At 59.6% G+C, this 230,686-nt stretch carries 194 protein-coding genes, 3 tRNA genes and 4 pseudogenes (2 of these 201 running past the window's edge); 89 read left to right on the top strand and 112 right to left on the bottom strand.

The features are described 5' to 3' along the window. From cyoA to ACA067_RS27440, 8 genes are all read right to left on the bottom strand, one after another. On the bottom strand, positions 1-595 hold the 5' portion of the coding sequence (gene cyoA / locus ACA067_RS27405) for a ubiquinol oxidase subunit II (protein ID WP_497459347.1). Its footprint begins 350 nt before the window's first position; only the first 595 of its 945 coding nucleotides appear in the window; the start codon lies at positions 593-595; the stop codon falls past the left edge of the window. 823 nt (positions 596-1,418) lie between these two features. Beyond that, positions 1,419-1,928, bottom strand: coding sequence for a disulfide bond formation protein B (locus tag ACA067_RS27410; RefSeq protein ID WP_338920591.1), 510 nt, complete (start codon positions 1,926-1,928; stop codon positions 1,419-1,421). 236 nt (positions 1,929-2,164) lie between these two features. Continuing rightward, entirely contained in the window at positions 2,165-2,941 is a 777-nt protein-coding gene (locus ACA067_RS27415) for an ABC transporter substrate-binding protein (RefSeq protein WP_497459348.1), read from the bottom strand. A gap of 308 nt (positions 2,942-3,249) precedes the next feature. Then, on the bottom strand, positions 3,250-3,702 hold the full coding sequence (moaE, locus tag ACA067_RS27420) for a molybdopterin synthase catalytic subunit MoaE (protein ID WP_497459349.1): 453 nt from the start codon (positions 3,700-3,702) through the stop codon (positions 3,250-3,252). A gap of 3 nt (positions 3,703-3,705) precedes the next feature. Next, positions 3,706-3,948 carry a molybdopterin converting factor subunit 1 gene (moaD, locus tag ACA067_RS27425; RefSeq protein ID WP_497459350.1) on the bottom strand — a complete coding sequence of 81 codons (243 nt, stop codon included), beginning with the start codon at positions 3,946-3,948 and terminating at the stop codon, positions 3,706-3,708. Beyond that, positions 3,945-4,418: a cyclic pyranopterin monophosphate synthase MoaC gene (gene moaC, locus ACA067_RS27430; protein ID WP_064679623.1), complete on the bottom strand. Its 474-nt coding sequence runs from the start codon at positions 4,416-4,418 to the stop codon at positions 3,945-3,947. The genes moaD and moaC overlap by 4 nt, the downstream gene beginning before the upstream one ends. Before the next feature lie 232 nt (positions 4,419-4,650). Beyond that, entirely contained in the window at positions 4,651-6,045 is a 1,395-nt protein-coding gene (locus ACA067_RS27435; protein ID WP_338920595.1) for a PhoH family protein, read from the bottom strand. A gap of 336 nt (positions 6,046-6,381) precedes the next feature. After that, entirely contained in the window at positions 6,382-7,506 is a 1,125-nt protein-coding gene (locus ACA067_RS27440; protein ID WP_497459351.1) for a polysaccharide deacetylase family protein, read from the bottom strand. 265 nt (positions 7,507-7,771) lie between these two features. Between ACA067_RS27440 and yaaA the strand changes: the two genes are divergently transcribed. The 13 genes from yaaA to ACA067_RS27505 all read left to right on the top strand — a co-directional run bounded on the left by yaaA (position 7,772) and on the right by ACA067_RS27505 (position 26,098). Then, positions 7,772-8,551 carry a peroxide stress protein YaaA gene (gene yaaA / locus ACA067_RS27445; protein ID WP_497459352.1) on the top strand — a complete coding sequence of 260 codons (780 nt, stop codon included), beginning with the start codon at positions 7,772-7,774 and terminating at the stop codon, positions 8,549-8,551. Between the two features lie 825 nt (positions 8,552-9,376). Further along, complete coding sequence (locus tag ACA067_RS27450; protein ID WP_497459353.1) at positions 9,377-10,693, top strand: nucleotide sugar dehydrogenase; 1,317 nt, start codon at positions 9,377-9,379, stop codon at positions 10,691-10,693. Between the two features lie 185 nt (positions 10,694-10,878). After that, positions 10,879-12,360 carry a mannuronan synthase gene (alg8, locus tag ACA067_RS27455; RefSeq protein WP_497459354.1) on the top strand — a complete coding sequence of 494 codons (1,482 nt, stop codon included), beginning with the start codon at positions 10,879-10,881 and terminating at the stop codon, positions 12,358-12,360. Between the two features lie 35 nt (positions 12,361-12,395). After that, positions 12,396-13,565 carry a PilZ domain-containing protein gene (locus ACA067_RS27460; protein ID WP_497459355.1) on the top strand — a complete coding sequence of 390 codons (1,170 nt, stop codon included), beginning with the start codon at positions 12,396-12,398 and terminating at the stop codon, positions 13,563-13,565. A gap of 15 nt (positions 13,566-13,580) precedes the next feature. After that, positions 13,581-15,101 (top strand): alginate biosynthesis TPR repeat lipoprotein AlgK, encoded by a 1,521-nt coding sequence (algK, locus tag ACA067_RS27465; protein ID WP_497459356.1) that lies wholly within the window; start codon positions 13,581-13,583, stop codon positions 15,099-15,101. Further along, positions 15,098-16,585, top strand: coding sequence for an alginate export family protein (locus ACA067_RS27470; protein WP_497459357.1), 1,488 nt, complete (start codon positions 15,098-15,100; stop codon positions 16,583-16,585). Before algK ends, ACA067_RS27470 begins: the two co-directional genes overlap by 4 nt. A 26-nt stretch (positions 16,586-16,611) precedes the next feature. Then, on the top strand, positions 16,612-18,198 hold the full coding sequence (gene algG, locus ACA067_RS27475) for a mannuronan 5-epimerase AlgG (protein WP_497459358.1): 1,587 nt from the start codon (positions 16,612-16,614) through the stop codon (positions 18,196-18,198). Positions 18,199-18,208: 10 nt separating this feature from the next. After that, on the top strand, positions 18,209-19,657 hold the full coding sequence (locus ACA067_RS27480; protein WP_497459359.1) for an alginate O-acetyltransferase: 1,449 nt from the start codon (positions 18,209-18,211) through the stop codon (positions 19,655-19,657). An 8-nt stretch (positions 19,658-19,665) separates the two neighbouring features. After that, complete coding sequence (locus tag ACA067_RS27485; protein ID WP_497459360.1) at positions 19,666-20,787, top strand: mannuronate-specific alginate lyase; 1,122 nt, start codon at positions 19,666-19,668, stop codon at positions 20,785-20,787. Positions 20,788-21,012: 225 nt separating this feature from the next. Beyond that, positions 21,013-22,578, top strand: coding sequence for an MBOAT family O-acyltransferase (locus tag ACA067_RS27490; RefSeq protein ID WP_497459361.1), 1,566 nt, complete (start codon positions 21,013-21,015; stop codon positions 22,576-22,578). An 11-nt stretch (positions 22,579-22,589) separates the two neighbouring features. Next, a complete protein-coding gene (locus tag ACA067_RS27495; protein ID WP_497459362.1) occupies positions 22,590-23,768 on the top strand; it encodes an alginate O-acetyltransferase in 1,179 nt (392 codons plus the stop codon). Positions 23,769-23,782: 14 nt separating this feature from the next. Continuing rightward, on the top strand, positions 23,783-24,436 hold the full coding sequence (locus ACA067_RS27500; RefSeq protein WP_497459363.1) for an alginate O-acetyltransferase AlgF: 654 nt from the start codon (positions 23,783-23,785) through the stop codon (positions 24,434-24,436). A gap of 210 nt (positions 24,437-24,646) precedes the next feature. After that, entirely contained in the window at positions 24,647-26,098 is a 1,452-nt protein-coding gene (locus tag ACA067_RS27505) for a mannose-1-phosphate guanylyltransferase/mannose-6-phosphate isomerase (protein WP_497453915.1), read from the top strand. Between the two features lie 77 nt (positions 26,099-26,175). Here ACA067_RS27505 and ACA067_RS27510 read toward each other — a convergent pair whose 3' ends face one another. The 3 genes from ACA067_RS27510 to ACA067_RS27520 all read right to left on the bottom strand — a co-directional run bounded on the left by ACA067_RS27510 (position 26,176) and on the right by ACA067_RS27520 (position 37,420). Next, the gene (locus ACA067_RS27510) at positions 26,176-28,878 is read right to left on the bottom strand and encodes an RHS repeat domain-containing protein (protein WP_497459364.1); all 2,703 of its coding nucleotides are present in this window, start codon (positions 28,876-28,878) and stop codon (positions 26,176-26,178) included. Positions 28,879-28,978: 100 nt separating this feature from the next. Then, on the bottom strand, positions 28,979-33,781 hold the full coding sequence (locus tag ACA067_RS27515) for a Tc toxin subunit A-related protein (protein ID WP_497459365.1): 4,803 nt from the start codon (positions 33,779-33,781) through the stop codon (positions 28,979-28,981). A gap of 45 nt (positions 33,782-33,826) precedes the next feature. Next, a complete protein-coding gene (locus tag ACA067_RS27520; RefSeq protein WP_497459366.1) occupies positions 33,827-37,420 on the bottom strand; it encodes a Tc toxin subunit A in 3,594 nt (1,197 codons plus the stop codon). Positions 37,421-37,790: 370 nt separating this feature from the next. On the opposite strand from ACA067_RS27520, the gene ACA067_RS27525 reads away from it, so the two are divergent. The 3 genes from ACA067_RS27525 (at position 37,791) to ACA067_RS27535 (ending at position 44,661) form a co-directional block, all read left to right on the top strand. Further along, a complete protein-coding gene (locus tag ACA067_RS27525; protein WP_497459367.1) occupies positions 37,791-43,052 on the top strand; it encodes an Ig-like domain-containing protein in 5,262 nt (1,753 codons plus the stop codon). A gap of 235 nt (positions 43,053-43,287) precedes the next feature. After that, positions 43,288-43,752, top strand: coding sequence for a multidrug transporter (locus ACA067_RS27530; protein WP_497459368.1), 465 nt, complete (start codon positions 43,288-43,290; stop codon positions 43,750-43,752). Positions 43,753-43,836: 84 nt separating this feature from the next. Then, entirely contained in the window at positions 43,837-44,661 is an 825-nt protein-coding gene (locus ACA067_RS27535) for an SDR family oxidoreductase (protein ID WP_497459369.1), read from the top strand. Between the two features lie 164 nt (positions 44,662-44,825). Here ACA067_RS27535 and ACA067_RS27540 read toward each other — a convergent pair whose 3' ends face one another. Then, positions 44,826-45,707 carry a LysR family transcriptional regulator gene (locus ACA067_RS27540; protein ID WP_497459370.1) on the bottom strand — a complete coding sequence of 294 codons (882 nt, stop codon included), beginning with the start codon at positions 45,705-45,707 and terminating at the stop codon, positions 44,826-44,828. Between the two features lie 110 nt (positions 45,708-45,817). On the opposite strand from ACA067_RS27540, the gene ACA067_RS27545 reads away from it, so the two are divergent. Then, positions 45,818-47,197 (top strand): MFS transporter, encoded by a 1,380-nt coding sequence (locus tag ACA067_RS27545; RefSeq protein ID WP_497459371.1) that lies wholly within the window; start codon positions 45,818-45,820, stop codon positions 47,195-47,197. Continuing rightward, positions 47,194-47,592 carry a DUF4440 domain-containing protein gene (locus tag ACA067_RS27550; RefSeq protein WP_497459372.1) on the top strand — a complete coding sequence of 133 codons (399 nt, stop codon included), beginning with the start codon at positions 47,194-47,196 and terminating at the stop codon, positions 47,590-47,592. The genes ACA067_RS27545 and ACA067_RS27550 overlap by 4 nt, the downstream gene beginning before the upstream one ends. 145 nt (positions 47,593-47,737) lie before the next feature. Here ACA067_RS27550 and ACA067_RS27555 read toward each other — a convergent pair whose 3' ends face one another. The 4 genes from ACA067_RS27555 to ACA067_RS27570 form a co-directional block, all read right to left on the bottom strand. Further along, positions 47,738-48,592, bottom strand: coding sequence for an efflux RND transporter periplasmic adaptor subunit (locus ACA067_RS27555; RefSeq protein WP_497459373.1), 855 nt, complete (start codon positions 48,590-48,592; stop codon positions 47,738-47,740). A 39-nt stretch (positions 48,593-48,631) separates the two neighbouring features. Next, complete coding sequence (locus tag ACA067_RS27560) at positions 48,632-48,832, bottom strand: DUF1656 domain-containing protein (RefSeq protein ID WP_192420812.1); 201 nt, start codon at positions 48,830-48,832, stop codon at positions 48,632-48,634. Continuing rightward, positions 48,822-51,014 (bottom strand): FUSC family protein, encoded by a 2,193-nt coding sequence (locus tag ACA067_RS27565; RefSeq protein WP_497459374.1) that lies wholly within the window; start codon positions 51,012-51,014, stop codon positions 48,822-48,824. The genes ACA067_RS27560 and ACA067_RS27565 overlap by 11 nt, the downstream gene beginning before the upstream one ends. Positions 51,015-51,160: 146 nt before the next feature. Further along, positions 51,161-52,672 (bottom strand): efflux transporter outer membrane subunit, encoded by a 1,512-nt coding sequence (locus ACA067_RS27570; RefSeq protein ID WP_497459375.1) that lies wholly within the window; start codon positions 52,670-52,672, stop codon positions 51,161-51,163. 285 nt (positions 52,673-52,957) lie between these two features. On the opposite strand from ACA067_RS27570, the gene ACA067_RS27575 reads away from it, so the two are divergent. The 4 genes from ACA067_RS27575 to ACA067_RS27590 all read left to right on the top strand — a co-directional run bounded on the left by ACA067_RS27575 (position 52,958) and on the right by ACA067_RS27590 (position 56,531). Continuing rightward, the gene (locus ACA067_RS27575; protein WP_497459376.1) at positions 52,958-53,926 is read left to right on the top strand and encodes a LysR family transcriptional regulator; all 969 of its coding nucleotides are present in this window, start codon (positions 52,958-52,960) and stop codon (positions 53,924-53,926) included. A 416-nt stretch (positions 53,927-54,342) separates the two neighbouring features. Then, positions 54,343-54,645: a DUF6124 family protein gene (locus tag ACA067_RS27580; RefSeq protein ID WP_497459377.1), complete on the top strand. Its 303-nt coding sequence runs from the start codon at positions 54,343-54,345 to the stop codon at positions 54,643-54,645. A 177-nt stretch (positions 54,646-54,822) separates the two neighbouring features. Then, positions 54,823-55,797 (top strand): 2-hydroxyacid dehydrogenase, encoded by a 975-nt coding sequence (locus tag ACA067_RS27585; protein WP_497459378.1) that lies wholly within the window; start codon positions 54,823-54,825, stop codon positions 55,795-55,797. 224 nt (positions 55,798-56,021) lie between these two features. Continuing rightward, a complete protein-coding gene (locus ACA067_RS27590; protein WP_497459379.1) occupies positions 56,022-56,531 on the top strand; it encodes a DUF2165 family protein in 510 nt (169 codons plus the stop codon). 9 nt (positions 56,532-56,540) lie between these two features. On the opposite strand, the gene ACA067_RS27595 is transcribed toward ACA067_RS27590, so the two are convergent. Next, on the bottom strand, positions 56,541-57,443 hold the full coding sequence (locus tag ACA067_RS27595) for a DMT family transporter (protein WP_497459380.1): 903 nt from the start codon (positions 57,441-57,443) through the stop codon (positions 56,541-56,543). A 138-nt stretch (positions 57,444-57,581) separates the two neighbouring features. Between ACA067_RS27595 and ACA067_RS27600 the strand changes: the two genes are divergently transcribed. After that, on the top strand, positions 57,582-58,457 hold the full coding sequence (locus ACA067_RS27600; RefSeq protein ID WP_497459381.1) for a helix-turn-helix domain-containing protein: 876 nt from the start codon (positions 57,582-57,584) through the stop codon (positions 58,455-58,457). A gap of 148 nt (positions 58,458-58,605) precedes the next feature. Here ACA067_RS27600 and ACA067_RS27605 read toward each other — a convergent pair whose 3' ends face one another. The 8 genes from ACA067_RS27605 to ACA067_RS27640 all read right to left on the bottom strand — a co-directional run bounded on the left by ACA067_RS27605 (position 58,606) and on the right by ACA067_RS27640 (position 66,749). Continuing rightward, on the bottom strand, positions 58,606-61,035 hold the full coding sequence (locus ACA067_RS27605; protein WP_497459382.1) for a TonB-dependent siderophore receptor: 2,430 nt from the start codon (positions 61,033-61,035) through the stop codon (positions 58,606-58,608). 126 nt (positions 61,036-61,161) lie between these two features. Then, entirely contained in the window at positions 61,162-62,151 is a 990-nt protein-coding gene (locus tag ACA067_RS27610; protein ID WP_497459383.1) for a FecR family protein, read from the bottom strand. Further along, entirely contained in the window at positions 62,148-62,711 is a 564-nt protein-coding gene (locus tag ACA067_RS27615; RefSeq protein WP_497459384.1) for an RNA polymerase sigma factor, read from the bottom strand. Before ACA067_RS27615 ends, ACA067_RS27610 begins: the two co-directional genes overlap by 4 nt. Before the next feature lie 4 nt (positions 62,712-62,715). Further along, complete coding sequence (locus ACA067_RS27620) at positions 62,716-63,042, bottom strand: DUF3325 domain-containing protein (protein WP_497459385.1); 327 nt, start codon at positions 63,040-63,042, stop codon at positions 62,716-62,718. Beyond that, the gene (locus tag ACA067_RS27625; protein WP_497459386.1) at positions 63,042-64,622 is read right to left on the bottom strand and encodes a PepSY-associated TM helix domain-containing protein; all 1,581 of its coding nucleotides are present in this window, start codon (positions 64,620-64,622) and stop codon (positions 63,042-63,044) included. Before ACA067_RS27625 ends, ACA067_RS27620 begins: the two co-directional genes overlap by 1 nt. Further along, positions 64,622-64,924, bottom strand: coding sequence for a DUF3649 domain-containing protein (locus ACA067_RS27630; RefSeq protein ID WP_497459387.1), 303 nt, complete (start codon positions 64,922-64,924; stop codon positions 64,622-64,624). Before ACA067_RS27630 ends, ACA067_RS27625 begins: the two co-directional genes overlap by 1 nt. Positions 64,925-65,176: 252 nt before the next feature. Further along, positions 65,177-65,587 (bottom strand): HPF/RaiA family ribosome-associated protein, encoded by a 411-nt coding sequence (locus tag ACA067_RS27635; RefSeq protein ID WP_059403312.1) that lies wholly within the window; start codon positions 65,585-65,587, stop codon positions 65,177-65,179. Positions 65,588-65,801: 214 nt separating this feature from the next. Then, positions 65,802-66,749: a LysR substrate-binding domain-containing protein gene (locus ACA067_RS27640; protein WP_497459388.1), complete on the bottom strand. Its 948-nt coding sequence runs from the start codon at positions 66,747-66,749 to the stop codon at positions 65,802-65,804. Between the two features lie 135 nt (positions 66,750-66,884). Between ACA067_RS27640 and ACA067_RS27645 the strand changes: the two genes are divergently transcribed. The 3 genes from ACA067_RS27645 (at position 66,885) to ACA067_RS27655 (ending at position 70,312) form a co-directional block, all read left to right on the top strand. Next, positions 66,885-68,261: an L-serine ammonia-lyase gene (locus tag ACA067_RS27645; RefSeq protein ID WP_497459389.1), complete on the top strand. Its 1,377-nt coding sequence runs from the start codon at positions 66,885-66,887 to the stop codon at positions 68,259-68,261. Between the two features lie 63 nt (positions 68,262-68,324). Beyond that, on the top strand, positions 68,325-69,626 hold the full coding sequence (locus ACA067_RS27650) for a serine/threonine transporter (protein ID WP_497459390.1): 1,302 nt from the start codon (positions 68,325-68,327) through the stop codon (positions 69,624-69,626). Positions 69,627-69,994: 368 nt separating this feature from the next. Further along, the gene (locus ACA067_RS27655; RefSeq protein WP_497459391.1) at positions 69,995-70,312 is read left to right on the top strand and encodes a DUF3509 domain-containing protein; all 318 of its coding nucleotides are present in this window, start codon (positions 69,995-69,997) and stop codon (positions 70,310-70,312) included. On the opposite strand, the gene ACA067_RS27660 is transcribed toward ACA067_RS27655, so the two are convergent. Beyond that, complete coding sequence (locus ACA067_RS27660; protein ID WP_497459392.1) at positions 70,309-70,809, bottom strand: phosphate-starvation-inducible protein PsiE; 501 nt, start codon at positions 70,807-70,809, stop codon at positions 70,309-70,311. The genes ACA067_RS27655 and ACA067_RS27660 overlap by 4 nt on opposite strands. Before the next feature lie 350 nt (positions 70,810-71,159). Here ACA067_RS27660 and ACA067_RS27665 point away from each other — a divergent pair. Continuing rightward, positions 71,160-71,399: pseudogene (locus ACA067_RS27665) on the top strand (YebG family protein); the annotation flags it as partial. Between the two features lie 312 nt (positions 71,400-71,711). Here the strand turns inward: ACA067_RS27665 and ACA067_RS27670 are convergent. Then, complete coding sequence (locus ACA067_RS27670; RefSeq protein WP_497459393.1) at positions 71,712-72,731, bottom strand: Glu/Leu/Phe/Val dehydrogenase family protein; 1,020 nt, start codon at positions 72,729-72,731, stop codon at positions 71,712-71,714. A 182-nt stretch (positions 72,732-72,913) separates the two neighbouring features. Between ACA067_RS27670 and ACA067_RS27675 the strand changes: the two genes are divergently transcribed. Then, a complete protein-coding gene (locus tag ACA067_RS27675) occupies positions 72,914-73,717 on the top strand; it encodes a SirB1 family protein (protein WP_497459394.1) in 804 nt (267 codons plus the stop codon). A 21-nt stretch (positions 73,718-73,738) separates the two neighbouring features. Here the strand turns inward: ACA067_RS27675 and maiA are convergent, their stop codons facing one another. Genes maiA through hmgA form a run of 3 tightly spaced genes read right to left on the bottom strand, consistent with a single transcriptional unit; the run spans position 73,739 to position 76,999 of the window. Then, the gene (gene maiA, locus ACA067_RS27680) at positions 73,739-74,374 is read right to left on the bottom strand and encodes a maleylacetoacetate isomerase (protein ID WP_497459395.1); all 636 of its coding nucleotides are present in this window, start codon (positions 74,372-74,374) and stop codon (positions 73,739-73,741) included. A gap of 12 nt (positions 74,375-74,386) precedes the next feature. Further along, entirely contained in the window at positions 74,387-75,691 is a 1,305-nt protein-coding gene (gene fahA, locus ACA067_RS27685) for a fumarylacetoacetase (protein WP_497459396.1), read from the bottom strand. Positions 75,692-75,694: 3 nt separating this feature from the next. Further along, positions 75,695-76,999, bottom strand: coding sequence for a homogentisate 1,2-dioxygenase (hmgA, locus tag ACA067_RS27690; protein WP_497459397.1), 1,305 nt, complete (start codon positions 76,997-76,999; stop codon positions 75,695-75,697). A gap of 162 nt (positions 77,000-77,161) precedes the next feature. Between hmgA and ACA067_RS27695 the strand changes: the two genes are divergently transcribed. Further along, positions 77,162-77,953, top strand: a complete 792-nt coding sequence (locus ACA067_RS27695; protein ID WP_497459398.1) for an IclR family transcriptional regulator — start codon at positions 77,162-77,164, stop codon at positions 77,951-77,953. On the opposite strand, the gene ACA067_RS27700 is transcribed toward ACA067_RS27695, so the two are convergent. The 3 genes from ACA067_RS27700 to ACA067_RS27710 all read right to left on the bottom strand — a co-directional run bounded on the left by ACA067_RS27700 (position 77,946) and on the right by ACA067_RS27710 (position 83,826). Further along, the gene (locus ACA067_RS27700) at positions 77,946-80,501 is read right to left on the bottom strand and encodes a helix-turn-helix transcriptional regulator (RefSeq protein ID WP_497459399.1); all 2,556 of its coding nucleotides are present in this window, start codon (positions 80,499-80,501) and stop codon (positions 77,946-77,948) included. The genes ACA067_RS27695 and ACA067_RS27700 overlap by 8 nt on opposite strands. Before the next feature lie 141 nt (positions 80,502-80,642). Then, positions 80,643-82,010: a DUF1329 domain-containing protein gene (locus ACA067_RS27705; protein WP_497459400.1), complete on the bottom strand. Its 1,368-nt coding sequence runs from the start codon at positions 82,008-82,010 to the stop codon at positions 80,643-80,645. A gap of 22 nt (positions 82,011-82,032) precedes the next feature. Beyond that, the gene (locus ACA067_RS27710) at positions 82,033-83,826 is read right to left on the bottom strand and encodes a DUF1302 domain-containing protein (protein WP_497459401.1); all 1,794 of its coding nucleotides are present in this window, start codon (positions 83,824-83,826) and stop codon (positions 82,033-82,035) included. A gap of 605 nt (positions 83,827-84,431) precedes the next feature. On the opposite strand from ACA067_RS27710, the gene ACA067_RS27715 reads away from it, so the two are divergent. From ACA067_RS27715 to ACA067_RS27725, 3 genes are all read left to right on the top strand, one after another. Continuing rightward, positions 84,432-85,199 carry an N-acetylmuramoyl-L-alanine amidase gene (locus ACA067_RS27715; protein WP_497459402.1) on the top strand — a complete coding sequence of 256 codons (768 nt, stop codon included), beginning with the start codon at positions 84,432-84,434 and terminating at the stop codon, positions 85,197-85,199. Between the two features lie 539 nt (positions 85,200-85,738). Beyond that, a complete protein-coding gene (locus tag ACA067_RS27720; RefSeq protein WP_497459403.1) occupies positions 85,739-87,565 on the top strand; it encodes a pyocin-S2/colicin E7-DNase domain-containing protein in 1,827 nt (608 codons plus the stop codon). Next, a complete protein-coding gene (locus tag ACA067_RS27725; protein ID WP_497459404.1) occupies positions 87,562-87,825 on the top strand; it encodes a bacteriocin immunity protein in 264 nt (87 codons plus the stop codon). The genes ACA067_RS27720 and ACA067_RS27725 overlap by 4 nt, the downstream gene beginning before the upstream one ends. Before the next feature lie 47 nt (positions 87,826-87,872). On the opposite strand, the gene ACA067_RS27730 is transcribed toward ACA067_RS27725, so the two are convergent. From ACA067_RS27730 to ACA067_RS27750, 5 genes and pseudogenes are all read right to left on the bottom strand, one after another. After that, entirely contained in the window at positions 87,873-88,784 is a 912-nt protein-coding gene (locus tag ACA067_RS27730) for an SDR family oxidoreductase (RefSeq protein WP_497459405.1), read from the bottom strand. Positions 88,785-89,037: 253 nt separating this feature from the next. Then, entirely contained in the window at positions 89,038-89,940 is a 903-nt protein-coding gene (locus tag ACA067_RS27735; protein WP_497459406.1) for an alpha/beta fold hydrolase, read from the bottom strand. Next, entirely contained in the window at positions 89,940-90,722 is a 783-nt protein-coding gene (locus ACA067_RS27740; RefSeq protein ID WP_497459407.1) for a class II aldolase/adducin family protein, read from the bottom strand. Before ACA067_RS27740 ends, ACA067_RS27735 begins: the two co-directional genes overlap by 1 nt. A 125-nt stretch (positions 90,723-90,847) precedes the next feature. Further along, a pseudogene (locus ACA067_RS27745) lies at positions 90,848-90,977 on the bottom strand (LrgB family protein); the annotation flags it as partial. 36 nt (positions 90,978-91,013) lie between these two features. Continuing rightward, positions 91,014-91,469, bottom strand: a complete 456-nt coding sequence (locus ACA067_RS27750; protein ID WP_497459408.1) for a flavodoxin — start codon at positions 91,467-91,469, stop codon at positions 91,014-91,016. A 142-nt stretch (positions 91,470-91,611) separates the two neighbouring features. On the opposite strand from ACA067_RS27750, the gene ACA067_RS27755 reads away from it, so the two are divergent. Then, positions 91,612-92,088, top strand: a complete 477-nt coding sequence (locus ACA067_RS27755; RefSeq protein ID WP_497459409.1) for a PAS domain-containing protein — start codon at positions 91,612-91,614, stop codon at positions 92,086-92,088. Between the two features lie 54 nt (positions 92,089-92,142). After that, entirely contained in the window at positions 92,143-92,748 is a 606-nt protein-coding gene (locus ACA067_RS27760) for a hypothetical protein (RefSeq protein ID WP_497459410.1), read from the top strand. 1 nt (position 92,749) lies between these two features. On the opposite strand, the gene ACA067_RS27765 is transcribed toward ACA067_RS27760, so the two are convergent. Then, a complete protein-coding gene (locus ACA067_RS27765) occupies positions 92,750-93,709 on the bottom strand; it encodes a MerR family transcriptional regulator (RefSeq protein ID WP_497459411.1) in 960 nt (319 codons plus the stop codon). 145 nt (positions 93,710-93,854) lie between these two features. On the opposite strand from ACA067_RS27765, the gene folM reads away from it, so the two are divergent. The 10 genes from folM to ACA067_RS27815 all read left to right on the top strand — a co-directional run bounded on the left by folM (position 93,855) and on the right by ACA067_RS27815 (position 102,096). Then, positions 93,855-94,565 carry a dihydromonapterin reductase gene (folM, locus tag ACA067_RS27770; protein WP_497459412.1) on the top strand — a complete coding sequence of 237 codons (711 nt, stop codon included), beginning with the start codon at positions 93,855-93,857 and terminating at the stop codon, positions 94,563-94,565. A 21-nt stretch (positions 94,566-94,586) separates the two neighbouring features. Then, entirely contained in the window at positions 94,587-95,147 is a 561-nt protein-coding gene (gene folE / locus ACA067_RS27775) for a GTP cyclohydrolase I FolE (protein ID WP_497459413.1), read from the top strand. Positions 95,148-95,149: 2 nt separating this feature from the next. Beyond that, a complete protein-coding gene (gene folX, locus ACA067_RS27780; protein WP_008026970.1) occupies positions 95,150-95,521 on the top strand; it encodes a dihydroneopterin triphosphate 2'-epimerase in 372 nt (123 codons plus the stop codon). A 104-nt stretch (positions 95,522-95,625) separates the two neighbouring features. Then, positions 95,626-95,922 carry a DUF1244 domain-containing protein gene (locus tag ACA067_RS27785; RefSeq protein WP_008150700.1) on the top strand — a complete coding sequence of 99 codons (297 nt, stop codon included), beginning with the start codon at positions 95,626-95,628 and terminating at the stop codon, positions 95,920-95,922. Then, a complete protein-coding gene (locus ACA067_RS27790; RefSeq protein WP_497459414.1) occupies positions 95,915-96,253 on the top strand; it encodes a HopJ type III effector protein in 339 nt (112 codons plus the stop codon). The genes ACA067_RS27785 and ACA067_RS27790 overlap by 8 nt, the downstream gene beginning before the upstream one ends. A gap of 255 nt (positions 96,254-96,508) precedes the next feature. Beyond that, positions 96,509-97,759: a 2-aminoadipate transaminase gene (locus tag ACA067_RS27795; protein ID WP_497459415.1), complete on the top strand. Its 1,251-nt coding sequence runs from the start codon at positions 96,509-96,511 to the stop codon at positions 97,757-97,759. 253 nt (positions 97,760-98,012) lie between these two features. Continuing rightward, positions 98,013-98,987 carry an amino acid ABC transporter permease gene (locus ACA067_RS27800; protein ID WP_497459416.1) on the top strand — a complete coding sequence of 325 codons (975 nt, stop codon included), beginning with the start codon at positions 98,013-98,015 and terminating at the stop codon, positions 98,985-98,987. Positions 98,988-99,056: 69 nt separating this feature from the next. Beyond that, complete coding sequence (locus tag ACA067_RS27805; protein WP_497462856.1) at positions 99,057-99,785, top strand: amino acid ABC transporter ATP-binding protein; 729 nt, start codon at positions 99,057-99,059, stop codon at positions 99,783-99,785. Between the two features lie 40 nt (positions 99,786-99,825). Continuing rightward, positions 99,826-100,659: a transporter substrate-binding domain-containing protein gene (locus ACA067_RS27810; protein ID WP_497459417.1), complete on the top strand. Its 834-nt coding sequence runs from the start codon at positions 99,826-99,828 to the stop codon at positions 100,657-100,659. A 153-nt stretch (positions 100,660-100,812) separates the two neighbouring features. Continuing rightward, positions 100,813-102,096, top strand: coding sequence for an NAD(P)/FAD-dependent oxidoreductase (locus ACA067_RS27815; RefSeq protein WP_497459418.1), 1,284 nt, complete (start codon positions 100,813-100,815; stop codon positions 102,094-102,096). A gap of 191 nt (positions 102,097-102,287) precedes the next feature. Here the strand turns inward: ACA067_RS27815 and trxB are convergent, their stop codons facing one another. Then, on the bottom strand, positions 102,288-103,250 hold the full coding sequence (trxB, locus tag ACA067_RS27820; RefSeq protein ID WP_497459419.1) for a thioredoxin-disulfide reductase: 963 nt from the start codon (positions 103,248-103,250) through the stop codon (positions 102,288-102,290). Between the two features lie 316 nt (positions 103,251-103,566). Here trxB and cysZ point away from each other — a divergent pair, with 316 nt between their 5' ends. Further along, positions 103,567-104,319 (top strand): sulfate transporter CysZ, encoded by a 753-nt coding sequence (gene cysZ, locus ACA067_RS27825; protein ID WP_497459420.1) that lies wholly within the window; start codon positions 103,567-103,569, stop codon positions 104,317-104,319. Between the two features lie 40 nt (positions 104,320-104,359). Further along, complete coding sequence (locus ACA067_RS27830) at positions 104,360-105,559, top strand: glycosyltransferase family 4 protein (protein WP_497459421.1); 1,200 nt, start codon at positions 104,360-104,362, stop codon at positions 105,557-105,559. Between the two features lie 164 nt (positions 105,560-105,723). Here ACA067_RS27830 and ACA067_RS27835 read toward each other — a convergent pair whose 3' ends face one another. The 3 genes from ACA067_RS27835 to ACA067_RS27845 form a co-directional block, all read right to left on the bottom strand. Continuing rightward, complete coding sequence (locus ACA067_RS27835; RefSeq protein ID WP_497459422.1) at positions 105,724-106,827, bottom strand: NADH:flavin oxidoreductase; 1,104 nt, start codon at positions 106,825-106,827, stop codon at positions 105,724-105,726. A gap of 211 nt (positions 106,828-107,038) precedes the next feature. Further along, on the bottom strand, positions 107,039-107,521 hold the full coding sequence (locus ACA067_RS27840) for a glutathione peroxidase (RefSeq protein ID WP_497459423.1): 483 nt from the start codon (positions 107,519-107,521) through the stop codon (positions 107,039-107,041). A gap of 123 nt (positions 107,522-107,644) precedes the next feature. Beyond that, positions 107,645-108,130, bottom strand: coding sequence for an FKBP-type peptidyl-prolyl cis-trans isomerase (locus tag ACA067_RS27845; RefSeq protein WP_497459424.1), 486 nt, complete (start codon positions 108,128-108,130; stop codon positions 107,645-107,647). Between ACA067_RS27845 and ACA067_RS27850 the strand changes: the two genes are divergently transcribed. Genes ACA067_RS27850 through yihG form a run of 3 tightly spaced genes read left to right on the top strand, consistent with a single transcriptional unit; the run spans position 108,099 to position 111,503 of the window. Then, positions 108,099-108,437: a DUF3565 domain-containing protein gene (locus ACA067_RS27850; protein ID WP_497459425.1), complete on the top strand. Its 339-nt coding sequence runs from the start codon at positions 108,099-108,101 to the stop codon at positions 108,435-108,437. The two genes, ACA067_RS27845 and ACA067_RS27850, sit on opposite strands and share 32 nt — an antisense overlap. Positions 108,438-108,497: 60 nt before the next feature. Then, positions 108,498-110,597 (top strand): phosphate acetyltransferase, encoded by a 2,100-nt coding sequence (gene pta, locus ACA067_RS27855; protein ID WP_497459426.1) that lies wholly within the window; start codon positions 108,498-108,500, stop codon positions 110,595-110,597. After that, positions 110,598-111,503 (top strand): 1-acylglycerol-3-phosphate O-acyltransferase, YihG family, encoded by a 906-nt coding sequence (gene yihG, locus ACA067_RS27860; RefSeq protein ID WP_497459427.1) that lies wholly within the window; start codon positions 110,598-110,600, stop codon positions 111,501-111,503. 100 nt (positions 111,504-111,603) lie between these two features. Here yihG and ACA067_RS27865 read toward each other — a convergent pair whose 3' ends face one another. The 5 genes from ACA067_RS27865 to ACA067_RS27885 form a co-directional block, all read right to left on the bottom strand. Then, the gene (locus ACA067_RS27865; protein ID WP_497459428.1) at positions 111,604-112,185 is read right to left on the bottom strand and encodes an NMCC_0638 family (lipo)protein; all 582 of its coding nucleotides are present in this window, start codon (positions 112,183-112,185) and stop codon (positions 111,604-111,606) included. A gap of 79 nt (positions 112,186-112,264) precedes the next feature. Continuing rightward, a complete protein-coding gene (locus ACA067_RS27870; protein ID WP_497459429.1) occupies positions 112,265-112,948 on the bottom strand; it encodes a hypothetical protein in 684 nt (227 codons plus the stop codon). 441 nt (positions 112,949-113,389) lie between these two features. After that, complete coding sequence (gene cysN / locus ACA067_RS27875; RefSeq protein ID WP_497459430.1) at positions 113,390-115,288, bottom strand: sulfate adenylyltransferase subunit CysN; 1,899 nt, start codon at positions 115,286-115,288, stop codon at positions 113,390-113,392. Positions 115,289-115,297: 9 nt separating this feature from the next. Continuing rightward, a complete protein-coding gene (gene cysD, locus ACA067_RS27880) occupies positions 115,298-116,215 on the bottom strand; it encodes a sulfate adenylyltransferase subunit CysD (protein ID WP_064679702.1) in 918 nt (305 codons plus the stop codon). 274 nt (positions 116,216-116,489) lie between these two features. Further along, positions 116,490-117,248, bottom strand: a complete 759-nt coding sequence (locus ACA067_RS27885; protein ID WP_497459431.1) for a Nif3-like dinuclear metal center hexameric protein — start codon at positions 117,246-117,248, stop codon at positions 116,490-116,492. Positions 117,249-117,350: 102 nt separating this feature from the next. Here ACA067_RS27885 and algW point away from each other — a divergent pair, with 102 nt between their 5' ends. Beyond that, the gene (gene algW / locus ACA067_RS27890) at positions 117,351-118,511 is read left to right on the top strand and encodes a Do family serine endopeptidase AlgW (protein WP_497459432.1); all 1,161 of its coding nucleotides are present in this window, start codon (positions 117,351-117,353) and stop codon (positions 118,509-118,511) included. Between the two features lie 123 nt (positions 118,512-118,634). Here the strand turns inward: algW and hisC are convergent, their stop codons facing one another. The 10 genes from hisC to ACA067_RS27940 form a co-directional block, all read right to left on the bottom strand. Next, the gene (gene hisC, locus ACA067_RS27895) at positions 118,635-119,687 is read right to left on the bottom strand and encodes a histidinol-phosphate transaminase (protein WP_497459433.1); all 1,053 of its coding nucleotides are present in this window, start codon (positions 119,685-119,687) and stop codon (positions 118,635-118,637) included. 2 nt (positions 119,688-119,689) lie between these two features. Beyond that, a complete protein-coding gene (hisD, locus tag ACA067_RS27900; protein ID WP_497459434.1) occupies positions 119,690-121,027 on the bottom strand; it encodes a histidinol dehydrogenase in 1,338 nt (445 codons plus the stop codon). 125 nt (positions 121,028-121,152) lie between these two features. Continuing rightward, positions 121,153-121,788 (bottom strand): ATP phosphoribosyltransferase, encoded by a 636-nt coding sequence (gene hisG, locus ACA067_RS27905; protein WP_007901570.1) that lies wholly within the window; start codon positions 121,786-121,788, stop codon positions 121,153-121,155. Positions 121,789-121,914: 126 nt separating this feature from the next. Continuing rightward, entirely contained in the window at positions 121,915-123,180 is a 1,266-nt protein-coding gene (gene murA, locus ACA067_RS27910) for a UDP-N-acetylglucosamine 1-carboxyvinyltransferase (protein ID WP_497459435.1), read from the bottom strand. Positions 123,181-123,202: 22 nt separating this feature from the next. Beyond that, positions 123,203-123,442 carry a BolA family protein gene (locus ACA067_RS27915; protein ID WP_128872996.1) on the bottom strand — a complete coding sequence of 80 codons (240 nt, stop codon included), beginning with the start codon at positions 123,440-123,442 and terminating at the stop codon, positions 123,203-123,205. Positions 123,443-123,556: 114 nt separating this feature from the next. Next, positions 123,557-123,862 carry an STAS domain-containing protein gene (locus ACA067_RS27920; protein WP_497459436.1) on the bottom strand — a complete coding sequence of 102 codons (306 nt, stop codon included), beginning with the start codon at positions 123,860-123,862 and terminating at the stop codon, positions 123,557-123,559. Then, complete coding sequence (locus tag ACA067_RS27925) at positions 123,859-124,512, bottom strand: MlaC/ttg2D family ABC transporter substrate-binding protein (RefSeq protein WP_497459437.1); 654 nt, start codon at positions 124,510-124,512, stop codon at positions 123,859-123,861. Before ACA067_RS27925 ends, ACA067_RS27920 begins: the two co-directional genes overlap by 4 nt. Before the next feature lie 10 nt (positions 124,513-124,522). Continuing rightward, a complete protein-coding gene (mlaD, locus tag ACA067_RS27930; protein ID WP_064679710.1) occupies positions 124,523-124,990 on the bottom strand; it encodes an outer membrane lipid asymmetry maintenance protein MlaD in 468 nt (155 codons plus the stop codon). Beyond that, the gene (gene mlaE, locus ACA067_RS27935; protein WP_008150745.1) at positions 124,990-125,787 is read right to left on the bottom strand and encodes a lipid asymmetry maintenance ABC transporter permease subunit MlaE; all 798 of its coding nucleotides are present in this window, start codon (positions 125,785-125,787) and stop codon (positions 124,990-124,992) included. Before mlaE ends, mlaD begins: the two co-directional genes overlap by 1 nt. Further along, positions 125,787-126,596, bottom strand: coding sequence for an ATP-binding cassette domain-containing protein (locus tag ACA067_RS27940; RefSeq protein ID WP_028623782.1), 810 nt, complete (start codon positions 126,594-126,596; stop codon positions 125,787-125,789). The genes mlaE and ACA067_RS27940 overlap by 1 nt, the downstream gene beginning before the upstream one ends. Positions 126,597-126,874: 278 nt before the next feature. Between ACA067_RS27940 and ACA067_RS27945 the strand changes: the two genes are divergently transcribed. The 10 genes from ACA067_RS27945 to ACA067_RS27990 all read left to right on the top strand — a co-directional run bounded on the left by ACA067_RS27945 (position 126,875) and on the right by ACA067_RS27990 (position 133,904). Next, the gene (locus tag ACA067_RS27945) at positions 126,875-127,849 is read left to right on the top strand and encodes a KpsF/GutQ family sugar-phosphate isomerase (protein WP_128873002.1); all 975 of its coding nucleotides are present in this window, start codon (positions 126,875-126,877) and stop codon (positions 127,847-127,849) included. After that, positions 127,849-128,373, top strand: coding sequence for a KdsC family phosphatase (locus ACA067_RS27950; RefSeq protein WP_497459438.1), 525 nt, complete (start codon positions 127,849-127,851; stop codon positions 128,371-128,373). Before ACA067_RS27945 ends, ACA067_RS27950 begins: the two co-directional genes overlap by 1 nt. Before the next feature lie 7 nt (positions 128,374-128,380). Further along, positions 128,381-128,953, top strand: a complete 573-nt coding sequence (gene lptC / locus ACA067_RS27955; RefSeq protein ID WP_497459439.1) for an LPS export ABC transporter periplasmic protein LptC — start codon at positions 128,381-128,383, stop codon at positions 128,951-128,953. Beyond that, positions 128,940-129,488, top strand: coding sequence for a lipopolysaccharide transport periplasmic protein LptA (gene lptA / locus ACA067_RS27960; RefSeq protein WP_497453978.1), 549 nt, complete (start codon positions 128,940-128,942; stop codon positions 129,486-129,488). Before lptC ends, lptA begins: the two co-directional genes overlap by 14 nt. Beyond that, a complete protein-coding gene (gene lptB, locus ACA067_RS27965; protein ID WP_128873006.1) occupies positions 129,488-130,213 on the top strand; it encodes an LPS export ABC transporter ATP-binding protein in 726 nt (241 codons plus the stop codon). The genes lptA and lptB overlap by 1 nt, the downstream gene beginning before the upstream one ends. A gap of 186 nt (positions 130,214-130,399) precedes the next feature. Then, on the top strand, positions 130,400-131,893 hold the full coding sequence (locus ACA067_RS27970; protein ID WP_401356199.1) for an RNA polymerase factor sigma-54: 1,494 nt from the start codon (positions 130,400-130,402) through the stop codon (positions 131,891-131,893). Between the two features lie 74 nt (positions 131,894-131,967). Next, a complete protein-coding gene (hpf, locus tag ACA067_RS27975) occupies positions 131,968-132,276 on the top strand; it encodes a ribosome hibernation-promoting factor, HPF/YfiA family (RefSeq protein WP_497459440.1) in 309 nt (102 codons plus the stop codon). Positions 132,277-132,288: 12 nt separating this feature from the next. Beyond that, positions 132,289-132,753 (top strand): PTS IIA-like nitrogen regulatory protein PtsN, encoded by a 465-nt coding sequence (gene ptsN, locus ACA067_RS27980; protein ID WP_497459441.1) that lies wholly within the window; start codon positions 132,289-132,291, stop codon positions 132,751-132,753. A 2-nt stretch (positions 132,754-132,755) separates the two neighbouring features. Further along, positions 132,756-133,613 (top strand): RNase adapter RapZ, encoded by an 858-nt coding sequence (rapZ, locus tag ACA067_RS27985; RefSeq protein ID WP_497459442.1) that lies wholly within the window; start codon positions 132,756-132,758, stop codon positions 133,611-133,613. 15 nt (positions 133,614-133,628) lie between these two features. Beyond that, positions 133,629-133,904 (top strand): HPr family phosphocarrier protein, encoded by a 276-nt coding sequence (locus ACA067_RS27990; RefSeq protein ID WP_497459443.1) that lies wholly within the window; start codon positions 133,629-133,631, stop codon positions 133,902-133,904. 116 nt (positions 133,905-134,020) lie between these two features. On the opposite strand, the pseudogene ACA067_RS27995 reads toward ACA067_RS27990, so the two are convergent. The 4 genes and pseudogenes from ACA067_RS27995 to pmbA form a co-directional block, all read right to left on the bottom strand. After that, positions 134,021-134,227: pseudogene (locus ACA067_RS27995) on the bottom strand (ZIP family metal transporter); the annotation flags it as partial. A 145-nt stretch (positions 134,228-134,372) separates the two neighbouring features. After that, complete coding sequence (locus tag ACA067_RS28000) at positions 134,373-135,749, bottom strand: class II fumarate hydratase (RefSeq protein WP_497459444.1); 1,377 nt, start codon at positions 135,747-135,749, stop codon at positions 134,373-134,375. Then, positions 135,730-136,137, bottom strand: a complete 408-nt coding sequence (locus ACA067_RS28005) for a FagA protein (protein WP_154977184.1) — start codon at positions 136,135-136,137, stop codon at positions 135,730-135,732. Before ACA067_RS28005 ends, ACA067_RS28000 begins: the two co-directional genes overlap by 20 nt. Before the next feature lie 243 nt (positions 136,138-136,380). Further along, positions 136,381-137,727: a metalloprotease PmbA gene (gene pmbA / locus ACA067_RS28010; protein ID WP_128873016.1), complete on the bottom strand. Its 1,347-nt coding sequence runs from the start codon at positions 137,725-137,727 to the stop codon at positions 136,381-136,383. A 107-nt stretch (positions 137,728-137,834) separates the two neighbouring features. Between pmbA and yjgA the strand changes: the two genes are divergently transcribed. Further along, a complete protein-coding gene (gene yjgA, locus ACA067_RS28015) occupies positions 137,835-138,359 on the top strand; it encodes a ribosome biogenesis factor YjgA (protein ID WP_064679728.1) in 525 nt (174 codons plus the stop codon). A 48-nt stretch (positions 138,360-138,407) separates the two neighbouring features. Here the strand turns inward: yjgA and tldD are convergent, their stop codons facing one another. The 8 genes from tldD to mreB all read right to left on the bottom strand — a co-directional run bounded on the left by tldD (position 138,408) and on the right by mreB (position 149,693). Beyond that, entirely contained in the window at positions 138,408-139,850 is a 1,443-nt protein-coding gene (gene tldD, locus ACA067_RS28020; protein ID WP_497459445.1) for a metalloprotease TldD, read from the bottom strand. Positions 139,851-139,855: 5 nt separating this feature from the next. Further along, positions 139,856-140,716 (bottom strand): carbon-nitrogen hydrolase family protein, encoded by an 861-nt coding sequence (locus tag ACA067_RS28025; protein WP_497459446.1) that lies wholly within the window; start codon positions 140,714-140,716, stop codon positions 139,856-139,858. A gap of 147 nt (positions 140,717-140,863) precedes the next feature. Beyond that, complete coding sequence (locus ACA067_RS28030; protein WP_497459447.1) at positions 140,864-144,667, bottom strand: YhdP family protein; 3,804 nt, start codon at positions 144,665-144,667, stop codon at positions 140,864-140,866. 75 nt (positions 144,668-144,742) lie between these two features. Further along, on the bottom strand, positions 144,743-146,200 hold the full coding sequence (rng, locus tag ACA067_RS28035; RefSeq protein WP_497459448.1) for a ribonuclease G: 1,458 nt from the start codon (positions 146,198-146,200) through the stop codon (positions 144,743-144,745). Between the two features lie 57 nt (positions 146,201-146,257). Beyond that, positions 146,258-146,854 (bottom strand): Maf family protein, encoded by a 597-nt coding sequence (locus ACA067_RS28040; RefSeq protein WP_497459449.1) that lies wholly within the window; start codon positions 146,852-146,854, stop codon positions 146,258-146,260. A 42-nt stretch (positions 146,855-146,896) separates the two neighbouring features. After that, positions 146,897-147,388, bottom strand: a complete 492-nt coding sequence (gene mreD / locus ACA067_RS28045; protein ID WP_497459450.1) for a rod shape-determining protein MreD — start codon at positions 147,386-147,388, stop codon at positions 146,897-146,899. Then, on the bottom strand, positions 147,388-148,518 hold the full coding sequence (mreC, locus tag ACA067_RS28050) for a rod shape-determining protein MreC (RefSeq protein ID WP_497462857.1): 1,131 nt from the start codon (positions 148,516-148,518) through the stop codon (positions 147,388-147,390). Before mreC ends, mreD begins: the two co-directional genes overlap by 1 nt. Before the next feature lie 137 nt (positions 148,519-148,655). Next, entirely contained in the window at positions 148,656-149,693 is a 1,038-nt protein-coding gene (mreB, locus tag ACA067_RS28055) for a rod shape-determining protein MreB (RefSeq protein WP_002555108.1), read from the bottom strand. A 210-nt stretch (positions 149,694-149,903) separates the two neighbouring features. Between mreB and gatC the strand changes: the two genes are divergently transcribed. The 7 genes from gatC (at position 149,904) to ACA067_RS28090 (ending at position 156,839) form a co-directional block, all read left to right on the top strand. After that, complete coding sequence (gene gatC, locus ACA067_RS28060) at positions 149,904-150,191, top strand: Asp-tRNA(Asn)/Glu-tRNA(Gln) amidotransferase subunit GatC (protein WP_045061473.1); 288 nt, start codon at positions 149,904-149,906, stop codon at positions 150,189-150,191. A gap of 16 nt (positions 150,192-150,207) precedes the next feature. Then, on the top strand, positions 150,208-151,659 hold the full coding sequence (gene gatA / locus ACA067_RS28065; RefSeq protein WP_253553279.1) for an Asp-tRNA(Asn)/Glu-tRNA(Gln) amidotransferase subunit GatA: 1,452 nt from the start codon (positions 150,208-150,210) through the stop codon (positions 151,657-151,659). Positions 151,660-151,669: 10 nt separating this feature from the next. Next, complete coding sequence (gatB, locus tag ACA067_RS28070; protein WP_497459451.1) at positions 151,670-153,115, top strand: Asp-tRNA(Asn)/Glu-tRNA(Gln) amidotransferase subunit GatB; 1,446 nt, start codon at positions 151,670-151,672, stop codon at positions 153,113-153,115. Positions 153,116-153,263: 148 nt separating this feature from the next. After that, positions 153,264-153,635, top strand: coding sequence for a septal ring lytic transglycosylase RlpA family protein (locus ACA067_RS28075; RefSeq protein ID WP_497459452.1), 372 nt, complete (start codon positions 153,264-153,266; stop codon positions 153,633-153,635). Between the two features lie 50 nt (positions 153,636-153,685). Continuing rightward, on the top strand, positions 153,686-154,747 hold the full coding sequence (locus ACA067_RS28080) for a calcium/sodium antiporter (protein WP_497459453.1): 1,062 nt from the start codon (positions 153,686-153,688) through the stop codon (positions 154,745-154,747). Next, complete coding sequence (locus ACA067_RS28085) at positions 154,744-155,124, top strand: carboxymuconolactone decarboxylase family protein (RefSeq protein WP_497459454.1); 381 nt, start codon at positions 154,744-154,746, stop codon at positions 155,122-155,124. The genes ACA067_RS28080 and ACA067_RS28085 overlap by 4 nt, the downstream gene beginning before the upstream one ends. A 236-nt stretch (positions 155,125-155,360) precedes the next feature. Beyond that, the gene (locus tag ACA067_RS28090) at positions 155,361-156,839 is read left to right on the top strand and encodes a PhoPQ-activated pathogenicity-related family protein (RefSeq protein ID WP_497459455.1); all 1,479 of its coding nucleotides are present in this window, start codon (positions 155,361-155,363) and stop codon (positions 156,837-156,839) included. Here the strand turns inward: ACA067_RS28090 and ACA067_RS28095 are convergent. From ACA067_RS28095 to ACA067_RS28135, 9 genes are all read right to left on the bottom strand, one after another. Then, positions 156,836-157,777 carry an AEC family transporter gene (locus ACA067_RS28095; RefSeq protein ID WP_497459456.1) on the bottom strand — a complete coding sequence of 314 codons (942 nt, stop codon included), beginning with the start codon at positions 157,775-157,777 and terminating at the stop codon, positions 156,836-156,838. The two genes, ACA067_RS28090 and ACA067_RS28095, sit on opposite strands and share 4 nt — an antisense overlap. A 177-nt stretch (positions 157,778-157,954) precedes the next feature. After that, complete coding sequence (gene garD, locus ACA067_RS28100; RefSeq protein ID WP_497459457.1) at positions 157,955-159,508, bottom strand: galactarate dehydratase; 1,554 nt, start codon at positions 159,506-159,508, stop codon at positions 157,955-157,957. 11 nt (positions 159,509-159,519) lie between these two features. Continuing rightward, positions 159,520-160,887 carry an MFS transporter gene (locus ACA067_RS28105; RefSeq protein ID WP_497459458.1) on the bottom strand — a complete coding sequence of 456 codons (1,368 nt, stop codon included), beginning with the start codon at positions 160,885-160,887 and terminating at the stop codon, positions 159,520-159,522. A 79-nt stretch (positions 160,888-160,966) separates the two neighbouring features. Beyond that, on the bottom strand, positions 160,967-162,412 hold the full coding sequence (locus ACA067_RS28110; protein WP_497459459.1) for an aldehyde dehydrogenase family protein: 1,446 nt from the start codon (positions 162,410-162,412) through the stop codon (positions 160,967-160,969). A 74-nt stretch (positions 162,413-162,486) separates the two neighbouring features. Continuing rightward, the gene (kdgD, locus tag ACA067_RS28115; RefSeq protein WP_497454002.1) at positions 162,487-163,398 is read right to left on the bottom strand and encodes a 5-dehydro-4-deoxyglucarate dehydratase; all 912 of its coding nucleotides are present in this window, start codon (positions 163,396-163,398) and stop codon (positions 162,487-162,489) included. Positions 163,399-164,049: 651 nt separating this feature from the next. Beyond that, positions 164,050-164,799 (bottom strand): FadR/GntR family transcriptional regulator, encoded by a 750-nt coding sequence (locus ACA067_RS28120; RefSeq protein WP_191630668.1) that lies wholly within the window; start codon positions 164,797-164,799, stop codon positions 164,050-164,052. Between the two features lie 89 nt (positions 164,800-164,888). Next, positions 164,889-166,616 (bottom strand): ABC transporter ATP-binding protein/permease, encoded by a 1,728-nt coding sequence (locus tag ACA067_RS28125; protein ID WP_497459460.1) that lies wholly within the window; start codon positions 166,614-166,616, stop codon positions 164,889-164,891. Positions 166,617-166,713: 97 nt separating this feature from the next. Next, positions 166,714-167,280: a response regulator transcription factor gene (locus ACA067_RS28130; protein WP_045061485.1), complete on the bottom strand. Its 567-nt coding sequence runs from the start codon at positions 167,278-167,280 to the stop codon at positions 166,714-166,716. Further along, complete coding sequence (locus tag ACA067_RS28135) at positions 167,273-168,535, bottom strand: ATP-binding protein (RefSeq protein WP_497459461.1); 1,263 nt, start codon at positions 168,533-168,535, stop codon at positions 167,273-167,275. The genes ACA067_RS28130 and ACA067_RS28135 overlap by 8 nt, the downstream gene beginning before the upstream one ends. Positions 168,536-168,857: 322 nt before the next feature. Here ACA067_RS28135 and ACA067_RS28140 point away from each other — a divergent pair, with 322 nt between their 5' ends. The 9 genes from ACA067_RS28140 (at position 168,858) to ACA067_RS28180 (ending at position 180,719) form a co-directional block, all read left to right on the top strand. Next, positions 168,858-169,574 (top strand): SIMPL domain-containing protein, encoded by a 717-nt coding sequence (locus ACA067_RS28140; RefSeq protein ID WP_497459462.1) that lies wholly within the window; start codon positions 168,858-168,860, stop codon positions 169,572-169,574. Positions 169,575-169,939: 365 nt separating this feature from the next. After that, positions 169,940-171,565: an ABC transporter substrate-binding protein gene (locus tag ACA067_RS28145; protein WP_497459463.1), complete on the top strand. Its 1,626-nt coding sequence runs from the start codon at positions 169,940-169,942 to the stop codon at positions 171,563-171,565. Between the two features lie 303 nt (positions 171,566-171,868). Beyond that, a complete protein-coding gene (locus ACA067_RS28150) occupies positions 171,869-173,470 on the top strand; it encodes an ABC transporter substrate-binding protein (protein WP_497459464.1) in 1,602 nt (533 codons plus the stop codon). 173 nt (positions 173,471-173,643) lie between these two features. Then, positions 173,644-175,077, top strand: a complete 1,434-nt coding sequence (locus ACA067_RS28155; protein ID WP_497459465.1) for an OprD family porin — start codon at positions 173,644-173,646, stop codon at positions 175,075-175,077. A gap of 77 nt (positions 175,078-175,154) precedes the next feature. After that, entirely contained in the window at positions 175,155-176,750 is a 1,596-nt protein-coding gene (locus ACA067_RS28160; RefSeq protein ID WP_497459466.1) for an ABC transporter substrate-binding protein, read from the top strand. Positions 176,751-176,824: 74 nt separating this feature from the next. Beyond that, positions 176,825-177,835: an ABC transporter permease subunit gene (locus ACA067_RS28165; RefSeq protein WP_064679756.1), complete on the top strand. Its 1,011-nt coding sequence runs from the start codon at positions 176,825-176,827 to the stop codon at positions 177,833-177,835. 13 nt (positions 177,836-177,848) lie between these two features. Continuing rightward, positions 177,849-178,760, top strand: a complete 912-nt coding sequence (locus ACA067_RS28170; RefSeq protein WP_497462858.1) for an ABC transporter permease subunit — start codon at positions 177,849-177,851, stop codon at positions 178,758-178,760. A gap of 10 nt (positions 178,761-178,770) precedes the next feature. Then, entirely contained in the window at positions 178,771-179,739 is a 969-nt protein-coding gene (locus ACA067_RS28175; protein ID WP_497459467.1) for an ABC transporter ATP-binding protein, read from the top strand. Continuing rightward, positions 179,739-180,719, top strand: coding sequence for a peptide ABC transporter ATP-binding protein (locus ACA067_RS28180; protein ID WP_497459468.1), 981 nt, complete (start codon positions 179,739-179,741; stop codon positions 180,717-180,719). Before ACA067_RS28175 ends, ACA067_RS28180 begins: the two co-directional genes overlap by 1 nt. Before the next feature lie 178 nt (positions 180,720-180,897). Here the strand turns inward: ACA067_RS28180 and ACA067_RS28185 are convergent, their stop codons facing one another. After that, complete coding sequence (locus tag ACA067_RS28185) at positions 180,898-181,140, bottom strand: hypothetical protein (RefSeq protein WP_497459469.1); 243 nt, start codon at positions 181,138-181,140, stop codon at positions 180,898-180,900. Positions 181,141-181,355: 215 nt separating this feature from the next. Between ACA067_RS28185 and ACA067_RS28190 the strand changes: the two genes are divergently transcribed. Beyond that, positions 181,356-181,724: a nuclear transport factor 2 family protein gene (locus ACA067_RS28190; RefSeq protein WP_497459470.1), complete on the top strand. Its 369-nt coding sequence runs from the start codon at positions 181,356-181,358 to the stop codon at positions 181,722-181,724. Between the two features lie 196 nt (positions 181,725-181,920). Here ACA067_RS28190 and ACA067_RS28195 read toward each other — a convergent pair whose 3' ends face one another. Both ACA067_RS28195 and ACA067_RS28200 read right to left on the bottom strand, forming a co-directional pair. After that, positions 181,921-182,331: a hypothetical protein gene (locus tag ACA067_RS28195; RefSeq protein ID WP_497459471.1), complete on the bottom strand. Its 411-nt coding sequence runs from the start codon at positions 182,329-182,331 to the stop codon at positions 181,921-181,923. A gap of 180 nt (positions 182,332-182,511) precedes the next feature. Beyond that, complete coding sequence (locus ACA067_RS28200) at positions 182,512-184,095, bottom strand: peptide chain release factor 3 (protein WP_497459472.1); 1,584 nt, start codon at positions 184,093-184,095, stop codon at positions 182,512-182,514. A gap of 383 nt (positions 184,096-184,478) precedes the next feature. Between ACA067_RS28200 and ACA067_RS28205 the strand changes: the two genes are divergently transcribed. The 5 genes from ACA067_RS28205 to ACA067_RS28225 all read left to right on the top strand — a co-directional run bounded on the left by ACA067_RS28205 (position 184,479) and on the right by ACA067_RS28225 (position 189,560). Beyond that, positions 184,479-185,195 carry an ABC transporter permease gene (locus ACA067_RS28205; RefSeq protein ID WP_128871943.1) on the top strand — a complete coding sequence of 239 codons (717 nt, stop codon included), beginning with the start codon at positions 184,479-184,481 and terminating at the stop codon, positions 185,193-185,195. Positions 185,196-185,215: 20 nt separating this feature from the next. Further along, positions 185,216-186,109 carry a glycine betaine ABC transporter substrate-binding protein gene (locus tag ACA067_RS28210; RefSeq protein ID WP_497459473.1) on the top strand — a complete coding sequence of 298 codons (894 nt, stop codon included), beginning with the start codon at positions 185,216-185,218 and terminating at the stop codon, positions 186,107-186,109. A gap of 12 nt (positions 186,110-186,121) precedes the next feature. After that, the gene (locus ACA067_RS28215; RefSeq protein WP_064679765.1) at positions 186,122-186,775 is read left to right on the top strand and encodes an ABC transporter permease; all 654 of its coding nucleotides are present in this window, start codon (positions 186,122-186,124) and stop codon (positions 186,773-186,775) included. Continuing rightward, positions 186,772-187,929: an osmoprotectant ABC transporter ATP-binding protein OsmV gene (locus ACA067_RS28220; protein ID WP_497459474.1), complete on the top strand. Its 1,158-nt coding sequence runs from the start codon at positions 186,772-186,774 to the stop codon at positions 187,927-187,929. The genes ACA067_RS28215 and ACA067_RS28220 overlap by 4 nt, the downstream gene beginning before the upstream one ends. A gap of 467 nt (positions 187,930-188,396) precedes the next feature. Then, positions 188,397-189,560: a type III PLP-dependent enzyme gene (locus ACA067_RS28225; protein ID WP_497459475.1), complete on the top strand. Its 1,164-nt coding sequence runs from the start codon at positions 188,397-188,399 to the stop codon at positions 189,558-189,560. Positions 189,561-189,629: 69 nt separating this feature from the next. On the opposite strand, the gene ACA067_RS28230 is transcribed toward ACA067_RS28225, so the two are convergent. Next, a complete protein-coding gene (locus ACA067_RS28230) occupies positions 189,630-190,397 on the bottom strand; it encodes a tetratricopeptide repeat protein (protein ID WP_497459476.1) in 768 nt (255 codons plus the stop codon). Next, on the bottom strand, positions 190,394-191,074 hold the full coding sequence (locus tag ACA067_RS28235) for a Fe2+-dependent dioxygenase (RefSeq protein ID WP_497459477.1): 681 nt from the start codon (positions 191,072-191,074) through the stop codon (positions 190,394-190,396). The genes ACA067_RS28230 and ACA067_RS28235 overlap by 4 nt, the downstream gene beginning before the upstream one ends. 206 nt (positions 191,075-191,280) lie before the next feature. On the opposite strand from ACA067_RS28235, the gene ACA067_RS28240 reads away from it, so the two are divergent. Beyond that, complete coding sequence (locus ACA067_RS28240) at positions 191,281-193,617, top strand: TonB-dependent receptor (RefSeq protein ID WP_497459478.1); 2,337 nt, start codon at positions 191,281-191,283, stop codon at positions 193,615-193,617. Between the two features lie 286 nt (positions 193,618-193,903). Then, positions 193,904-196,432 carry a PepSY domain-containing protein gene (locus ACA067_RS28245; protein WP_497459479.1) on the top strand — a complete coding sequence of 843 codons (2,529 nt, stop codon included), beginning with the start codon at positions 193,904-193,906 and terminating at the stop codon, positions 196,430-196,432. A 133-nt stretch (positions 196,433-196,565) separates the two neighbouring features. Here ACA067_RS28245 and ACA067_RS28250 read toward each other — a convergent pair whose 3' ends face one another. From ACA067_RS28250 to ptsP, 4 genes are all read right to left on the bottom strand, one after another. Next, positions 196,566-198,107, bottom strand: coding sequence for an alkaline phosphatase D family protein (locus ACA067_RS28250; RefSeq protein ID WP_497459480.1), 1,542 nt, complete (start codon positions 198,105-198,107; stop codon positions 196,566-196,568). Between the two features lie 166 nt (positions 198,108-198,273). Then, positions 198,274-200,013, bottom strand: coding sequence for a PTS fructose-like transporter subunit IIB (locus ACA067_RS28255; RefSeq protein WP_497459481.1), 1,740 nt, complete (start codon positions 200,011-200,013; stop codon positions 198,274-198,276). Positions 200,014-200,024: 11 nt separating this feature from the next. Next, complete coding sequence (pfkB, locus tag ACA067_RS28260) at positions 200,025-200,966, bottom strand: 1-phosphofructokinase (RefSeq protein WP_497459482.1); 942 nt, start codon at positions 200,964-200,966, stop codon at positions 200,025-200,027. Next, positions 200,966-203,827 carry a phosphoenolpyruvate--protein phosphotransferase gene (gene ptsP / locus ACA067_RS28265; RefSeq protein ID WP_497459483.1) on the bottom strand — a complete coding sequence of 954 codons (2,862 nt, stop codon included), beginning with the start codon at positions 203,825-203,827 and terminating at the stop codon, positions 200,966-200,968. The genes pfkB and ptsP overlap by 1 nt, the downstream gene beginning before the upstream one ends. Before the next feature lie 332 nt (positions 203,828-204,159). On the opposite strand from ptsP, the gene cra reads away from it, so the two are divergent. Both cra and ACA067_RS28275 read left to right on the top strand, forming a co-directional pair. Next, positions 204,160-205,155, top strand: coding sequence for a catabolite repressor/activator (cra, locus tag ACA067_RS28270; protein WP_497454106.1), 996 nt, complete (start codon positions 204,160-204,162; stop codon positions 205,153-205,155). Positions 205,156-205,158: 3 nt separating this feature from the next. After that, positions 205,159-205,935 (top strand): TatD family hydrolase, encoded by a 777-nt coding sequence (locus tag ACA067_RS28275; protein WP_497459484.1) that lies wholly within the window; start codon positions 205,159-205,161, stop codon positions 205,933-205,935. Between the two features lie 128 nt (positions 205,936-206,063). On the opposite strand, the gene ACA067_RS28280 is transcribed toward ACA067_RS28275, so the two are convergent. The 4 genes and pseudogenes from ACA067_RS28280 to ampD form a co-directional block, all read right to left on the bottom strand. Then, a complete protein-coding gene (locus tag ACA067_RS28280; protein WP_497462859.1) occupies positions 206,064-206,993 on the bottom strand; it encodes a methyl-accepting chemotaxis protein in 930 nt (309 codons plus the stop codon). Further along, a pseudogene (locus tag ACA067_RS28285) lies at positions 206,970-208,061 on the bottom strand (methyl-accepting chemotaxis protein); the annotation flags it as partial. The gene ACA067_RS28280 and the pseudogene ACA067_RS28285, both read right to left, overlap by 24 nt. 262 nt (positions 208,062-208,323) lie before the next feature. After that, a complete protein-coding gene (ampE, locus tag ACA067_RS28290; RefSeq protein ID WP_497459485.1) occupies positions 208,324-209,160 on the bottom strand; it encodes a regulatory signaling modulator protein AmpE in 837 nt (278 codons plus the stop codon). Beyond that, entirely contained in the window at positions 209,157-209,717 is a 561-nt protein-coding gene (gene ampD / locus ACA067_RS28295; RefSeq protein ID WP_497459486.1) for a 1,6-anhydro-N-acetylmuramyl-L-alanine amidase AmpD, read from the bottom strand. Before ampD ends, ampE begins: the two co-directional genes overlap by 4 nt. 150 nt (positions 209,718-209,867) lie before the next feature. Between ampD and nadC the strand changes: the two genes are divergently transcribed. Then, positions 209,868-210,716, top strand: a complete 849-nt coding sequence (gene nadC / locus ACA067_RS28300; protein ID WP_497459487.1) for a carboxylating nicotinate-nucleotide diphosphorylase — start codon at positions 209,868-209,870, stop codon at positions 210,714-210,716. A gap of 83 nt (positions 210,717-210,799) precedes the next feature. On the opposite strand, the gene ACA067_RS28305 is transcribed toward nadC, so the two are convergent. From ACA067_RS28305 to rlmE, 17 genes are all read right to left on the bottom strand, one after another. Then, the gene (locus ACA067_RS28305; RefSeq protein WP_128871926.1) at positions 210,800-211,105 is read right to left on the bottom strand and encodes a DUF6388 family protein; all 306 of its coding nucleotides are present in this window, start codon (positions 211,103-211,105) and stop codon (positions 210,800-210,802) included. Between the two features lie 134 nt (positions 211,106-211,239). Next, positions 211,240-211,315: transfer RNA gene (locus tag ACA067_RS28310), tRNA-Thr, on the bottom strand. A gap of 169 nt (positions 211,316-211,484) precedes the next feature. Next, on the bottom strand, positions 211,485-213,590 hold the full coding sequence (gene pnp, locus ACA067_RS28315) for a polyribonucleotide nucleotidyltransferase (protein WP_201114931.1): 2,106 nt from the start codon (positions 213,588-213,590) through the stop codon (positions 211,485-211,487). A gap of 211 nt (positions 213,591-213,801) precedes the next feature. Continuing rightward, entirely contained in the window at positions 213,802-214,071 is a 270-nt protein-coding gene (gene rpsO / locus ACA067_RS28320) for a 30S ribosomal protein S15 (protein WP_003176135.1), read from the bottom strand. A 262-nt stretch (positions 214,072-214,333) separates the two neighbouring features. Next, entirely contained in the window at positions 214,334-215,251 is a 918-nt protein-coding gene (truB, locus tag ACA067_RS28325; RefSeq protein ID WP_150804693.1) for a tRNA pseudouridine(55) synthase TruB, read from the bottom strand. Positions 215,252-215,254: 3 nt separating this feature from the next. Further along, the gene (rbfA, locus tag ACA067_RS28330) at positions 215,255-215,656 is read right to left on the bottom strand and encodes a 30S ribosome-binding factor RbfA (RefSeq protein WP_045060039.1); all 402 of its coding nucleotides are present in this window, start codon (positions 215,654-215,656) and stop codon (positions 215,255-215,257) included. 159 nt (positions 215,657-215,815) lie between these two features. Then, a complete protein-coding gene (infB, locus tag ACA067_RS28335) occupies positions 215,816-218,347 on the bottom strand; it encodes a translation initiation factor IF-2 (RefSeq protein WP_497459488.1) in 2,532 nt (843 codons plus the stop codon). Between the two features lie 27 nt (positions 218,348-218,374). Beyond that, positions 218,375-219,856 carry a transcription termination factor NusA gene (gene nusA / locus ACA067_RS28340; protein WP_008024459.1) on the bottom strand — a complete coding sequence of 494 codons (1,482 nt, stop codon included), beginning with the start codon at positions 219,854-219,856 and terminating at the stop codon, positions 218,375-218,377. Between the two features lie 47 nt (positions 219,857-219,903). After that, positions 219,904-220,362 carry a ribosome maturation factor RimP gene (gene rimP / locus ACA067_RS28345; RefSeq protein ID WP_010463487.1) on the bottom strand — a complete coding sequence of 153 codons (459 nt, stop codon included), beginning with the start codon at positions 220,360-220,362 and terminating at the stop codon, positions 219,904-219,906. Positions 220,363-220,499: 137 nt separating this feature from the next. Further along, positions 220,500-220,576: transfer RNA gene (locus ACA067_RS28350), tRNA-Met, on the bottom strand. A gap of 96 nt (positions 220,577-220,672) precedes the next feature. Beyond that, positions 220,673-220,758: transfer RNA gene (locus tag ACA067_RS28355), tRNA-Leu, on the bottom strand. A gap of 22 nt (positions 220,759-220,780) precedes the next feature. Continuing rightward, the gene (gene secG, locus ACA067_RS28360) at positions 220,781-221,164 is read right to left on the bottom strand and encodes a preprotein translocase subunit SecG (protein WP_017336473.1); all 384 of its coding nucleotides are present in this window, start codon (positions 221,162-221,164) and stop codon (positions 220,781-220,783) included. A 4-nt stretch (positions 221,165-221,168) separates the two neighbouring features. Beyond that, positions 221,169-221,924: a triose-phosphate isomerase gene (tpiA, locus tag ACA067_RS28365; protein ID WP_497459489.1), complete on the bottom strand. Its 756-nt coding sequence runs from the start codon at positions 221,922-221,924 to the stop codon at positions 221,169-221,171. Between the two features lie 66 nt (positions 221,925-221,990). Continuing rightward, complete coding sequence (glmM, locus tag ACA067_RS28370; RefSeq protein WP_497459490.1) at positions 221,991-223,328, bottom strand: phosphoglucosamine mutase; 1,338 nt, start codon at positions 223,326-223,328, stop codon at positions 221,991-221,993. Between the two features lie 17 nt (positions 223,329-223,345). Next, positions 223,346-224,197: a dihydropteroate synthase gene (gene folP / locus ACA067_RS28375; RefSeq protein WP_497459491.1), complete on the bottom strand. Its 852-nt coding sequence runs from the start codon at positions 224,195-224,197 to the stop codon at positions 223,346-223,348. A gap of 8 nt (positions 224,198-224,205) precedes the next feature. Beyond that, positions 224,206-226,116 (bottom strand): ATP-dependent zinc metalloprotease FtsH, encoded by a 1,911-nt coding sequence (ftsH, locus tag ACA067_RS28380; RefSeq protein ID WP_497459492.1) that lies wholly within the window; start codon positions 226,114-226,116, stop codon positions 224,206-224,208. 199 nt (positions 226,117-226,315) lie between these two features. Then, positions 226,316-226,948 carry a 23S rRNA (uridine(2552)-2'-O)-methyltransferase RlmE gene (gene rlmE, locus ACA067_RS28385; protein ID WP_201114939.1) on the bottom strand — a complete coding sequence of 211 codons (633 nt, stop codon included), beginning with the start codon at positions 226,946-226,948 and terminating at the stop codon, positions 226,316-226,318. Positions 226,949-227,053: 105 nt separating this feature from the next. On the opposite strand from rlmE, the gene ACA067_RS28390 reads away from it, so the two are divergent. Further along, on the top strand, positions 227,054-227,362 hold the full coding sequence (locus ACA067_RS28390) for a YhbY family RNA-binding protein (RefSeq protein ID WP_008057408.1): 309 nt from the start codon (positions 227,054-227,056) through the stop codon (positions 227,360-227,362). A gap of 9 nt (positions 227,363-227,371) precedes the next feature. Here the strand turns inward: ACA067_RS28390 and ACA067_RS28395 are convergent, their stop codons facing one another. The 3 genes in view from ACA067_RS28395 to carB are tightly spaced (at most 28 nt apart) and all read right to left on the bottom strand, a layout consistent with a single transcriptional unit that may run on beyond the window. Continuing rightward, positions 227,372-227,776, bottom strand: a complete 405-nt coding sequence (locus ACA067_RS28395) for an MFS transporter (protein ID WP_497459493.1) — start codon at positions 227,774-227,776, stop codon at positions 227,372-227,374. A 28-nt stretch (positions 227,777-227,804) separates the two neighbouring features. Further along, positions 227,805-228,281: a transcription elongation factor GreA gene (gene greA / locus ACA067_RS28400; RefSeq protein ID WP_497459494.1), complete on the bottom strand. Its 477-nt coding sequence runs from the start codon at positions 228,279-228,281 to the stop codon at positions 227,805-227,807. After that, positions 228,278-230,686 carry the 3' portion of a carbamoyl-phosphate synthase large subunit gene (gene carB, locus ACA067_RS28405; protein WP_497459495.1) on the bottom strand. 813 nt of this gene lie beyond the right edge of the window, so the window shows 2,409 of its 3,222 coding nt (coding positions 814-3,222); its start codon lies off the right edge, out of view; its stop codon occupies positions 228,278-228,280. The genes greA and carB overlap by 4 nt, the downstream gene beginning before the upstream one ends.

The following is a 230,686-nucleotide window of genomic DNA, read 5'->3' on the forward strand; positions in this document are numbered from 1 at the left end:
CACGGTTGGCAATCAGGTGCAGCTTGGTCTGCATGCCGGCCATCGCGTAGATCTGGCCGCCCAGGCCCGGGATGAAGAACGAGTTCATCACCGAGTCCGACGTCACCTTGAAGTTGACCGGTGTATTGGTCGGGAACACGATCTTGTTGACCGTGGCGATGCCCTGTTCCGGATAGATGAACACCCACTTCCAGTCCAGCGAGACCACTTCGATGGTGATCGGCTTGACGTCGGATTCCAGCGGACGATACGGGTCAAGTTCGTGGGTTGACACGTAGGTGACGTAACCCAGGGCAATGATGATCAGGATTGGAACGGTCCACACCGCGATTTCAATCTTGGTGGAGTGGTTCCATTTCGGGGTGTAGGTCGCGTTGGTGTTGGACGCGCGGTATTTCCAGGCGAACAGGAAGGTCATGACGATGACCGGGATCACGACCAACAGCATCAGCAGCGTCGCGGTGATGATCAGGTTTCGCTGCTCCAGGCCGACCTGGCCCGTGGGATTGAGCAAGGTCATGTTGCAGCCTCCCAGCAACAGCGTGCCGAGCAGCGGCACTATGCCTAGTAATCTTGGGTACCTGTTTTTACTCATCTCACGACCTCTAAAGCAGCTTGCGCAATGCAGTTGGGTTTTGATCGCCAACACTTCACCCTGCCAAGGGTTGGCATTTTTCTTGGATTGAATAAGGGCTGCCCGTCGCGCGTCAGACGCTGTTCGACAAATCCTGGGACAGCGGTGAGTTCTTATTCGAATTCGTGGTCAAAGGCCTTGTTACAGACCAATTCCATTTGGTGCGGATAGTGGAGGCACCGACACCTGGGAGTCGCATGAAGCCATCCGGCCTCTCGACGCCCTATTCCTGCTCGTGCACCTGTGTAAGGGTGAGCAGTGCCGGGAATTCAGTGCGGGCGATTGTAGTGACGTAGCGAGTCATAAACCATGTCTCATCCCGAAATAATTTTTATCCATTTCAGCAACAATCATTCACGAATTTCGCAAAAGTCCGGCATATTATCGAAATTCATTCTCAACAAAAACACCAAAAATAGTAGGTCTACCGCACTCAGTTCAGACAGTATCGAAGGCTCTACGTCCTCCTTCGACCCGGCCCAAGCCCCTATGCGACAAGGGCTCCGCCCTTTCGCCAAGCCCTGTTAAAACTGCCTGTTCGGGCGTTTCAGGGTCGAAGCCGCCCGCCGTTGAAAAAGTCGCTTTTTGTTGCGTAGACTGACGCGAATTCACGGTCTCGAAATGCCTTGCGACACTCGCGCTGTGACAACATGTCGCACATATGCCGCCCCCCGACTTGTCGCGCATCAAGGTCTTTTTACCTGCCCTCTGCCATGCAAAACGCCCCGGTGCTCTCAACGAGGACCGGGGCGTTTTGGGTTGCCATGGCGAGCGGAGGATGGCCTCAGCGCAACGCCTTGCGGTTACGCGAAGTCAGCAGCGGCACCAGGATGACCACCAGTACAAAGGCTACCAGCGCCCATTGGGCGAGCGACAGGCCGAGAATCGGCGGGTACGGCGTCGAGCAGAAGCCGTCGACCTGGAAGCCCAGCGGGAAGATCTTCGCCAGCGGCAAACCGTCGACAATCGGTTGCAGCACATCGATGCCGCAGCTGACTGTCGGATAGAACTGGGTGTAGACGTGATGCCCGGCCACCCCGACGCCTGCCAGGGCGCAGATCACCACCAGGGTTTCAAACACCGTGATGCTGCGGCGGGTGCGCATGGCCGCGCCGATGAAGGCGAAGATCGCAATCAGCAACAAGGCGTAGCGTTGCAGGATGCACAGTGGGCACGGCGCCTCGCCCAGGACGATTTGCATGTACAGCGCGCCGCCGATCAGCGCCAGGCAGATGGCGCCCAGTAACACCAGATAGCGCCGTTCACGGCCCAGCCGCATTGTTTCCTCGCTCATTGCGTTTCCCTTCTGAATATCGATTGCCCAAAGTCTACACGCTGGCCCCGACCTTTGAGAGCCTGGCGCGCACGGATGGGTATCGGGAAATAGACGACAAGCCGGTTAAGAAGGGATTAAAAATTGGGCGATGTGTTGAATTTTGACCAGGCCGATGGCCTCTTCGCGAGCAGGCTCGCTCCCACAGTTGAAATGCATTTCACTGTGGGAGCGAGCCTGCTCGCGAAGGCGTTCGATCAGTCGCCGTAGATATCAGACTTGAAGTACTTCTCGGAAATCTTCTGGTATTCCCCGCTGGCGCGAATGCCGTCGATGGCGGTGTTCAGTTGCGAGACCAGCTCGCTGTTGCCCTTGCGCACCGCGATCCCCGCGCCCTCGCCCACGTATTTCGGATCCTTGAGCTCGGGCCCGACAAACGCATAGCCTTGGCCACGAGGCATCATCAGGAAGTCATTCAGCGGAATGGTGTCGGCAAAAATGGCATCGAGACGACCGGCCGCCAGGTCCATGTAGATCTCTTCGTTGTTGCTGTAACGCTTGACGTTAACGCCCTTGGGTTCAAACACCTCGGTGGCATATCGGTCAGTAGTGGTGGCGCGCTGCACGCCGATTGTCTTGCCTTTAAGGCTGGCGTACTGATCATCCACCACCGCGCCTTCCTTCATCACCAGGCGCGATGAGGTGAAGTAGTACTTGTGGGTGAAATCCACCGACTTCTTGCGGTCTTCGTTGATGGTCATGGACGACAGCGCCATGTCGATTTTCTTCACCTTCAGGGAAGGAATCAGACCGTCGAACTCACCTTCGACCCACTGGCACTTGACCTGCATCTGCGCGCACAGGGCATTGCCGATGTCATAGTCGAAACCGACAATCTTGCCGTCCGAGCTTTTCGAGGCGAACGGTGGATAGGCCGCCTCGATGCCGATGCGCAGGGTTTTCTCGGCGGCGAACAGTGTGCTGCACGCCAACAGGCTCAGGGCCAGACCGGTGATGAGGGGGAATTTCTTCATGTTCGTTCTCTCGCGGGTTGTTGTTGGTTTGGCAAGACAGAAGAATGAGCTGAAACGGGGGGAAAGCCTTTTTTGTACTTGTAATTCCATACTGGACTTTTATGTATGGGTCGTCAATTGGGGGGAATAAAGATGTGCCGGCCGGCGGTCGGGAGGCGGGTCTGGGAGGTTTTGGGTGCAGCGGATGGCCTCTTCGCGGGCAAGCCCGCTCCCACAGGTTTTTACGTTGTTCACATATTGTGTGCACGACACAAAACCTGTGGGAGCGTGGCTTGCCCGCGATGGCGTACTTGCGGACACTGCAGAACTTACTGCTTCCAGCGATCCGCCGCCGCATGATCACTGTCGCGCCCTTCCACCCAGCGCGCACCATCAGGGGTGTGCTCTTTCTTCCAGAACGGCGCGCGGGTTTTCAGGTAGTCCATGACAAAGGCGCAGGCGTCGAACGCCGCCTGACGGTGGGCGCTGGCGGCGCCGACGAAGACGATCGGCTCACCCGGCTCCAGGGCGCCGATGCGATGCAGCACTTCCAGCTTGAGCAGCGGCCAGCGCTGCTCGGCCTCAACGGCGATCTTGCCCAGGGCTTTTTCGGTCATGCCCGGGTAGTGCTCCAGAAACATCCCGGCCACATCGAGCCCGTCATTGAAGTCGCGCACATAGCCGACAAAACTCACCACCGCACCGACGCCGACATTGGCGGCGTGCATGGCGTTTACTTCAGCACCCGGATCGAACGCCGTGGACTGCACGCGAATCGCCATGGCTCAGCCTCCGGTTACAGTCGGGAAAAACGCCACTTCGTCGCCATCGCTCACCGGTTCGTCGAGCTGGCACAGGTCTTCGTTGCGGGCGCACATCAGGTTCTGCTCGCTCAACACCTCGGCGCCGTCGCGCTGGGCCAGCAATGCACGCACGTCATCGACGGTAGCGAAATCCCCTTCAACCTTCACCGAGTCGACGCCAAGCACCTCGCGATAGCGAGCGAAAAACTTCACGGTGAGGTTCATGGCTGATCCGCCTGGAAATGGCCGCTCTTGCCGCCGAGTTTCTCCAGCAAACGCACGCTTTCGATGGTCATGCCGCGATCCACGGCCTTGCACATGTCATAGATCGTCAGCGCCGCGACGCTGGCCGCGGTCAGGGCTTCCATTTCGACGCCGGTCTGCCCGGACAACTTGCAGCGCGCGACGATGCGCACGGTATCGTCGCCTTCGGCACTGAGTTCGACCTTGACGCCGGTGAGCAGCAACGGATGACACAGCGGGATCAGATCGCTGGTTTTCTTCGCCGCCTGAATGCCGGCGATACGCGCCACGGCAAACACATCACCCTTGGGATGACCGCCGCTGACGATCATTTGCAGGGTGTCGGGCAGCATGCGCACCAGCGCCTGGGCCGTCGCTTCGCGGAAGGTCACGGCTTTTTCGGTGACGTCGACCATGTTGGCGCGACCTTGGGAATCGAGATGAGTCAGCACAGGGTTACTCCTGATCAGGAGTCCCGATTGTAAACCTGTGGGTCAGATTTCCGCACCTTTGATTATCGGGTCACTGCAACCTTGTGGGAGCGTGGCTTGCCCGCGATGCAGGCGATGCGGTTCAACAGGTAAACCGAGGTGATGCCATCGCGGGCAAGCCCGCTCCCACAGGGTTATTCGCCGGGCAAAAAAAATGGGCGGCCTGTGAGGCCGCCCGGTTTTGGTGAGGTTGTTACAAATGCGATTCGGCGTATTCAGCCAGAATCGAACGCGGCACCCCTTGCAGGGTGATGTGCACACCATTGGGGAAGTCTTTGAAGCGTTCGGTCAGGTACGTCAGCCCGGAGCTGGTCGCGGACAGGTAAGGGGTGTCGATCTGCGCCAGGTTGCCCAGGCACACCACTTTGGAACCGGCACCGGCACGGGTGATGATGGTTTTCATCTGGTGCGGCGTGAGGTTCTGGCATTCATCGATCAGGATCAGGCTCTGCTGGAAGCTGCGACCCCGAATGTAGTTGAGGGATTTGAACTGCAGCGGCACTTTGCTGAGGATGTAGTCGACGCTGCCATGGGTACTTTCGTCGTCCATGTGCAAGGCTTCGAGGTTGTCGGTGATGGCGCCCAGCCAGGGTTCCATTTTTTCCGCTTCGGTACCGGGCAGAAAGCCGATCTCCTGGTCCAGGCCCTGCACGCTACGCGTCGCGATGATCCGCCGATAGCGCTTGCTGACCATGGTCTGCTCGATCGCCGCCGCCAGGGCCAGAATGGTTTTACCCGAGCCGGCGGCCCCGGACAGGTTGACCAGGTGGATATCCGGATCGAGCAAGGCGTACAGCGCCAGGCTCTGATAGATGTCACGCGGTTTCAAGCCCCAGGCTTCCTGGTGCAACAAGGGTTCCTGGTGCAGGTCGAGAATCAGCAGCCGGTCTTCCTCGATCTCCTTGATCCAGCCGACAAAACCCTGTTCGTCGATGATGAACTCATTGATGTGCACCGCCGGCAGGTTGTCGATCAGCTGCACCTGGTGCCAGGTGCGGCCATGGTCCTGACGGGTTTCGACATTCTTCACGCGATCCCAGAACGAGCCGTCCATGTTGTGATAACCATTGGGCAGCAGCGAGACGTCGTCCACCAGTTGGTCGGTGCTGTAGTCCTCGGCCGCAATCCCGCAAGCCCGGGCCTTGAGACGCATGTTGATGTCTTTGGTGACCAGCACCACGGGCAGCTCGGGCTCGCGCGCGTGCAGGTCGATCAACTGGTTGATGATGATGTTGTCGTTCAGGTGCTCGGGCAGAATGATGTTTGGCTCGGCACGCTTGCTCATCAGAATCGACAGCAAACCCTTGGGCCCGCTTTTGCCCCGCTGGATCGGCACACCGAGTTCGACGTCTTCAGGACTGGCATCGCCCAGGGTCTTGTCGATCAGGCGAATCGCCTGGCGGCATTCCGCGGCCACGCTGTGATGCCCGCTCTTGAGCTTGTCCAGCTCTTCGAGCACGGTCATGGGGATGGCAACGTGGTGTTCTTCGAAGTTAAGCAGGGCGTTTGGATCGTGAATCAATACGTTGGTATCGAGTACATAAAGGATTGGCTGGTTGGAGGAAAAACTACGTCCGTGATCATCCATACTCGGTCACCTTTGTGGGAGCCAGTCGACGCAATACCGTGACAGTGCTGCGCCTCGAAGTGGCCACCGAATTCACCTGCGAGGGTTCAAGTGAACTGCGAACAAGCTGGGTCTTGGAAGACGCCACCTGTGTTGCAGGTTTCGGCGGTCTGTCTTCGTAATACTCCAAAACCTGTGACAGTAAAAAGTACTTTGACGCTTTTTTGAAGTTTATTTTTCAGAGTGACGAATAGCCCTTGGCGTGCAGGCAATGTGCCGTTAAAGTCGGAAGTCCGCCTGCACCGAATTCTCTGCCGAAATCGCCCTTCGCCCAATGTTTACGGCCTTTTGCCATTTTCAGCGAAACCCTGCCTGACAGTCTTCCCAACCGATCCCGCTTTGCGCCGTCTGCGTGATGAGCCAGGGCATCGCCGTTTTCACTCCCTCCTGCTTCACATTGAAGTTGATCACGCCGTGACGCCACAACAGCATCAAGGTCAACACGCGTTGCGCGCTCTGGTCGGGCTTGAGCTTGCCGGCTCCATCCTGGGCATCGATATCCCACAGCGCCACTTGCAGGCCCTGGGCGTTGAAGAAGCCTTCAGCGTCCGACCGACGTTGACCGTCAGGCGGACGGAACAGCGGCACGTAATTCTCCGGCAGTTTGCCTTTGACCAGTTCGACGCTGCGTCGAACCGAGTCCTGCCAGTCCTGCCAGTGGCTGTGGGAGCGGAACTCCCAGCCCTGCACGCCGATACATTGCGTTGAATAAGCCGCTTGCAGGCTGGCGACTGAACGTTCGGCCAGGCGCGCCTGGATGTCCTTGCCGAGGACGAAGAAGGTACCAGTCATGTTCGACTTGCGCAGGTACTCGGTCACCCAGGCGGTGTTGTCCGGGGTGGCGTTGGCGGCGCTGTCGAAGGTCAGCAGAAACAGCCGGTCATTCATCGTGTCGCCGTTGCGCTCATGGTCGCCGAAACGTTCGACTTCGCTGCTGGCCTGCGGAAACAGCGCGGCCTTGCGCAATTGCTCGTCCAGGTACCGGGCATGGAACAGGCGACTCGGTTCTGCCCACTTGATGTAGTAGCTGTCGTCACTGACCTGAAACTTGGCGGCCTGCTGGCGCAAGGTGTCCAGGTCCTCGACCAGGAAACAGAAGGAGGCATCCTGATCGCAGCTTTGCTGGGCGAAGGTGTAGTTGGCCAGCAGGCGCTGCCACAGGCGCTGACGCAGGTTGTTGACCGACTCCAGGTTGATCGTGCGCAGGCCCAGGCGCCGGGCAAGAGCCGCTTCATCCAGGGATTCGCTGGCCAGCAGGACATGGGCGAACATCAGAATTTCGGCGCGCGAGGCGACGTCGAACAGGGTCGGGTTGTTGAGCTGTTCTGGCCAGGTACTGCGATCAAGCGTCGCCGCCTCGCCCGGTGCCGCCAGGGCACTGAAGCTCAAGAGCCAGGCCGAGAATAGAAAAGCGATGCGCAATGGGATGTCTCCGTAACAAAACCCGGGCGGCACTATAGCTGATGCGGCCATTATTCCCGCAGCAGCACCGAACCCCTGTGGGAGCGAGCTTGCTCGCGATAGCGATCCGACATTCAATATTGATGTCGACCGGCACGCCGCCATCGCGAGCAAGCTCGCTCCCACAGGGGATAGTGGATAGCCATCGATCACCTATTACCTCGATAGCTGGAGTCAACACGGACAACCCCCTAGAATCGCCCCCACGATTAAAGGAGACGACTTCATGCTGATGGTGATTTCCCCCGCCAAGACCCTCGACTACGAAACACCGCCGGCAACCCAGCGTTTCACCCAGCCGCAATACCTTGACCATTCCCAGGAGCTGATCCTGCAATTGCGCGAGCTGAGCCCGATGCAGATCAGCGAGTTGATGCATGTCTCCGACAAGATCGGCGGGCTCAACGCCGCGCGTTTTGGCAGCTGGACCCCGGCCTTTACCCCCGCCAACGCCAAACAGGCACTGCTGGCGTTCAAGGGTGACGTGTACACCGGGCTGAATGCGCAAACCTTCAGCGAAGCCGACTTCGATTACGCCCAGCAGCACTTGCGCATGCTGTCCGGACTCTATGGCCTGTTGCGCCCACTGGACCTGATGCAGCCGTATCGGCTGGAGATGGGCACCAAACTGACCAACGCCCGCGGCAAGGACCTATACGCCTTCTGGGGCACGCGGATCAGCGAATGGTTGAACGAAGCGCTCGCCGATCAAGGTGACGACGTGCTGCTGAACCTGGCCTCCAACGAATATTTCTCGGCGGTCAAGCGTAGCGCCCTGAACGCGCGCATCATCAATACCGAGTTCAAGGACCTGAAGAACGGCCAGTACAAGATCATCAGCTTTTACGCGAAAAAAGCCCGGGGAATGATGAGCCGCTTTGTCATTGAAGAGCGTGTCAACGACCCGGCAGCCCTCAAACAGTTCGACGTGCAGGGCTATCGCTACAGCGCCGAGCAGTCCTCGCAGGACAATCTGGTCTTTCTGCGCGATCACGCTCCAGAGTAGCCACCCGGTCGGCGCACGACACTTCATGGCCCGTCATGCGCCGACGTCTGATCGTCCGACAATACCCCGCCCTGTTCGCCGTATTATTGGCGCCAAAAACCCAACACCCAAATCCCTAACTTTAGTTTCACTCGACACTGCTGAAATTTTTCCGTAGTGGCACCGGAAATTTTCAGCAGTAGTGGCACAAAACTATCTAAGCCGCTCAGAACCCTATGTATCAAGGGTGAAACAGGCAATGCCATCAATATGAGAGCAGTGCCATCTTTCTCAATATTTCAAGAAATTTCAGAATTCGCGATGAGCGGACCGGAACTATGTCCAAATGCGTAGTTCATACCACCGGTAACGATTCTCACGGTGCATGTACGAGATAACTTACGCAGAAAAGTGATTCACGCAGCAAAGTTTTTCACATCAACTTCTGCTGCCAATCCCTGATTTGGGCAACACATGAAGGACAGGAGATAACGCATCAACACTATCCCCTGCCAGGCCAAGGCCGCGCCCCTATAAACGTGCTCAGCTGAGCACCCAACCGCTTGATTTACGGGCTTATTGCCTGGCATTGAGCGCGCAAGACCTTTGCACCAATGACTTCTGAACAGAAGCTTGGCTGCATGACAGGGCACATCATAATAACAAGGCCTAGTTGCGCACATCTTGAGTGCACTTATTTAGACACTCGGAACTTAGATGCGTGCTCGCTGCATTGTGACGCCTGTAAGGCCGCACTTGCGAGCGCACTATGACCGCTTAACACCATTAATCCCGGCCATGTAATGGCTTGGTGAAACAGGCTTGATTAACTGAGAGGTAAATGCGATGCGCATCAGCATATTTGGTTTAGGTTACGTCGGTGCAGTATGTGCCGGTTGCCTGTCTGCACGGGGCCATGACGTCGTTGGCGTCGATGTCGCCAAAGACAAGATCGATATGATCAATGCCGGCAAATCGCCGATCGTTGAACCGGGTCTGGGCGAACTGCTGCAGAAGGGTATCGAGACGGGCAAATTGCGCGGCACGACCAACTTCGCCGAAGCGATTCGCGACACCGACCTGTCGATGATCTGCGTCGGCACGCCGAGCAAGAAAAACGGCGACCTGGAACTGAACTACATCGAAGCCGTGTGCCGCGAGATCGGTTTTGTCCTGCGTGACAAGACCACCCGCCACACCATCGTGGTTCGCAGCACCGTGTTGCCGGGTACCGTGGCCAACGTCGTGATCCCGATTCTCGAAGACTGCTCCGGCAAGAAAGCCGGTGTCGATTTCGGCGTAGCAGTGAACCCTGAGTTCCTGCGTGAAAGCACCGCGATCGCCGATTACGACCTGCCGCCAATGACCGTCATCGGCGAGTTCGACAAGGCCTCGGGCGACGTTCTGCAATCGCTGTACGAAGAGCTCGACGCACCGATCATCCGCAAGGACATCGCTGTTGCCGAGATGATCAAGTACACCTGCAACGTATGGCACGCCACCAAGGTGACCTTCGCCAACGAGATCGGCAACATCGCCAAGGCTGTCGGCGTCGATGGTCGTGAAGTGATGGACGTGGTCTGCCAGGACAAGACGCTGAACCTGTCCCAATACTACATGCGCCCTGGTTTCGCGTTCGGCGGTTCCTGCCTGCCCAAAGACGTTCGCGCCCTGACCTACCGCGCCGGTTCCCTGGACGTGGAAGCTCCGCTGCTCAACTCGCTGATGCGCAGTAACGAGTCTCAGGTGCAGAACGCTTTCGACATCGTCTCCAGCCACGGCAAACGCAAAGTCGCCCTGCTAGGTCTGAGCTTCAAGGCCGGCACCGACGACCTGCGCGAAAGCCCGCTGGTTGACCTGGCGGAAATGCTGATCGGCAAGGGCTACGACCTGAGCATCTACGACACCAACGTCGAGTACGCCCGTGTTCACGGCGCGAACAAGGATTACATCGAGTCGAAGATCCCTCACGTCTCGTCCTTGCTCAACGCCGATTTCGACGAAGTGATCAACAACTCCGACGTGATCATCCTTGGCAACCGTGACGAGAAGTTCCGCGCTCTGGCGCAGAACGCTCCACACGGCAAGCAAGTGATCGACCTGGTCGGCTTCATGTCTCAAGCGACTAGCGTCGCCGGTCGCACCGAAGGCATCTGCTGGTAACCGGCAGGTTGTAAGCGCTTCGCGCTTCGCCAGCAAGCCGGCTCCTACAAATCACCGCAAACCTGTAGGAGCTGGCTTGCCAGCGAAGGCGTCTTCCCGGGCGCCGCAACCTTCGGCATTTACGCCTGCCTTAACCCCATCGGGCCACCCCACAGGCTCGCCCGAGATCGAGACGGATGCAGATTATGCACAGGCTAAAGCACGGCCTACTTCAGGCCGCCGGTTGGCTGTTTTACCTTAGTTTATTGATGGGCATCGCCATGGCGTTGCCTGCGTCCACGTTCGACTCCGAGTCGAAGGACTTTATCTTCCTGATCGGTATCGTCGGTATCTGGCGCTACTCGATGGGTGCCACGCACTTTCTGCGCGGCATGCTGTTTCTGTACGTGGTCTACCCGCACCTGCGGCGCAAAGTGCGCAAGCTGGGTAAAGCGGCAGACCCGTCCCATGTGTTCCTGATGGTCACCAGTTTCCGTATTGACGCGCTGACCACCGCCCAGGTCTACGCCTCGGTGATTCGCGAAGCGATCGACTGCGGCCTGCCGACCACCATGGTCTGCTCCATCGTGGAAATGTCCGATGAGAAGCTGGTGAAAAGCCTGTGGTCGCGGATGAACCCGCCGGACCGCGTCAAGCTCGACTTCGTGCGCATTCCCGGCACCGGCAAGCGCGACGGCCTGGCCTACGGTTTCCGCGCCATCTCCCGCCACTTGCCGGACGACCGCGCCGTGGTTGCAGTGATCGATGGCGACACCGTGCTGGCCGAAGGCGTCGTGCTCAAGACCGTGCCGTGGTTCCAGCTGTTCGGCAATGTCGGCGGCCTGACCACCAACGAGTTCTGCGAAGTGCGCGGCGGCTACATCATGAGCGAATGGCACAAACTGCGGTTCGCCCAGCGCCACATCAACATGTGCTCGATGGCCTTGTCCAAGCGCGTACTGACCATGACCGGCCGGATGTCGGTATTCCGCGCCTCCGTGGTCACCAACCCGGACTTCATCGCCGACGTCGAAAGCGATTCGCTGCAACACTGGCGCCTGGGTCGCTTCAAGTTCCTCACCGGTGATGACAAGTCGAGCTGGTTCAGCCTGATGCGCCTGGGTTACGACACGTTCTACGTGCCGGATGCCGCGATCCACACCGTGGAACACCCGCCGGAAAAAAGCTTCATCAAGGCCAGCCGCAAACTGATGTTCCGCTGGTACGGCAACAACCTGCGCCAGAACTCCCGTGCCCTGGGCCTGGGGATGAAACGCCTCGGCCTGTTCACTTCGGTGGTGCTGTTCGACCAGCGTGTGTCGATGTGGACGTCGCTGCTGGGCCTGACGGTCGCGCTCATCGCCACCTTCAAGTACGGCGCCGCGTTCATCCTGGTTTACCTGCTGTGGATCGGCATTACCCGCCTGATCCTGACCGTGCTGCTGTCGTTGTCCGGTCACAAGATCGGCCCGGCCTACCCGGCGATTCTCTATTACAACCAGATCGTCGGCGCGCTGGTGAAGATCTACGTGTTCTTCCGCCTCGACCGACAGTCCTGGAGTCGCCAGCCCACTTCCCTGACCCGTGATCTCGCCAGCTTTCAAGGTTGGTTCAACACTTGGTCGTCTCGGACCATGACCTTCTCCGCCGGCAGCATTTTTGTTGCCGTGCTGCTGATGATGGTCTGACCGAACTCGCCTGAATTAACTAGGAAATCGTCTATATGAATACCGCCGTCAACGCCAACGTAGTGCATGAATCAGAAGCCCAGCGCCAACACGCCCGAGTGAAAATCCCGGCCAAGCTGCGTTTCTTCGGTCCTGACCGGACTCCGGTTGAAGCCCGGGTCATCGACCTCTCCGCTGGCGGCCTGGCCTTCAACGCCGGTCAATTGCCACTCAAGGTCGGCGAGGTCTACAAGGCTCGCCTGCAATTCGTCATCGATAACCTCGGCCTGGCCATGGACGTGGAGCTGCAAGTACGCTCCTTCGATCGCGAGACCGGTCGTGCCGGTTGCCAGTTCCAGAACCTGGAGCCGCGGGACATTTCCACCCTGCGCCACCTGATCACCTCGCACCTGGCCGGCGACATCGTCAGCGTCGGTGAGATGCTGGCGACCCTGCAGCGCGACAACTTCACCAAGGCGCGCAAGGTCAAGGATGGCGGCCATGGCATGACCCCGTTCGGTCGTCTGCGCGCGGTGACTTTCAGCCTGGCGATTTTCCTCGTCGGCCTGACGGCCTTCGGTTTCATCTTCAAGTCGGTGTATGGCATGTACTTCGTCAGCCACGCCCAGGCTGGCCTGGTCAGCGTACCGGCGATGAACATCACCATGCCGCGCGACGGCACCGTGCAGAGCCTGATCAAAGCCGACGGCGTTGCTGCCAAAGGCGCCCCACTGGCGACCTTCAGCACCAGCATGCTTGACGTGCTCAAGGGCCACCTGGACGAAGACCAACTGCAACCGGCCAAGGTTGAAGAGCTGTTCGGCAAGCAAATGACCGGCACCCTGACCTCGCCATGCGATTGCACCGTGGCGCAGCAACTGGTTGCCGACGGCCAGTACGCCAGCAAAGGCGACGTGATCTTCCAACTGGTGCCGCGCAACAGCGAAGCCAATGTTGAAGCGCGCTTCTCCTATCGCCAGTTCGGCGACGTACTGCCAGGCAGCACGGTCAGCTTCCAGATCGCCGGCGAAGAAAAAACCCGCAGCGGCACGATCGTCAGCAGCACCAGCCTGAACAGCGCCGACCTGTCGTCCGACATCCGCGTACAGATCAAGCCTGACGAGCCCCTGAACAGCGCTTTCGCCGGTCGCCCGGTTGAAGTGAACAGCACCCGTGGTCCGAACCTGAACTGGCTGATCGACAAAGCCATGGCCGCCGGTCTTTAAACAGAGGACATGCCCGTGACGACTCCAACTATCCTCAGCACACCGCATACCCTGTGGGAGCGAGCTTGCTCGCGATGGGATCGGCGCGGTCTGTCTGATGCACCGAGCTGCCAGCATCGCGAGCAAGTCGGATCGCCGCACCGTCGCTCCCACACTGGTTATGCATTCTGTGCACTGGCCCTGGCGGTCAGCCTCAGCGGTTGCGCCGGCCTGCCCGACCAGCGTCTGGCCAACGAAGCCCTCAAGCGCGGCGATACCGCGGTGGCGGCGCAGAACTATAAGCAACTGGCAGACCTGGGCTACAGCGAAGCCCAGGTCGGCCTGGCCGATATCCAGGTCGACAGCCATGACCCGGCGCAGATGAAACAGGCCGAGGCGACTTACCGCGCCGCGGCCAGCGTCTCGCCGCGGGCTCAGGCACGCCTGGGTCGTCTGCTGGTGGCCAAACCCGGTTCCACCGAAGCCGAACAGCAGGAAGCCGAAGGCCTGTTGAAGAAAGCGTCCGCCGCCGGAGAAGGCAACACCCTGATCCCGTTGGCGATGCTGTACCTGCAATACCCCCACAGTTTCCCCAACGTCAACGCACAGCAGCAGATCAGCCAGTGGCGCGCCGAAGGCAAGCCGGAAGCAGGCCTGGCCCAGGTGCTGCTGTATCGCACCCAAGGCACTTACGACCAGCATCTGGACGAAGTGGAAACCATCTGCAAAGCCGCGTTGAGCACCACCGACATCTGCTACGTCGAACTGGCCACGGTCTATCAGAAGAAAGCGGCGCCTGAGCAACAGGCCGAGCTGATCAAGCAGATGCAAGCGGCCCAGGCTCGCGGCGCGGTTTCAGCTCAGCGCGTGGACAGCGTCGCTCGCGTACTGGGTGATACAACCCTGGGCACGACCGACGAGAAAACCGCGCAGTCGCTGCTCGAAGGCATCGCACCGGGCCACCCCGCTTCCTGGGTCAGCCTGGCGCAACTGCTCTACGACTTCCCTGAGCTCGGCGACGTCGACACCATGATGAAGTACCTGGACAACGGCCGCGCCGCCGACCAGCCCCGCGCCGAACTGTTGCTGGGCAAACTCTACTACGAAGGCAAAATGGTCCCGGCCGACGCCAAGGTCGCCGAAGACCACTTCAAGAAAGCCGTCGGCAGAGAAGTGGCCGCCGATTACTACCTCGGCCAGATTTATCGCCGTGGCTACCTGGGCAAGGTTGACTCGCAAAAAGCCCTGGATCACTTGCTGACCGCTGCGCGCAACGGCCAGAGCAGTGCCGACTTCGCCATCGCCCAATTGTTCTCCCAAGGCAAGGGCACCAAGCCCGACCCACTTAACGCTTACGTCTTCAGCCAATTGGCCAAGGCCCAGAACACCCCGCAAGCCACCGAGCTTGCGCAAACACTCGAAGCCCAGCTGCCGCCTGCCCAGCTTGCCGAGGCCCAACGCCTGTTGAAACAAGAACAGGCCGTTCGTGGTGCCTCGAGCCAGAACACCCTGGAACTGCATGCCCTGGAAGAAGAAGACGGCGAGGAATCCCTATGAAGTTGAATCCATTCGTTAAGGCCGGTATCGGCCTGTCATTCGCCCTGCTGTGGTCGTGCCCGACCCTGGCAGCTTTGACCGAAAGCAAGAACTACGGCCTTGATGTGAAAGTCACTGCCCAGTCTGAAGACGATACCGACCTGGGTACGGCGAGCGGCGGCGACGTCAATGGCGTCGGCCTCGACCTGCGTCCGTGGATCTATGGCGAAAGCGGCGCGTGGAGCGGCTACGCCATGGGCCAGGCCGTGACGTCCACCGACATCATCGAGACCGACACCCTGCAGCAGTCCGACAGCGACGGCACCCAGGCCACCGACAACGGTGATCGCAAGAGCAAGAAGAACTACCTGGCGATGCGCGAATTCTGGGTCGGCTACAGCGGTCTGACGCCCTACCCCGGCGAGATCCTCAAGCTCGGCCGTCAACGCCTGCGCAATGACGATGGCCAGTGGCGCGACACTAACATCGAAGCCCTGAACTGGACCTTCGACACCACCCTGTTGCGCGCCAACGCCGGTGTTGCCGAACGCTTCAGCGAATACCGCACCGACCTCACCGAACTCGCGCCCAAGGACAAGGATCGCCTGCATGCCTACGCCGATGCGGCGTATCAGTGGAATCCGGGCAACTGGGTCGGCATTCGCGGGCATCACACCCACGATGACGGCAAACTGGATTACGCAGAGCCGGGTGTGGCTGCCGATTCCCTGGACAAGAAAGAGAATGGCGACATCAGCTGGATCGGCCTCACCGCCGACAGCGATGCCTACAACTGGCGCAACACCAATACCGTCAATTACTGGGGCAGCATCACCGGCATGAGCGGCGACCGCGACACGGTCAACCCGCTGAACGCTGACGGCACAGCGCCGGCACAAGCCAAGACCAGTGGCGATGTCGATGGCTGGGCCACTGACCTGGGCGTGCGTCTGCGCCTCGATCCGCAATGGCAAGTCGGTGCAGCCTATGCCCGTGCCAGTGCCGATTACGAACAGAACGGCCTGCAAAGCAACCGCTCGAACTACACCGGTACCCGCTCGCGGGTTCACCGTTACGGCGAAGCCTTCCGTGGCGAAATGAACAACATGCAGAGCGCTACCCTGTTCGGTTCGTGGATGCTCAACGACGAATACGACGCCAGTGTGATCTACCACAAGTTCTGGCGCGTCGACGGCAACAAGCCAGTCGGCAGCAACGGCATCAACGCCGTGCAGAACGACACCGATGACGTGACCGGCGCCGTGCTCTCCAGCACCTCGCTGCCGCTGGAAGATGGCAACAAGGACCTCGGTCAGGAAATGGACGTGGTCGTCACCAAGTACTTCAAGCAGGGCCTGCTGCCCGCGGCCTTGAGTCAATCGATCGATGAGCCTTCGGCGCTGGTGCGTTTGCGCGGCGGCGTATTCAAGCCGGGCGATGCCTACGGCAAAGGCGTCGACTCGTACATGCACCGTGCATTTGTCGACGTGATCTGGCGCTTCTGATGCGAACAGCGAAGGGAGTTCCTCACATGAACAGTCCGAAGAGAGGCTCGATCACCTTGCTGGCCGGCGCGATGCTGCTGGCAAGCTCGGCGGCCTTCGCCAGCGTGGAACCGGCACCCCCCCAACCAGGGAAGCCGGCCACCGTGGCCAAGGAGCTGCAACAGGCCAAGACCTATACCGTCAGCAGCGCCCCGATCGCGCCGCTGGAGATGGAAAAGCCGAAACTGCCGGACACCTCCGGCTACACCGCCGAGGCCGTTGCCGCGAAAATCGTGCGCACCAAGCCTGGCAAAATCAGTGTGCGTCGGATGATGCAGGAAGACGCCCTGAAGGACTTCATCGGCGGCGACAACAAGATGGCCGAGTGGGTGGTGCGTCAGCACGGCATCCCGCAGGCGATCTTCGTCGACGACGGCTACATGAACCTCAAGGACCTGGCGAAGAAGGTACCCAAGCAGTACTTCAGCGAAACCTCGCCGGGTGTGTTCCTGGCGAAGTTGCCGATCGTGGTCGGGAACAAGGGCATCCTGGAAATCGACAAGCAGACCCAGGAATTGCGCCTGTCCCAGGAAGCCGGCTCGTTCCTGGTCAACGACGGCCAGCTGTTTGTGCACGATACCAAGATCACCGGCTGGCGCGAGAAGGAAAACGGCCCGGCGACCTTCAAGTCGGCGAAGGAATTCCGTCCGTTCCTGCTGGCCTGGGGCGGCACCCAGACCTACATCGCCAACAGCAAGATGGCCAGCTTCGGCTACGCCAACAGTAAGTCCTACGGCGTGAGTATCTCGCAGTACACGCCGAACATGGCCAAGGTGCTCAAGCGCGCTGAACCGACCGGCTGGATCATCGATTCCGAGTTCTCGGACATGTGGTACGGCTTCTACTGCTACGAAACCGAAGACTTCGTGGTGAAGGGCAACACCTACAAAGACAACATCGTCTACGGCATTGACCCCCATGACCGCTCGCACGGTCTGATCATCGCCGACAACACGGTGTACGGGACCAAGAAGAAGCACGGGATCATCATTTCCCGTGAGGTCAACGACAGCTTCATCTTCAACAACCGCAGCTACGACAACAAGTTGTCGGGCCTGGTGATCGACCGTAACAGCGTGAACAACCTGATCGCCTACAACGAGATCTACAAGAACCACACCGACGGCATCACCCTCTACGAGAGTGGCAACAACCTCTTGTGGGGCAACAAGGTGATCAGCAATCGCCGCCACGGCATCCGGATTCGTAACAGCGTGAACATCCGCCTCTACGAAAACCTGGCCATGGCCAACGGCCTGACCGGTGTCTACGGCCACATCAAGGACCTGAGCGACACCGACCGGGACATCGACCTCGATCCGTTCGACGCCCAGGTGTCCCTGATCGTCGTCGGTGGCGAACTGGCCGGCAACGGCAGCGGACCGCTGTCCATCGACTCGCCGCTGAGCGTCGAGTTGTATCGCGTGTCCATGCTCGCGCCGACCAAATCCAGCGGCATCAGCTTCAACGGGATTCTTGGCGAGCGCCAGGATGAAATTCTCGACCTGCTGGTGCGCCAGCAGAAAGCCGTGCTGATCGACCCTGTCGAACGCCAGACCGAAATGCAGGACTGAGGATAATTTTATGCGCCCACACTTGATCAAATTACTCAGCCTGTCGGCCCTGGCCGCCGGCATTCTCGCGGCCAGCGCCGGTGCGCGGGCCGATGAAGCCAAAGCGCCAAGCTTCAGCGCCGAGCCGTGCTGCAACCTGTGCCCCGAAGCCCACGACGCCAAGAACTACACCACGCGCTACCAGCAGAACTTCACCACGCTGGTACAGGCCCAGGGTGACTGGCTGTTCCGGACCCAGGAAGACTTGCGCACCGAATTCGATACCACCCCCGCCGGCTACAAACGCATGAAAGAGCTGCACGATGCGTTCAAGAGCAAAGGCGTGGAGCTCGTTGTTGTTTATCAACCTACTCGTGGCCTGGTGAATCGCAACAAGCTGAACCCGGAAGAGAAAGCCCAATTCGATTTTGACAAGGCGCTGAAGAACTACAAGACCATGCTCGGCCGTTTCGCGCAGATGGGCTACGTCGTACCGGACCTGTCGCCACTGACCAATGAATCGCTGCCCGACACCCTGCCGGCCCACGACTTCTACTTCCGCGGCGACCAGCACTGGACCCCGTATGGCGCCCAGCGCACGGCAAAAATCGTCGCCGAAAAGGTCAAGCAGATTCCGGGCTTCGCCGACATTCCCAAGCGTGAATTCGAGACCCATAAGTCGGGTCGCATGGGTAAGACCGGAACATTACACAACATGGCCGGTCAACTCTGTGGCACCAGCTACGCGATCCAGTACATGGATCAGTTCACCACCGAGCCAAAGGGCGAAGCAGGCGATGGCGATCTGTTCAGTGATTCCGGCAATCCGGAGATCACCCTGGTCGGCACCAGCCACAGTGGCAAGAACTACAACTTCGCCGGTTTCCTCCAGGAGGCCATCGGCGCCGACATCCTCAACGTGGCGTTCCCCGGCGGTGGCCTGGAAGGTTCGATGCTGCAGTACCTGGGCAGCGAAGAGTTCCAGACCAAGCCGCCGAAGATTCTGATCTGGGAATTCTCGCCGCTCTATCGCCTCGACCAGGAAACCACCTACCGCCAGATGATGGCGCTGCTGGACAACGGTTGCGAAGGAAAGGATGCACAGATGACCGGCAGCACGACGTTGAAACCGGGCAAGAACGAATTGATGGTCAACAGCAAGAACCTGAACCTGCAGAACAGCAGCCACCAGGTTGATATCCGCTTCGCCGATCCGTCGGTGAAAACCCTGCAAGCCACCCTCTGGTACATGAACGGTCGCCACGAGGACATCAAGATCGAAAAGCCGGAAACCTCCGACACCGACGGGCGTTTCGCCTTTGAGTTGCGCACGGACGAAGACTGGGGCTCGCAGAATCTGCTGGCCGTCGAAGTCCAGGGCCCTGAAGCAGGTGCCGCGCCGCAGAAAGTCGAAGCGAAGATATGCAAACGCAACGTGTTCCCTGGCACTGGGCAGCGTACCGCTCAAGCCGGGCAATAGAGGCAACTATGCAAACCCGAACTTTGAAAAAATTGATCGCACCGTCCCTGTTGACCCTGGCCATGTTTGCCGGGGCGACTCAGGCCGCCGCGCCCCTGCGTCCACCCCAGGGTTATTTCGCGCCGATTGAAAAAGTCAAAACCGGTGACAAGAGCGAAGGCTGTGATGCAATGCCGACGCCCTACACCGGCTCACTGCAGTTTCGCAGCAAGTACGAAGGCTCCGACAAGGCCCGTTCGACCCTGAACGAGGCATCGGAAAAAGCCTTCCGCGACACCACTGCCGACATCACCAAGATTGAGCGCGGCGTCAGCAAGCGCGTGATGCAGTACATGCGTGACGGTCGTCCGGAACAGCTTGAATGTACGCTGAACTGGCTGACCGCCTGGGCCAAGGCCGATGCGTTGATGTCCAAGGACTTCAACCACACCGGCAAGTCCATGCGCAAATGGGCGTTGGGCAGCATGGCGTCGTCCTATGTCCGCCTGAAGTTCTCCGACTCGCATCCGTTGGCGAATCATCAGCAGGAATCGCAACTGATCGAAGCCTGGTTCAGCAAGATGGCTGATCAGGTAGTGAGCGATTGGGACAACCTGCCGCTGGAAAAAACCAACAACCACTCGTACTGGTCCGCGTGGTCGGTGATGGCAACCTCCATCGCCACCAACCGCCGCGACCTGTTCGACTGGTCGGTGAAGGAATTCAAGGTCGGCGCCAATCAAATCGACGCCCAGGGTTACCTGCCCAACGAGCTCAAGCGCCAGCAACGCGCCCTCGCCTATCACAACTATGCCCTGCCGCCGCTGGCGATGATCGCCAGCTTCGCCCAGGTCAACGGTGTGGATCTGCGTCAGGAAAACAACGGTGCGTTGAAACGTTTGGGTGACCGCGTGCTTGCCGGGGTTGAAGACCAGGACGAGTTCGAAGAGAAGAGCGGCAAGGAACAGGACATGACCGACCTCAAGGTCGATTCGAAATTCGCCTGGCTCGAACCGTTCTGCTCGCTCTACACCTGCTCGCCGGATGTGCTGGAGAAGAAACACGAGATGCAGCCGTTCAAGACCTTCCGCCTCGGGGGTGACCTGACCAAGGTCTACGACCCGGCTAACGCCAAAGGCAAAGGTTCCTAGAGCGAACGCAAAACCCTGTGGGAGCGAGCTTGCTCGCGATTGCGGTCTGACATTCAACATTGATGTCGACTGGCACTCAGTCATCGCGAGCAATCGAGCGTCGACCGGCTGCTCCCACAGGTTTAGTGCAAGACATGAATTTTGTGTGATGTGTCCCCCGGTTTTCGGTGGGGGGTTTGGGGGGGCTGCGGCCCTTGACTGTTGGTTAAACACGGAGAGATCGGGATGGTATTTTCGTCCAATGTATTCCTGTTTTTGTTCTTGCCGATCTTTCTCGGCATGTATTACCTGAGCGGAATACGCTATCGCAACCTGCTGCTGCTGATCGCCAGCTATGTGTTCTATGCCTGGTGGCGTGTGGACTTCCTGGCGCTGTTCGCCGCCGTTACGCTGTGGAACTACTGGATCGGCCTCAAAGTCGGTGCCGCAGGCGTCAGGACCAAACCGGCGCAGCGCTGGTTGCTCCTGGGCGTGGGCGTCGACCTGTGCATTCTGGGCTACTTCAAGTACGCCAACTTCGGCGTCGACAGCATCAACGCGATGATGACTTCGGTCGGTCTGTCGCCGTTCATCCTGACCCACGTGCTGTTGCCGATCGGGATCTCGTTCTACATCTTCGAGTCCATCAGCTACATCATCGACGTCTACCGTGGTGACACCCCGGCGACCCGCAACCTGATCGACTTTGCTGCGTTCGTCGCGATCTTCCCGCACCTGATCGCCGGCCCGGTATTGCGCTTCCGCGATCTGGCCGACCAGTTCAACAACCGCACCCACACCCTCGACAAGTTCTCCGAGGGCTGCACGCGGTTCATGCAGGGTTTCATCAAGAAAGTCTTCATCGCCGACACCCTGGCGGTGGTGGCCGACCATTGCTTTGCCCTGCAGAACCCGACCACGGGCGACGCCTGGCTCGGCGCACTGGCCTACACCGCGCAGCTGTATTTCGACTTCTCCGGCTACAGCGACATGGCCATCGGCCTGGGCTTGATGATGGGTTTCCGCTTCATGGAAAACTTCAAGCAGCCGTACATCAGCCAGTCGATCACCGAGTTCTGGCGGCGCTGGCACATCAGCCTCTCCACCTGGCTGCGTGACTACCTGTACATCACCCTCGGCGGTAACCGTAAAGGAACGCTGATGACCTATCGCAACCTGTTCCTGACCATGCTGCTCGGTGGTCTGTGGCACGGTGCGAACATCACCTACATCGTCTGGGGCGCCTGGCACGGCATGTGGCTGGCGATTGAAAAGGCCCTCGGCCTGAATACCTCGCCGCGCAGCATCAACCCGATCCGCTGGGCGCTGACTTTCCTGCTCGTTGTCATGGGCTGGGTGATCTTCCGCGCGGAAAACCTGCACGTCGCCGGTCGCATGTACGGCGCGATGTTCAGCTTCGGCGAATGGTCGCTGTCGGAACTCAACCAGGCCAGCCTCACCGGCCTGCAAGTGGCGACCCTGGTGGTGGCGTACGCAACCCTGGCGTTCTTCGGCATCCGTGATTTCTACAGCAACCTGCCACCGGAGAAGACCAAGCCTGCCGCGAACGTCGAAGCCAATGGCCCGGCCACTGCACAACCAGGAATGATCAAGGCCGTACCGGGCGACAACCCGGCCAGCATCCACGAGCCTGGCTACACCGTCGGCGTTGAAGCGACCGTGCAACCGGCCTACTGGACCGCCAACTGGTCGCGTTACGTGATGCGCGCCCTGGTGCTGCTGCTGTTCATTGCCTCGATTCTCAAACTCTCGGCGCAAAGCTTCTCGCCGTTCCTTTACTTCCAGTTCTGAGGGATCTGACCATGACCCGCTCATTACGCATCTTCTACATCGCCCTGTTCATGCTGACGCTGTTGGCCCTGGGCCTGTGGTCCACGCGCAGCTTCCTCGGCTTCAGCACCAATGCCGAAGCGACGGTGCTCAACGGCCGCTGGTCGAAAGCCGTGGAGACCCACTACGACGAAGAGTTTCCGATCAAGCGCCTGGGCACCAATCTCTGGGCCGCGCTGGATTTCAAACTGTTCAACGAAGGTCGTCCGGGCGTCGTGCTCGGTCGCGACCAGTGGTTGTACAGCGATGAGGAATTCAACCCGATCGTCAACGAAGAGCTGAACCTGCAAGGCAACTACGCACTGGTCGAAGGCGTGCGCCAGACCCTGAAAGAGAAAGGCGTGAAACTGGTGATGGCGATCGTGCCGGCCAAGACTCGCCTGTACCCGGAGCACCTGGGTGACGTGAAGCCTTCGAGCATCCACGCCAACCTCTATCAGGATTTCCATGCCCGTGTCGCGGCCAACAAGGTGATTGCCCCCGACCTGCTCGGCCCGCTGCTCAAGGGCAAGCTGGACGGTCAGCAAGTATTCCTGCGCACCGACACCCACTGGACCCCGGAAGGCGCGCAAATCGCCGCCGAGACCCTGGCCAGGACCATTGCCGACAAGACGCCGCTGAGCGGTGAGCCGCAACGCTTCGTGACTGAACCGGCGGAAAAGGTCACGCACAAGGGCGACCTGCGCTTGTTCCTGCCGCTCGATCCGCTGTTCGAGAACCTGATGCCGGCCACCGAGCCCTTGCAGAAGCGCAACACCGTTGTCGCTGATGGTCAGGCTGGCGGTGACGACGCCCTGTTCGCCAACACTGAAGTACCGGTGGCCCTGATCGGCACCAGCTACAGCGCCAACCCTAACTGGAACTTCGTCGGAGCGCTGAAAGAAGCGCTGAAGAGCGACGTGGTCAATTACGCCGAAGACGGCCACGGCCCGATTCTGCCGATGCTCAGCTATCTCCAAAGCGATGCTTTCAAGAACAGCCCGCCACAGGTGCTGATCTGGGAGTTTCCTGAACGTTATCTGCCTGTGAACAACGAAATCGGTGACGCCGACCCGCAGTGGGTCGCAGAGCTCAAAGAAGCCGGCGTAAACCAACAAAACGTTGCAATTAACAACACTAAATCCGAGACGCCCGACCGGGCGCAAAACTGAAAGAGAGGTACACCATGACTTTCACTACTACTCCTCGCCGTCTCGCCAAGACTTTCGCTCTCGTCGCTGGCATGAGCGTCCTGTCCATGCAGGCTTTCGCTGGTGACGGCGCGCTCTACGGCCCGACCGCACCGAAAGGCTCGAGCTTCGTGCGTGTCTACAATGCCGGCAACGCTGAAGTCAGCGCCACCGTCGGCAGCACCAACCTGGCCGAAGTCGCGCCGTTGTCCAGCACCGACTTCAGCTTCATGCCCGGTGGCGACTACAGCGCCAAGGTCGGCAGCCAGACCCTGCCGGTGAAACTGGCCGGTGACCACTATTACACCCTGGTCAACAACGCCAGCGGCGCGCCGCAACTGATCGAAGAGCCGCCATTCAAGAACAAGCAGAAATCCCTGGTTCGCGTACAGAACCTGAGCGACAAGGCCTTGACCCTGAAAACCGCCGACGGCAAGACCGAAGTCGTGCCAAGCGTGGCCGCCAAGGGCCGTGGCGAGCGTGAAATCAACCCGGTCAAAGTCAGCCTGGCGCTATACGATGGCGCCAAGAAAGTCGGCGACGTGAAACCGGTTGCCCTGGAACGCGGTGAAGCCGCCGTGCTGTACGTCACCGGCAACGGCAGCAGCCTGTCGCCAGTCTGGGTAAAACGCCCGGTTTCGACGCGCTAAAACATTTGCCCGGTTGACCCATTTTCCTGTGGGAGCCGGGCTTGCCCGCGATGCAGGCGACTCGGTGCTACAGATGCACCGAGTTGATGCCATCGCAGGCAAGCCAGCTCCCACAAGGATCGAGGCGTCAATCAGGACACGGAACAAGAACAAGAGTGAAACGACAGAACGCAGTAGCTCTGACCCAAACGATTTTCAAGGAGTAACAACATGATTCCGGTGATTTTGTCAGGTGGTAGCGGCTCACGTCTTTGGCCGCTTTCGCGTAAACAATTCCCCAAGCAGTTCCTCGCCCTGACCGGCGAACACACGCTGTTCCAGCAAACCCTGGAACGCCTGGTGTTCGAAGGCATGGACACCCCGATCGTGGTCTGCAACAAGGACCATCGCTTTATCGTCAACGAGCAGCTGCTGGCCCGTAACCTGGACACCCAGCGCATCCTGATGGAGCCTTTCGGTCGCAACACTGCGCCAGCGGTGGCCCTGACTGCGATGATGCTGGTCAATGAAGGTCGCGATGAATTGATGCTGGTCCTGCCGGCCGACCACGTGCTCGAAGACCAGAAAGCCCTGCAACGCGCCCTGGCCCTGGCCACCGTCGCTGCCGAAAACGGCGAAATGGTGCTGTTCGGCGTACCGGCCACCAAACCGGAAACCGGCTACGGCTACATCAAGTCGACCAACGACTCGCTGCTGCCCGAAGGTGTCAGCCGTGTGTCGCAGTTCGTCGAAAAACCGGACGTGAAACGCGCCACCGAGTTCGTCCAGTCCGGCGGTTACTTCTGGAACAGCGGCATGTTCCTGTTCCGCGCCAGCCGCTTCCTCGAAGAGCTGAAAAAACACGATCCGGACATCTACGACACCTGCGTCCTGACCCTGGAACGCAGCGAACAGGATGCCGACACCGTCGACATCGATTCCGCGACCTTCGCCTGCTGCCCGGACAACTCCATCGACTATTCGGTCATGGAAAAAACCCAGCGCGCCTGCGTCGTGCCACTGACTGCGGGCTGGAGCGATGTCGGCTGCTGGTCGTCGCTGTGGGAAGTGAACAAGAAAGATGCCAACGGCAACGTCACCAAAGGCGACGTGGTCATTCAGGACAGCAAGAACTGCATGATCCACGGCAACGGCAAGCTGGTGTCGGTGATCGGCCTGGAAAACATCGTGGTCGTCGAAACCAAGGACGCCATGATGATCGCCCACAAGGACAAGGTCCAGGGCGTGAAACAGATGGTCAACACCCTCAACGCGCAAGGCCGCAGCGAAACCCAGACCCACTGCGAAGTCTATCGTCCGTGGGGCTCCTACGACTCGGTGGACATGGGCGGCCGCTTCCAGGTCAAGCGCATCTCGGTCAAGCCGGGCGCGTGCCTGTCCTTGCAAATGCACCACCACCGCGCCGAACACTGGATCGTGGTCAGTGGCACTGCCGAAGTGACCTGCGACGAAAACGTGTTCCTGCTGACTGAAAACCAGTCGACCTATATTCCGATCGCTTCGGTCCACCGCTTGCGTAACCCGGGCAAGATTTCACTCGAGATCATCGAAGTGCAATCGGGCAGCTACCTGGGCGAAGACGATATCGAGCGGTTTGAAGATATCTACGGTCGTTCCAACCCGATCGAACGCGGCGTGTCGGTGAAAACCATCGCGCAGTGATTTGACCGGTAACACAAGAAGCCCCCACCCCAGCCACTGCGCCTCTATCCGCAGTGGCTGGGGTGGGGGCTTTTTGCTCACGCCACCGATAGAACGCCCGTGACGGGTTGGCTACTCTTGCTCGCTTTGGATTTGACCGCACTGATTGCCCTCGAAGGCACTTCACCGATATTCAGACCGGCATCTTGTCCCATAAAAAATACCTCGTACTCTTTATTATTCAATTGGTCTAAAGCTTTTATCAAATCCAGTTGTTCAATTCGTTGCTCACGGAGCATCATCCCCGCATAGGTTGAAATTATCTCCGGTACCGTCATGAAATTCCTGGCAAGCTCCGGCTCCAGCTTATTCAAATCAATCGTCACCAGAGACTTTTGCTCCGTCAAAAATGATTTTGCAACATCACGTTTAGTGCTCAATGACAAAATAGCCCCCGCACTGCCTGTCCCGGCGGTATGTTTGAACACATCAGCAATGTATTCTTTGTAGTCATCCGGCGTAGCCTGAAGCGTCTGGTTTCTGAGGAGTCCTTTACCTTGGATCGTCGAAACATCGGCCAGGTGCGCCCTGTAAAGCAACCCGTTTTTTATCGGGTAGTCTGCAGCCTGCAACTTTTCCCTGGAATCAAAAACGCTGTCTTTTCTTTTAAAAGGGTTAGGCACAACTACCCCTAACACACTAAACCCGGATCCCAGCGCGTTCATTTCCTTTCGCATATCGATAAACTCTTTGAATCTGGAACTCGATAAAAAATCATCGAAATACGCAGCATCCTCTGCGGATGGCACGGGCAAGTTTGGATAGAGTCCGGTTTCATCTACAAGCTTTACAGGGTTATTTCTAACGACGCGATACAGGTTCAAGCCATCAACTTCTCGTGCCGGATCAGGATTCAACCAGCGCTGCATCCACGGCACGTAATACCTGAACCCGTAGTAATAAAGCCCCGTCGCATCCAGCTCTTTGCCCGAATACCGCACAGTCCTGTAGCTGACCTGCACCCCCTCGCCGTTCGACCAGGCCGTGCCGCCAAACGGGTAATACCGTTCCTGGGTGATGATGCTGGCATCCTGATCCAGCTCCAGCGTGCTCGACCCCAAGTGATCCGTCAGGCTGTAGCGCTGCTGATTGTTGGCGATGTCCTGCGGTGGCCCTGCCGCCCAATGCAACACCCGCACACTGCCGCGCCCGGTCGAGACCACGATGACGTGCAGCGCCTCGCCGGTGCCACTGTGGGTGCGGATCTCCAGCCCCGGCAGGTAACGGGTTTCGATCACATTGGATTGTGCATTGGTTTGCAATGAGCGGACTTTGCGTACCCGCATGCCATCGGCGCCATACACGTAGCGTTCGCTGTCATCGGGGTCGTCCTCGCGTTCTACCGGTCGCACTTCGCACAGTTGATTACGCACGTCCCAACCCAGCGCTTGTCCCGGTTGCAGATGCCGCAGATTGCCGTTTGCGTCGAAGCCGTTACGAAAATCCTCTTCACCCGGCTCCACGCCATCGCGCACCGGCAGACAGCGGTTGCTGTGAGTGTCGGCCATCAGGCGATGACTGTGGTTCTGCGGGCCGACGTGGGCCAGTTCGAGCAGGTTGTTGCCGGCATCGTAGCGGTAGGTCTGGCGGTAGGTGCCAACTGCTGCGAAATCGGCGGCCGAGGATGAAGACGGGCCTTGATTGGCGGCGCCCGCCTCCCACCCCGAGGCTTCGATCAGTTGATAAAGGCTGTCATAGCCGTAACGGTTGATCGGCTCGATGCGCTGGTTGGCGAAATAACGTATCGGCAGAGCAGCGTCTTCGATGCTCAACACGTTGCCCACCGGGTCGTAGGCATAGCGCAAATCCTGTAAAAGATCATGCTGGCCGAGACGGGACACCAGGCGTTTCAGACGCCCATCCTCGGCGGCGTATTCGAGGGTGGTGATCACGTCATTGCCGGCGACTTCCCGTCCGACCTGGCCATGGGCGTTGTATTGAATGGCGCTGACCAGGGTTTTCGGCGTGGTGTCGTTCGCCAGTTGCAGACGAACCACCCCCAACTGGCCGGCGACGGTCTGGCTGAAATACTGTCGGTTGCCTTTGGCATCAGTCTGCTCAACCACCTCGCCCAGCGCACTGAAACCCGAGCGGGTCGTGGCGCCAACTCCTGTTTCAAGCAGCTTGTCTCGTTCCGCCACACGCTGCGGCCAGTCGGGGGAATCCAGTTCGCGCAGAAAATGCCGGGTCTGCTCCAGCACTGCGCCCGTCAAGCCAAACTCGGCAAACACCTGCGTACCCGCCAGGTCATCGTGACGAACCGGTTGTCCGCACTGGTTGTGCGCGGCGGATACCGGATCGGCACCGCCATAGCCATAACGCTCCGTGCACATGGGCTGGCCATCAACCGCCTGTTCAAACACTGCCAGCGGGCGTAACTGATCGTCGTATTCGTTTCGGCGCTGACTGCCACGGCCATCCCAAAACAGCACCGGCTGATCCGCTTCGCCCAACAGACTGACCCGCCACCCGGCATCGACGCTGGTCGTGCTCAGTACCTTGCCGGACAGGGAATAAATCGTGGCCAGGTTGGCGCAGGCCAAAGCGTCCGTCGCCAACCGCGGATCTCGCTGCGCAATCGCGCGCCCGGCGGCATCATGTTGCCGGGTAGTGACCCGCGCCTCAGCGATCAGCTCGCTGACATCCCGCCGACAGTACGCAATCTGGCGTATCGGCAAGCCACGGCTGTCGGTGACAGTCAGGTGCGGGGTCTGTGAATCAATAGCAGGATTCATTTGCATGCACTTATGGTTCATCGCTCCTTGCGCCCTAGCGCCGGGACAAAACCGCGCCCCGGGAACATCGGTGCGGGCGCGTTGATTTCGAGCGGGGCTTGTTCGTTCATAGCGAGCCTGCGCCACATCTGGCGGTGTAGAAAACGTGAATGATGATGTCATTGAGAGACGCCAGCATGGCCGCCTGGGCATCCGGGTTGGGGAAGGTCAGGCTCCAGCGGGAAACCGCCCCGGTGTATTCGAACGGCAGGTAGCGTTCATCCTGGAAGTTGAGCTGGAACTGGCCGTTGTCATCGACACCATGAGAGAGCGCGATCTGCTGGCTCGCCCTCAGGTTCTCTTTGACTGTTTGGCCAACAGTCGACGACATTTCAACCTTGCTGTAAGTCTGGTTCAGAACGGCGCAGATATCTTGATAGGGGCCAACGGTGACGGGCAGGGTCACGCTGATCGTTTTGATCCGTCGCAGGTAGTGATGCTGGCCCGCGTAATCATCGTCGAACATTTTTTGCGTCAACTCGAATTCACAGGTCCCCGTGGTCTTCAGGGCTTTTTCAATTCCGTCATCTCCCTCCCAGGGCTTGTTGATCGTTGAACCAGGATCCTTGGCCTGCAAAGCCTTCAACGACACGGTCTTGCGAATTTCCAGGTCGCGCCTGTTGTTTTTCAAGTACTCGGCGTGCATCTGCTGCAGGCTCATTTTCAGCTCTTCCCCGGCGCCGAGACCGCGGTAACTGCTGTTCCATGCCCCGGGCCGGATAAAGGTCTGAGTGAAATCGCCCATTTCGTACTGCCAGCAGGCTTCGGCCGCCTGGCACAGCGATTGAGCGGTGTTGTAGGCGCTGTAGTAGAAGCTGGCGAACTTGCTGTTGAGCCAGTCATAGGTCTGGGACTTGCTGAAACGGTTACTGCTCAGCAGGAAGTCATGGGTGGCCTTGGCCTGGTTCAATGCGGTTTGCGCCTGACGCAGTTGCAGTTGAGTCGCTTTGTGTTGCTCCTCAAAGACGGCCAGTTGGGCTTTGATTTGTTTGGCTTCGAGTCGTGCCTGGTCGCGGGCCTGGGTCCATTCCTGCGCACGGCGACGGTATTGCTCGTAAAGCCCGATGGCTTCGCTTGCGCCATGGGAAACAGTGGCGCCGGCTTGCAATAAGTGCATGGGAGCCTGGAAAATACCTTCAAGGCGATGACCACCGTTCGCCATCCCGAAGGTGTTCGGCGGCACCTTGGCGACTTCGCCGGCAAACCCCAGCGGGCCCGTCCCGGCCTCCAGCAAACGACCTCTAAGATGCAAGGCACCGCTGGCCATTTCTCCGAAGCTGACACCCTCGTCCACCAGCTTCTCGTAATAGCTGACCCGCCCCGCGATGACGGCCTGACTGGCCTCCAGCGCTGTCTTGTTGGCCTCGTCAATCTTCCCGGCCTGGGCTTGTATATCCACAGCCACTTTCGCCAGATTCCAGGCCTGTTGCTGTTGCATCTCCAGGTACTGCGCCTGCTCTTTACGCTCGATCAATGACAACAGGGTCGAGCCGAACTGGATCACGCTGTCCACCGCATTCTGTGCGAGGGCGAACATGAAATTGAAGCGGTAATGGGGAATCTGCGGGCTCAGCAGTCGGCTCAGCGCTGCACCGGATAACCCCTGGCCCCGGGCCGCGAGCAGCGCGCGCGGATCCAATGGCGCAGCGAACAGCGGCAAATTCAAGGCATTGCCCGCCATGTCGAGGTTGTGCCGCAGGTTGTACAGGCGGCTTTCGGCCCGGTCCCAGCGCTGGATCAGTTCGGGGTTGAAGGGGCGGCGCAAGTAGGGGTTGTCCGCACTCGATAGGGAGGAGTCATCGGCATAAGGTCGCAGGCACAACAGCGGGGCGACCTGCGAGGCAGGGGCTTTGCCGATGCGCAAGGGCGGGTCTTGCTGAAAAACCCGTTGGGCCGCGATCAACTGTTGTTCGAACCCACGCAGGTCGTCATTCGTCGCAGAACTCAACGCGCCCAGCGTGATCGGTTCCCAGTCGTCTACCTGCCGGACATCGGGCCGCTTGCCCAGCAAATCCAGGATATGCACATAACGCAGCTTGGCCTGCGCCAACCCGTCCGGCGTCAATTCCCCATAGGCCTGGTCAGCCTGGTTGCTCTCAATGTCGATGTAGAGTCCATACAGGGCCTTGCGAAAGTGCACCGGGAAACTGAGGGCAATCTGGTGCGGGTCGTCCGGGTACAAAATCGCCTGGCTCGGGTCTACGGGGCCGGGCCATACGGGCTCCTCCAACGGCACGGCCTGCCAATAGCCGGGATGCCCCGGGTCGACGCTCTGGCGCGCAGGGTCGAACACAAAGGACAACCAGTGTTTGGCTTCGTCGTACTGTTGCTCTTCGTTCAAGCGGTGCGCCACCAGCCACGGCAGATACAGGAACAGCTCAAGGAAATACAGGTAATATGCACCCGAGAAGTCCATCGGCTCGCTGCCGAGACCGTTGGGAATCGGCGGTTCTGTGCGCTGGGTCTGGGTCTCCCATCTCAATAATGGCTCCATACCGGACTCGGCGAGTTCGATCAACTGCCGGGCGAAGGTGGTGTTCATGCGGATGGGAGCCCGAAGTACCGTTCGTGGTTTGTCCATCTCGGCTAATGCGATGCTTGAACCCGTGAAATCAATGAATTGAGCCGTGCCCAGAGACTGGCTATCGAACTCGTTATTGATCCAGGGCGCAATCTGCTGCGTTGCATCCAAAGACTCGCCCCACCTCATTCTCAGCGCTTTAAGGGCGCCGCCTTTCAACGTCCAGTCGTTGGTCGACGGGATCGGATGGTAGATCAACACTCCATAAATAAGAGGAATATTGAATGTTTCCTTATCGTCGGGCCAGTCCACCTCCCACCCCTCCGGTTGAAGAGAAATCTGGTCGACCGAGAAAGAGACCTTGAACGTCGAATCCTTGGCCAGGCTTGTGACGATGGACGTAGAATACAGTGGCCGAATTTCCTCAAACTTTTCAGGCCATGCTTGCGTTTCGACATCCTGCGGGTGCATGACCACTAGCTGGTAACCGACTCGATCGTTAAAGTAGTTGTACCCATCAAACGAATAATCAGGAGCTTGCGGAGTGCCTCTCCTGAAGAAAAACTCAAACTTCCTCTTATATAAAAGTTCAAGATTAGATAGCAGAAGCGCCTTGCCTTCCAGGGAGGCAGCCCCCCCCATGGCAGTCCTGGGCACTGCGAAACGAAGGCCATCACCTGGGTTGGCAATCAAGCTGTAATTGTTTTTTTTGACAAGAATGCTAAATGAACCCTGGTCCACATCCATCAAATCCGTGCCAAGTGGTTCTATCTTCGACCCCTCGAGTAGCGACGCGTAGGTCGCCCCACGCTCCGACTCCAAATACATCAACGTCAACTTTAGAATGGGAACATTTTTATTAACGAAGACAATCGTTGTATGCAGAACACCTGGAAAACCTTCCCCCTGCCTGACGACCAACTCTATAGTTGAGCTGGTTCGATCATATATAAGATCCTGGTCTTTTCTGCTATCTTCAATCTTCGACTGAAACCCATGATAGTTCCAGACATCGGTCACTGGATAATCACCAGGTTCAGGTGCCGTCACGGTACCGAATTTCGGGGTTCCGGTAGGAAGCCAATAGTGGAAACGATCAACGTTAGCTCTGGCAAACAAACGGCCGATCGACTGCACATGTGCCCTGCCCTCCCCATCTTCGTTGGCATCCAGGAGCATCGTGCCCTGCGCGACCTTCTTGACCACCCCCGATAGCGGAAACAGCGTCGATACGTGGAAGTTCTTGTCGATACGCCGGGTTCTCAAAAAGTCGTAAGTGTCGGTGCTGCCGGTCTCGTCGCCGTCGTCGCCAACGTAATTAGAGTACAAGGCAATAAACATCGACTCAGGGGATGTTGAATGGTCATACACGGCGATCGTCTGGGTTTCCCGCTCGATCTGTTCCGGCGTTTTTTTGATCAGCTCGGCGGTCTGGCAATAGCTTTCGATGTAGACCCGTGGCGTGCTCCAGCTGTCATCGTATTTCTTGTAGCTGGCGTATAAACGGAACCGCGGATTCACCTTGACGGTTGTGTCCGCTTCCCCCTCGGGCGCGATCGCATCCGTGTCCTGATACTCCACCTCGGCCCAGATCACGAACAGCCGGTTATTGAACCAGCACGGGCGAATCGTGTGTTCCAGGGCCTTTTCCGAAATCGGTACGTTGGCCCTTTGCCAGTCCGCCCAGGCATTGGGCAGGGGTTTGTCGAACTTGTCCGGCATCTCGCCAGGCACTTGGGCCGGTGCCCTGACCGGGCGTTGCGACATATCCAGCGAGCGCCAGTAATAGGCGTTTTCGGCGGGCGATTTGCCGATGAAATAGTAGGTGCTGTTGGCGAAGTCTTCACCGTCGATGTAGCCGTTGCAGACCTTCACGTTGGCGACTTCCTCGAAACGTGCGAGGTAAGCCAACACCGCAGCCTGCACCGTCTCCGGCTGGATCTGCGCCTGGTTGATGTCGTTTTCCAGCTGCTCGAAGCTGTCGGTCTTGGTCAGGCGCAGGGTCGGGTCGAGGTAGATGTCCGGGAAGTGGTGCAATTGCTGCATGGCCGCCCAGATCGGGTAACGGTTCAAACCGTCGCGCCAGGCCTTGGTCTGCGCGGGCGTGAGGCTATCGTCGTGGTAACCGGGTTCCATGTTCAGCATCATGCCGTTGACCAGCTGCTGCAGGCTGGCAATGGCGCAGGCGACCGGACTGGTGGGCACGTTCTGGCTGACCAGCACGTCCAGCAACCAGAACTCATAAAGGTCGTCGGCGGTCTTGATCTGATTGGCGAGCTTTTGCTCGATCAGGTACTCATCACTGGGCACGGCTTCGTGCAAATACAGGGCGAGCATCGCGTCGCGCAAAGACTCATTGAGTGGAGCGTCGAAGGCAGTCGTCATGATCGTTCCTTAATCAACAATGGCAAGTGATGAATCGGAGGCAGGGCTGGCAGCCATCACCGCGTCACCGACCGCTTTCCAGGCATCCAGAGTGCTTTGGTCATTCAGTTCGGTGGCTTGCAACAGCGCCTGGGCAGAGAGTCCGCTAGCCCGGCAGGTCGCCTGGCATCGGCGTATCCAGTCCACTTGCGCCATCGAACGGGCGCGGTTTTCCGGCAAGGTGTCGGTCAGGACCTCGATTTCTCTTTCAGGCCATTCCAGGAGCAGGGCCAATGCGCTATTGGCCGTTTCATTGGCGATCTGGCGCAGGGCCTTGTTTTTAAGTTTGTCCCCGGCCGGGTTGGCGAGACTGAAATAGCTCAACAGGCGGTCTTCCGATTGGCTCTGGGCATGCAACCAATGGCTGAAGCGTTCAAACAGATAGAGGTCGGCGAGCGAGGGTTCGCTGTTGCTGCCCGGGTATTGATCGCCGCCCAGCCAGGCCGGGTTGACCCGAAACAAGCGTAAGGCGCTGTTGCTCAACCGCAGTTGCACGACGATCTCGGCATGCCGCGAGACGCGTTGAAATGGCTCGATCAGCAGGCTCGCGTCCTCTTCAAGTGCGTCAACAAGCAGGGTGTAGACCGAGGAACCGGCCCAGTGGATCACCGCAACGCTGCGCTCCGGCGGCAGCTTTGCGGTTTCCTGGAACAGCCCTTCGAGCAACCGGGTTTGCCGCTCGCACGCGCCGGCCAGCAACTCGACGAGCTTTTCTGCGCAGGCCAGTTTTACCGGAGGACTCAAATCCTGAGCCTCGAGCAACTCGTCGACATCGGCCCTTAACCAGCTGACAGGTTCCTCGATCAGACTCAGCGCACGATCAAGGACGGGCAGCAGGCCTTGCGCATCGAGCACCGAGTGGTTGATCAGCAACTCGTACCATTTGATTTCACCTGGCGTTGGCTTGTTGTCATGGGTGGGCAGGCCCAGAGCAGCGACCTGTTCCTCGGTCACGACACTACGCCGGGTGTCCTCCTGCAACGTCATCAGACGCTTGAGCAAGTCATCGGACAGCGGCGCGTCAAGAGGACGAACCACTCGATTGCCCTCACGGTCATACCGGGCTGCAAGGGGCACATCAGGCCCCAAGCGCCGCTGCAATTGCGCCACCGTTTGCTGACTGTCATTGAGCCAACGGACAGCCCAGTCCAGTTGCATCAACACATCGAGGATATCGGGAGTGTCAGCGCTTGTTCGTGGGCTCAGGTGACCGCTGGCCAGTGCCGTTTTGTAGCGCTGCCCCCCTAGCAAGCCTGTCAGCGTGAGCAGGTCGGCAACCGAATAACCGAACAACCGGGCGATCCGCGCCTGGCGGTAGAGCGACGAGACAGTGGGCAAGTCACGCTTGAGCGCCTGGAGGTGCAGCTCGGTCTGTTTGGCGATCAACAGCAAGCCGTCTTCGGTCGGCGGCACACCCAGGCCGGCACACAGTTGCAGCAGGGTTTTCTGGTTGGCGGGCGTCGCGCTGCTCAAATCGAGCGGCGTTTGATCGAGGACCAGCGGCGTGTCGAACAGTTGCAGCCGGTTGAACACCTGATCGAACAACGGCACCTCCTTGCCGCTCGCGTAAGGCGTCAAATCGTGCATCAGTGCGGCGAACTCTTGTGCATCGATGCCATGACGCTGGTTCAGGTAGCGATAAACCCCCAGTGCGCGCAGGGTGTTTTCGTTGAGCTCCATCCCCAGGTTGGCTTCGCCCTCGGCCCGGATTGCACAGATGATCAGGGTGTCCAGTTTCGGGAAGGGGATGCCCGTCCAGCGCTGCAGGCGAACCATCCGTTGCAGGCGATCAAAGCGATCAAGCGAGGTTTTGGTCAGGTACCAGGACTTGGTACCACCCTCGACCTGTTGCAGGCCCATGGAATTATCGAACTGATCGCGGATGATCGACTCGGGAGTGGGTGCGATTTGACTGTCAAACAGGTCCGACCCGGTACCCGTGCCGTTGACGTAGCAGGCACCATAGTGGGACGCGTGGGGAAACGGCAACACCTTGTCGGGAACATCCGGGACTGTCACACCTGCATGTTGCAGATTTTTACTGGGGCAGTTGGGTGACAATCGCACCGCGTAGGTGCGTTGGGAGAGCAGCATTTCGACCTGTTCGGCGTGCAGGCCAGTGCGTTGCATGAAGTCGTTCAGCTCAGCCATGCGCCATAGCGGCGAGCCGTCTGATATTTCGACGCCGTAGGACTGTGTGAAGAAGGCTTTTTCCGTTGGCGTCAGGTTGTACTGCTCATCCAGCGTGAGGGTGAAGCGTTGTCTGGCCAGGCTCACCGGGGCGGTAACGGTGCCGGTGGCGGTGATCAGATCGAAGGTAGCGGTATACCCCTCCCCAGCGAGTTCAGGGAGCGGCGCATTGGCCGTGATCAACGAGGTGGTCGTTGACGCTGAGGCTGCGTGCAAGCCATTAAGTAACCACTTGTTGGTCACACCAGGTGCGGTGGAATTCAGTTGCAGGGTCACGATTTCGGTCTGGGTTTGCTGCGCATTATGAAAGGTCACGGGCGCAAGGTTTGTCCCTGAAGTTCCGGCAGGCGTATCTGCCTTGGGGTTAACATCGCCAATGTCTGCTTGTCCTGATGGCAACAAAAAACAGGTCCCCAACGGCGTGTGAGGGGCCAGGTAAGTGCTGCCCGCGCTCCTCCAGCCGCCTGTCAAATCACTGCGCGTCAGGTAAAAATTGCTGAACACCGGGGGTTCGATCAACAGCGCCTGCTGCTGTGGGCTCAGCCCTGACAACAGCCGCTGCGCTTGCAGCACCGGCTTTTGGACTTCGCCATAGTGGTTGGTGGCAGCCTGTTCGATTGGCAACAACAGACTGGCCTGGTAATTCAGCTCCCCCAACCCGGGTTTGTTGTCGGATAAACCCAGCCGACATTGCCGGTGGTAAAAATTGTAGGGCAGCTCGAAGGGAAAGCGGCGCTCGGCCAGCACTTGCTGAGTGGATTTGGCATTGTCTGCCGGTATGCCATCCAGGTACGTGCGCAAGTTACTGCCCAGCACGGCGTTGACGATTTCCAGCATCGGCCTTGGGGTAAAGGTGCTGTCCTGGGTGATCAGTAGTCTGTTCAGATCGGGGCGACGCTTGTCCAGCAAGATGCGTTCGGGGGCGTCGCTGGTGGCTTCCAGCTGCTGGATAAATACCCGTTGCGCGCTCAGGTAGGCCACTGGCGAATCAATGGCGGCCATGGCTCCAACCTTGCAGAACTCGTCCCAGTTTTCCTTGAACAGATTGGGAAAAGTGGGCCCCAGCGGAACAAGGGCGCGAACACCGCTACGCTCTGCCAGTTGCTGGAAAGTACCGGATGAAGTCTTGTATTCACGGTACAAGCGCGCAATCAGCGCCGCATAGGCCATGGCATTGTCGTAGGCCAGATCGGCGTTGGCGTCGCTGTGTCTGGCAAGCTGCCGAGCGAACGCGGGTTTGGGCAGGCGAACGATGTCAAAAACCGAGGTGACCCCCATTTTCTGCATGGCCGTCTCGAAATCGGCCCGGCCTTTTTTTGGCGAAGTGTCGCTCGGTACGAGCGCATTCATCAACGAGGTGTTTTCGACGGTCATATCAAGGGTACTCCTGCCAAATTAAGGGGGCCCTTGCTGGGTGCCCGGCAGAATCAAACTAGCGACATATAAGCGCTGTGTAACCTGTCAGTTCTGACAGGTTGACATGGCTTTTTTAGAACGATTTCATTCTAGCGCTCTATTTTTTATTGCGAACTGCAAGATAAATGAGTGCGCTCACCCCATAAAAACTATTACCGATTTGCCAAAGCGCCGTGTTGTAAATGGCCAATCCGGAATGACCGCTTGTCGGAACTGTCATAAATGACAGGTGATTTTAACAGACGAGATCGGTATTCAAAGGTTTAAAAATTTTTTGGCGACATCGCCATGTTTAGCTTGATCACGACAAACAGTCAGGAAGTCAGTAATGGATACTAATGACGGCATCGAAAAATATGAGTCAGGCGAAACACAGAAAGAAGCATTTAATACCGACGATATCGAAACCACTGAAAGGCTGGCAGATATTTCTCACATTGTCGCCCCTGAAAAAGAAGACTTCCATTCATTTTCCACATACGTATTGGAACTGACTGTTTCCCATCCCAATCATCTAAATTGGGCGACACTTGAAGTCATGTATTGGTGGAACCCATCTGGCACTGAATTTACTTGCAGAACAACGCGCTACAAGGTTTCCAGAAACGGAAGAAACAAGGGCAATATCATCTTTGGATTTAAGTCGAATGGCCTCTGGACAGACAGAGAGATCACCAATGACGACGCCATTCAAGATGCCAACTGGCACGCTATAACTAGCGGCGGATCTGTAACTGGCAATGTTGCGGATGCCCTTATATATTTTAAATATATATTCGATGTACCCAACGGCGATTTCACGGCACAAGTAGCGCGCCTCGTTCCATACGCCCCCCCTGCACCAACGATTACCAACCCTGGCGTGGTAAGGACAGCTCGACCAACACTACAAGGAACAGGTGTTGCTAACGCCACTATCAAACTGTATCAGAGCGGTGTCAGTACCGTAATTTTCGCGACCGCACCAGTGCTGAGCAATAATACGTGGACGGCACCGCTGACTGAATCTTTGTGGATGGCTGATCCTTTCAACCTGACGGCTTCGCAAACCGTGCACAATTCGACATCTGGCTGGGCGGAAACTGTCAGCTTTGCGGTTCTGTTTAAACCCGAGATCTCCAACGTGACCGTTTCTGCCGATGGGAAACCCACCATTAGCGGAACAGGTGGATTAGCGGGTGCCACACTTGAAATCTGGAAATCAGGGGGCGGCGGCGGCGTTCAACTGATCACCACGGTTAAATCGGGGGGCGACTGGTCGGTTACCGCCACCACACCCTGGGCCGTCAATACGTACATCATTACTGCAAAACAGATTGGGCAGAACACCGGACAACAGTCAGACTGGGCACTTGTTAAAACGTTTGTAGTGAAACCGCCCAAGCCGGTGATTAGTCCACCACCCAATCCGGCCGAACCTGAACAGGTACTGACCATTACCGGCGTTTCTTCCGGCACCGTCACCCTGGAGATGTTCAATGAGGCGGGCACCAAGGTCCCCGGCACCTTCAGCACCTCGGGGGTTTCTCGCACCTTCACGCCGACTGCGCAATGGACGCCAGGCACCAACAAGGTCAAGGTCGTACAAACCGTGAACGGCGTACCGTCCGACTCAAGCGAGCTGTGTACGTTTGCAGCGAAACCGGCGAAGCCCGCGATCACTCCACCACCCAATCCGGCCGACCCTGAACAGGTACTGACCATTACCGGCGTTTCTTCCGGCACCGTCACCCTGGAAATGTTCAATGAGGCGGGCACCAAGGTCCCCGGCACCTTCAGCACCTCGGGGGTTTCTCGCACCTTCACGCCGACTGCGCAATGGACGCCAGGCACCAACAAGGTCAAGGTCGTACAAACCGTGAACGGCGTACCGTCCGATCCAAGCGAGCTGTGTACGTTTGCAGCGAGACCGGCGAAGCCCGCGATCACTCCACCACCCAATCCGGCCGAACCTAAACAGGTACTGACCATTACCGGCGTTTCTTCCGGCACCGTCACCCTGGAAATGTTCAATGAGGCGGGCACCAAGGTCCCCGGCACCTTCAGCACCTCGGGGGTTTCTCGCACCTTCACGCCGACTGCGCAATGGACGCCAGGCACCAACAAGGTCAAGGTCGTACAAACCGTGAACGGCGTACCGTCCGACTCAAGCGAGCTGTGTACGTTTGCAGCGAGACCGGCGAAGCCCGCGATCACTCCACCACCCAATCCGGCCGAACCTGAACAGGTACTGACCATTACCGGCGTTTCTTCCGGCACCGTCACCCTGGAGATGTTCAATGAGGCGGGCACCAAGGTCCCCGGCACCTTCAGCACCTCGGGGGTTTCTCGCACCTTCACGCCGACTGCGCAATGGACGCCAGGCACCAACAAGGTCAAGGTCGTACAAACCGTGAACGGCGTACCGTCCGACTCAAGCGAGCTGTGTACGTTTGCAGCGAAACCGGCGAAGCCCGCGATCACTCCACCACCCAATCCGGCCGAACCTGAACAGGTACTGACCATTACCGGCGTTTCTTCCGGCACCGTCACCCTGGAGATGTTCAATGAGGCGGGCACCAAGGTCCCCGGCACCTTCAGCACCTCGGGGGTTTCTCGCACCTTCACGCCGACTGCGCAATGGACGCCAGGCACCAACAAGGTCAAGGTCGTACAAACCGTGAACGGCGTACCGTCCGATCCAAGCGAGCTGTGTACGTTTGTAGTGGGATCAACGAAGCTGGCGATCACCCCTCCCGCAGAGCCGGCCGATGAGAAACAGATGCTGACCATTACGGGTGTGTCTTCCGGCACCGTCGAGCTGGAGATACTTACCTTTGCAAACAAGGAGGTACCCGGGACATTTAGTACTACCGGGACGACCCGCACCTTCATACCGACCGGGGAATGGCAACCTCTAGCCAACATCGTAAAGGTCCGTCAGACCGTGGCCGGCGTTCCGACTGAAAGCGAAACGTGTGCTTTTATAGTAAAACTGCCCAAGCCGGCGATCACTGAGCCCCCCAGCCCGGCCGAACCCAAACAGGAACTGACCGTTACGCGTATTGCCCCCAACAATGTCGGATACATTATCCTGGAAATGTTCAACGAGGCAGACATCAAGGTAGACGGTTCCTTCAGTCCCTCGGGAACTAGCCGCACGTTCACGCCGACGGCGCAATGGGCGCCGGGTACCAACAAGGTCAAGGTTGTGCAGAGCGTGGACAACTGGAAGTCCGAACCAAGCGATTGGTGTACGTTTACAGCGAAGCCAGCAAAGCCCGCGATCGTTCAACCAACCCATCCGGCCGAACCTGAACAGGTACTGACCATTACCGGCGTTTCTTCCGGCACCGTCAGCCTGGAAATGTTCAACGAGGCGGACGTCAAGGTGACCGGCACCTTCAGCACCTCGGGGGTTTCTCGCACCTTCACGCCGGCCGCTGAATGGACGCCAGGCACCAACAAGGTGAAGGTTGTACAAACCGTGAACGGCGTGCCGTCCGATCCAAGCGAGCTGTGTACGTTTGCTGCGAAACCGGCGAAGCCCGCGATCACTCCCCCGCCCAACCCGGCCGAAGTTAAACAGGTACTGACCATTACCGGCGTTTATTCCGGCGCCACCCTGCAGATGTTCAATGACGCGGACGTCGAGGTTGACGGTACCTTCAATACCAGCGGGACTGGTAGCACCTTCACGCCGACCGAGGAATGGGCGCCGGGCACCAACAAGGTCCGGGTCGTGCAGACCGTGGACGATGTGCCGTCCGATCCAAGCGAAGAATGCGCCTTCACCGTTGAGGAGGCGGAGGATAAGCCTGATGCCCCCCGATTCGCGCTGCCGCTGGCAGGGTCAAAAACCCCGACGCGTCCGCCCATCAGGGTGACCGGCGGCCTGCCCCTTGCACTGATAACTGTGCGGCTCGTGGGGTCAGAGGCGCCGTTGCACTCGGACACTGCCGACGCTCAGGGCGAGCTTGAGTTCGCCGTCACGACGCCCTTGGTGCCTGGATCGAATGCCATCGAGGTCAAACAGAAGAGTGGTAACACCGAATCCGACTGGAGCATGCCTCACTCGTTCACCGTAAAAGAGCCGCCGAAAACACCTGTCATTGATGCGCCGACAGCGGGCAGTTCCACCACTCGCAAACCCACGATCAGAGGCAAAGGCGAAACCCGGGGGACGATACTCCTGCGTCGAGAGGATGATCCAGAGAACCTGATTGCCAGCATCAACGGTGTGACATCCTGGCGCTGGACCGCCAGGGAGTCATGGGACGTCGGTATGCACATCATAGAGGTGCAGCAGACAGACGACGGTGACAGCTCTTCATGGAGCGAGCCACGCACGTTTAAGGTGGTCGACGCCCGATACGGATTCAGCGACGCTGGCCCTGTGCTCGCCCAGCCCGTGGTGAGCAATCACGAGAGCGTGCTCTTGCGAGTTCAGGTCGTGTCCGGCGTAACCGGTGAAGTGGCCGAGGGGGTGGAAGTCGAGTGGGAAATCGTCGACGAACAAGCCGTCAAGGCGATTACCGTTACCGACCCGAATGGTTGGGCTCGCTATCTCTATACGCCAGGCACTGCGGGTGAACATACCGTCAAGGCAGATTTGACCATTGCGAATCTGGGCGTAGCGATTACTGAGCTTTTTGAGGTCACTGCATTAGCGGACAGTGCCTGGGAAAACGAATTCGAACTGTATCTGGCGGGTGAGAAGGTTGATCTCGCCAACGGGGATCTTGCCCTGTTACGCGGTAAACCCTATGCCCTGGAGCTTAAGGTCAACAGCGCCAGTCCGTTGATTGGCTCCAGTGTCACCCTGCAGGACCTGTGGGAAGCCGAGACGCTCGGCCTGAACTTCGCTCCGCCGTTGGGCACGCCGCAGGAGGTGGTAGAGGGGCAGTCCGTGCATTGGACCATTACTTCCGGCACGGGTGAAGGTGGTTATTTCGGTTTGAAATTGATCAGCCCGAAACTACCGGAATGGCAGTTGCCGGGGCGAATGATTGCTGAGGATCTGAGCGAGGAAGTGGACGTCTACTTTGATACCTTTGCCAAGGTATTCGGGGGCGATCCGGCGTATCCCTGCCTGGGTGCAACGCACACCGTCACCGTGCAGCCCAAAGCTCACAGCCTGTTGTTAGGCAAGGAAGTGATTCTGGAAGTGACCGAGGAAGCCGCAAGCCTAGAGGTTGTCGTGAGTCCCGAACCGAGCATCCCCCAAAAACTTGGAGCAAACGGTGCGAGCTGGACGTTCAATTGCGTCGACAGCAGGAAAAGCGGGAACTTTTCAGTGCGGTTGAGGGTGCTGGAGTGGAATCTCAGCTCTTTGGAGTTGCCGATGTCTCTGGGACACAACAAGGTCAAAATAACACAACGCTATGGGCCGGCGGAGTGGGGTCATGGCTATTGGAGGTATGGTGTTCTTGCAGTGTCCACCTTCACGGGGCAAGCTGCTGCGGGTGTTCCAGTGATTATCAAGGTTTCCGGGAACTCCAGCGAAGGTCGTACTCAGGGCGACGGTTGGGTATACGTCAGTTATCCGCTGGATCAGCACGCGTCTTTCGTCATTCACAACCTTTACGACGCAAGCACTGTGTACTCTTGAAACAAATCACGCCCTTTCTCGTCGGAGAAAGGGCGTTTTCTCTCCAACTTCCCGCCTGCTTCCCCTCCTGAAGCCGTGTCACCAAAGACAGGGTGACGGATTCCCTCGTTGTGACTGTTGCACCACTGGAAGGAGTGGACGCATTCAGCAAGGTTACATTGGCATAAAATCCGAACTCGTCATTCACCTCCAGGCTTAGGTAGGATGGCTCTCTGTCTTTTCGAGGTCTTGCGTCATGTTCATCGGCGTCCTGCTGGTCATCACCTGGCTGATCCTGTTGTTGCGCTACCCGGCCAAGGCCTTGCCCGTTTCCGTGGCTGCCGCCATTGGCCTGGGCGTGGTAGCCACCTGGGTGATCTGGATGGACAACCGCGAGGTCAAGCAATTGGAGCGCCTGGAGTTGCGCATCACCTATGCGCCTGAACACTGCCCGGCAGATCGTCCGCTGAAGTTGACCATGAACAATGGCAACGACGTGCCCCTGACCGAGTTGCGCTGGCGTGTTGCGGCATACGCGCCGGGCGATACGGTGAATCTGGCCGACAATCAATACGCCGCTCCCCGTTATCGCGGCCCAGGCGAACTGCAGGCTGGCGCGAATTGGGATGACTGTTTGCCACTGCCGCCGTTGCGTCCCGGTTATCGTCCGCAAACCCTGGAGTTTCGCGCCGAGCGATTGCAGGGTAGTTTCTCTGACTGACCGCGTTATCGTTCATCGCGAGGTCGGATCGCCGCACCGCTCGCGCCTGCACATCACACCTTTCTATTGCACAAGGACCGCGCCATGCCAATTGCGTTGATTACCGGTTGTTCCAGCGGCATTGGCCGCGCCCTGGCCGATACGTTTAAAGCAGCCGGTTACGAAGTCTGGGCCAGCGCCCGCAAGGCTGAAGATGTGGCGCTCCTGGCCGCCGCCGGGTTCACCGCCGTGCAACTGGACGTCAATGATGGCGCGGCACTTGAGTTGTTGAGCGCTCGGATCAATCAGGAACACGGCGGTCTCGATGTGTTGATCAACAATGCCGGTTATGGCGCCATGGGGCCGTTGCTCGACGGCGGTGTGCCGGCGATGCAGCGCCAGTTCGAAACCAATGTGTTCGCCATCGTTGGCGTGACCCGCGCGATGTTTGCGGTGCTGCGTCGCGCGAAAGGACTAGTCGTGAACATTGGCAGCGTGTCCGGGGTTCTGGTGACGCCATTCGCCGGGGCTTACTGTGCGTCGAAAGCCGCCGTGCATGCCTTGAGCGATGCCCTGCGCATGGAACTGGCGCCGTTCGGTATTCGCGTGATGGAGGTTCAGCCGGGGGCCATCGAGTCCAGCTTCGCCAAAAATGCCGGTCACGAGGCCGAGCAGTTGATCATCGAGCAGTCACCGTGGTGGCCACTGCGTGAAGGCATCCGGGCGCGGGCCAAGGCGTCTCAGGACAAACCGACGCCGGCCGGTGAATTTGCCGCCGGTTTGCTCAAGGCTGTGCAGCAAAGCAAACCGCCACGGTTGATTCGCCTGGGTAATGGCAGCCGGGCGTTGCCTTTGTTGGCGGGGTTGTTACCCAAGGGGTTGCTGGAGGCGGGGTTGATGAAGCGGTTCGGATTGCGTGGGCAGCTCTGAGACCGAGTTATCGTTCTTCGCGAGCAAGTCGAATCGTCGCACCGCCACTCCCACATTGATCGCTGGTGAACACTTGATTTGTGTACGGCACAAATCAAGTGTGGGAGTGGCGGTGCGACGATTCGACTTGCTCGCGAAGGCGCCAGTATATTCACCACAAAACCTCAGCCCCACCCCTTCATGAAATCAATAAACGCCCGCACCTTCAGCGGCAAATGCCGGGTGTCCGGATACAGCGCATACACCCCTTGCCGGGCGAATGAATGATCCGCCAGCAAGCGCACTAACCGCCCCGCCAGAAGATCCTCTTGAACCAGCCACTCAGGCAGGATCGCCACGCCTTGCCCGGACAACGCGAACGCCCGCAACGTGACCGAGTTGTCCGCGACAATCGCCGTGCTCCCCGGCTCCGGTTGGTACAGATGCTCCGCTCCCTCGGGGTCTGTCACCGTCAATTCCGCCACTCGTCCATGCCCCAAGGTCGGCCATTGCTCCAACGCCGTCAACGTCGACGGGCGTTCAAAGCGGTCGATCAGGGCAGGCGCCGCCACCGCAAAAATTTCGAAGGTCGACAGCTGCACCGCGCGCAAGTTGGAGTCGAGCATGCGCCCCAGCCTGATCGCCAGGTCAAAGCGTTCGGAAATCAGATCGGCATGGGTCGAGGACGTCGACAGGTGAACGTTGAGCTGTGGATGTTGCTCACGAAAGACCGTCAGCGCGGGCACCACCTGCGCCAGCGCAAACTCGACCGTGGTGGTGATGCGCAACGTGCCGCGCAGTTGCGTGTGCTCGGAACGAGCCTCCTCGACGGCCATTCGGGCTTCGTCCAGGGTTCGCACACAATGCAGGTAGAAACGCTCGCCGGCATCCGTCAGCGCAAGTTTGCGTGTGCTGCGGGTGAGCAGCGTGACACCGAGTTCGGCTTCCAGACGTTTGAGATTGAAGCTCACGACCGCGCGCGTCTGCCCCAGCAGATCGGCCGCAGCCGTCAGCGACCCGGCCTCGACCACAGCCTTGAAGGTGTCAAATCGGTCCAGGCTGACCATGGGTGTGCGCACTCCTTGTCAAAATAATTTTGACAAGCTAGCAGCCAAACCAGCGTTTCCATAGCACTTGCGGCGCCCTACCCTGCACGCTTCAACACAGGGAAGTCGCCATGACCTATCGCTCGAAAGTCGCGCTGGTGTATCTGCTGGGGTTTGCCCTCGATCTGCTGAACATGTTTGTCGCCAGCATTGCCTACCCCGACATCGCACAAGAATTGCACGCCTCGGTGACCGAACTGGCGTGGATCAGCAACGCCTACATGCTGGGCCTGACGCTGATCATTCCGTTGAGTGTATGGCTGGCGACGAGGGTCGGGGAGCGACGCTTGATCCTCGCCTCACTGCTATTGTTCGGTCTCGCTTCGCTGCTGGTCGCGGCGGCCGGCTCGATTGAAACGCTGATCGGCTGGCGACTGGTACAAGGTCTTGGCGGCGGGTTGTTGATTCCCGTCGGTCAGGCGTTGGCCTTTCGTCACTGCCCGGCGCACCTGCGCAGCCGCTTGACCCTGTGGGTCCTGTCCGTTGCCTTGCTGGTGCCCGCGCTGTCACCGGCACTCGGTGGGTGGATTGTCCAGGCACTGTCCTGGCGCTGGGTCTTTTACCTGAACCTGCCGTTGACGTTGCTGGCTTTGGTGTTGGGAGCGGTGTGGTTGAAGGTCGATCCCGCTGCCCCCCATCGCCCGACCCTGGACGTTCGTGGCCTGCTGCTCGCCGCCTCAAGCCTGGGTTTGTTATTGATTGCCTTGAGCCTGTTGAGCGAACCCCGGAGTCGTCATTTCGGACTGATCGGCCTGGGGTTGAGCGCCATTGCGTTGTGGCTGTACCTGCGCGATGGCTGGCACAAGCCCGACGCACTTCTCGATTTGCAACTGCTGCACAGCCCCTCGTTGCGGCTGGCCATGTGCGTGTACTTGTTGGTCCCTGGCGTGTTCATCGGCACCAGCCTGATCGCGGTGCTGTACCTGCACCAGCTCGGTTTTGGCACCCCGCGAATCGGCGCGTTGATGTTGCCTTGGGCGTTGGGTTCGGCCGTTGCGATTGTCATCGGTAAACAGGGCTTCAATCGCTGGGGACCCAAGCCTTTGCTGGTGGCCGGCATGCTGCTACAGAGCGTTGGTATCGGCTTGCTGATGCTGATCGATCAGCCGCAAGAGTGGCTGCCGATCATTGCGTACGCCTTGATGGGATTGGGTGGCAGCTTATGCAGCAGCAGTGCGCAAACCCTGGCATTTATCGATATCGGTGCTGAACGCATGAACCACGCCAGCGCATTGTGGAACATCAATCGCCAGCTGAGTTTTTGCCTTGGCGCGGCGGTGTTGAGTTCGATGCTGGACGCCCTCGGTCCTCAATCGTCAGAGGCATTCAAGCAGTGTTTTCTTATCGCCTCAGCTCTGACCTTGCTTCCGATTTTCGCCGTCTTGCGCTTCGATGCAACGCGAGTGCAGGCCCTTGTTCGTCTCTCTCCCCTACAGGAAAAAACCTCATGAATGATTACCGTGACTACTTTGATGAAGTGGTTGAAGCCCACCGAGAGATCGAACAGTGGTTTGCCAGCCCTCAGGAAAATGCCGCACTGAAAGACTTGCTGATGCGTTTTTCGCCGCAGTTTTCAATGATCTCGCCGCTGGGTCGGGTACTGGATTTTGATGCGTTGAGCGCGTTGTTCCGGCTGGCCGGCGGGACGAAGCGCGGGTTCAGGATCGAGCTCAGTGAGTTGAGCGGGATTGATCTGCATGAGCGTGGGGCGACAGTGAGTTATCGCGAGCGGCAGATGGATGCGACCGGGGCGCAGACGGATCGGCGGTCGACGGTTGTGTTTGAGAAGCAGGCTAGCGGGGCGCTGCTATGGCGCCATTTGCAGGAGACCTTTTGCGAGGCGTGATCCTTTGTCTTCTGCCTGATGGACCGAGTCGCTCCATTCGCGAGCGAGCTCGCTCCCACATTGGGTCTGCAGTGCACACAAAATCAGTGTTCGATGCAGATCCAATGTGGGAGCGAGCTTGCTCGCGAATGCAGGCGACTCGGTCTTACTGTGGCGTGACCACCACCGTGCAAGTAATCCCCGCCGCCAGCAGCACCCCTTCCGGCACTTCATCGATGTGAATCCGCACCGGCACTCGCTGCGCCAGGCGCACCCAATTAAAAGTCGGGTTCACATCCGCGATCAGTTCGCGGCTCTCAGGGTTATCACGGTCATAGATACCACGAGAAATGCTTTCCACATGCCCCTTGAGCACTTCCCCGCTCATCAATTGCATGTCGGCCTTATCACCGACCCGTACATGGGGCAATTTGGTTTCCTCGAAGAAGCCATAAACCCAGAACGAGTTCATATCCACCACGGCCATTTTCGCTTCGCCGATGCGCGCGTAGTCGCCGCGATGCACGTTAAGATTGGTCACGTAGCCGTCCACCGCTGCCCGCACTTCGGTGCGTTTGAGGTTCAGTTCGGCCGCTTCCAGTTGCGCCTGTGCGTGCTGATAATCGGCCAAAGCCGAGTCAGCGATGTTGCTGGCGTCGTCGCGGTTTTCCCGGGAGATCACCAGGTTGTCCATGTCGGCGCGGCGATGGGCGTTGACCTTGCGCATTTCCCATGTCGACTTGCGCGAGGCGACCAACGACTGCGCCTGTTTGACTGCAATGCGGTAGTGCTCGGGGTCGATGCGCATCAGCAGATCACCCTTTTTTACCAGCTGGTTGTCGCGTACCGGCACGTCTACCACTTCCCCGGTGACGTCGGCGGCGACGTTGATGATATCAGCGCGCACCCGACCGTCGCGGGTCCACGGCGTGTTCATGTAATGCACCCACAGGGTCCGCCCGATCCATAGCGCGAGGGCCAGTACCAGCAGGGTGGCGAGCAGGCTGAAAAGCTTTTTCATCAGGGCCTTCTTCAGAGATAGAGAGTCAGTGATAGAGAGTCAACGGTAGACAGTCAGCGCCAGGGCGCCGAACAGACAGGTAAACAGACTCAGGCGCAGCAGCGCCGGGTGCCAGAAGAAGCGGTACAGGTCGAACCCGGACAGAAATCGGTCCAGTGCCCAGGCCAGCACCGCAGCGATGAAAAACATCAGCGTCATGGTCGGCATGTACACGCCGTGGAAGGCGATTTCACGAGGCATGTTCAAGTCCTTGAGGCGGGGTGTTCAGGTACGCGGTGAGCGGTGATTGCGGATCGAGCAACGAGGTGCGGATGAAGTGCAGGTAGCTCTTCACCCGGCGCAATGCCGAGGTGTCGAAGTGCGGGGCGAAGGGTTCGTCGGTGGCTTGCACCCGGCTGATCGCATGGTCGACCGCGACCAGCCCGCGCTGCAGATTGCTCTGGCTCGGCTGCAGAAACAGCCGCACCAGCGAGCGGCCCATCACCCGGATCGCCTGGCGCCACGGCTGCGATTCGGCGTAGGCCGGATGCACCGGCAGAATCGCCTGTTCTTTGCGTAACTCGATGATCGCGTGGCCGACTTCCAGCACCACGAACATCCAGCGCAGCAGGTCCCGTTGCACCTGCGGCTGGCCCGCGGCGAGGCCGTAGGCCTGGTGCAGCAAATCCCGCGTACGGCTTTCGAAACTCGACGCGAGCCCTTTGAGCTTGCCGCTGATGGCGTAGACAACCTGACCACGTAAGTCCTGCTCCAGCCGACGCCACAACCAGCGGCTGTTGGGCGGCAGGATGATCGCTCCGGCTGCGGCGCAGACCAGCATGCCGAGCACCATGGCGATGTAGTCGTTGATGAAGGCGTAGGGGTTGTAGACGGTGAGGTTGTCCGGCACCGAACCGGTGCTGAAGAAGATCAACAAACCCAGACCGACACCGGCGTATTGCGGCCGCGACGTCAGGAACGAACCCAACACAATCACGGGCGCCAGCATCACGCACAGCAAGGGAAAACCGTCGATCCACGGGAAGATGAAAAACATCTCGACGAAGCCGATCAGCGCACCAAGAAAGGTGCCGCAAGCCATCTGAAACGCCATGCGTTTCGGGTTCGGTGTCGCGGCGGACAGCCCCACGGTGGCGGCGGCGATCAGGGTCATGGTCGCCCCGCTCGGCCACGCCGTGGCGACCCAATAGCTGCCAAGCACCAGCAGAATGAACGCGGCGCGAATCCCCGAGGCGGCTGATGCCAGCCAGTTGGTTTGCGGGGTGAATGGTTCGTCCCAGCGTTCCCGCTCGTGGCTGTGATCGGCCAGGGAGGCATGGGTCTGTGCATAACTGTGCAAGTCGTCGACGAAGCGGTAGAGCAATTCGTAAGCGGTGTGAAAATCCAGCTGTTCGGCATCGCTTGGATCGCTCTCTTGAAACGTCGCCCGCAGGTTGCGGACTTTCGCCGGCAAGTCCGCCTTGTAGGTGGTCAATGCAGTCGTCAGCCTGGCGGCGTCGGGACTGGTCAGGGCGCGACCGCTGAAGCCGTCGAGCAATTCGGCGAGGTCCTGCAGACCCGGTTTGATCGCCGCAACAACGTGATCGGTGCCATTGCTGCGCAAGCGTTCGAGCAGCTGGTGCAAGGCGTTGAACCGCGTGGTGATGCCCATGAACTCGCTGTTCAAGCGACTGAGCCGACCGTTGCGCCGGCGCATGTGCGGGTCTTCGAACACCGTGACACTGCGCAAGCCTTCCAGCCCCACTGCTTCAGCGATAAAGCGCACGTTGCTCGCTTCGAACGCGTCGCGTTTGCTACGGCCGCGCAAGCCATCGGTGACAAACAACGCGAACACGCCAAAGCGCTGATACAGGGCGTTGCGCATCGCCGCGCTGGCGGTTTGCGGCAGGATCGCGGCGCTGACCACGGTGGCGCAAAGAATCCCCAAAGAGATTTCCAGCACCCGCCACACAGCGGCCATGAATGCGCCATCCGGGTGTGCCAGTGCAGGCAAGCCCACCATCGCGGCGGTGTACCCGGCGAGCACAAAACCATAGGCGCGGAAGTTGCGATAACGCGCCGCGCCGGCCGAGCAAATGCCCACCCAGATCGCCAGCGAACCGAGGAACAGTTCGGTGTTCTGCGCGAACAAGGCAATCAGCGCAACCATCACCGCCGACCCGGCCAGGGTGCCGAGGAAGCGATAGAAGCTCTTGGCGAACACCTGGCCGCTTTGCGGCTGCATGACGATGAACACGGTGATCATCGCCGTGCGCGGTTGCGGCAATTCCAGGCGCATCGCCAGCCACAAGGTCAGGAACGCGGCGAACAGCACTTTGAAAATGTAGACCCAGGTCACGCCGTCGCTGCGTGCCCAGTCGAAAAAACCCCGGCGCCATTCCAGGGAATACAGCCAGCGCAAGGGTGCGGGCAAGGGAGTCATGAAATCCTGCTTAGTGGACGAGGGTTATGCGGCAAAACCGATCCCCTGTGGGAGCGAGCTTGCTCGCGATTGCGGTGTGTCAGTCAATGCTGATGTCGCCTGACACACCGCTATCGCGAGCAAGCTCGCTCCCACAGGTCTTGTGTTCAATTCGAGAGGCTCTTGAGCAGGGCCGGGGTTTTCGGTGCCTGGGTCTGGCTGTCTGTCGGCACATCGTTGCCCGCGCCGAGTCCACCGCCGAGCGCCGTCACCAGCTCGGCATGAGCACTGAGCCGCGCCGCCTGCACCTGTTGCTGCACTTGCTGCTGCTTGAACAACAACGTCTGGGCGTTGAGCACGTTGAGGTAGTCGGTGAGCCCGCGCTGGTAGGCGATCATTGCGATGTCGTAGGTCTTCTGCGCGGTGGCGACGGACTCGGCGGCGAAGTTTTGCTGCTTGTCCATGGACTCTCGGCGAACCAACTGGTCGGAGATGTTCTTCAGCGCGTTGACCAGCGTCTGGTTGTACCTGGCCACGGCAATGTCATAACCGGCCGAGGCCTCACCCAGCTCCGAACGTAAGCGACCGCCGTCGAAGATCGGCAACGAGATGGCAGGGCCGACGCTGTAGTTGAGCTTCTTGCCGGTCAAAAACTCCAGCGCACCGCCGCCGGTGGCCATGTAGCCGAGGCTGCCGACCAGATCGACATTGGGATAGAAGCCCGCGTGAGCGACATCGATACCCCGCGCCTGCGCCGCCACTTGCCAGCGACTGACGACCACGTCCGGGCGCTGGCCGAGCAATTGCGCCGGCAGCGACGAAGGCAATTTCAGCGCCGCCCCCAGCGACAATGTCGGCCGCTGTAACTGCGTGCCCTCACCCGGCCCCTTGCCGGCCAGGGCCGCGAGCTGGTTGCGGCTCAGGGCGACTTCCTCGTCCAACGCATCGATCTGGCGATGGGTTTCCGGCAATGGCGTCTCGGCCTGGCTGACTTCGAAATGCGTGCCGATGCCGCCGTTAAGGCGTTTTTGCGCGAGATCGAGAATTTGCTGCTGTTGTTTCAGCGTCGCGGCGACGATGTCCCGTTGCGCGTAATGCAACGAGAGTTCGATGTAGGCGCGCACAATATTGTTCTGCAGTTCGAGCTGGGCCAGGCGCGCTTCGGCGGCACTCATGTGAGCCAGGTCCACGGCGCGCTCAGTGGCATTGCTTTCGCGCCCCCAGAGATCGAGTGCGTAGCTGAAGCCCAGCGCCGCATTGTTGTCCCAGGTGGTGGTGTTGGCCAGATCGCCGGGGCCGTAGAACTGATCGGTGGGCCAGTTGTGGCGCTTGAGCGTGGACTCGCCCTTGATCAGCAGTGACTCGGCGGATTGCGCGATGCCCGCCAGGGATTTGGCCTGACGCACCCGGGCGGCGGCCATGGCCATGGTCGGGCTGCCTTGTACGGCGAGCTCGATCCAGCGGTTCAGTTGCGGGTCGCCATATGCCTGCCACCATCGCGCGGTGGGCCAGTGAGCGTCCTGCGCAGCGCTCTGGATGGCTTTGTCGGTGGCCAGTGAGTTGGCCTGCAGTGCCTTGCCCTGTGGGGCAATACCTGCAGTTCCGATACAGCCGCTGATTGCCAGGGTTAAAACCAAAACACTGAGCGTCTTTAGCGCTCTGTTGATGCGACGCGGCACTGCTGAAAATTCCTGAGGTGGAGAAATGTCCCCGGTAGGGCTGTAGGAGCCGGCTTGCTGGCGATGGCATCACCGCGGTGTATCTGAAAGACCGCGGTGATGCCATCGCCAGCAAGCCGGCTCCTACAGGGACGCAATTCTAGGGGGCGGCTGGAAGGGCGATAAGCTGGGATTCCTGTGAATCTTTGTTACCGTTAACGCGATAATCCCTTGGCCCCTCTTTAGTCGCCTGTAGAAAACCAGCAACTTCGTGTCACAATTTGCCATTCGCCCAGAGAGCACCCCATGGACACTTTGCAAAACATGCGCGCCTTCAGTTACGTGGCCGAGGCCGGCAGCTTCACCGCCGCCGCCGTGCAACTCGACACCACCACGGCCAACGTCTCGCGCGCGGTCTCCAATCTGGAAGCCCACCTGCAAACCCGCCTGCTCAACCGCACCACCCGCCGCATCGCCCTGACCGAGGCCGGCAAACGCTACCTGTTGCGCTGCGAGCAGATCCTGGCCTATGTCGAAGAAGCCGAAGCCGAAGCCAGCGACGCCCACGCGCGCCCGGCCGGGCAACTCAAGGTGCACACCATGACCGGTATCGGCCAGCACTTCGTGATCGACGCCATCGCCCGCTACCGCAAGACCCACCCCGACGTCACCTTCGACCTGACCCTGGCCAACCGCGTGCCGGACCTGCTGGACGAGGGCTACGACGTGTCCATCGTCCTCGCCAGTGAACTGCCGGACTCGGGCTTCGTCTCCCAACGCCTGGGCATCACCTACAGCATCGTTTGCGCCTCGCCGGCCTATGTAAAAGCCAACGGCTGCGCCCATAAACCCAGCGACCTGCTCAATCACGCCTGTCTGCGCCTGGTCAGCCCGGTGATCCCCCTGGAAAAATGGACCTTCGACGGCCCGGAAGGCCAGGAAATGGTCACCATCAACAGCTCACCGTTTCTGGTGAATTCCGCCGACGCGATGACAACTGCGATCATCAGCGGCATGGGGGTTGGCGTGTTGCCGGTGTATGCGGCCATCGAAGCGCTGCGCAATGGCACGCTGGTACGGGTGATGCCGAACTACCGCTCCCAGGAATTGAATCTGTACGCGATCTACCCGTCGCGGCAGTATCTGGACGCGAAGATCAAGACCTGGGTCGAGTACTTGCGCGGGTCGTTGCCGGAGATATTGGCGGCGCATCAGGCGGAATTGGTGGCGTATGAGTTGAGCGGGAGTCTGGGTGGAGTGCGTTTGGCGAATTGATCCCTTGTGGGAGCGGCTTGCTCGCGAAGGCGGTGTGTCAGTCAATATTTGAGCTGAATGACACACCGCCTTCGCTGCGGTGCGGCGATCCGACAAGCCAGCTCCTACAAAGGGTGTGGTGTCCTAGGATGTTTCCGACACGTTCTGTCGGTTGTCGTGTGGGAAGCGAAATAGGTAGGCTTTTGCGGTCGCTGAAGAATCAGCGACCGGGCCTGGAAAACCCGAATATAGGATCACTGCACATGACATAATGCGGCGCTTTTTCAGCGCTGCAAGTTGAGTTATGGCGGCTGTACGTGGGAGACCTTCGGGTCTGCCGGGTTCTATCCTTCTCGGTTTTTCCAGTCTGCGTACAGCTGCCACCCTTTGTCTGGAAAACGAAAAGTGGCAGCTCCTAGTCTCTAAGGATATTTGCAATGAAAAAGCCGTCGCCTAATCCGCCAGATGAAATCACCTACCCCCAAGACTCATTCACCCTGAAAGCCTCCATCCCGCCACACACCCCCAGCCATCTATTCGTCGTCGCCCCCAACATCAAAACCGAAACCCTATTGGTCCACGCCAGCGAATCCCTCGCCTCGGCCAGTGTCATGGCCAGTGACCTCGCCGGATTTCTGGACGGCCCCCACCGCAACACCCTGTTGGGCATCCAGCAGGTCATCATGCTGAGCGAACTGGCGGTGAATCGGGCGCTGGATAACGTCGACCCACAGGATTGAGAACTTGCGATGCCCCCCCTGTAGGAGCTGCCGCAGGCTGCGATCTTTTGATCTTGACTGTAAAAAACGAAGATCAAAAGATCGCAGCCTGCGGCAGCGCCTACAAGGGCTCGCACAACGTCCGGGAAGAATGTTAGCGTGCTTGGCATTCACCCAAGCCCGACGAGCCCTTCCCCCATGAAAAAGACCGTCCTCGCCTTCAGCCGCGTCACCCCCGAGATGATCGAACGCCTCAAGCAAGACTTCGACGTCATCGTGCCCAACCCGAAAAACGGCGACATCAACGCCCAGTTCAACGAAGCCCTGCCCCACGCCCACGGCCTGATCGGTGTCGGTCGCAAACTCGGTCGCGCACAGCTGGAAAACGCCTCCAGACTGGAAGTCGTCTCCAGCGTCTCGGTCGGCTACGACAACTACGACGTCGCCTACTTCAATGAGCGCGGGATCATGCTCACCAACACCCCCGACGTCCTCACCGAAAGCACCGCCGACCTGGCGTTCACCTTGCTCATGAGCAGTGCCCGCCGCGTTGCGGAACTGGACGCCTGGACCAAGGCCGGCCAATGGCAAGCCACCGTCGGCGCGCCGTTGTTCGGCTGCGATGTACACGGCAAGACCCTGGGCATCGTCGGCATGGGCAACATTGGCGCCGCCATTGCCCGTCGCGGGCGCCTGGGCTTCAACATGCCGATCATCTACAGCGGCAACAGCCGCAAGACCGAACTGGAACACGAACTTGGCGCACAGTTGCGCAGCCTGGACCAATTGCTGGCCGAAGCCGACTTCGTCTGCCTGGTAGTGCCGCTCAGCGAAAAGACCAGGCACCTGATCAGCCACCGCGAACTGGCGCTGATGAAACCGAGCGCCATTCTGGTGAACATCGCGCGCGGTCCGGTCGTCGACGAGCCGGCTTTGATCGAAGCCCTGCAGAACAACCGTATTCGCGGCGCCGGTCTGGATGTCTATGAGAAAGAACCGCTGACCGAATCGCCGCTGTTCCAGTTGAAAAACGCTGTCACGTTGCCGCACATCGGCTCTGCGACCCATGAAACCCGCGAAGCGATGGCCAATCGGGCCTTGAGCAATCTGCGCAGCGCCTTGCTGGGTGAGCGACCGAAGGACCTGGTCAATCCACAGGTCTGGCAGGGCTGAGTGACCCACGGCACGTCCGGGTGGACGTGCCGTTTTCCATAACGGCCCCATCAATAGCCGGCGACTGACAACACCCTCTCCTTTCTCGATTTTTGCGCTACTTAGGCTGATTCACTACAAAAAGACATAACTTGCAATTCAGTTGCTCGTCGGACTTATTCACAACCGTTATAAACTTGAAAAAAACTGGAAGCAGTACCAAACGGATTTGGGAGAACACCTGGATGAATCAATTGACCACCGTCTGCGCAATCAGGCGGAGCAAAGTAGTGATTGTCTTGATGGCGGCACTCTTCGGCATAGCCACCCTGATCAATAACTTTACCGATTACACGGCATACACCGAGTATATCGGGCGAATCATCAGTATGAGCCATACCGAAGGTAACGATTCCCGACGCTACAGGGCGGTCACCTCGACCCTGTTCCACCACCGGTTTTACTGGGCGATCATCACACTCGAGATCATCTACACGTTCAGTTGCCTGTACGGGGCTTATCAGCTTTTTCGGAATCTCAATAAATCGCGCAACGATTTTCACGAGGCCAAGAAATTCGCCATAGTAGGTTTGACCACCGCTATTTTTGTTTACTACGTCCTGTACGTCATCGTACTTAATGAATGGTTCGACATGGAGTATTCCGCTCAGGGCAATGCCTTTTACTGGGCACGAAGTAACATTGAATACATGTTCTTCGCGCTGGTATACCTGGTACTGGCGTACGATAAATGAACCACCTGTTCATGCCAACTTGCCCGCCACCGGTTTGATCCTGGCGCCGGGTTTGCGAAAAACCAGCACATTACCCAGCATGACCATCACCAGACCTGCCAGCGCCGGGGCGGTCCACTGATAACCCTCGACAACGGCCGACACGTTGAGCGCCACCACCGGGAACAACACCGTGCAATAGGCGGCCCGCTCCGGCCCCATGCGCCCGACCAGCGTCAGGTAGGCAGTAAACCCGATGACTGAACCGGGGATCACCAGATACACCAACGAGCCGATGTAACGGGCATTCCACTCCATATCGAACGGAATGCCTTTGACCAGGCACCAGGCCGAGAGCATCGCCGCGCCATAGGCCATGCCCCAGGCGTTGGTGGTCAGTGGCTTGAGGCCGGCCTTCTGCTGCAGGCTCGACAGCATGTTGCCGGCCGAAAAGCACAGGGTGCCGAGCAGGGCCAGACCCAACCCGAGCAAAGTTTCCGGGCTGGTGGTATGACCGGCGAGTTCGGGCCAGAACAACAGGCCGAGCCCGAGCAACCCGAGCGCACCGCCCATCAGCACATTGCGGGCGATTTTCTGGCCAAAGAACACTCGCGCATTAAAGGCGTTCCACAGCGTGGCGGTGGAAAACACCACCGCCACCAGGCCGCTGGGGATCCACTGGCTGGCGGTCAGGAAGCACATGAAATTGATGCAAAACAGGCACAACCCCTGCGCCACGCAGATCAGATGCCCACGGCGGTTCATCACTTGCAGCTTGCGGCTGAGCAGCAACATCACGAACAGCACCAGCGCGGCGAGGCCGAAGCGATAGACAATCGACACGGGGATGGCCACCACGCCCAGTTGCCATTTCAGGGCAATCCAGGTGGTGCCCCAGATCAGCACGGTCAGCAAGTACAACGAAAGGTTCATGACAAAGGCTCCTCAATAGGTGCTCAGTGTCCTGCCCCAAGCCTCGGCGCACTTGCATAAACTTGCGCTTTTGTCGGCCGACGGGCTGGCAGGCCAACGTCTACGGAGTAGGATGCAAGGCGTTGGAGAGAACCGATCATGCCCGCACTGGAAAGCCTGCAAGTGTTTCAAGCCCTCAACCGCTCGCCCAATGCTCGCCTCGAGCACAGCGCCGAGCTCGGTGACGGCATGGCTGCAGCCTTGTGGAGCAACCATCACGACGCCCAGGATTACGAAGCCCCCAGCCACCACACACTGTCCTGCTACATCGCCGGAGGCACCGGCACCTTTCGCCGCGACCGGCCCGGCACCAAGGGCGGCCCGGACAAGCTGTGCATCCTGCCGGCCGAACACCGGTCAGCCTGGGTGATCAACGGCGACATTCGCCTCGCCCACGTTTATTTCAGCCCCGAACAGTTTGCCCTCGGCTGCGTCACACTGCTGGACCGTGAACCGCGCGAACTTCAGTTGCGTGAAAGCACCTTCCTCGATGATCCGCAGCAAGCCCGACGCTTTCGGCAGTTGATCACGCTCAACTGGCAGGAGCCCGGCGAACGTCTGCTCACCAGCAGCCTGGCCCATGAAATGCTCAGTCACGTGCTGCTCGGCCAGGTCGGAATGCGCGAGGGCTTGCGGCTCAAGGGTGGATTGGCGGCGCATCAACGTCGGCAGCTGGTCGAGTTCGTCGACAGCCAGTTGGCCGAAGCCATCAGCCTGGGGCAATTGGCGGGGTTGTGCGCGCTGTCGGAGTATCACTTTGCGCGGATGTTCAGGGAGAGCTTTGGCTTGCCGCCACATCAGTATGTGCTGGCGCGGCGGTTGAGCCGGGCGCGGGACTTATTGCGCACGACGTTGCAGCCGTTGGGGGAGATTGCGTTGGCGTGTGGGTTTGCGAGTGCCAGTCATTTCACCAACAGGTTTCGTCAGGCGCTGGGGGGGACGCCGGGGGAGTATCGGCAGGCGTTTTTGCGCTAGGTCCTCAGATCTTCGGTGCCTGTGCGGCCGCCATCGCGAGCAAGCTCGCTCCCACAGGGGGTCGCATTCATTCAAACAACTCGGTCGACTGTGGGAGCGAGCTTGGTCTGGGCGGCATTCCGACGATGAACGATGATGCGGTCTCGGATCAGAATTCCAAGGTGCTGGAAAGCGTCACCTGCCGCGAATCCCCCATCGACACAAAGAACCGGCTCGCCGCCGAGGTGTAGTAAGTACGGTCGAACAGGTTCTTCACGTTGAGCTGGAACTTGACCTTCTGCCCTTCGACTTTGGTGTCGTAGCTGGCGAACGCATCGGCCACGGTGTAGCTCGGCAGGTCGAAATCGTTCACTGCGTTACCCGCCCGCTCCCCCACATACCGCGCACCCGCGCCCACCCGCAGTTGATCGCCACCGACGATAGTGCCGAAGTCGTAGACCGCCGACAGCGAGCCGCTGTTTTTGGCGACGTTCTGCAGTTTCTTGCCGTTGTAGATCGGGTCTTCGGTGACCTCGGCATCGGTGTAGGCATAGCTGCCGATCATGCTCCAGCGCTCGCTGAGCTGGCCGGTCAAATCCACTTCCAGGCCACGGGAACGCACTTCACCCGCAGCGCTGTAGATCGTCACCGGGCCTTCGGAGTTGGCCACCAGCACGTTGCGCTTCTTGATGTCGAACAGCGCGACGTTACCGGTCACGCGGCCAGGAATATCGAGTTTGGCCCCCACTTCCCATGACTTGGCTTCTTCCGGTGCGACGCTGCCGTCGAGCACGGTACTGCTGCCGCTCAGCGGGGCGATGGTCGAGTTGGGTTTGAAGGATTCGGTGTAGCTACCGTAGAACGACAACTCATCGGTGTAGCGATAGACCAGGCCGGCGCGCGGCACCCATTTCTGACCATTGCTGTCGGTGTTGGCCTGGAACGGTACGCCTTTGCCGGCGTACTGGTCGTACTCCTGGAAGCGCGCACCCGCCACCAGAATCCACTGGTCGGTGAGGTGGATCGAGTCCTGCACAAACACCGAATCACTGCGCAGTTTATCGGTCTGCGCGCTGTCGGCCGGGCTGACGGTGGTCCCGGCGACTTCGCGGCCGTACACCGGGTTGGTGTAGCTGAAGGTGCTCAGGCTTCTCTGGCGAATCAGGTCTTCGCGGTAGATCTTGCGGTACTCGTCGTCGATGCCAAACACCAGGTCATGCTGCATGCCCCAGGCATTGACCTTGCCTTCGAGGCTGGCGGTGGTGAAGCGGTCGGTGCTGATAGCGTTCTGCGTGCCGTCCATGCTCCGGGTCAGCGTGCCTGCATTGGTGTCGATGGCCGTGATGCGCACCTGGCTGGCATCGTAGGTTTCGCGGTTCCAACTGTAGCCGAAGTGGGCGTTCCAGTCGTCGTTGAGCGCATGGTCGGCCTCGAAGTGATAAAGGTCCGAGCGCCCTTCCATGTTGTTGAACGGCTCGTCGAGGCGACGATCACGGGGGATGTCCAGCGGATGGTTGTCGCGTGGATCGATGATCGTGCCACGGTCGAAAGGGGTCAGAAATTCGCGGTGTTCGTAGGCAAATAGCAGCTTGGTGCTTTCGCCGAACCAGGCCAGGGACGGCGCCACCAACGTCTCGCGATGGGTGCCGTAGTTGCGCCAGTAATCTTCGTCTTCGTGGTCCAGGACCATGCGATAAGCCAGTCCGGAATCACCCAAGGCACCGGTACTGTCAAGGCCGCCACCGCTGCCGTTTTTACCATCGCCATAGGTCGAACCGCGCAGGGTCAGTGCGTTGTATTGCTCAAGTTCGGGTTTCTTGCTGACCATGTTCACCACACCGCCCGGGTCCTGGATGCCGTAGAGCAAGGAGGCCGGGCCCTTGAGCACTTCGATGCGGTCGACGCTGGCATTGAGGCCACGGCCCTGCACCACCGGCATGCCGTCACGCATGATCGAGCCGTTGCGGTTGTCGCCGAAGCCGCGGGTCATCACCGAGTCCTGGGTGCTGCCCAGGGTATTGCCCTGGGTGATGCCGCTGACGTTGGCCAGCGCATCATCCAGATTGCGCGGCGCCTGATCGCGGATGACCTGGGCCGGGATCACGTTGACGGTCTGGGGGATTTCCTGGAGCAAGGCCGAGGAGCGCATCACCGAACTGGTAGGCGGCGGCTGATAGCTCATGGTTTGATCCATCACCGAGGTGATGGTGGTCGCGCCCAGGTTCAAGGTGCCTTCGCTGGGCAACGGCTCCAGGACCAGGGTATGGCCGTCGGTGCGACGGAAGGTGAAACCCGAGCCGCTGAGCAAACGCTGCAGCGCCTGCTCGGCACTCATCTGCCCGGTGACTGCCGGGGCGGTGATGGCGTAGGGCGCCTCATCGGTGTAGACCACGCTGATGCCGGTGATCCGGCTGAAATCGCTCAAGGCCTGGGGCAGTGGTTTGGCGGCCAGCGCAAAGCTGAACTGCGTACGCTGCTGGTCAGTGCCGGCCCCAGCCGCCAACGCCACACTCGACGGCAGCCATGCCAACGCCGAAAAGCTCAAGGCAGAAACACCCAACCATTGTTTGACCGAACCCGATTTTGCCCTGGACTTCATTGCTCATGACCTGTGTAGAACCTACGGGATGCGAATGACTCGCAGTTTCAGTCACTACACGGATGGCGATCGGGTTTACCTCACCAGAAAGTTGAAAATATTTGAGAAAGATCAAAAGACGTTGCTTCACCGCAAAATAATCAGCTGCCCCAAAACGCTGTGCTGCTCAAACCCCAACACCCCCTGCAACGAACTCAACACCGCCTGCGGATCCTTGCTCGGAAAACTGCCACTGACCCGCCGCGCCGCCAGTTCATCGTTAAGCAGCATGATCCGCCCCGGGTAATACCGCCCCAGGTCCTGCACCACCTCGGCCAGTGTCGCCTTGTAGTAATTGAGCCAACCCTGACGCCAGGCCAACTGTGCTTCACTGTCGACGCTGTGGAGTTTTTCCGCCAAGCCATCGCCATAAGCCACTTGCTGGCCGGCCGTGAGAATCTGTTGCTCGGCCTGTGTGTCCGCCGTCACGCCAACCCGTCCGGACAACACAGTTACCTGCGCGCCATGGGGTTGCAGGCGGACTTCGAACTGCGTGCCCAGCACCCGCGCCTGACCCTTTTCAGCATCCACCACAAACGGATCGCCAGTGTGCGTCACATTGAAAAATCCGGCACCGCGACGCAACTGCACATGCCGTTCGCCACGACTGAAATCCACGGCAATCGCACTGTCGGCATCCAGGGTGACTTGCGACTGATCCGCCAGGGTGACGGTGCGGATTTCCCCCGGCGCCGAGACATAGTCCGCCCCCAGATCATCCACCCAGCGCGACGGCTGCCAGCCAGCACCGAGGCTGATCATCAGCACCAGGCACGCGGCCATTGCCAACGCACCGGCCCAACGCCTAACGTTGGACCGGCGCGAGCGGTTCATGGTGTTGAGGTATCCCTGCAAGGCAAAGGCTTCTTCATCGGCCAAGGTTCGCGCCGGTGCTTCGGTCAACTCCCACATCACTTGCGCCTGGGCATACGCCTCGGCATGGGCCGGGTCCGCCTGCAACCAATGGCTGAAGGTCGCTTGATCGCCGCTGCTGGGCTGGTCATGCAACAGACTCAGCCAGGCCAATGCCGCCTGCTCCTGAGCCGGCGTCGGGGTGACGCGTTCGGTGTTGTTCACGGTGCTTTCCCTGGCGTGCGCGGTGGGGGTTCGCGAAGGCTGGCCTTGCAGGCTTCGAGGGCGCGCATCATATGTTTTTCCACGGCGCTTTGGGACAAACCCATGGCCTTGGCGATTTCGGCGTATTTGCGCCCGTGGATGCGGTTGAGCAAAAAGATCTGCCGCGTGCGCTCGGGCAATGCGCGCAACGCCGCTTCGACGTGACGCAAATCGTTGCCCGCCTCGAGTGCGGCTTGCGGTTCACTGCCGTGACTGTCCGGCGCATCCGGCATCCAGCCTTCGTTGACCCGCACCCGCGTGCCTTCACTGCGCAAATGGTCGATGGCGATATTGCCGGCGCAACGCAACAGGTAGGTGCTGAGTTCTTCGACCTGCACCAGCGGCCGGCGCCAGAAGCGCAGGAACAAGTCCTGCACCAGGTCCGCCGCTGTCGCCCGACATCCGACGCGACGACTCACCAGCGCTTCCATCTGCGGGCGCTGGGAAAGAAATACGTGGAGGAAATGTGCACGGGCGCCCCGCTGCTCATCATCGCGGGGTTCCGGAGGGCGGGTGATCATCCGGTCAGTACTGCGCAAACGCGGCAACGGGGCTGGCGAGCAGGCTCAAGCCGGCCAACGACAACGCCAGGCGCGGGCGATATGGCATCAATAACACCAGCAGCAAGGCACTGAGCATCAATACCGCGAACCACTGCACCAGCCCGAGCCCCCAGCCCGTCGTCGCCACCGCCGCGCACATCGACAAGGCCAGCAACAGCCAGCCACCGAGCTTCATGCACTGACGGCGACGGGCCGAGGGCTTGCGGCCCAGCAGTTCGGTGTGATGTCGATCCATTGACAAACAGAGCGCGGTGAAACCGCCATAGCAAAGCAACAATGCCAGCAACATCAGAGTGCCCCTTGCTCAAGCGTGGCCGGTTGCGCGCGTTGTCGGGTGACGATTGAAACCTGTCCCGCGCGTTGCATTTTCCAGGCGGCCCAAACGAAAAACACCCCACTGCCCAGGCACGTCAGGTCGAAACCGGCCATGGCCCAATCGCCCTGCACCAGCGTAACGCCCAAGTGATAAGGCGTGGTCAAGGCGTTCAACAGCGGTACCGCACCCAACAGCAATGCCGCCAGCGCCAACTGCTCGACCCACGCCGCGCGACCACGTCGAACCATCGCATGCAGCACACTCAGCCCCCAGACAATGAAGAAGCTGTTGACCTCCCAATCCCCACGCCCGGGCATCCCGACCGGCAGCAATCGATTGGCCCAGAAAAACGCCGCCACCGCGATTATCAACCCCGACATGCTGGCGATATTGAGCACTTCCACCAACCGCAATTCGAACGGCATCACGCCGCTTTTCGCATGTTTGAGCTGACGCTTGCCGAGCCAGATCACCAGCCCGGTGCCGATCATCGCCGTCCCCGCCAGCCCGCAAATGAAGTACAGCCAACGCAACACCGGCCCCGCGAAATGGCCCATGTGCAAGCCGTAGAAACCGCCGGCAATCGCCCGCGGCAGCGATTGCTCCGGGGTCGTACCGAGTAGCTGGCCGGTCACGCCGTTGAAGGTCACTGCGCTGCCAAAGTCGTGGATCACGCGATCGGTACCGTCACGAACGAGCACAACCGAGGCGTTCGCATCCCCCGGATTGTTCACCGCCAGGCGCCCTACTCGGCCGCCGGACCACTGCTCGCGAGCCTGTTCCAACAGCGGTGCCAACGGCGCCAATTGACTCGGTATACCGGCGAGTTCAGGCGTATTGGAAGCGGGAAACACCTCATCGTAAAACGCCCGGGCATCCCCCTTGTATGAGGCAAGGATGCTCGCGGGCATCACCATCGCCATGAAAATCACCAGACTGCTGTAAGTGATCATCAGGTGGAACGGCAACACCAGCACGCCCACGGCGTTGTGCCCGTCGAGCCAGGAACGCTGGCCTTTGCGGGGGCGAAAGGTGAAGAAGTCCTTGAAAATTTTCTTGTGGGTGATGATCCCGCTGATCAATGCGACGAACATCACCATGGCCGCGATGGTCGACAACCAGCGGCCCCACGGATACGGCATCTGCAGCTGGAAATGGAAGCGATAGAAGAAGTCGCCACCCCTGGTTTCCCGGCCCTGCACTTCGGCGCCGGTTTGCGGGTCGAGGAGTTTTTCTGTGAATTGCCCCCGCTCGCCACGCTTGGCCGGGGTTTGCTGCCACCGCACAGAAAGACCGGGTTCCCGTGCATCGGGCAGATCGATGAGCCAGCGCGAAGCACCGGCGGCGTGCTGCTGAAGATAACCCTGGGCCAGGCTCAGGCTGGCCTCGGAGGTAACGGGACGGGCGGGAATTTCCGGCTGCATCCAGTGACTGATCTCGTCCTTGAAATAGGCCAGGGTGCCAGTCAGGAAAATGGCGAACAGCAGCCAGCCGAAGATCAGCCCGGCCCAGGTGTGCAGCCAGGCCATGGCCTGACGAAAACCCTCTTTCATCAGTGGCCCACCCAGTACGCCAGGCCCGCCAACGCCGCCAGCACCAGGCTCGGCACGATCAGTCCCAACCAGGCCTGCCATGCGCTGCGACAGGCAAAACACCACAGCACTGCGACGAGGTAGGCCAGAAATGAGGCCATCATCCCGGTCACCACGGCTTCGGCACGGGCCATGGGCAACCATAGGCTCAGACTGACACTGAAGAGCGCCGCCACGAGGTATCCGCCCAGCACGGCGGCCAGCACCCGCGAAGTGACCGCCAGTCGATAGGACACAGGGAGCGTGCTGAGTTTGCCTTTCATGTTTCGACCTTGAAACCGGTGAGGTCGCGTGAAAGTCACGGGACCAACGAGGCCGCAATATTAATGATAAATATTCTCATACGCAAAACAGATCGGATGAGATCGTCATTCCTGCCGATTAGCGGATGAGCGGTGGTGGCGTTTTGATTACTTAATAAAGGGTTGGAACGATTATCTCTGGCGCACAAACAAGAACGGGCCTGCATAAGCAGACCCGTTCTTTTTTGTGGGACGGTGAACGTGAATCAGACTTCAGCCGTTTTGCGCAGCCTGTTCGTTTTCGAGAAACTCTTCTTCCAGAAGCACATCTGCGTGTGCCCCCCTCTCGAACGGCACTACAGCGGCACGTGGTTTGCCCCGCAGTTTGCCGAACAGGTGATCCAGCGCATGTTCCAGTTTGGTAGCCGCCCCGTCGATCGCCAGTTCCAGGGAGTCGGCTTTATGGGTGACAGAAATCGGTTGGTGGCCTTTTGGCCGCGCTTCCAGCTGGCAGCGCATGTCGTGCGGTCCGGGCTTGTCGCCGTTTTCGTCCCGCAGGTGAACCTCGACACGGGTCAGGTCCTCTTCATAACGTTCGAGCGTGCTCTCAATGGTAGTACGTACCCACTCCTCCAGTCGGATGCTGCTTTGAATATGGTTATCGCTGTTGACTTGGATTTGCATAGTTCATCCCTTATTTCAGCTAGCTCGCGAGAGGCGCATCGGCTGGCCCTTGGGCGTCATCACCGTGACCTCTTACTTACACAATCGGTGTGTGCGCGGAACATTTCAACCCCTGAATAAAGATAAATATGGATTTGCAAAAAAAGTCGGACAACCGGTAAAAGCGCTGCTAAGGTCGGGAGTTGGGTCGCCTCGCTCTGAGGTCCCAAGCGGCTCACATCTGCTGCTCCCCCAGCGGGTGCAGGCTACGAAAAACCCCCGCTTCCTCTACCAGCCAGTCATGCACCGCACGCACGCCGGGATGGCTCAGCGCGCCCGGTGCATAGAGCAGCACATAACGCTTGTGATTGGGCACCGCCAGGCCAAACGGCACGATCAGCGTCCCCCGCTCCAGCTCATCATTGAGCAGCGTTCGCCGCGCAATCGCCACGCCCATGCCGGCAATCGCCGCCTCGATGGTCAAGTGATTGCGATTGAAGGTATGCCCGCGCCGTACGTCCGCGCCTTCAAAACCGATGGCATTGAGATAGAACTCCCATTCCGCGTACTCATAGCTGCCGCGCCAGGCGGTGATGTCGTGCAGCAACGGAAAGTGCATCAGGTCCGCCGGGCCATGCAGCGGCGGGCGGCCACGCAACAGGCTCGGAGCACACACCGGAAAGATCTGCTCATCGAGCAGGGCTGTGGATAACAAGCCGGGATAACTGCCGTCGTTCAGGTCGATGGCCAGGTCGAAGTCGCCCTCGTGCAAGGGCACGCTGCTGTCCTCGGCCACCAGGCGCAATTGAATATCCGGGAAACGCTGCTGCAACCGCGGTAACCGCGGGGTCAGCCACTTGCTCAGGAAGGATGGAATCGAGCGCAGCCGCAGAATCCCGCTAATCATTCCCGCGTCCAGTCGTCGTAATTCGGCATCGATGCTGCCGTAAGCCTCGTTGACGGTGATGGCTAATCGCTGGCCTTCGGCGCTCAATTCCACCCCGCGAGCACGCCGATGGAACAGGCGAAAACCCAGCCGCTCCTCCAGTTGGCGGATTTGCTGACTGACCGCACCCGGCGTGATGTGCAGCTCTTCGGCGCATCGGGTGAACGACAAGTGCCGCGCGGCACAGGAAAACACATGCAGCCAGACGTAGGTCTGGGCGTGCAATTGACGACTCATCGTTTAGTCCTGCTAAAGGCTGTCTTAGGAAGTTTCGTTGGTCACGTAGGACCAAGGGAGGCAGTATCGCCGATATTGCGCTTGTCCTACAAAAATGGCAGCGATTCCTCTTCCATTGCTTGTATAGGCTTTAGCATGGCTATCAGTGTTTTCGATCTTTTCAAAGTCGGCATCGGTCCGTCCAGTTCCCATACCGTCGGTCCGATGCGCGCCGCCGCGACCTTCGCCCAGGCCCTGATTGACCAACACCTCCTGGACGACGTACGGCGGGTAGAAATCCGCCTCTATGGCTCCCTGTCGGCGACCGGCGTCGGTCACGCCACCGACCGCGCCTGTGTCATGGGCCTGATGGGCGAATGGCCGGACAGCATCGATCCCGCGTCCATTGATAGCCGAATCCAGACCCTGCGCGAAACCGGCGAGTTGCGCCTTGCGGGCAAAACCACCATCGCCTTCAACTGGCAGCACGATCTCCTGCTGCTGGACGAGAGCCTGCCCTACCACCCCAACGCCATGTCCCTGACCGCCTTCGGTGACACCGGTGAGCTGTGGGAGCAAACGTATTACTCGATCGGTGGCGGTTTCATTATCGAAGCGGCCGAAGCCGAGTCCGGCATCGCGCCGGCCAGCGACGTCGTGCTGCCCTACGATTTTTCCAGCGCCGCCGAACTGCTCAAGCTCTGCAACCAACATGGGATGCGGGTTTCCGAGTTGATGATGGCCAATGAATTGGCCTGGCGCAGCGAACACGAAATCCGCCAGGGCCTGCTGCACATCTGGTCGGTGATGCGCGAGTGCGTCGAGCAAGGCTTGATTCATGAAGGCATCCTGCCCGGCGGCCTGAATGTTCCGCGTCGCGCCGCGAAATTACATCGCAGCCTGCTGGAAATCGGCAAGCCGAATGTCATCACCTCGACTCTGTCGGCCATGGAGTGGGTCAACCTGTTCGCCCTCGCCGTGAACGAAGAAAACGCAGCCGGCGGACGCATGGTCACGGCACCGACCAACGGCGCGGCCGGGATCATTCCGGCGGTGCTGCACTACTACATGAAATTCAACCCGGACGCGTCGGACGACGACGTGGTCGCGTTCTTTCTGGGTGCTGCTGCCGTCGGCATCCTCTGCAAGAAAAACGCGTCGATCTCCGGCGCCGAAGTCGGCTGCCAGGGCGAAGTCGGCTCGGCCTGCGCGATGGCCGCCGCCGGCCTGGCAGACGTGCTCGGCGCCACCCCGGAACAACTGGAAAACGCCGCCGAAATCGGCCTGGAACACAACCTCGGCCTGACGTGCGATCCAGTCGGCGGCCTGGTCCAGGTGCCCTGCATCGAGCGCAATGCGATTGCCGCGGTGAAGGCGATCAACGCCACGCAAATGGCCCTGCGCGGTGACGGCAAGCACTTCATTTCCCTGGACCGGGTGATCCGCACCATGCGCGATACCGGCGCCGACATGCATGACAAATACAAAGAGACTTCACGGGGCGGCCTGGCGGTGAGCTGGGTGGAGTGCTGAGGAGCATTCCCTGACCGTCCGTAACACGTGAGCCCGAGCAAGAACAATAACGAGGCCTGAACGATGACCGATGTACGTACACCCGCTGCCGATAATCCCGCTGTAGACCTGACACGCAATACCGAAATAACCCACAAGGGCTGGAGCAAACACGACACCACCTGGATGCTCGGCCTCTACGGCACGGCCATTGGCGCCGGTACGTTGTTCCTGCCGATCAATGCCGGCGTCGGTGGTTTCTGGCCATTGCTGATCCTGGCCGTACTTGCCTTTCCGATGACCTTTTTTGCCCACCGTGGCCTGACCCGTTTCGTGTTGTCCGGTCGTTCCGGGGACATCACCGACGTGGTGGAAGAGCACTTCGGCATCGGCGCCGGCAAACTGATCACCCTGCTGTATTTCTTCGCGATCTTCCCGATTCTGCTGGTGTACAGCGTGGCGCTGACCAACACCCTGAGCAGTTTCATGGAGCATCAGTTGCACATCGCCCCGCCACCGCGGGCGATTCTGTCGCTGGGGTTGATCCTCGGCCTGATGGCTATCGTTCGATGCGGCCAGGGTGTCATCGTCAAATGCATGAGCGTGCTGGTTTACCCGTTCGTCGCGGCGTTGCTGCTGCTCGGCCTGAGCCTGATCCCGAACTGGAACGGCGCCTTCTTCGCCACCGCCAGTGAAGGCATGCCGATGCCGATGTTCTTCCAGACGCTGTGGCTGGCGATCCCGGTGATGGTGTTCTCGTTCAACCATTCGCCGATCATTTCCGCCTTCGCCGTCGATCAGAAACAACGCTATGGCGAACAGGCCGAGCGCAAGAGCAGCGGCATCCTGGCCATCGCCCACGGGATGATGGTCGTTACCGTGATGTTCTTCTGCTTCAGCTGCGTGCTGGCGTTGTCCCCGGCCGACCTGGCCGCGGCAAAGGCACAGAACATCTCGATCCTGTCGTACCTGGCCAACCACTTCCAGACCCCGGTCATTGCTTACGCGGCGCCGCTGATTGCGCTGGTGGCGATCACCAAATCCTTCCTCGGCCATTACATCGGCGCCAGCGAAGGCTTTCAGGGCTTGATCGTGAAAAGCCTGCGCGGCCGTGGCCGGGTGATGTCGGCGAGCTGGCTGAACCGCGTGACTGCGCTGTTCATGATCCTCAGCTGCTGGGCCGTGGCGACCTTCAACCCGAGCATCCTGGGCATGATCGAAACCCTCGGCGGGCCGATCATCGCGTGCCTGTTGTTCCTGATGCCGATGTACGCCATCCGTCGCGTGCCGGCACTGCGCCAGTACTCGGGACAGGCCTCGAACGTGTTCGTGGTGCTGATCGGTTTGATTGCACTGTCTGCGATCATTTACTCATTCATGCCCTGAAACGGGCAGCTCCCTGTAGGAGCTGGCTTGCCAGCGAAGGCGTTGTGTCAGTCGACACATGTTTTAACTGACACACCTTCTTCGCTGGCAAGCCAGCTTCTACAGATATCGGCCAACAGTCCTCCCGCCGTATTCACTGTCCGACAATTTTCCCGGCATGCCCCTTGCTTTGCTTCAGGTAGGAGCTGCCGCAGGCTGCGATCTTTTGATTTTGCTTTTCAAAAACAAGATCAAAAGATCGCAGCCTGCGGCAGCTCCTACAAAAGCAATGATGCGATAGGCCATGGAATGCCAATGGTCTGGTGTTGCGAACCAATCCGATCCCGGCCGGTCAACAACTGCACGTTCAAATCAGGCGGTGACGCATCATGGACAACCCTTTTCAGCTCATTACCGATGCCTTCGCACCGGATTACCAGATCAACCTGAGCATTCAGGGTCTGGACGGCAGCATCATGCTGACCCTGTCCAACAGCGGTCACGTGGTCGCCAAACGGATGATCAGCGCCGAACAACGCAACGACCCCAAACGCCTTAAACGCCTGGTGGAAAGCATTCAGTTCGGCATCGCCATCGAACAGGGCCACAGCGCCGTGGCCATCCTCGAAGCCATGACCGACGGCGACAATCGCAACCTGCCGCCACCCCAGGTCCAAAGCCGCAGCCAGCCGGCCGTGGGGCTTTAAATCTCGCCCTTCTCCACTTCGGGATGTTCACCGGAACCCGCACCGATCTTGCGCTGCGGGTGTTCGATTTTCACCGAAGGGAATTGCGACGAGGCATAACGCACCACCAGGATCGCAAACGCCAGCAGCAGAATCCCGCCGCACAGGTAGATGATCCCCACATCCGGCGGATTGTGGTGCGAGACGTTGGAGATCAGCAGCCGCGTCAGCGCGGTGATCGCCACATAGATCAGGAAGCGCACCGGCATGTGGTTGGTCTTGAAGTAAATCCCGACCATCGCCCCCAGTTCCAGGTAGATGAACAGCAGCAAGATGTCATCGATCTTGATGTGTCCTTCTTCGAGCATCCCCAGAAACTCCATCACCGCCGCCCACGCGGTCACCGCACCGATGGCGAACAGCGCCAGGTAGTGGAAGGTCTCGACGAACAGGTTGCCCAGGGACTCGGCCAGTTGGTGCACGTTCTGCCGCAGGTTCTCGGCCCAGTTGATTTTCACGATGATTCTTCCTTAGCTCGGTTCGAGCGGATGATGCGGGTTGGACGTGACGGTTGTTCTGCATGCAGAAAAAAGGCCAGAGGCGCCTGCTACATGATGGCGAGGTGCTCTAAAACGCGCTCCGTGGCGTTTGGTCGCACCCCTGCGCGCCAGCACCCAACCTGTGGGAGCGGCGGTGCGACGATTCGACTTGCCCGCGATTGGAGCGACACAGTCCAACTGACAAACTCTGAATTCGATCTACAGTCAAAAGCCACTACCCAAAGCGAGCGGATTCGCTTATCCTTTCGCTGTATATAGATACAGTAGTCGATACAGACAACTTAATGTGAAGGCATGTGAGGTGGTGAATGGCCGTCGAAGTGGTATACCGCAGCAGCCGAGATCTGGAGCGCTTGTTCATGGATAAAGCCGAAGCTGACCGTCATGACAAAATGCTCGAACTGGCCGAGTTGCTGGCCGAAGTGTTGCAAAAAGCCGTTCCGTCCCTGACTGAACAGCAAGTGGAAGAAGCCGGGATCTACATGGCAAAAAATCGCGACGTGTTCGCCAAGGCGTTCAAGAGCCAGCCGGATGCCTTGTCCGAACTGCTGAACGCGCCTGTTGAAGTCGTTGAGCCCGTTGAAGTGGCTGCGCCTGCTAAAGCGGCTGCACCTGTTGAAGCGGCTGCACCGGCCGAAGTGCCGAGCGCTGAGCCGACCAAGCCTGCCAAAGCTGCCAAGACGCCGAAGTAAGCAACGCCCGAATTTGAACAGGCCCTGAATCGAATGGCTCAGGGCCTTTTTCATGTTCAAAAATTGAAAGATCGCAGCCTCGTTTCACTCGTCAGCTCCTACAGGAGTGCGCGTTCCAATGTAGGAGCTGACGAGCGTAGCGAGGCTGCGATCTTTTGATTTTCGGATTCAACGGTACAACACTTTCTCCGCCAACTCGTCCGCCACCCGCGCCGGGGAACGTTTTTCCGCCTGGGCATGGGCGAAGACTTCGGTCAGGCGCGAGCTGATTTTCGACAGGTGTGCGGTGATGGTCGTCAGCGCTTCGCCGCGGTGCTTGAGCGAGACGTAGATCAGCCCACCGGCATTGATCACATAGTCCGGCGCATACAGGATGCCCCGCCGCTCCAGTTGATCGGCGACGTCCAGGTGGATCAATTGGTTGTTGGCGGACCCGGCCACCGCCGCGCAGCGCAGTTGCGTCACACTGTTGCTGTTGAGTACGCCGCCCAGGCCGCAGGGCGCGAGGATGTCGCACGGCGTGCTGAGCAATGCGTCGTTGGCGATCGGGTGAGCGCCCAGCTGCTCCATCGCCAATTGCACCTTGCCGTGATCGATGTCGCTGACCAACAGTTCGGCACCGGCGGCATGCAGCTGCTCGGCAAGGGCGTAACCCACCTTGCCCAGCCCTTGAATCGCCACGCGCAGGCCTTCGAGGTTATCGCTGCCCAGGCGGGCCATGGCGGTGGCACGAATGCCCGTGAACACGCCCATGGCCGCGTGGGGTGCCGGGTCGCCCGCCGAGGTGGTGCTGGTGACGTGCTGGGTCTGTTGGGCGATGCAATCCATGTCCGCCACCGAGGTGCCGCTGTCGATGGCCGTGATGTAGCGGCCGTCGAGCTGATTGATGCAGCGCCCGAAGGCCTCGAACAACGCAGCGCGGCTTTCCACATGCACCGGTCGCATGATCACCGCCACGCCGCCGCCCTGAGCCAGGCCCGCGAGCGCCGCCTTGTAGCTCATGCCTTGCGCCAGGCGAACAGCGTCCTCGACCGCGGACTCGTCGTCAGGATAGGCCAGGTAACGACAGCCTCCCAGGGCAGGTCCGAGACGACTGTTATGAATGGCAATCACCGCCTTCAACCCGGTGACCGAGTCAACGCTCAAATGCAGCGATTCAAGGCGAGTGCTTTGCATGAGAGCGAACATTGCAGGGCTCCCGAATGACTACTCGTAGCGCCAGTATAGGCTTGCGCCCAAAAATTGCAGAAGCGCGCCGGAATAAGCGCAGCCGCCAAGCAGGCTTTCGGGAATAACCTGAGATGGCTTGCGCGGGGTACTGGACGAATGTCGCAGACGAGGCTAAAACGAGGCATACCCCGGAGATTTTGATGACCCCGCGCCAATGCTTTTTCGCCTGTCTGCAACGATCACCGCTCGCGCTGTTCGAGGCGGCGCTGTGGATCGGGGCCGAACACGACAAAGAGGTGAATGTCGAGGCGGTCCTGAAAGACTTCAAGGACTTGGAGCAGCGGGTCAGTTATGGCTTGCCGATGTTGCCGGTCAGCGAATTGGCCCAGCCGCTGTTGCGGCGCATGAATGACCTGGGCTTCGCCCAGGACGACTTCACGCCATTGCGCCCGCACGTGGCCTTGGTCAACAAGGTGCTGGAACGCCGGCGCGGCCAGCCGCTGGCCCTGGGGTTGATTGCGCTGGAGCTGGCCAGGAGGCTGGAAATCCCAATGGTCGGGGTCAACTTTCCCGGGCATTTCCTGCTGCGCGTACCGGGTGCCGATCACCTGCTCGACCCCTGCGGTGGTCGTCGCCTGTACCCCAACGATTGCCGGGAACTGCTGCTACGCCAGTATGGCCCGAACATGAAACTCAGCGCCGAGCACTTGCTGACCGCCGAGCCGGTGCAAATGCTGCAACGGCTGTCACGCAACCTGCGCCAGTTGCACCTCTCCAACGATGACTACATCGGCGCCCTGATCGATGCCGAACGGGTGCTGGAATTGGGCAACGCCAGCGCCGCCGATTACCTGGCCCGGGCCAGCCTTTATCAACGGCTGGATTGCCCGAACGCCGAGCGCTTCGACCTTGAGCATGCATTGCTGCTCAGCGACGACCCGATCCAGCGGATTCGCCTGACGGAACGGCTGGGGCACCTGCCGCCCAACTCTATCGTCCATTAAAAGCAAAAGATCTTGCTTCTTTCAAGGGGTGTCTGGCTGGTTCGCCGGATGCGCCTTGATGAATGCCGGGTGTGTCGCGGCGAGTGCCGCCACTCGACGAATCCGCGGATACGCCTCAAGCGAAATGTTGAAGCGCTCCGCCGCGTAGAGCTGCGGGATCAGGTAGGTATCCGCCAACCCGGGCTGCGGACCGAAGCAATAACCCTCATCGCCGATCAACTGCTCCACCGTCGCCAGACCCTGACTGATCCAGTGCCCGATCCACTCCACCACCTGGGTCTCATCGTGGCCCAGCTGCCGCAGCTTGTTGAGCACGCTGACGTTGTGCAGCGGGTGCACATCGCAACCGATCAGTGACGCGACGCCGCGTTCACGGGCGCGTGCAGTGAGGTCTTTGGAGAGCAGCGGCACCTGTGGATAACGTTCTTCCAGGTACTCGATGATTGCCGGTGACTGGATCAACAGGTCTCCTTCATCCGTGCGCAAGGCCGGGACCCGGCCTTGCGGGTTGATGCCGAGGTACGGCGGTTGGCGGTGCTCGCCACCCGGCGGTGCGATCAGGTTGATCGGCAGCGCCTGATAGTCCAGGCCCTTGAGGGCCAACGCGATCCGCACCCGATAGGACGACGTCGAACGGTAGTAGGTATAGAGTTCCATGAGCCGATCCTCTCAGCGCGCCGGCAGCACTTTGCCGCGGCATTCGCCGAAACCGATGGAGGCAAAGCCCTCGCGGCTGCAACGGGCACGCAGGATGATTTCGTCGCCGTCCTCGAGAAATTTACGCACCTCGCCCGACGCCAGTTCGATCGGCTTTTTGCCGCCCTCGGTGATTTCCAGCAGGCTGCCAAACTGACCGTTTTCCGGCCCCGACAGAGTGCCCGAACCGAACAGGTCACCGGCCTGCAGCTGGCAGCCGTTGACGCTGTGGTGGGCGACCAGTTGCGCCGCGGTCCAGTACATGTGCCGGGTGTTGCTCAGGGTCAGGCGATGGGCCGGCAGGTTCTGCTCGCGCATGGCCTCGGTGAGCAGCAGCACTTCCAGTTCGATGTCGAAGGCACCCGCGGCCTGATCGCGCTTGTCGAACAGGTAGGGCAGCGGCTGCGGATCGCCTTCAGGACGGGCCGGTTGCGCGCGACGGAAGGGTTCCAGCGCTTCGGCGGTTACCACCCATGGCGAAATGCTGGTGATGAAGCTTTTCGACAGGAACGGCCCCAGCGGCTGGTATTCCCAGGCCTGGATGTCCCGCGCCGACCAGTCGTTGAGCAGGCAGAAACCGGCGATGTGATCGGCGGCGTCGCCGATGGCGATCGAGTCGCCTAGCTCATTGCCCTGGCCGATCCAGATGCCCAGTTCCAACTCGTAATCCAGACGTGCGCAGGGGCCAAAGGTCGGCTCGGTCTGACCGGCCGGCAGGGTCTGGCCTTTCGGACGGCGCACGTCGGTGCCCGACGGGCGAATGGTCGAGGCGCGGCCGTGGTAGCCGATCGGCACGTACTTGTAGTTCGGCAGCAGCGGGTTGTCCGGGCGGAACAGTTTGCCGACGTTTTGCGCGTGCTCGATGCCCACGTAGAAGTCGGTGTAGTCATTGATTTTCGCCGGCAGGTGCATGTCGCAATTCGCCGCCAGCGGCAGCAGTTTCGCGCCTTGGGCTTCGATCTTGCCGTGCAGGGTGCTGCCCTCTTGCAGCAGCTCGAGCAGACGTTCGCGCAACGCAACCCGCGCCTCACGACCCAGCTCAAAAAAAGCATTCAGCTGGCCGCCACGGGTGGCCTGGACGGCAGTCTTTGCCGCGCCGTCGAACAGACCGGCATCGAGTGCCGCTTCCAGATCGAAAATATGCTCGCCGATGGCCACGCCGCTGCGGGGTGCCGAGCCCTTCACGCTGAACACACCCAATGGCAGGTTTTGCAGCGGAAAATCAGCATGGCCGTTGGCGGAGGCAACCCAGCTACGAGTGATGGAAGTCTGCGTCATGGGTTATCTCCGGGTCGGGTCGAAAGTGGCGGGCAGCGTGGCCCAGCAGGCATCGTAAGTGGTTTGCAATTGTGGGCAGTCCAGGGCAAAACGGCTCGGGCGCAGCACCTGGCTGGTCTCGAACATGAAGGCCATGGTGTTGTCGATTTTACTCGGGGCCAGTTCGGCGTTGATCGCCCTGGTGCAGGTCTCGCCGTCCGGGCCGTGGGCGCTCATGCAGCTGTGCAACGACGCGCCGCCTGGCAGAAAGCCTTCGGCCTTGGCGTCGTATTCGCCCTGGATCAGGCCCATGAATTCGTTCATCAGGTTGCGGTGGAACCAGGGTGGACGGAAAGTGTTCTCGGCCACCATCCAGCGTGGCGGGAAGATCACGAAGTCGAGGTTGGCCAGGCCGTGCACGCTGGTGGGCGAGGTCAGGACGGTGAAGATCGATGGGTCCGGGTGATCGAAACTCACCGTGCCGATGGTGTTGAAGCGGCGCAGATCATATTTGTAGGGCACGTTATTACCGTGCCAGGCCACCACGTTCAGGGGCGAATGATCGAGCTCGCAACCCCACAACTCACCGAGGAATTTCTGCACCAGGGTGGTCGGTTGCTTGAGGTTTTCATAATGGGCGACGGGGGTCAGGAAGTCCCGCGCATTGGCCAGGCCGTTGCTGCCGATCGGCCCCAGGTCTGGCAGGCGCAGCGGCGCGCCGTGGTTCTCGGCGATGTAGCCGCGGGCTTGCGGGTCGAGCAGCTCGACACGGAATTTCAGGCCGCGCGGCAGCACGGCGATTTCCAGCGGTTCGAGTTCCAGCACGCCGAGTTCGGTGGCGATGCGCAGGCGGCCCAATTGCGGCACCAGCAGCAGTTCGCCGTCGGCGTTGAAAAACACCCGTTCCATGGAGCGGTTGGCGCGGTAGCTGTAGATGCTGATCCCGGCCGGTTTCTCCGCCCCCGAATTGGCCGCCATGCTCACCAGCCCGTCGATGAAATCGGTGGGCTCGCTCGGGATATCCAACGGATTCCAGCGCAGGCGGTTGGGGGTCACTTCACCCAGAGGGCCGCCGGCCAGTTGCCGATCCAGTTTGACGAACGCAGGGTGGTTGGCCGATGGTTGAATGCGGTACATCCAGGTGCGCCGCGCTTCGCTGCGGGCCATGGTGAACGCGGTGCCGGAGAACAATTCGGTGTAGAGGCCATACGGGGCTTTTTGCGGGGAATTCTGGCCGACAGGCAATGCGCCGGGCAACGCCTCGCTGCTGAATTCGTTGCCGAAGCCTGACTGATAAGCCAGCGCGGGCGCCGTTGAATCGAGGTTCATGGAGCCTCCTGAACAGAGAATAGGCAGTGGCCTTTCGCTCTATTGAAGAGGTCTTGGCACGCCGGGTTATTTTTATCGTAATTCAATTACGCATAACGTAATTTGATTGGTAATGACCGTCAAGCTATAAAGACGCCCATTCGTCCCGGGATCACCGCTTCCATGGAAAAGCCTGACAGCAACGGCAAACAGAAAGTCCGCTCGGCCGAAATCGGTACCGACATCCTCAAGGCCTTGGCCGAGTTGTCGCCATCGACCTCGTTATCACGTCTGGCCGAACACGTGCAGATGCCGGCGAGCAAGGTTCACCGCTATCTGCAGGCCTTGATCGCCAGCGGTTTTGCCGAGCAGAACACCACCACCAACCATTACGGTCTGGGTCGCGAAGCCTTGCGCGTCGGGCTGGCCGCCCTCAATAGTATGGACGTGCTGAAAGTCGCCGCCCTGCCCTTGGCCGAGTTGCGCGATGAACTGAACGAAACCTGCTTTCTGGCGGTGTGGGGCAATCAGGGCGCGACCGTGGTGCATATCGAGCCGGCGGTGCGTGCAGTGACGGTGGTGACGCAATTGGGCTCGGTGCTGCCCTTGCTCAGCTCATCGACCGGGTTGGTATTCGGCGCTTTCCTGCCCAAGCGTGAAACCGTGGATTTGCGCGAGCAGGAACTGCAAAACGACAGCGCTCACGCCCTCGCCGACGATCAGACCTATGAAACCCTGTTCGGGCAGATCCGTGACCGCGGCCTGCATCATGTGCATGGACTGCTGATGCCCGGTGTCGATGCACTGTCGGCACCGGTGTTCAACGCCGTCGGGCACGTGGCGGCAGTGATCACCATTGTCGGCCCGGCCTCGTTGTTCCATGCCGACGAACACGGCCCGGCGGCCCGGCGATTGCTGGCGGCGACGCAGGCCGTGAGTTGGCGCATGGGCTACGAGTCGCCCGCCGTCAAATGACAATGCCCAATACTTTCGCCCTGGCCACCGCTTGAGTTCTACGCTCCACCCCCAACTTGCCATTGATGCGTCGCGCGTGGGTTTTCACCGTATGCAACGAGATGAATAACAGATCGGCAATTTGCTGGTTCGAGTTGCCCTGTGCCACTAACGCGAGTACTTCGATTTCACGTTGACTCAAGCGGCTCCCGGTGGCGGCTGTCACCTCAGGATCATGACCCGGTTCGGCCCGCCCAATGGCCTGCGGCAACCGTGGCTGGCGCAACTGCAAATCGCGCAAGGCCTGTTGCAGGTTACACCGCTCGACCAAGGCCAGGCCTTCCTGCAACGATTGCCGGGCAGCTGTCGGGTTGTCGTTCAGCCAGGCGACTTCAGCCAGCGCCAAGTGCAGTTGCGCTTGCAGCCCCGACATCCCCCGCTGCCTAGCCCACTGCAATTGCGCTTCGAGCCGGGCCAAAGGCATGTGCGCCTGTTCCAGATAAACCTCGGTCAGTACCAGCAAATATTCCAGGCCCGGAATCAGCTCCAGCGTTGCCGGCGGAGCCTGACGCGCATGCGGCCCCTGATAGTGTCGGAGCACCCGGGTCAGGGCTTCGTGAGCCAGGTGCGGCCGGCCCTGCTGCAGCCAGAAATGGCAGCTGATGTGCAGCAGCGCACTGCGGTACACCGTGTCTGGAATCCGTCGTTGTTGCATCAACCGTTCGGCGTCACGCAGCAGAACAAAGGCTTGAGCGTAATCCAGCCGATTGGCCGCCAATTGTGCCAGGCCGAGGAACCCATACAGTGCGCGTTTATCCTGGTTGCGCAGGCAGATCTGGAGGCCGGTCTCGAAGTACGCCGCTGCCTGCATTTCCCGGCCCTGATTCAAGCTCAGACGTCCACGATGCAGGGCAATCCGTCCCAGCAAGGGTTCGGCCAACGGTTGCTGCCGGATGAGCAGGCCGTTCATGTCGGCGAGCAAGTGCTCGGCTCTGGCGCATGCCCCCCGTTGCTCGAGCAACTGTGCGTGATCGAGTTCCAGCAGGCCTTCAAACACCAGCGAGCCTTGCGCCCGGGCCAGGCACAACGCCTCACGGTTGAGCGCCTGTGCAACCTCCAGCTCGCCCCGCACCAGAGCCTGTTGCGTCAAACCGGACAGGCACATCAGCCGGACAGGCCAGAACGCTGGACCCAGCGCGTCGAGCGCCTCAAGAAAGTGTGCCCGTGAAGCGTCCATGCGCCCCTGTAAATGCAGCAACCAACCTTGTTGCGCCTGCCAACGCGCGATCAATTGCCGTTGATGGAACGCTGACGGTTGGGGCAGGAAGCGGGACAAATGGGCGATGCACTCACCCGCCTGCTCGAAGCGTCCGGCAAACAACAAGGCTGCGGTGATCAGCCCGACCAATTGGGGCGAGCCGAGCATCAGCTCCTCGCCTTGTTGCTCGTGCAAACGCAACAGCAGCACCACGGTCTGCTCTTCGAACAGCTGCTCGAAACTGAAATGCTGCAACAGGCTGACGGCGACCTCGTACTCTTCGGCCAGCAAGGCCTGTTCGAACGCGGCCTTCCAGTCCAGTTCGGCAGCGAACCACTGACAGGCACGCCGATGCCAGGAGCGCCCGGCCGGCCATTGCCCGTCGCGCATCAACCGGGTCAGTGGAGCAAAAATCTGCACCCAGTCGGTCGAGTCTTGCCAGGGCTCGATGAAGCAGCCCAGTTCCTGCAGCGCGCTCAAGCATTGAGCGCCCTCGCCCGCGCCGAACAGGTGATCGCAGAGCCGGGCATTGAAGCGTGGCAAGTGGGCCAGCACCCGCCAGGCTTCGGCAAGTTCCGGGGTCAGGCTGGCGAAGAGTTCATGTTCCAGGTAATCGTGCAGGGTGTCCGGCCGACCGTGGAGCGTGTCGTTGCGTGACCAGTCGCACTTTTGCAGCAGCGCAATCCGTACCCCGGCGCACCAGCCACCACTGCGCTGGAAGATCCGCTCGGCAGCTTTCGCGGCCTGGGCCGGCTCCAGGTGATGCAACAGTTGTTCAATTTCACCCTGAGTAAACGCCAGCGTGGAGCGCTCGCAATCGTACAGTTCGTCATCCAGCAGCAGGCGTGGCCAATTGCATTGCGGACGCCGCCGACCGCTCAGCCACCAGGTGACCCGCGGGCTGCTGATGGCCAGCAACCGGTCGAGCAACAGATCCAGTTGCGGCTGGGGAATCCGGCAATAGTCATCGAGAAACAGCCAGGTGGCTGTCTGCAGCCGCGCCAGATGCTCCAGCAATGCGGGCTCATCCGAGGCTGGCAGCCCCAGGGTTTGCGCCAGGCGCTGGCGAAAATCGACCACACTGATCGCCTCTCCCGCCAACGGCAGCCAATGGACCTGACACTGCGCGGGCGCCTGCAACAGGCATTCGACGAGCAGCGCACTCTTGCCACTGCCCGCCGGTGCGCAGAGCAATTTCACCCGCGCCGTCGATACCAGCAAGGGGTCGATCAACCTGTCGCGCGACTGGTGGTGGCAAGACAAACGGGGCAGGAGTCCAGGACGGTCCAGACACAGTGTCATGGCAGTCATAGTGGTGCGCCTTTTTATAATTGTGGCGCCACCCTAGCCCTGTCCCGACAGCTTGTTGAAGAAGTATTCAACACACTGATCGACCCCTATAAAAAAGGTGACCTTATGTCACCTTTTTCTGTAGTACCACTGTAGGAAAGCTTACCTCACCCCCGTACTCCGCAAGGCTGCCGGCGTGTAATCCCCTGCTTTGGCGACGACACCGAATTCGAAGCTGCGTTTCTCCTCGTTCTTCATCCCCAGGGCAATGTAGCGACCGGCAATGAGGTCATACAACGCTTCAACGGTATACGCCGGGACCTGGTGATCGTAGTAGAACTGCGCATGCCCTTCAGCGACTCGCCACAGCTGGCCGCGACCGTCGTAGTGGTCGGCCAGTGCGACTTGCCAGCTGTCTTCGTCGATGTACATGTGACGCTTGGCATACACGTGCCGCTCGTTCGGCTTGACTGTCGCGACCACCTCCCAGACCCGGTGCAACTCATACCGGGTCAGGTCCTGATTGATGTGCCCGGCCTGGATCACGTCGGTGTACTTGAGGTTGGGCGAGTCGAGCTTGTAGCTGTTGTACGGGATGTACATTTCTTTCTTGCCGACCAGCTTCCAGTCGTAGCGATCCGGTGCACCGGAAAACATGTCGAAGTTGTCGGTGGTGCGCAACCCGTCGGACGAGGTGCCCACGCCGTCATAGGCGACTTGCGGCGCACGGCGCACACGTCGCTGGCCGGCGTTGTAGATCCAGGCCTTGCGCGGCTCCTGGACCTGATCGAGGGTTTCGTGCACCAGCAACACGTTCCCCGCCAGCCGCGCTGGCGCGGTGACTTCCTGCTTGAAATAGCTGAGCACGTTCTCATCGCTGCCCGGTTTCAGATCCCCCAGCAGCGAGGGCACGGCGACCTCGTCCTTGAAGCGGATGACGGTGAAATCACCATTGGCCTGAGGCGTTGCCTGGGTGATGGTGCGGCGCAGGTTACCGCCGTGATAACGGGTGACGTGGTTCCAGATCACCTCGACGCCGTTCTTCGGGATCGGAAAGGCGTAGTAGCGATTGCCGGTGAAATTGGCCAGGCCGTTACCGTCATTGATCGGTGTCACGTTCAGGGCGCTGCGCTTGGCCGACTCATTGATGTCCGCTGGCACGGCCACGGTACGGTGGGTGGGATAAACCGGGATTTTGTAGGTCTCGGGGTAGCGCTTGAACATCGCTATCTGGCCATCGGAGAGCTTGTCCTTGTACTTGTCCACCGTCGCCGCGGTGATGGTGAACAGCGGCTTTTCAGTGGCGAACGGGTCGGCCAGGAAACCCTTGCTGTCCACGGCACCGGCGTTTTTCGGGAGGCCACCGGTCCAGGCCGGGATCGAGCCATCGGCATTGCCGGCCTTCTCGCCGCCCAGCGGGGTCAGGCTGGTGCCGAGCTTGTTCGCCTCTTCCGGCGACACCGCGGCCATCACGTTGGCGGCCAGCAGGCTCAGGGCCAGGGCGCCGCATTGCAGAATCATCTTGCGCATTGATTTCATCCTCTCAGCCAGATCAGAAGTTCACGCCAAAGCTCAGCGCCATGAAGTCGCGGTCTTCCAGGGTGTTGTAGTCACCGCCGAAAAAATCGGTGTAACTCAAGGTCGCGGTATAGGTATTGCGGTAGTCGGCATCGACGCCGACGCTGATCGCCTTGGCGCCTTCGTTGAACAGCCCGTTGGGGCCGTAACCGGCGACGTCATGGGACCAGGACAGGTTGGGTTTGAAATTGATCCCGGCGATGACGTTGTTGTAGTCAAGGATGGCGCGGGCGCGATAACCCCAGGAGGTCGACGTGACGAAGCCGTCGGTATCGCCGCCAAAACCGTATTGGCCGTACACCGAGTCGCGGCCGTAGCGCAGCCTGGAGCGGCCCTCCAGCCCGCCAACGTGAACAACGGCCGCTTCACCCACCAGGGTCAGCCGGTCCGCGCCCATCACCTGGTCGATGAAGTGGGTCAGGGTGCTCTGGATCTGCGTCACTTCCTTGCGCCGATAGCCTTTGTTGTCAGCCCCAGGCGCAGACGCGATAGGCGATGCCGCGCCGCCGGCGATCGGGTTGAGCATTGCCAGCGTCAGGTCGGTGCTGTTGAGCTGCACCGGAGCGTTGGGGCGATAGCTGATCTCGCCGGTCCACGCGGTGCCTGTCGGCAAGGTGGTAGAAAAGCTTGCACCGTAGAGGCGAATGTCTTCCGGGTACTCGAGGTAGTACTGGCCGCGACCGAGCATCACACTCTGCGCCAGCGCCGATCCGGTGCCGGGCGCAATAGCGTTGGCGGTACCGACGATGGCCGGGATCTGTGACAACGTGCCCAGGCCGGCCGTCGTGGTGCCGACGTTCGGTGTGCGGCTGTGGTAGTTCATGAAGTACAGGCCGTATTCGGTATCGTCGCCCAACCAGCGCAGCGCCGTACCCCATTGCCCGGAGTCACGGGCGTCGCGGTCACCGCCACGGGGCACGATCACCCCTTCCCTGCCGACCTGGAAACCCTGGCCAAACGCGGCGGCAATCGGTTGCAACGGCGCGATGGCCGGGCTGGCGACTGTGTAGCCCGTGGTGCAACCGTCTGCCGCCACGTCACCGCCGAAGAAGGTGCCGCAGTTGTCGAGAACGGTCTGGTCCCACTCCAGTTGATAGAAGCCTTCCACCGTGAGTTTGTCGGTCAGGCCCTGGGAGGCGAACAGCATGTTCACCGGGATCAGGCCTTCCTTGATCTCGGCGCCAGGGCGGCGGAACGCCGAAACGTCGACCGGGTTGATGCTGTTGATCGAGTTGCCGATGAACGTGCTTTCGCCCCAGCTGACCACCTGCTTGCCAGCACGCACAGTGCCCGGCAGATCGGCGATGGAATAGTTGTGATAGACGAAGGCGTCGAGGATCTGCGCACCGGCCGACTTGGCACCTTCCTTGCGATTTTTATCGCTGATCGGCTTGAACTCGCGATCTTCGTCCTTCAATTCGAAGTCGTACCAATACTTGCCACGGACAAACACCCCGGTGTCGCCGTACTTCAGCTCGAGATCGTGGATCCCCTTGAAGATCTTCGAGAAAGTCTCACCCTTCTTGAAGTTCAGCCGCCCGTCGTCACCGGTCGATGCCTGTCCGGTCCCGCCATTGACGGTGCCCACCAGCGCCTTATCGGCATCGCGCATGCCCCAGCTCGCGCCAACGGACAGCGAGGAATCAAATGTCCCCTCGACTTCACCGATATTGAACGAAACGGCCTGCGCCTGGGCGCAGCAACCCAAGGCCACCGCGACGGCCAGCGCCTGCGGTGTGAAGATGGCGCGCATTGTTGTTTTTGTCATGCGTCTTCCCCGGTGAGTGACAGAAGGCCACACCCTACTGCTGCATGACGGGGGCGATAAGCGCACGAAGGAGGTATTCGTGGTGTCGCTCTAAAGAATGAGTGGCCGCAGCAGGCGGGGTTTTGCCAGGGATATGGATGAGCTGGATGGAGGCTCATCAGCGCAAGGCATGGCGCACCGGTGAAGGCAGCAGCGACTGTTGCCCAGGCTGCAACAGTGCATGTCCGGAATCGCTATTTTTCCTTTGCGGACAAAGGCTTATTCTTGGCTGGCTTTCACGGCAAAACGGCCTGAAAGCATGAAGCAAATGGCCTGTGATCAATCCATGCCATTCGCGACAAGTTTTCAGATGAATTGAAGATTTCGACTCATCACCCTGTGTTCACTGACGTTGATTTGTAGCTCCTTGATCCAACGTCTTACTTTGGCCGCTGCGTTTGCAGCGGCCTTTTTTATGGGCGGAGTTTTTAGCACCTACACTATTTTCGGAAAGTGACTACAGGAATCTGTAAACACACGAAGCACCTGATGATTAAAGGTAATAGCTGCAAGCACTCATCTGCATCGCACGCTACTTCAACCTTATTCATTCAGAGCGTTTCCTCATGATACCTATTGATGCCACCACATACCGCTCCCTTAAAGGCTTTAACAACCGGGCCCGCTTTCTGATCCTTCATTACACAGCCGGCAATTTCTCCAGTTCGGTCAATACACTGACCGGTCCGAATGTCAGCGCGCACTATCTGGTTCCCGACATTACGGATCAGAGCTATCTCAAAGCTGGTCATACCGATCAGGTAATCTTCAATCTCGTCGACGAAACCCAGCGCGCGTGGCATGCGGGTACCAGCCAATGGGGTAATCGAAGCAATCTGAATGACACCTCTATCGGGATAGAAATTGTCAACCTTGCTTCTTTTAACCAAGGCAAGTTTACTTTTCCGCCTTATCATCCCGCACAAATTACGGCAATTGAAGAACTGTCGCTGAACATACTTGAACGCTATCCGGATATCACCCCGAGCCAAGTCCTGGGCCACTCTGATATAGCGGTCGGTCGCAAGAGTGACCCGGGCCCGCAACTTCCCTGGCATGCTCTTTACTTGAAAGGCATCGGCGCCTGGTTCGACGAGGCCACTCAAAATGCCATTCAGCAGCAATATGCCGAATCCGGCATTCCAGCCCGCTCCGAGCTGCTGAAGATGTTCAAGACTTACGGGTATGACGTTTCCGGTGCGACGACCGAACAAGGCTTCACCCAGCTTGTTCGGGCATTTCAATTGCACTTTCGCCCGGAAACTTATGACGGGGTCATGGATGCGCAAACGGCAGCGAATCTGACGGCGTTGGTTGGCAAGTATTTTTCTTGATAAACGTTTGACTTGGCCGCGGAGTTCACTGCGACCTTTTCTAGTATTTTGATTGCATCGATAGCAATAGCAACTGCTATCCAAGTCGATCCTACAAGAGATTTCCCATGACAGTGTACGAAATTTATTTTTATGCGAAGGGCAATATAGCCTCCACTTGAGACTTGTGGAAACCTCCTTCGTAATTCCAGGTAAAGCCTTGCACATTTCTCAGACCCACCACTATCAACTTTGATGTAAATTTTAATAATTCGATCAACATCGGCCAGCTAAAACTCACCAACAAAATTACATGTCAAACAACGCACAAATTCACAAGGATATGAATAATGCGAAATCCACTAGGGCCACCACGTCCAAATCCATCAAGGCCTGGATATCTTGAAATTGATACATATGTCGACATAAGGGGGGTTGCGCCTGATCACGCCATTCTCGCGCCCCGAGGACCAAATAACCTTAGGGGCGGGCCATTTGGCATCGCTCGCGCAGAAAGTTTCGTTCAAAATCGGGCAGTTATCTTACGTAGAATCAACGAATTGGAACAAGACTATCAGACCAGGAGCAGTCAACTATCACAATCCATCGAGGCCGATCTGGCTGCGGTTCGATCAGAAGGTCCTAATGATCCAGTTTCCCCCATGCAGTCAGTCATCCGAGAGCTACAGGTTTTAAATAAACTTCATCAGCGAAAAACCTCCGAACTCCATCATAAAACAACGACTGCCAACGCGTTTTATGGAGGAGATCCTTTTAACTGGAATATCCACGGTTACATGTTAAAAGCCACGAAAATAGAACAATGGCCGGAGCCGAACGGTATAGCCATGCAGGCCCTGAATCAATCTCTCAGCGCCGCCAACGACGCAAGATTGTTGTCGTTAGCTATTCGTTCGCTTGACCAGCGCAACCTCCAACTGATGCAGACCTTCAATGCATTGCAGGCCGCTGAAAAAGCGCAAGTGGCAGCAGAACAGGAAGCACAACGTGTCGCCGCTGAGCAGGCACGCATCAGGGCGGAAGCTAACGCGCTGGCCCATGCACAAGAACAGGCCCGGCTGGCCGCGATAGCAGAGGCCGAACGGTTGGCCTTCGAGAAAGCCCAGATTGCCGCAGAGGCTGCCGCACAGTATATCGCTGCCGAACGGGCTCGCCTCGAAGCCGAGGCCGAAGTCCGACGACAAGCCGACCAACTGCTCCTCGAAAATCAACGGCAAGCGGAGGAACAAGCGCTCCGTGATGCAGTCGAGGCTCCGAAGGCGGCCCAGGGTGTTCGCCCGTTTCCAGTATCGGGCGCGGCGGCGGCAAGTGGCCCGGTGTTCACCGTAGCGGCGGGAGCCGTCGCCACAAGCACGGCGACCACCCTGGCCATCCAGACCAGTTTGCGCGCAGCCGTCTCAGCTGTTCTTGCGACAGCGGCAGCATCGGCAGGCGCGGTTGTTGGCGGATTTGCAGCGCTGCTGTTGCCCTCGCCGCTGGGTAACAGTGACCTCTACGCCCTGAGCGTGCCGCTAACAGACCTCACCTCCCACGATCCCCATGGCTTGCAGGCGATTGCCGAGGCCAATGGGGAAATCGAACTACCGGTCGCTGTTGGCTCCAGGACTGTGGGTAACACAACGGAGTTCTTTGTTGCCGCCACAAACGGGACGACGGTGCCTACCAAAGTGCCGGTGCGGCTTGCCGCTTTCGATCCAGGTCTGAACGCCTACAAATCCTACAACCCGGATGTGCCGTCCATTGGCATGACCTGGACGCCAATTGTGAAGCCGAACGATGCGTCCACTACGTTGCCAGCGGACGAGCAAAAGATTGCCGTTTATGACGGCGCTACCGTGACGGCGCTGGAAGGAAGGCTTGATGAATTTCCAGAGCTGGATCTGTACAGCTTTGGTGGATTCATCACGATATTCCCGGCTGATTCGGGAATTCCTCCTAATTTCACAATGTTCAGGGATCGGCGGAATGATCCTGGTGTAGCCAGCGGATCTGGACAGACGGTTTCGGGAAATTGGGTAGGTGCTGCTTCAACGCTAGATGGCGCACCGGTTCCAGCTCAGATTGCGGATACACTCAGAGAAAGAGAGTTTTCGAGCTTCAATGCTTTCCGAAGGGCGTTTTGGAAGGCGGTGGCTAATGACCAAACTCTGCTCGATCAGTTCTCTCTCTTCAACAAATCTGACATCAAGAATGGCTTGTCACCCCGTGTTCCTGCATCGGAACAAGTAGGAGGAAGGAAAAAGCTGGAGATACACCATACCCAACCGATCAGCGAAGGCGGATCGGTTTACGATATGGATAACCTTCGTTTATTAACGCCGAAGCAACATATTAAAATCCACTCGAGCAAAGGAGGAAACATATGATGACCTTGAAGAGCAAATTTGAAGAGTACACAGAGTCCGAATACGTACTCTTGCTAAACCGCTTGATTGAAGGCGACTATTCATCGGAAGAAGAGCATGATGCCATTGTCGACAACATTGTTAGCACTTCGGAATGGCCGACCGGTTCAGATGTATTGTATTACCCGGAAGAAGGTGTTGAAGATAGTCCTGCAGGCGTATTGAAAGCAATTAAAACCTGGAGAGCAGCAAACAATAAACCCGGCTTCAAGCCTGAATAACTAACATCAACAGGGGCAGAACATAAATCCTGCCCCTGCTGCATTCATCACATCGAATACTTCTGCAAATTCCCCATCATCTCCTTCAACGCCTCAATATTATCCTTCGGATGCGCCGCCCCCTCGAAATCACAGATCTGCTGCCAATGCGCAGCCACATCCTCCGGTGAGAACCCCACCCGCGGATCAAACCCGGCGCCCAGGCTGCGTTCCCAGCGGACCTTGCCCATCCAGCCGCCACCGACTTCAAACAGTCCTGAGGTTTCCTGACAGGTTTCGCTGGCCAGGTACACCACCAGCGGGCTGACCAGTTCCGGTTTGAGTTGTTCGAACACTTGCGGCGGGATCAGGCCTTCGGTCATGCGGGTGCCGCCGGTGGGGGCGATGGCGTTGACCAGGATGTTGTTCTTGCGACCTTCGATGGCCAGGGTGCGGGTCAGGCCGTAGAGGCCGAGTTTGGCCATGCCGTAGTTGGACTGGCCGAAGTTGCCGTAGATGCCCGAGGTCGATGCGGTGAAGATCACCCGGCCGTAGTTCTGCTCGCGCAGGTGCGGCCAGGCGGCGCGGGTGACCTTGTAGGCGCCTTCGACGTGGACCCGGTAAACCAGGTCCCAGTCGCCGTCGTCCATTTTATGGAAGGTCTTGTCCCGCAGGATCCCGGCGTTGTTGACCACGACGTCGACCCGACCGAATACGTCGAGGGCGTGCTGGACGATTTTGTCGCCATCGGTGACCGAGTCATGGTTGGCCTCGGCAGTGCCGCCCGCCTCGCGGATGTCGGCCACCACACGGTCCGCCGCCGAAGCGTTTGCGCCTTCGCCCTGGGTCGAGCCGCCGAGGTCGTTGACCAGCACTTTGGCGCCTTGTTTTGCGAACAGCAGCGCATGCGCCCGTCCCAGGCCGCCACCTGCACCCGTGATAATCACGACTTTATCTTCGAAGCGCACAGATTCATTCATTGGGGGACTCCAGCAGGCCAGGGACAATGGGGCTGAGTGTCAGGCACGGCGACGCTGGTCACAATGAACACGGGGGAGGCTGAATGGTGCGCGATAAGGCTGGGGGATGATGAGTTGGAATTTGCGGTGGATGTTAAAAGATCGCAGCCTCGTTTCACTCGTCAGCTCCTACGCCGACCGGGTACACCCGCGACATTACGGCGTAAGGGCACTCTGTAGGAGCTGGCGCAGGCTGCGATCTTTTCGGTGCGACTCAGGAACACGCCACCTTGCGCGGCGGCGAAACCTGCTGATCACGAAATTCCAGATAGTGTTTGAGCACCAGCCCCGGCGCTTCGGTCTGCGGGTAGTGGCCGATGCCGGGCAACAGGACCGTGTCCGGGTTCGGGATCAGCTCCCGATAGCGCTCGACCATGTGCGCGCCGGAGACCGGATCGACCTCGCCATCGATCACCCTCAGCGGCACTTCACCGCGCTGCATCGCGCCGACCCAGCGTTCGCGCTGCACACGCCGCTCGGGGATATAGGCGATCAACTTGTGCATGATCCGTGTCCCGTGATTGTTCTCGATCAGGCTCCAGAAATCATCCATCTCGCTCTCGGTGGGACGGCTCTGCGGACCGAAGATCTGGCGGAAACTCTTCACCAGGCCGTCCCGGGAAAAGGCCCGCCCAATCATCCAGCCCAAGGGGCTGAGCAATAGTTTTTGCATCAGCACCGGGCGATGGGTTTCGGGGAACAGGCCACCATTGAGGAATACGCAGCTGGCGATACTGATGTGCGCTTCGTAATGCCGGGCCAACAGTTCCTGGGCGACGCTGTCACCATAATCGTGGGCGAGCACATGCACCGGCTGCTCGACGTTCAAATGCGCCAGTAACGCCTGCTGCAGATCAGCCTGCTCGAGCAGGCTGTATTCATGGTCCTGCGGTTTGGCGGAGTCGCCAAAGCCGAGCATGTCACAGGCAATCACCCGATACCGCTGGATCAGGGGTTGCCACAGGTAATGCCAGTCCCAACTGGCGGTCGGGAAGCCATGAATGAGCAACAGCGGCTCACCCTGCCCCGCCGTCCAGTAACGGATGGTCTGGCCACGGAATACCAACGTTTGGGCGCGCTTGCGCCAGACACACAGGGGGATCTCGGCGAGTGGCATCAGAGTTTATAACCCGGGTCGAGTTTATCGAGTTTGCGCAGCAGCGCCGGCCAGGCCAGCGCGCCACCCATGCCTTGAGCACTTTTGGTGACGCCGGCGATCATTGCCTTGGCGCCCGCCAGAATCTGCGGTTCGATGGCGATCAACTCGGCGCCACCGTTCTGCGCCAGCACCTGGATATCGCAGGCGCGCTGGAAGGTAAACATCATCAGGAAGGTGTCGGCGATGGTACTGCCACAGGTCAGCAGACCGTGGTTGTGCAGCATCAGGAAATGCTTGTCGCCGAGATCGGCTTGCAGCCGGGCTTTCTCTTCATGGTTCAGCGCAACGCCTTCATAGGCGTGATAAGCCAGGCTCGACAGAACGAACAACGATTGCTGGCTGATCGGCAACACGCCCTGCTTTTGCGCCGACACTGCAACGCCGGCCGCCGTGTGGGTGTGCAGTACGCAAACGACATCATGACGCACTTCATGCACGGCGCTGTGGATGGTGTAGCCCGCGGGGTTGATCTCGTAGGGGCTGGCCATCAGCTTGTTACCCGCCTGATCGACCTTGACCAGGCTCGACGCGGTGATCTCGTGGAACATCAGCCCGAACGGGTTGATCAAAAAATCTTCGGTGCCCGGCACTTTGGCCGAGATGTGCGTGAAAATCAGATCATCCCAGCCATGCTGAGCGACCAGACGGTAGCAGGCAGCCAGGTCGACGCGGGTCTGCCACTCGGCGGCACTGACCTGGTCTTTGACACTGGGGGGCGATTGCACGGGGGTTACGCTCACGGCAAGGAACCTCGACTTTTTATTATGGAGTGTTGCCAATGACTACCGAGTCTAGTCACCCTCCAGCGATCGTGTAGTTGCATTGGCAGCCAGCTTGATGGCCTAGCGAGTCAGTGCGCCGCCAGGCGCGCCAGGACACTGCGCAGGGGGTAGCCACTTGAGCAGAACGCCACCGAGCATCGCCCCGAACACGCCGGTAACCATCACGAACTCCGCGGTCTATTCCGGCACGCCGCCCAGATCGTGAGCCAGCGGCGCACGCCTGGCTCGCCTTGCTGCGCGAGCGGCCGGTCAGCCCCCCAGGGCACTGACCAACTCCGCCAGCCAGGGCTCGGCGTCGGTTTCCGGGGTCACGCTTTCGCTGGCGTCCAGGCGCAGCATGGGCAGGACTTCGCGAATGCCCAGTTCGCCGAACAGTTCACGCATCAGTTCCCCACCGCCACAGAAGGTGTCGCCGTAGCTCGCATCGCCCAGACCGATCACGGCGCCCGGCAAGCCACGCCAGGCCGCCGGCAACTGGTCGCGAATGGCGAAATACAACGGCTGCAAGTTGTCCGGCAGCTCGCCCATGCCCGTGGTCGAGGTCACCGCCAGGAAGGCTTCGGGGCCAAAGGCCTGAACATCGGCGAGGCTCGCGCGCGGGTTATGGAAGGTGTCGAAGCCTGCGTTCTTTAAAATGCTCGCAGCGTGGCGGGCGACTTCTTCGGCCGTGCCGTACACCGAGCCGGAAAGGATGGCGACTTTCATCAATCTGATCCTGAAGCTGAGTAAAAAGAGGGGGATATTAACAGCCGCAGCAAAAAAGCTGCGATTAGCTCTCATTTAGCATTGAAGGCCGCTAGAGTTATTTTAGAATGCTGCGCTCAAAGAACCTGGAAAGGACTCTCCAATGATCAATGCCCAACTGCTGAAAATGGTGATCAACGCTTCCAACGACGGCATCGTGATTGCCGAAAAGGAAGGCGAGCAAGACAACATTCTGATTTACGTCAACCCGGCATTCGAGCGGCTGACCGGTTATACCAGCGAAGAAATCCTCTACCAGGATTGCCGTTTTCTTCAGTCCGGGGACCGCGACCAGGAAGCCCTGCCGTTGATTCGAGAAGCATTGCGCAGAGGCGGTTCCTGCAGGGAAATTATTCGCAATTACCGCAAGGATGGCACGCCATTCTGGAACGAACTGTCGCTTTCGACGGTGAAAAATCCGAGCGACGGGCAGACTTATTTTGTCGGTGTGCAAAAAGACGTCAGCGTTCAGGTCAAGGCGCAGCAGCGGGTGGCGCAGCTGGAGGCGCAATTGGCTAAGGTCCAGGCCGAACTTGCCGCACTCAAAGCGACGAACGGCGAAAACAAAACCGCGAATTAAGGGTCATTTACTACAATCACCGATAACTTTGTAACTATTTCCTTCGAGCAGATCATGCAGCGCGACGCACTCCTGACTCAGGATGAACTGGATTTTATCCAGACCATGCAGCACAACCCGCAACTCAATGTGCGGGATGCGACGTCGAGCCTGCTCGTCAACGGTGGTTCGCAGATCCGTGACTTGCTTACGCGCCTTGCCGCTCACGAGCAAGTCACCCTCCAGGCCACGTTCGAAAACCAGCAGATGACCTTCCCGCTGCATCTGGTGGAAGACGAGTTTCACGCGCTGCATTTACGCCTCGGCGTGCCCAGCATCTATGAAGACGGACCGATGGTCCGGCCCTGGCGCCTGGTGCTCGAGGAGCCGGTTGCGCTGGAAAACGCCAGTGGCCATCCTGGCAGAATGTGGGTACACGAAGTGTCGTTCAAAGGGGTTTTGCTGGAAGTTCGCAACAAGACCAAACCACCCAGGCATTTCGCCTTGTGGTTCAGCCCGTCAGGCTATGAGCGGATTGCGTTGCGTGGCACCTTCGAGAAAGAAACCGATAATGGCTTCCATGCCTATCAGTTGAACCAGGGCGACAACGACGAAACCGAGCGTCTGCGCCAATTCATCCTGCAACAGCATCGGCTGACTCATCCCGCCCTGCATCTGTGACTCAAGTATCGAGATTGCCGGCCAGGAACTGCTTCAACCGTTGGCGCATCACCATTCCCTCGCTACCCATGCAACCAACCGACGACCCGGCCAGGCTTTCCTGCGCCAGATCCGACGCATCCCCTGCCAGCATCAACTGGCAATCCAGGCTCAAGGCCAGGCGATTCAAACGTCGTGGCAACTCGGACGCAGGCATATGATTGGAAAACAGCACCAGCGCCTGGGGCTTGACCCTTTCGCAGACCAGGGTCAATTCGTCGAAAGGCTGACCCAACGCCAGCACTTGAATGGCCGAATCGACACTGCTCAAAAACAGCGCCGTTACCAGCAGTTCAAGTTCCCGGCACTGATCGTTCAGCGCACAGACAATCACGCGTCGCGGCTGCATGATCCGCACCAGCAGCAGACGTTGCAACACGCGAGAACGCAGAAAACCATCCAGGAACAGCCATTCGCTGGTCTGGCCAAAGGCTTCCTGGCGCTGCAGCAACAGCCTCCACAGCGGCAGCAGGATGTTCTGAAACACCACCGTCAGCGGGTAACTGGAAAAGATCTGTCCATAGACCTGCTCCAGGCGAGTCTCGTCAAAGGCACTGACCGCCGCCTGGACTTGCTCCTGCCATTGCGCATAGTCCGCTTGCACGAGCTCACTCGGGATAATGGGCGATAGCACCTTGAGCGGTGCAGTCCTGGCCAGTATCTTGCCGACCTTGCTGACCGCAACGCCGCGTTCGATCCAACTGAGAATGCTCTGAATGCGCTCGATATCGTACATCGAATACAAACGATGCCCACTGTCGGTACGCGTGGGCTGAATCAGGCCATAACGTCGCTCCCAGGCGCGTAGCGTGACCGGATTGACGCCGGTCAGGCGTGCCACTTCACGAATCGGAAACAGTTCTTCCCGTTCAAGCGAGGCAGCGCCTTGCACAGTCGGGACAACGTCGGTCAACACAGGCATGTACGGGTTACGTCCATGTGATTTGGATCCCATTGTACCTCGCTTGCCCTATCGCTATTCAAGACCTGCAGAAGACACGCCCGTAATAGGTGTAGGTCTACCGTTCGCTGGTATAGTTTTGCTCTCACTGCGACACGAGCCGTTCATGACTTCTTCATTCGCCCCGATCCTCATCACCGGTGCCGGCCAGCGTGTCGGCCTGCACTGTGCGCAGCGATTACTCGAAGACGGCCACCCGGTGATCTTCAGCTACCGCAGCGAGCGCCCCGGTGTGCAAACCCTGCGCGACCTGGGGGCGACCGCAGTGTTTGCAGACTTCTCCACCGAAGCCGGGATCTTCGCCTTCATCAGCGAACTGAAAACCCACACCGGCAGCCTGCGGGCGATCGTCCATAACGCCTCCGAATGGCTGGCGGAAACTCCGGATACCGACGCCGCCGCCTTTACCCGCATGTTCAACGTGCATATGCTGGCGCCCTACCTGATCAACCTGCATTGTGCCGATTTGCTCGAACGCTCACGCCCCGCCGACATCGTGCACATCGGCGATGACGTGACCCGCAAGGGCAGCAGCAAGCACATCGGCTACTGCGCCAGCAAAGCCGGGCTCGATAGCCTGACCCTGTCTTTCGCCGCCAAATACGCGCCGACCATCAAGGTCAACGGTATCGCGCCAGCCCTGCTACTGTTCAACCCCGACGATGACGCGGCGTACCGCGCCAAGGCATTGGCCAAGTCCGCGCTGGGCATCGAACCCGGCAGCGAAGTGATCTACCAGAGCTTGCGCTATCTGCTCGACAACCCTTATGTCACCGGCACGACCCTGACCGTCAACGGCGGACGGCACATCAAATAAGCGCCCCCGCGAGGATGTTCCATGACGTTATCCCTGCCCCAGAGCTATCGCGAGATCCTCATCGGTCTCGGTGAAAACCCCGACCGCGAAGGCCTGCGCGACACCCCGGTGCGCGCAGCCAAGGCCATGCAGTACCTCTGCCATGGCTATGAACAGAGTGTCGAAGAGATCGTCAACGGTGCGCTGTTCGCTTCCGACAACGATGAAATGATCATCGTCGACAACATCGAGATGTACTCGCTCTGCGAACATCACATGTTGCCCTTCATCGGCAAGGCTCATGTGGCTTATATTCCAACGGGCAAGGTGTTGGGCCTGTCGAAGATTGCGCGACTGGTGGACATGTTCGCCCGTCGCCTGCAGATCCAGGAAAACCTCACCCGGCAAATCGCCGATGCCGTGCAGCAAGTGACCGGCGCGGCGGGTGTCGCGGTGGTCATCGAAGCCCGGCACATGTGCATGATGATGCGCGGCGTCGAGAAACAGAATTCGACCATGAACACCTCGGTGATGCTCGGCGCCTTCCGCGAGTCGAGCAACACCCGCCAGGAGTTTTTGCAATTGATCGGACGGAGCAAGTAGCAATGCCACAACTTCAACCAGGAATGGCGCGAATCCGGGTCAAGGACCTGTGCCTGCGCACCTTCATCGGGATCAACGAGGATGAAATCCTCAACAAGCAGGATGTGCTGATCAACCTGACCATCCTCTATGCCGCCCAGGAAGCAGTGCGCGACAACGACATCGATCACGCGCTGAACTACCGCACCATCACCAAGGCGATCATCGCCCACGTGGAGGGCAATCGCTTCGCCCTGCTCGAACGCCTGACCCAGGAAATTCTCGACCTGGTCATGGCGAATGAATCGGTGCTGTATGCCGAAGTGGAAGTCGACAAACCCCACGCCCTGCGATTTGCCGAGTCGGTGTCGATAACGCTTGCAGCGAGCCGCTAAGCTTCAAGCTTCAAGCTTCAAGCTTCAAGCGGTAAGCTAACGGCCACAGCAACCCAACTTGCAGCTTGAAGCTTGCCGCTCAAAGCTGTCTCGCAGAGACAACCATGACCGATCAACAACGCCTGGAACTCGAAGCCGCCGCCTTCCGTCGGCTGGTCGCCCACCTGGACAGCCGCAAGGATGTGCAGAACATCGACCTGATGAACCTCTCCGGTTTCTGCCGCAACTGCTTGTCCAAGTGGTACAAGGCCGCTGCCGACGAACGCCAGATCGAGGTCAGCCTCGATGACGCCCGCGAAGTGGTCTACGGCATGCCGTACGCCGAGTGGAAAGCCCAATACCAGCAAGAAGCCAACGCCGAACAACAAGCGGCGTTCGCCAAAGGAAAACCCAATGAGTGATTTGAACACCCTGCGCGCCAGCCTCAAGAGTGGCGAACACGTTTTCACCGACACCCTGGCCTTTATCGCCGCCGGCTACGACTATCAGCCACAGGCGTTCAGCAATGGCGGCGTGGAAAACGCCGCCGGGCAGAACGAAGGTTCGTGCAAGACCCTGGGTCTGGCACTGCTGGAAGGTCTGAGCGATGAAGAAGCGCTGTTGGCGTTTGGCGAGCATTATCGTTCGGTGGTGGCGACGCCTGAAGGCAGCGACCACGGCAATATCCGCGCGTTGATTGCCCATGGCCTGGCTGGCGTCAAGTTCACACAGCAGCCACTGACCCGCCGGTAAGCCCTGTAGGAGCTGGCTTGCCAGCGAAGAGGCCCTTGAGTCGTGTATCGCCCTTGAAGACGCCTTCGCTGGCAAGCCAGCTCCTACAGGTTCTGCGTTGTTCGTTGTTCGTTGTTCGTTGTCTGGATGATTTGCATGGCGCGCAAACCACATCCCGACTTTTAAGATTGACCCGGCGACTTTATTTCGTTTGCCGGGTACCGCTGCTCACGGCTTAGATAAAAAGAAGCACCCCTTCTTCAGAGTCAGGCATCCATGAGCAGCGAAACCATCAGCCAGTCGATCAACATCGTGCATCCCGTCACCCTCAGCCACGGCAAAAACGCCGAGGTCTGGGACACCGATGGCAAACGCTACATCGACTTCGTCGGCGGCATCGGCGTCTTGAACCTCGGCCATTGCCACCCGCGCATTGTCGAGGCCATTCGCGAACAAGCCACCCGGCTGACTCACTACGCGTTCAACGCCGCCCCGCACGCGCCCTACATCGAACTGATGGATCGTCTCACCGCGTTTATTCCGGTGGACTACCCGGTCAGCGGCATGCTCACCAACAGCGGCGCGGAAGCGGCGGAAAACGCCCTGAAGATCGTGCGTGGCGCCACCGGTCGCACGGCCGTCATCGCCTTCGACGGCGCCTTCCACGGTCGTACGCTCGCCACCCTCAACCTCAACGGCAAAGTCGCGCCTTACAAACAGAAAGTCGGCGTGCTGCCGGGTCCGGTGTTTCACTTGCCATACCCGAGCAAAGACAACGGCGTGACCTGCGCCGAGGCCCTGAAAGCCATGGACCGTCTGTTCAGCGTCGAGATCGACGTCGATGACGTCGCCTGTTTTATCGTCGAACCGGTGCAGGGCGAATCGGGGTTCCTGACGCTGGACGTGGAGTTCGCCCAGGCGCTACGCCGCTTCTGTGATGAGAAAGGCATCCTGCTGATCGCTGATGAAATCCAGTCCGGCTTCGGCCGCACCGGCCAGCGTTTTGCGTTTTCGCGACTGGGCATTGAGCCGGACCTGATCCTGCTGGGCAAAAGCATTGCCGGCGGCGTGCCGCTGGGTGCGGTGGTCGGGCGCAAGGCACTGCTCGACACTTTGCCCAAGGGCGGACTTGGCGGCACTTATTCAGGCAATCCCATCGCCTGCGCCGCGGCGTTGGCGACGCTCGACGAAATGACTGACGCGCATCTGCACGCCTGGGGTGCGCAACAGGAAGAAGCGATTGTCAGCCGCTACCAAGCCTGGCGCGCCGGCAAGCTGTCGCCGTATCTGGGGCGTTTGACCGGCGTCGGGGCGATGCGCGGCATCGAGCTGACCAATGCCGACGGCACACCGGCATCGGCGCAGTTGACGCAACTGTTGGCCCTGGCGCGCGACGCGGGTTTGCTGCTGATGCCCAGCGGCAAGGCGCGCCACATCATTCGGCTGCTGGCGCCATTGACCACCGAGGCGGCGGTGCTGGAGGAAGGGCTGGACATTCTTGAGGCATGCCTGGCGAAACTTTCCTGAAAAGCAAACTACGATCCGGGACTGACGTAGCGAATTATGGTCGCTTGCAGTCCCTTAAAATGCGCCGCAATACTGGCTGAAGAGCTTGCTGCAGGCGCCAGCGATGCGTCGATCCGACTTGGCGTAGGCGATCTTGGGGACGCCTTCGCCGGCAAGCCGGCTCCTACGAAAAGCAGTTCACCTGACCATTCGGATTAACCAAAGCCCCCTTTCATCAAGCGAGATTACTGCCACCTACACGCCTGAGGTCGTCATGTATCACGACAATATAATTTATAAAAAAAAGTCCAATGATCCTCAATTCCTGCTTGGCGTAGCCGTGGTGTTGTTTCTCGGCTCCTACCTGATGAACCTGGGTAACAGCGCCCTCAGTCACGTCCTGCATCCGCTGCTGGGCAATGCCCCGGACAGCCTGACCGCACGCAATATCGCCATCGGCCTGGGCATCGCTGCACTGGGCACGCTGAACTTCCACGTCCTCGGGCGCTTGAAGTTCAAGGTGCAGACCACCGTGGTATGGATCGAATTGTTGATCCTGTTCCTGGCGTTCTTCGACACCTTCGACCTTTCCTACAGTTTCATCCTCGACAAGATCGGCTTCCTGATCATTCAGGGCGCTGCCACCACGCTGTACATTTCCGCCATCGCGATTGTGATTGCCTTCGTCCTGGCGTTGATCGGTGCCGTGGCCAAGCTGTCGAACAACGGTCTGGCCAATGCCATCGCCTCGTTCTACACCTCGTTCTTTCGCGGTGTGCCGTTGCTGATCCAGATCTATCTGATTTATCTGGGACTGCCGCAGCTCGGTTATGTGGTCGACGCGGTGCCGGCCGGCATCCTCGCGTTGTCGTTGTGCTACGGCGCCTACATGACCGAGATTTTTCGCGCGGGCATCCAGAGCATTCCGGTAGGCCAGTGGGAAGCTTCACGGGCGCTGGGCATCAACCCGTTCAAGACCCTGAGCCGGGTGATCATGCCGCAAGCCTTGCGGGTGATCATCCCGCCCACCGGCAACCAGTTCATCGCCATGCTCAAGGACAGTTCGCTGGTGTCGGTGATCGGCGTCTGGGAACTGATGTACCTGGCCAAGACCCAGGGCCGCGCGGACTTCCGCCACCTGGAAATGCTGATCACCGCCGCGATGATTTACTGGGCGCTGTCGTTCATCCTCGAACGGGTGCAGGCGCGGATCGAAAAACGGGTCAATCGATCCATAGCAAGGGGTTGATGGCTGATGACTCGGACCAATACCGCGGAACACCTTGACCTGGCACTTGCTGCGCAGACCAGCCCGTCGATGATTTCGATCATCGGCTTGAACAAGTGGTACGGCAATTTTCACGCCTTGCGCGATGTCGACCTGAACGTCGCCACCGGCGAAATCCTCGTGGTGTGCGGGCCGTCAGGCTCGGGCAAGTCAACGATGATTCGCTGCATCAACCACTTGGAAAACTTCCAGAAAGGCCACATCCAGGTCAACGGCATCACCCTCACCAGCGAAGCAGAAAGTGTCAGCGCCGTGCGCCGGGAAATCGGCATGGTGTTCCAGAGCTTCAACCTGTTCCCGCATTTGAGCGTGATGGACAACCTGACCCTGGCGCCGCAACTGGTGCAAGGCGTGTCGAGCGTCGAGGCGAAAAAACGCGCGCAGGTGTACCTGGAGCGGGTGCGCATTGCCGAGCATGCCGACAAGTATCCATCGCAATTGTCGGGCGGTCAGCAGCAGCGCGTGGCGATTGCCCGGGCACTGTGCATGAACCCCAAAGTGATGCTGTTCGACGAACCGACCTCGGCCCTGGACCCGGAAATGGTCCACGAAGTGCTGGACGTGATGGGCGAGTTGGCCACCGATGGCATGACCATGATTTGTGTGACCCACGAGATGGGTTTTGCCAGCAAGGTCGCTGACCGCGTGCTGTTCATGGACCAGGGCCAGGTCATCGAACAAGCCACGCCTGCCGAGTTTTTCAACAATCCGCAAACCGAACGCGCGCAGCAATTCCTGTCGCAAATCATTGGTCACTGAGCACCGCTTTGCCGCCCCATAACAATAACGATAAGTGGAGATGGATATGATCAGCAAAAAACACGTATTAGCAGCCGCAATCTCGCTGTTGTTCGTCGGCGCCGCCAACGCCGGAGCCGTTCTGGACAAGATCCAGAGCAGCAAAACCATGACCGTCGCCACGTCGGCGACCTGGCCACCCCAGGGGTTCATCAACGACAAAAATGAAATCGACGGGTTCGATATCGACGTCTCCAAGGAGATCGCCAAGCGTCTCGGGGTCGAGGTCAAATTCATCACCCCGGACTGGGACGTGATCACCGCGGGCAAGTGGAACGGGCGCTGGGACATGTCGGTGGGCTCGATGACCGCCACCAAAAGTCGCGCGCGGATCCTCGACTTTCCGGCGACCTACTACTACGTGCCGTATGTGTTTGCAGTACATACCAAATCGGCGCTGACCGACCACAAAGCTCTCAATGACAAGACCATCGGCGTCGAAGGCGGCACCACCTCCGAGGACTATTTCAGCCAGGCGCTGGCCATCGAAACCACTGACGTGCCGCCTGTGGTTTATGACGTACAGACCAAGAAAATGAAAACCTATGCCGGCTCCCTCGGACCGCTGGATGACTTGCGTCTGGGCGACGGCGTTCGTCTTGATGGCATCCTCACGCAACGCAGCACCCTGGAAGCGGCGATCAAAAAGAATTACCCGCTGCGTGCCGTCGACAACAGCATCGTGTTCTACGAACCACTGGCGATTGCTACCGATAAGGGTGACCCCGAGTTGAAGGCCAAGCTCGGTGAAATCATCGGCGCAATGCACAAGGACGGCACGCTGACCAAGCTGTCGAACAAGTGGTACGGCGTGGACTACTCGACCGTCAAGTAAACACCCGCCCCCCTGTAGGAGCGAGCTTGCTCGCGATGGACGTGAACGATGACGCAGACAGCCTGAATGCACGCGGCGCCCTTGCGTTTTTCGTCGGAACGCCGCCCGGAGCAAGCTCGCTCCTACAAAAAAGCAATTTCTCAAGGATTGACCATGTCCTTCCCCACCACCTGGTATTCCCAAACCTCGCTGCCCCGCGCAGCCAGGCCCGAATTGAACACCGATGAAACCTGCGACGTCTGCATCATCGGCGCCGGGATTGCCGGCCTTACCGCCGCCCTGGAACTGAATCAACGCGGCAAACGTGTGATCATCCTTGAAGCCCATCAAGTCGCCTGGGGCGCGTCCGGTCGAAACGGTGGGGTAGTCTCACCAGGCTGGGCCGAAGGCTCGGGGGCGATCCGCAAGAAACTTGGACTGGAACACGCAAAGGCGCTGTTCCAGATGTCGGTCGAAGGTGTGGAAATCGTCCGGCGCAACATCGCCGAACTGGCACTGTCCGGTTGCGATCCATCCGCCGGTACGATCCGGGTCAAGCGCTACGACGACAGCACTGGCGTGAAAAACCACATCGATAGCATGCGCCGCGACTTCGGCTACGAACTCAACTACCTCGACACCGCCCAGGTCCGCGAACGGGCACACACCTTGCGCTATTTCCAGGGTGTCGAAGACCCGAACGCCCTGCACTTCCACCCGCTGAATTATTGCCTGGGCCTGGCCCTCGCCATCGAAGCGATGGGAGGACGGATTTTCGAACAATCAAAAATGCTCGCCTGGCGGCGCGAAGGCGCCGACACCATCGTCCAGACCGCCCACGGTACCGTGCGCTGCCAGGACCTGGTGTTCTGCGCCGGCGGCTACGGCGGCCCGGAGCTGCAAAAACTCAGCCGCGCCTACCTGCCCATCGCGACCTACGTGGTGCTGACCGAACACCTGGGTGACTCGATCAAAAACGTCCTCGACTCCGGTGCCGCGTTCTCCGACGACCGCCGCGCTTCGGATTACTACCGCATCGTCGAAGGCGATCGCCTGCTGTGGGGCGGACGTATCACCACCCGCAACGAACAGAACGAACAAGCCCTGGCGGCCATGCTCAAGGCGGACATGGTCTCGGTCTATCCGCAACTGGCGCCGGTGAACATCGAACTGGCCTGGTCCGGCCTGATGGGCTATTCCACCAACAAAATGCCCAACCTGGGATTGCTCGAACCGGGGGTCTGGGCCTGCACCTCGTTTGGCGGCCATGGTTTGAACACCGGTTCGATTGGCGGCCGGGTGATTGCCGAGGCGATCTGTGGGGAGAGTGCGCGGCATGAACTGTTCAAACCGTACCTGCTGGACTGGAATGGTGGTCCGTTCGGCCGGGTGGCGGCCAATGCGATCTATCAGTCGTTGAAGGTGATGGATTTTGTCCAGGAGCGGTTGCGCGGCTGATCGCAATCGACTTCGGCGAACGCAAGACCCTGTGGGAGCGAGCTTGCTCGCGATAGCAATTTATCATTCAACCTATATGTCGACTGACACACCGCTATCGCGAGCAAGCTCGCTCCCACAGGTTTTTTGATCGACCACTAAATCGCGCGCACAAAAAAACCGGCCGAAGCCGGTTTTTTATTTCAGCAATCTCAGAACGAAGCGTTCTGCAGATCGTCCAGGTAACGCTCGGCATCCAGTGCCGCCATGCAGCCGGCGCCTGCCGAGGTGATGGCCTGACGGTAAACGTGGTCAGCCACGTCACCGGCGGCAAAGATACCTTCGAGGCTGGTGGCCGTCGCGTTGCCGTCACGGCCGCCCTGCACCACCAGGTAACCGTCTTTCAACGTCAGCTGGCCTTCGAACAACGACGTGTTCGGAGTGTGGCCGATGGCGATGAACACACCGTCGACTGTCAGCTCGTCGAAGCTGCCGTCGTTGTTCTTCAGGCGAGCACCGGTCACGCCCATGTTGTCGCCCAGCACTTCGTCCAGGGTCGCGTTCAGCTTCAGGACGATCTTGCCTTCGGCAACCCGGGCATTGAGCTTGTCGATCAGGATCTTTTCGGCGCGGAAAGTTTCGCGACGGTGGATCAAGGTCACAGTGCTGGCGATGTTGGCCAGGTACAGGGCCTCTTCCACAGCGGTGTTGCCGCCACCGACCACGGCCACTGGCTTGTTGCGATAGAAAAAACCGTCGCAGGTCGCGCAGGCCGAAACGCCTTTGCCCATGAACGCTTCTTCCGACGGCAGACCCAGGTAACGGGCGCTGGCACCGGTGGCGATAATCAGCGCGTCGCAGGTGTAGGTCGCGCTGTCGCCGGTCAGGGTGTACGGCTTGGCAGCGAAGTCCACGGCATTGATGTGATCGAAGACGATCTCGGTTTCAAAGCGCTCGGCGTGCTCTTTCATGCGCTCCATCAGCGCCGGGCCGGTCAGGCCATGGACATCGCCCGGCCAGTTGTCGACTTCAGTGGTGGTGGTCAGTTGACCACCCGCCTGCATGCCGGTGATCAGCAAAGGCTTGAGGTTGGCACGGGCGGCATAGACGGCGGCGCTGTAACCGGCAGGGCCGGAACCGAGAATAATCACTCGCGAATGACGGACTTCAGACATGACCTGCTCCTGTTGACCGGCCTGGAATACCTGGCGCGGAACGCCGGGTTGCCGGCGGGAATAAAAAAGGACCGTTGAAAGCACTTGGGGAAGTGCTTGGGCTCGACAGTCCTGTAAAAAGATTGGGTGCAGCGTATCGAGGGGGCGAAGATTAAGGAAATACGGTTTAACAATCCAGCTCATAGGCAGTCTCTATCCAGCCACGGTGAAGATATAGGCGCCTTTGTTACAGTTAATGTCGATGTCGCTGCCACGCTTTCGCCTGTCAGGCAAAGCCGGTAAGGTCGGCGCGTTTCCCCTTTGCTCGGAGCACGCTATGCCCGCCCCCGTTCTGTCCGGCCCGCAATACCTGCGCGAAGGTCTCAGGCTGGTCCTCAGCCCCAGCCTGCGCTTGTTCGTATTGTTGCCGCTCGCGATCAACCTGGTGCTGTTCGTCGGATTGATCTATTTGGCCAGCCATCAATTCAGCCTGTGGGTCGATACGCTGATGCCGTCGCTGCCCGATTGGCTGAGCTTCCTCAGTTATGTCCTCTGGCCGCTGTTCGTGGTGCTGGTGGTATTGATGGTGTTCTTCACCTTCACCATGCTCGCCAATGTCATCGCCGCGCCGTTCAATGGTTTCCTGGCGGAGAAAGTCGAAGTGGTGGTGCGCGGCACTGACGACTTCCCGGCCTTCAGTTGGGGTGAACTGATGGCCATGGTTCCCCGCACCCTCGCCCGGGAAATGCGCAAACTCGGCTACTTCCTGCCCCGCGCCATCGGGTTGTTCATCCTCTCGTTCATCCCGGTGGTCAACATCATTGCCGCGCCGCTGTGGCTGCTGTTCGGGGTGTGGATGATGGCGATCCAGTACATCGACTACCCGGCGGATAACCACAAGCTGGGCTGGAACGAAATGCTCGCCTGGCTGCGGCAGAAACGCTGGCAGAGCATGAGCTTCGGCGGGATGGTTTACCTGGTGCTGCTGATTCCGGTGGTCAACATCCTGATGATGCCGGCCGCCGTGGCGGGGGCGACGCTGTTCTGGGTCCGTGAGCGCGGAGCGGAAAACCTGGTGGTCCAGCGCTGAACGGGTCACAAATCCATCATCAAACCGCCACAATGACGACATGGCCTCAGCCGATACTGGGGTCATGACGACAACTCTGCATATCACTCTGATCACCGAAACCTTTCCTCCGGAAATCAACGGCGTGGCCAACACCCTCGGCCGCTTGTGCGACGGCTTGCGCGCGCGCGGGCACCAGGTGGAACTGGTACGGCCACGACAGGTGGGCGACCAGCAGCGGGGCAGCGACGATGAATTACTGTTGTGTCGGGGCTGGCCGTTGCCGGGTTATCCCGGTTTGCAATGGGGTCAGTCATCGATGCACAAGTTGCTGCGACGCTGGAAACGCCATCGCCCGGACGTGCTGTACATCGCCACGGAAGGACCGTTGGGACTGTCCGCGTTGCGCGCGGCACGGCGCCTGGGGATCTGCGTAGTCAGCGGCTTTCACACCAATTTCCAGCAGTACACCCACCAGTACGGGCTGGGCGTGCTGACGCGTTTGCTGACCCACTACCTGCGCTGGTTTCACAATCGCTCGACCCTGACCCTGGTGCCGAGCATCAGCCAGCGCCTGGAACTGGAACGTCGGCATTTCGAGCGCCTGGCGCTGTTGTCGCGAGGTGTCGACAGCCAGTTGTTTCATCCGGCCAAACGGCTGCAGTCGCTGCGCGAACAGTGGGGACTGGCCGAGACCGACGTCGCCGTCATTCACGTAGGACGCTTGGCACCGGAGAAGAATACCGGTTTGCTCAAGCGCAGTTTCGATGCGCTGAAAGCGGCTTATCCACAGCGTACGATCAAGTTGATCGTGGTGGGTGACGGTCCGCAACGCGTGGTTCTGGAGAAGGAACTGCCCGAGGCGATTTTCTGTGGCTCGCAACGTGGCGAAGCCTTGGCCAGTCACTATGCGTCGGGGGATCTTTTTCTGTTCCCGAGCCTGACCGAAACCTTCGGCAATGTGGTGCTTGAGGCGCTCGCTTCGGGGCTGGGGGTGGTGGCCTACGATATGGCCGCGGCCGCTCAGCATATTCGCCATGGCTACAACGGCGTACTGGCGATGCCGGGGGATGAAGAGGCGTTTTGCGATGCAGCTGTGTGGTTGCTGGAGGAGGCGGAGACCTTGCGCTGCGTGCGGCTCAATGCGCGTCAGCATGCGAGTCGGCAGGGTTGGGCGGCGATTATCGAACAGTTCGAGGGGCAGTTGCGGGGGGCTTGTGTGGGGGAGCAGGTGGTGCCTAATGCACCGACCATGCCCTGAATCTTTGTGGACATTGAGGCCATCATCGCGGGCAAGTCGGATCGCCGCACCGCCGCTCCCACAGGTTTTGTGGCGATCACATGATATGTGAACACCCCGGAACCTTGTGGGAGCGGCGGTGCGGCGATTCGACTTGCCCGCGATGAGGCCAGTGAAGGCTCCGCTTAAACCAGCGTCATCAACGCCTCACGGCTGAACGGCAAAATGTCTTCCTCACGCCCATCACGCACCTTCTGCGCCCAGTCCGGGTCCACCAGCAGCGCACGCCCTACCGCCACCAGGTCGAACTCATCGTTGTTCAACCGCTCCAGCAGTTTTTCCAAACTGGCCGGCTGGGCGATCTTGTCGGTGTTGACCATGAACTGCAGGAATTCGCCGTCCAGGCCGACACTACCGACCGTGATGGTCGGCTTGCCGGTGAGCTTGCGCGTCCAGCCTGCCAGGTTCAGCTCGGAACCATCGAACTCCGGCTCCCAGAAACGGCGCGTCGAGCAATGGAAAATGTCCACGCCGGCGTCGGACAACGGCTTGAGGAACTCGCCCAGCGCTTGCGGGGTTTGCACCAGGCGCGCGGAGTAATCCTGCTGCTTCCACTGGGAGAAACGGAAGATGATCGGGAACCCTTCGCCGACCGCTGCCCGCACCGCCTGAACCAGTTCGATGGCGAAACGCGAACGGTTGGCCAGGCTACCGCCGTATTCGTCAGTGCGCTGGTTACTGCCTTCCCAGAAGAACTGGTCGACGAGATAGCCGTGGGCACCGTGGATTTCCACGCCGTCCATGCCGATGCTCCGGGCATCTTTGGCCGCCTGGGCGAAGGCAGCAATCACGTCCTGGATATCTTGCTTGCTCATGCCGTGAACCACGACCTGACCGTCCTTGAGTTTTTCCGACGGACCGTAACCCGGCACGCTGGCATCCGGTTCGGTGCCGATGCGGCGCACACTGCCGACATGCCACAGCTGAGGCACAATCTTGCCGCCTTCGGCGTGGACCGCGTCGACGACTTTCTTCCAGCCGGCCAGTGCTGCTTCACCGTAGAAGTGCGGTACGTTCGGGTAGCCGTTGGACGCCTTGTGCCCGACGGTGGTGCCTTCGGTGATGATCAGCCCGACGCCGGCGGCGGCGCGGCGACGGTAGTACTCGATCACTTTGGAATTGGGCACGCCGCCCGGCGAAAACGAGCGGGTCATCGGGGCCATGACGACGCGGGTCGGCAGTTCCAGGGTGCCGAGGTGGAACGGTTTGAACAGGGCTTTGACGGGCATGGGGGCGCTCCACGAAAACGATATCGACGAGATGATGTTTTATGACGTCTATAATATGCAGAGCGGCAAGTGATGCACAGCACTATTGATTGCGGTGATTAAGGTTCAAAAGGCAGAAGCAAAAGATCGCAGCCTTCGGCAGCTCCTACACGGGAGGGTAAACACCTGTAGGAGCTGCCGAAGGCTGCGATCTTTTGATCTTGATCTTGATTCAGCTCAACGCTTTTTCGATCGCATTAACGATCGTCGGATCATCCGGAGCCGTACGCGGCGAGAACCGCGCGAGCACGCGTCCATCCTTGCCGAGCAGGAATTTTTCGAAGTTCCAGGTAATGTCACCCGGGAATTCAGCGCCCTCGCCCGCCAGCAGACGGTACAACTGATGGCGATCGTGCCCGTTGACTTCCAGCTTGCTGGACAACGGAAAGGTCACGCCATAATTCAGGTTGCAGAACGCCAGAATCTCTTGCTCGGTACCCGGTTCCTGTCCGGCAAACTGGTTGCACGGCAAGCCCAGCACACTGAAACCCCGGTCTTTGTATTGCTGGTAGAGGTTTTCCAGCGCCGCGTACTGTGGGGTCAAGCCACATTTGGAGGCGACGTTGACCACAAGCACGACGCGCCCCTTGAGGGGTGCCAGCGGTAGCTCCTGACCATCCAGGGCTGTCAATTTAAGGTCGTGAAAAGCACTCATGACGAACTCCAGATTCCCGTGTTCTTCTCGAAACAGCTACTTGGCGGTGCCACCAGGGACGGCCGCGGACTAAAAAGGCGCCCTCGGGCGCCTCTCCAGTTCTCGAAAGCTTAGCGCAGAAAATCAGTGATGATGGCCACCTTCGCCATGGACGTGGCCATGAGCGACTTCTTCCTGGCTGGCATCACGGATGTCGATGATCTTGACCTGGAAGTTCAGGCGCTGACCGGCCAACGGGTGGTTGCCGTCGACGGTGACGTCGTCGCCATCCAGATCACGAATGGTAACGATCTGCATCTGGCCGTCCGGAGCGGAAGCGTGGAACTGCATGCCCACTTCCAGTTCGTCGACGCCTTCGAACATGCTGCGGCTCAGGGTGCTGACCAGTTCGGCAGCGTACTCGCCGTAGGCATCTTCAGGTTCTACGGCGACCGTCAGTTCGTCACCGACTGCCTTGCCGTCCAAGGCCCTTTCCAGGCCCGGAATGATGTTGCCTGCACCTTGCAGGTAGACCAGCGGCGCGCCGCCGGCGGAGCTGTCGATGACCTCACCAGCGTCGTTGGTCAGGGTATAGTCGATGGAGACAGCCTTATTGGCGGCGATCAGCATGGGGCGAGACCTTTTGCATAAGAATAATGAAAGACCCAGTTTAGCGAAGCAATCGCCCGAAAGCGAACACAACCCGGACAGACGGACCGCAGCGAAAGGCTCGACGGTGACAGGCTTTCATCAGGACGAAGACGGCCACTGGGTGGCCGAGCTTTCCTGCGGCCACACTCAGCACCTGCGCCACCAGCCACCGTGGCAGTCCCGGGCCTGGGTGCTGAACCCTTTGTTGCGCAATGAAAAAATAGGCCAGCCCTTTGCTTGCGGTTGGTGTGCACAGGGCTCGGTTAGCGATAACCTTGGCGACTGAAACTCGGTAGACGACCAGTCATAGGTTGTCACCATTGCCATGCACCCCCAGAGAATCCGCATGCAGACTTTTTTTATCGCGCCCACCGATTTTGGTGTGGGTCTGACCTCCATCAGCCTCGGGCTGGTACGTACCCTTGAGCGGGCCGGCCTCAAGGTCGGCTTTTTCAAACCGATTGCCCAGCCCCATCCGGGTGATACCGGGCCTGAACGCTCCACCGAACTGGTGGCCCGCACCCACGGCTTGAAACCGCCGCAGCCGTTGGGCCTGGCCCATGTCGAGCGCATGCTCGGCGACGGCCAGCTCGACGAGCTGCTCGAAGAAATCATCACCCTTTATCAGCAGGCCGCCATCGGCAAGGACGTGCTGATCGTCGAAGGCATGGTCCCGACCCGTAGCGCCAGTTATGCCGCGCGGGTCAATCTGCACCTGGCGAAAAGCCTCGACGCGGACGTGATCCTGGTCTCGGCCCCGGAAAACGAAGTGCTGGCCGAACTGTCCGGCCGTGTGGAATTGCAGGCGCAATTGTTCGGCGGGCCGAAAGACCCGAAAGTCCTCGGCGTGATCCTCAACAAGGTCAAGACCGACGAAAGCATGGAGGCCTTCGCCTCGCGCATGAAGGAACACTCGCCCTTGCTGCGCAGCGGCGATTTCAAACTGCTCGGCTGCATTCCGTTCCAGCCGGAACTGAACGCGCCGCGCACCCGCGACGTCGCCGACCTGATGGGCGCGCAGATCCTCAATGCCGGTGATTACGAAACCCGGCGCATGACCAAAATCATCATCTGCGCCCGCACCATGCGCAACACCGTGGAGCTGCTCAAGCCCGGCGTGCTGGTGGTGACCCCCGGCGATCGCGACGACATCATCCTCGCCGTCAGCCTCGCGGCCATGAATGGCGTGCCCCTGGCCGGCCTGCTGCTGACCAGCGACACCCTGCCCGACCCGCGCATCATGGACCTGTGTCGCGGTGCATTACAGGCGGGCCTGCCGGTGTTGTCGGTGAGTACCGGATCCTACGACACCGCCAACCAGTTGAACGGCCTGAACAAGGAAATCCCGATCGATGACCGCGAACGTGCGGAGATCATCACCGATTTCGTCGCCAGCCACCTCGACGCCAACTGGCTGCACCAGCGCTGCGGCACACCACGGGAAATGCGCCTGTCGCCGGCGGTGTTCCGCTATCAACTGATCCAGCGCGCCCAGGCCGCCAACAAGCGCATCGTCCTGCCCGAAGGCAGCGAACCGCTGACCGTGCAAGCGGCGGCGATCTGCCAGGCGCGTGGCATTGCCCGCTGCGTACTGCTGGCCAAACCCGCGGACGTGGAAGCCGTGGCCCGTGCCCAAGGCATCGAACTGCCGCCGGGGCTGGAGATTCTCGACCCGGACCTGATCCGCGAGCGGTACGTCGAGCCGATGGTGGCGCTGCGCAAGACCAAAAGCCTCAACGCGCCAATGGCCGAGCAACAACTGGAAGACACCGTGGTGATCGGCACCATGATGCTGGCGCTGGATGAGGTCGACGGCCTGGTGTCCGGGGTCATTCACTCCACCGCCAACACCATCCGCCCGGCGCTGCAGCTGATCAAGACCGCGCCGGGCTGCACCCTGGTGTCGTCGGTGTTTTTCATGCTGTTTCCGGAAGAGGTGCTGGTCTACGGCGACTGCGTGATGAACCCGCACCCGAGCGCCAGCGAACTGGCGGAGATCGCCCTGCAAAGCGCCGATTCGGCAGCGGCATTCGGCATCACCCCGCGCGTGGCGATGATCAGCTACTCCAGCGGGGAATCGGCCAGCGGCGAAGAAGTCGAGAAGGTGCGCGAGGCCACATTGCTCGCCCATGAACAACAGCACTCGCTGCTGATCGACGGCCCGCTGCAATACGACGCCGCCGCCAACGAAACCGTCGCCCGGCAACTGGCGCCGAACAGCCAGGTGGCCGGTCGCGCCACGGTGTTCGTGTTCCCTGACCTGAACACCGGCAACACCACCCACAAAGCCGTGCAGCGCAGCGCCGACTGCGTCAGCCTCGGGCCGATGCTGCAAGGCCTGCGCAAACCGGTGAACGACCTGCCCCGCGGCGCGCAGATCGATGACATCGTCTACACCATCGCGTTGACCGCGATTCAAGCGGCCAACCGACCTCTGGATCTTTAAATGCTGGGTTTCCTGCCTGCCGCCGTACGCGGCGTGATTGCATCGTTGTTGCTGGCACTGAATACCATTTTGCTGTGCTCGTTCCTGTTCTGCGTAGCGATCTTCAAGGTGTTGCCCTTCGCCCTCACCCAGCGCTTCACGCGCTGGCTAATGAGCCATACCCATGAAGCCTGGGTCAGCAACAACAAAGCCTGGATGGACCTGGTCTGCCGCACCCGCTGGCACCTCAGCGGCCTTGAAAGCCTGGACTACCGGCACTCGTACCTGATCACCAGCAACCACCAGAGCTGGGTCGACATCATGGTGCTGCAATACGTGCTCAACCGGCGCATCCAGCCGCTGAAGTTTTTTCTCAAGCAAGAGCTGATCTGGGTGCCGGTGATTGGCCTGGCCTGGTGGACGTTGGGCTTTCCGTTCATGAAGCGCTACTCCAAGGCCTACCTGGAAAAGCACCCGGAGAAGAAGGGCAAGGACCTGGCAACCACGCGCAAGACCTGTGCGAAGTTCCGCCATGACTCGGTGGGCATTTTCAATTTCGTCGAAGGCACGCGCTTCACCGAGGGTAAACATGCCCAGCAGAAATCACCGTTCAAGTACCTGCTCAAGCCCAAGGCCGGTGGCATCGCGTTTGTACTGGATGCGATGGGTGAGCAGCTGGAGTCGATCGTCAACGTGACGATTCACTACCCGGGCGGGCGTCCGGGGTATTGGGATTTGCTCTGTGGGAACGTGAAAGATGTGGTGGTGCATTTCCAGGAGTTGAAGATTCCGCCGGAGTTTATCGGCAAGAATTATGAGCAGGATGGGGAGTATCGATTGCAGTTTCAGGGGTGGATCAATCAGTTGTGGTTGGATAAGGATGCGTTGCTGGAGCAGATGCATCGGGAGTATCCGGTTCGGAAGTGAGTGAGGGTGAAATTCGCTCCTTCAGACTTGAAGGAGCGATACAGCGCAGCTCATGCTGACGGCAACCTCTTACCTCAGATTCCATTTCACGCCGACTCGGCTATTTGTTTATGTCCTGCAGAAGTTCGGGTGAATGTCGCAGTCTGACGACCGCTGCGGAACCAAGCACTTGAATTTGTGCGAAATCGGCGGAGGCTGTCGTGAGAGTAAACATCATTCCACTCTTCGCGTTTGGAGCTGACCATTCGTATGAAATAGTTTTAATCTGTCCATTCACGATGGTTTGCGTTGTTTCATTTTTTAACAGTTTCACTTTTATCGGAAATGGCGCACTTGCGGCCATTGAAGTAAACATTTTTATCGCAGCATCAGGGTCTGCCTTGCGGACATAAACTGCGCAGAAACTCTTCCCCTTCAGTAAGCTAAGTACGACTGTTGCGTATTTGTCTGGAACAGGCCAAGCATCCCCGGGTTTACCTGCCAGAAACAGCTCTGCCTTTTCAGGCGGAAGCTTTGGCATAGGTTTCAGCGTTTCTCTCAGCTCCTCAAGCTTGAAAAGATTTTTGAGGCAAAGCGACGAATAAATCTTGAAGAATGAGGCAGCTTGATCCTCACCTTCGCTGGCCATGCAAATACTTGAAGCCAGAGCGAGCAGAAGCGTGGCGATAACTAATTTTTGCATGAGAAGCTCCCAGCGAATCGGCAGAACACTACAGTTTTGATTGTTAGTAACACACGAAACAATTAATCATTGCCGCTACCTATCTAGCACCTGAACGCATTTCCGGAAGTACCGCTAAAAACACCCATGAAGCCGAAAACGACCCCTCGGCACGGTGCATGATAAGAGCTAGATAAAGAGTGTACGCTCGAGCCATATAGGGTTTTTCGCGAAAAAAACTCCTACACTCTGGGGTCACCAGTGAATATGTTAGCCCTCCATCGTTCTTTATTTTCTCCATTACTTCCTGAGCGGCTATTCGACGTCGCTCTACTGGAAGACGGCTCAATACCTCATTTTCTTTTATAATCGCTGTCGTTTCATAAATAGCAGGACAACCATCGTCAAACGATTCTACGCTTGGTTTGTATTTCTCGAAGAATTCGTCGACATCTTTGAGTACCATACCTGTACTTATCATCTGCAGATTGATCGCAGCAGCCTCCTGCACCATACACTCCCGAGTGTATTCCGTGCATGGCTGAAGTGCTCTCATGTCGTATACAATGTCTTGCTGAGGTCTCAGGCTCACAGCCCTGACATAAAGATCATCCGCTCCTGAAGGAGTGACACTCCAATCTCCAACAACTTCAATACCACCAAAACGCCTCATCACCTGATGTGCACTTCCAGCTTCAAAAGCAAGCCAACAAACCGCACAGACGACCAGGAGAAAACAGCCAATAATAAAAAAAATCGTGAACTTTATCCAAGCCTTGATCATGCATGAACCCCGCAAATGTCGGACAGATAGTTCTCTGTGTATGGCGCTGAAACAATTAGATCACTAGCGACCGACCACATGTAACCACCCACACTTCCCAAATTTTCGTAGGCCCTATCTGTTGTTTCTTTTTATTTGTAAGACCGTCTGACACAAGGGCTTTCTAAAGGAACTCTCCTACAACTTCTTAATTTTCGGACTACTTCGATATGGAATATATTGGCTTTGGGAGTAGAGGCGCTGTAAGTATGAGTTGGATTTTTTGTTTGGATTTACCGGCCTCTTCGCTGGCAAGCCAGCTCCTACAGGGTCCGCGTCGTACGATAAGGGTGCGACGAGCTGGCTTGTCGGATCGCCGCACCGCAGCGAAAGCGATATCACAGGCACAAAAAAACCCGCCGATGATCACTCACCGGCGGGTTTTTTATTGGCGGCTAACGCTTAGATCGCGCCACGCTGACGCAGCAGATCCAGCACTTGCTTGACGCTGTCTTCCAGCGTCAGCGACTGGGTGTCGACCACGAGGTCGGCGTCCAGTGGCACGTCGTACGGGAAGGAATCGCCCGGGATGTTATCCCCGGCCGCCGCGTACAGGCCTTGCGGGTCACGTTCGGCACAGACCGTCGGCGAGGCCTGGACGTAGACCGTCAGCAGACGTTCCTTGCCGATCAGTTCCCTGGCCTGCTCACGACCTTCGGCACTTGGCGCAACGAAGGCTGCCAGGGTCACCAAGCCGGCTTCGTTGAATTGACGCGCGACGTGCGCGGCACGACGCCAGTTCTCGGTACGCCCGGCGCGATCCTGGGGCAGACCTTTGTTCAGGTCGTGACGCAGGTTCTGGCCGTCGAGTACAAACACCGCGCGGCCCATGTCGAACAGCCTGCGTTCAACCGCGTAGGCCAGGGTGCTCTTGCCGGCGCCGGACAACCCGCTGAACAGCACGGTGGCCGGTTGCTGGCCGAAGCGCTGGGCGCGTTCTTCGGTGGCGACGTGCGCCAGTTTGCCGTGGTGGGTGCTGGTGCCATGGCTCAACGGCTGAGCGATGATCATGCCGGCTGCCACGGTGCCATTGGTCAAGCGGTCGATGACGATGAACGAACCGGTGGTGCGGTTGCTGGCGTAACCGTCCAGGGCGATGGCTGCGTCGAGGCTGACCTTGACCCGACCGATCTCGTTCAGCTGCAACGAACTGGCCGGGCCTTCTTCCAGGGTGTTCACGTCAACGCGGTTGACGATACTGGTGATCGAACCCGGCACGTAGCTCGTGGCGCGTTTGATGTCGTATTTCTTGCCCGGCAGCATCGGCTCTTCCGCCATCCACACCAGCATGGCGTCGAAGGCGTCGGTCACTTGCGGCTGGTTGTCGGCGTGCACCAGCAGGTCGCCGCGGGAGATGTCGATCTCGTCTTCCATGGTCAGCGTGACAGCCTGACCGGGACCGGCGTGTTCCAGCTCACCTTCGAAGGTGACAATGGATTTAACCCGGCTGCTCTTGCCCGACGGCAGCACCACGACTTCGTCGCCCTTGTGCACGATGCCGCTGGCCAGGGTGCCGGCGAAACCACGGAAGTTCAGGTTCGGACGGTTGACGTACTGCACCGGGAAACGCAGGTCGGTGTAGTTGCGGTCGCTGGCGATTTCGACGGTTTCGAGAATTTCCATCAGCGACTGGCCGGTGTACCACGGCGAGCGCTCGGACTTGTTCACCACGTTGTCGCCCTTGAGCGCCGACATCGGCACGAAGGCCATGGTGGTCGGTTTGAAGGCGATGCCTTCGGCGAACTTCAGGTAATCGGCCTTGATCGACTCGAATACGCTTTCGTCGAAGCCATTGAGGTCCATCTTGTTGATGGCGACCACGATGTGCTTGATGCCCAGCAACGAGGCGATGAAGCTGTGGCGACGGGTCTGGGTCTGCACGCCGTAACGGGCATCGACCAGGATGATCGCCAGGTCACAGGTGGACGCACCGGTGGCCATGTTGCGGGTGTACTGCTCATGGCCGGGGGTGTCGGCGATGATGAACTTGCGCTTGGCGGTGGAGAAATAGCGGTAGGCGACATCGATGGTGATGCCCTGCTCACGCTCGGCCTGCAGGCCGTCGACCAGCAATGCCAGGTCGATGTCTTCGCCGGTGGTGCCAACTTTTTTCGAGTCGCGGGTGATGGCTTCCAGGTGATCTTCGTAGATCATCTTGGAGTCGTGCAGCAGGCGCCCGATCAGGGTGCTCTTGCCGTCGTCGACGTTGCCACAGGTCAGAAAGCGCAGCATTTCCTTGCGTTCGTGCTGGCCCAGGTAGGCGAGGATGTCCTCGCTGATCAAATCAGATACGTGCGACATGACAACCCCTTAGAAATAACCCTGACGTTTCTTTTCTTCCATCGAGCCTGCGCCATCGTGGTCGATGACCCGGCCCTGGCGTTCGGAAGTTCGCGTCAGGAGCATTTCCTGAATGATGTCGGTCAGGCTGGTGGCCTCGGACTCGACCGCACCGGTCAACGGGTAGTCGCCGAGTGTACGGAAACGGACCTTCTTCTTGACGATGCGCGCCTTGTCTTCGTCGCTCAGGTGATTGAGCAGGCGTTCGTCGTCGATCATGATCCAGGTGCCGTTCATCTCGATGACGTCGCGTTCGGCGGCGAAATACAGCGGCACGATCGGGATGCCTTCGAGGTAGATGTACTGCCAGATGTCCAGTTCGGTCCAGTTCGACAGCGGGAATACGCGGATCGACTCGCCTTTGTTGACGTTGCCGTTGTAGACGTTCCACAACTCCGGGCGCTGGTTCTTCGGATCCCAGCGGTGCTTGGTGTCACGGAAGGAGTACACGCGCTCTTTGGCACGGGACTTCTCTTCGTCGCGACGGGCACCACCGAACGCGGCGTCGAAACCGTACTTGTCGAGGGCCTGCTTGAGGCCTTCGGTTTTCATGATATCGGTGTGCTTGGCACTGCCGTGGGTCAGCGGGTTGATGCCCTGTGCCACGCCCTCGGGATTGACGTGCACCAGCAGGTCCAGTCCAAGTTCTTCGACCATGCGGTCGCGGAACGCGTACATTTCCTTGAACTTCCACTGGGTGTCGACGTGCATCACCGGGAACGGCAGTTTGCCCGGGAAGAATGCCTTGCGCGCGAGGTGCAGCATTACGGCGGAGTCTTTACCGACGGAGTACAGCATCACCGGGTTATCGAACTCGGCGGCGACCTCGCGGATGATGTGGATGCTTTCGGCCTCCAGCTGTTTCAGATGCGTCAGTTTGTCGACCATGGCTACTCACGAAAACGATCTTATGGACGGCCAGCGGGCCGTGTTCGAGCGGGGAATCCTAGCACAGCGACCTCTTCTAATCAGGACGCGAGCTAGATCGAAAGGGTATATGAATATACCTGCCTGTTCGGGCCCCTCAGACCCCATGTGGGAGCGAGCTTGCTCGCGATGGCGGTGTATCAGTCGACATCAATGTTGAATGTAAATCAGTCATCGCGAGCAAGCTCGCTCCCACATTTCTGAATGGTGCTGCTCACAGAATTTGCACATACCCTCAAATCGGATTCGGGCAATCGATGAAGATGTGCTCGAGGGCAAACCGTCGCGCCAGGTAATCGCCCAACGCCTGAACCCCATAACGCTCGGTGGCGTGGTGGCCGGCGGCAATGAAGCTGATGTCATTTTCCCGGGCGCTGTGGAAGGTTTGCTCGGAGGCTTCACCGGAAAGGTACAGATCGACGCCAGCCAACACCGCCTGGTCAATGTAACCCTGACCGCCACCGGTGCACCAACCCACGCGACGGATCATCTCGCTGCCTTCGATCAGCAACGGCTCGCGGCCCATGACTTCCTGCACGCGGCGGGCAAAATCCCGGGGCGTCACCGGCTCGCTCAATGAACCGACCAGGCCGACAACCTTGAGGTTGTCCGGATCCAGCGGCCCCTCGACAGTGATGTCCAACTGGCGAGCCAGCTGCACGTTGTTCCCGACTTCGGGGTGCAGATCCAGCGGCAGGTGGTAGGAAAGCAGGCTGATATCGTGCTTGAGCAGCGTCTTCAACCGACGCTGCTTCATGCCGGTGATGCACGGATTCTCGCCTTTCCAGAAATAGCCATGATGCACCAGCACCAGATCGGCGTTGGCTTCCACGGCGGCGTCGAGCAACGCCTGGCTGGCGGTGACTCCACTGACGATGCGCATCACCTGCGGCCGGCCTTCGACCTGCAAGCCGTTCGGGCAGTAATCGGCAATCTTGGCACTGTTCAGGTAACGGTCGGCTTCTTCGACCAGGGTGCTCAGGGCGACGGCCATAAAAGACTCCTAAATATCCCGTTCAGAGGCACGCTTGGCCTCGTATAATGCGCGACATTATGGGCGGTCTCATACTGCCTGCAACCTCTCAGGACGTGCTTAATGCTCAAGGCGCTGCGTTTTTCCGGCTGGCCGCTGTTGGCCGGCGTGCTTATCGCTCTATTGATCATCCAGCGTTACCCGCAGTGGGTCGGGCTCCCAAGCCTCGACGTCAACCTGCAGCAAGCCCCGCAAACCACCTTTATGCAACAGGGCCCGGTGTCCTACGCCGACGCGGTGACCACGGCCGCGCCGTCGGTGGTCAACCTGTACACCACCAAGGTCATCAACAAACCGAACCATCCGCTGTTCGAGGATCCGCAGTTCCGCCGCTTCTTCGGCGACAACTCGCCCAAGCAGAAGCGCATGGAATCGAGTCTCGGCTCCGGCGTGATCATGAGCCCGGAAGGCTATCTGCTGACCAACAACCACGTGACCAGCGGCGCCGACCAGATCGTGGTCGCCTTGAAGGATGGCCGTGAAACCCTGGCCCGGGTGATCGGCAGCGACCCGGAAACCGACCTCGCGGTGCTGAAGATCGACTTGAAGCATCTGCCCTCGATCACCGTCGGCCGTTCCGACAATATCCGCATCGGCGACGTGGCCCTGGCCATCGGCAACCCGTTCGGTGTCGGCCAGACCGTGACCATGGGCATCATCAGCGCCACCGGGCGTAATCAGTTGGGCTTGAATAATTACGAAGACTTCATCCAGACCGATGCCGCGATCAACCCGGGCAACTCCGGCGGGGCGCTGGTGGATGCCAACGGCAACCTGACCGGCATCAACACGGCGATCTTTTCCAAGTCCGGCGGTTCGCAAGGCATCGGTTTCGCGATTCCGGTCAAGTTGGCCATGGACGTGATGAAGTCGATCATCGAACACGGCCAGGTGATCCGCGGCTGGCTCGGGATTGAAGTGCAACCGTTGACGCAGGAATTGGCGGAATCGTTTGGTCTGTCGGGACGTCCCGGGATCGTGGTCGCGGGGATTTTCCGTGACGGCCCGGCGCAGAAGGCCGGCCTGCAACTGGGCGACGTGATCCTCGCCATCGACGGTGAACCGGCGGGTGATGGTCGTCGTTCGATGAACCAGGTGGCGCGGATCAAGCCGACCGACAAGGTCACGATTGAGGTGATGCGCAACGGCAAGGAGCTCAAGCTCATGGCGGAAGTCGGACTGCGTCCGCCACCTGCGCCTGTCAAAGAGAAAGAAGAAGAGTAAGCGGCCAACATAAAACCCTGTGGGAGCGAGCTTGCTCGCGATGAGGCCGCAACATTCAACATCATCGTTGAATGTTAAGCCGTCATCGCGAGCAAGCTCGCTCCCACAGGGTCAGGGGTGGTTTTAGAGGTCGCCCAGGCCGTCGATCAGCGCCTGGTTCTGCTCCGGGGTCCCGATGCTGATCCGCAGGAACTGGGCAATCCGTTCCTGCTTGAAGTGCCGAACGATCACGCCCTGCTCGCGCAACTTCGCCGCCAGGCCCGCTGCATCGTGCTGTGGATGACGGGCGAAAATGAAGTTGGCCGCCGACGGCAGTACTTCAAAGCCCTGCTCTTCCAGCTGCGCGACTACCTTCTCGCGATTCTCGATCACCAACCGACAGGTCTTGTCGAAGTACTCACGGTCCTCGAACGCCGCCGCTGCACCGACATTCGCCAGACGATCCAGCGGATAGGAGTTGAAACTGTTCTTGATCCGCTCCAGTGCTTCGATCAGGTCCGGATGCCCCACCGCCAGGCCAACCCGCAGGCCGGCCAGTGAACGGGACTTGGACAGGGTCTGGGTCACCAGCAAATTCGGATAGCGGTCAACCAGGGTGATCGCTGTCTCACCGCCGAAGTCGATATAAGCCTCGTCCACCACGACCACCGAACCCGGGCTGGCCTGAAGGATTTGCTCGACGGCGTCCAGCGCCAGCAGGCAACCGGTCGGCGCGTTCGGGTTAGGGAAAATGATCCCGCCATTGGGCTTGGCATAATCGGCCGGGTTGATCTGGAACTGTGCGTCCAGCGGCACCGCGTCGAAGTCGATGCCATACAAGCCGCAGTAGACCGGATAGAAGCTGTAGCTGATGTCCGGGAACAACACGGCGTTGTCGTGTTGCAGCAAGCCGTGAAAAATGTGCGCCAGGACTTCGTCCGATCCGTTGCCGAGGAACACCTGGTTCGGCTGCACGCCGTAATAGGTGGCCACGGCGTTTTTCAGCAGATCGCTGTTCGGGTCCGGGTACAGACGCAAATTGTCATTCAGTTCGGTCTGCATCGCCGCCAGGGCTTTGGGCGATGGACCGTAGGGATTTTCATTGGTATTGAGCTTCACCAGCTTGGCCAGTTTCGGCTGTTCGCCCGGCACGTAAGGCACCAGATTCTTGACGAACGGGCTCCAGAATTTACTCATGTTCAGTTCCCCTGCCCTTGTGGCTGGTCTTCGTCAACGATGCGGTATTCGGCACTGCGTGCGTGAGCGGTCAACGACTCGCCACGGGCCAGCACGGAAGCGGTCTTGCCCAACTCGGATGCACCCTGCTCGGAGCAGAAGATGATCGACGAGCGTTTCTGGAAGTCATACACACCCAGCGGCGAGGAGAACCGCGCGGTGCCGGAGGTCGGCAGCACGTGGTTCGGACCGGCGCAGTAATCGCCCAGGGCTTCGCTGGTGTGACGGCCCATGAAGATCGCGCCAGCGTGACGAATCTGCGGCAGCCAGGCTTGCGGATCGGCGACCGACAACTCCAGGTGCTCCGGCGCGATGCGGTTGGCCACTTCGATGGCTTGTTCCATATCGCGGACCTTGATCAGCGCGCCGCGGCCGTTGATCGAGGTTTCAATGATCCCGGCGCGCTCCATGGTCGGTAACAGTTTGGCGATGCTGGCGGCGACTTTGTCGAGGAACTCGGCGTCCGGGCTGACCAGGATGGCCTGGGCGTCTTCGTCGTGCTCGGCCTGGGAGAACAGGTCCATGGCGATCCAGTCCGGGTCAGTCTTGCCGTCGCACACCACGAGGATTTCCGAGGGGCCGGCGATCATGTCGATACCGACCTGGCCGAACACGTGGCGCTTGGCAGTGGCGACATAGATGTTGCCCGGCCCGACCACCTTGTCGACTTTCGGCACGCTTTCGGTGCCATAAGCCAGCGCAGCAACCGCTTGCGCGCCACCGATCGTGAAGACGCGGTCGACACCGGCGATGCAGGCCGCGGCCAACACCAGCTCGTTGATTTCACCACGCGGAGTCGGCACGACCATGACCACTTCGGTCACACCGGCCACCTTGGCCGGAATCGCGTTCATCAGTACCGAGGAAGGATAAGATGCCTTGCCGCCCGGTACATACAGGCCGGCACGATCCAGGGGGGTAACCTTCTGGCCCAGCACCGTGCCATCGGCTTCGGTGTAGCTCCAGGAATCCTGCTTCTGCTTTTCGTGGTAGCTGCGCACGCGGGACGCGGCTTTTTCCAGGGCTTCGCGCTGGGGCACGGTGATCCGCGTCAGGGCCAGTTCCAGGCGCTCGCGCGGTAGGATCAGGTCGGCCATGGAGGCAACGTCCAGGCCGTCGAACTGCCGGGTGTAGTCCACCAGCGCCGCATCGCCACGCTCACGCACGGTCTTGATGATGTCCAGCACGCGCTGATTGACCGAATCGTCGGACACACTTTCCCAGCTCAGCAGATGATCCAGATGATGTGCGAAATCCGGGTCAGCAGCGTTGAGTCGGCGAATTGCAGTCGGTGCGGTCATAGCGAGAGCCTCATAGAATTGGCAAAAACTCAGGCGCCCGAAGCTAACATTCGATCCGCTTGGGCACCTGAGAATTCTGGCTATGAGGCGGATAGACGGGCGCGACTCAGCGTCGCGCAGGCGAATCAGCCGCGGTGTCGAGACTCCACTGCCTTGCGCAGGGTGTCGATCAACGCCTGGATACGGGCGTGCTGCATTTTCATCGACGCCTTGTTGACGATCAGGCGGGAGCTGATGTCGGCAATGAAATCCTGGGGTTCCAGGCCATTGGCGCGCAGGGTGTTGCCGGTGTCGACCACGTCGATGATCTTGTCGGCCAGGCCGATCAGCGGTGCCAGTTCCATCGAGCCGTAAAGCTTGATGATGTCGACCTGACGGCCCTGTTCGGCGTAGTAGCGCTTGGCGACGTTGACGAACTTGGTCGCCACCCGCAAACGGCCCTTGGGCTCGACATCGCCGACACGGCCAGCGGTCATCAGCTTGCAGAGGGCAATTCGCAGATCCAAAGGCTCGTACAAACCTTGGCCGCCATATTCCATCAGCACATCTTTACCGGCGACACCGAGGTCGGCGGCGCCATGCTCGACATAAGTCGGCACATCGGTGGCGCGCACGATCAGCAGGCGCACATCGGCCTGGGTCGTGGGGATGATCAGCTTGCGGCTCTTGTCCGGATTCTCGGTCGGCACGATGCCCGCTTCAGCCAGAAGCGGCAGGGTGTCGTCAAGGATGCGGCCCTTGGACAGTGCGATGGTCAACATGGGAAACGTCAGTCCTTATCAGGCTACTGATGCCCGGTCGCAAATGGCGCCGGACACACATCGAGCCGGAAACCGGCTCGACTTCAACAAATCAACGGACACGTCCCTGTGCCCATGCAGCAGAAACTAGCCCGGTACGCGGCGGATCTTGGCGCCGAGCATCTGCAGTTTCTCTTCAATGCACTCGTAACCACGGTCTATGTGGTAGATGCGATCGATCAGGGTATCGCCGTCGGCGATCAGCGCCGAGATGACCAGGCTGGCCGATGCACGCAGGTCGGTGGCCATGACTGGCGCGCCCTTGAGCTTCTCGGTACCGGTGACGATGGCGGTGTTGCCTTCGACCTGGATCTTGGCGCCCATGCGGTGCAGTTCGTACACGTGCATGAAGCGGTTTTCGAAGATCGTCTCGATCACGGCACCGGTGCCTTCGGCAATGGCGTTGAGGGAGATGAACTGTGCCTGCATGTCGGTCGGGAACGCCGGGTACGGCGCCGTACGCACGTTGACCGCTTTTGGCCGCTTGCCGTGCATGTTCAGCTCGATCCAGTCTTCGCCGCAGGTGATTTCAGCACCCGATTCACGAAGTTTTTCCAGAACGGCCTCGAGGATGGTCGGATCGGTGTCCTTGACCTTCACACGCCCGCCGGTGACCGCCGCCGCCACCAGGTAGGTGCCGGTCTCGATACGGTCTGGCATCACCTTGTAGGTGGTCGGGTGCAGACGCTCGACGCCATCGATGGTGATGGTGTCCGTGCCGGCGCCAGTGATCTTCGCGCCCATGGCGTTCAGGAAGTTCGCCAGGTCGATGACTTCAGGCTCGCGAGCGGCGTTTGCCAGGACGCTGCGGCCCTTGGCCAGTGCCGCGGCCATCATGATGTTTTCAGTACCGGTCACGCTGACGGTGTCGAAGAAGAAGTGCGCACCGCGCAGGCCGCCTTCAGGCGCCTTGGCCTTGATGTAGCCGCCTTCGACGTCGATGATTGCGCCCATGGCTTCGAGACCACGGATGTGCAGGTCAACCGGACGCGAACCGATGGCGCAACCGCCAGGCAGTGCGACTTCGGCTTCACCGAAACGGGCAACCATCGGGCCCAGTACCAGGATCGACGCACGCATGGTTTTCACCAGTTCGTACGGGGCGATCAGGGTCTTGATGGTGCGCGGGTCGATTTCGACGCTGAGCTTCTCGTCGATCACCGGCTCAATGCCCATGCGACCGAACAGCTCGATCATGGTGGTGATGTCGTGCAGGTGCGGCAGGTTGGCTACGGTCACCGGGCCATCGCACAGCAAGGTCGCAGCCAGGATCGGCAGGGCAGAGTTCTTTGCCCCGGAGATGCGGATTTCGCCATCAAGACGAACGCCACCGGTAATTATCAATTTATCCATAAGAATCTCGACGCCCTTGGGCTCAGGTGCGCTCGGCCCAGGCCGCGCTGCTGAAAAATTTCATAGTGACCGCATGGATGCTGCCATCGGTGATCCATGGGTTCAAATGGGCATAGATCTGCTGCTGACGCTTCACCGGGCTCAACGCCGCCAGTTCATCGCTAATCACGTTCAGCTGAAAGTTGCAGCCTTCGCCTTCAACTTCTACCAACGTTCCGGGCAGCTTTCCTTCAAGGAAGCTCTTTACTTCGGTGGCCTGCATGCTCAACCTCAATCGGCGCCCTGTGCGCGCGGGTCGGACATCATACAAAAAAGCCCCGCGCCTGCGAACCCCGCGAAGCAGGACTCTGACGGGGGGCTTGTTCATAGATGCTGGTTAGGGTTGCGCCAACAGCTCGGTCAATTCGCTGACCTGAGCGATTTCGCGCATGTCTTCCGGCATCCCACGGATGCTCCACGCCTTGCCGGCCGCCTCTGCATCACGCATGAAGCACAGCAACAGCGACAAGCCGACGCTACTGGATTTCAACACCGCCGTGCAATCGACTACCAATGTAGCCGCCTTGCTGGACTTGATCAGCGCCTGGCCCTGCTTGCGCAGGCCGGGACCGGTGCGGTAGTCCAGCATGCCACTGAGCAGCAGCTCGCCGGCTTCGCTCATGCGAATGGCCGACACACTCATTGAGCTTGCTTCTCGGCAGCTTGTTCGGTGGTTTCCTTGGCTTTGGCGACTTCCCCGGCCCAATTGTCGATGGTCTTGTCCAGGTCGTTGCCATTGCGCTGCATCGCGTCAGTGAACTGATCGCGGAACAGCTTGCCGATGTTGATGCCGTTGATGATCACGTTGCGCACTTTCCACTCGCCGTTGATTTTCTCGAGTGTATAGGACACAGGATAGATCGAACCGCTGCTGCCCTTGACCTGCATGTCGACGCTGGTCCGGGTGCCGCTTTCGTCCTTGGCCGGCGAAACGGTGATGCCCTGGTTGTTGTATTCGAGCAAGGCGTTGCCATAGAACTGCATCAGGCTGCGCTTGAAGTTTTCCTGGAAGCGCTGCATTTGCTCAGGCGTGGCTTTGCGCGAGTACTTCACGGTCATGATGCTGCGCGAGATGCCGTCGGCATCGACCACCGGCCCGACAATACCGTTGAGGGCGTTGTAGAACTCGCTCGGGCTTTGCTTGTATTTTTCTTTGTTGGCAGCCAGGTCGGCCAGCAACCGGGTAGTCGTGTCCTGAATCAGATCGTGCGCCGACGGCGCCGCCACGGCGTTAGCCATCAACGGCAAGGCCGCGAGCAATATCAACAGGCCACGTCGCAAGGTAGAAATCATTCAAAACTCCTCATTTGGCTTCTTTGCTAACGGTATTGAGCAGGAATTTACCGATCAGGTCCTCGAGCACCAGCGACGACTGGGTGTCGTGGATGGTTCCACCCTCCTTGAGCAAGCCTTCTTCGCCGCCCACGCTGATACCGATGTACTTCTCGCCCAACAGGCCAGCGGTCAGGATAGATGCAGTGGAGTCAGTCGGCAGATTATCCACCGTCTTCTCCAGCTGCATGGTCACTCTCCCGGTGAAACTGTCGCGGTCCAGATCGATCGCCGTAACCTTGCCGATGGTCACACCGGCCATGGTCACTTTAGCTCTGACCGTCAAACCGGCGATATTGTCGAAATAGGCATAAAGTTTATACGTATCGGTCGTTGCGCTCGGGGACAGGCCACTCACCCGCAACGCCAGCAACAGCAAAGCCAGGATGCCAGCCAGCAAGAAAAGGCCGACACCGATTTCCAGGGTGCGGTTTTGCATCAGAAATCTCCAAACATCAAGGCGGTCAGAATAAAGTCCAGGCCGAGCACTGCCAAAGAGGCATACACCACGGTCTTGGTAGTGGCACGACTGATCCCCTCGGAAGTGGGCTCGCAGTCGTAGCCTTGGAATACGGCGATCCAGGTCACGACAAAGGCGAAGACGATGCTTTTGATAATGCCGTTGAGCACATCGTCGGCAAAGGTCACGCTGTTCTGCATGTTCGACCAGTAGGAGCCTTCATAGACACCCAGCCAGTCGACGGCCACCCACGAACCACCCCAGATTCCCACCACGCTGAAAATCATCGCCAGCACCGGCAGGGAAATGAAGCCGGCCCACAGGCGCGGGGCAATGATGTACTTGAGCGGGTCGACACCAATCATTTCCAGACTGGACAACTGCTCGGTGGACTTCATGTTGCCGATTTCGGCCGTCAATGCCGAACCGGCGCGCCCGGCGAACAGCAATGCCGTGACCACGGGCCCCAGTTCGCGCAACAGCGTCAGCGCAACCATCTGGCCGACCGCCTGCTCCGAACCGTAGCTGGATAGAATATTGAAGCCTTGCAGCGCCAGCACCATGCCGATGAATACCCCGGAGACCACGATGATCACCAGGGACATCACGCCGACCGAATGCAGTTGCTTGATCAGCAAGCCAAAACCGCCGCCAATGCCGCCACGGCCAAGCAAGGCATGAAACAGGAATATTGCTGAACGGCCGAACACCCCCAGCACGTCAATGCCAGAGTGACCGAACCGGCGCACCCGTTCTATTAGTGAAATCTTGCGCATCAACGCTTCCCCAGAAGATCTGCGCGGTAATCCGTCGCTGGAAAGTGATAGGCGACCGGACCGTCGGGCTCGCCTGTCATGAATTGACGGATGCGTGGTTCCTGCGAGTTCATCAGCTCCTCGGGAGTACCCTGCCCCAACACCTGGCCTTCGCCGACGACATAGATGTAATCGGCGATGCTCGCGGTCTCGGCCAGGTCGTGGGAGACCACGATACTGGTGATGCCCAGCGCATCGTTGAGCAGGCGGATCAGGCGCACCAGCACGCCCATGGCGATCGGGTCCTGACCGACAAAGGGCTCGTCGTACATGAGGATCTGCGGATCGAGGGCAATCGCCCGGGCCAGCGCGACGCGGCGCTTCATGCCGCCGGACAGTTCGTCAGGCATCAGGTCGATGGCGCCACGCAAGCCCACGGCCTGCAATTTGAGCAGGACGATGTCCCGGATCATTTCTTCCGGAAGCTCGGTATGAACCCGTAGCGGAAAGGCGACGTTCTCGAACACGTCGAGATCGGTGAACAGCGCGCCGCTCTGAAACAGCACGCCCATGTGCTTGCGAGCGTCGAACAGGTCGCTGCGCGACAGCTTCGGCAGGTTCTGGCCATTGACCCAGACTTCACCCTTGGTCGGGCGCAATTGGGCGCCCATCAGCCGTAGCAGCGTGGTCTTGCCACACCCGGAAGGCCCCATGATGCCGGTGACCTTGCCGCGTGGTATACGGATATCGACGTTATTGAAAATGCTGCGCGCACCGCGCTTGAAGGTCAGTCCCTTCAGCTCGACCGCGTAGGCGTTATCGGCACTCATCTAAACTCCTTGCGATGCAGCCTCTCACTCGGACGCCTGACTTTCTTGCGAAAGCACATACCTCCCCGGGCAGGGCCGAACTGGCGGCGAACTATATCACTGCAAAGGCCAAGCGCCCAAGGCCCACGCCGGCTCATGTTCGGCAACATGGCAGGGCAAAAGCGTGTATTTGGAGGGATTAAGTAACAGGGAGTGACAAAGCGCGACGAACTTGCGTGAGGGTTTCGATCATTACCGTTATAATCGCCGCCTTTTCATCAGGCTATACGATTTCCGACATGAGCCAATCCAGCGACCTGATTCAGTCTGCACAACGCACCATCCGCCTCGAACTGGAAGCCGTCACAGGCTTGTTGCCCCGTATCGACGCGGATTTCGTACGCGCTTGCGAGATGATTCTGGCCAGCAAGGGCCGCGTGGTCGTGGTCGGCATGGGCAAATCAGGGCACATCGGCAACAAGATTGCCGCCACCCTGGCCAGCACCGGCACCACGGCTTTTTTCGTGCACCCGGCCGAAGCCAGCCACGGCGACATGGGCATGATCACCCGCGATGACATCATCCTGGCATTGTCGAACTCCGGTTCGACCAATGAAATCGTGACCCTGCTGCCACTGATCAAGCGCCTGGGCATCCAGCTGATCAGCATGACCGGCAACCCCGACTCGCCGCTGGCCAAGGCTGCCGAGGTCAACCTCAACGTGCACGTCGAACACGAAGCCTGCCCGTTGAACCTGGCACCGACGTCGTCGACCACCGCGGCCCTGGTCATGGGCGACGCCCTGGCCGTTGCGCTGCTCGAAGCCCGTGGGTTTACCGCTGAAGATTTCGCCTTTTCCCACCCCGGCGGCGCCCTTGGCCGACGCCTGCTGCTGAAAGTGGAAAACGTCATGCACGCCGGGCAGGAATTGCCGCAGGTCCAGCGCGGCACCCTGCTCAAGGACGCGCTGATGGAAATGACCCGCAAAGGCCTGGGCATGACGGTGATCCTGGAAGCCGATGGTAAACTCGCCGGGATCTTCACCGACGGCGATTTGCGCCGCACCCTGGACCGCGCCATCGACATCCATCACGCCACCATCGACCAGGTCATGACCGTTCATGGCAAGACGGCTCGCGCTGAAATGCTGGCCGCCGAAGCCCTGAAAATCATGGAAGACCATCGAATCAACGCACTGGTGGTGGTGGACAAGGAGGACCGTCCGATCGGCGCCTTCAACCTGTCCGATCTGCTGCGTGCAGGAGTAATGTAATGACGACCGATCTGCTGGAACGCGGCAAGAACATCAAGCTGGCGGTATTCGACGTCGACGGCGTACTGACCGACGGACGCCTGTACTTCCTGGAAGACGGCAGCGAATTCAAGACCTTCAACACCCTCGACGGCCAGGGCATCAAGATGCTGATGGCAGCCGGCGTGCAGACCGCCATCATCAGCGGGCGCAAGACCCCGGTGGTCGAGCGACGGGCGAAGAACCTCGGCATTCCACATCTGTACCAGGGTCGCGAAGACAAACTGGTGGTGCTCGACGAGCTTCTCGCCAAACTCGACCTAAGCTATGAACAGGTCGCCTACCTCGGCGACGACTTGCCGGACCTGCCGGTCATTCGCCGCGTCGGCCTGGGCATGGCGGTGGCCAGTGCCGCCAGCTTCGTGCGTGAACACGCCCACGGCATCACCCAGGCCCGTGGTGGCGAAGGTGCCGCTCGCGAATTCTGCGAATTGATCCTGCGCGCCCAGGACCGCCTCGATGCGGCCAATGCCGCGTACCTGTGAGCCCACTATGCTGAGCAAAAAGATTCGCAAATTCCTGGTGTTCGGGTGCATCGCAGCCATTTTCGCGGCGGTCGGCTACTGGAACATCAGTCCGGAGCGTTTCCTCGACAAGCCGGTCGTCAAGGTCGATGAAACCAGGATCGACTGGTACGCGACCAACACCCATAGCGTGCAGTACCTGCCAGATGGCAAATTGCAGTACGACATGACGTCCGACAAGGTCGAACACCTCAAGGCCAGTGACGTGACGCTGGTCAGCAAACCGGACTTGAACATGTTCCGCGGCACCGAGTTTCCGTGGCATGTGCAGAGCGAACGCGGCGAAGTCAATTCCGGCGGAACCGAAGTCGAACTGATCGACTCGGTACGTATCGCCCGAACCGACGAAAAAAAACGCACGACCATTATCACCAGCAGTCGCATGACCGTGTTCCCGCAGCAGCAATATGCGCAGACCGAGCAACCCGTTAGAATCGACGGCGCTGGTGGCGTGTCGACCGGCACGGGCATGAAAGCGTATTTGAAAGAAAGCAGGATACACCTGCTATCGAACGTAAGAGGACAGTATGAGGCTCGTTAAAACCCTCCCTATTTTGCTCAGTCTGGGCGCAGCACTGGGAAGCGTGAGCGCCTGGGCTCTGCCGGACGATAGAAACCAGCCTATCCGCATTCAGGCCGACGACGCCCAACTGGACGACAAGCAAGGCATCGCCACCTACAAAGGCGATGTGATCATCACCCAGGGCACGATGAAGGTCACCGGCAACACCGTGACCATCACCCGCACCGCTTCCGGCGACGTCGACGTGGTGACCTCGGTGGGCAACCTGGCCTACTTCGAGCAGATGCAAACGGCCGGCGACTCCAAGCCGGTTCAGGGTTACGGCGTCACTATCCAGTACCATGCTTCGCAAGACCGCGTGGTACTAATCGATCGCGCCAAAGTCATCGACAAGGACGGCAACGTCACCCAAGGCGAAAAAATCGTTTACGACACGGTCAAAAAGCTGGCTAACGCGGGCCGCGCCACCGGCACCAAAGTCACCGAAGAACGCCCGCGCATCGACATGGTGATCCAGCCGAAAAAGAAATCCGACGAGCAAAAGGCCCAGTAATGGCAACTCTGAAAGCTCAGCATCTGGCCAAGAGCTACAAGAGCCGCCAGGTCGTGCGCGACGTCAGCCTGTCCATCGACAGCGGTCAGATCGTCGGCTTGCTTGGCCCTAACGGTGCCGGCAAAACCACCTGTTTCTATATGATTGTTGGCCTGGTACAGGCCGATCAGGGCCGCGTACTGATCGACGACCTGGACGTCAGCCACCAGCCGATGCACGGTCGCGCGAAAGCCGGTATCGGCTATCTTCCGCAGGAAGCGTCGATCTTCCGCAAACTCTCGGTAGCCGATAACATCCTGGCGATCCTCGAGACCCGCAAGGAACTCGACAAGGCCGGTCGTCGCAAGGAACTGGAAAGCCTGCTGCAGGAATTCCACATCCACCACATCCGCGACAACCTCGGCATGAGCCTGTCCGGCGGTGAACGCCGCCGCGTGGAAATCGCCCGGGCACTGGCCACCAACCCGAAATTCATCCTCCTTGACGAACCTTTTGCCGGCGTGGACCCGATTTCGGTGGGCGACATCAAACAGATCATCCATCACCTCAAGGCCAAAGGCATTGGTGTGCTGATCACGGACCACAACGTCCGCGAAACCCTGGATATCTGCGAAACCGCCTACATTGTCAACGATGGCCAACTGATCGCCGAAGGCGACTCTGCCACCATCCTGGCCAATGAACTGGTCAAGGAAGTGTATCTGGGCCATGAGTTCCGCCTGTAAACGCTGAAGTGTGTCCTGCCTGTCGCTCCAGCGCTTGTCTCGATAAAAAATCAACACTTTTTTATTGTTACAGCGCTCTAGGCAAACGCTAAAGTTTCGGGCATATAATTTGCTTATGTTTGGCGCTCCGGCGCCCTGTAGTGGATGGCGCATGTGCGCCGGCGAATAAGGTGCTAAGCCCCTGCCATGAAACCATCGCTAGTCTTGAGAATGGGCCAGCAGCTGACGATGACACCGCAGCTGCAACAGGCCATCCGCCTGCTCCAATTGTCGACCCTGGACCTGCAACAGGAAATCCAGGAGGCCCTGGAGTCCAATCCGATGCTCGAACGCCAGGAAGAAGGCGACGACTTCGATAACGCCGACCCCTTGGCCGACAAAGCCGAACAGCTACCCAACGCCGACGTATCGGAACCCTCCTACCAGGAAACCGCCCCGACGGTGGATAACCTTGAGGAAGGTGACTGGAACGAGCGCATTCCCAACGAACTGCCCGTCGATACCGCGTGGGAGGACGTTTACCAGACCAGCGCCAGCAGCCTGCCGAGCAACGATGACGACGAGTGGGACTTCACCACCCGTACATCGGCCGGTGAAAGCCTGCAAAGCCATCTGCTCTGGCAACTGAACCTGGCACCGATGTCCGACACCGATCGCCTGATTGCCGTGACCCTGATCGACTGCATCAACAATCAGGGTTACCTGGACGAAACCCTCGAGGAAATTCTCGAAGCCTTCGATCCGGAACTGGACATCGAACTCGACGAAATAGAAGCCGTCCTGCATCGCATCCAGCAATTCGAACCCGCCGGCATCGGCGCCCGCAACCTGGGCGAATGCCTGTTGCTGCAATTGCGCCAGTTGCCCGCCAAGACCCCTTGGCTGGCCGAGGCCAAGCGCCTGGTCAGCGATTACATCGACCTGCTGGGCAGCCGCGACTACAGCCAGCTGATGCGCCGCATGAAGCTCAAGGAAGATGAGCTGCGCCAGGTGATCGAACTGGTGCAAAGCCTCAACCCGCGGCCTGGCTCGCAGATCGAGTCCAGTGAAGCCGAATACGTCGTCCCCGATGTCATCGTGCGCAAGGACAACGAGCGCTGGCTGGTGGAGCTGAATCAGGAATCGGTGCCTCGGCTGCGGGTCAACGCCCAGTACGCCGGCTTCGTGCGCCGCGCCGACACCAGTGCCGACAACACCTTCATGCGCAATCAGTTGCAAGAGGCCCGCTGGTTCATCAAGAGCCTGCAGAGCCGCAACGAAACCCTGATGAAGGTGGCCACCCAGATCGTCGAGCATCAGCGCGGCTTCCTGGAGTACGGCGACGAAGCCATGAAACCGCTGGTGCTGCATGACATCGCCGAAGCGGTCGGCATGCACGAGTCGACGATTTCCCGGGTGACCACGCAGAAATTCATGCACACCCCTCGGGGCATCTATGAACTCAAGTACTTTTTCTCCAGTCACGTCAGCACCTCCGAAGGCGGTGAATGCTCGTCCACGGCGATCCGCGCGATCATCAAAAAACTGGTTGCAGCGGAAAATCAGAAAAAGCCGTTGAGTGACAGCAAGATCGCTGGTTTACTGGAGGCACAAGGCATTCAGGTGGCTCGCCGCACCGTCGCCAAGTACCGCGAATCCCTCGGGATCGCGCCTTCGAGCGAACGCAAGCGGTTGATGTAGAGCCACGCCACAGCGTTCCAGTGGCAGGCATTTCTGCCTGCCGCTTTATGCACTGGCAACGAAGGAGAAGCTGTATGCAAGTCAACATCAGTGGACACCAACTGGAAGTGACCGAACCTCTTCGCACCTACATCGGCGAAAAACTCGACCGATTGGAGAGGCATTTCGACAAGATCACCAACGTGCAGGTCACGATGACGGTCGAAAAGCTGAAGCAGAAAATCGAAGCCACGCTGCATATTCCCGGCAGTGAAGTGGTCGCCAACGCCGAGCATGACGACATGTACGCGGCGATCGACTCACTCACCGACAAGCTGGATCGCCAACTTAAAAAGCATAAGGAAAAGACCCAGAGCCTCCTCCAGGGCGCGACCGGTCGTTAACACTCCCAACCCATGATCCGACTTGAAAACATCCTGACCCCCGGCCGTTCCCTCGTGAACGTGCCGGGCGGCAGTAAAAAGAAAGCCCTCGAACAAATTGCCAACCTCATCCATCGCGAAGTGCCGGATCTGGAGATGCAAGCTGTCTTCGAGGCGTTGATTGCCCGTGAAAAACTCGGCTCGACCGGTTTTGGCAACGGCATCGCCATTCCCCACTGTCGCCTGAAGGGCTGCACCTCACCCATCAGCGCCTTGATGCACCTCGACGCACCCATTGATTTCGACGCCATCGATGGCGCCCCGGTTGACTTGCTGTTCGTTCTGCTGGTCCCGGAAGCGGCTACCGATGCGCACCTGGAGCTGCTGCGCCAGATCGCCAGCATGCTCGATCGCAAGGAGGTGCGGCAAAAACTGCGCAGCGCCCCGAGCAATGAAGCTTTGTATCAGGTTGTCCTGGACGAGCAAAACGGTCAGTAATCATGCGCTTGATCATCGTCAGTGGCCGCTCCGGCTCAGGTAAAAGTACCGCGCTCGATGTTCTCGAGGACAACGGCTACTACTGTATCGACAACCTGCCTGCCGGGCTCCTGCCGGAACTGGCCGAGCGCGCACTGATTCACACCGAACTGGCCCAGCCGCTAGTTGCCGTGTCGATCGACGCGCGCAACTTGCCGAGCCACCTGTCGCGTTTCCCCGAGCTGCTGGAAGAAGTCCGCAGCCGGCATATCCAGTGCGATGTCCTGTATCTGGACGCCGACGAAGAAACCTTGCTCAAACGTTTTTCGGAGACCCGCCGGCGTCACCCGCTGAGCAACGCCAACCGTTCACTGGCGGAAGCGATCAGCGATGAAAGCATCCTGCTCGGGCCGATTGCCGACCTCGCCGATCTCAAGGTCAACACCACCAACCTGAACCTGTATCAGTTGCGCGATACCATCAAGCTGCGCCTGCTGAATCAACCGGAACCTGGTACGGCGTTCCTGGTGGAATCCTTCGGCTTCAAGCGTGGCATGCCGGTGGACGCCGACCTGGTGTTCGACGTGCGTTGCCTGCCGAACCCCTACTGGAAACCGGAGTTGCGCGAACAGTCCGGACTCGATAAACCGGTCGCCGACTACCTGGCGGCACAGCCGGACGTCGAAGAAATGTTCCAGGACATTTCTACATACCTGCTCAAGTGGCTGCCGCGCTTTGCGGCCAGCAATCGCGCTTATGTCACCATCGCCATTGGCTGCACCGGCGGGCATCACCGCTCCGTCTACCTGACCGAACGTCTGGGTCAGGCCCTGCAAAAAACCCTGAAGAACGTCCAGGTCCGCCACCGCGACCTCAGCTAAAGGATTCACATCGCGATGCCTGCTCTGGAAATCGAAATCATCAACAAGCTGGGCCTGCATGCCCGCGCTTCTGCAAAATTTGTCGGAGTGGCCGGTCAGTTCAAGGATTGCTCGATCAGGGTAGGACGCACGCCGGAGTCCACGGTCGATGGCAAAAGCATCATGGCCATGATGATGCTGGCTGCCGGCAAGGGCACCCGGATTCATTTGAGTACCGAAGGCGAGCAGGAGCAGGAAGCGCTGGATGCGCTGGTAGCGTTGATCAATAACTACTTTGACGAAGGCGAGTGACAGTCAAAAGATCGCAGCCTCGTTGCACTCGACAGCTCCTACAGGAGGTCTAAGGCCTTCGCCGATCCTTGTAGGAGCTGTCGAGTGCAACGAGGCTGCGATCTCTTGATCTTATTTCAAGCCAAAGCAGTATCCATCACCATCATCAAACAAAACCCAACCAACAACCCAAGACTGGCCAACTTGTCGTGACCATGGCGTCGCGATTCGGGTATCACTTCATGGGTCACCACCAACAGCATCGCCCCCGCCGCCAACGCCAACCCCAAAGGCAGCAGCATCTCGGCCAGGCTGACCAACCAGGCGCATAACAGCGCGAAGACGCTCGAACAACACCTGGGCCAGGGCCAATGCCTGCAAATAAGCCTCGCGGGCATCGACCAGCTCGCCCAGCATGAAACAGCGATTTGCTCTTTCGATCGTGCGTTTCCAGTGCTCCATGATGAGCCTCCAAAGCGCTGGCGGTGATTACACGCCGCCTGCGGTGAGTTTTTCCGGGTCAAGCAACACCTCAAGCTGGCTGCGTGTGAGGTTGGTGTGTTCCAGGGCGACATCGATCACCGGACGACCTTGCAGATAGGCCTTCTTGGCGATTTCAGCGGCTTTTTGGTAACCAATGATCGGGTTGAGTGCAGTGACCAGAATAGGGTTGCGCGACAGCGCTTCCTTGATCCGGGCCTCGTTGACCTTGAAACTGGCGATGGCTTTGTCACCCAGCAGACGGCTGGAGTTGGCCAGCAACTCGATGCTGCTCAACAGGTTCTGGGCGATGATCGGCAACATCACGTTCAGTTCGAAATTACCCGACTGACCGGCAATGGTGATGACCGTGTCGTTGCCGATGACTTGTGCGGCAACCATGGCGGTGGCTTCCGGGATCACCGGATTGACCTTGCCCGGCATGATCGAAGAACCCGGCTGCAAGGCTTCGAGCTCGATTTCACCGAGACCGGCGAGTGGACCGGAGTTCATCCAGCGCAGGTCGTTGGCGATTTTCATCAGAGAGACCGCGGTGGCTTTAAGCTGCCCGGACACTGCAACGGCGGTGTCCTGGGAGCCGATCAGCGCAAACAGGTCCTTGCCCGGCGTGAACTGCACCTGGGTCAGCTGGGTCAGTTGTTGACTGAAACGCGCCGCAAACTCGGGATGGGCATTGACTCCGGTGCCCACCGCCGTGCCGCCCTGAGCCAGGGCTTGCAGACTCGGCAGCAGATCCTGCAGATGGCCGATGTTGGCCTTGAGTTGCTGCGCCCAACCGTGGAGTACCTGGCTCATGCGCACCGGCATGGCGTCCATCAGGTGCGTGCGCCCGGTTTTGACGTGGTGATGAACCTCCTCGGCCTTGCGCTCGATCACCTGCACCAGATGCAGCAACGCCGGCAGCAATTGCTCATGCAACGCCAGCGCGGCGCTGACATGGATGGTGGTCGGGATGATGTCGTTGCTGCTCTGGCCGCAATTGACGTGATCGTTGGGGTTCACCGGCTCGCCGAGCAGACGGCTGGCCAGGGTCGCGATCACTTCGTTGGCGTTCATGTTGGAACTGGTGCCGGAGCCGGTCTGGAAGATATCCACCGGGAAGTGCTGCATGAAGTCACCCTCGAGCAAGCCTTGGGCCGCATCGACAATGGCTTTGCCCTGGGATTCGCTGATTTGCCCGAGCTCGACGTTGGCCCGGGCGGCAGCCGCCTTGGCCAGGATCAACGCGCGGATGAATTGCACGGGCATCGATTTACCGCTGATCGGGAAGTTATCCACCGCACGCTGGGTCTGTGCGCCGTAGAGCGCGTCTACCGGGACCTGGAGTTCGCCCATGCTGTCGCGCTCAATACGTGTCTTGGTCATCTGAAAATCCTTGCACCAGTTCTATGAGAGGAATCGAGGGTTGCAACTCGCAGGTCGCCAGTTGCCAGGTGTAGCTTTGCCAGCGCTTGAGGCGGCATTTGCACAGAGAGAGGCGTTCCAGTTCGCGTAGCGGACGCCAGGCCTGATCCAGGCAATAGGTCCGCCAGTGCCACGGCAGCGCGACGTCGGCGGCAGTATCGAGCAATAAACGGAAGGAAGTTTCGGCGATGGTCCAGGGTGAGGTTGCCGTGCAACACGCCAGGTATCGGCCTTCGGCCAGGTAATGGTCAATCAGGCGTGGTTCGTCGGGGTCCATCGCGCAACGGATCTGGCGACTCATCCAGCGCCAGCTTTCGAGGTAAGGCTGCTCGTGCAAGGCAGAACTCATGATCCGGGCTCATTCGGTAATGAGATTTATTATTAAATGATAATGATAACCAAAACAACCCCGGCAGTGTACTCAGTCCATTGTGGGAGCGGGCTTGCCCGCGATGAGTCCGGTACATCCAACATATTTGTCGCCTGATACACCGCCATCGCGGGCAAGCCCGCTCCCACAGGGTTCGCGTGAACCCAATAAAAAAAGGCGCGCCACCTGATGGGTGGCGCGCCTTTTTTGTAACGGTCGGGCTTAGCTACCGGCCACCATCATCTTCTCGATCAACACCGACCCGGTGCGAATGTTGCTGCGCAGTTCCAGATCATTACCCACCGCAACGATCTGCTTGAACATGTCGCGCATGTTGCCGGCGATGGTCACTTCCTGGACTGCGAACTGGATCTCGCCGTTTTCGACCCAGTAACCGGCTGCACCACGGGAGTAATCGCCGGTGACCATGTTCAAGCCCTGGCCCATCAGCTCGGTGACCAGCAGGCCACGGCCCATGCGCCGCAGCAAGGCCGCCTGATCCTCGTCGCCATGGGTGACGAACAGGTTATGCACGCCGCCGGCGTTGGCGGTGCTCGGCATACCGAGCTTGCGACCGGAATAGGTGCCAAGGATGTAGGACACCAGCTCGCCTTTTTCGACGAACGGCTTGGCATAGGTCGCCAGGCCATCACCATCGAACGCCGCGCTGCCCAGCGCGCGCATCAAGTGCGGACGCTCATCGATGGTCAGCCATTCCGGGAATAGTTTCTGCCCCAGCGTGCCCTCGAGGAAGGACGATTTGCGGTACAGGCTGCCGCCGGAAATCGCCGAGAGGAAACTGCCGAACAAACCACCGGCCAGCTCCGCGGAAAACAGCACCGGCACTTCGCAGGTTGGCACCGGACGCGCGCCAAGACGGCTCGCCGCCCGTTGCGCGGCATGCTGGCCGATGCTCACCGGGTCGGCCAGCAGGTTGCCCTGACGGTTCACGTCGTACCAGTAATCGCGCTGCATTTGACCGTCGGCCTCGGCGATCATGACGCAGCTGAGGCTGTGGCGAGTCGATGCGTAACCACCGACAAACCCATGGCTGTTGCCGTACACGCGGCAACCCTGGTGGGTGCTGAGGCTGGTACCATCGGCGTTCTTGATCCGGCTGTCGGCGGCAAACGCCGCCGCTTCACAGGTCAAGGCCATCTCGATGGCTTGTTCCGGGGTGATGTCCCACTGGTGGAACAGGTCGAAATCGTGCAGATCCTTGGCCATCAGCGCGGCATCGGCCAGGCCTGCGGCTTCGTCTTCCGAGGTGTGCTTGGCGATGGCCAGCGCGGCGGCAACGGTTTCGCGAATGGCCTCAGGGCCACTGGCCGAGGTACTCGCCGAACCTTTGCGCTGGCCGACATACAGCGTGATGCCAAAACCCTGGTCGCGGTTGAATTCGACGGTTTCGACTTCACGCTGGCGCACGGTCGTGGACAGCCCCTGCTCCAGGGACACCGCCACCTCACAGGCACTGGCGCCCTGGCGCTTGGCTTCAGCGATGATCTGCTCGACTTGTTCTTGCAGTGCCGGCAACGCTTGTGGGCCGACGCTTTCAACTGCACTCATGCTGTTCTCCACTCAAATTCTGCTTTCGGTAAGGCCTTCGAGCGACCGGGCCGGACAAGCGGCCCCCGACTGGTTATCATGGCGGCGTTTCTTTGCGGACGGCCACCATGGTTGATTCTTACGACGACTCCCTCGATACGGGAGAAAAAAGCAAATCCCAGGTAAAACGCGAGCTGCATGCTCTGGTTGACCTCGGCGAGCGCCTTACAACGCTCAAGCCTGACTTGCTGGCAAAACTGCCGTTGACCGACGCTATGCGTCGGGCCCTGGCCGATGCGCCCAAGCACACCGCGAATATCGCGCGTAAACGGCACCTCATGTTCATCGGCAAACTGATGCGCGATCAGGACACTGACGCCATTCTGACTCTGCTCGATCAACTCGATGCCTCCACTCGGCAGTACAACGAACGTTTCCATGGCCTGGAACGCTGGCGCGATCGCTTGATCGCAGGCGACGACGGCGTCCTGGAGAAGTTCGTCCTCGACTACCCGGAGGCTGATCGTCAGCAATTGCGCTCCCTGATCCGTCAGGCCCAGCACGAACTGGCGACCAACAAGCCACCGGCATCGAGCCGTAAAATCTTCAAGTACATCCGTGAGCTGGACGAGACTCAACGCGGCCTGCGCTGAGTCTTCGATCGGGTGAGTTGCTTCGCAGCTCACCCGAAGCTCCATCCCTTACGATCCTGTGCCACCCACAGTGATCGCATCGATTTTCAGCGTTGGCTGGCCGACACCCACTGGTACCGACTGCCCATCCTTGCCACACGTCCCCACGCCGCTGTCCAGCGCCAGGTCGTTACCGACCATCGACACCTTGCTCATGGCTTCCGGCCCGTTGCCGATCAACGTCGCGCCTTTGACCGGGGCGGTAATCTTGCCGTCTTCGATCAGGTACGCCTCACTGGTGGAGAACACGAATTTGCCGCTGGTGATGTCCACCTGGCCGCCGCCGAGGTTGGCGCAGTAGATGCCCCTCTTCACCGAGGCGATGATTTCCGCCGGGTCGCTTTCGCCCGCCAGCATGTAGGTATTGGTCATGCGCGGCATCGGCAGGTGCGAGTAGGATTCGCGACGACCATTACCGGTGCGGGCCACGCCCATCAGGCGCGCGTTGAGCTTGTCCTGCATGTAGCCCTTGAGCACGCCGTTTTCGATCAGCGTGGTGCATTCGGTCGGGGTGCCTTCATCGTCGACGCTCAGCGAGCCACGACGACCGGCCAGCGTGCCATCATCGACGATGGTGCAGAGTTTGGACGCAACCATCTCACCCATGCGCCCGCTGTAGGCGGAGCTGCCCTTGCGGTTGAAATCACCTTCCAGACCATGGCCGACGGCTTCGTGCAGCAGCACGCCGGACCAGCCCGAACCCAGCACCACCGGTAATGTGCCGGCCGGCGCAGGAATGGCTTCAAGATTGACCAGCGCCTGACGCAGCGCTTCACGGGCGTAGCCCATGGCGCGGTCTTCGGCGAGGAAATAACGGTAGTCGGTACGCCCGCCACCGCCATGACCGCCGCGCTCGCGGCGACCGTTCTGCTCGACGATCACGCTGACATTGAAACGCACCAACGGCCGCACATCCGCCGCCAGGCCGCCGTCGGTGGAAGCCACCAGAATGCGTTCCCAGACCCCGGCCATGCTCACGGTGACTTGCTGGATACGCGGGTCGAGGGCGCGGGTCGCGACGTCGATACGCTTGAGTAACTCGACTTTCTCGGCGCGGGTCATCACTTCCAGCGGGTTGTCCGGCCCGTACAACTGGGCAACGTCCTGGGTGGTGAAGGCCTGCACCGTGCCGTTCTGCCCGGCGCGGGAGATCGAACGTGCCGCACGGGCGGCCGCACCCAAGGCTTCCAGGGTGATTGCATTGCTGTAGGCAAAACCGGTTTTTTCACCCGATTGCGCCCGCACGCCGACACCCTGGTCGAGGTTGAAACTGCCTTCCTTGACGATGCCGTCTTCCAGCGCCCAGGACTCGGAAATCTGCCCCTGGAAATACAGGTCGGCCGCATCGATGCCCGGACCGGCCAGGTCGCCGAGCACACCTTGCAGGCTCTCGATCGTTACGCCACCGGGCGCCAGGAGGTGTTCACTGACTGAGGACAACAACTCGCTCATATGCTTTACGCCTTAAATTCGTCGATCCGGGCAGGTCGCTGTGCGCCCTGCGAGAAAAAGCGCCGGTGACTGGACACCGGCATCCGCGCCCTGATGGACGCCTGTTCGCTGCTATCGCGTTCGGCCAGCAGCACGGCCTCGCCTTGATCCTGTTGCGCCAGCACACGCCCCCAAGGGTCGATGATGGCGGCATGGCCCCAGGTTTCCCGCGGCCCCGGATGGGTTCCACCCTGGGCCGCCGCGAGCACATAACATTGGGTCTCGATGGCCCGTGCGCGAATCAGCACATCCCAATGGGCCGCGCCGGTCACCGCGGTAAAGGCCGACGGCGCGGTAATCAACTCCGCGCCGGCAGCACGCAATTCACTGTACAGCTCTGGAAATCGCAAGTCGTAACACACTGTCAGGCCGACTCGACCGACGGGCGTGTCCGCCACCACCACACCACTGCCATAAGCATAGTCATCGGATTCGCGATAACGTCCGCGATTGTCCGCCACATCCACGTCGAACAAATGCAGCTTGTCGTAGCGCGCCACCGTTTCACCCCGGTCGTTCACCAGCAACGAGCAGGCATGCACTTTCGCCGTCGGTTGATCCACCGGCGGCAGCGGCAATGTGCCGGCCACTATCCATAAGTTGAGGTCGCGTGCGGTCTGTTTCAACCATGGCAGGATCGGCCCTTCGCCCGATGCCTCGGCGCGACCGATGTCGGCAACGTCGCGACGGCCCATGGCGGCGAAGTTTTCCGGCAGCACGGCCAGGCGCGCACCACCCGCAGCCGCTTCTTCGAGCAAACGATGGGCCTGGGCCAGGTTGGCCAGCACATCGCTCTGGCTGACCATTTGAATCACCGCTACAGACATGGTTTTTTCCTGATTTGAAATTGACGCATACCTGTAGGAGCTGCCGCAGGCTGCGATCTTTTGATCTTGCAAGAATCAGGATCAAAAGATCGCAGCCTGCGGCAGCTCCTACCGGCCATGCTACTCCATCGGGCCAGGGACATGATTTCAAAAAGGCTTGTCGAAGGTGATTTTCGGATCTTTCCACGGCCCCTTGACGCTGTATTGCACGCTGGCGAAACGCGCCATGTGATCACCGATCAGCTTGTCGATCAGGAACAGCGCCCCGCCAATGGCCGGTGCGCCAACGATCAGCGCAGCTATCGGCAAGTTGTTGGTCACCGGCAAGGTCACCAGCAACTTGGCATCCACCCTGTCCCCTACCAGATCCAGGGTGCCGTTGAGTTCAAGATTGCTCGACGGACCGGTCAACCGGATGGGTTCGCGGGTTACGTACACGCCATTGGTCGCCACCAGCAGGCCTTTGACCCGGTCGTAACTCAGGCCTTTGCCAAACAAGTCGGAGAAGTCCAGGCGCAAACGGCGGCCAATGGAATTGAAATTGAGCAGGCCAAAGACTCGCAACGCCTGCGCACTGCCCTCTACCTCAACGAACTGACCTTTATTCAACGAAGCATCGAGGGTTCCGGAAAAGCGCTTGGTGGCCAACCAGGCGGGTGAGCCGGGCCAGCGACCGTCGACGTCCATATGGAAATTTTCACTGGTGACGCTCGGCGCAAAGCCCCAGCCTTTGAGCACATCGGCGAGGTTCTTGCCGCTGACCCGGCCCTTGAACCAGCTACTGGAGGAACCGGGCGTGCCTTCCCAACCGCCGCTCCCCTGCAACAGAATGCCTTTGAGGCCCAGATCCAGCGTATTGAGGGCAAGGCCCTTGGCGGTCGGACGCACTTTCAGCGACCAGCCACCCACCAGATCCTGCCCCTGGAACAGTTGATTGATGGTGATATCCAGCGCCGGGATTTTCGTCGGGTCTACCGCGGCCAGCGGATCAGGCGAGTTTTCGTCCGTCAGCACCGTCGGATCCGGCGCCGGCAAACGCACGTATTGCAGATTGATCGCAATCGGCGCGGCTTTGGCATCGGGGATGCTGGCGCCGCCCTTGACCTGTTGACTGTCGAGTTGCAAGGCCCACGCGTTCGGTTTGCGGTTCAACTGAACGGAAGCCTGATCGAGGGTGGTACCGACACCGCTGAGCTTGCCGACCTTGAAATCCACGCTGCTGAGCAACTGTTTGGCGTTACCGCCCGGGTCCTGGCCGGCGTAATTGTCCAGCAGATCCTTCCACGGGCGGACATCCAGTTCCGCCAGCGCGCCACGCACTCGCAAGCCTTTGGCACCGGGTAGCACGGCATTGCCGCCACCGAGGATCAACTCACCGCGACCGTCGGCAAAATTGCCGGACGGCGCCGCGAAGGTGAAGTTGGCCAGCTCGCCATGGTTGACCCAATAGCGCCGCTCCGGACCTTGCAGGGTCATACGGAAGGTGGTGTCGCGGCCCACATCGGCCGCCAGGCCGAACGGCGCGGGCAAATCGAGCGCCACGCCCTTGAGACTGGAACTGACCATCAGTTGACTGTTGTCACCCTCAAGGTTCAATTGCAGCTGATAGGGAATCAAGCCGGACACTGGCAGCGGCTGGGTGACGCTCAACCAGTCGGTGAGTTTCTTGACCTCGACCTGGCCCGATGCGGCAACACGGGTCTTGAGGTTGCCCGGGCTGCCATCGGCGAAAATCTGTGCGCTGACCGGTTTGTCGAAAGCTCGAGCGGTGATGTTCTGCCCGCTCAAGCCCTTGGCGCTGTCGAAACGGAAATCGCCCTTGAGCTGGGTCAGTTCCAGGCTCGGCTCGGCCATTTTCAGGCGCGCCTTGGCGGTCTTGAAATCGACGAGGATCTTCGGTTGTTCTCCTTTGGCCAGCGGGATATCCAGTTTCAGCTTGCCCTGCAGATCACCCTCGCCTTCCCAACCGGCAAAGGTCTCGGCGGTGCCGATCGGTGCTTGTTGAAGAATCTTCAGGCCATCGCCCAACCCGCCGGCGAACGCGCCGTCGAGAAACAGGTGGCTGGTTTTTCCGCCCGCTACGTGGGGAATATTGACGTAAATGTCGCGGACCTGGGTGTCGAGCAACTGGCCCTTGCTGGCCAGGATGCGCACACCGCTGTCTTCGACGAACACGTCACCCGTGACCTTGCTGACATGTGGCCAGCCCGGCTGGAAGGCCAGCTCGGCATCGTGCACCTTGAAGAACAGGCTGATGCTGCGATCCGCGTCCGCCGCGCCTTTGTTCAGCGACCCCTGATACTGAAAGAAACCCTGGTCCACTGCACCTTTGAGAATCGCCGTACGCAGCCATTCGTCCAGCGCCGGGCTGAGCATCCGCGGCAAGTACTTGGCGGCGTACTTGCCATCCCCATCCACCAGGCCGACCCGCAGGTCCATGTAGTCTTCCCGGGTGTGATCGAAATGCAGGCGGATCAGGAAATCACCGGCAATCTTGCCCTCTTCGCCCAACACCTTGAGGTAAGGCGCAATCAGGGTGAAACCTTCTTTGTCGAGCTTCCAGTTCAAGGTTGCGTTGGCCTGGATGTATTGCCAGGGCTTGGCGAAGATCGGGTCCAGGTGCAGGGAAAAATCCTTGCTGTCCATGCGCAACTCACCGCGCCCAAGGTCACCGCTGATGCTACCGGTGACATTACGCGCCGCCGGAGCGCCGTGATAGGCGTCGAAGCCGACCCGGTCCAGGTTGGCGGCAAAGCTGAACTTGCTGTCGTCGGTGGCGTTGGGCCGGAAATCGATCAGTACATTGCGCAAACCTCCGGTCACCTTCAGCTGCTCCACCGCCGTGGAAATCCCCTGGGGCAGAGGCCCCAAAGCATTCAGCAGGGGCGTGAGCGCGGTGAGGTCGAGACGGTCGGCCTGTAGATGCCAGAGCTCTTCACTCTTGTCGGTGGCCACGCTCCCCTTGAGTTGCAAACGCGATTCCCAGCGCGTCTCGCCAAGGTTCATGGCCAGTGAATCCAGGCTCGCGAGGACGCCTTCGGCACTGCGCTGGAAATAACCGTTGAGCGCCAGATTGTTGATCTGGATCGGCTTGCGCTCGGCGTAGGCGCCCTTGAGTTGCGGCGCATTCAAACGGATTGCGGCGCTTTGCAGGGCGCCCTTGTTCCAGTTCAGCCACAGCTCGCCACCCGCCTTGATCTCGGAGAAATTCCACTGCTGGGTCAGGCGCTCCGGCAGCCATTTCGCCCAGTCGCTTTGCGGCAGGCTCAGGTAGGCATCCGCCTCGCCGTCCTTCCACTGGCTGGCGCGAATACGGGTACGCAGACTCATGGCCACCGGTTGACCATCAGGCAGGGTCAGGCGGGCGTCGAGTCGCTGGCGGGAGGCGCCGGTTTTCAGACTCAAGCCGACGTAAGTCAGGGTCAGCGGTGGCTGACCCAGTGGCTGCAAGGTCACCTGGCTGTCGAGTACCGACAGCTGCTGGACCATTTGCAGGCGATTGAGCAGCTGCTGCGGATCAAGCGGCTGATCCTGCTGTACCGGCAGACCTTCCAGCGCCCAGTGACCGTCTTCGCTTTCCTTGAGGCTGATCTTCAGGCCGTTGAGTTCCAGGTGAGCGATGCGCACCTCCTGTGCCAGCAGGCTGGCCCAGAGATCCGGTACCGCGCGCACCTGATCCAGGCGCAGGGCATTGGCGCCCTCGCCGACCATCACATCGTGAGCGAGCAGAACCGGCGCGAAACCGCTCCAGTTGCCTTCCAGTTCGCCGATATGCAGCGGCATGCCCAAGGCCGCACCGGCCTTTGTTTCGACTTCGGCGCGGTATTCAGCCACCAGAGGTGTCAACTCCCGGCCGAGACTGACGTAAAGTGCCATCAGCACCAGCACCAACGCGCACAGGCCCAGACCCCAGCGGGTCAGTGCGGCCAGTATGCGTGTCAGACGCTCCATGTCAGTTGGCTCCCGTGTTAAAGACATTACAAAAAGCTGAGGCCAGCTGTTCTAGTGAGGTTGAAACACGACGATTCAGAGCAGCACCACGTCGTATTGTTCCTGCGAATACATGGTTTCCACCTGGAACCGAATGGTGCGTCCGATAAAACCTTCCAGCTCGGCCACATTGCCCGACTCCTCATCGAGCAAACGGTCGACGACTTTCTGGTTCGCCAATACACGATACCCTTCCGCCTGATAAGCGCGAGCTTCACGGAGGATTTCGCGGAAGATTTCGTAGCAAACGGTTTCCGGGGTCTTCAGCTTGCCGCGGCCCTGGCAACTGCTGCAGGGTTCGCACAGCACTTGCTCCAGACTTTCGCGGGTACGCTTGCGGGTCATCTGCACCAGGCCCAACTCGGTGATGCCGATGATGTTGGTCTTGGCGTGATCGCGCTCCAGTTGTTTCTCCAGGGTGCGCAGCACTTGGCGCTGATGCTCTTCATCTTCCATGTCGATGAAGTCGATGATGATGATCCCGCCCAGATTGCGCAGGCGCAGCTGACGGGCGATAGCGGTGGCGGCTTCGAGGTTGGTCTTGAAGATGGTTTCTTCGAGGTTGCGATGACCGACGAAGGCCCCGGTGTTGACGTCGATGGTACTCATGGCTTCAGCCGGATCCACCACCAGATAGCCGCCGGACTTGAGCGGGACTTTACGCTCGAGGGCTTTCTGGATTTCGTCTTCGACGCCGTACAGGTCGAAGATCGGCCGCTCGCCAGGGTAATGCTCCAGGCGATCGGCGATTTCCGGCATCAGCTCGGCGACGAATTGCGTGGTTTTCTGAAAGGTCTCGCGGGAATCGATGCGGATCTTCTCGATCTTCGGGCTGACCAGGTCACGCAAGGTGCGCAGCGCCAGGCCGAGGTCTTCGTAAATCACACTCGGCGCGCTGATGGTCTTGATCTGGTCGTTGATCTGATCCCAGAGCCTGCGCAGGTAGCGGATATCCATGAGGATTTCATCGGCGCCGGCCCCTTCGGCGGCGGTACGCAGGATAAAACCGCCGGCTTCCTTGATGCCTTCCTTGGCCACGCAATCGGTGACCACTTGCTTGAGGCGCTCGCGCTCGGCTTCGTCTTCGATCTTCAGCGAAATGCCAACATGGGCAGTGCGCGGCATGTACACCAGGTAGCGCGATGGAATCGACAGCTGAGTGGTCAGGCGAGCACCTTTGGAACCGATCGGGTCCTTGGTGACTTGCACCACCAGGCTCTGACCCTCATGGACCAGCGCACTGATGCTCTCGACCGTCGGGCCTTCACGCAGGGAAATTTCCGAAGCGTGAATGAACGCGGCGCGGTCCAGGCCGATGTCGACGAAAGCCGCCTGCATGCCGGGCAATACCCGCACGACTTTACCTTTGTAAATGTTGCCGACGATGCCGCGCTTTTGCGTGCGTTCGACGTGAACCTCTTGCAGGACACCGTTTTCAACCACCGCCACGCGCGATTCCATCGGCGTGATGTTGATCAGGATCTCTTCACTCATGGCAGGGTCTCGTTCAGGCATATTCACGATAATGGCCGCATCTTGTCAGTACGACGCTCAGCGCGCGTTAAGGGTTTGCCAACAGGGTATGCCGAAATGGCCGAGCAGCTCGAAGGTTTCGCACAGCGGCAATCCGACCACCGCCGAGTAACTTCCATTCAGCTGGGCGACAAACACCGCGCCCAGGCCTTGAATGCCATAACCGCCCGCCTTGTCCCGCGGTTCGCCGCTGGCCCAGTAGGCCGCCGCTTCTTCGCGGTCGATGGGGCGAAAACGCACCAGACTGCGCACAACCCGTGACTCGCAACGCTCACCGTCAAGCACGGCAATGGCGGTCAGCACTTCATGTTCCTGGCCTGCCAACATCATAAGCATGGCGCACGCGTCGGCTTCGTCCACCGGTTTGCCGAGAATTTTCCCGCCGAGCACCACGGCGGTATCGGCACCCAGCACACAGAAGTCTGTATCGGACACAACCAGCCGGCGCCCGGCTTCCGCCTTGCCACGCGCGAGGCGTTCGACATAGGCCGATGGCGATTCAAGACTCAAAGGGGTTTCGTCGATGTCCGCACTGATGACGGAGAACGGCACGCCGATCTGCGTGAGCAGTTCACGCCGACGCGGCGAGCCAGAGGCGAGATAAAGCTGTTTCATCAAGACATCTCCCTGTCCAGTACGGGCCAATGCCTGACCGAATTAATTGATTCTGTAACGTCGACGCAAACCGCGCAAACCGTAGCTGACCCAAGGCCAGAGCAATGCACTGACCAGTGCCGGCAAGACCAGCGCCAGCGTTGGCTGACGATTGCCGGTCAGGGCGCTGAGCCATAGTTGAACCAGCTGTGCGAGGCCGAAGATCACCAGGATCACCAGGCTCTGCTGCCACATCGGGAACATCCGCAAGCGTTGTTGCAGCGCCAGCACCAGATACGTGATAAGCGTCAGGATCAACGCATTCTGGCCCAGCAGCGTGCCATAGAGCACGTCTTCGGCCAGGCCCAGGCACCATGCCGTCACCATGCCGACTTTCTGCGGCAATGCCAACGCCCAGAACGCCAGCAGCAAGGCGAGCCACAGCGGGCGCAGGATTTCCATGAATTGCGGCAACGGCGAAACGCTGAGCAGCAGGCCGATGGCAAACGTCAGCCAGACCATCCAGCCGTTTCGGGAGGCGGTAGTACCGACCATTATTCTCTTCCCCCAGTGGTAGCCGGCGCGGAGACAGGCGGTTTGGCGGCAGGCCTCACGGCAGCGGGTTGAGCCGTCGGTGGTTTGGCGGGCGGCTTGGTGGCGGCAGGTTTTGCTGCGACAGGTTTGGCCGGGGCGGTCGCGGTGGCAGGCGCAGTCACCGGAGCAACCGGAGCGGCCGGAGCAGCAACGGCAGCCGGGATGACGGCTGCAGGCTTGGGCACGGTCGCTGGAATGATCGGTCCACCGCCGTGCTGATCCAGCGCTTCCTGGGCCTGGGCGGCATCGTTGGCACGTTCTTCGGCTGTGCGGCTGTCACTGAATACCAACAACAGATAACGGCTGCGGTTCAAGGCGGCGGTCGGTACGGCGCGAACAATGGCGAACGGCTGGCCTGAATCGTGGATCACTTCCCTGACCGTGGCCACCGGGTAACCCGCCGGGAAACGCTGACCGAGACCGGAGCTGACCAGCAGATCGCCTTCCTTGATGTCGGCCGTGTCTGCAACGTGACGCAGTTCCAGGCGTTCCGGGTTGCCGGTGCCGCTGGCAATCGCCCGCAGGCCATTGCGGTTCACCTGCACCGGGATGCTGTGCGTGGTGTCGGTCAGCAGCAGCACGCGGGAGGTGTAGGGCATCAATTCGACCACCTGGCCCATCAGGCCGCGGGCGTCGAGCACCGGCTGACCGAGCACAACACCGTCGCGCTCACCCTTGTTGATGATGATGCGGTGGGTGAAGGGGTTGGGGTCCATGCCGATCAGCTCGGCCACTTCGACCTTCTCGTTGACCAGCGCGGAGGAGTTGAGCAACTCGCGCAGCCGCACGTTCTGCTCGGTCAAGGCGGCAAGCTTTTGCATGCGGCCCTGCAACAGCAGGTTTTCGGTCTTGAGTTTTTCGTTTTCCGCGACGAGTTCGGTACGGCTGCCAAACTGGCTGGCCACACCTTGCCATAGCCGCTGCGGCAGGTCGGTGATCCAGTAAGACTGCATCAGCACCAGCGACATTTGGCTACGCACCGGCTTGAGCAGTGTGAAGCGGGCATCGAACACCATCAGCGCGACCGATAGCACGACCAGCACCAACAAGCGCACGCCCAGTGAAGGCCCTTTGGTGAAAAGCGGTTTAATAAGCCGCTCCTCCCAGGCAAATGTTCTCGTTATTCATAGGCAGACCGGCCTGGATGCAGACTGACAGAAGATAAACGCAACAGGCAGCACTGCAAAGTGCTGCCTGCGCGCCAACAGCATAGATGCAACCGGCGATATCACTCGCTGGAAAGCAGGTCCATGGTGTGTTTATCCATCATTTCCAAGGCACGGCCACCGCCGCGAGCGACGCAGGTCAGCGGGTCTTCGGCAACGATCACCGGCAGGCCGGTTTCCTGGGCCAGCAACTTGTCGAGGTCACGCAGCAAGGCGCCACCACCGGTCAGCACCAGGCCACGCTCGGCGATATCGGAAGCCAGTTCCGGCGGCGATTGCTCCAGCGCACTTTTCACTGCCTGAACGATGGTGGCCAGGGACTCTTGCAGAGCTTCCAGCACTTCATTGGAGTTCAGGGTGAATGCGCGTGGAACGCCTTCGGCCAGGTTACGGCCGCGAACGTCGACTTCGCGAACTTCGCCGCCCGGGTAGGCGGTACCGATTTCCTGTTTGATGCGCTCGGCGGTGGACTCGCCGATCAGGCTGCCGTAGTTGCGACGCACGTAAGTGATGATCGCTTCGTCGAAGCGGTCGCCGCCAACCCGTACGGATTCGGCATAAACCACACCGTTCAGGGAGATCAGTGCGATTTCAGTGGTACCGCCACCGATATCGACAACCATCGAGCCGCGAGCTTCTTCAACCGGCAGACCGGCACCGATCGCAGCCGCCATCGGCTCTTCGATCAGGAATACTTCACGGGCACCGGCACCGAGAGCCGATTCACGGATGGCACGACGCTCAACCTGGGTGGATTTGCACGGGACGCAGATCAGCACACGAGGGCTGGGCTGCAAAAAACTGTTTTCGTGAACTTTGTTGATAAAGTATTGCAACATCTTTTCGCAGACACTGAAGTCAGCGATCACGCCGTCTTTCATCGGACGAATGGCAGCAATGTTGCCTGGCGTACGGCCGAGCATGCGCTTGGCTTCGGTGCCGACGGCAACGACACTTTTCTGGTTACCGTGTGTCCGAATGGCCACAACCGATGGCTCATTCAGAACGATTCCGCGCTCGCGCACGTAAATAAGGGTGTTGGCAGTGCCCAGGTCAATAGAGAGATCGCTGGAAAACATGCCACGCAGTTTCTTGAACATGGGGAAAGGACCCTAGGCAACGCGTGGGTAAAAAAGTGCGGCAAACTCTAACAACGACAGGGATTTTGGGCAAGGCGCCAATATGTTAAATTGGCCGCTTTTCTGTGCACCAACCCCCACAATCGCGGCCTTATGACCGTAGAAATGCGGTAGTGTTCCGACAATCTAACACACGGACGACCTCCGTTCTGTTTTCCACTGGAGATTCCCATGGCGCTTGAACGCTCCGACGTGGAAAAAATCGCTCATCTGGCCTGCCTTGGCCTCAATGATGCCGATCTTCCACACATCACTTCGGCCCTGAACAGCATTCTCGGGCTGGTCGACGAAATGCAGGCGGTCAATACCGACGGTATCGAGCCGCTCGCCCATCCACTGGAAGCCAGCCAGCGCCTGCGTGCAGACGTCGTGACCGAGACCGATCATCGCGAGGCCTACCAGTCCATCGCACCAGCGGTCGAAAACGGCCTGTACCTGGTTCCGAAAGTCATCGACTAAAGGGAAAGAGCCTGCAATGCATCAATTGACTCTGGCCGAGATCGCCCGCGGTCTCGCCGACAAAAAGTTTTCCTCCGAAGAGCTGACCAAGGTCCTGCTGGCGCGCATTACCCAGCTCGATCCGCAGCTCAACAGCTTCATCAGCCTCACCGAAGACCTGGCGCTCCAGCAGGCCAAAGCCGCTGACGCACGCCGGGCCAATGGCGAGAGCGGTGCCCTGCTCGGCGCGCCGATCGCCCATAAAGACCTGTTCTGCACCCAGGGCATCCGCACCAGCTGCGGCTCGAAGATGCTCGACAACTTCAAAGCGCCGTACGATGCCACCGTCGTTGCCAAACTGGCGGCTGCCGGGGCCGTGACCCTGGGCAAGACCAACATGGACGAATTCGCCATGGGGTCGGCCAACGAGTCGAGCTACTACGGCGCGGTGAAAAACCCGTGGAACCTGGAACACGTTCCGGGCGGCTCGTCTGGCGGCTCGGCTGCTGCGGTTGCCGCTCGTCTGTTGCCGGCAGCGACGGGCACCGACACTGGCGGTTCGATTCGTCAGCCCGCCGCGCTGACCAACCTCACCGGCCTGAAACCGACGTACGGTCGCGTTTCGCGCTGGGGCATGATCGCTTACGCGTCCAGCCTCGATCAGGGCGGCCCATTGGCCCGCACCGCCGAAGACTGCGCGATCCTGCTGCAAGGCATGGCCGGTTTCGACCCGCAGGACTCCACCAGCATCGACGAGCCCGTGCCTGATTACAGCGCCGGCCTCAACGGTTCGCTGCAAGGCCTGCGCATCGGCGTGCCGAAGGAATACTTCAGCGCCGGTCTCGACCCACGCATCGCTGACCTGGTCATGGCCAGCGTTGAAGAGCTGAAAAAGCTCGGCGCCGTGGTCAAGGAAATCAGCCTGCCGAACATGCAGCACGCCATCCCTGCGTACTACGTGATCGCCCCGGCGGAAGCGTCTTCCAACCTGTCGCGTTTCGACGGCGTGCGTTTCGGCTATCGCTGCGAAGACCCGAAAAACCTGGAAGACCTGTACAAGCGTTCCCGTGGCGAAGGTTTCGGCCCGGAAGTGCAGCGCCGGATCATGGTCGGCGCCTACGCGCTGTCGGCCGGTTACTACGACGCTTACTATTTGAAGGCGCAGAAGATTCGTCGTCTGATCAAGAACGATTTCATGGCTGCCTTTAATGAGGTCGACATCATCCTCGGCCCAACCACGCCGAACCCGGCCTGGAAGCTCGGCGCCAAGAACAGCGACCCGGTCGCTGCGTACCTGGAAGACGTCTACACCATCACCGCTAACCTCGCCGGTCTGCCGGGCTTGTCCATGCCTGCAGGTTTTGTCGATGGCCTGCCGGTCGGCGTGCAGTTGCTCGCCCCGTATTTCCAGGAAGGCCGCCTGTTGAACGTTGCCCATCAGTATCAGCAGAACACTGACTGGCACACCCGCACCCCAACCGGCTTCTGAGGAGAAACACATGCAATGGGAAGTCGTGATCGGGCTGGAGATTCATACCCAGCTCACCACCCGGTCGAAAATCTTTTCCGGTAGTTCCACCACCTTCGGTTCCGAGCCGAACACCCAGGCCAGCCTGGTCGACCTGGGCATGCCCGGCGTACTGCCGGTGCTCAACCAGGAAGCGGTGCGCATGGCGGTGATGTTCGGCCTGGCGATCGATGCCGAGATCGGCCAGCACAACGTGTTCGCCCGCAAGAACTACTTCTACCCGGACCTGCCCAAGGGCTACCAGATCAGCCAGATGGAGTTGCCGATCGTTGGCAAGGGCCACCTGGACATCGCGCTGGAAGACGGCACGGTCAAACGCGTCGGCATTACCCGCGCGCACCTGGAAGAAGACGCCGGCAAAAGCCTGCACGAAGAGTTCACCGGTGCCACCGGCATCGACTTGAACCGCGCCGGCACGCCGTTGCTGGAAATCGTCTCCGAACCGGACATGCGCAGCGCCAAGGAAGCCGTGGCTTACGTCAAGGCTGTCCACGCGCTGGTGCGTTACCTCGGCATTTGCGACGGCAACATGGCCGAAGGCTCGCTGCGTTGCGACTGCAACGTGTCGATCCGGCCCAAAGGCCAGGTTGAGTTCGGTACGCGCTGCGAGATCAAGAACGTCAACTCGTTCCGCTTCATCGAGAAGGCGATCAACACCGAAGTGCAGCGTCAGATCGAGCTGATCGAAGACGGCGGCAAGGTGATCCAGCAGACCCGCCTGTACGATCCGAACAAGGACGAAACCCGTCCGATGCGCAGCAAAGAGGAAGCCAACGACTACCGTTACTTCCCCGATCCGGACCTGCTGCCGGTGGTCATCGAAAACTCGTTCCTCGACGACGTGCGCGCCACCCTCCCGGAATTGCCACCGCAGAAACGCGAGCGCTTCCAGGCGCAGTTCGGTCTGTCGGTCTACGACGCCAGCGTCCTGGCCACCAGCCGCGAGCAAGCCGATTACTTCGAGAAAGTCACCAGCATCAGCGGCGACGCCAAGCTGGCGGCCAACTGGGTGATGGTCGAGCTGGGCAGCCTGTTGAACAAACAGGGCCTGGACATCGACCAGTCGCCGGTCTCGGCCGAGCAACTGGGCGGCATGCTGCTGCGCATCAAGGACAACACTATCTCTGGCAAGATCGCCAAGGTGGTGTTCGAAGCCATGGCCAACGGCGAAGGCAGCGCGGACGAGATCATCGACAAGCGCGGCCTCAAGCAAGTGACCGACAGCGGCGCCATCTCTGCAGTGCTGGACGAGATGCTCGCGGCCAATGCCGAACAGGTCGAGCAATACCGCGCGGCAGATGAAGCCAAACGCGGCAAGATGTTCGGCTTCTTCGTCGGCCAGGCCATGAAAGCGTCCAAAGGCAAGGCCAACCCGCAACAAGTCAATGAACTGCTGAAAAGCAAGCTCGAGGGCTGATGAGCATCGAGCCAGCACTGACTACTGGCTCAATTCCCTGTGGGAGCGAGCTTGCTCGCGATAGCGGTTCGGCATTCAATATTGAGTTGACTGTCAGGACGCCATCGCGAGCAAGCTCGCTCCCACATTTGTTTTTGGGAGCTTCCAAATGAAGCGTCTACTTGGTGCCTGCGCCCTGCTCGCTCTGCTGGCCGGTTGCACCAGCAACGACATCATCGATCCACACGGCTACGACAAGACCGGCACTGCCTCCTACTACGGCGCCAAACACCAAGGCAAGCGCACCGCCAGTGGCGAGCGCTTCAACAAAAATTCCCTGACCGCCGCCCACCGCCAGCTACCCTTTGGTACACGGGTGAAGGTCACGAACCTGAATAACGACAAGTCCTGCGTGGTGCGCATCAACGATCGCGGGCCACATACCCGCGGACGCTTGATCGATATTTCACACGAGGCCGCCGAACAACTGGGCATGCTCAGAAGCGGCACCGCACGAGTTCGCGTGCAAGCCCTCGACTGACCGACGGAGCCTCGACCATCTTCGGACTTGCCGATTTACCCCTGCTCAGCGTGATCGAACTGCTCAGCGGCCTGTTGTTACTGATCGTCGGCGCCGAACTGATGGTGCGCGCCGCCGTGCGCCTGGCCGCGCGGCTGCATGTTCGCCCGTTGATCATCGGCCTGACCATCGTTGCCCTCGGCAGCAGCGCGCCGCAGATGGCGGTCAGCCTGCAAGCGACCCTGGCGCAAAACGCCGACATCGCTGTCGGCAGCGTGATCGGCAGCAGCATTTTCAACATCCTCGTCACCCTCGGACTCTCGGCGCTGATTATTCCGCTGCGGGTTTCGCGGCAACTGGTGCATCTGGATATTGCGCTGATGATCGGAGCCAGCCTGCTGGTGTTTGTGCTGGCGTGGAATGAAGAGCTGACCCGGGCCGATGGCATGATGCTGCTCGCGGCGCTGGTACTGTACCTGGGCTTGCTGCTGCGCCAGTCGCGGCATTCAGTCCGTCCGCAATCGACCACCCAGGAAGTGGTGCAAGCGCCGTGGCTCAGCAGTCTGCTGATGATCGTCGTCGGGCTGGCGATGCTGGTGTACGCCGGGCACTTGCTGTTGGGTGCCGCCGTGTCGGTCGCCACTGATCTTGGGCTTTCCGAGCGGATCATCGGCCTGACCATCGTCGCCGTCAGCACCTCTCTGCCGGAACTGGCCACCTCGTTGATCGCGGCGTTGCGCGGTGAAAGGGAAATTGCCGTGGGCAACGTGATCGGCAGCAACCTGTTCAATCTTCTGGGCGTGCTGGGCTTTACCGCGCTGATCGCGCCATCACCGCTGTCGGTGTCGCCCAATGCCCTGGATTTCGATTTGCCGGTCATGCTCGGCGTCGCAGCGCTGTGCCTGCCGGTGTTCTATTCCGGCTACCGGATGACCCGGCTTGAAGGCCTGCTGTTTCTGGGTCTGTACCTGGCTTACGGCCTGCATGTGGTGGCATTCACCACCGGGATGCCGCTGGCTGGCAAGCTTGAACACCTGATGCTGTTTTTCGTCCTGCCGGCACTGGTGGCGTATTTACTGTTCACGTCGCTGCGCGCCTGGCGTCGCCAACACCACAAGAGGGAATTGCCATGACCGATAATCAAAAGCCTGGCGTTGAAGTCCGCCGCCAAGTGATGGGCGACGCCTTCGTCGACCGTGCGCTGGGCAATGCCACCGAGTTCACCCAGCCCCTGCAGGACTTCGTCAACGAGCATGCCTGGGGCAGCGTCTGGAACCGCGAAGGCCTGCCACTGAAAACCCGCAGCCTGATCACCCTCGCTGCACTGACGGCGTTGAAGTGTCCGCAGGAATTGAAAGGCCATGTGCGCGGTGCGCTGAACAACGGTTGCACCGTGGAGGAAATTCGCGAGGCGCTGCTGCATTGCGCGGTGTATGCCGGTGTGCCGGCGGCGATCGATGCGTTTCGGGCGGCGCAGGAAGTGATTGATAGCTATCAGCAGGCGCAATAACACTACCTGAAAAATCCCGACTCAATATGTGCGCGCTGACTGCCTCCTTGCCAGCGCCCGCTGACGGCAACCGTCCCCGGCTCATATACATATTTCGATAATAGATGGCAGCTCGCCGCCCCTTGCACCACTGCCCTCTTGCGACACACTGCGCGTCACACAATCACAAGAGGTGATGGTCGTTGAGGGGACTGCGCTCGCTCACCGCACCATCGCTTCATGACAAGGAAGTTCTCATGATGCGATCCAGGGTTGCGATGAACCTTTCGAGCCTGCTGCTATTGAGCCTGCTCATCGGTAGTACGGCACAGGCCTCGGCCCAGGCATGTTTCGACGCCAGCCATCGGGATTTCAGTGAAGTCCTCGCCTGCTACAAAAAAGCCGAATCCGCCAAGCCATTGGCCTACACCGCCACAGGCACGCAAGCATTTCCAGGCGTGGAAAAACGCAGCTTTGAGCTGGTGTCCGGGCAGTGGTCACCAGAAGGCCTGGTCAGCCCTGAACGCTGGCAACATGACGTCGACATTTATATCCCGGACAACGCGCTGCATGGCCGGGCCTTGCTGGTAGCCAATAACGGCACCTTGACCCCGGGCGGGGGCAAGGAGCCAAGCGGCCCCACGGATTTCACGCAAGCGATGGCACTCGAAGTAGCCCGCCAAACCCGCACCATCGTGATCTCTGTCAGCAATATCCCCAATCAGTACCTGACCTATGCCGATGATGGCGTTCCACGCACGGAGGACGCCAGCGTCGCCCACAGCTGGAAGCTGTTTCTCGATGATCCACAGCGACGTCCGTTCATGTCACTGCGCCTGCCAATGGTGGTGTCGCTGGTCAAGGCCATGGACCTGGCACAGCAGGAATTGCGACCTTGGGGGATCAACCAGTTCATCGCCAGCGGCGCCTCGAAACGCGGCTGGACCGCCTGGCTGGCAGCCATTGCCGATGAACGGGTGCATGCGATTGTGCCGTTCGCCATCGACATCCTGGGCATGGACAAGGTCCTCGACCATACCTGGCAAGCCTATGGTCGAAACTGGCCCCTGGCGTTTTTTGACTATCACCATGAAGGCATCACCCGGCAGATCAAGACTGAAAATTTTGCCCGGCTGCTACAAATCGAAGACCCGCTGAGCTACCTGAACTCGGCCTATGCGCCACGCCTGTCGATTCCCAAATACATCGTCAACGCCAGCAGCGACGACTTCTTCCTGCCGGACAATGCGGACTTCTTTTTCGACCCGCTACCCGGTCCGAAAGTCTTGCGAGTCGCGCCCAACGCCAGCCATTATGGCATCAGGCAATTCGTCGAAAACTCGCTCGTTCCAGTGATCAACCGCTGGCAGCAAGACCGTGCCTTGCCCGTCATCACAACTCGCTCGGTTCTGCTGGGATCCCGGGAAACCTTGGGGCTGGAGTTTTCCGAGGCTCCGGTGCGGGTGACGCAATGGACTGCAATCAACCCGCTGGCCCGGGACTTTCGATACCCCTGCGGGGTTCGCTACGAATCCAGCGACGTCATCCCCTCAGCCCCGCTCGACGCTCAGGTGCTGATCGATACGCCGGATAACGGCTGGAAGGCCACCTTTATCGAAGCCACCTTTGCCGACGGCTTCGTCGCCACCACGCCGGTGCAGGTGACCCCCAACATCTATCCGAACGCGGCACCTCCGGTCATCGAGCCTGGCTGCAAGACGCTCAGCGATGACTAGATCCACCCGCCCCACTGCAACAGAAAGATCCCGACGTTGGTGGTGACCGCGGCCATCAATGTGGTGATCACGATGATCGCGGCCGCCAGCTCATGATTGCCATTGGCCTGACGGGCCATGACAAAACTGGCCGCGGCGGTCGGGCTGCCGAAGTACAGAAACAGAATCCCCAGTTCCGCTCCGCGAAAACCCCAGAGCCAGGCACCCAGCGTCGCCAGGATCGGCAGGCCAAGCATCTTCACCAGGCTTGAACTCAGCGCCATCGAGCCGCTTTTGCGCATCGCCGCCAGCGACAGCGTGCCGCCGATGCAGATCAGCGCCAAGGGCAACGTGGTTTGCGCCAGGTACTGAGCGGACGTCTCCAGCCAGCCCGGCAAACCGATCTTGAAGTAGGCGAACGGTGCTGCTGCAAACACGCTGATGATCAGCGGATTGATCATCACGCTTTTAAAGATGCTCCACGGATCGGACTTGATCACCGGGCTGTAGACCGCCAGCACGATGGTCGAGAGCGTGTTGTAGAACAGGATCACCAGTGCCGCGAGAATCGCCCCGAGGGAGATACCGTAGTCGCCGTACATGCTCGCTGCCAGCGCCAGGCCGATGACACCGTTATTGCCGCGAAACGCGCCTTGGGTGTAGATGCCCCGGTCTTCCCGCGGGCATTTCCAGATCGCCCAGCCCCAGGCAATGGCGAAACAGACCAGCGTGGCGATAGAGAAATAGATCAGCAGCGCCGGTTGCAACGCGGCGTGCAGGTCGGCATGCAGGATGCCCAGGAACAGCAACGCCGGCATGGTGACGTTGAACACCAGGGCCGACGCTGTGTGAATGAAGTTGTCGTTGATCCAGTCGATGCGCTTGAGCAGCACTCCCAGAAACAGCATGGCAAACACCGGTGCGGTGATATTCAGGGTTTCGAGGAAGATAGCCAGCATGCCGGGGGTCACCTTGGGTGGGCGTCGTTAGGGGGCTAATGATAAGCCACTTTCACCCCGATCGTTCCCATGCTCCGCGTGGGAATGCCTCTTGTGACGCAGAGCGTCACGCTTTGGGACGCAGAGCGTCCCGGGCTGCATTCCCACGCGGAGCGTGGGAACGATCATTACGCGGTCTCAGGTGATAGGCGCCGGGTTGAACAAGGTGATGTCGTTATGCAGCTTATGTCGCTCCGCCCACGTCTGCTTCTTGCCGCTGGCCACATCCAGGTAGTAGTGGAACAACTCCCACCCAAGGTCCTCGATCGAAGCCCGCCCGGTCGCAATCCGTCCGGCATCGATGTCGATCAGGTCCGGCCAGCGCTGCGCCAGTTCGGTCCGGGTCGATACCTTCACCACCGGCGCCATCGCCAAACCATAGGGCGTGCCGCGACCGGTAGTGAACACATGCAAGTTCATCCCCGCTGCCAGTTGCAACGTCCCGCAGACAAAATCACTGGCCGGCGTCGCACAGAAAATCAGCCCTTTGCGCTTGAAGCGCTCGCCAGGGCCAAGCACCCCATTGATCGCGCTGCTGCCGGATTTGACGATCGAGCCCAATGACTTCTCGACAATGTTCGACAACCCGCCCTTCTTGTTGCCCGGCGTAGTGTTGGCACTGCGATCCGCTTCACCCTTGGCCAGGTAACGGTCGTACCAATCCATTTCCCGCACCAGTTCCTGAGCCACTTCCTCGGTTTCTGCGCGGGACGTCAGCAGATAAATGGCGTCGCGTACTTCGGTGACTTCGGAAAACATTACCGTCGCACCAGCCCGCAGCAACAGGTCCGAGGCATAGCCCAGCGCCGGGTTGGCGGTGATTCCGGAAAATGCATCGCTGCCGCCGCATTGCATGCCAAGGATCAGCTCGGACGCCGGTACGGTTTCCCGGCGACGTTGATCGAGCTTCTTCAAACGGGCCTCGGCCATCTCCATGATCTGCTCGATCATCTCGGTGAAACCAAGACTGGAATCCTGCAAGCGATACAGCCATGGCTCGCTCAAATCCACTGAGCTGTCGTTCTCGTGCATCACCTGCCCGGCCTGCAATTTCTCGCAACCCAGACTGATCACCAGCGCTTCGCCACCCAGGTTCGGGTTGCGCGCCAGGTTGCGCACGGTACGAATCGGGATGTACGCGTCGGTGGCGGTGATCGCCACACCGCAACCGTAGCTGTGGGTCAGCGCCACCACGTCATCGACGTTCGGGTACTTGGGCAGTAACTCGTCCTTGATGCGCTTGACCGCATGGTCCAGCACCCCGGTGACGCATTGAACAGTCGTGGTAATCCCAAGAATGTTGCGCGTGCCGACGGTACCGTCGGCATTGCGATACCCCTCGAACGTAAAGCCTTCCAGCGGCGCCTGTGCCGCCGGCACCTCGGTGGACAGCGGCAAGCTGTCCAGCGGTGGCGCGGTCGGCATGCGCAGTTGATCTTCCTTGACCCAGCTGCCGCGTGGAATCGGTTGTAACGCGTAGCCAATGGTCTGGCCGTAGCGAATCACCTGGCCGCCCTCGGGAATATCTTCCAGGGTGACCTTGTGGCTCTGCGGCACGAAGTCCAGGGTGACCAGGCCGTCCGGAAACTCGGTGCCGGCCGGTACCCCCTGATCGTTGACCACGATGACCACGTTGTCCCGCTCGTGCAGGCGGATGTAGCGCGGCGAGTCGGAATGTTCAATCAACTGCATGACGCCGCTCCTCAGGAATGCGCTTGGGACAATTTGTTATTGGTTTCAGGACCGCTGACTGGCGGTTCCTTGAGTACCACACGCTTGATCGGACCGACGATTACCAGGTAGCTGAACACCGCGACCAGGGCGTTGCAACCGACAAACACCAGTGCCCATTTGAACGAACCGGTGGAGCTGATGATGTAACCGATGACGATCGGGGTGGTGATCGACGCGATATTACCGAAGGTGTTGAACAGGCCACCGCTCAGACCGGCGATCTGCTTCGGCGAGGTATCGGACACCACGGCCCAACCCAGCGCACCCACGCCTTTGCCGAAGAACGCCAGGGCCATGAAGCCGACGACCATCCATTCCACATCCACGTAATTGCAGGCCACGATGCTGCTGGACACCAGCAAGCCGGCAATGATCGGCGCCTTGCGGGCGAAGGTCAGCGAGTGGCCCTTGCGCAGCAGGTAATCGGAAATCACCCCGCCGAGCACGCCACCGATAAAGCCGCAGATCGCCGGCAACGAGGCGATGAAACCGGCCTTGAGGATGGTCATGCCGCGTTCTTGCACCAGATACACCGGGAACCAGGTCAGGAAGAAGTAGGTGATGCCGTTGATGCAATATTGGCCCAGATACACGCCGAGCATCATGCGGTTGGTCAGCAACTGGCGGATGTAGTCCCACTTCGGTCCGTCGGTTTTTTTGCCTTTGCCTTTGTCCTGGTCCATGTCGACCATGCCGCCGTTGTCGGCGATGTGCTTGAACTCGGCTTCATTGATCATTGGGTGCTGGCGTGGGCTGTAGATAACTTTCAGCCAGATCCCCGAGAAGATGATGCCGATCACACCCATGACGATGAACACGTGCTGCCAGCCAAAACTGTAGACGATCCAGCCCATCAGCGGTGCAAACAACACGGTGGCAAAATACTGCGCCGAGTTGAAGATCGCCGACGCCGTACCGCGTTCCGCCGTCGGGAACCAGGCCGCGACGATGCGCGCGTTACCGGGGAAGGATGGCGCTTCGGCCAGACCCACCAGGAAGCGCAGCATGAACAGCGCAACCACCGCGGTAGACATACCGAATTCGCCGACATAGCCCTGCAGCACGGTGAACAGCGACCAGGTGAAAATGCTGAGCGCGTAGATTTTTTTCGAGCCGAAACGGTCCAGCAACCAGCCACCGGGAATTTGCCCGGCCACGTAGGCCCAACCGAATGCGGAGAAGATATAACCGAGAGTGACCGCGTCGATGCCGAGGTCTTTTTGCAGGCTGGAGCCCGCGATGGCGATAGTGGCCCGGTCGGCGTAGTTGATGGTGGTCACCAGGAAAAGCATGAGCAAAATCAAATAGCGGACGTGGGTCGGCTTGGTCGCTTGCATGTAAATGTACTCCCACTGATTATTTTTATGCGCGGGTGAAACTGTTGCGGTATCGATGCCGATACCGCGGTGTTTCCTGTCAGGAGCCGATGTAGCTGGTCTTCACCACGGTGTAGAACTCTTGCGCGTAGCGACCTTGCTCGCGAGAGCCATAGGATGAACCTTTACGCCCACCGAATGGAACGTGGTAATCCACGCCCGCCGTCGGCAGGTTAACCATCACCATCCCGGCCTGGGAGTGGCGCTTGAAGTGGTTGGCGTACTTCAGCGACGTGGTGGCGATGCCCGCCGACAGACCGAATTCGGTGTCGTTGGCCATGGCCAGCGCAGCCTCGTAATCCGCTACGCGAACCACGTTGGCTACCGGGCCGAAGATCTCTTCGCGGCTGATCCGCATCGCGGCTTCGCTGTCGGCAAACAGGGTTGGGGCGAGGTAGTAGCCTTCGGTGTCGCAGGTCACCAGACCTCCGCCGCTGACCAGACGCGCACCTTCGGATTGACCGATGTCGATGTATTTCATGTCCTGCTCGAGCTGGGCTTGCGAGACGACCGGACCGATATCGGTGCCGGTTTTCAGCGCGTGGCCGACCTTGATCGACTTCATGCGCTCGGCCATGGCTTCGACGAATTGGTCGTGAATCCCGGCAGTGACGATGAAACGGCTCGAGGCAGTGCAACGCTGGCCGGTGGAGTAGAACGCGCTCTGGACCGACAGTTCGACCGCTTGCTTGAGGTCGGCGTCGTCGAGAATGATCTGCGGGTTCTTGCCGCCCATTTCCAGCTGGACCTTGGCCTGGCGCGACACGCAGTTGACCGCGATCTGCCGACCGACACCCACGGAACCGGTGAAGCTGATGCCGTCGACTTTCGGGCTCTGAACCAACGCATCGCCGACCACTCGACCGCTGCCCATCACCAGGTTGAACACGCCGGACGGGAAGCCGGCGCGGGAGATGATTTCAGCCAGCGCCCAGGCGCAACCCGGTACCAGGTCCGCCGGTTTCAGCACCACGCAGTTGCCGTAGGCCAGGGCCGGGGCGATTTTCCACGCCGGGATCGCGATCGGGAAATTCCATGGCGTGATCAGACCGACTACGCCCAGCGCTTCGCGAGTGACTTCGACGTTGACGCCCGGACGTACCGACGGCAGATAGTCGCCGGACAGACGCAGGCATTCCCCGGCGAAGAACTTGAAGATGTTGCCGGCGCGGGTCACTTCGCCGATGGCTTCGGGCAGGGTCTTGCCCTCTTCCCGAGCCAGCAGAGTGCCAAGTTCTTCGCGGCGGGCGAGGATTTCAGTGCCGACTTTGTCCAGTGAATCGTGGCGAGCCTGAATGCCCGAAGTGGACCAGGCCGGGAACGCGGCGCGAGCGGCGTCGATGGCGGCGTGGACCTGAGCCAGATCAGCCTTGGCGTATTCACCGATGGTATCGGTCAACTCCGATGGGTTGATGTTGGTGCTGTAGTCGGCACCAATGACCCATTGGCCGTTGATGTAGTTATCGAAACGCTTTGTATCAGCCACAATCTTTCTCCTAAAAAAGAAGTCCTCACGCAAAAGGCCGCTGATTGCTCAGCGGCCTTGTTTGTTCGGTTTTTTTACTGCGCGCCCTGCTTGTCGATCAGCGCGGCCAGAGCTTCGTACTCTTCTGGCAGCAGATCGGTCAGCGGCGCACGTACGGGACCTGCGTCGAAGCCTGCAATTTTTGCCCCGGCCTTGACGATGCTCACCGCGTAACCGGCCTTGCGGTTACGGATGTCCAGGTACGGCAGGAAGAAGTCGTCGATGATCTTGCCGACGGTGGCGTGATCTTCCCGGGCAACGGCGTGGTAGAAATCCATCGCGGTTTTCGGAATGAAGTTGAACACCGCGGACGAGTAAACCGGTACGCCCAGCGCCTTGTAGGCCGCAGCGTAGACTTCGGCGGTCGGCAGACCACCCAGGTAGCTGAAGCGATCGCCGAGACGACGACGGATCGACACCATCAATTCGATATCGCCCAGGCCATCCTTGTAGCCGATCAGGTTCGGGCAGCGCTCGGCCAGACGTTCCAGCAGCGGCGCGGTCAGGCGGCATACATTACGGTTGTAAACCACCACGCCGATTTTCACCGATTTGCACACGGCTTCAACGTGGGCTGCCACGCCGTCCTGGCTGGCTTCGGTCAGGTAATGCGGCAACAGCAACAGGCCCTTGGCGCCCAGACGCTCGGCTTCTTGAGCGTATTCGATGGCTTGCCGGGTCGAACCGCCGACACCGGCCAGAATCGGCACGCTGGTTTCGCAGGTGTCGACGGCTGTCTTGATGATTTCCGAGTATTCGCTGGCCGCCAGAGAGAAGAACTCACCAGTGCCGCCCGCGGCGAACAGTGCCGAGGCGCCGTATGGGGCCAGCCATTCAAGACGCTTGATGTAGCCCGCGCGATGGAAATCGCCCTGAGCATTGAAATCGGTAACCGGGAAAGACAGCAGACCGGAAGAGAGGATGGACTTCAGTTCTTGTGGATTCATTATTCGAACACCCTGGGTAGCGACGTTATGTGTGAGAAAACCGTTCAGCCTTCGCCGAAGTTGTAGGTCATCGTACAACCTAAATAAAAACCGTCAACTGCATTTCATCGCCGCGGGTGAAAATTGTTGGACAGGATGGGCGGGCGACGAATGATTCTGGGCCTTCGGCTCCGCAAAACCGGGATGCACGGACGCCGTGCCGAGGGGCATTCAGGAGATACGTTGTCGGAAGAGAAAGATTATGGATTAGCGAAAGGAGCTGGTTTCAGGACTGGCTGAAAGAATTGTGGCCTGGCTGCGGGCCCCTTCGTCGGAACGCCGCCCGGAGCCGGCTCGCTCCCACATGGGATCGTCTGTGAACACAACATTCGTGAACATCCGCAATCAAATGTGGGAGCGAGTCTGCTCGCGAAGGCAGTTTCTCAGGCAATTGGATCGACTGTGAACACAGGGTTTGTGAACATTCGCAATCAACTGTAGGAGCGAGCCGGCTCCGGGCGGCGTTCCGACGAAGGCAGTTTCTCAGGCAATTGGATCGACTGCGAACACAGGGTTTGGAACATTTGCAATCAATTGTGGGAGCGAGCCGGCTCCGGGCGGCGTTCCGACGATGGCGGCCTCTCAGGCAATGATTTACCCGAATCAGCAACCTTACCCCCGCTGCGCCTCAGCCTCTTCATGGGCATGGCGCAGTCGTTCACGGCTATTGGTCAGGTGCAAACGCATCGCCGCGCGGGCCGCATCGGAATCCTGCCGGGCAATCGCGTCATAAATCTCTTCGTGCTCACGGCTCAGGCGATTCATGTAGTGCTGCTGGTCATCATGGGCCAGGCGCGCCGAGTTGAGGCGCGTACGCGGGATGATGCTGGTGCCCAGGTGGGTCATGATGTCAGTGAAGTAGCGGTTGCCGGTCGCCAGGGCGATTTGCAGGTGGAACTGGAAGTCCGACGCCACGGCGTCGCTGGCGTGGGAGACACTTTCATTCAACGCGTCCAGCGCCGCTCGCATCAGCGCCAACTGCTCGGGGCTGCGGCGTTGTGCGGCGAGGCCGGCGGATTCAACTTCGAGGCTGATGCGCAGTTCGAGAATCGCCAGCACATCACGCAGGGTGACGACGGTCGCCGGGTCGATACGAAAACCACTCGGGCTCGGGGTATCGAGCACGAAGGTGCCGATGCCATGACGGGTTTCAACCTGCCCGGCCGCCTGCAACCGCGAAATCGCCTCGCGCACCACCGTACGGCTGACGCCATGGGCCTCCATGATCGCCGACTCAGTGGGCAATTTGTCGCCGCGCTTGAGGTGACCGTCGCGAATCTGCTCGGACAGCACCGTCACCAATTCCTGTGCGAGGCTGCGGCGCTTGCGAGGGAGGCGTGGCGTGTCGATCGGGTTTTCCATGGTGAACGTCATTCTCGAAAAATTCGGCTGAATCCGCATCATAGCTCAACGCGGTTGTACGATCACCCACCACCCTGTAGGAGTGGTGTTCAGGCGGTCACGGCCTGATCCACCAGATGCCCATTCTCGATACGAATGTGCCGTGGGTGGAAGCGCTTCAGGCTGCTGCGGTGCCCGACACTGACAATGCTCAACCCCGGTATTTCATCGATCAACGCCTGATACAGCGATGCCTCATCCTCTTCATCCATCGCCGAGGTCGCTTCGTCCATGTACAGCCATTGCGGTGCATAGAGCAGCGCACGGGCGAAGGCCAGACGTTGCTGTTCACCCGGCGACAGCATGCGCTGCCAGTGATTGGCTTCGTCCAGACGCGCCACCAGATGCGGCAAGCGGCAGGTTTCGAGCACATGCACGTAGCGCTCGTGCGGATAGGTGTCGCCGGACTGTGGATAACTCAGCGCCTCGCGCAGCGTGCCAATCGGCAGATAAGGTTTTTGCGGCAGGAACAGATACCGCGCCGCCGGCAGACGAATACTGCCGTGGCCCGCCGGCCACAAATGCCCCATTGCCCGCAGCAAGGTCGATTTGCCGCTGCCGGAACGACCACTGAGCATGACGCGCTCGCCCTCCTCCACGGTCATGTCGGCGTTGGTCAGCAGGTGACGACCGTCCGCCAGGTCGAGGCCCAGGTTGTGTACCTTCAACTCCGAGCCCGAATTCTGCACGTCGATCATCGGCGCGCGCTCTTCGTTATCCGTCATCGCCTGGCGGAAACTCAGCAGACGATCGCAGGTGGCGCGCCAGGAGGCGAGGTTCTGGTACGCGCTGATGAACCAGCTGAAGCTCTCCTGCACGTTGCCGAACGCCGAGCTGATTTGCATCAGCTCACCGAGTTCGATCTTGCCAGCAAAGTAACGCGGCGCGGCGACCATGAATGGAAAGATGATGGCGGCCTGGTTGTAACCGGCTGTAAAGAACGTCAGGCGCTTGGACACCTTCATGATGTCCCAGAAGTTGTGCCACACCAGGCCAAAACGACTGCTCAAGCGACGGTTTTCATTCGGCTCACCGTTATAAAGAGCGATGCTTTCGGCATTCTCGCGAATCCGCACCATGGAGAAACGCAGGTCAGCTTCGAAGCGTTGCTGCTGGTTGTTCAAGCCGATCAGGCGACGACCGATCAAATGCGTCAGCCAGCTGCCGATCACCGCATAGACCAGCACACACCAGAACATATAGCCGGGAATGGTAAAACCGTAGACTTCAATACTGCCCGACACACCCCACAGGATGATCGAGAACGACACCAGGCTGACAATATTGCGCAGCAGTCCAATGCCCAGCTCCAGGGTGTTCGAGGTAAAGTTGTTGAGGTCTTCGGAGATCCGCTGGTCCGGGTTATCGGTGTAACCGCCCTGTTCCAGCTGGTAGTAATTCTTGTTGCCGAGCCAGCGGGCGAAATGTTTCTCGGTGAGCCAGGCCCTCCAGCGGATGGTCAGCATCTGAGTCAGGTATAACCGATAGACCGTGCCGACAATCGCCACCGCCGCAATCGCGCAGAAATAAAGAATCAGATGCCAGAATGCCGCCTCGTCCTTCTTTTGCAGTGCGTTGTAAAAATCCTTGTACCAAGTGTTGAACCACACCGAGATTCCCACGCTGAACAGCGACAGTACGATCACCGCGATCAGCAACGTCCAGGCCTTGCCCTTCTCTTCACTGCGCCAGTAAGGCGTGATCATCGCCCAGACTTTGCGAAAAAACTGCCCGCGCACAGCATCGTTGACCGCGGAATATTCAGCGTTCTGATTCATGGAAAAGGCTCATTGGAGAAAAGAACGACACACGAACCGATCATAGATGATCAGTTCGTGTTGCAACGCGGTGTGACAACAATTGTTCAGCACCGGTTCAGCGACGGACCGGGCGCTTCTGCAGTTTGCGCTGCAGGGTGCGGCGGTGCATGCCCAGGGCGCGAGCCGTGGCGGAGATGTTGCCTTCGTGTTCGGTCAACACGCGCTGGATGTGTTCCCATTGCAGGCGGTCCACGGACATCGGGTTTTCCGGCACCAGGGTGTCGAGGTCGGCGTGTTCGGACAGCAGCGCGGCCAGTACGTCATCGGCGTCCGCCGGTTTGCACAGGTAATTGCAGGCGCCGCGCTTGATCGCCTCGACGGCGGTGGCGATGCTCGAGTAACCGGTGAGGATCACCACGCGCATTTCCGGGTCCAGCTCCAGCAGCTTGGGCAACAGCACCAGGCCGGAATCGCCGTCCATTTTCAGGTCCAGCGCGGCGTAGTCCGGCAGGTCGGCCTGGGCGATGGTCAGGCCCTCTTCGGCGGAACCGGCGGTGCTGACGCGAAAGCCCCGGCGGGCCATGGCGCGGGCCATCACCCGGGTGAAAGTTGCGTCGTCGTCTACCAGCAGCAAATGCGGCAGTTCTTCGCCTTCGCCTTCGACTTGGATATCGTCACTCATGTTCGTCTCCTCGGGCGACACGGGGCAGGCGCAGCTCGGTGAGCGTACCGCCTTCCTCATGACTGTAGAGTTTCACTGAGCCACCGGCGCGTGTCACGCTGGCCTTGCTCAAAAACAGGCCCAGGCCGAAACCTTTGCCCTTGGTGGTAAAAAACGGCTTGCCGATCTGCTCGGCAATGGCCAGGGGCACACCGGCACCGTGGTCGCGGATGCTGATGGTCAGGTCCTCGGCATTCCAGTCCAGGGTCACTTGCAGCCCTTCGGGGCAGGCGTCGGCGGCGTTGTTGAGCAAATTCAGCAGCGCCTGGGTCAAATCCGGCGGCGGCGCCATGCGTGGCACGGTCCCTTGGCCCAGACGCTGGAAGCGATAACTGGCTTCAGGTCGCATCAGGTGCCAGCGGTTGAGGGCTTCGTCGAGCCAGTCGGTGACGTCCTGCATCTCCACCGCCAACCGGCGATTGGCCTCCGCCGCCCGGACAAGCTGCTGCAAGGTTTCCTTGCAGAGCTTGACCTGATCCTGCAGCACACTCAGATCGTCCTGCAACATCGGGTCGTGATGGTCCTGGCGCATTTCCTTGAGCAACACGCTCATGGTCGCCAAAGGCGTGCCCAGTTCATGGGCGGCGCCGGCCGCCTGGGTCGCGACGGCCAGCAGCTGCTGATCGCGCAGGCCCTCTTCGCGACGAATGGCACGCAGCTCTTCCTGACGGCGCAACTCTTCGGCCATGCGCGCGGCAAAGAAGGTAATGACCGCCGCGGCCAGGGCGAAACTCAGCCACATCCCGTACACCTGCAGGTTTTCCCGAGCGATCGGGAAGGTTTGCAACGGGTAGAAACGCGCCAGCAGCAGGGTGTACATCGTCAACGCGATACCGGACAGAATCACCGAATACCGCCACGGCAAGGTCACCGCGGCAATGGTCAGCGGCACCAGGTAATAAGAGACGAAGGGGTTGGTCGAACCGCCGGAGAAATACAGCAAGGCACTGTGTATGAACAGGTCGCACGCCAGTTGTACGGCGTACTCGAGCTCGGTGACCGGCCACGAGGTGCGCAGGCGAATCGCCGTGAACGCACACAACAACATCGAACAACCGAGGGTCGCGGCCAGTTGAAACCAGGGCAGCGGCAGCAGCTCGAGCCAGTAAGCCAGGCCCACGGAACCGGCCTGGGCGGCCAGCACCAAAGTGCGGATGAACGTCAGCCGCCAGAGATTCTGGCGAGTTGCGGAAGTGATTTGAACGGGGGCGAGCATGAGCTCTCCTGATGAGCGCTCCAGGCGGATCGCAGGGAGTATAACCAAGCACGGGGACTGGCAGGCGAAAGTGCGGCAAACGGCCACATGGCAGGAAGAATTGCAGCGTCTATAAGGCCGCCTTCGCGAGCAGGCTCGCTCCTACATTAGAAGAATGCGTTCTCCTGTGGGAGCGAGCCTGCTCGCGATTGGCTGCGAAGCGGCCACCTGCCATCCATCTGTATAGAAGTTGTAACTGTGCGAACCGGATCATTAAAGTTAGAGTCTGATGGTTTCACGCAGGCTCGGACCTTAACCCCTGCGCATCGTCCAAGGAGTTTTCATGCACACATTTCGCCGCAGCGCCGCCCTTCTTGCCCTTGGCGCTGGCACCCTCGCCAGCCTCCCGGCCCTGGCCGCCGACGAGCTGCATTACAACCAGATCGCCCTGCGCGCCGAAGTCAGTCAGGAAGTGGCCCGCGACCTGATGATCGTGACCCTCTACACCGAAGAACAGAACAGCGACCCGGCCAAACTCGCCGCCGACGTCAGCACCACCATGAACAAGGCGCTGGCCCAGGCCAAGCAGGTCAAGGACATCACCCTGCGCCAGGGCAGCCGCAACAGCTACCCGATCTACGACACCAAGGGCCAGAAAATCACCGGCTGGCGTGAGCGCGCCGAACTTCGCCTGGAAAGCTCCGACTTCGCCGCCCTGTCGAAACTGACCGGCGAATTGCTTACCGACCTGAAAATGGGCGGCATGGACTTCGCCATCGCCACGCCAACCCGCAAGGCCAGCGAAGACGCCCTGCTTAAAGAAGCCGTGACCGCTTTCAAAGCCCGTGCGCAATTGGCAACTGACGCACTGGGTGGCAAAGGCTACAAAATCGTCAACCTGAACCTCAACAGCAACGGTTACCCACAGCCGTACATGCGTGGGCCGATGATGATGAAAGCCGCGAGCATGGACAGCGCGCCGGTAACACCGGAAGTTGAAGCGGGCACCAGCCAGGTCAGCATGACGGCGGATGGGGCGATTGAAGTGTTGATGCCTTGATTCGCTAACCCATACAGGAAACGGCGATCACTTGGGTGATCGCCGTTTTTTTTGCCAGGCCAAAACCCGCTGAGTGCCTACAATATGGGTTAGGTATATATAAGTAACACCGCGCACCAACCGGGTGCGCCAGACACTCCGGTCGCCCTTTGCGGTGCGCCGGTTGCACCGTAAAAAACCTGCGCAAACGGTCAAATGCGCAGGTATTTATACATTTGCGACATTAAGGTACGTTCGTGCCACTGTTTAAGGCTTGTTGCTGATCGGGATCTTGCATTGGGTATGGCCCCTGCATAAGTATCCGCAGGCACGACTCACGAGGTCGTCCTCTAATTCCAAAAATGACAACAAATCATGAGGCCACCATGCTTAAACACGCGGTCATTCCGTTTTTAGTCGGCGCGAGCTTGTTAGCCAGCGCACCTTTCGCCCAAGCGGCGACTAACCTGGTGTTCTGCTCCGAAGGGAGCCCGGCCGGTTTTGATCCTGGTCAGTACACCACCGGAACCGACTTCGACGCCTCTGCAGAAACCATGTTCAACCGCCTGACTCAATTCGAGCGCGGCGGCACCGCCGTTATTCCTGGCCTGGCGACCAGCTGGGACATTTCCCCGGACGTGCTGACCTACACCTTCCACCTGCGTGAAGGCGTCAAGTTCCACACCACCCCGTACTTCAAACCGACTCGTGAGTTCAACGCCGACGACGTGCTGTTCACCTTTAATCGCATGATTAACAAGGATGACCCGTTCCGCAAAGCGTACCCGACCGAATTCCCGTACTTCACCGACATGGCCATGGACACCAACATCGCCAAAGTCGAGAAGGTTGACGATCACACTGTCAAATTCGTCCTGAACAGCGTTGACGCAGCCTTCATCCAGAACCTGGCCATGAGCTTCGCCTCCATCCAGTCCGCCGAGTACGCTGCCCAGCTGCTCAAGGAAGGCAAGCCCGGCGACATCAACCAGAAGCCGATCGGCACTGGCCCATTCGTGTTCAAGAGCTACCAGAAAGACTCCAACATCCGCTACACCGGGAACAAGGATTATTGGAAGCCTGAAGACGTCAAGATCGACAACCTGATCTTCGCCATCACCACCGACCCGTCGGTACGTATCCAGAAGCTGAAGAAAAACGAGTGCCAGATCACCCTGTTCCCTCGTCCTGCCGACCTCAAGGCACTGCGCGAAGACAAGACCTTGAAGCTGCCGGAACAGGCCGGGTTCAACCTGGGTTACATCGCCTATAACGTCATGCCCGTGCTCAAGGGCCGCACCGACAATAACCCGTTGGCCGACCTGCGGGTCCGTCAGGCGCTGGACATGTCGGTGAACAAGGCACAGATCATTGATTCGGTGTATCAGGGCGCCGGCCAGCTGGCCGTCAACGCCATGCCGCCCACCCAGTGGTCCTATGACACCACCATCAAGGATGCCAAATACGATCCTGAGAAAGCCAAGGAGCTGCTCAAGGAAGCCGGCATCAAGGAAGGGACGCAGATCACGCTGTGGGCCATGCCGGTTCAGCGTCCGTATAACCCGAACGCCAAACTGATGGCTGAAATGCTGCAGTCGGACTGGAAGAAAATCGGTCTGAACGTCAACATCGTCAGCTACGAATGGGGCGAGTACATCAAGCGTTCCAAGGGCGGCGAGAACCAGGCGATGATCATCGGCTGGAGCGGTGACAACGGTGACCCGGACAACTGGCTCAACGTGCTGTTCGGCTGCGACTCGCTGAGCGGCAACAACTTCTCCAAATGGTGCGACAAGGACTTTGACAAACTGGTCAAGGATGCCAAGAAGACACCTGACCAGGCCAAGCGCACCGAACTGTACAAGCAGGCGCAACACCTCCTCAAAGACCAGGTTCCAATGACACCTATCGCTCACTCGACGGTGTTCCAACCCATGCGCGCCAACGTGCAGGATTTCAAGATCAGCCCATTCGGCTTGAACTCCTTCTACGGCGTCAGCGTCAGCAAATAAGGTGGTGCAACGGCGACGTTGTTGACGTCGCCGTTGCGTTATCTACCGAGAAGCAGGAATTTGCCTACATCCTGATCCACTGCGTACTACAGCAGCGGTTTCGGACGTGTTGCCTTTTCCCACAAGTCTTTCGGACTTTACGTATTTACTGCCGGACCCACGGTTCCATACCGTCGGGATCTGACCAGTTGATCCGTGGGCTCTCGGTTATTGCTGCACGTCATGGCTTGAGATCAGTGAGGCCTCCACGTCCCCGGACGGGAAAAGTCTCATTGTCAAAAACACTAAACAAGAGGGAGCGTCATGCGCCATTCCTTGGTTTTATCCGCATTACTGGGCACCGGCCTGTTGGCCGCCACGTCCATCAGCCAGGCCGCCAGTAACAGCCTGGTGTTCTGCTCCGAAGGCAGCCCGGCTGGCTTCGACACCGCGCAGTACACCACCGCGACCGACAACGACGCCGCCGAGCCGTTGTACAACCGACTGGCAGAGTTCGAAAAAGGCGCCACCAACGTAGTACCCGGTCTGGCAACCAGCTGGGATATCTCCGAAGACGGCCTCAAGTACACCTTTCACCTACGAGAAGGGGTGAAATTTCACACAACCGCTTACTTCAAACCGACCCGTGACTTCAATGCCGATGACGTGCTGTTCACGTTCAATCGCATGCTCGATCCGCAGCAACCCTTCCGTAAGGCTTACCCGACCGAATTCCCTTATTTCAACGGGATGAGCCTGAACAAGAACATCGCCAAGGTCGAAAAGACCGGGCCGCTGACCGTGGTCATGACGCTCAACAGCGTGGACGCCGCGTTCATCCAGAACATCGCCATGAGTTTCGCCGCCATTCTTTCGGCCGAATACGCCGATCAGTTGCTGGCGTCCGGCAAACCGAGCGACATCAACCAGAAACCGATCGGCACTGGCCCGTTCGCGTTCAAGAGCTACCAGAAAGACTCCAATATCCGTTACACCGGCAACAAGCAGTACTGGGACCCGAGCCGGGTCAAGCTCGACAATCTGATCTTCGCCATCAACACCGACGCCTCGGTGCGGGTGCAGAAGCTCAAGGCCAACGAGTGCCAGATCACCCTGCATCCGCGCCCTGCCGACGTGACCGCGCTGAAGAACGACGCCAGGCTCAAGCTCATCGAGAAGCCTGGTTTCAACCTCGGCTACATCGCCTACAACGTGCGTCACAAGCCGTTCGACCAGCTCGAAGTGCGCCAGGCACTGGACATGGCGGTGAACAAGCAAGGCATTCTCAACGCCGTCTACCAGGGCGCCGGCCAACTGGCGGTCAACGCCATGCCGCCAACCCAGTGGTCCTACGATGACACCATCAAGGACGTCGCCTACAACCCGGAAAAAGCCAAGGAATTGCTCAAGGCCGCCGGTGTGAAAGAAGGCACCGAAATCACCCTCTGGGCGATGCCGGTCCAGCGTCCTTATAACCCCAACGCCAAATTGATGGCCGAGATGCTCCAGGCCGACTGGGCGAAGATCGGTCTCAAGGTCAAGATTGTCAGCTACGAATGGGGCGAGTACATCAAGCGCACCAAGAATGGCGAACACGACGTCAGCCTGATTGGCTGGACCGGTGACAATGGCGACCCGGACAACTGGCTCGGCACGCTTTACAGCTGCGACGCCATTGGCGGCAACAACTACTCCATGTGGTGTGATCCGGCTTACGACAAGCTGATCAAGCAGGCCAAGGTCGTCACCGACCGTGACCAGCGCACCGTGCTCTACAAACAGGCTCAGCAACTGCTCAAGCAGCAAGTGCCGATCACGCCTGTCGCCCACTCGACGGTCAACCAGCCGTTGAGCGCCAAAGTCGAAGGATTCAAGGTCAGTCCTTTCGGCCGCAACGTGTTCTCGGGTGTCAGCCTGGAAAAATAACCGATTAGCCAGAACCGCTGGGGGCGCTTGCGCCCTCACGCAGGCGTATTGCCGTAATTCATCAAATCGGCCTGCTGCAAACGTTTGCGATGCCTTGAATGTGTTCAAACCAATAGCCGGATCACCATAAAAAGACCGGCAATAAAAAAAAAAGAAACCGAGGAGCTTCACCCATGAAACTGAGCAGCACCGCGTTATTGGCCCTGGCCATCAGCAGCGTCACCGCCACGGCGTACGCAGAATCCCAAAGCCAGGCGTTCACCCCGGTTACCGTGAAAGAGAAAAGTGCCCAAAGCGCAGCCACCGGCTTCGTCGAAGGTCAGTCGATCAGCGGCACCACGCGTAACTGGTATGCGAACGAGCAACTGAAACGGGGCGGCCAGTTCGCTTACAAGAAAAACGGCGTGTCGACCGATACGGATCGTCGGATCAACTGGGTGCAGGGCACCATCATCAAGTACAACTCCGGTTTCACCGAAGGCACCGTGGGCATCAGCACCGAAGTGGCGGCGTACAACGCCATTGCCCTGGATCGTGATCGCAAGGACCTGGCGTCCAACAACGGCGGTGCACCGGGCACGCGTCCAGGCGCGGGCAACAACCGTACCCTGACCGAAGAAGGCGGCGACGCCGTAGACCAGTGGAGCAAGCTCGGCCTGGCCAACGTCAAGGCCCGTGTCTCCAACACCACCCTGACGGCCGGTCGCCAGAACTTCAGCAGCCCGATGGTCGATGTGATCGGTAACCGTGCGTTGCCTTCGAGCTTCGAGGGTGTGAGCCTGCACAGCGAAGAGCTGGAGAACCTGTCCTTTGACCTGGGCACCTTCGATCGCAACTCTCCGCGTATGGAGCAAAGCCAGCGCAAATTCCGCACCGAATATGCCAACGGCATCGTTGAAAGCGATCACGTCCACACCGCAGGCATCACCTACACGCCATTTGCCAGCCTGACCACCAGCCTCTGGGCCACCCAGGCCGAAGACATCTGGAACCAGTACTACTTCGGCGCCAGCCATGTGCTGGGCGACAGCCAGGTTTTGAGCCTGACCACCGGCCTGAACTACTACAAGACCCAGGAAGAAGGCAAAGCGCTGATCGGCAATATCGACAACGACACCTACTCCCTGTCATTCGGCCTGACCCACCAAGCCCACAGCCTGACCTTCTCGTACCAGGAAATTAACGGTGACGAGTACTTCGACTACCTGCACGAAACCAACGGCATCTACCTGGCCAACTCCCTGCTGTCGGACTTCAACGGCCCGAACGAGAAATCCTTCCAGGTGGCCTACGGTCTGAACATGGCCGAATACGGCGTACCGGGCCTCAAGTTCAACCTCTACAGCGCACGCGGCTGGGGTATCGACGGTACTCACTACAAGGGTAACGAAGGCGTTGCGGGCAAAGGTTACGACGGCATCCAGGCCCAGGATGGCGAACACCACCAGGAATACGGAATCGGCGCTGCGTACGCGGTGCAGAGCGGCCCGCTCAAAGCCACCGCTATCCGCGCGACCTACACGACTCACCGCGCCAGCGAAAACCAGGCGGATGGCAGCATCAACGAGTTCCGTCTCGTGACCACCATCCCGTTCAACATTCTGTAAAACGCCAGCCAGACGGCTGACTCGTCACGAGTCGGCCATCTGGATGCGGTCTTTTAACCGATTGCAGAGGGTTCTTGATGAAAATGCTCCCCCTACGTGCGGCCATCGCTGCCGCGTTGCTGAGTGTCGCTGTTGGCGTCTCGGCCAAACCCCTGGTGGTCTGCACCGAAGCCAGCCCCGAAGGCTTCGACATGGTCCAGTACACGACTGCAGTCACCGCCGATGCAGTGGCTGAGACTATCTTCAATCGCCTGGCGGACTTCAAGCCCGGTACCACTGAAGTGATTCCGGCTCTGGCCGACTCCTGGGACATCAGCGAAGACGGTCTGACCTACACTTTCCACCTGCGCAAAGGCGTCAAGTTTCACACCACCGACTACTTCAAGCCGACCCGCGACATGAATGCCGACGACGTGGTCTGGAGTTTCCAGCGTCAGCTGGACCCGAAACACCCGTGGCACAACAAATCGAGCGTGGGCTTCCCGTACTTTGAAAGCATGGGCTTCAAAGAACTGCTCAAAAGCGTCGAGAAGGTCGACGACAACACGGTCAAATTCACCCTGACCCGTCGCGAAGCGCCGTTCCTGGCCGACATCGCCATGGCCTTCTCCTCGATCTATCCCGCCGAGTACGCCGACCAGTTGCTCAAGGCCAACAAAACCGGCGACCTGAACAGCAAACCGGTCGGTACAGGCCCGTTCATCTTCCAGCGTTACGCCAAGGACGCTCAGGTCCGCTTCAAGGCCAACCCGGACTACTTCCGTGGCAAGCCACCGGCAGACTCGTTGATCCTGGCGATTGCCACCGACAACAACGTGCGCTTGCAAAAGCTCAAGGCCAACGAATGCCAGATCGCCTTGTATCCGAAACCGGATGACATCCCGAGCATCAAGAACGACACCAAGCTGAAGGTCGACGAACTGAACGCGATGACCGTCGCGTACATCGCCATCAACACCACGCACAAATACCTGAGCGACGTGCGCGTACGTAAAGCCATCGACATCGCCTTCGACAAGGAAGCGGCCGTCAACGCGCTGTTCGGCAAAGGCAATGCGACTGCCGCAGTCAACCCGTTCCCGGACACTCTGCTGGGCTACAACCATAACCTCAAGAACCCGCCCCGTGACCTGGACAAGGCCCGCGCCCTGCTCAAGGAGGCTGGCGTACCTGAAGGCACGGTATTCACCCTGTTTACCCGCAATGGCGGTGGCGCGACCAACCCTAACCCGATGCTCGGCGCGCAGATGATGCAGGCCGACCTGGCCAAGGTCGGGATCAAGATCGACATCCGCGTGATGGAATGGGGCGAAATGCTCAAGCGCGCGAAAAACGGCGAGCACGACATGGTGTCCGCCGGATGGGCGGGCGATAACGGCGACCCGGACAACTTCCTGACGCCTATGCTCAGTTGCGAGGCGGCCAAAAACGGCGAAAACTACGCGCGATGGTGCAATGAGCAGTTCCAGGCGCTGATTGATGAAGCAAGGGCTAAAGTGAACCCTGCCGAACGCGCGGCGCTCTATGAGCAAGCCCAGGCCATTTTCAACCAGGACCAGCCATGGATCAGCATCGCGCATACCCGTATGTTCACCGCAATGCGCAACAACGTAGAGGGCTATCAAATCAGCCCGCTCACCACTAATAACTTCGCCACCACTTCGGTGAAGTAGATAAGAAAATTCCCGGCGTCCCTGACCCCAGGGACGCCGGGCACGCCTAACCGGCTGATGAGGTACACCACACGATGTTTAGTTTTATTGCCCGCCGACTGGGGTTGTTGATCCCTACGTTCTTCGGCATCACCTTGCTGACTTTCGCGCTGATTCGCATGATTCCGGGCGACCCCGTGGAAGTGATGATGGGTGAACGTCGGGTCGACCCCGAAATGCATGCTCAGGCAATGGAACGCCTTGGTCTGAATAAACCCCTGTATGCCCAGTACCTGGATTACATTGGCAAACTGGCCCAGGGCGATCTCGGCGAGTCCCTGCGGACCCGGGAAAGCGTCTGGACCGAGTTCAGTTCCCTCTTCCCTGCGACCCTGGAGCTGTCCATGGCCGCCCTGCTGTTCGCCGGCATCCTGGGCCTGCTGGCCGGGGTGATCGCGGCACTCAAGCGAGGATCCCTGTTCGACCATGGGGTGATGGGCATCTCCCTGGCGGGATATTCGATGCCGATCTTCTGGTGGGGCCTGATCCTGATCATGTTCTTCTCGGTGTCCCTGGGCTGGACCCCGGTGTCCGGGCGGATCGACCTGCTCTACGACATCGAGCCGCGGACCGGTTTCATGCTCATCGACACGCTGCTGGCCGATGACGTCGGTGCATTCTTCGATGCCCTGCATCACCTGATCCTGCCGGCCATCGTGCTCGGCACCATCCCGCTGGCGGTGATCGCGCGGATGACCCGTTCGTCGATGCTCGAAGTGCTGCGTGAAGACTACATCCGTACCGCCCGCGCCAAAGGCCTGTCGCCGTCGCGCGTGGTCTTTGTTCACGGCCTGCGCAACGCGCTGATTCCGGTACTGACCGTGGTCGGCCTGCAAGTCGGCACATTGCTGGCCGGTGCGGTCCTGACCGAAACCATCTTCTCCTGGCCCGGCATCGGCAAATGGCTGATCGAAGCCATTGGCGCACGGGACTATCCCGTGGTGCAGAACGGCATCCTGTTAATCGCCTGCCTGGTGATTCTGGTCAACTTCGTAGTAGACATCCTCTACGGCTTTGCCAACCCACGCATTCGTCACCAGCGCTGAGATCATCATGACCATGACCACTCCAATTCCAGCGGTAGCAGTCGATCAAAGCCTGCTGTACCCGTCGCCGTACAAAGAATTCTGGCACGCCTTCTCCCGCAACAAAGGCGCCGTCGCCGGCCTGATGTTCATGCTGCTGGTGATTTTCTGCGCGATCTTCGCGCCGTGGGTCGCGCCGCATAACCCGAGCGAGCAATACCGCGACTTCCTGCTGACCCCGCCGTCCTGGCTGGAAGGTGGGCAGATCCAGTTCCTGCTCGGCACCGATGAACTGGGTCGCGACCTGCTGTCGCGGCTGATCCACGGTTCGCGCCTGTCCCTGCTGATCGGCTTGTCGTCGGTGGTGATGTCGCTGATCCCCGGGATCCTGATGGGGCTGTTCGCCGGGTTCTTCCCGCGTATTTTAGGCCCGACCATCATGCGTCTGATGGACATCATGCTGGCCCTGCCCTCCCTGCTGCTGGCCGTGGCGATTGTCGCCATCCTCGGCCCTGGCCTGATCAACACCATTATTGCCATCGCCGTGGTTTCGTTGCCGTCCTACGTTCGTCTGACCCGCGCCGCGGTGATGGGCGAACTGAACCGCGACTACGTGACCGCCGCGCGCCTGGCCGGTGCCGGTCTGCCACGCCTGATGTTCGTCACCGTACTGCCCAACTGCATGGCGCCGCTGATCGTTCAGGCCACCTTGAGCTTCTCCTCGGCGATTCTCGATGCCGCGGCGCTGGGCTTCCTCGGCCTTGGCGTACAACCGCCAACCCCTGAGTGGGGCACCATGCTGGCTTCGGCTCGCGACTACATCGAACGCGCCTGGTGGGTCGTCAGCCTGCCTGGCTTGACCATTTTGCTCAGCGTGCTGGCAATCAACTTAATGGGCGACGGCCTGCGCGATGCGCTGGACCCGAAACTCAAGAACGCCGCCTGAGGAGATTCAAATGTCACTGTTAGAAATCAAGAATCTCAACGTTCGCTTCGGCGACAAAAACGCCGTTCCGGTGGTCGACGGGCTCGACATCTCCGTGGACAAGGGCGAAGTATTGGCCATCGTTGGCGAGTCGGGTTCGGGTAAATCCGTGACCATGATGGCGCTGATGGGCCTGATCGAGCACCCGGGGATTGTCACCGCCGACGCGTTGAATTTCGACGGCAAGAACATGCTCAAGCTCAGCAACCGTCAGCGTCGGCAGATCGTCGGCAAAGACCTGGCCATGGTCTTCCAGGACCCGATGACCGCGCTGAACCCGAGCTACACCGTCGGTTTCCAGATCGAAGAAGTGCTGCGCCTGCACCTGAAGATGTCCGGCAAGCAAGCCCGCGCCCGCGCCATCGAACTGCTGGAAAAAGTTGAAATCCCGGGCGCCGCCAGCCGCATGAACGCCTACCCGCATCAACTGTCCGGCGGCATGAGCCAGCGCGTTGCGATTGCCATGGCGATTGCCGGCGAACCGAAACTGCTGATCGCCGACGAACCGACCACTGCGCTCGACGTGACCATTCAGGCGCAGATCATGGACCTGCTGCTGGCCCTGCAGAAAGAACAGAACATGGGCCTGGTGCTGATCACCCACGACCTCGCGGTCGTGGCCGAAACCGCCCAGCGCGTGTGCGTGATGTACGCCGGCCAGGCCGTTGAAGTCGGCCAGGTGCCACAACTGTTCGACATTCCGGCGCACCCTTACAGCGAAGCCCTGCTCAAAGCCATTCCGGAACACAGCCTGGGGGCCGCGCGCCTGTCGACGCTGCCGGGTATCGTTCCCGGTCGTTACGACCGTCCGCAAGGCTGCCTGCTGTCGCCGCGCTGCCCGTATGTGCAGGACAACTGCCGCACCCAGCGTCCAGCCCTTGACCAGAAAAGCAACAGCCTCGCCCGCTGCTTCTACCCATTGAATCAGGAGGTGGCGTAATGGCCGTCGTACTTACCGCCCGCAACCTGACCCGTCACTACGAAGTGTCCCGCGGCCTGTTCAAGGGCCACGCCACCGTGCGCGCCCTGAATGGGGTGTCGTTTGAACTGGAAGCCGGCAAGACCCTCGCCGTCGTCGGCGAATCGGGTTGCGGCAAATCCACCCTGGCCCGTGCCCTGACCCTGATCGAAGAGCCGTCCTCCGGCTCCTTGAAAATCGCCGGGCAGGAAGTCGCCGGCGCCGACAAGGCCCAGCGCAAGCAGCTGCGCAAAGACGTGCAGATGGTGTTCCAGAGCCCGTACGCCTCGTTGAACCCGCGGCAGAAAGTCGGTGATCAGTTGGCCGAACCGCTGCTGATCAACACCAACCTGAGCGCCGCGGAACGCCGCGAGAAAGTCCAGGCGATGATGAAGCAGGTAGGCTTGCGTCCTGAGCACTACCAGCGTTATCCGCACATGTTCTCCGGCGGTCAGCGCCAGCGGATCGCCCTGGCCCGGGCGATGATGCTGCAACCGAAAGTGCTGGTGGCGGACGAACCGACTTCCGCGCTGGACGTGTCGATTCAGGCCCAGGTGCTGAACCTGTTCATGGATTTGCAGCAAGAGTTCAACACCGCCTACGTGTTCATCTCCCACAACCTGGCCGTGGTGCGTCACGTGGCCGATCACGTGATGGTGATGTACCTCGGCCGCCCCGTGGAAATGGGTCCGAAAGAAGACATCTACACCCGTCCTCTGCACCCTTACACCCAGGCGCTGTTGTCGGCGACACCGACCATCCACCCCGATCCGGACAAGCCGAAAATCAAGATCGTCGGCGAATTGCCCAACCCGCTGAACCCGCCGTCCGGCTGCGCGTTCCACAAGCGCTGCCCGTACGCGACCGAGCGCTGCAGCACCGAAGAGCCGGCCCTGCGCCTGGTCGACAGCCGGCAGGTGGCGTGCCACTACGCCGAGCAATTCCTCGACGGCGCGCCGTAAAAACAATGTGGGAGCGAGCCTGCTCGCGAAGGCGGTCTGTCAGTCGACAATGATGTTGACTGGCATAACGCATTCGCGAGCAGGCTCGCTCCCACAGGGGTGATTGATCGGCTCACGAACCTCTTCTACTCCGACGGCGTATCCGTCGGTGCGAAAGAGGTTTTCTTTTGTTTGCGTTTTACGTCTGGCTGTCGTCCTCGCCCTCGTCACCGTCCATCGAATCGTCATCACCCGCGCTGCCAGCCTGGCCCTGGTCACCGGGCTCTGATTCGGATTTGGCGATCATCGTCTCGCTCTGCGTGCCCTGCCAATTCCAGGCCTGTTTGTCATGCTCCTGACATTCCGCCCACGCCGCGGACGAACCCAGGGATAGCAACACCAACACCTTCAGCAACAAAACACCGCGTAGAAACATGCTCATAGCCGATTCCCTCCTGCCCACGACGAACCCGGATGCCGTGGCGTTTGTGCGAGATTCAGTTGCAATCGAGCGGGTTCTCAAAGTAGGACGTTGATGATCGCCGGGAAATGCCACGGGTGCAGAGAATGGTTTTGCATAAACGCTATGGCGAATGGTTATTTAACAGGCATTAGATGCCCCTTGTAGGAGCAAGCTCGCTCCTAGTTTTGTTCAATATGTCGGAAGAAGGTCAAAACAATGGATCTGTTACAAACATTACTCGAACTCGAACAACGCTTGCTGTCACAAACCACCCGAGGCGATGCCGAAGAAATTTCCCGGCGATCGCCGACGACTTCAACGAATTCGGTGCCAGTGGCGGCATCTGGAGCAAAGCTGACCTGGTCGAGCAATTGCCTTGTCAGCCATTCTTTCAACGCACCATCAGCGAATTCGCCGTCAAACCTCTCTCGGGGGATACGGCCCTGGTGACCTATCAATGTCACACCGACGCAAGCAACAGCTTGCGCAGTTCAGTTTGGCGAAAGCAGGACGAGCAATGGCAGATGGTTTTCCATCAAGGGACCTGTATTCCGAAAGGATGACCGTCGACCGCGAGGTTTTCCACGGCCTTGACCCGGAACTCCGACAAGGGCGAAGCCATGACAACTTCGCCCTTATCTATATTCATCATGATACATGCCCCACACACTTAACCGCCCCAACCAGGCTTTGCATAAGTGCGCAATGGCAGACATATCAGGAATTAACTTTTACACTGCGTCAAGTGACGAATAAACATTACACACTCAATATGCAATACCCCTTTATGTGCTTGCTATCTGAACTTTGATGCGCCATGAAATCAAACTGAATGAATGCCTTTTTTTGCGACGTACTGAAATATCCGGTAACGAAACCTTTGCCGTTTTGCCAATCATTACCAAAATATTTATAAGAGGCCGTGATATTCCCTCCAAAAGGAACATCGATACCCCAAAACTCTGGCGTTTTTTGGAATTGAATATAAACACCTGTTTCGTTGTGAGAAGTACTGGTGTTACGCCCCACAAAAACCGCAAAGTCACCACCCGCCGGATCAAAATGAGCGTATTTATAAGCTGGGACGACAACCACACCACCATCTACCGTGTATTCAAATTTTCCAGTAGCGTTTAGCAAAGCTTGTTCGATTTCCTGAATATCCAACATAATATTACTCTCCATGTTTTGGCATCCGAAGGCACATGCCTTCTACTTCAAAAGTAAGATACATGGCATTCAGCGGCAACTGTCAAAGTTGATAGTTGACATATCAAAATCCTTCCAAAACTAAAAAGCCCTACGGATAAATCCATAGGGCTTTTTAGTTCAAGCAAGAGACGCCTGCGTTTAGTGGTGCTCACGCGTCGCGCGGAATTTCACGTCCGGCCAGCGCTCTTCCATCAGCGCCAGGTTGACCCGCGTCGGGGCCAGGTAGGTCAGGTGACCGCCGCCGTCGATGGCGAGGTTTTCCACAGCCTTGATCTGGAACTCTTCGAGCTTCTTCTTATCGCTGCAATCGATCCAGCGCGCGGAATAGACGGTGATCGGCTCATAGGAGCACTCGACCTTGTATTCCTCTTTCAAACGGCTGGCGACCACATCGAACTGCAGCACGCCGACGGCGCCGAGGATGATGTCGTTGCTGCGCGTCGGGAAGAACACTTGAGTCGCGCCCTCTTCCGCCAGTTGCTGCAGACCCTGACGCAGTTGCTTGGATTTCAGCGGATCACGCAGACGCACGCGACGGAACAGTTCCGGGGCGAAGTGCGGGATGCCAGTGAAGCCCAGGACTTCGCCTTCGGTGAAGGTGTCGCCGATCTGGATGGTGCCGTGGTTGTGCAGGCCGATGATGTCGCCGGCAAACGCTTCTTCCAGTTGCTCACGCTCGGAGGAGAAGAAGGTCAGCGCATCGCCGATCCGCACGTCCTTGCCGGTGCGCACGTGGCGCATTTTCATGCCTTTTTCGTACTTGCCGGAGCAGATCCGCATGAAGGCGATACGGTCGCGGTGTTTCGGGTCCATGTTCGCCTGGATCTTGAACACGAAGCCGGCGAATTTCTCTTCGACCGGTTCCACGGTACGCTCGTTGGCCACGCGGGCCAGCGGTTTCGGCGCCCAGTTGACCACGGCGTCGAGCACGTGATCGACACCGAAGTTGCCCAGTGCAGTACCGAAGAATACCGGGGTCAGTTGGCCGTCGAGGAATTCCTGCTGATTGAATTCGTGGCAGGCACCCTGCACCAGTTCCAGCTGGTCGACGAAGCGATCGTACTCGTCGCCCAAGTGCGCGCGGGCTTCATCGGAATCTAGCTTCTCGATGATTCTCACATCGGTGCGCTCGTGGCCGTGACCGGCGGTGTACACGATGATGTAGTCGTCGGCGAGGTGATAAACGCCCTTGAAGTCGCGGTAGCAGCCGATCGGCCAGGTGATCGGCGCCGCCTTGATCTTCAGGACCGCTTCGATTTCGTCGAGCAGTTCGATCGGGTCGCGGATGTCACGGTCGAGTTTGTTGATGAAGCTGACGATCGGCGTGTCACGCAGACGGCAGACGTCCATCAGGGCGATGGTCCGAGGCTCTACACCCTTACCGCCATCGAGGACCATCAAGGCCGAGTCCACCGCCGTCAGGGTGCGGTAGGTGTCTTCGGAGAAGTCTTCGTGGCCCGGGGTGTCGAGCAGGTTGATCATGTGCTCGCGATACGGGAACTGCATGACCGACGTGGTAATGGAAATACCCCGTTGTTTTTCCATTTCCATCCAGTCGGAGGTGGCATGGCGGTCGGACTTGCGTGATTTCACCGTGCCAGCAATCGCAATCGCCTTGCCCATCAGCAAGAGCTTCTCAGTGATGGTGGTCTTACCGGCATCGGGGTGGGAAATAATGGCGAAAGTGCGGCGTTTCGCGACTTCGGCGGCCTGTTTGGTCATGGGAAATCGCCTGGCAGGTGATTCAAAAAAGGGCCGCGATTATAGCCCAACTTGTAGCAAGAACCGAACCGTTGAGCACATTAGGGGTGGCCAAATGCTGCTTCAGATGGGAACCTTTTAACGCGTGGAGGCGTCCACTCCCCTGTTACGACTATTCGTCAGGGTTGAAAAATCAGCAAGTTAGCCTGACGAGGCTGCGCTTATGGCTCGATTTCATGCGGTTTCACCAGCATGAAGAGCTGCTTCTCGCGAACGTCGATTTTCCCGGCAGCCAGGAATGGCTAGTGGCCGTGGTGATCAGTTCTGTGGGCCCACAGAACTGATCACCACGGCCACCCACCACACGGGACTGCGTCCGCCGACTGAACAAAAGGAGTCCGCCTGTGGCTATTCGCTATGGCAAGGGGCTGATAGGAGGTGCGGTTGTCGTCGCCCTCCTGGCCCTGCTGGTCCATTGGATTGGCATCAACACGATCGAACATTACCGCGACGATTTGTTGTTTTACCTGCAAGCTCATCTGATTCTCGTCCTCGTTTCCATGCTGGCCGCCCTTGTTGTGGGCATACCCGCCGGCATCTTCCTCAGCCGCCCGACCATGGTTGGACGCGCCGAACGCTTCATGCAGATCTTCAACATCGGCAACACCGTGCCGCCTCTCGCCGTACTGGCCATCGCCCTGGGCATCCTCGGCATCGGCAGCGGCCCCGCGATCTTCGCCCTGTTCCTCGCCTCGCTGTTGCCGATTGTGCGCAACACCTATGAAGGCCTGAAAAACGTCCAGGGTTCGCTCAAGGAAGCGGCCGTCGGCATCGGCATGACACCGACCCAGGTGTTGTGGCGGGTCGAACTGCCGAACGCTGTGCCGATCATCATCGGTGGTGTGCGCGTGGCGCTGGCGATCAACGTGGGTACCGCCCCTCTGGCGTTCCTGATCGGCGCCAACAGTCTGGGTAGCCTGATTTTCCCCGGCATCGCCCTGAACAATCAGCCGCAACTGATGCTCGGCGCGGCCTGCACTGCCCTGCTGGCCTTGCTGCTCGACGGACTGGTGACACTTGCCAGCCGCCTCTGGCTCGAACGCGGGCTGCGCCCGTCTTAAGCCTCGGCAAAGGAACTAACATGAAAAAACTATGCTTATTTTTAGGCTGCGCCCTGCTGTTCGCAGGATTTGCCCAAGCCGCTGAAAAACCCGTGATCCGCATCGGCGCCAGGGTGTTCACCGAACAAACCCTGCTCGCGGAAATCACCTCCCAGTACCTGCGCACCAAGGGTTACGACACCCAGGTGACCGGCGGTCTGGGCAGTAACCTCGCCCGCAGCGCTCAGGAAAGCGGCCAACTGGACCTGATATGGGAATACACCGGCGTGTCGCTGGTGGCTTACAACCACATCACCGACAAACTCGACAGCGCTCAGTCCTACGCCCGGGTGAAAGAACTCGACGCGAAAAAAGGCCTGATCTGGCTCACCCCGTCGAAGTTCAGCAACACCTACGCTCTGGCATTGCCGGAAAACACCGCGAAGGCTTATCCGCAGATCAACACCATTAGCGAGCTGAACACGGTGATGCAGGCTGAGGCGAAGACCAACCACCTCGTCGCCCTGGACACCGAGTTCACTAACCGTTCCGACGGCATGGCCGGCATGGTCGACCTCTACGGCATGAACCTGACCCGCAAAAACACCCGCCAGATGGATGCCGGGCTGGTCTACACCGCCTTGCGCAATGGTCAGGTGTTCGCGGGTCTGGTCTACACCACCGACGGTCGCTTGAACGCGTTCAAGCTCAAGTTGCTGGAGGACGACAAGCACTACTTCCCGGATTACACCGCCGCACCGGTGGTACGTCAGGCCTACCTCGACGCCCATCCGAAACTGGCGGAAGAAATCAAACCGCTGGCCGAGCTGTTCGATGACGCCACCATGCGTGCGCTGAATGCACGGGTCGATGTCGATCACGAAAGCCCTTCATCCGTTGCCGCAGATTTCCTGCGCCAGCACCCACTCAACTGAGGAGGAAAAGACATGGAATTTCTGAACGCCTTTTCCCATCTCGACTGGGCGCAGGTCGCGCAATTGACCTGGCAGCACATCACCCTGGTCGGCATCGCCGTGACCCTGGCGATTCTGGTCGGCGTGCCGCTGGGCATCCTGATGACGCGTTTCCCGACGCTCGCCGGTCCCTTGCAAGCCAGCGCCACCGTGTTGCTGACCGTGCCGTCGATTGCCCTGTTCGGCCTGCTGCTGCCGTTCTACTCGAAATTCGGCCAGGGCCTGGGCCCGATGCCGGCGATCACGGCAGTGTTTCTGTATTCGCTGCTGCCGATCATGCGTAACACCTACCTGGCCCTGACCGGCGTCGAACCCGGCATTCGCGAAGCCGCCCGCGGCATCGGCATGACCTTTGGCCAGCGCCTGCGCATGGTCGAACTGCCGATTGCCGTGCCGGTGATCCTCGCCGGTGTGCGCACCGCCGTGGTCATGAACATTGGTGTGATGACCATCGCCGCGACCATCGGCGCCGGTGGCCTCGGTGTACTTATTCTCGCTTCAATCAGCCGCAGCGACATGTCGATGCTGATCGTCGGCGCCGTGCTGGTCAGTCTCCTGGCCATCTTCGCCGACCTGCTTCTGCAATGGCTGCAACGCACGCTGACTCCAAAAGGACTCCTGAAATGATCGAACTTCAAAACCTCAGCAAGACCTTCCAAAGCAACGGCAAAGATGTGAAAGCCGTGGACTCGGTAAGCCTGACCGTCAATGAAGGCGAGATCTGTGTGTTCCTCGGGCCATCGGGCTGCGGCAAAAGCACCACGCTGAAGATGATCAACCGCCTGATCAAGCCGACCTCGGGCAAGATCCTGATCAATGGCGAAGACACCACTGACCTCGACGCTGTAACCCTGCGTCGCAACATCGGTTATGTGATCCAGCAGATCGGCTTGTTCCCGAACATGACCATCGAGGAAAACATCACCATCGTTCCGCGCCTGCTGGGCTGGGACAAGCAGAAATGCCACGACCGCGCCCGCGAGTTGATGAGCATGATCAAGCTCGAGCCCAAGCAGTATTTGAATCGTTACCCGCGTGAGTTGTCCGGTGGCCAGCAACAGCGGATCGGCGTGATTCGTGCGCTGGCGGCCGATGCGCCGCTGCTGTTGATGGATGAACCGTTCGGCGCGGTCGACCCGATCAACCGCGAGATGATCCAGAACGAGTTCTTCGAGATGCAACGGGCGCTGAACAAGACGGTGATCATGGTCAGCCATGACATCGACGAAGCGATCAAGCTGGGTGACAAGATCGCGATCTTCCGCGCCGGCAAGCTGCTGCAGATCGACCATCCGGACACCTTGCTCGCGCACCCGGCGGACGACTTTGTCAGCAACTTCGTCGGCCAGGACAGCACGCTCAAGCGGCTGTTGCTGGTGAAAGCCGAAGATGCGGCGGACAACGCGCCGTCGGTGAGCCCGGAAACGCCGGTGGCTGAAGCGCTGGAATTGATGGATGAACTTGACCGTCGTTATGTGGTTGTCACTGACGGTGAGAACAAGGCGATGGGTTATGTACGGCGTCGCGACCTGCACCGTCAGACCGGCACTTGCGCGCAATACCGGCGCGAGTTCAACGCCACCGCGGCGTACGACGAACATTTGCGCATCCTGCTGTCGCGCATGTACGAGTTCAACCGTTCGTGGCTGCCGGTGATGGATGCCGAGCGGGTGTTCCTGGGTGAAGTGACCCAGGAATCGATTGCCGAGTATTTGAGTTCCGGCAAGTCCCGTGGCGGCAAGACCAGCATCGTTTCGCCTGCCGAGACTGCGGTCGCCTGATCTGACGCCATCGCGAGCAAGCTCGCTCCCACAGGGTTCCTGGTGTACACAGCATTTGTGTACGACAGAAATCACTGTGGGAGCGAGCTTGCTCGCGATTGGGGGCACCACAAATCCCCGCTGAATCCCCGCAAATATCCCTCCTACGGGAACATCACACTGTCACGCAGGTCCGTTACATCAGTAGATGTCCGGGACCGCACGACGGAAGCGTGCAATAACGCGACATTTTTTGTTGATCTCAAGCCCCTCACGCCCTAAAGTTCGCGCCGAACGTCCATGCTGGAAACGATCCATCCGGCTCAAGTACTGACGACGAGACAGCAAGGCCAAGGGAAAGCACCGCCTCCCGTGGCCTTTTTGCTTTCGGCGACATGCCTTGGGAAGTAGGCGAACCAAAGTGGGGATACGGAGGACGTTCATATGCACCCATTGTTAATTTCAGTTTGCCAGTAGGAGTTCCCAGCATGTCGATCAATGTCGATGATTATTTCTCGCGCGATACCTTCCAGAAAATGAAGGCGTTCGCCGACAAGCAAGAAACCCCGTTCGTGGTCATCGACACCGCGATGATCAGCCAGGCCTACGACGACCTGCGCGCCGGTTTCGAATTCGCCAAGGTCTACTACGCGGTCAAGGCCAACCCGGCCGTCGAGATCATCGACCTGCTCAAAGAGAAAGGCTCGAACTTCGACATCGCGTCGATCTACGAGCTCGACAAAGTGATGAACCAGGGCGTCGGCCCGGATCGCATCAGCTACGGCAACACCATCAAGAAATCCAAGGACATTCGCTACTTCTACGAGAAGGGCGTGCGTCTGTATGCCACCGACTCCGAAGCCGACCTGCGCAACATCGCCAAGGCCGCACCGGGTTCGAAAGTCTACGTGCGCATCCTCACCGAAGGCTCGACCACCGCCGACTGGCCTCTGTCGCGCAAATTCGGCTGCCAGACCGACATGGCCATGGACCTGTTGATCCTCGCCCGTGACCTGGGCCTGGTGCCTTACGGCATCTCGTTCCACGTCGGCTCGCAACAGCGCGACATCAGCGTCTGGGACGCGGCGATCGCCAAGGTCAAAGTGATCTTCGAGCGCCTGAAGGAAGAAGACGGCATCGTGCTCAAGCTGATCAACATGGGCGGTGGCTTTCCGGCCAACTACATCACCCGCACCAACAGCCTGGAAACCTACGCCGAAGAAATCATCCGCTTCCTCAAGGAAGACTTCGGTGACGACCTGCCGGAAATCATCCTGGAACCCGGCCGCTCGCTGATCGCCAACGCCGGCATTCTGGTCAGCGAAGTAGTGCTGGTTGCGCGTAAATCCCGTACCGCCGTCGAGCGCTGGGTGTACACCGATGTGGGCAAGTTCTCCGGCCTGATCGAAACCATGGACGAAGCCATCAAGTTCCCGATCTGGACCGAAAAGAAAGGCGAAGTGGAAGAAGTGGTCATCGCCGGCCCGACCTGCGACAGCGCTGACATCATGTACGAAAACTACAAGTACGGTTTGCCGTTGAACCTGGCCATTGGTGATCGTATGTACTGGCTGTCGACCGGTGCCTACACCACCAGTTACAGCGCGGTTGAATTCAACGGCTTCCCGCCGCTGAAGTCGTTCTACGTGTAAGCGCTCTACGCAGCAATCAAAAAGCCCATGACGCATCATGGGCTTTTTTATGTCTGGAATACACCGCTCCTACAGGGGGGTGAGTTCCAGGGTCAGGTCGGCGTACCGCCGGGCATAATCGGGTGCCAGGGCGCGAATTTGCGCATCGGCTGCGTTCAACAACGCTTTACTCGCCACCCGCAAAAAATTCAAATTCCCGCCAGCCAGTGCCTTGTGCAACCAATCCATAGCTTCTTCGATGTTCCCCTCGTCAGCCAGCACAGCGGCATAACTGAACTGTCCGCGAAAGTCCCCACCGATCGCCGAGCGTCGATACCAGGCGCGTGCGGCCTGCGGATCTGCCGGGCAGACCTGCCCTTCCTCCAGGTATCGACCGAGCAGGTTCATAGACTTTGCGTGGCCGAGTTCTGCGGCGCGGTGATAGAGATTCAGCGCTTGCTGCTGATCCTCAATCACACCACGCCCGGTCGCCAGCAGGTTGGCGAAGTTGTACATCGCCCAATCCAGTCCGGCGTCTGCCGCGATTCGGTAATGCCGTGCGGCAATCGATGCATTCGCGGCACACCCCCAACCATGCTCATGGCACCGGCCGAGCATGTTGCGCGCCATCAGGTGCCCGCCGTTGGCGGCGATCTCAAACCAGCGCACCGCCAGTGGTTGATCCCGCTCGATGCCCTGCCCGTCCAGCAGGATCTGCCCAAGCAAGGCCTGGGCGTCGAGCACACCTTCACGGGCAGCGATCAGAATTGCCTGAGCCGCGCGAGCGGGGCTTTCATTGAGCATGGCCTTGAGCTGATCGCCGTCGAGCACTTCTTCGCGGCGCAAATGAAAATTCATACCTCGGCCCAGCGGCGCAACAGGTTGTGGTAAGTGCCGGTCAGGCGGATCAGCGCAGGATGGTCCGGCATGTCTTGCGTCAACTGCTGGATCGCCCCGTCCATCTCGAACAGCAAGGCGCGCTGGCTGTCTTCGCGAACCAGGCTTTGGGTCCAGAAGAACGAGGCAAAGCGCGTACCGCGGGTGACGGCATTGACCTTGTGCAGGCTGGTGCCGGGGTACAGGACCATATCGCCGGCGGGCAGCTTCACCCGTTGGGTGCCGAAGGTGTCCTGGATTTCCAGCTCGCCGCCGTCATAGTCGTCGGGCTCACTGAAAAACAGCGTCGCCGACAGATCGGTGCGAACCCGCTCGATGCTGTTCTTTGGCTGGCGCACGGCGTTGTCGACATGAAAGTCGAAACTGCCACCGGCCGTGTAACAGTTCAGTAACGGCGGAAAGACCTTGTGCGGTAGCGCGGCCGACATGAACAGCGGATTTTTCCACAGCCGCTCCAGCATCGCCGCGCCCACTTCCTTGGCCAGTGGGTGCCCTTCAGGCAGCTGCAGATTGTGCTTGGCTTTTGCTGACTGATAACCGGCAGTGATCTTGCCATCCGCCCAATCGGCCTGTTCCAGAGCCTCGCGGATGCGCCGCACTTCTTCTTTAGCGAACAAGCCGGGAATGTGCAGCAGCATGGGGAAGCACCTGAAGGCAAAAGGATGGCAATGGTATTGATTCTTATTGCCCGTGTAAAACCCTGGCGACGAATGAAACATCAAAAACCGTAAGGTTAAATTGTAAAGAATGTAAATTCAGTGCGAATAGTAATATTTCGCAATTGATACGAATACCTGTTTACCCTATATTCCGCGGCCTCAAATCCTTGGGGAGGGGAATGCTCATGTCACGCCAACACTCACAATTACCGGTCAGTTCACCGCGTTTGCTCGCGTCTGCAATTGGCGTGGCGATCACTGCCGGCTCCGCTGGCCATATGGTTTTCGCTGCTGAGAAGACCGACGAGAAAGCGCCGAACAATGCGATTTCCCTAGAGGCTACCGCCATTACCGGCGAGGCTCAGGACGCGACTTCCTACCAGGTCGAGAAAGCCTCCTCGCCCAAGTACACCGCGCCGCTGGTAGACACCCCCCGCTCGGTCACCGTCATCCCGCAACAAGTCCTCAAGGACACCGGCGCCCTCAACATGCAGGACGCGCTGCGCACGGTCCCTGGCATCACCTTCGGTGCCGGTGAAGGCGGCAACCCCCAGGGTGACCGTCCATTCATTCGTGGCTTCGATGCCCAGGGCGATACCTACCTGGACGGCGTGCGCGACACCGGTTCGCAGAGCCGCGAGATCTTCGCCGTCGAGTCGATTGAAGTCAGCAAAGGCCCGAACTCGGCCATTGGCGGCCGTGGCGCTGCCGGCGGCAGCATCAACCTGGTCAGCAAGAAAGCACACCTGGGCGACTCGCTCGACGGTGGTTTCACCTGGGGCTCGGACCAGACCCAGCGCTACACCTTCGACGGCAACTACCAGTTCACCGACACCGCCGCCGGCCGTCTGAACCTGATGAGCCACGAAAGCAACGTCGCCGGCCGGGACAAGGTCGATTACGACCGTTGGGGCATCGCGCCATCGCTGGCGTTCGGCCTGGGCACCGACACTCGCGTGAACCTCGATTACTACCACCTGGAAAGTAACGACACGCCGGATTCCGGCATTCCGTACACCATTCCTGCCGGCCTTGCTGCCGCCCGCACCAAGTCCAATCCGGACAAGCCTTACGCCGGTGGCGATGACAGCAACTTCTACGGTCTGGAACGCGATTTCCGCAAGGGCCGCACCGACACCGCGACCTTCGCCATCGAGCACGATCTGAACGACGCGCTGACGGTCAAGAACACCCTGCGCCATGGCAGCAGCATGCAGGATTACATCCTGACCCAGCCGGATGACAGCAAGGGCAACGTCAACAACGGCAGCGTCTGGCGTCGCGCCAATACCCGTGTCAGCAACACCGAGACCACCACCAACCAGACTGATCTGTTTGGTGACTTCTACATCGCCGGCTTCAAGAACAGCTTTGCCACCGGTATCGAGTTGAGCCACGAGGACAGCGAAAAATCCTCGTACAACGTCAACACCGACACCACGCCACTGACACCAACGACGCCTGCGACTCCATCAGGTACCAACTGCACCCCGGCCCTGATCGGCGCGCCGAGCGGCTACAACTGCACCTCGCTGTCCAGTCCGAACCCGAACGACCCGTGGAACGGTGCGATTTCGCGCAACTACGCCGGCACCGACACTTCCAGCACCACCCGTGCGCTGTACGTGTTCGATACCCTGGAGTTGTCCAAGCAATGGCTGGTGAACATGGGCCTGCGTTACGACCATTTCGACACCAAGTACAAAACCTACACAGCGGCCGGCAACACCACGTCCAAGGGCGACGACACCAGCGAATTCGTCACCGGTCAGTTCGGCGTGGTCTACAAGCCGGCTGAAAACGGCAGCATTTATGCCTCGTATGCCACTTCCGCCACGCCACCGGGCAACACCCTGGGTGAAGGTCAGGAAGGCAACCCGCTGGGCGGCACTCCGGATCGCAATGGCAACCTGCTGAGCAGCGACATGGAGCCGGAAACCACCAAGAACTACGAAATCGGCACCAAGTGGGACCTGCTGAACGATCGTCTGTCCCTGACCGCCGATATCTTCCGCACCGAGAAAGACAACGCCCGGGTACAAGTCGACACCACATCCTTTGAAAACGCCGGCAAAACCCGCGTTCAAGGTGTCGAACTGTCGGCCACCGGCAAGATCACCGACAAATGGCAAGTCTTCGCCGGTTATGCCTACATGGACAGCGAGCAAATCGATGGGGGTGACCTGCCGGCAAACAAAGCCAACAACGGCAACCAACTGCCTAACACGCCGAAAAACAGCGCCAGCCTCTGGACGACCTACCAGGTCACGCCGAAGCTGACCATCGGTGGCGGCGCGTTCTACGTCGACGACGTATTCGGCAGCGTGGCCAACACCACCATGGTGGATGACTATGTACGCTACGACGCCATGGTGGCCTACAAGCTGACCAAAAACGTCGATCTGCAGCTGAACGTGCAAAACCTGACCGACGAAACCTACTACGACAAGGCGTTCTCGACCCACTTCGCCAACCAGGCGGCAGGCCGTACCGCGTTGCTGAGCACCAACTTCCACTTCTGATAGAGGTGTGAAATTCCACGCCTGTGGGAGCGAGCCTTTGTGGCGAGGGGGCTTGCCCCCGTTGGACTGCGCAGCAGTCCCATTTTTTGGGGCCGCTTCGCGACCCAACGGGGGCAAGCCCCCTCGCCACAAAGGCTCGCTCCCACCACAGGAGTGGTTGGCGAATAGCCTGGGCCCCGTTCATCCAGATGAACGGGGCCTTTGTGCGTAAAAAAGAATGCTTCTCGACAACCCACGGCATAATGCGCGCCGTGATGATTATTTTCGAACGAACAAGGCGAGCGACGTGTTGAAGAAAACCCTGTTCCAGTTGCACTGGTTTTTCGGCATCAGCGCCGGGCTGGTCCTGGCCCTGATGGGCATCACCGGGGCGACGGTATCGTTTCAGGATGAAATCCTGAGCGTGCTGAACCCGACCGTGTTGCAGGTCGAGAAGCAGGTCGCCGGCGTCCTGCCACCCGCCGAGCTGGTGGAAAAAATCGAAGGCGCCTCGGGCAAGAAAGTCGCGATGATCTGGGTCGAGACTGACAGCGGCAATGCCGCGCGGGTGTCCTTTACCCCGCCGCCGGGCGAACGCCGTGGCGAGATGCGCTACTTCAACCCGTACACCGCCGAATCCATGGGCGACGTCACCGGCCAGGACTTCTTCGGCTTCATGCTGCAACTGCACCGCTTCCTCGCCATGGGCGATACCGGCCGGCAGATCACCGGCGCCTGCACGCTGATCCTGGTGTTCTTCTGCCTGTCCGGTCTCTACCTGCGGTGGCCGCGCCAGTGGAACAGCTGGCGTGCCTGGCTGACCCTCGACTGGAAGAAAAAAGGTCGCAGCTTCAATTGGGATTTGCACTCGGTGGCGGGCACCTGGTGCCTGGTGTTCTACCTCCTGGCGGCGCTGACCGGGTTGTCCTGGTCCTATGAGTGGTACAACAAGGGCCTGACCCGGCTGCTTTCCGATTCGCCGCAGAATGAGCGCGTTCGGGGTGGTCGTGGTCCTGCGCCAGCGGGTCCGGCGCCGACGGCCGATTATGCGGCCATGTGGAGCAGCATCTACAGCGCTGCAGGGCCGAACCTGGCCGCCTACAACATTCGTATGCCGCCCGTGGCCGGGCAACCGGCGACCGTGTTTTACCTGCTGGACACCTCGCCGCACGATCGTGCGTTGAACCAGATCACCCTCGACCCTGCCACCGGCATCGTCAAACGGCATGACCGTTACAGCGACAAAAGCCTCAAGGCGCAATTGCTGACCAGCATCTACGCGCTGCATGTCGGCAGCTATTTCGGCATTGTCGGGCGGATCATCCTGACGATCAGCGCGCTGACCATGCCGTTGTTCTTTGTCACGGGCTGGTTGCTTTACCTCGATCGTCGACGCAAGAAAAAGCAGATCAAGGATGCCCGCAAAGGCCTCGCACAATCGGGCAGCAACGCGCCAGCCTGGTTGATCGGCTTCGCCAGCCAGAGCGGGTTTGCCGAGCAATTGGCGTGGCAGACCGCCGGGCAATTGCAGGCCGCCGGCCTGCCGGTAAAGGTTCAGCCACTGGCGGATGTCAGCGAGCAGGATCTGCGCGATTCCAGCAACGCGCTGTTCGTGGTCAGCACTTTCGGCGACGGCGAAGCGCCGGACAGCGCCCGGGGCTTCGAACGCAAGGTGCTGGGCCAGGCGACGAGCCTGGAGCGCCTTAACTATGCGGTGCTCGGTCTCGGTGATCGGCAGTACCAACACTTCTGCGGTTTCGCCCGACGCTTGCACACCTGGCTGGGCGAGCACGGCGGCAAGACCCTGTTCGCCCCGGTGGAAGTCGACAGCGGCGACCCTTACGCCTTGCGTCACTGGCAGCAGCAACTCGGCCTGGTGACCGGACAGGCGCCCGTGGACACCTGGCAAGCGCCCGGCTATGACCACTGGACCCTGATCCGCCGGGATTTGCTCAACCCTGACAGCAGCGGCTCGGGCGTGTACTTGTTGGGCCTCACCGCCCCTACCACCAGCAGCTGGCTGGCCGGTGACCTGGTGGAAGTACTGCCGCGCAATTGCCCGTGGGCGATCGAGCACTTCCTCGATGGCCTGGGCATTGACGGTCGAGCCACGGTGACGCTCGATGACCTGTCGCAACCGCTGGAGCAAGCCCTCGCCAGCCGACAGTTGCCCGAGAACCGGGCCCATCTTGTCGGCCTGCACGCGCAAGCGCTGGTGGACGCCCTGGTGCCGTTGGCCATGCGCGAATACTCCATCGCTTCGATTGCCGCCGATGGCGTACTGGAACTGATCGTGCGCCAGGAACTGCATCCCGACGGCAGTCTCGGCATCGGCTCCGGCTGGCTGACCGAACACGTGCCGGTGGGCAGCACCATCAGCCTGCGGGTACGACGCAACAGCGGTTTCCATCTGCCGACCGAGCCGGTGCCCATGATTTTGCTGGGCAACGGTACCGGGCTGGCCGGGCTGCGCAGTCTGCTCAAGGCGCGGATTGCCGAGGGGCAGCAACGTCATTGGCTGTTGTTCGGCGAGCGCAATCGCGAGCACGACTACCTGTGCCGCGATGAGCTTGAAGAATGGCTGATTTCGGGTGATCTGGAGCGATTGGACCTGGCGTTCTCGCGGGACCAGGCCGAGAAGATCTATGTGCAGGATCGCCTGCGCGAGTCGGCCGCGGAACTGAAGAAATGGCTGGCGGATGGCGCGGTCATTTACATCTGCGGCAGCTTGCAGGGGATGGCTTCAGGGGTGGATCACGTGCTCAACGAGCTGCTCGGAATCGAAGCGGTCGACCGCCTGATCGAGCAAGGCCGCTACCGCCGCGACGTCTACTGACCAGCCACAGTCCTTGTGGGAGCGAGCTTGCTCGCGATGACGGCTTAACATTCAACAACTATGGTGACTGTTACACCGCTATCGCGAGCAAGCTCGCTCCCACATTGATCGGGTGTCGGCTTGCCGATTCTTCTCAAACCGGCTGCAGTTTCTGCTCAAATACGCTCACCCCATCCAGATCCCGCAACACCACGTGCATCTCCCCCGTCTGCCCATCGATATTCACCTCGCCAAAAAACTGAAAACCGGCAAACGGTGAAGCGTTCTGCGAGGGTGGCGCCTTCTCGAACACCACTTCAGGGCCAAAGGTTTTGTCCAGTGGATCAGGGCCGAAGCTCCCCGCATTCAACGGCCCGGCGACAAACTCCCAGAACGGCTCGAAGTCCTGAAACGCCGCACGATCCGGATGGTAGTGATGGGCCGCGCAGTAATGCACATCCGCCGTCAGCCAGACGAAATTACGCACCTGCTGCGCCCGCAGGAAACCCAGCAACTCGGCAATTTCCAGTTCACGCCCCTGAGCCGGTCCCGGATCACCGTTGGCCACGGCTTCCCAGCGTGCCACGCCTGGGCGAACTTCACCGTCAGAGACACCGAGGCCAATCGGCATGTCGGCGGCGATGACTTTCCACTGGGCACTGGAGCCTTTCAATTCGCGCTTGAGCCAATCCAGTTGTTCACGTCCAAGGAAGGGTTTGGCGGCGCCAAGGTTGTCGTCGTTCGCCCCACGATAACTGCGCATGTCGAGTACGAACACATCGAGCAACGGGCCGTAACCGAGCTTGCGATAAATCCGCCCACTGCCATCAGCGCCCCGCCATCGCATCGGCGCATATTCGAGCCAGGCCTGGCGTCCGCGACTCACCAGGCTGTGGATATCTTTATTCTTGTAACGCTGATCCAGCTGCTTGCCCGGCGACCAGTTGTTCACCACTTCGTGGTCGTCCCACTGCCAGATCTGCGGCACTTCGGCGTTGAAGCGACGGATGTTTTCATCCATCAGGTTGTAGCGGTAATTGCCGCGATAGTCGTCGAGGGTCTCGGCTACTTTGCTCTTGGCTTCGCTGGTGAGATTGCGCCATACACGCCCACTCTCGGTAATAAGCTGCGCCGGTACCGGGCCATCGGCGTAGATGGAGTCGCCGCTGTGGATAAAAAAGTCCGGCAGGCGCAGTCGCATGGCGTCATAGATGCGCATGCCGCCGATGTCCGGGTTGATGCCGAACCCCTGACCGACGGTGTCGCCACTCCAGACGAAGCGGATGTCGCGGCGAGTCTGAGGCACACTCCGCAGGTGACCGAACCAGGGTTCGCTGGCGACCCCGCTCCGGGCATCTTCGAAATACACCCGATAGAAAATCGCCTGGTCGGCGGGCAGGCCGCTGAGTTCGACCCGGGCGGTGAAATCGGTGCGGGCATCGGCCAATGGCGAGACGAATCGACGGGGGTTGCTGAACAGGCTGCGAGTGTCCCACTCCACCACCATCCGCGCCGGACGGTCGCTGCGGCTCCAGACCATCGCCCGGTCGCCCAGCAGGTCGCCGGACTGCACGCCATCGGTGAGTTGCGGACGATCCTTGACCGAGGCGATCACCGCCGGCGCGAGGCCGGGAAGCAACAGCCCGGCACCGACGGCTTGCATGACACGACGGCGACCGGGGTCGAATTCGCTCATGGGGTTCTCCCTTTAAAAGGAAAACTAAAGCATGTATGCATGACGCTGGTGTGAAATGCGATCCCTGTGGGAGCGAGCTTGCTCGCGATAGCGGCGTAACAGTCACTATTTTTGTTGAATGTTAAACCGTCATCGCGAGCAAGCTCGCTCCCACAAGGGTCAGGTGTCAGGCGCTGACGGGCTCTATGGCCAACTCCACCACTTCAGGCCGCTTGAGCAGTGCATACGCCACCGCCGTCAGCAGACTCCCGGCCACAATCGCCAGCAGATACAACAAGGCATGATTGATCGCATTCGGAATCGCCAACACAAACAACCCACCGTGGGGCGCCATGAGTTTGCAGCCGAAGTACATCGACAACGCACCGGTCAGCGCCCCCCCGGCAATGCTCGCCGGGATCACCCGCAACGGGTCTTTCGCGGCAAACGGAATCGCGCCTTCGGAGATAAAGCACAGCCCCAACACCAGCGCCGCTTTACCGGCCTCGCGTTCAGTCTGGGCGAACTTGCGCCGGGCGATGAACGTGGCGATACCGAGACCGATCGGTGGCACCATGCCGGCGGCCATGGTCGCGGCCATCGGTGCATAACTCTGTGACGCCAGCAGCCCCACCGAGAAGGCGTAAGCGGCCTTGTTGATCGGTCCGCCGAGGTCGACGCACATCATGCCGCCGAGCAACACACCGAGCAGGATCGCGTTGGTGGTGCCCATGCTGTCGAGGAAGTGCGTGAGCCCGGTGAGCATCCCGGCCACCGGTTTGCCGACCACGTAGATCATCACCAGACCGGTGAACAGGCTCGCCAGCAACGGGATGATCAGGATCGGCTTCAGCGCTTCGAGACTTTGCGGCAATCGCGCATAGCGATTGATCGCCTGCGCCGCATAACCGGCGATGAAGCCGGCGATGATCCCGCCGATAAAACCGGCGCCGAGGGTGCTGGCCAGCAGACCACCGATCATCCCCGGTGCCAGGCCGGGACGGTCGGCGATCGAGTAGGCGATATAACCCGCCAGCAACGGCACCATCAGCTTGAACGCGGTCTCGCCACCGATCTGCATCAGGGCGGCCGCGAGCGTGCCCTCCTCCTTGAACGCGGTGATGCCGAACACGAACGACAAGGCGATCATCAAGCCGCCCGCCACCACCATCGGCAGCATGAACGACACCCCGGTCAGCAGGTGTTTATAGACGCCGGTCTTCTCTTGCTTGACCGGACCTTGGCCACCGAGCGCGGCAGTTTCCTGCTTGCCTTCGGCCAGTGCCTTGTTCAGCGTCGCTTCGGCTTGCTTGAGGGCAATGCCGGTGCCGCAACGGTAAATCTTCTTGCCGGCGAAACGCTCGGTGGCGACTTCGATGTCCGCCGCCAGCAACACCACATCGGCATCGGCAATGGCGGCGGCGCTCAACGGATTGCGCGCGCCGACCGAACCCTGGGTTTCCACTTGCAGCTCGTAACCCAGGCGCTTGGCCGCTTGCTGCAAGGCTTCGGCGGCCATGAAGGTATGCGCGACGCCGGTCGGGCAGGCGGTCACGGCCACCAGCCGCGGTGCGTTTTTAACCACGGCAGCAGGCTCGGCGACCGCTTCGGGGGCGACGTAAACCTCGGCTTCTTCAGCACCGCGGCGCAGCACCGCTTCGACATCCTGCAGGGCCTGGGCCGGCGTGCTCTGGAACACTCGCTTGCCGACGAATCGCGACAGGTCCACCGGGGCGCTGGTCACCAGCAGCACCCACTCGGCGGCTTCGATCGTGGCCGCCGACAATTGACGTTCCGGATGCGCGGCATCGGCGACTTCGACGCTGGTGCTCCAGCCCTGACGCTGGGCCGCGGCATCGAGCAACCGGGCGCACAGCACACTGGTGACCATGCCGTTCGGGCAGGCCGTGACAATGGCTAACTTCATGACTATCCCTCTTATTGTTCTGTCAGGGGGCGTATGCGCACACCCTGTTCGAGCCGTGCCAATTGCGCGACGTCGCCGATGCCGAAGCCGATCTGGGTGACCGCCATCGCGGCAATCGCCGTGGCGGTGCGCAGGGTCTGTTCAGGGGTGTCGGCGCTGAGCAAACCATGGAGCATGCCGGCCAATAACGAATCGCCGGCCCCCACCGTGCTGACAACGCTGACCTTGGGCGGCGTGGCATGCATGGCAGACCCGACACTGAACCAGTTCACACCCTCTGCCCCGTGAGAAATCACCACATGTTCGATGCCCTGAGCGTGCAAGCGGCTAGCGGCTTCGGCCTGGGCAGCGACCGAAACCACTTCGCAACCCAGTACATCGGCCAACTCTTCGGTGTTGGGCTTGATCAGCCACGGAGCGGCCTTGAGTCCGGCACGCAAGGCTTCACCGCTGGAGTCCAGCGCCACGTTCAGCCCGAGGTTTTTCAACCGCACAATCAACGCCTGCAGCCACTCGGGGCTGATGCCTTGGGGCAGGCTGCCGGCAACGACGACTGCATCATGACCGGGAGCCAATTGGTCCAGTCGATCGAGCAATGCCTGCTGCGCCGCTTCACTGACCAGGGGGCCGGGACCATTGATATCGGTAATGCGCCCATCGCTTTCCGCCAGTTTGATGTTGCTGCGAGTTTCGCCGGGGACGCGAATGAAGGCGTCGACAAAACCGCGCTTGGCGAACAGGGCTTCGAACGCCTGGAGATTGTCCTCGCCGAGAAAACCGCTGACCGTGAGCTGATGCCCAAGATCCGCCAGCACCTGCGCCACGTTCACTCCCTTGCCGGCGGCGTGGGTGTGCATCTCGTCGCTGCGATTCACCTGGCCGGGTTCCAGGCGCGGCAACTGGACGGTGAGGTCCAGCGCCGGATTGAGGGTCAGGGTCAAGATCTTGGCCATTACAGGGCCTCCACTAATGCGCGCACTTCATTCGCGCTGCCGACGGCCAGGGCCTGCCGGGCAAGGGTTTGAGTCTGGGTCAGGCTGAGTTCGCGGATGCGCGCCTTGACTTCGGCAATGCTGCGGCCCGACACGCTGAGCTCATCCACACCCAGTCCGACCAGCACCGGCACCGCCAGCGGGTCGGCCGCCAGCTCGCCGCACACGCCGACCCACTTGCCATGGGCATGGGCTGCACGCACGGTGATGTCGATCAGTTGCAGCACAGCCGGGTGCAAGCCGTCAGCCTGGGCCGACAAGGTTGGATGGCCACGGTCGATGGCCAGGGTGTATTGGGTCAGGTCGTTGGTGCCGACGCTGAAGAAGTCGACTTCCTTGGCCAGCACCGGCGCCAGCAAGGCCGCCGATGGCACTTCGATCATGATCCCCAGTTGCAGATCGGCCACGGGGATTTCCAGGCGCAGGCGTTCAGTCATGTCCCGTGCCTGACGCCACTCATCGACGCTACCGACCATGGGGAACATGATGCGCAGCGGGCGGTTATCCGCCGCACGGAGCAAGGCGCGCAATTGCGCCTCCATGATGTGCGGGCGTTGCAGGGTCAGACGAATGCCGCGCACGCCCAGGAACGGGTTTTCCTCTTTGGCGATCGGCCAATACGGCAGCGGTTTATCGCCACCGACGTCAAGGGTCCGCACCACCAACGGTCGACCGGCGAGGCCATCGAGGACGCGGCGGTATTCGACTTCCTGGGTCGCTTCGTCCGGCGCTTGCGAGTGGGCCATGAAAATCAGTTCGGTGCGCAGCAGGCCAATGCCTTCTGCACCCTGCTCCACCGCACTGATGACGCCGGCGCTTTCGCCGATGTTGGCGAATACTTCCACGGCGTGGCCGTCGGTGGTCAATGCCGGTTGATGACGTTGTTCGGCGGCGGCCTTCAGGCGTTGCTCGCGGGTGTCACGTTCTTCGGTGGCGCGCTGCAAGGTTGCAGCGTCGGCGTCCACGTGCAGGCGACCGCGTTGGCCATCGAGCAGCAACGGCGTACCCGGCGCCAGCAGCAACACCGCCGCTCCCGCGCCAACCAACGCCGGAATACCCAGCGCCCGGGCGACGATTGCGCTGTGAGCGGTGGCACCGCCACGGGCGGTGAGAATGCCGGCGACGCGAGTCGGGTCGAGACGGGCAACGTCCGACGGACCGACTTCATCCATCACCAGAATGTACGGTTGCTCGGGCTCGCTCGGGGTTTCGACACCACAGAGTTGCGCCAGCACCCGACGACCGATATCGCGCAAGTCGGCGGCACGTTCGGCGAGCAAGGCATCCTGCAACGATTCCTGCTGTTTGGCAGCCGCTTCAATCACCGCCATCCACGCCGCTTCCGCGCTTTCGCCTTGCTTGAGGCGGTTGTCGACGTCATCGGTCAATTCCGGGTCGTCGAGCATTTCCTGGTGGGTGATGAAGATCTCGCGAATCGCCTTGGATTTGCTGCGCTCGATCAGGCCTTCGATGTCGCGACGCACATCAGTCAGCGCCTGCTTGAGCCGCTCACGCTCGACGGGGGCGGACTCTCCGCGCAACGGGTAATCGATGATTTGCAGCACTTGAATATGCGCCGGGCCGATGGCGATGCCCGGTGCCGCGGCGATGGCCTGAACCAGGCTGCCGGACTTGGGCGCGAGCAACACTTCGGCGATCTCGGTGAGCACTTCGCGTTGTTGGCTCACGGCAGGCAGCGGCTCTACTTCTTCGCCCAGGCCTTCTTCGATGGCCGCCAGTAACGCCGGCAAGGCATCGGCGGCAATGCTCGGTTCGGCGACGAATTCCAGTACCTGGCCGCGACGGGCGCCGAGACTGAGCAGCTTGCTCAAGCTCTTCACCGACACCGCGCTGTCCTGGCCATCGACGATGCGCACACGAATTTCGCCTTCGAAACTTTTCGCCAACTGCGCGAGGATTTTCGCCGGGCGCGCATGCAGTCCGTGGGCATTGGCCAGAGCGATGCGGGCGCTCGGCCAGTCCTCTGGCAGTTCGCCACCGAGCACCTCGAGGACTTTGCGGCTGCTGGTGGCGCGGCCCAATTCATGGCCACGGCCTTCGATCAACAATGCACAAAGCCGCTCCAGCAACGCCTGGTGGGCTTCACCGAGGCTGGCCAGGCAGAACAGACCGCTCAACGGCTGGCCGAGATAGCGCATCGGCTTGTCCGGGGTGACGAAGGCCAGGCCCGGACGCTTGACCGTCTGCTCACTGTGCAACCACCACAGGCCGTCGCCCAGCGGCAACGCTTCGACCTGCTGCAGCACCGCGGAAAAACCATTGCTCACGCAGTCGGCCTGACGCAATAAACGCGCACCGCGCCAGACCAGCTCTTCGAAATCATCGGCAGACACGCCGAGGCCGATCATCTGTGCATCCAGCGCCAGCTCTTGCGGCGCGCCTTGCAGCAGTTTCAGCAAGGCTTCGGCGGTACTGGCGCGGCGCAGAGCCTGACCCAGATCGGTCTCACCGAGGGCCCGGGTCAGCAGTTGCAACAAGCGCAGGTGCTCGTCGGATTTGGCGGCAATACCGATCGCCAGGTAAACGATCTGACCGTCGCCCCAATCCACGCCCTCGGGAAATTGCATCAACCGCACGCCGGTGGAAAACACCTGGTCGCGGGTTTCCGGGGTACCGTGGGGGATGGCAATACCTTGACCGAGAAAGGTCGAGCCCTGGACTTCACGCGCCTGCAAACCGGCGAGATAACCCTCATCCACCAGACCATCGGCGACCAGGTGCTGGGCCAGCAAGTGCAACGCTGCGGACTTATCCACAGCCGACTGGCCCATGGAAATCTGCTCTATGGTGAGCTCGAGCATGCTTTCTCCTTTTTGGTGCCTGAGCACCAGGTATTGTTTTGAATGATTCCAGCTTAGGCGCTTGGTACGACTTTTTCAGAAGCGTTCTTTTCAGAAGCAGTCCTTTTCAGGAGCAGTCTGGCAGTTTCGCGGCAGAACCGGCCAAAGGCGCCTTAAACGTAGAAAATACGCTTGCTGAAACGTTTAATCTAGAATGATTCGCACGTTACTCGATAATGACTCATCCTTGAAGCCCAACTTGTCGGATGCGTTGAGCCATGGGTCGTCTGCCTGAATCGGTTAGGATTGGCGAAAATGTCGCGGCAAGCTCGAAAAAACAAGGAAATCCCGGGTTGAAACTCAGTGATATTGCACAGTTGGCCGGTGTGTCCGTTACCACCGCCAGTTATGTCATCAATGGCAAGGCCGAACAGCAACGCATCAGCAGTGCCACCGTCGAACGCGTACGCGCGGTCGTCGAGCAACATGGCTTCACGCCCAATCCCCAGGCCGCCGGACTGCGTAGTCGGCACACCCGTACCCTGGGTTTCATTCTGCCGGACCTGGAAAACCCCAGTTACGCGCGGATCGCCAAACTGCTGGAACAAGGCGCACGGGCGCGCGGCTACCAGTTGTTGATCGCCAGCTCCGACGATGCGCCGGACAGCGAACGGCAGTTGCTGCAACTGTTCCGCGCCCGGCGCTGCGATGCACTGATCGTCGCCAGCTGCCTGCCGGCCGGTGATGACAGTTATCGTCAGTTGCAAGCCAAGGGCATTCCGATCATCGCAATTGACCGGGTGATGGAGCCTGAGCATTTCTGCTCGGTGATCAGTGACGACCGCGAGGCCAGCCTGCAACTCACGCGCAGCCTGCTTGAGCCGTTGCCCAAGCAGATCGCGCTGATCGGCGCCCGCCCGGAACTGAGCATCAGCCAGGAGCGTGCGGCCGGTTTCAAAGAGGCGTTGGCCGGGTTTGACGGCGAAATCCTGATCGAACACGGCGAGTCCTTCAGCCGCGAGTGTGGCAAACAGTTGATGGACGAATTGCTCCAGCGCCTGGGCCATTTGCCGGATGCCCTGGTGACCACGTCCTATGTACTGCTGCAGGGCGTGTTCGATGCCTTGCACGATTTCCCGCTGAAGTCCCGCCCGCTACGCCTCGGTACCTTTGGCGACACGCAGTTGCTGGACTTCCTGCCATTGCCGGTCAATGCCATGGCCCAACAGCATCAACTGATTGCCGACAAGGCCTTGGCGCTGGCACTGGCCGCCATCGAGCAATCCGATTACCAACCCGGCGTGCAGGCCATCGCGCGGACCTTCAAGCAGCGTATTCGTCAGGACTGAATCGTGGAGCTGATCGACAGCCACACTCATCTGGATTTCCCGGACTTCGACGAGGACCGTCAGGCGCTGCTGGCCGAGAGCCGCGCCCTCGGGGTGCGGCGGATGGTGGTGTTGGGGGTGTATCAGGGCAACTGGCAGCGGGTCTGGGATCTGGTGCAAAGCGATCCCGACCTGCATGCGGCGTTCGGTTTGCACCCGGTGTATCTGGATGATCACCGTCCTGAAGACCTGGCCGAACTTGGCGACTGGTTGACCCGGCTGGCCGGTCATCGGCAGGTGTGCGCGGTGGGCGAGATCGGCCTGGATTACCTCATCGAGACCCTCGATCGCGAACGTCAGCAGGTGCTGTTCGAGGCGCAGCTTGGGCTGGGGAAGGACTTCAATCTGCCAGCGCTGATCCATGTCCGGCGCAGCCACGCGGCGGTGATTGCCACGCTCAAACGGTTCAAGTTGAAACGCGCAGGGATCATCCACGCCTTCGCTGGCAGCACGGAAGAAGCCCGCGAGTACATCAAGCTTGGTTTCAAACTCGGTCTCGGTGGCGCCGCGACCTGGCCACAGGCGCTGCGTATGCACCGTGTCCTCGCCGAACTGCCGCTGGATTCGGTGGTACTGGAAACCGACTCACCGGACATGGCGCCCGCCATGTTTCCCGGTCAACGCAACAGCCCGGCGCATTTGCCGGCGATTTGCGCGGCATTGGCGGGGATTATGGCGGTCAGTCCTGAGCGGTTGGCCGCCGTCAGCACCGCCAATGCCTGTGAAGTGTTCAACTGGTAGCCCATTGATGCACACAATCCCTATGGGAGCGGGCTTGCCCGCGATAGCGGTGTATCAGGCAATTTCAGTGTCGAATGTTAAACCGCAATCGCGGGCAAGCCCGCTCCCACATGGGTCCCGAGGTGGTTTCAAACCCGAAACGCGCTGATCAGCTGTTTGAGTTCCACCACCTGAGCCGACAACGCACGACTGGCATGCTCGGTCCGGTGCGCACCTTCGGCGGTCCGCTCGCCGGCACGGTTGATCTCGACGATGTTCTGGTCGATGTCGTGAGCCACGGCGGTTTGCTGCTCCACCGCGGCAGCGATCTGCTGGTTCTGGTCAACGATCATGCCGACGGCACCGAGAATATTTTCCAGCGCCTGCTGGACCTTTTCCGACTGCCCCACGGTGCCGCTGGCCATCTGATGGCTGGCGCCCATGGCCTTCACCGCAGCGCTGACACCGCTGTGCAGCCGGGCGATCATCTGCTCGATTTCTTCGGTTGATTGCTGGGTGCGCTTGGCCAGGGTCCGGACCTCATCCGCCACCACCGCAAAACCCCGGCCCTGCTCACCGGCCCGAGCGGCCTCAATGGCGGCGTTGAGGGCCAGCAGATTCGTTTGCTCGGCGATGCTTTTGATCACTTCCAGTACGCGGCTGATGGACTGGCTGTCGCTGGCCAGTTGATTGATCACCCGCACCGACTGATCGATCTCGTTGGCCAGTGCAGCGATGCTGCCCTGTTGGGACTCCACGAGCCCGCGACCGCTGATGGTCTCGTCGTTGACGCTGTGGGCGCTGCTGACCGCCGCAGCGGCACTGCGCGCCACCTCCAGAGAGGTAGCCGACATCTGGTTCATGGCCGTGGCGACCTGCTCGATCTGCGAACGCTGCCCTGCCACTGCCTGGCTACTCTGGGTGGAGACGTTTTCGACTTGCCCGGCCTGGCGCTCGACCTCGCCGACGGTCTGCCCCACCCGCTCGATCAAGTCATGGATTTTCTTCACGGTGCCGTTGAACACCTCGCCCAACTCGCCCAGTTCATCGCGACTGTTGGCATTGAAGGTCACCGTCATATCGCCGGCCGCCACCTTGTCCATCATCGCGCCAAGGCGTTTGAGCGTGGTGCGGGTCGAAGCGTAGAAGCCGCCGTAGAGGTAAAAAATCAGTACGAACACCACCGACAACGCCACGGCCTGCAACACCATGTGAGTGCGGTTCTGATCCAGCCGCTGCTGCAACTGAGTGCCAAGAAACTTCAGGGTGGCTTCGTTGAGTTGGTAGGTCTGGTCCATCAGGCTCGTGACCTGATCGTAAAAGGCCTGCCAGGGCGCATCGAGGGTATCGGCCATTACCACCTGTTCTTCGAACAGCTCACTGGCCTTTTTCAGCGACGCCTTACTGCTCTCCGCCTGGGTAGCCAGGGTTTCCCGTGCCGCTGCGCTGGAGCCCAGCGCATCCTGCAACTTCAGACCGTACTCGGCCTGCAGCTTTTCGATCTGTGCCAGCAGCTCATCGAAACGCGTGCTTGACGATGAATTGAGAAAGCCCTGCCCTAAGGAATAAGCACCCATTGCCCGTCCGTCACCCAGGGTCTGGGTGACGACTGGCGTGACGGTGGTGATGAGCTCGCTCAGTTGACGCATGTCGCTTTGGTTGTCGCGGCTGAGCCCGGCCTGACTGGCGATGATCTGGCTGAAAATCTGCGCATTGCCCAGCAACTTGCCAATCAGCGCACTTTTGCTTTGCAGGGAGGTTTCCGTTTGCTGGGCCTTGAACGCCGCAATCATTTCATCGCGCTTGGCGTCGAATACGGCGATTTGCTCCGGTTCGGTGGCCATAGCCGCCAACCCTTGCAAACGCGCGAGGACGCTTTGCTCAAGGGCATTGATTTTGCCTTCGACATTGCTGGCCTTGCCGGACTGACCGAGGGTGACGTTGATCTGCACCAGGTTGTTCAGGGTTTCCAGATCGCGCCGCAACGTGAGGCTGCTACCCAACAGGTCGAGACTTTGCAGTTCGACCCGGGTGCCCTGGAATTCGCGATAGGAATCGCTTACCAGATAGAAGTTCGTCACCAGTATCGGCACGAGGAACAGCACACTGATCAGACTGAACTTCATACCGAAACTCAGGCGGTTCATCAGCGCGACGGCGGGATAGAGCAAGCTCTTCACTGGAAGTCTCCCTTGGATTTCTTATTTTTATCGGCAGGCGCGGGGCGAGAGCAGATAGCCACTATTCAGCGCTATCTCTGTATAACTTAAATCGGCGGGAGGTTTTGTAACTTAAGGTTAACGGCAAAAGATCGTACGAACGCGGCCCGAACCTGCGGCAGCTCCTACGGATTCATCCGATCCTGTGGGAGATGCCGCGGGCTGCGATCTTTTGATCTTTATGCAGAAATCAGTGCAACACGGTCCACAACGCAAACCCCGCATACCAGAGCACCGCCGCGCGCAGCAGCAGTTCCCAGATCCGGTCGAGGCTGTTGATGCCATCCGGTCCGACCACCGGTGCCGGAATTTCACCCGCCACCAGTCCGACCTTCTCGATCAATCGGGCGGCGCTGATGTTCCAGTTCAGCAGCTCGTGCAACATCACCCGGCCGACCGCGACAAAGTTGCCGACCAAGGCAAAACTCGCCGCCAGCAACCGCACCGGCACCCAATCGAACGCGTGACGCAGTTGTGCCGCGCGCTCGACCACAGCCGGGTTCTGCCCGTGTTCTTCGGCCAGCGCCAGCAGTCGATAGCTCAACGCGGCGACCGGCCCCAGCAGGAAATACCAGAAAATCACCGCAAAGAAGCTCTGGTACGCCTCCCACAACAGGTGCCCCTGGACCCGCTCCAGCAGCTGGTCAGCGCTGTCGGCGCAGATACCCAGGTCACGTTCCGCCACGTGGGCGGCGGCCTGCAGGTCTTCCCGACGCCAGGCATCGCGAAACGGACCGAGGCCGGCCAGCAGATCGCCGCGACCCAGGCTGTAGATCACTACCAGCAAATGCACTGGCAACACCAGCAGACCGTAAGCCACCGGCTCCAGCACCAGCAACAGCAAGCCCAGCAGCGCCACGGGCAACAACACCAGCACCACCAGGATCAGCCATGGCCGATTGACCAGGCGCGCGCTGGCCTCAAGCTTGTGCAGTTCGCGCACCCAGCCGCCGTCACGCTGGACCCGATGGCGCAGGGCCGAGAATTTCTCTATCCAGACCGCCAACAGCAACACCAGAAAACTCATTGTTGTTCCTCTTTTTCCAGAGCGGCGCGATAGCGTGCCCAGTCGAACGCTGGCCCCGGATCGGTTTTGCGGCCAGGGGCGATGTCGCTATGCCCGCAGATGCGCTGCGCGGTGATGGCTGGGAAGGTGCTTTGCAGCTGCCGGGTCAGGGCCATCAACGCTGCATATTGCGCATCGGTGAACGGCAGATCATCCGTGCCTTCGAGCTCGATGCCCACGGAAAAATCGTTACAGGTTTCCCGACCTTCAAAACTCGAGACGCCGGCGTGCCAGGCGCGCTCAAGACACGAGACAAACTGAGTGACAGTGCCGTCACGTTCGATCAAGAAGTGCGCCGACACGCGCAGGTCGGCGATCCCTGCAAAGTAGGGATGCTCGGTGACATCCAGACGATTCTGGAAAAATTCCTGCACCTTGCCGGTGGCGAACTGTGCTGGCGGCAGGCTGATGTTGTGGATCACCAGCAGGGAAATTTCGCCCGGGGGGCGCGCATTGAAGTTGGGCGAGGGGCATAAACGCACACCCTGGCACCAACCGCTCGCGGGGTCCAACTGCATACAGATTCCTTCAACGACGACTGTGTTGGCGCCCAGTATGCCGCGATAGACCCTCCGGGCGCGATCACTAGCCGCGATTGAGCCGTTGCAGGGTTGGGTTGCTCCCCGCCATGGCCCTATAATCGAACCACTTTGTTTGTGGAGTCCGTTATGCCGAATCTACGTCTCGCCGATCTGACCGCCGAAATCGAAGCCAATGTGCGCCGTGCGTTGCGCGAAGACATCGGCAGCGGCGACATCACCGCACAGCTGATCCCGGCCGAACGTCTGGCCAAAGCCACCATCATCACTCGCGACGCCGCCGTCATCGCCGGCACCGCGTGGGTCGATGCGGTTTTCCGGCAACTGGACCCGCGGGTTGCCGTGCATTGGCAAGTGCGCGATGGCGAACGGGTGAAGCCCAATCAGGCGCTGTTCCACCTCGAAGGCCCGGCTCGCTCGCTGCTGACCGGCGAACGCTGCGCGTTGAACTTCATGCAATTGCTGTCGGGGGTGGCCACGCGTGCGCAGGATCTGGCGGATTTCGTTGCCCAGACTCAGGTGAAACTGCTGGACACCCGCAAGACCCTGCCCGGGCTGCGTCTGGCCCAGAAGTACGCCGTGACCTGCGGCGGTTGCCACAATCACCGCATTGGTCTGTATGACGCCTTCCTGATCAAGGAAAACCATATCGCCGCCTGCGGTGGTATTCCGGAGGCCATCAGCGCCGCGCACAAGATTGCCCCGGGCAAACCGGTGGAGATCGAAGTGGAAAGCCTGGATGAGCTCAAAGAAGCGCTGGCGGCCGGTGCCGACATCATCATGCTCGATGAGTTGAGCCTGGATGACATGCGCGAAGCGGTGCGCCTGAACGGCGGCAAGGCAAAGCTGGAGGCCAGCGGCGGTATCAACGAAAGCACGCTGCTGCCGATTGCGCAGACCGGGGTGGATTACATTTCGATCGGCGCGATGACCAAGGATGTGAAGGCTGTCGATCTGTCGATGCGGCTCAGTCTCTGAGGAGCGACTTCAAGCGGCAAGCGGCAAGCTTCAAGCAATTCTGCTTTGGCTTGTAGCTTGCCGCTTGAAGCTTGAAGCTGCTCTCAAACCACCAGATTATTCATCTCGCAGTACTCTTCCCACTCGACGCCCAACACCTCGGCCGCCTCCTTGTGCAGCACCAAGCGCGCAGCCTCGAACTCTTCCGGGCTTGAGGTGTACTTGAGCGTCAGCTCCCAAGGCTGCAAGCCCTGGGATTCCGCTTCATCCTCGAACGCCCACTGGATCTGGTCTTTCTGATCATCGGCTGGCAAGTCCTTGATCTCTTCAGCGAGCTGGGGGGATTCCAGCAAGTACTTTTTCAGCGCTTCTTCGTGACGGGCTTCTTGAGTCAATTCTTTAACGGTCATGGCGTTCTCTCTGATCTGGGGGAATGGAAGATGGATCTGGATCATCAAGGATCTCTCTGACGCAAAAAAACCGAACAAACCCGGTTTATCTGGCCTTCAGAACCATTCGGGATCATCTGAAAACAAAGTATCGCTGGTGCCCGAGACAGGAATCGAACCTGCGACCTTCGCGTTACGAGTGCGCTGCTCTACCGGCTGAGCTACACGGGCGGTGGGCTAAACCTAGCACTGACCATGGAGTCAGGCAACTGACTGCGCCACAAAGATCAAAAGATCGCAGGCTGCGATCTTTTGATCTTCCTGCACACAAAAAAATGCCCCACCGTTTTCACGGCGAGGCATTTCCTAAAACGCTGAAGCGGTCAGGCGTGGGGTGTGATTAAACGCCCGAAGCCTTGGCCGCTGCTACGTCTTTGATGGACAGCTTGATACGGCCGCGGTTGTCCACGTCCAGTACCAGTACTTCCACTTCCTGGCCTTCTTTCAGGATGTCGGTCACTTTCTCAACGCGAGCGTCGCTCAGCATCGAGATGTGAACCAGACCGTCCTTGCCAGGCAGGATGTTGACGAATGCGCCGAAGTCGACGATGCGCTCAACCTTACCAACGTAGATCTTGCCGATTTCAGCTTCAGCGGTGATACCCAGAACGCGCTGACGGGCAGCTTCAGCCGCTTCCTTGGTTTCGCCGAAGATCTTGATCGAGCCGTCGTCTTCGATGTCGATCGAAGCCTTGGTCTCTTCACAGATCGCACGAATGGTCGCGCCGCCTTTACCGATGACATCACGGATTTTGTCGGTGTCGATTTTCATCGCGATCATGGTCGGAGCGTTTTCCGACAGTTCGGTACGCGACTGGCCAATGATCTGGTTCATCTGACCGAGGATGTTCAGGCGCGCTTCCAGGGCTTGGCCCAGAGCGATTTCCATGATTTCTTCGGTGATGCCTTTGATCTTGATGTCCATCTGCAGCGCGGTAACACCTTTGGCGGTACCGGCTACTTTGAAGTCCATGTCGCCCAGGTGGTCTTCGTCACCCAGGATGTCGGTCAGGATGGCGAACTTCTCGCCTTCTTTAACCAGGCCCATGGCGATACCGGCAACCGGTGCCTTCATCGGAACGCCGGCATCCATCAGGGCCAGGGAAGCGCCGCAGACCGAAGCCATGGAGCTCGAACCGTTGGACTCGGTGATTTCCGACACCACACGGATGGTGTACGGGAACACGTCGGCGGCAGGCAGCATGGCTGCAATCGAACGACGGGCCAGACGGCCGTGACCGATTTCGCGACGACCAGCGCCACCCATGCGACCACACTCACCTACCGAGAACGGAGGGAAGTTGTAGTGCAGCATGAACGGGTCTTTTTTCTCGCCTTCCAGGGTGTCCAGCAGTTGTGCGTCACGGGCGGTGCCCAGTGTTGCAACAACCAGAGCCTGGGTTTCGCCACGGGTGAACAGTGCCGAACCGTGGGTCTTTGGCAGAACACCGACTTCGATGTTCAGAGGACGTACGGTCTTGGTGTCGCGACCGTCAATACGTGGCTTGCCGTTTACGATGTTTTCGCGAACGGTGCGGTATTCGATTTCGCCGAAAGCCGCTTTGACTTCGCTGGAAGAAGGCTGGCCTTCTTCACCGGACAGCTTGGCAACCACCTGGTCCTTCAGCTCACCCAGGCGAGCGTAACGGTCGGCCTTGATGGTGATGGTGTAAGCCTGGGAGATCGCGTCGCCGAACTCGGCACGGATAGCGCCCAGCAGAGCGGTGGCTTCTGGTTGTGGAGCCCAGGCCCAGGTTGGCTTGGCAGCTTCGGCAGCCAGTTCTTTAACGGCGTTGATCACAACCTGGAACTCGTCGTGAGCAAACAGTACCGCGCCCAGCATCTGGTCTTCGGTCAGCTCTTTGGCTTCCGATTCAACCATCAACACGGCTTCCGAAGTACCGGCAACGACCATGTCCAGGCTCGAAGCTTTCTGTTGTTCGTAAGTCGGGTTCAGTAGGTAGCCGGTGCTTTCGTGGAACGCAACGCGGGCAGCGCCGATCGGGCCATCGAAAGGAATGCCGGAGATCGCCAGGGCAGCCGAGGTACCGATCATCGCAGCGATGTCCGGATCGGTCTTCTTGCTGGTGGACACGACGGTGCAGACAACCTGCACTTCGTTCATGAAGCCTTCAGGGAACAGCGGACGGATCGGACGGTCGATCAGTCGGGAAGTCAGGGTTTCTTTCTCGGAAGGACGGCCTTCACGCTTGAAGAAACCGCCAGGGATCTTACCGGCAGCGTAAGTTTTTTCCTGGTAGTGAACGGACAGAGGGAAGAAGCCCTTGCCTGGATCGGCTTGCTTGGCGCCGACCACAGTCACTAATACGCTGACGTCATCGTCAACGGTGACCAATACTGCGCCGGAGGCCTGACGGGCGATACGGCCAGTCTCGAGGGTAACGGTCGACTGACCGAACTGGAATTTTTTGATTACCGGGTTCACGGTGTCCTACCTTCTTTTGTGGCTCTTGGGGAACTTGTCTTCTTGCGAAATTCTTGGGCAACGCCGGGAATCGGCCCGACTTTCATTGTCCAGGTGCTGCCTTTCAGGTAAAGCAGGTGTCCAGATAAAACTTGAGGCTGGGAGCCTGCCATGCGCCAGCGGGAAACCCGCTGACGTACGACAGACAACCAACCTCTAGCGCAATCGCTTATTAGCGACGCAGACCCAGGCGACCGATCAGAGCCTGGTAACGGCCCAGATCCTTGCCTTTCAGGTAGTCCAGCAGCTTACGGCGCTGGTTTACCATGCGGATCAGACCACGACGGGAGTGGTGATCTTTACCGTTGGCCTTGAAGTGACCTTGCAGTTTGTTGATGTTGTGGGTCAGCAGTGCAACTTGCACTTCTGGCGAACCAGTGTCACCAACAGCTTGCTGGTAGTCAGCTACGATTTGAGCTTTTTCTTGAACGTCGAGAGCCATGAGGCAATCCTTTTATCAGGAAACTGTTTCAAAGAAACAGCTTCAACAGGCCAGGGACAAATCCCTGTATCTAAAAATGAGTAGTGACCATGCCTGCTAACAGCCACCCTCGTCCCAGTTTGTGCAAAAGCTGCTGCGCTCGGTAATCCTGCGTCAAAAACCGGCTCGGAATGCTCATTGACAGCAGTCAACTCCGCTTCCTCGCCTGTTTTTTCCTTGTCTTCCCTTCGCTCGCTACGCTTTTACATCAAACTGGTTCCGGTCATTCTGACCGAATCAATCGACGCGGCGCGATGCGTCCGTCTTCGCTCACTTCACCGATACCGATGAAGCGACCGTTGTGATCCTGTACCCGTACCATGCCGAACTTCGGTGCATCCGGGGCTCGTACCGGCTGGCCGTTAAGCCAGTAGAACGAGCTGTGCTCCGAGAACTGCAACAGTGGCCAATCGAGCAGGCCGCTGTCCGATGGCATCAGGAAGCGATCGACCGCTTCGTTGCCGCCTTCGGCATGTACCGCTTCCAACTCTTCCAGGGTGACCGTCTGGGCCAGCGTGAAAGGCCCGGCCTGGGTACGTCGCAGTTCAGCAACGTAAGCGCCACAACCGAGTTGTTCACCGATATCCTCCACCAGGGTGCGGATATAGGTGCCTTTGCTGCAATCCACCGCAAGCCGCGCAGTATCACCTTCAAAAGCCAGCAATTCCAAGCGCGCAATAGTAACAGAACGCGGTTCGCGCTCCACTACTTCGCCTGCACGGGCCAGCTTGTACAGTGGCTGGCCATCACGCTTGAGCGCCGAGTACATCGGCGGTATCTGACTGATTTGCCCACGAAAATTGGGCAGCACCGCTTCGACATCGGCGCGACCAACGGTCACCGGCCGCTCCAGCAAAACTTCACCTTCGGCATCGGCCGTGGTGGTGGTCTTGCCCAGTTGCGCCAGGGTTTCATAGGCTTTGTCGGAATCGAGCAGGTATTGCGAGAACTTGGTGGCCTCGCCGAAGCACAACGGCAACACGCCGGTGGCCAGCGGATCGAGACTGCCGGTGTGCCCGGCCTTCTCGGCGTTCAGCAGCCAGCGAACCTTCTGCAACGCGGCGTTGGAGGTAAACCCCAGCGGTTTATCGAGCAGAATGATGCCACTGACGTTACGACGGATGCGTTTGACCTGAGCCACCGATTACTCCTTGGCGTCTTCGGGTTCAGCCGCTACCGGGCGCTGACTGTCTTCAGCCACCGCACGCTCGATCAGAGCCGACAGGTGCGCGCCACGCACGACGCTTTCGTCGTAGTGGAAGTGCAACTGCGGAACGCTGCGCAACTTCATTTCGCGGGCCAACTGCATACGCAGGAAACCGGCGGCGGAGTTGAGCACCTTGATGCTTTGCGCGATGTCTTCGGCGTTGTCCTGGCCCATCACGGTGATGAAGATCTTGGCGTGACCGACGTCACGGCTGACTTCAACAGCGGTAATGGTGACCAGGCCGACGCGCGGGTCTTTGACTTCACGACGGATCAGCTGTGCCAGCTCACGCTGCATCTGATCGCCGATACGTTGGGTACGGCTGTATTCTTTTGCCATGTCTTGTTACCTGTTACTGCCTCACGGTGAAACCCGTGGGGTCTGAAAGCGGCAAACGCCCGGCCTGACAAAAGCCAGACCGGGCGTTGCGTTTAGAGTCCTGACGCTGTGCCGCGCATCTGCATGCGGCGGCTCATCGTGGCCCTTGAAGTGCGCGAGTCAGAGGCTGCGAGCAACCTGAACCTTCTCGTAAACTTCGATCTTGTCGCCAGGCTTGACGTCGTTGTAGCTCTTGACGCCAATACCGCATTCCATGCCGGCACGTACTTCGGAAGCGTCATCCTTGAAGCGGCGCAGGGATTCCAGCTCGCCTTCGAAGATAACGATGTCTTCACGCAGTACACGGATTGGACGGTTACGGTGAACAACACCTTCGATAACCATGCAACCGGCGATCGCGCCAAACTTCGGCGAACGGAACACGTCACGCACTTCAGCGATACCCAGGATGTTCTCGCGAACATCGCTGCCCAACATACCGGTGAGGGCTTTCTTGACGTCTTCGATGATGTCGTAGATCACGTTGTAGTAACGCATATCCAGGCCTTCCTGCTCGACGATCTTGCGAGCGCCAGCATCGGCACGCACGTTGAAGCCGAACAGTACAGCGTTGGAGGCCAGTGCCAGGTTGGCGTCGGATTCGGTGATACCACCGACACCGCCACCGACAACACGCACTTGCACTTCGTCGTTACCCAGGCCGTTCAAGGCGCCGTTCAACGCTTCCAGCGAACCACGGACGTCAGATTTGAGGACGATGTTAAGCGTCTTCTTCTCTGCCTGGCCCATGTTCTCGAAGATGTTTTCCAGCTTGCCGGCGTGAGCACGGGCCAGTTTGACTTCGCGGAACTTGCCTTGACGGAACAGAGCCACTTCACGGGCTTTCTTCTCGTCCGACAGCACGCTCATCTCGTCGCCAGCGTCCGGAGTACCGTCCAGGCCGAGGATCTCGACAGGGATGGAAGGACCGGCTTCTTTGATTGGCTTGCCGTTCTCGTCGAGCATGGCACGTACACGGCCGTAGTTCGAACCGACCAGGACCATGTCGCCTTGGCGCAGGGTACCGTCTTGAACCAGAACGGTAGCAACCGGGCCACGGCCCTTGTCGAGACGCGATTCAACTACAACGCCACGGCCAGGAGCGGAAGGCGTGGCCTTCAATTCCAGAACTTCGGCTTGCAGCAGAACAGCTTCGAGCAACTCGTCCACGCCAGTACCGACTTTCGCCGAAACCGATACGAACGGGGTGTCGCCGCCCCACTCTTCCGAGGTCACGCCGTGAACCGACAGTTCGCTACGGATGCGATCGAGATCGGCGCCCGGCTTGTCGATTTTGTTCACGGCTACTACCAGAGGAACACCGGCAGCCTTGGCGTGCTGGACAGCTTCAATGGTCTGCGGCATTACGCCGTCGTCCGCTGCAACTACCAGGATCACGATGTCGGTCGCCTTGGCACCACGGGCACGCATTGCGGTAAACGCGGCGTGACCCGGGGTGTCGAGGAAGGTGACCATGCCGCGCTCGGTTTCAACGTGGTACGCACCGATGTGCTGGGTGATACCGCCGGCTTCGCCAGCAGCTACCTTGGCACGACGGATGTAGTCGAGCAGCGAAGTCTTACCATGGTCAACGTGGCCCATTACGGTCACAACTGGCGCACGGGAGAACGTCTCACCTTCAAACTTCAAGGACTCAGCCAGGGAATCTTCCAGGGCGGTGTCGCTGACCAGGGTCACTTTGTGGCCCAGTTCTTCGGCTACCAGCTGAGCAGTTTCCTGATCAAGCACCTGGTTGATGGTCGCTGGAGTACCCAGTTTGAACATGAACTTGATGATTTCAGCAGCCTTGACCGACATCTGCTGGGCGAGATCGCCAACAGTGATGGTCTCGCCGATCTGCACATCACGCACGACAGGGCCGGTTGGGCTCTGGAAACCGTGGGCGTTGCGTTTTTTCAGCTTGGCCTTGCCGCGACCACCACGACGGAAGCCATCGCTTTCTTCGTCGGTAGTACGTGGGGCAACGCGTGGAGCAGGCGCTTTCTCTTTGACCGAGGCACGATGCGGAGCGTTTTTACGCTCGCCGTCGCCACCACCGCTGCGACGATTGTTATCGTCGGCACGTGGTTTATCCGGACGGCGCTGTTCGTTCTGCTTGTTGCGAACGTCAGCAGACGGTGCTGGAGCAGCGGCTACAACCGGTGCGCTTTCGCGTACTGGCTCGGCAACTGCAGCAGGCGCTGCAACGGCGTCGTTAGTAGCGGTTTGCGCAGCAGCAGGCTGGCGACGCGCTTCTTCTTCGGCGCGACGCTTGGCTTCTTCTTCAGCCTTCTGACGTGCAGCATTGTCTACTGCGCGACGTTCTTCCAGTTCGCGTTTGCGCTCGGCTTCGATTTCTTCCGGGCTGCGCTGTACGAAGACTTTCTTCTTGCGTACTTCAACGCTGATGCTTTTGCTGCCAGCAACACGCAGGGTGCTGGTGGTTTTGCGCTGCAATGTAATCTTGCGCGGTTCTTCCACTTTCGCCTTGTGGCTGCTCTTCAAGTGAGTCAGCAGAGACTGCTTCTCACTATCGCTCACACCTTCATCGGCGGCGGTGTGCGGCAGACCTGCCTCACGCATCTGCTGCAACAGGCGCTCTACCGGTGTTTTGACCTCATCGGCCAGTTGTTTCACCGTGACTTGCGTCATGCACTTCTCTCCTCAGGCCGCGCCTAATTACTCGAACCAGTGGGCTCGGGCGGCCATGATCAACTTGCCGGCACGATCATCGTCAATGCCGTCGATGTCGAGCAGATCGTCAATAGACTGCTCGGCCAGGTCTTCGCGGGTAATTACGCCGCGCACCGCCAGTTCCATCGCCAAATCCTTGTCCATACCCTCAAGCGAGAGCAGGTCTTCGGCCGGATGGGCGTCTGCCAGCTTTTCCTCAGTAGCGATGGCTTTGGTCAACAAACGATCCTTGGCGCGAGCGCGAAGCTCGTTGACGGTTTCTTCGTCAAAGCCGTCGATGTTGAGCATTTCTTCCAACGGTACGTAGGCAATCTCTTCCAGGCTGGTGAAGCCTTCATCTACCAGCACCTGTGCCAGGTCTTCGTCGACTTCCAGCTCGTCGATGAAGTTGCGCAGGATGTCGCCGGTTTCTGCTTGCTGCTTAGCCTGGATGTCCGATTCGGTCATCACGTTCAGGGTCCAGCCAGTCAACTGGCTGGCCAGACGCACGTTCTGACCTCCGCGACCGATGGCCTGAGCCAGATTGTCTGCGCCAACGGCGATGTCCATTGCATGGGCATCTTCGTCAACGATAATTGCCGCCACTTCAGCCGGCGACATTGCATTGATCACGAACTGAGCCGGGTTATCGTCCCACAGGACGATGTCCACACGCTCACCGCCCAACTCACCCGACACTGCCTGGACGCGCGAACCGCGCATACCGATGCAAGCGCCTTGCGGGTCAATGCGTTTGTCCTTGGAGCGGACCGCGATCTTGGCACGCGAACCCGGGTCACGGGATGCCGCCATGACTTCGATCAGGCCTTCAGCGATTTCCGGCACTTCGATGCGGAACAACTCAATCAGCATTTCCGGCGCGGTACGCGACAGGATCAGCTGCGGGCCGCGGTTCTCGGTGCGGATTTCCTTGAGCAGCGCACGCAGACGCACGCCAACCCGGAAGGTTTCGCGAGAGATGATGTCTTCACGAGCCAGCAACGCTTCGGCGTTGTTGCCCAGGTCGACGATCACGTTGTCGCGGGTCACTTTCTTCACGGTGCCGGAGATGATTTCCCCCAGGCGCTCGCGATAGGCATCAACGACTTGAGCACGCTCGGCTTCGCGAACTTTCTGCACGATGACTTGCTTGGCAGTCTGTGCAGCGATGCGGCCGAACTCGATGGACTCGATCTTTTCTTCGACGACGTCACCGACCTGAGCACCAGGATGCGTTTCTGCAACTTTGCTCGGCCAGGTTTCGATGGCCGGATCATCCAGGTCTGCTTCTTCGACGACCGTCCAGCGACGGAAGGTCTCGTAAGCGCCGGTGTGGCGATTGATTTCCACACGCAGATCGACTTCGTCCTCGAAACGTTTTTTGGTAGCAGTGGCCAGAGCCAGCTCCAGCGCTTCAAAAATTACGTTTGCCGGTACGCCCTTTTCATTGGATACCGACTCAACAACCAGCAGTACTTCTTTGCTCATCGTACGCCTCGCCTTTCGCAAGCCATTGGATCCGCGGGATCCGCGTCTCAGTCAAAACTGGGAATAATGTTGGCCTTGTCGATCATATCGATCGGCAACAGGAACTCATGGTCTTCAACCTGCACCACGACGTCCTGCTCTTCTACACCGCGCAGAAGGCCCTGAAAGTTGCGTCGCCCTTCAAAAGGCGAGCGCAGCTTGATCTTCACTTGTTCACCGGCAAATTTTGCAAACTGCTCAATAGTGAACAGCGGGCGTTCCATGCCAGGCGAGGAAACTTCGAGGGTGTATTCAACGGCGATTGGATCTTCAACGTCCAGGACACCACTGATCTGACGGCTGACAATGGCGCAATCGTCCACCAGCACACCGCCCTCTTTATCGATATAAACGCGCAACATTGAGTGGCGACCTTGAGCCGAAAACTCAATACCCCAGCATTCATAGCCTAGGGCCACGACCACCGGGGCCAGCAAGGCCTGCAACTCTTCTAGCTTGCTCGACACTGAACCCCCTCGTGCATGTATGTGCATGCTGTGCAAAATAAAAAAATGGGCGAAACGCCCATCCTTGAAACGCCGTCGAACAGCGGCGTTGAAAGTGTCCAGCTAACAAAAAGCCCCTTAAAAGGGGCTCCTGAAACTGGTTGCGGGGGCCGGATTTGAACCGACGACCTTCGGGTTATGAGCCCGACGAGCTACCAGACTGCTCCACCCCGCGACAAAGCTGGGGCGGAAGTATACGACCGATCCCTTGCAGGGTCAATGTAACCTTCCACCTACAAGAAAGCCCGCAACAGCGGGCTCTCCTGATAATTGGTACCGAGAAGGGGACTCGAACCCCTACACCCTATGGGCACAACCACCTCAAGGTTGCGTGTCTACCAATTCCACCACCTCGGCAATACTGCGTTTGAAACCCTTCTTACTTTTGCTCTTGAGCTGGAGGCACGTCAGTCGCTGGAGTAGCCGACTTTTGCTCTTGAAGCACCGGGACATCATCAGAAGCCGGTTGTTGCTTTGGAACTTCCAACACCGCTGGATTTGGCAAACCTACTTGAGTCAGCTGGTGAGCTTTCTCTTTAGCAAAGTAACCTAACCCTAAGCTGGTTATGAAGAAACCTGCGGCAAGTATAGCAGTAAACTTACTAAGAAAGGTAGAGGAACCTTGGCTTCCGAACACAGTATTTGAAGCACCTGCTCCGAAAGACGCGCCAGCATCCGCACCTTTACCCTGCTGTAGCAAAACCAGAGCAACTACGCCCAATGCACCCAGCAGATGAAAAACGACTACGACTGTTTCCAGCATTTTTTCAGTTTCCCGCGGCGCGACAGATCGCACCGAACTCATCTGCATTCAGGGACGCTCCACCAATGAGCCCCCCATCGATATCCGGCATGCCGAACAGTTCGACCGCATTGGCCGCCTTCACGCTGCCGCCGTATAGAAGCCGCACACCTTGTGCGACCTCAGAATTCTCTGCCGCCAACTGGGCGCGAATGGCTGCGTGCACATCCTGCGCCTGTTGCGGCGAAGCAGTCAGCCCGGTGCCAATGGCCCAGACCGGCTCGTAAGCGATGACTGCCTTGGCAAAGACACCGACACCCAGCTCCTCAATGATACTGCCCAGCTGACGCCCGACAACCTCAAGAGTTTTCCCGGCTTCGCGCTGCTCAAGGGTTTCCCCTATGCACAACACCGGAATCAAGCCACATGCCTGTGCCGCTGCGAACTTGCGGATCAGCATACCGTCCTGCTCGCCCATTATCTGGCGGCGCTCGGAGTGCCCGACAAGCACCAGGGAACAACCTGCATCCACCAACTGACTCGGCGCAACTTCACCGGTCAATGCGCCTTGCATGGATTCCACCGCAGAGTTCTGCGCGCCGATCGAAATCGACTGGCCTTTCAAGCCATCAATCACTTGATTGATATGCAGGCAAGGCGGGAATACCGCAACGTCAACATCGCTCGGCAAGTCCAGACGGCGGAGGCCGTCAATCAGCTCAGCGACGCTGGTGCGGGTACCGTGCATCTTCCAGTTACCAGCTACCATAGGGCGACGCATGCTGTACCTCGTCGGTCAAAGTGGGCGCAGATGTTACCCAACACAATCATGGCTGGCAAGCCGAATTCAAGCAGAAACTTCAGTAACCAGGTTTGCCAGCTCTTCGGCGTGGCCGCGAACCTGAGTTTCGTCTTCGCCTTCGACCATTACCCGCACCAACGGCTCCGTCCCGGACTTGCGCAACAGCACACGCCCACGCCCGGCCATGGCCTGGGTAACGCGCTCGCTGGCCGCCTTGACCGCCGGATGATCGAGGGGGCTTGCACCACCGCCGAAACGCACGTTGATCAGCACCTGAGGGCACTTGCGCAACGCCTGACGCGATTGCGCCAGCCCTTCGGTGCGCCTCTTCAGCGACATCAGTACCTGCAAGGCGGCAATGATCGCGTCACCGGTGGTGGTGTGACTGAAGCAGACAATGTGCCCCGAGTTTTCACCACCTACCAGCCAATCGCGTTCCTGCAACTCGGAGATGACATAACGGTCGCCGACATTGGCCCGCACAAAGGGGATGCCCAGGTCCGCCAGGGCCAGTTCCAGCCCCAGGTTACTCATCAGCGTACCGACCACACCGCCGTGCAATTTGCCGCGCTCATGCAGATCGCGAGCAATGATGAACAGCAATTCGTCACCGTCGACGACAGCACCGGTGTGATCAACCATCTGCACCCGGTCACCATCACCATCAAAGGCGATACCCAAATCGGCATGCTCCGCCAATACGGCAGCCTGCAGCGGCTCCATATGGGTCGAACCGCAATTTTCATTGATGTTCAGGCCATTGGGATGAGCAGAAAGCACAACGACCTCGGCGCCCAGCTCACGGAACACGCTCGGCGCCACCTTGTAGGTCGCACCGTGAGCGCAGTCGAGCACAATCTTCAGGCCGGCGAAGCTGGTGCCGGTCGGGACGCTGCTCTTGCAGAATTCGATGTAGCGGCCCGATGCATCATTGATGCGCGAGACCTTGCCGATCTTGCTCGACTCGACCACGGTCATCGGGGTGTCGAGCAACTCTTCGATCATATGTTCGACTTCATCCGGCAGCTTGGTGCCCTTGCCGGAGAAAAACTTGATGCCGTTGTCGTCGTGGGGGTTGTGCGAGGCACTGATCACGATGCCTGCTTCGGCATGAAAGGTGCGCGTCAGATAGGCGATGGCCGGCGTCGGCATCGGACCCAGGAGCATGACGTCGGCACCTGCCGACGTGAGTCCAGCCTCAAGCGCCGATTCGAACATGTAGCCGGAGATCCGGGTGTCCTTGCCCACCAGCACCTTGCAGGCGCCCATTTTCCGGAACGCCATGCCCGCAGCCCAACCGAGCTTGAGCATGAAATCAGGGGTAATAGGGTATTCGCCAACCCGACCACGAATGCCGTCGGTGCCAAAGTATTTCTTAGTCATAAGCGCTCCATCATTCCTTATTCGGCTGATTCCACTGCGGCGATCATCCGCACGACATCGACTGTTTCGGCCACATCATGGACGCGCAATATACGCGCTCCCTTGAATGAGGCTAGCGCCGCGAGCGCGAGACCGCCATGCAGGCGTTCTCCGACCGGGCGATTCAAGGCCTGACCTATCATGCTTTTTCGCGAAACCCCGACCAACAGGGGCCGCCCCAAGGCATGCAGGGCTTCCATATGCTTGAACAAGCTTAGATTGTGTTGCAGGTTTTTGGCGAAGCCGAAGCCCGGATCAAGAATGATCCGCTCGGCGGGTATCCCTGCCGATGCGCATTGCGCCATGCGCCCGGCCAGAAACTCACCCACTTCCCGGGTCACGTCCTGATACTGCGGATTGTCCTGCATGTCGCCCGGCTCACCGAGCATATGCATCAGGCAGACCGGCAAGCCGGTAGCAGCGGCCGCATCCAGCGCGCCATCGCGTTGCAGCGAGCGCACGTCATTGATCAACCCGGCCCCAAGCCGTGCGGTTTCGCGCATGACGGACGGGGTCGAGGTATCAACCGAGATGATCACATCCAGTTCACGATGAATTCGCTCGACGATGGGCGCTACACGCTCGAGCTCCTCCAGCGGTGAAACCGCACGTGCACCCGGCCGGGTCGATTCGCCACCGACATCGATCAGCGTCGCGCCGGCCGCCACCATGGCTTCGGCGTGCCGCATGGCCGCATCGAGCTGGCTGTATTGGCCACCATCGGAAAAGGAGTCGGGAGTGACATTAAGAATGCCCATGACATGCGTCAGGGCCAAATCAAGAACCCGGTTGCCGCAAGGCAACCGGGTCGAGGACTGAACAGAAGTCATTTCAAACCTTAAACGTCAGCAGCCGGACCGCCGATAGGTGTTTCCGGACGCTCGCCCTGCACCACCGGAGGCGTTCCGGAAGTACCGGTGCCGCCCGACCAGTCGCGAGGTTCGCGAGGCGTACGACCGGCCATGATGTCATCGATCTGATCGGCATCGATCGTTTCGTACTTCATCAAGGCATCGGCCATGGCGTCAAGCTTGTCACGGTTATCCGTGAGGATCTGCTTGGCGGTGCCGTAGCACTGGTCAATGATGCTGCGCACCTCGGAGTCGATCAGCTTCGCCGTCTCGCCGGAGAAGCTTGCGCCTTGACCGCCGCCACCGCGACCGAGGAACACTTCATTCTCTTCTTCGGCGTACATCAACGGACCAAGTTTTTCCGACAGGCCCCACTTGGTCACCATGTTCCGTGCAATCTGGCTGGCACGCATGATGTCGTTGGATGCACCGGTAGTGACTCCATCGAAGCCAAGGGTCATTTCTTCAGCGATACGGCCGCCGTACAGCGAGCAGATCTGGCTGATCAACGCACGCTTGGACAGGCTGTAGCGATCTTCTTCCGGCAGGAACATGGTCACACCCAACGCACGACCGCGGGGAATGATCGACACCTTGTAGACCGGGTCATGCTCAGGCACGACGCGACCGACAATGGCGTGACCGGCTTCGTGATAAGCGGTGTTCTGTTTCTCTTTCTCGGACATGACCATGGATTTGCGCTCGGCACCCATCATGATCTTGTCTTTGGCCAGCTCAAACTCTTTCATTTCGACGACGCGCTTGCCGGTACGAGCAGCAAACAACGACGCTTCGTTCACCAGGTTGGCCAAATCGGCACCGGAGAAACCAGGGGTACCACGGGCGATCACGGCCGGAGCGACGTCGTCACCCATTGGCACTTTGCGCATGTGGACCTTGAGAATCTGCTCACGGCCACGGATGTCCGGCAGACCGACCACGACCTGACGGTCGAAACGGCCTGGACGCAGCAGCGCCGGGTCCAGTACGTCCGGACGGTTGGTGGCGGCAATGACGATGATGCCGTCATTCATTTCGAAGCCGTCCATCTCTACCAGCAACTGGTTGAGCGTCTGTTCGCGCTCGTCGTGACCGCCGCCCATGCCGGCGCCACGGTGGCGACCGACGGCGTCGATTTCATCGATGAAGATGATGCATGGCGCGTGCTTCTTGGCCTGCTCGAACATGTCGCGAACACGGCTGGCACCGACACCGACGAACATTTCGACGAAATCGGAACCGGAAATGGTGAAGAACGGCACTTTGGCTTCGCCGGCAATCGCCTTGGCGATCAAGGTTTTACCGGTACCCGGAGGACCGACCATCAGCACACCGCGAGGAATCCGACCGCCCAGGCGCTGGAACTTGCCCGGATCACGCAGGAACTCGACCAGCTCACCAACTTCTTCCTTGGCTTCGTCGCAGCCGGCAACGTCAGCCAGGGTGGTTTTCACCTGGTCTTCGGAGAGCAGGCGCGCCTTGCTCTTGCCAAAGCTCATCGGCCCGCCCTTGCCACCGGCACCGCCCTGCATCTGCCGCATGAAGAACATGAACACGGCGATGATCACCAGGATCGGGAAGCTCGCGACCAGGAGCTGAGTCCAGATGCTTTGCTGTTCAGGCTGCTTGCCTTCGACTACGACGTGGTTGTCCACGAGGTCGCCGATCAGACCGTTATCCTGGATTGCCGGACGGATGGTCTTGAAGCTGTCACCATCGTTGCGCTTGCCGGTAATCACATAGCCGTCGACGGCTACGCGCTCGACCTTGCCATCCTTGACCTGCTGGATGAAGTCGGAATAGTTGAGGGTCTGCGGCTCGTTAGGGCTGGAGAAGTTGTTCATCACCGTCACCAGGACAGCCGCGATGATCAACCACAGGATCAGATTCTTTGCCATATCGTTCAATTAACTACCCTCTGAAGCTAGCGCCGCTGATGGCGCGCGCTTCGCATGATATTCACCGGCCTAACTTACTACATTACCTACAACTCTGGCAGGCGCCGTCTGTAACCCTTTGTGAAACACTTCCTACACAATATTCGCTAATTCTCACAAGGCGAAATACGAAAATCCTATCGCCCCGGTCGAAAATCCCCTACTCCTCGCTGCGCCCGCGGAAACCACGGCCCAGCAGGTACTGCTCGCGGGAGCGGTCGCGCGATGATTTCGGCTTGCGCGTCGTGACCTTCTCGAACTGCTTGCGCACGCTCTTGTGGTACTCGTCGAAACCTTCACCCTGGAAGATCTTGATCAGGAAATCACCACCCGGCTTCAGTACCCGAGTCGCCAGATCCAGTGCCAACTCGCACAGGAACATCGATCTCGGCATATCAACAGAGGCCAGTCCACTCATATTGGGGGCCATATCGGAAATCACAAGGTCTACTTCTTTATTTCCGACCGCCTCGAGGATCTGCGCCAGCACGGCGTCCTCGGTAAAGTCGCCCTGAATGAAGGTCACATCAGGGATGCTGTCCATTTCAAGGATGTCGGAAGCGATCAATGTACCTTGCCCACCAATCAGACGACTGGTCACCTGGGACCAGCCACCAGGGGCCGCGCCCAGGTCGATCACGCTCATGCCCGGGCGGATCAAACGATCCCTTTCCTGGATCTCCAGCAACTTGTAGCTGGCACGGGAACGATACCCGTCTTTTTGCGCCATTTTGACGAATGGGTCGTTGAAATGCTCTTGCAGCCACTTAAGGCTTGTCTTGGAACGGGCCACGGGCCACCTCGAAAATAAAACGGGTCGTGATTAACTGGGCGGTCCCGGACTCGCTCGGGTAAACTGGCCGCCGCTTTTTACAAGATCAGACGCAGGGGTCAGATTATGCCGCTCACTCAAGAGCAGAAGAAACAGTACAAATCCATTGGCCACCATCTGAAACCAGTTTTGATTGTGGCTGACAACGGTTTGACTGAAGGTGTGTTAGCCGAACTTGAACGCGCGCTGGCGGATCACGAGCTGATCAAAATCAAGCTCAACATCCTCGATCGCGAGTCGCGCCTGGCGAACATTGCAGAACTGTGCAAGGTCGGCAAAGCGGACCTGGTTCAGGTCATCGGCAAGATGGCACTGATTTACCGCAAGAACTTTAGCGTCAACAAGCAGCTGTCGAACGTTCATCGCTTCAAGTGATGGCAAGGGTCAAGGGTGTGCTTCGCGCACCCTGCCACTCCATCCCGGCACCGGCTGCAATACCAGCACCAACCCGGAAAACCCCAGAACCAGATAGCTGAACACCTGCCAACGCACCGCCCCCGGCCAGCCGAAGCGCACCGCGAAGTACATCGCACACGCATACAGCGCCATCATCAGCAGTTGCCCGCGAATATCGCGCCATAGACTGGCAAGGCCCTCGGCCTGAACCAGCACCAAAGCCTGAAAAATCACACACACTGCGGCGAATCCCACCATCAGTGTATTCAGCATGTCCACAATTTCGTCGATCAGCAGCGGCGCCAGGCCGATATGACCCAGCACCGGCAGCAGACCGATATGCAACAGCCACAGGCCGCCCACCCATAACATCTGGGTCAGCTGCCAAAGCATGGCGCCCGCATGCAGCGGGCGCCTTCTTTCAGAGGTGACGAACTTCGACAATCTCATACTCGATAACGCCACCCGGCGTTTTCACGGCGACCACATCACCCTCTTCCTTGGCAATCAAGGCGCGAGCCAGTGGCGAACCCACCGAAATCTTGCCGAGTTTGAAGTCAGCCTCATCCTCACCCACGATGTGGTAAGTGACGCGATCATCCGTCTCGACATTGGCGATTTCAACGGTGGTGCCGAAAATCACTTTGCCGGTGTGAGGAATGGTCGTGACATCGATGATGACCTGGTTCTGAATCCGGCCTTCGATGTCACGAATCCGCGCCTCGACCATCCCCTGCTGCTCGCGGGCAGCGTGGTATTCGGCGTTTTCCTTCAAGTCACCCAGTTCGCGGGCCGTGCCGATGTCCTGGCTGAGCTTCGGACGGACGACCTTGGTCAGGTGAGCGTGTTCTTCTTCCAGGGCTTTGGCGCCCTGGACGGTCATTGGGTATTTGATCATGCCTTCAATCCTGCGTGTAGATCCTGCAAGCGGCGCACGGTCTTCTCGGGACCGAACTTAAGCGCTTCGCAGATAGCTTCGCCAGCAGCAATGGTAGTGGTGCAGTAGATCTTGTGCTGCAAGGCATTACGACGAATGGAGTACGAATCCGCGATCGACTGACGGCCTTCGGTGGTGTTGATGATCAAGGTGACTTCGTCGTTCTTGATCATGTCGACCACGTGCGGACGACCCTCGGTCACCTTGTTCACACGGCGCACTTTCAGGCCTGCGGCTTCGATCAGCCTGGCAGTACCGGCAGTGGCGACCACGTCGAAGCCCAAGTTGATCAGGTCACGGGCCACGCCTGCAACCAGTGGCTTGTCGTCGTCACGTACGCTGATGAACGCGGTACCGCCGGTCGGCAGCACTTCGCTGGCACCCATCTGGGCCTTGGCGAATGCTTCACCGAAGGTGTCGCCCACGCCCATCACTTCACCGGTGGACTTCATCTCTGGGCCCAGGATCGGGTCCACACCCGGGAATTTGGCGAATGGGAACACCGCCTCTTTCACGCTGTAGAAGTTCGGAATGATTTCCTTGGTGAAGCCGATTTCCTTCAGGGTTTTACCAGCCATCACGCGAGCGGCGATCATGGCCAGGGAAACACCGATGCACTTGGACACGAACGGTACGGTCCGGGAAGCGCGCGGGTTGACTTCGATGACGTAGATGTCTTCGCCTTGCAACGCCAACTGTACGTTCATCAGGCCGACCACACCCAGCTCCAGGGCCATTTTCTTGACCTGTTCGCGCATTTCGTCCTGGATGTGCGCAGGCAGCGAGTACGGCGGCAGGGAGCAGGCGGAGTCACCGGAGTGAACGCCGGCCTGCTCGATGTGCTGCATGATCGCGCCGATCACCACGTCGGTGCCGTCGCAGACCGCATCCACGTCCATTTCGATGGCGCAGTTGAGGAAGTGGTCCAGCAGCACCGGGCTGTCGTTGGACACTTTCACCGCATCACGCAGGTAGCGCTTGAGTTCTTCTTCTTCGTAGACGATTTCCATCGCACGGCCGCCCAGTACGTAGGACGGGCGAACCACCAGCGGGTAGCCGATCTTGCTGGCAGCGCGAATCGCTTCGTCTTCGCTACGCACGGTGGCGTTTGGCGGCTGACGCAGGTTCAGGCGCTCGACCATCTGCTGGAAGCGCTCACGGTCTTCGGCACGGTCGATGGCGTCAGGGCTGGTGCCGATGATCGGCACGCCGGCTTCTTCCAGGGCGCGAGCCAGTTTCAGCGGGGTCTGGCCGCCGTACTGGACGATCACGCCTTTTGGTTTTTCGACGCGGCAGATTTCCAGCACGTCTTCCAGGGTCACTGGTTCGAAGTACAGGCGATCGGAGGTGTCGTAGTCGGTGGAAACGGTTTCCGGGTTGCAGTTGACCATGATGGTCTCGTAACCGTCTTCGCGCAGGGCCAGTGCCGCGTGTACGCAGCAGTAGTCGAACTCGATGCCCTGGCCGATACGGTTCGGACCGCCGCCGAGGATCATGATCTTGTCGCGGCCCGACGGCGCGGCTTCGCACTCTTCCTCGTAAGTCGAGTACATGTAAGCGGTGTCGGTGGCGAACTCGGCCGCGCAGGTGTCAACGCGCTTGTAGACCGGATACACGTCGAGCTTGTGACGGTGGCGACGCAGGCTCTTCTCGGTCACGCCCAGCAGCTTGGCCAGACGCATGTCGGAGAAGCCTTTGCGCTTGAGCTTGAACATCATGTCGCGGTCGATGCTGGACAGACCCAGGGTCTTGACCTTCTCTTCTTCCTTGATCAGATCTTCGATCTGCACCAGGAACCACGGGTCGATCATGTTCATGCCGAAAATGTCTTCGACCGACAGGCCGGCGCGGAAGGCGTCAGCTACGTACCAGATGCGCTCGGCACCCGGCACGGTCAGTTCGCGCTTGAGGATGCTCATGCTTTCCGGGTTGCCCAGGTCGAGCTTTTCGTCCAGGCCGCAAACGCCCACTTCCAGGCCGCGCAGGGCTTTCTGCAGGGATTCCTGGAAGGTCCGGCCGATGGCCATGACTTCACCGACCGACTTCATTTGCGTGGTCAGGCGCGCGTCGGCTTTCGGGAATTTCTCGAAGGCAAAACGTGGCAGCTTGGTAACGACGTAGTCGATCGACGGCTCGAAGGATGCAGGAGTAGCGCCGCCGGTGATTTCGTTTTGCAGTTCGTCCAGGGTGTAGCCGATCGCCAGCTTGGCAGCGATACGCGCAATCGGGAAACCAGTGGCTTTCGAGGCCAGTGCCGAAGAGCGGGATACACGCGGGTTCATCTCGATCACGACCATACGGCCAGTGTCCGGGCAGATGCCGAACTGAACGTTGGAGCCGCCGGTTTCCACGCCGATCTCACGCAG

Source organism: Pseudomonas sp. LBUM1674, from assembly GCF_059695635.1.

Bases quoted from the DNA above. Each gene is read 5' to 3' on its own strand.
- ACA067_RS27410 (WP_338920591.1), bottom strand. From the start codon at position 1,928: ATGAGCGAGGAAACAATGCGGCTGGGCCGTGAACGGCGCTATCTGGTG.
- ACA067_RS27415 (WP_497459348.1), bottom strand. From the start codon at position 2,941: ATGAAGAAATTCCCCCTCATCACCGGTCTGGCCCTGAGCCTGTTGGCG.
- moaE (WP_497459349.1), bottom strand. From the start codon at position 3,702: ATGGCGATTCGCGTGCAGTCCACGGCGTTCGATCCGGGTGCTGAAGTA.
- moaD (WP_497459350.1), bottom strand. From the start codon at position 3,948: ATGAACCTCACCGTGAAGTTTTTCGCTCGCTATCGCGAGGTGCTTGGC.
- ACA067_RS27435 (WP_338920595.1), bottom strand. From the start codon at position 6,045: ATGGATGATCACGGACGTAGTTTTTCCTCCAACCAGCCAATCCTTTAT.
- yaaA (WP_497459352.1), top strand. From the start codon at position 7,772: ATGCTGATGGTGATTTCCCCCGCCAAGACCCTCGACTACGAAACACCG.
- ACA067_RS27450 (WP_497459353.1), top strand. From the start codon at position 9,377: ATGCGCATCAGCATATTTGGTTTAGGTTACGTCGGTGCAGTATGTGCC.
- alg8 (WP_497459354.1), top strand. From the start codon at position 10,879: ATGCACAGGCTAAAGCACGGCCTACTTCAGGCCGCCGGTTGGCTGTTT.
- ACA067_RS27460 (WP_497459355.1), top strand. From the start codon at position 12,396: ATGAATACCGCCGTCAACGCCAACGTAGTGCATGAATCAGAAGCCCAG.
- ACA067_RS27470 (WP_497459357.1), top strand. From the start codon at position 15,098: ATGAAGTTGAATCCATTCGTTAAGGCCGGTATCGGCCTGTCATTCGCC.
- algG (WP_497459358.1), top strand. From the start codon at position 16,612: ATGAACAGTCCGAAGAGAGGCTCGATCACCTTGCTGGCCGGCGCGATG.
- ACA067_RS27480 (WP_497459359.1), top strand. From the start codon at position 18,209: ATGCGCCCACACTTGATCAAATTACTCAGCCTGTCGGCCCTGGCCGCC.
- ACA067_RS27485 (WP_497459360.1), top strand. From the start codon at position 19,666: ATGCAAACCCGAACTTTGAAAAAATTGATCGCACCGTCCCTGTTGACC.
- ACA067_RS27490 (WP_497459361.1), top strand. From the start codon at position 21,013: ATGGTATTTTCGTCCAATGTATTCCTGTTTTTGTTCTTGCCGATCTTT.
- ACA067_RS27495 (WP_497459362.1), top strand. From the start codon at position 22,590: ATGACCCGCTCATTACGCATCTTCTACATCGCCCTGTTCATGCTGACG.
- ACA067_RS27500 (WP_497459363.1), top strand. From the start codon at position 23,783: ATGACTTTCACTACTACTCCTCGCCGTCTCGCCAAGACTTTCGCTCTC.
- ACA067_RS27505 (WP_497453915.1), top strand. From the start codon at position 24,647: ATGATTCCGGTGATTTTGTCAGGTGGTAGCGGCTCACGTCTTTGGCCG.
- ACA067_RS27510 (WP_497459364.1), bottom strand. From the start codon at position 28,878: ATGCAAATGAATCCTGCTATTGATTCACAGACCCCGCACCTGACTGTC.
- ACA067_RS27520 (WP_497459366.1), bottom strand. From the start codon at position 37,420: ATGACCGTCGAAAACACCTCGTTGATGAATGCGCTCGTACCGAGCGAC.
- ACA067_RS27525 (WP_497459367.1), top strand. From the start codon at position 37,791: ATGGATACTAATGACGGCATCGAAAAATATGAGTCAGGCGAAACACAG.
- ACA067_RS27530 (WP_497459368.1), top strand. From the start codon at position 43,288: ATGTTCATCGGCGTCCTGCTGGTCATCACCTGGCTGATCCTGTTGTTG.
- ACA067_RS27535 (WP_497459369.1), top strand. From the start codon at position 43,837: ATGCCAATTGCGTTGATTACCGGTTGTTCCAGCGGCATTGGCCGCGCC.
- ACA067_RS27540 (WP_497459370.1), bottom strand. From the start codon at position 45,707: ATGGTCAGCCTGGACCGATTTGACACCTTCAAGGCTGTGGTCGAGGCC.
- ACA067_RS27545 (WP_497459371.1), top strand. From the start codon at position 45,818: ATGACCTATCGCTCGAAAGTCGCGCTGGTGTATCTGCTGGGGTTTGCC.
- ACA067_RS27550 (WP_497459372.1), top strand. From the start codon at position 47,194: ATGAATGATTACCGTGACTACTTTGATGAAGTGGTTGAAGCCCACCGA.
- ACA067_RS27555 (WP_497459373.1), bottom strand. From the start codon at position 48,592: ATGAAAAAGCTTTTCAGCCTGCTCGCCACCCTGCTGGTACTGGCCCTC.
- ACA067_RS27560 (WP_192420812.1), bottom strand. From the start codon at position 48,832: ATGCCTCGTGAAATCGCCTTCCACGGCGTGTACATGCCGACCATGACG.
- ACA067_RS27565 (WP_497459374.1), bottom strand. From the start codon at position 51,014: ATGACTCCCTTGCCCGCACCCTTGCGCTGGCTGTATTCCCTGGAATGG.
- ACA067_RS27575 (WP_497459376.1), top strand. From the start codon at position 52,958: ATGGACACTTTGCAAAACATGCGCGCCTTCAGTTACGTGGCCGAGGCC.
- ACA067_RS27580 (WP_497459377.1), top strand. From the start codon at position 54,343: ATGAAAAAGCCGTCGCCTAATCCGCCAGATGAAATCACCTACCCCCAA.
- ACA067_RS27585 (WP_497459378.1), top strand. From the start codon at position 54,823: ATGAAAAAGACCGTCCTCGCCTTCAGCCGCGTCACCCCCGAGATGATC.
- ACA067_RS27590 (WP_497459379.1), top strand. From the start codon at position 56,022: ATGAATCAATTGACCACCGTCTGCGCAATCAGGCGGAGCAAAGTAGTG.
- ACA067_RS27595 (WP_497459380.1), bottom strand. From the start codon at position 57,443: ATGAACCTTTCGTTGTACTTGCTGACCGTGCTGATCTGGGGCACCACC.
- ACA067_RS27600 (WP_497459381.1), top strand. From the start codon at position 57,582: ATGCCCGCACTGGAAAGCCTGCAAGTGTTTCAAGCCCTCAACCGCTCG.
- ACA067_RS27605 (WP_497459382.1), bottom strand. From the start codon at position 61,035: ATGAAGTCCAGGGCAAAATCGGGTTCGGTCAAACAATGGTTGGGTGTT.
- ACA067_RS27615 (WP_497459384.1), bottom strand. From the start codon at position 62,711: ATGATCACCCGCCCTCCGGAACCCCGCGATGATGAGCAGCGGGGCGCC.
- ACA067_RS27620 (WP_497459385.1), bottom strand. From the start codon at position 63,042: ATGTTGCTGGCATTGTTGCTTTGCTATGGCGGTTTCACCGCGCTCTGT.
- ACA067_RS27625 (WP_497459386.1), bottom strand. From the start codon at position 64,622: ATGAAAGAGGGTTTTCGTCAGGCCATGGCCTGGCTGCACACCTGGGCC.
- ACA067_RS27630 (WP_497459387.1), bottom strand. From the start codon at position 64,924: ATGAAAGGCAAACTCAGCACGCTCCCTGTGTCCTATCGACTGGCGGTC.
- ACA067_RS27635 (WP_059403312.1), bottom strand. From the start codon at position 65,587: ATGCAAATCCAAGTCAACAGCGATAACCATATTCAAAGCAGCATCCGA.
- ACA067_RS27640 (WP_497459388.1), bottom strand. From the start codon at position 66,749: ATGAGTCGTCAATTGCACGCCCAGACCTACGTCTGGCTGCATGTGTTT.
- ACA067_RS27645 (WP_497459389.1), top strand. From the start codon at position 66,885: ATGGCTATCAGTGTTTTCGATCTTTTCAAAGTCGGCATCGGTCCGTCC.
- ACA067_RS27650 (WP_497459390.1), top strand. From the start codon at position 68,325: ATGACCGATGTACGTACACCCGCTGCCGATAATCCCGCTGTAGACCTG.
- ACA067_RS27655 (WP_497459391.1), top strand. From the start codon at position 69,995: ATGGACAACCCTTTTCAGCTCATTACCGATGCCTTCGCACCGGATTAC.
- ACA067_RS27670 (WP_497459393.1), bottom strand. From the start codon at position 72,731: ATGTTCGCTCTCATGCAAAGCACTCGCCTTGAATCGCTGCATTTGAGC.
- ACA067_RS27675 (WP_497459394.1), top strand. From the start codon at position 72,914: ATGACCCCGCGCCAATGCTTTTTCGCCTGTCTGCAACGATCACCGCTC.
- maiA (WP_497459395.1), bottom strand. From the start codon at position 74,374: ATGGAACTCTATACCTACTACCGTTCGACGTCGTCCTATCGGGTGCGG.
- fahA (WP_497459396.1), bottom strand. From the start codon at position 75,691: ATGACGCAGACTTCCATCACTCGTAGCTGGGTTGCCTCCGCCAACGGC.
- hmgA (WP_497459397.1), bottom strand. From the start codon at position 76,999: ATGAACCTCGATTCAACGGCGCCCGCGCTGGCTTATCAGTCAGGCTTC.
- ACA067_RS27695 (WP_497459398.1), top strand. From the start codon at position 77,162: ATGGAAAAGCCTGACAGCAACGGCAAACAGAAAGTCCGCTCGGCCGAA.
- ACA067_RS27700 (WP_497459399.1), bottom strand. From the start codon at position 80,501: ATGACTGCCATGACACTGTGTCTGGACCGTCCTGGACTCCTGCCCCGT.
- ACA067_RS27705 (WP_497459400.1), bottom strand. From the start codon at position 82,010: ATGCGCAAGATGATTCTGCAATGCGGCGCCCTGGCCCTGAGCCTGCTG.
- ACA067_RS27710 (WP_497459401.1), bottom strand. From the start codon at position 83,826: ATGACAAAAACAACAATGCGCGCCATCTTCACACCGCAGGCGCTGGCC.
- ACA067_RS27715 (WP_497459402.1), top strand. From the start codon at position 84,432: ATGATACCTATTGATGCCACCACATACCGCTCCCTTAAAGGCTTTAAC.
- ACA067_RS27725 (WP_497459404.1), top strand. From the start codon at position 87,562: ATGATGACCTTGAAGAGCAAATTTGAAGAGTACACAGAGTCCGAATAC.
- ACA067_RS27730 (WP_497459405.1), bottom strand. From the start codon at position 88,784: ATGAATGAATCTGTGCGCTTCGAAGATAAAGTCGTGATTATCACGGGT.
- ACA067_RS27735 (WP_497459406.1), bottom strand. From the start codon at position 89,940: ATGCCACTCGCCGAGATCCCCCTGTGTGTCTGGCGCAAGCGCGCCCAA.
- ACA067_RS27750 (WP_497459408.1), bottom strand. From the start codon at position 91,469: ATGAAAGTCGCCATCCTTTCCGGCTCGGTGTACGGCACGGCCGAAGAA.
- ACA067_RS27755 (WP_497459409.1), top strand. From the start codon at position 91,612: ATGATCAATGCCCAACTGCTGAAAATGGTGATCAACGCTTCCAACGAC.
- ACA067_RS27760 (WP_497459410.1), top strand. From the start codon at position 92,143: ATGCAGCGCGACGCACTCCTGACTCAGGATGAACTGGATTTTATCCAG.
- ACA067_RS27765 (WP_497459411.1), bottom strand. From the start codon at position 93,709: ATGCCTGTGTTGACCGACGTTGTCCCGACTGTGCAAGGCGCTGCCTCG.
- folM (WP_497459412.1), top strand. From the start codon at position 93,855: ATGACTTCTTCATTCGCCCCGATCCTCATCACCGGTGCCGGCCAGCGT.
- folE (WP_497459413.1), top strand. From the start codon at position 94,587: ATGACGTTATCCCTGCCCCAGAGCTATCGCGAGATCCTCATCGGTCTC.
- folX (WP_008026970.1), top strand. From the start codon at position 95,150: ATGCCACAACTTCAACCAGGAATGGCGCGAATCCGGGTCAAGGACCTG.
- ACA067_RS27785 (WP_008150700.1), top strand. From the start codon at position 95,626: ATGACCGATCAACAACGCCTGGAACTCGAAGCCGCCGCCTTCCGTCGG.
- ACA067_RS27790 (WP_497459414.1), top strand. From the start codon at position 95,915: ATGAGTGATTTGAACACCCTGCGCGCCAGCCTCAAGAGTGGCGAACAC.
- ACA067_RS27795 (WP_497459415.1), top strand. From the start codon at position 96,509: ATGAGCAGCGAAACCATCAGCCAGTCGATCAACATCGTGCATCCCGTC.
- ACA067_RS27800 (WP_497459416.1), top strand. From the start codon at position 98,013: ATGTATCACGACAATATAATTTATAAAAAAAAGTCCAATGATCCTCAA.
- ACA067_RS27805 (WP_497462856.1), top strand. From the start codon at position 99,057: ATGATTTCGATCATCGGCTTGAACAAGTGGTACGGCAATTTTCACGCC.
- ACA067_RS27810 (WP_497459417.1), top strand. From the start codon at position 99,826: ATGGATATGATCAGCAAAAAACACGTATTAGCAGCCGCAATCTCGCTG.
- ACA067_RS27815 (WP_497459418.1), top strand. From the start codon at position 100,813: ATGTCCTTCCCCACCACCTGGTATTCCCAAACCTCGCTGCCCCGCGCA.
- trxB (WP_497459419.1), bottom strand. From the start codon at position 103,250: ATGTCTGAAGTCCGTCATTCGCGAGTGATTATTCTCGGTTCCGGCCCT.
- cysZ (WP_497459420.1), top strand. From the start codon at position 103,567: ATGCCCGCCCCCGTTCTGTCCGGCCCGCAATACCTGCGCGAAGGTCTC.
- ACA067_RS27830 (WP_497459421.1), top strand. From the start codon at position 104,360: ATGGCCTCAGCCGATACTGGGGTCATGACGACAACTCTGCATATCACT.
- ACA067_RS27835 (WP_497459422.1), bottom strand. From the start codon at position 106,827: ATGCCCGTCAAAGCCCTGTTCAAACCGTTCCACCTCGGCACCCTGGAA.
- ACA067_RS27840 (WP_497459423.1), bottom strand. From the start codon at position 107,521: ATGAGTGCTTTTCACGACCTTAAATTGACAGCCCTGGATGGTCAGGAG.
- ACA067_RS27850 (WP_497459425.1), top strand. From the start codon at position 108,099: ATGGAGACAGCCTTATTGGCGGCGATCAGCATGGGGCGAGACCTTTTG.
- ACA067_RS27845 (WP_497459424.1), bottom strand. From the start codon at position 108,130: ATGCTGATCGCCGCCAATAAGGCTGTCTCCATCGACTATACCCTGACC.
- pta (WP_497459426.1), top strand. From the start codon at position 108,498: ATGCAGACTTTTTTTATCGCGCCCACCGATTTTGGTGTGGGTCTGACC.
- yihG (WP_497459427.1), top strand. From the start codon at position 110,598: ATGCTGGGTTTCCTGCCTGCCGCCGTACGCGGCGTGATTGCATCGTTG.
- ACA067_RS27865 (WP_497459428.1), bottom strand. From the start codon at position 112,185: ATGCAAAAATTAGTTATCGCCACGCTTCTGCTCGCTCTGGCTTCAAGT.
- ACA067_RS27870 (WP_497459429.1), bottom strand. From the start codon at position 112,948: ATGATCAAGGCTTGGATAAAGTTCACGATTTTTTTTATTATTGGCTGT.
- cysN (WP_497459430.1), bottom strand. From the start codon at position 115,288: ATGTCGCACGTATCTGATTTGATCAGCGAGGACATCCTCGCCTACCTG.
- cysD (WP_064679702.1), bottom strand. From the start codon at position 116,215: ATGGTCGACAAACTGACGCATCTGAAACAGCTGGAGGCCGAAAGCATC.
- ACA067_RS27885 (WP_497459431.1), bottom strand. From the start codon at position 117,248: ATGGCCGTCGCCCTGAGCACCCTGGTCGAAGAAGCCGACCGTTACCTG.
- algW (WP_497459432.1), top strand. From the start codon at position 117,351: ATGCTCAAGGCGCTGCGTTTTTCCGGCTGGCCGCTGTTGGCCGGCGTG.
- hisC (WP_497459433.1), bottom strand. From the start codon at position 119,687: ATGAGTAAATTCTGGAGCCCGTTCGTCAAGAATCTGGTGCCTTACGTG.
- hisD (WP_497459434.1), bottom strand. From the start codon at position 121,027: ATGACCGCACCGACTGCAATTCGCCGACTCAACGCTGCTGACCCGGAT.
- hisG (WP_007901570.1), bottom strand. From the start codon at position 121,788: ATGTTGACCATCGCACTGTCCAAGGGCCGCATCCTTGACGACACCCTG.
- murA (WP_497459435.1), bottom strand. From the start codon at position 123,180: ATGGATAAATTGATAATTACCGGTGGCGTTCGTCTTGATGGCGAAATC.
- ACA067_RS27915 (WP_128872996.1), bottom strand. From the start codon at position 123,442: ATGCAGGCCACCGAAGTAAAGAGCTTCCTTGAAGGAAAGCTGCCCGGA.
- ACA067_RS27920 (WP_497459436.1), bottom strand. From the start codon at position 123,862: ATGAGTGTGTCGGCCATTCGCATGAGCGAAGCCGGCGAGCTGCTGCTC.
- ACA067_RS27925 (WP_497459437.1), bottom strand. From the start codon at position 124,512: ATGATTTCTACCTTGCGACGTGGCCTGTTGATATTGCTCGCGGCCTTG.
- mlaD (WP_064679710.1), bottom strand. From the start codon at position 124,990: ATGCAAAACCGCACCCTGGAAATCGGTGTCGGCCTTTTCTTGCTGGCT.
- mlaE (WP_008150745.1), bottom strand. From the start codon at position 125,787: ATGCGCAAGATTTCACTAATAGAACGGGTGCGCCGGTTCGGTCACTCT.
- ACA067_RS27940 (WP_028623782.1), bottom strand. From the start codon at position 126,596: ATGAGTGCCGATAACGCCTACGCGGTCGAGCTGAAGGGACTGACCTTC.
- ACA067_RS27945 (WP_128873002.1), top strand. From the start codon at position 126,875: ATGAGCCAATCCAGCGACCTGATTCAGTCTGCACAACGCACCATCCGC.
- ACA067_RS27950 (WP_497459438.1), top strand. From the start codon at position 127,849: ATGACGACCGATCTGCTGGAACGCGGCAAGAACATCAAGCTGGCGGTA.
- lptC (WP_497459439.1), top strand. From the start codon at position 128,381: ATGCTGAGCAAAAAGATTCGCAAATTCCTGGTGTTCGGGTGCATCGCA.
- lptA (WP_497453978.1), top strand. From the start codon at position 128,940: ATGAGGCTCGTTAAAACCCTCCCTATTTTGCTCAGTCTGGGCGCAGCA.
- lptB (WP_128873006.1), top strand. From the start codon at position 129,488: ATGGCAACTCTGAAAGCTCAGCATCTGGCCAAGAGCTACAAGAGCCGC.
- ACA067_RS27970 (WP_401356199.1), top strand. From the start codon at position 130,400: ATGAAACCATCGCTAGTCTTGAGAATGGGCCAGCAGCTGACGATGACA.
- hpf (WP_497459440.1), top strand. From the start codon at position 131,968: ATGCAAGTCAACATCAGTGGACACCAACTGGAAGTGACCGAACCTCTT.
- ptsN (WP_497459441.1), top strand. From the start codon at position 132,289: ATGATCCGACTTGAAAACATCCTGACCCCCGGCCGTTCCCTCGTGAAC.
- rapZ (WP_497459442.1), top strand. From the start codon at position 132,756: ATGCGCTTGATCATCGTCAGTGGCCGCTCCGGCTCAGGTAAAAGTACC.
- ACA067_RS27990 (WP_497459443.1), top strand. From the start codon at position 133,629: ATGCCTGCTCTGGAAATCGAAATCATCAACAAGCTGGGCCTGCATGCC.
- ACA067_RS28000 (WP_497459444.1), bottom strand. From the start codon at position 135,749: ATGACCAAGACACGTATTGAGCGCGACAGCATGGGCGAACTCCAGGTC.
- ACA067_RS28005 (WP_154977184.1), bottom strand. From the start codon at position 136,137: ATGAGTTCTGCCTTGCACGAGCAGCCTTACCTCGAAAGCTGGCGCTGG.
- pmbA (WP_128873016.1), bottom strand. From the start codon at position 137,727: ATGAGTGCAGTTGAAAGCGTCGGCCCACAAGCGTTGCCGGCACTGCAA.
- yjgA (WP_064679728.1), top strand. From the start codon at position 137,835: ATGGTTGATTCTTACGACGACTCCCTCGATACGGGAGAAAAAAGCAAA.
- tldD (WP_497459445.1), bottom strand. From the start codon at position 139,850: ATGAGCGAGTTGTTGTCCTCAGTCAGTGAACACCTCCTGGCGCCCGGT.
- ACA067_RS28025 (WP_497459446.1), bottom strand. From the start codon at position 140,716: ATGTCTGTAGCGGTGATTCAAATGGTCAGCCAGAGCGATGTGCTGGCC.
- ACA067_RS28030 (WP_497459447.1), bottom strand. From the start codon at position 144,667: ATGGAGCGTCTGACACGCATACTGGCCGCACTGACCCGCTGGGGTCTG.
- rng (WP_497459448.1), bottom strand. From the start codon at position 146,200: ATGAGTGAAGAGATCCTGATCAACATCACGCCGATGGAATCGCGCGTG.
- ACA067_RS28040 (WP_497459449.1), bottom strand. From the start codon at position 146,854: ATGAAACAGCTTTATCTCGCCTCTGGCTCGCCGCGTCGGCGTGAACTG.
- mreD (WP_497459450.1), bottom strand. From the start codon at position 147,388: ATGGTCGGTACTACCGCCTCCCGAAACGGCTGGATGGTCTGGCTGACG.
- mreB (WP_002555108.1), bottom strand. From the start codon at position 149,693: ATGTTCAAGAAACTGCGTGGCATGTTTTCCAGCGATCTCTCTATTGAC.
- gatC (WP_045061473.1), top strand. From the start codon at position 149,904: ATGGCGCTTGAACGCTCCGACGTGGAAAAAATCGCTCATCTGGCCTGC.
- gatA (WP_253553279.1), top strand. From the start codon at position 150,208: ATGCATCAATTGACTCTGGCCGAGATCGCCCGCGGTCTCGCCGACAAA.
- gatB (WP_497459451.1), top strand. From the start codon at position 151,670: ATGCAATGGGAAGTCGTGATCGGGCTGGAGATTCATACCCAGCTCACC.
- ACA067_RS28075 (WP_497459452.1), top strand. From the start codon at position 153,264: ATGAAGCGTCTACTTGGTGCCTGCGCCCTGCTCGCTCTGCTGGCCGGT.
- ACA067_RS28085 (WP_497459454.1), top strand. From the start codon at position 154,744: ATGACCGATAATCAAAAGCCTGGCGTTGAAGTCCGCCGCCAAGTGATG.
- ACA067_RS28090 (WP_497459455.1), top strand. From the start codon at position 155,361: ATGATGCGATCCAGGGTTGCGATGAACCTTTCGAGCCTGCTGCTATTG.
- ACA067_RS28095 (WP_497459456.1), bottom strand. From the start codon at position 157,777: ATGCTGGCTATCTTCCTCGAAACCCTGAATATCACCGCACCGGTGTTT.
- garD (WP_497459457.1), bottom strand. From the start codon at position 159,508: ATGCAGTTGATTGAACATTCCGACTCGCCGCGCTACATCCGCCTGCAC.
- ACA067_RS28105 (WP_497459458.1), bottom strand. From the start codon at position 160,887: ATGCAAGCGACCAAGCCGACCCACGTCCGCTATTTGATTTTGCTCATG.
- kdgD (WP_497454002.1), bottom strand. From the start codon at position 163,398: ATGAATCCACAAGAACTGAAGTCCATCCTCTCTTCCGGTCTGCTGTCT.
- ACA067_RS28120 (WP_191630668.1), bottom strand. From the start codon at position 164,799: ATGGAAAACCCGATCGACACGCCACGCCTCCCTCGCAAGCGCCGCAGC.
- ACA067_RS28125 (WP_497459460.1), bottom strand. From the start codon at position 166,616: ATGAATCAGAACGCTGAATATTCCGCGGTCAACGATGCTGTGCGCGGG.
- ACA067_RS28130 (WP_045061485.1), bottom strand. From the start codon at position 167,280: ATGAGTGACGATATCCAAGTCGAAGGCGAAGGCGAAGAACTGCCGCAT.
- ACA067_RS28135 (WP_497459461.1), bottom strand. From the start codon at position 168,535: ATGCTCGCCCCCGTTCAAATCACTTCCGCAACTCGCCAGAATCTCTGG.
- ACA067_RS28140 (WP_497459462.1), top strand. From the start codon at position 168,858: ATGCACACATTTCGCCGCAGCGCCGCCCTTCTTGCCCTTGGCGCTGGC.
- ACA067_RS28145 (WP_497459463.1), top strand. From the start codon at position 169,940: ATGCTTAAACACGCGGTCATTCCGTTTTTAGTCGGCGCGAGCTTGTTA.
- ACA067_RS28150 (WP_497459464.1), top strand. From the start codon at position 171,869: ATGCGCCATTCCTTGGTTTTATCCGCATTACTGGGCACCGGCCTGTTG.
- ACA067_RS28155 (WP_497459465.1), top strand. From the start codon at position 173,644: ATGAAACTGAGCAGCACCGCGTTATTGGCCCTGGCCATCAGCAGCGTC.
- ACA067_RS28160 (WP_497459466.1), top strand. From the start codon at position 175,155: ATGAAAATGCTCCCCCTACGTGCGGCCATCGCTGCCGCGTTGCTGAGT.
- ACA067_RS28165 (WP_064679756.1), top strand. From the start codon at position 176,825: ATGTTTAGTTTTATTGCCCGCCGACTGGGGTTGTTGATCCCTACGTTC.
- ACA067_RS28170 (WP_497462858.1), top strand. From the start codon at position 177,849: ATGACCACTCCAATTCCAGCGGTAGCAGTCGATCAAAGCCTGCTGTAC.
- ACA067_RS28175 (WP_497459467.1), top strand. From the start codon at position 178,771: ATGTCACTGTTAGAAATCAAGAATCTCAACGTTCGCTTCGGCGACAAA.
- ACA067_RS28180 (WP_497459468.1), top strand. From the start codon at position 179,739: ATGGCCGTCGTACTTACCGCCCGCAACCTGACCCGTCACTACGAAGTG.
- ACA067_RS28185 (WP_497459469.1), bottom strand. From the start codon at position 181,140: ATGAGCATGTTTCTACGCGGTGTTTTGTTGCTGAAGGTGTTGGTGTTG.
- ACA067_RS28190 (WP_497459470.1), top strand. From the start codon at position 181,356: ATGTCGGAAGAAGGTCAAAACAATGGATCTGTTACAAACATTACTCGA.
- ACA067_RS28195 (WP_497459471.1), bottom strand. From the start codon at position 182,331: ATGTTGGATATTCAGGAAATCGAACAAGCTTTGCTAAACGCTACTGGA.
- ACA067_RS28200 (WP_497459472.1), bottom strand. From the start codon at position 184,095: ATGACCAAACAGGCCGCCGAAGTCGCGAAACGCCGCACTTTCGCCATT.
- ACA067_RS28210 (WP_497459473.1), top strand. From the start codon at position 185,216: ATGAAAAAACTATGCTTATTTTTAGGCTGCGCCCTGCTGTTCGCAGGA.
- ACA067_RS28215 (WP_064679765.1), top strand. From the start codon at position 186,122: ATGGAATTTCTGAACGCCTTTTCCCATCTCGACTGGGCGCAGGTCGCG.
- ACA067_RS28220 (WP_497459474.1), top strand. From the start codon at position 186,772: ATGATCGAACTTCAAAACCTCAGCAAGACCTTCCAAAGCAACGGCAAA.
- ACA067_RS28225 (WP_497459475.1), top strand. From the start codon at position 188,397: ATGTCGATCAATGTCGATGATTATTTCTCGCGCGATACCTTCCAGAAA.
- ACA067_RS28230 (WP_497459476.1), bottom strand. From the start codon at position 190,397: ATGAATTTTCATTTGCGCCGCGAAGAAGTGCTCGACGGCGATCAGCTC.
- ACA067_RS28235 (WP_497459477.1), bottom strand. From the start codon at position 191,074: ATGCTGCTGCACATTCCCGGCTTGTTCGCTAAAGAAGAAGTGCGGCGC.
- ACA067_RS28240 (WP_497459478.1), top strand. From the start codon at position 191,281: ATGTCACGCCAACACTCACAATTACCGGTCAGTTCACCGCGTTTGCTC.
- ACA067_RS28250 (WP_497459480.1), bottom strand. From the start codon at position 198,107: ATGAGCGAATTCGACCCCGGTCGCCGTCGTGTCATGCAAGCCGTCGGT.
- ACA067_RS28255 (WP_497459481.1), bottom strand. From the start codon at position 200,013: ATGAAGTTAGCCATTGTCACGGCCTGCCCGAACGGCATGGTCACCAGT.
- pfkB (WP_497459482.1), bottom strand. From the start codon at position 200,966: ATGGCCAAGATCTTGACCCTGACCCTCAATCCGGCGCTGGACCTCACC.
- ptsP (WP_497459483.1), bottom strand. From the start codon at position 203,827: ATGCTCGAGCTCACCATAGAGCAGATTTCCATGGGCCAGTCGGCTGTG.
- ACA067_RS28280 (WP_497462859.1), bottom strand. From the start codon at position 206,993: ATGACGGTGACCTTCAATGCCAACAGTCGCGATGAACTGGGCGAGTTG.
- ampE (WP_497459485.1), bottom strand. From the start codon at position 209,160: ATGAGTTTTCTGGTGTTGCTGTTGGCGGTCTGGATAGAGAAATTCTCG.
- ampD (WP_497459486.1), bottom strand. From the start codon at position 209,717: ATGCAGTTGGACCCCGCGAGCGGTTGGTGCCAGGGTGTGCGTTTATGC.
- nadC (WP_497459487.1), top strand. From the start codon at position 209,868: ATGCCGAATCTACGTCTCGCCGATCTGACCGCCGAAATCGAAGCCAAT.
- ACA067_RS28305 (WP_128871926.1), bottom strand. From the start codon at position 211,105: ATGACCGTTAAAGAATTGACTCAAGAAGCCCGTCACGAAGAAGCGCTG.
- rpsO (WP_003176135.1), bottom strand. From the start codon at position 214,071: ATGGCTCTCGACGTTCAAGAAAAAGCTCAAATCGTAGCTGACTACCAG.
- rbfA (WP_045060039.1), bottom strand. From the start codon at position 215,656: ATGGCAAAAGAATACAGCCGTACCCAACGTATCGGCGATCAGATGCAG.
- infB (WP_497459488.1), bottom strand. From the start codon at position 218,347: ATGACGCAAGTCACGGTGAAACAACTGGCCGATGAGGTCAAAACACCG.
- nusA (WP_008024459.1), bottom strand. From the start codon at position 219,856: ATGAGCAAAGAAGTACTGCTGGTTGTTGAGTCGGTATCCAATGAAAAG.
- secG (WP_017336473.1), bottom strand. From the start codon at position 221,164: ATGCTGGAAACAGTCGTAGTCGTTTTTCATCTGCTGGGTGCATTGGGC.
- tpiA (WP_497459489.1), bottom strand. From the start codon at position 221,924: ATGCGTCGCCCTATGGTAGCTGGTAACTGGAAGATGCACGGTACCCGC.
- glmM (WP_497459490.1), bottom strand. From the start codon at position 223,328: ATGACTAAGAAATACTTTGGCACCGACGGCATTCGTGGTCGGGTTGGC.
- folP (WP_497459491.1), bottom strand. From the start codon at position 224,197: ATGACTTCTGTTCAGTCCTCGACCCGGTTGCCTTGCGGCAACCGGGTT.
- ftsH (WP_497459492.1), bottom strand. From the start codon at position 226,116: ATGGCAAAGAATCTGATCCTGTGGTTGATCATCGCGGCTGTCCTGGTG.
- ACA067_RS28390 (WP_008057408.1), top strand. From the start codon at position 227,054: ATGCCGCTCACTCAAGAGCAGAAGAAACAGTACAAATCCATTGGCCAC.
- ACA067_RS28395 (WP_497459493.1), bottom strand. From the start codon at position 227,776: ATGCTTTGGCAGCTGACCCAGATGTTATGGGTGGGCGGCCTGTGGCTG.
- greA (WP_497459494.1), bottom strand. From the start codon at position 228,281: ATGATCAAATACCCAATGACCGTCCAGGGCGCCAAAGCCCTGGAAGAA.